The sequence below is a fragment of the Bradyrhizobium sp. 22 genome (assembly GCF_000482425.1).
Classification (GTDB): domain Bacteria; phylum Pseudomonadota; class Alphaproteobacteria; order Rhizobiales; family Xanthobacteraceae; genus Bradyrhizobium; species Bradyrhizobium japonicum_B.
On record NZ_KI519399.1, the window covers coordinates 4,135,183 to 4,358,415 of the forward strand.

234 protein-coding genes, 1 tRNA gene and 1 pseudogene (1 of these 236 only partly in view) are annotated in these 223,233 nt (G+C 65.5%); 119 read left to right on the top strand and 117 right to left on the bottom strand.

Translation table 11 applies throughout. The annotated features are described in order from the left end of the window. Window positions 1-286: IS3 family transposase (locus tag K410_RS40475; RefSeq protein WP_049820144.1), on the bottom strand; the 286-nt coding region annotated here is incomplete at its 3' end. 428 nt (window positions 287-714) lie between these two features. Here K410_RS40475 and K410_RS0121035 point away from each other — a divergent pair. After that, the gene (locus K410_RS0121035; RefSeq protein WP_028136700.1) at window positions 715-1,230 is read left to right on the top strand and encodes a ParB N-terminal domain-containing protein; all 516 of its coding nucleotides are present in this window, start codon (window positions 715-717) and stop codon (window positions 1,228-1,230) included. 77 nt (window positions 1,231-1,307) lie between these two features. On the opposite strand, the gene K410_RS0121040 is transcribed toward K410_RS0121035, so the two are convergent. Then, on the bottom strand, window positions 1,308-2,042 hold the full coding sequence (locus K410_RS0121040; protein ID WP_028136701.1) for a hypothetical protein: 735 nt from the start codon (window positions 2,040-2,042) through the stop codon (window positions 1,308-1,310). Between the two features lie 408 nt (window positions 2,043-2,450). Next, entirely contained in the window at window positions 2,451-3,014 is a 564-nt protein-coding gene (locus tag K410_RS0121045; protein WP_028136702.1) for a type 1 glutamine amidotransferase domain-containing protein, read from the bottom strand. Between the two features lie 303 nt (window positions 3,015-3,317). Between K410_RS0121045 and K410_RS0121050 the strand changes: the two genes are divergently transcribed. Next, window positions 3,318-3,815, top strand: coding sequence for a DUF421 domain-containing protein (locus K410_RS0121050; RefSeq protein WP_028136703.1), 498 nt, complete (start codon window positions 3,318-3,320; stop codon window positions 3,813-3,815). Window positions 3,816-3,986: 171 nt separating this feature from the next. Here K410_RS0121050 and K410_RS0121055 read toward each other — a convergent pair whose 3' ends face one another. From K410_RS0121055 to K410_RS0121075, 5 genes are all read right to left on the bottom strand, one after another. Next, window positions 3,987-4,253 (bottom strand): DUF2312 domain-containing protein, encoded by a 267-nt coding sequence (locus tag K410_RS0121055; protein ID WP_025575662.1) that lies wholly within the window; start codon window positions 4,251-4,253, stop codon window positions 3,987-3,989. Between the two features lie 272 nt (window positions 4,254-4,525). Further along, window positions 4,526-4,807 carry a hypothetical protein gene (locus K410_RS0121060; RefSeq protein WP_028136704.1) on the bottom strand — a complete coding sequence of 94 codons (282 nt, stop codon included), beginning with the start codon at window positions 4,805-4,807 and terminating at the stop codon, window positions 4,526-4,528. Between the two features lie 168 nt (window positions 4,808-4,975). Then, a complete protein-coding gene (locus K410_RS0121065) occupies window positions 4,976-5,638 on the bottom strand; it encodes a hypothetical protein (RefSeq protein WP_028136705.1) in 663 nt (220 codons plus the stop codon). Window positions 5,639-5,729: 91 nt separating this feature from the next. Beyond that, the gene (locus K410_RS0121070) at window positions 5,730-6,155 is read right to left on the bottom strand and encodes a VOC family protein (RefSeq protein WP_028136706.1); all 426 of its coding nucleotides are present in this window, start codon (window positions 6,153-6,155) and stop codon (window positions 5,730-5,732) included. Between the two features lie 186 nt (window positions 6,156-6,341). Then, on the bottom strand, window positions 6,342-6,701 hold the full coding sequence (locus K410_RS0121075; protein WP_028136707.1) for a c-type cytochrome: 360 nt from the start codon (window positions 6,699-6,701) through the stop codon (window positions 6,342-6,344). A 184-nt stretch (window positions 6,702-6,885) separates the two neighbouring features. Here K410_RS0121075 and K410_RS40480 point away from each other — a divergent pair, with 184 nt between their 5' ends. Beyond that, window positions 6,886-7,059 carry a hypothetical protein gene (locus K410_RS40480; RefSeq protein ID WP_164718698.1) on the top strand — a complete coding sequence of 58 codons (174 nt, stop codon included), beginning with the start codon at window positions 6,886-6,888 and terminating at the stop codon, window positions 7,057-7,059. Window positions 7,060-7,180: 121 nt separating this feature from the next. Continuing rightward, window positions 7,181-7,531, top strand: a complete 351-nt coding sequence (locus tag K410_RS0121085) for a zinc ribbon domain-containing protein YjdM (RefSeq protein WP_028136708.1) — start codon at window positions 7,181-7,183, stop codon at window positions 7,529-7,531. Window positions 7,532-7,558: 27 nt separating this feature from the next. Here the strand turns inward: K410_RS0121085 and K410_RS0121090 are convergent, their stop codons facing one another. From K410_RS0121090 to K410_RS0121100, 3 genes are all read right to left on the bottom strand, one after another. Next, window positions 7,559-8,479: a DMT family transporter gene (locus tag K410_RS0121090; protein WP_028136709.1), complete on the bottom strand. Its 921-nt coding sequence runs from the start codon at window positions 8,477-8,479 to the stop codon at window positions 7,559-7,561. A gap of 100 nt (window positions 8,480-8,579) precedes the next feature. Continuing rightward, a complete protein-coding gene (locus K410_RS0121095; protein ID WP_028136710.1) occupies window positions 8,580-8,834 on the bottom strand; it encodes a hypothetical protein in 255 nt (84 codons plus the stop codon). A 171-nt stretch (window positions 8,835-9,005) separates the two neighbouring features. Further along, window positions 9,006-9,260 carry a hypothetical protein gene (locus K410_RS0121100; protein WP_245269418.1) on the bottom strand — a complete coding sequence of 85 codons (255 nt, stop codon included), beginning with the start codon at window positions 9,258-9,260 and terminating at the stop codon, window positions 9,006-9,008. A 209-nt stretch (window positions 9,261-9,469) separates the two neighbouring features. Between K410_RS0121100 and K410_RS0121105 the strand changes: the two genes are divergently transcribed. Next, on the top strand, window positions 9,470-10,798 hold the full coding sequence (locus tag K410_RS0121105; protein WP_028136712.1) for a M15 family metallopeptidase domain-containing protein: 1,329 nt from the start codon (window positions 9,470-9,472) through the stop codon (window positions 10,796-10,798). 5 nt (window positions 10,799-10,803) lie between these two features. Here K410_RS0121105 and pdxY read toward each other — a convergent pair whose 3' ends face one another. Both pdxY and K410_RS0121115 read right to left on the bottom strand, forming a co-directional pair. Beyond that, window positions 10,804-11,628, bottom strand: coding sequence for a pyridoxal kinase (pdxY, locus tag K410_RS0121110; RefSeq protein ID WP_028136713.1), 825 nt, complete (start codon window positions 11,626-11,628; stop codon window positions 10,804-10,806). 57 nt (window positions 11,629-11,685) lie between these two features. After that, window positions 11,686-12,318: a TetR/AcrR family transcriptional regulator gene (locus tag K410_RS0121115; RefSeq protein ID WP_028136714.1), complete on the bottom strand. Its 633-nt coding sequence runs from the start codon at window positions 12,316-12,318 to the stop codon at window positions 11,686-11,688. Between the two features lie 96 nt (window positions 12,319-12,414). On the opposite strand from K410_RS0121115, the gene K410_RS0121120 reads away from it, so the two are divergent. Both K410_RS0121120 and K410_RS0121125 read left to right on the top strand, forming a co-directional pair. Then, window positions 12,415-13,080, top strand: coding sequence for an O-methyltransferase (locus K410_RS0121120; RefSeq protein WP_028136715.1), 666 nt, complete (start codon window positions 12,415-12,417; stop codon window positions 13,078-13,080). Between the two features lie 204 nt (window positions 13,081-13,284). After that, window positions 13,285-13,629: a DMT family transporter gene (locus K410_RS0121125; protein ID WP_028136716.1), complete on the top strand. Its 345-nt coding sequence runs from the start codon at window positions 13,285-13,287 to the stop codon at window positions 13,627-13,629. 24 nt (window positions 13,630-13,653) lie between these two features. Here K410_RS0121125 and K410_RS0121130 read toward each other — a convergent pair whose 3' ends face one another. The 5 genes and pseudogenes from K410_RS0121130 to K410_RS0121150 form a co-directional block, all read right to left on the bottom strand. Further along, on the bottom strand, window positions 13,654-13,974 hold the full coding sequence (locus K410_RS0121130; RefSeq protein WP_049820147.1) for a hypothetical protein: 321 nt from the start codon (window positions 13,972-13,974) through the stop codon (window positions 13,654-13,656). Between the two features lie 71 nt (window positions 13,975-14,045). Next, on the bottom strand, window positions 14,046-14,252 hold the full coding sequence (locus K410_RS40485) for a hypothetical protein (protein ID WP_028136718.1): 207 nt from the start codon (window positions 14,250-14,252) through the stop codon (window positions 14,046-14,048). A 182-nt stretch (window positions 14,253-14,434) separates the two neighbouring features. After that, entirely contained in the window at window positions 14,435-14,713 is a 279-nt protein-coding gene (locus K410_RS0121140) for a hypothetical protein (RefSeq protein WP_028136719.1), read from the bottom strand. Between the two features lie 170 nt (window positions 14,714-14,883). Next, window positions 14,884-15,551, bottom strand: a pseudogene (locus tag K410_RS0121145) (SH3 domain-containing protein); the annotation flags it as partial. A gap of 64 nt (window positions 15,552-15,615) precedes the next feature. Beyond that, entirely contained in the window at window positions 15,616-17,538 is a 1,923-nt protein-coding gene (locus tag K410_RS0121150) for an FAD-binding monooxygenase (RefSeq protein WP_028136720.1), read from the bottom strand. 103 nt (window positions 17,539-17,641) lie between these two features. Between K410_RS0121150 and K410_RS0121155 the strand changes: the two genes are divergently transcribed. Continuing rightward, window positions 17,642-18,106, top strand: a complete 465-nt coding sequence (locus tag K410_RS0121155; RefSeq protein ID WP_028136721.1) for a MarR family winged helix-turn-helix transcriptional regulator — start codon at window positions 17,642-17,644, stop codon at window positions 18,104-18,106. 115 nt (window positions 18,107-18,221) lie between these two features. Further along, window positions 18,222-18,653 (top strand): COG4315 family predicted lipoprotein, encoded by a 432-nt coding sequence (locus tag K410_RS0121160; protein WP_028136722.1) that lies wholly within the window; start codon window positions 18,222-18,224, stop codon window positions 18,651-18,653. A 10-nt stretch (window positions 18,654-18,663) separates the two neighbouring features. On the opposite strand, the gene K410_RS0121165 is transcribed toward K410_RS0121160, so the two are convergent. The 3 genes from K410_RS0121165 to K410_RS0121175 all read right to left on the bottom strand — a co-directional run bounded on the left by K410_RS0121165 (window position 18,664) and on the right by K410_RS0121175 (window position 20,546). Then, a complete protein-coding gene (locus tag K410_RS0121165) occupies window positions 18,664-18,846 on the bottom strand; it encodes a hypothetical protein (RefSeq protein ID WP_028136723.1) in 183 nt (60 codons plus the stop codon). A 16-nt stretch (window positions 18,847-18,862) separates the two neighbouring features. Next, window positions 18,863-19,849: a hypothetical protein gene (locus K410_RS0121170; protein ID WP_028136724.1), complete on the bottom strand. Its 987-nt coding sequence runs from the start codon at window positions 19,847-19,849 to the stop codon at window positions 18,863-18,865. A gap of 100 nt (window positions 19,850-19,949) precedes the next feature. Then, window positions 19,950-20,546 carry a L,D-transpeptidase gene (locus K410_RS0121175; protein WP_049820283.1) on the bottom strand — a complete coding sequence of 199 codons (597 nt, stop codon included), beginning with the start codon at window positions 20,544-20,546 and terminating at the stop codon, window positions 19,950-19,952. Between the two features lie 362 nt (window positions 20,547-20,908). On the opposite strand from K410_RS0121175, the gene K410_RS0121180 reads away from it, so the two are divergent. Next, complete coding sequence (locus tag K410_RS0121180) at window positions 20,909-21,952, top strand: hypothetical protein (protein ID WP_028136726.1); 1,044 nt, start codon at window positions 20,909-20,911, stop codon at window positions 21,950-21,952. Window positions 21,953-22,416: 464 nt separating this feature from the next. Next, window positions 22,417-22,647: a DUF6894 family protein gene (locus K410_RS0121185; RefSeq protein ID WP_028136727.1), complete on the top strand. Its 231-nt coding sequence runs from the start codon at window positions 22,417-22,419 to the stop codon at window positions 22,645-22,647. 1 nt (window position 22,648) lies between these two features. On the opposite strand, the gene K410_RS0121190 is transcribed toward K410_RS0121185, so the two are convergent. Further along, window positions 22,649-23,434 carry an SDR family NAD(P)-dependent oxidoreductase gene (locus K410_RS0121190; RefSeq protein ID WP_028136728.1) on the bottom strand — a complete coding sequence of 262 codons (786 nt, stop codon included), beginning with the start codon at window positions 23,432-23,434 and terminating at the stop codon, window positions 22,649-22,651. A 126-nt stretch (window positions 23,435-23,560) separates the two neighbouring features. Here K410_RS0121190 and K410_RS0121195 point away from each other — a divergent pair, with 126 nt between their 5' ends. Further along, window positions 23,561-23,974, top strand: a complete 414-nt coding sequence (locus tag K410_RS0121195; protein WP_028136729.1) for a hypothetical protein — start codon at window positions 23,561-23,563, stop codon at window positions 23,972-23,974. Window positions 23,975-24,091: 117 nt separating this feature from the next. Beyond that, window positions 24,092-24,337, top strand: a complete 246-nt coding sequence (locus K410_RS0121200) for a hypothetical protein (protein ID WP_028136730.1) — start codon at window positions 24,092-24,094, stop codon at window positions 24,335-24,337. A 20-nt stretch (window positions 24,338-24,357) separates the two neighbouring features. Here the strand turns inward: K410_RS0121200 and K410_RS0121205 are convergent, their stop codons facing one another. The 5 genes from K410_RS0121205 to K410_RS0121225 all read right to left on the bottom strand — a co-directional run bounded on the left by K410_RS0121205 (window position 24,358) and on the right by K410_RS0121225 (window position 27,980). Next, window positions 24,358-24,543, bottom strand: coding sequence for a hypothetical protein (locus tag K410_RS0121205; protein ID WP_028136731.1), 186 nt, complete (start codon window positions 24,541-24,543; stop codon window positions 24,358-24,360). Between the two features lie 207 nt (window positions 24,544-24,750). Continuing rightward, a complete protein-coding gene (minE, locus tag K410_RS0121210) occupies window positions 24,751-25,032 on the bottom strand; it encodes a cell division topological specificity factor MinE (protein ID WP_028136732.1) in 282 nt (93 codons plus the stop codon). Then, complete coding sequence (gene minD / locus K410_RS0121215; protein ID WP_028136733.1) at window positions 25,029-25,844, bottom strand: septum site-determining protein MinD; 816 nt, start codon at window positions 25,842-25,844, stop codon at window positions 25,029-25,031. Before minD ends, minE begins: the two co-directional genes overlap by 4 nt. Before the next feature lie 19 nt (window positions 25,845-25,863). Next, the gene (minC, locus tag K410_RS0121220; RefSeq protein WP_028136734.1) at window positions 25,864-26,562 is read right to left on the bottom strand and encodes a septum site-determining protein MinC; all 699 of its coding nucleotides are present in this window, start codon (window positions 26,560-26,562) and stop codon (window positions 25,864-25,866) included. A 413-nt stretch (window positions 26,563-26,975) separates the two neighbouring features. Beyond that, window positions 26,976-27,980: an ABC transporter substrate-binding protein gene (locus K410_RS0121225; protein WP_028136735.1), complete on the bottom strand. Its 1,005-nt coding sequence runs from the start codon at window positions 27,978-27,980 to the stop codon at window positions 26,976-26,978. A 100-nt stretch (window positions 27,981-28,080) separates the two neighbouring features. Between K410_RS0121225 and K410_RS0121230 the strand changes: the two genes are divergently transcribed. The 6 genes from K410_RS0121230 (at window position 28,081) to K410_RS0121255 (ending at window position 33,287) form a co-directional block, all read left to right on the top strand. After that, window positions 28,081-28,728, top strand: coding sequence for a TetR/AcrR family transcriptional regulator (locus tag K410_RS0121230; RefSeq protein ID WP_028136736.1), 648 nt, complete (start codon window positions 28,081-28,083; stop codon window positions 28,726-28,728). Between the two features lie 83 nt (window positions 28,729-28,811). Next, complete coding sequence (locus K410_RS0121235) at window positions 28,812-29,582, top strand: ABC transporter permease (protein ID WP_028136737.1); 771 nt, start codon at window positions 28,812-28,814, stop codon at window positions 29,580-29,582. Between the two features lie 27 nt (window positions 29,583-29,609). After that, complete coding sequence (locus K410_RS0121240) at window positions 29,610-30,647, top strand: NAD-dependent epimerase/dehydratase family protein (protein WP_028136738.1); 1,038 nt, start codon at window positions 29,610-29,612, stop codon at window positions 30,645-30,647. Further along, entirely contained in the window at window positions 30,634-31,455 is an 822-nt protein-coding gene (locus tag K410_RS0121245; protein WP_028136739.1) for a GNAT family N-acetyltransferase, read from the top strand. Before K410_RS0121240 ends, K410_RS0121245 begins: the two co-directional genes overlap by 14 nt. Before the next feature lie 6 nt (window positions 31,456-31,461). Further along, window positions 31,462-32,517, top strand: coding sequence for a dihydrodipicolinate synthase family protein (locus tag K410_RS0121250; RefSeq protein ID WP_028136740.1), 1,056 nt, complete (start codon window positions 31,462-31,464; stop codon window positions 32,515-32,517). Then, window positions 32,505-33,287: an ABC transporter ATP-binding protein gene (locus tag K410_RS0121255; protein ID WP_028136741.1), complete on the top strand. Its 783-nt coding sequence runs from the start codon at window positions 32,505-32,507 to the stop codon at window positions 33,285-33,287. Before K410_RS0121250 ends, K410_RS0121255 begins: the two co-directional genes overlap by 13 nt. A 104-nt stretch (window positions 33,288-33,391) precedes the next feature. On the opposite strand, the gene K410_RS0121260 is transcribed toward K410_RS0121255, so the two are convergent. From K410_RS0121260 to K410_RS0121270, 3 genes are all read right to left on the bottom strand, one after another. Then, the gene (locus K410_RS0121260; protein WP_028136742.1) at window positions 33,392-34,483 is read right to left on the bottom strand and encodes a TRAP transporter substrate-binding protein; all 1,092 of its coding nucleotides are present in this window, start codon (window positions 34,481-34,483) and stop codon (window positions 33,392-33,394) included. Window positions 34,484-34,597: 114 nt separating this feature from the next. Next, entirely contained in the window at window positions 34,598-34,855 is a 258-nt protein-coding gene (locus K410_RS0121265; RefSeq protein ID WP_024338019.1) for a hypothetical protein, read from the bottom strand. Between the two features lie 68 nt (window positions 34,856-34,923). Beyond that, on the bottom strand, window positions 34,924-35,892 hold the full coding sequence (locus tag K410_RS0121270) for a DUF2778 domain-containing protein (RefSeq protein WP_028136743.1): 969 nt from the start codon (window positions 35,890-35,892) through the stop codon (window positions 34,924-34,926). A gap of 203 nt (window positions 35,893-36,095) precedes the next feature. Between K410_RS0121270 and K410_RS0121275 the strand changes: the two genes are divergently transcribed. Both K410_RS0121275 and K410_RS0121280 read left to right on the top strand, forming a co-directional pair. Continuing rightward, the gene (locus tag K410_RS0121275; protein WP_028136744.1) at window positions 36,096-36,533 is read left to right on the top strand and encodes a DUF1810 domain-containing protein; all 438 of its coding nucleotides are present in this window, start codon (window positions 36,096-36,098) and stop codon (window positions 36,531-36,533) included. A 111-nt stretch (window positions 36,534-36,644) separates the two neighbouring features. Then, complete coding sequence (locus tag K410_RS0121280) at window positions 36,645-38,726, top strand: methyl-accepting chemotaxis protein (protein WP_028136745.1); 2,082 nt, start codon at window positions 36,645-36,647, stop codon at window positions 38,724-38,726. 69 nt (window positions 38,727-38,795) lie between these two features. Here K410_RS0121280 and K410_RS0121285 read toward each other — a convergent pair whose 3' ends face one another. Both K410_RS0121285 and K410_RS0121290 read right to left on the bottom strand, forming a co-directional pair. Then, the gene (locus K410_RS0121285) at window positions 38,796-39,386 is read right to left on the bottom strand and encodes an NADPH-dependent FMN reductase (RefSeq protein WP_028136746.1); all 591 of its coding nucleotides are present in this window, start codon (window positions 39,384-39,386) and stop codon (window positions 38,796-38,798) included. Between the two features lie 50 nt (window positions 39,387-39,436). Continuing rightward, on the bottom strand, window positions 39,437-40,384 hold the full coding sequence (locus K410_RS0121290) for an AraC family transcriptional regulator (protein WP_028136747.1): 948 nt from the start codon (window positions 40,382-40,384) through the stop codon (window positions 39,437-39,439). Between the two features lie 300 nt (window positions 40,385-40,684). Here K410_RS0121290 and K410_RS0121295 point away from each other — a divergent pair, with 300 nt between their 5' ends. From K410_RS0121295 to K410_RS0121305, 3 genes are read left to right on the top strand one after another with little or no spacing between them, the layout of a single operon-like run. Then, complete coding sequence (locus K410_RS0121295) at window positions 40,685-41,794, top strand: DUF2336 domain-containing protein (RefSeq protein ID WP_028136748.1); 1,110 nt, start codon at window positions 40,685-40,687, stop codon at window positions 41,792-41,794. After that, window positions 41,791-42,117 carry a PilZ domain-containing protein gene (locus K410_RS0121300; protein WP_028136749.1) on the top strand — a complete coding sequence of 109 codons (327 nt, stop codon included), beginning with the start codon at window positions 41,791-41,793 and terminating at the stop codon, window positions 42,115-42,117. Before K410_RS0121295 ends, K410_RS0121300 begins: the two co-directional genes overlap by 4 nt. Window positions 42,118-42,164: 47 nt before the next feature. Beyond that, the gene (locus K410_RS0121305; RefSeq protein ID WP_028136750.1) at window positions 42,165-43,280 is read left to right on the top strand and encodes an HD-GYP domain-containing protein; all 1,116 of its coding nucleotides are present in this window, start codon (window positions 42,165-42,167) and stop codon (window positions 43,278-43,280) included. A gap of 356 nt (window positions 43,281-43,636) precedes the next feature. On the opposite strand, the gene K410_RS0121310 is transcribed toward K410_RS0121305, so the two are convergent. Further along, entirely contained in the window at window positions 43,637-44,314 is a 678-nt protein-coding gene (locus K410_RS0121310) for a nitroreductase (protein WP_028136751.1), read from the bottom strand. 130 nt (window positions 44,315-44,444) lie between these two features. On the opposite strand from K410_RS0121310, the gene K410_RS0121315 reads away from it, so the two are divergent. After that, complete coding sequence (locus tag K410_RS0121315; protein ID WP_028136752.1) at window positions 44,445-45,407, top strand: alpha/beta hydrolase; 963 nt, start codon at window positions 44,445-44,447, stop codon at window positions 45,405-45,407. Window positions 45,408-45,413: 6 nt separating this feature from the next. Here K410_RS0121315 and K410_RS0121320 read toward each other — a convergent pair whose 3' ends face one another. Further along, entirely contained in the window at window positions 45,414-45,878 is a 465-nt protein-coding gene (locus K410_RS0121320) for a cupin domain-containing protein (RefSeq protein WP_028136753.1), read from the bottom strand. 160 nt (window positions 45,879-46,038) lie between these two features. Between K410_RS0121320 and K410_RS0121325 the strand changes: the two genes are divergently transcribed. After that, window positions 46,039-46,287 (top strand): hypothetical protein, encoded by a 249-nt coding sequence (locus K410_RS0121325; protein ID WP_049820148.1) that lies wholly within the window; start codon window positions 46,039-46,041, stop codon window positions 46,285-46,287. Between the two features lie 209 nt (window positions 46,288-46,496). Here the strand turns inward: K410_RS0121325 and K410_RS0121330 are convergent, their stop codons facing one another. Continuing rightward, window positions 46,497-47,372, bottom strand: coding sequence for an MBL fold metallo-hydrolase (locus K410_RS0121330; protein ID WP_028136755.1), 876 nt, complete (start codon window positions 47,370-47,372; stop codon window positions 46,497-46,499). Window positions 47,373-47,521: 149 nt separating this feature from the next. Here K410_RS0121330 and K410_RS0121335 point away from each other — a divergent pair, with 149 nt between their 5' ends. After that, on the top strand, window positions 47,522-48,505 hold the full coding sequence (locus tag K410_RS0121335) for a glycerophosphodiester phosphodiesterase family protein (RefSeq protein ID WP_028136756.1): 984 nt from the start codon (window positions 47,522-47,524) through the stop codon (window positions 48,503-48,505). On the opposite strand, the gene K410_RS0121340 is transcribed toward K410_RS0121335, so the two are convergent. From K410_RS0121340 to K410_RS0121345, 3 genes are all read right to left on the bottom strand, one after another. Next, a complete protein-coding gene (locus K410_RS0121340; protein ID WP_028136757.1) occupies window positions 48,502-50,124 on the bottom strand; it encodes an ABC-F family ATP-binding cassette domain-containing protein in 1,623 nt (540 codons plus the stop codon). The two genes, K410_RS0121335 and K410_RS0121340, sit on opposite strands and share 4 nt — an antisense overlap. A 253-nt stretch (window positions 50,125-50,377) precedes the next feature. Continuing rightward, window positions 50,378-50,731: a hypothetical protein gene (locus tag K410_RS39720; protein ID WP_155253533.1), complete on the bottom strand. Its 354-nt coding sequence runs from the start codon at window positions 50,729-50,731 to the stop codon at window positions 50,378-50,380. 76 nt (window positions 50,732-50,807) lie between these two features. Next, window positions 50,808-51,062, bottom strand: a complete 255-nt coding sequence (locus K410_RS0121345; RefSeq protein WP_028136758.1) for a hypothetical protein — start codon at window positions 51,060-51,062, stop codon at window positions 50,808-50,810. 80 nt (window positions 51,063-51,142) lie between these two features. Between K410_RS0121345 and K410_RS0121350 the strand changes: the two genes are divergently transcribed. Next, a complete protein-coding gene (locus K410_RS0121350) occupies window positions 51,143-51,919 on the top strand; it encodes a DUF3750 domain-containing protein (protein ID WP_433994203.1) in 777 nt (258 codons plus the stop codon). Between the two features lie 39 nt (window positions 51,920-51,958). Here K410_RS0121350 and K410_RS0121355 read toward each other — a convergent pair whose 3' ends face one another. From K410_RS0121355 to K410_RS0121375, 5 genes are all read right to left on the bottom strand, one after another. Further along, window positions 51,959-52,663 (bottom strand): hypothetical protein, encoded by a 705-nt coding sequence (locus K410_RS0121355; RefSeq protein WP_028136760.1) that lies wholly within the window; start codon window positions 52,661-52,663, stop codon window positions 51,959-51,961. A gap of 241 nt (window positions 52,664-52,904) precedes the next feature. Then, window positions 52,905-53,054, bottom strand: coding sequence for a hypothetical protein (locus K410_RS39725; RefSeq protein ID WP_007609497.1), 150 nt, complete (start codon window positions 53,052-53,054; stop codon window positions 52,905-52,907). A gap of 75 nt (window positions 53,055-53,129) precedes the next feature. Then, window positions 53,130-53,768: a substrate-binding domain-containing protein gene (locus tag K410_RS0121365; protein ID WP_245269420.1), complete on the bottom strand. Its 639-nt coding sequence runs from the start codon at window positions 53,766-53,768 to the stop codon at window positions 53,130-53,132. A gap of 61 nt (window positions 53,769-53,829) precedes the next feature. Then, the gene (locus K410_RS0121370) at window positions 53,830-54,531 is read right to left on the bottom strand and encodes a GrlR family regulatory protein (protein ID WP_028136762.1); all 702 of its coding nucleotides are present in this window, start codon (window positions 54,529-54,531) and stop codon (window positions 53,830-53,832) included. 195 nt (window positions 54,532-54,726) lie between these two features. After that, the gene (locus tag K410_RS0121375; protein WP_028136763.1) at window positions 54,727-55,761 is read right to left on the bottom strand and encodes a glutamine synthetase beta-grasp domain-containing protein; all 1,035 of its coding nucleotides are present in this window, start codon (window positions 55,759-55,761) and stop codon (window positions 54,727-54,729) included. Window positions 55,762-56,302: 541 nt separating this feature from the next. On the opposite strand from K410_RS0121375, the gene K410_RS0121380 reads away from it, so the two are divergent. The 5 genes from K410_RS0121380 to K410_RS0121400 all read left to right on the top strand — a co-directional run bounded on the left by K410_RS0121380 (window position 56,303) and on the right by K410_RS0121400 (window position 59,482). Beyond that, entirely contained in the window at window positions 56,303-56,506 is a 204-nt protein-coding gene (locus K410_RS0121380) for a DUF2735 domain-containing protein (RefSeq protein ID WP_028136764.1), read from the top strand. Window positions 56,507-56,827: 321 nt separating this feature from the next. After that, window positions 56,828-57,598, top strand: a complete 771-nt coding sequence (locus K410_RS0121385; RefSeq protein WP_028136765.1) for a tyrosine-protein phosphatase — start codon at window positions 56,828-56,830, stop codon at window positions 57,596-57,598. Beyond that, window positions 57,598-58,278, top strand: coding sequence for an SDR family oxidoreductase (locus K410_RS0121390; RefSeq protein WP_028136766.1), 681 nt, complete (start codon window positions 57,598-57,600; stop codon window positions 58,276-58,278). The genes K410_RS0121385 and K410_RS0121390 overlap by 1 nt, the downstream gene beginning before the upstream one ends. Before the next feature lie 116 nt (window positions 58,279-58,394). Further along, window positions 58,395-59,081, top strand: coding sequence for a DUF2161 domain-containing phosphodiesterase (locus K410_RS0121395; protein ID WP_028136767.1), 687 nt, complete (start codon window positions 58,395-58,397; stop codon window positions 59,079-59,081). Between the two features lie 95 nt (window positions 59,082-59,176). Beyond that, window positions 59,177-59,482 carry a hypothetical protein gene (locus tag K410_RS0121400; RefSeq protein WP_028136768.1) on the top strand — a complete coding sequence of 102 codons (306 nt, stop codon included), beginning with the start codon at window positions 59,177-59,179 and terminating at the stop codon, window positions 59,480-59,482. 81 nt (window positions 59,483-59,563) lie between these two features. Here the strand turns inward: K410_RS0121400 and K410_RS0121405 are convergent, their stop codons facing one another. From K410_RS0121405 to K410_RS0121435, 7 genes are all read right to left on the bottom strand, one after another. After that, a complete protein-coding gene (locus K410_RS0121405) occupies window positions 59,564-60,169 on the bottom strand; it encodes a GNAT family N-acetyltransferase (RefSeq protein ID WP_028136769.1) in 606 nt (201 codons plus the stop codon). A gap of 152 nt (window positions 60,170-60,321) precedes the next feature. Then, window positions 60,322-60,720, bottom strand: coding sequence for a PaaI family thioesterase (locus K410_RS0121410; protein WP_028136770.1), 399 nt, complete (start codon window positions 60,718-60,720; stop codon window positions 60,322-60,324). Window positions 60,721-60,998: 278 nt separating this feature from the next. Then, window positions 60,999-62,201 carry a kynureninase gene (gene kynU, locus K410_RS0121415; protein WP_028136771.1) on the bottom strand — a complete coding sequence of 401 codons (1,203 nt, stop codon included), beginning with the start codon at window positions 62,199-62,201 and terminating at the stop codon, window positions 60,999-61,001. 20 nt (window positions 62,202-62,221) lie between these two features. Next, entirely contained in the window at window positions 62,222-63,061 is an 840-nt protein-coding gene (gene kynA, locus K410_RS0121420) for a tryptophan 2,3-dioxygenase (protein WP_028136772.1), read from the bottom strand. A 36-nt stretch (window positions 63,062-63,097) separates the two neighbouring features. Further along, window positions 63,098-63,907 carry a hormone-sensitive lipase gene (locus K410_RS0121425; RefSeq protein WP_028136773.1) on the bottom strand — a complete coding sequence of 270 codons (810 nt, stop codon included), beginning with the start codon at window positions 63,905-63,907 and terminating at the stop codon, window positions 63,098-63,100. Between the two features lie 281 nt (window positions 63,908-64,188). After that, window positions 64,189-65,466, bottom strand: a complete 1,278-nt coding sequence (locus K410_RS0121430) for an ArgE/DapE family deacylase (protein WP_028136774.1) — start codon at window positions 65,464-65,466, stop codon at window positions 64,189-64,191. Between the two features lie 53 nt (window positions 65,467-65,519). After that, entirely contained in the window at window positions 65,520-66,245 is a 726-nt protein-coding gene (locus K410_RS0121435) for a pyridoxamine 5'-phosphate oxidase family protein (protein ID WP_028136775.1), read from the bottom strand. A 75-nt stretch (window positions 66,246-66,320) separates the two neighbouring features. Between K410_RS0121435 and pdxR the strand changes: the two genes are divergently transcribed. After that, entirely contained in the window at window positions 66,321-67,808 is a 1,488-nt protein-coding gene (pdxR, locus tag K410_RS0121440; RefSeq protein WP_028136776.1) for a MocR-like pyridoxine biosynthesis transcription factor PdxR, read from the top strand. Window positions 67,809-67,875: 67 nt separating this feature from the next. After that, window positions 67,876-68,121 carry a DUF6719 family protein gene (locus tag K410_RS0121445; protein ID WP_028136777.1) on the top strand — a complete coding sequence of 82 codons (246 nt, stop codon included), beginning with the start codon at window positions 67,876-67,878 and terminating at the stop codon, window positions 68,119-68,121. Here K410_RS0121445 and K410_RS0121450 read toward each other — a convergent pair whose 3' ends face one another. Together K410_RS0121450 and K410_RS40490 are read right to left on the bottom strand one after the other, a co-directional pair. Then, entirely contained in the window at window positions 68,122-68,487 is a 366-nt protein-coding gene (locus K410_RS0121450; protein WP_028136778.1) for a hypothetical protein, read from the bottom strand. Window positions 68,488-68,521: 34 nt separating this feature from the next. After that, entirely contained in the window at window positions 68,522-68,686 is a 165-nt protein-coding gene (locus K410_RS40490) for a hypothetical protein (RefSeq protein ID WP_196236031.1), read from the bottom strand. Between K410_RS40490 and K410_RS0121460 the strand changes: the two genes are divergently transcribed. Further along, window positions 68,667-69,092: a hypothetical protein gene (locus K410_RS0121460; protein ID WP_028136779.1), complete on the top strand. Its 426-nt coding sequence runs from the start codon at window positions 68,667-68,669 to the stop codon at window positions 69,090-69,092. The genes K410_RS40490 and K410_RS0121460 overlap by 20 nt on opposite strands. 12 nt (window positions 69,093-69,104) lie before the next feature. After that, window positions 69,105-69,290, top strand: coding sequence for a hypothetical protein (locus K410_RS0121465; protein WP_049820284.1), 186 nt, complete (start codon window positions 69,105-69,107; stop codon window positions 69,288-69,290). Here K410_RS0121465 and K410_RS0121470 read toward each other — a convergent pair. Then, window positions 69,280-69,828 carry a CreA family protein gene (locus K410_RS0121470; RefSeq protein ID WP_028136781.1) on the bottom strand — a complete coding sequence of 183 codons (549 nt, stop codon included), beginning with the start codon at window positions 69,826-69,828 and terminating at the stop codon, window positions 69,280-69,282. The genes K410_RS0121465 and K410_RS0121470 overlap by 11 nt on opposite strands. 208 nt (window positions 69,829-70,036) lie before the next feature. Here K410_RS0121470 and K410_RS0121475 point away from each other — a divergent pair, with 208 nt between their 5' ends. From K410_RS0121475 to K410_RS0121495, 5 genes are all read left to right on the top strand, one after another. Next, complete coding sequence (locus K410_RS0121475; protein ID WP_028136782.1) at window positions 70,037-71,626, top strand: L,D-transpeptidase family protein; 1,590 nt, start codon at window positions 70,037-70,039, stop codon at window positions 71,624-71,626. Between the two features lie 92 nt (window positions 71,627-71,718). Next, window positions 71,719-72,288 (top strand): glutathione peroxidase, encoded by a 570-nt coding sequence (locus tag K410_RS0121480; protein ID WP_028136783.1) that lies wholly within the window; start codon window positions 71,719-71,721, stop codon window positions 72,286-72,288. 166 nt (window positions 72,289-72,454) lie between these two features. Continuing rightward, a complete protein-coding gene (locus tag K410_RS0121485) occupies window positions 72,455-73,474 on the top strand; it encodes a polysaccharide deacetylase family protein (RefSeq protein ID WP_028136784.1) in 1,020 nt (339 codons plus the stop codon). Window positions 73,475-73,482: 8 nt separating this feature from the next. Further along, the gene (locus K410_RS0121490; RefSeq protein ID WP_028136785.1) at window positions 73,483-74,034 is read left to right on the top strand and encodes a dihydrofolate reductase family protein; all 552 of its coding nucleotides are present in this window, start codon (window positions 73,483-73,485) and stop codon (window positions 74,032-74,034) included. A 404-nt stretch (window positions 74,035-74,438) separates the two neighbouring features. Continuing rightward, window positions 74,439-75,557: a helix-turn-helix domain-containing protein gene (locus K410_RS0121495; protein ID WP_028136786.1), complete on the top strand. Its 1,119-nt coding sequence runs from the start codon at window positions 74,439-74,441 to the stop codon at window positions 75,555-75,557. A gap of 3 nt (window positions 75,558-75,560) precedes the next feature. Here K410_RS0121495 and K410_RS0121500 read toward each other — a convergent pair whose 3' ends face one another. Both K410_RS0121500 and K410_RS0121505 read right to left on the bottom strand, forming a co-directional pair. Then, window positions 75,561-76,013, bottom strand: coding sequence for a DoxX family protein (locus tag K410_RS0121500; RefSeq protein WP_028136787.1), 453 nt, complete (start codon window positions 76,011-76,013; stop codon window positions 75,561-75,563). A gap of 176 nt (window positions 76,014-76,189) precedes the next feature. Continuing rightward, a complete protein-coding gene (locus tag K410_RS0121505; RefSeq protein WP_028136788.1) occupies window positions 76,190-78,499 on the bottom strand; it encodes an NADP-dependent malic enzyme in 2,310 nt (769 codons plus the stop codon). A gap of 247 nt (window positions 78,500-78,746) precedes the next feature. Here K410_RS0121505 and K410_RS0121510 point away from each other — a divergent pair, with 247 nt between their 5' ends. Next, entirely contained in the window at window positions 78,747-80,711 is a 1,965-nt protein-coding gene (locus tag K410_RS0121510) for an aq_1923 C-terminal domain (protein ID WP_028136789.1), read from the top strand. Window positions 80,712-80,870: 159 nt separating this feature from the next. On the opposite strand, the gene aspS is transcribed toward K410_RS0121510, so the two are convergent. Next, window positions 80,871-82,643: an aspartate--tRNA ligase gene (gene aspS / locus K410_RS0121515; protein WP_028136790.1), complete on the bottom strand. Its 1,773-nt coding sequence runs from the start codon at window positions 82,641-82,643 to the stop codon at window positions 80,871-80,873. A 196-nt stretch (window positions 82,644-82,839) separates the two neighbouring features. On the opposite strand from aspS, the gene K410_RS0121520 reads away from it, so the two are divergent. After that, window positions 82,840-84,312: a protein adenylyltransferase SelO gene (locus K410_RS0121520; RefSeq protein WP_028136791.1), complete on the top strand. Its 1,473-nt coding sequence runs from the start codon at window positions 82,840-82,842 to the stop codon at window positions 84,310-84,312. A gap of 115 nt (window positions 84,313-84,427) precedes the next feature. On the opposite strand, the gene K410_RS0121525 is transcribed toward K410_RS0121520, so the two are convergent. Then, window positions 84,428-84,961 carry an REP-associated tyrosine transposase gene (locus K410_RS0121525; RefSeq protein WP_028136792.1) on the bottom strand — a complete coding sequence of 178 codons (534 nt, stop codon included), beginning with the start codon at window positions 84,959-84,961 and terminating at the stop codon, window positions 84,428-84,430. Between the two features lie 188 nt (window positions 84,962-85,149). Here K410_RS0121525 and K410_RS0121530 point away from each other — a divergent pair, with 188 nt between their 5' ends. The 5 genes from K410_RS0121530 (at window position 85,150) to rnd (ending at window position 90,717) form a co-directional block, all read left to right on the top strand. Beyond that, the gene (locus K410_RS0121530; protein ID WP_028136793.1) at window positions 85,150-85,998 is read left to right on the top strand and encodes a phosphodiesterase; all 849 of its coding nucleotides are present in this window, start codon (window positions 85,150-85,152) and stop codon (window positions 85,996-85,998) included. A 1-nt stretch (window position 85,999) separates the two neighbouring features. After that, entirely contained in the window at window positions 86,000-86,950 is a 951-nt protein-coding gene (locus K410_RS0121535; protein WP_028136794.1) for a carbohydrate ABC transporter permease, read from the top strand. Then, window positions 86,947-87,816 (top strand): carbohydrate ABC transporter permease, encoded by an 870-nt coding sequence (locus K410_RS0121540; protein WP_028136795.1) that lies wholly within the window; start codon window positions 86,947-86,949, stop codon window positions 87,814-87,816. The genes K410_RS0121535 and K410_RS0121540 overlap by 4 nt, the downstream gene beginning before the upstream one ends. A gap of 11 nt (window positions 87,817-87,827) precedes the next feature. After that, complete coding sequence (locus K410_RS0121545; protein ID WP_028136796.1) at window positions 87,828-89,159, top strand: ABC transporter substrate-binding protein; 1,332 nt, start codon at window positions 87,828-87,830, stop codon at window positions 89,157-89,159. 409 nt (window positions 89,160-89,568) lie between these two features. Beyond that, entirely contained in the window at window positions 89,569-90,717 is a 1,149-nt protein-coding gene (gene rnd / locus K410_RS0121555; RefSeq protein WP_028136797.1) for a ribonuclease D, read from the top strand. A gap of 145 nt (window positions 90,718-90,862) precedes the next feature. Here the strand turns inward: rnd and K410_RS0121560 are convergent, their stop codons facing one another. The 5 genes from K410_RS0121560 to K410_RS0121580 all read right to left on the bottom strand — a co-directional run bounded on the left by K410_RS0121560 (window position 90,863) and on the right by K410_RS0121580 (window position 94,469). After that, window positions 90,863-92,245, bottom strand: a complete 1,383-nt coding sequence (locus tag K410_RS0121560; protein ID WP_028136798.1) for an aspartate aminotransferase family protein — start codon at window positions 92,243-92,245, stop codon at window positions 90,863-90,865. A gap of 209 nt (window positions 92,246-92,454) precedes the next feature. Beyond that, window positions 92,455-92,625 (bottom strand): hypothetical protein, encoded by a 171-nt coding sequence (locus tag K410_RS40495; RefSeq protein ID WP_196236032.1) that lies wholly within the window; start codon window positions 92,623-92,625, stop codon window positions 92,455-92,457. A 30-nt stretch (window positions 92,626-92,655) separates the two neighbouring features. Then, window positions 92,656-93,219: an isochorismatase family protein gene (locus K410_RS0121570; protein WP_028136799.1), complete on the bottom strand. Its 564-nt coding sequence runs from the start codon at window positions 93,217-93,219 to the stop codon at window positions 92,656-92,658. Window positions 93,220-93,244: 25 nt separating this feature from the next. Further along, window positions 93,245-93,865, bottom strand: coding sequence for a GNAT family N-acetyltransferase (locus K410_RS0121575; RefSeq protein ID WP_028136800.1), 621 nt, complete (start codon window positions 93,863-93,865; stop codon window positions 93,245-93,247). After that, the gene (locus tag K410_RS0121580) at window positions 93,852-94,469 is read right to left on the bottom strand and encodes a hypothetical protein (RefSeq protein WP_028136801.1); all 618 of its coding nucleotides are present in this window, start codon (window positions 94,467-94,469) and stop codon (window positions 93,852-93,854) included. Before K410_RS0121580 ends, K410_RS0121575 begins: the two co-directional genes overlap by 14 nt. 71 nt (window positions 94,470-94,540) lie before the next feature. On the opposite strand from K410_RS0121580, the gene K410_RS0121585 reads away from it, so the two are divergent. Then, window positions 94,541-95,581: a LysR family transcriptional regulator gene (locus K410_RS0121585; protein ID WP_028136802.1), complete on the top strand. Its 1,041-nt coding sequence runs from the start codon at window positions 94,541-94,543 to the stop codon at window positions 95,579-95,581. 18 nt (window positions 95,582-95,599) lie between these two features. On the opposite strand, the gene K410_RS0121590 is transcribed toward K410_RS0121585, so the two are convergent. Beyond that, window positions 95,600-96,754 (bottom strand): autotransporter outer membrane beta-barrel domain-containing protein, encoded by a 1,155-nt coding sequence (locus tag K410_RS0121590; protein ID WP_028136803.1) that lies wholly within the window; start codon window positions 96,752-96,754, stop codon window positions 95,600-95,602. Window positions 96,755-97,131: 377 nt separating this feature from the next. On the opposite strand from K410_RS0121590, the gene K410_RS0121595 reads away from it, so the two are divergent. Then, window positions 97,132-97,338 (top strand): cold-shock protein, encoded by a 207-nt coding sequence (locus K410_RS0121595; RefSeq protein ID WP_018645416.1) that lies wholly within the window; start codon window positions 97,132-97,134, stop codon window positions 97,336-97,338. Window positions 97,339-97,429: 91 nt separating this feature from the next. Here the strand turns inward: K410_RS0121595 and purN are convergent, their stop codons facing one another. Continuing rightward, window positions 97,430-98,083: a phosphoribosylglycinamide formyltransferase gene (gene purN, locus K410_RS0121600; RefSeq protein WP_028136804.1), complete on the bottom strand. Its 654-nt coding sequence runs from the start codon at window positions 98,081-98,083 to the stop codon at window positions 97,430-97,432. Continuing rightward, complete coding sequence (gene purM / locus K410_RS0121605; RefSeq protein ID WP_028136805.1) at window positions 98,083-99,156, bottom strand: phosphoribosylformylglycinamidine cyclo-ligase; 1,074 nt, start codon at window positions 99,154-99,156, stop codon at window positions 98,083-98,085. Before purM ends, purN begins: the two co-directional genes overlap by 1 nt. A gap of 157 nt (window positions 99,157-99,313) precedes the next feature. Here purM and K410_RS0121610 point away from each other — a divergent pair, with 157 nt between their 5' ends. From K410_RS0121610 to ppx, 4 genes are all read left to right on the top strand, one after another. Beyond that, complete coding sequence (locus tag K410_RS0121610) at window positions 99,314-99,856, top strand: CDP-alcohol phosphatidyltransferase family protein (protein WP_028136806.1); 543 nt, start codon at window positions 99,314-99,316, stop codon at window positions 99,854-99,856. 124 nt (window positions 99,857-99,980) lie between these two features. Next, window positions 99,981-100,658, top strand: coding sequence for a P-loop NTPase family protein (locus tag K410_RS0121615; RefSeq protein ID WP_028136807.1), 678 nt, complete (start codon window positions 99,981-99,983; stop codon window positions 100,656-100,658). A 148-nt stretch (window positions 100,659-100,806) separates the two neighbouring features. Continuing rightward, window positions 100,807-102,999 carry an RNA degradosome polyphosphate kinase gene (locus K410_RS0121620; protein WP_028136808.1) on the top strand — a complete coding sequence of 731 codons (2,193 nt, stop codon included), beginning with the start codon at window positions 100,807-100,809 and terminating at the stop codon, window positions 102,997-102,999. 15 nt (window positions 103,000-103,014) lie between these two features. Next, a complete protein-coding gene (ppx, locus tag K410_RS0121625; protein WP_028136809.1) occupies window positions 103,015-104,517 on the top strand; it encodes an exopolyphosphatase in 1,503 nt (500 codons plus the stop codon). Window positions 104,518-104,534: 17 nt separating this feature from the next. On the opposite strand, the gene K410_RS37110 is transcribed toward ppx, so the two are convergent. Genes K410_RS37110 through K410_RS0121640 form a run of 3 tightly spaced genes read right to left on the bottom strand, consistent with a single transcriptional unit; the run spans window position 104,535 to window position 106,881 of the window. Further along, entirely contained in the window at window positions 104,535-105,932 is a 1,398-nt protein-coding gene (locus K410_RS37110) for a sensor histidine kinase (protein WP_049820151.1), read from the bottom strand. Continuing rightward, complete coding sequence (locus tag K410_RS0121635) at window positions 105,929-106,594, bottom strand: response regulator transcription factor (protein ID WP_028136810.1); 666 nt, start codon at window positions 106,592-106,594, stop codon at window positions 105,929-105,931. Before K410_RS0121635 ends, K410_RS37110 begins: the two co-directional genes overlap by 4 nt. Further along, window positions 106,594-106,881, bottom strand: coding sequence for a PepSY domain-containing protein (locus K410_RS0121640; RefSeq protein ID WP_028136811.1), 288 nt, complete (start codon window positions 106,879-106,881; stop codon window positions 106,594-106,596). Before K410_RS0121640 ends, K410_RS0121635 begins: the two co-directional genes overlap by 1 nt. A gap of 171 nt (window positions 106,882-107,052) precedes the next feature. On the opposite strand from K410_RS0121640, the gene K410_RS0121645 reads away from it, so the two are divergent. The 5 genes from K410_RS0121645 (at window position 107,053) to K410_RS0121665 (ending at window position 112,650) form a co-directional block, all read left to right on the top strand. Continuing rightward, a complete protein-coding gene (locus K410_RS0121645; protein ID WP_028136812.1) occupies window positions 107,053-107,328 on the top strand; it encodes a PepSY domain-containing protein in 276 nt (91 codons plus the stop codon). Between the two features lie 11 nt (window positions 107,329-107,339). After that, the gene (locus tag K410_RS0121650; protein ID WP_028136813.1) at window positions 107,340-107,903 is read left to right on the top strand and encodes a cytochrome b/b6 domain-containing protein; all 564 of its coding nucleotides are present in this window, start codon (window positions 107,340-107,342) and stop codon (window positions 107,901-107,903) included. Window positions 107,904-108,232: 329 nt separating this feature from the next. Continuing rightward, on the top strand, window positions 108,233-109,267 hold the full coding sequence (locus K410_RS0121655; RefSeq protein WP_245269422.1) for an efflux RND transporter periplasmic adaptor subunit: 1,035 nt from the start codon (window positions 108,233-108,235) through the stop codon (window positions 109,265-109,267). Then, on the top strand, window positions 109,268-112,342 hold the full coding sequence (locus K410_RS0121660) for an efflux RND transporter permease subunit (protein WP_028136815.1): 3,075 nt from the start codon (window positions 109,268-109,270) through the stop codon (window positions 112,340-112,342). It abuts the gene before it with no gap. Then, window positions 112,339-112,650, top strand: a complete 312-nt coding sequence (locus K410_RS0121665; RefSeq protein ID WP_028136816.1) for a DUF3240 family protein — start codon at window positions 112,339-112,341, stop codon at window positions 112,648-112,650. Before K410_RS0121660 ends, K410_RS0121665 begins: the two co-directional genes overlap by 4 nt. Before the next feature lie 9 nt (window positions 112,651-112,659). On the opposite strand, the gene K410_RS0121670 is transcribed toward K410_RS0121665, so the two are convergent. Both K410_RS0121670 and ndk read right to left on the bottom strand, forming a co-directional pair. Continuing rightward, window positions 112,660-113,520, bottom strand: a complete 861-nt coding sequence (locus K410_RS0121670; RefSeq protein WP_028136817.1) for a TerC family protein — start codon at window positions 113,518-113,520, stop codon at window positions 112,660-112,662. A 41-nt stretch (window positions 113,521-113,561) separates the two neighbouring features. Then, window positions 113,562-113,984, bottom strand: coding sequence for a nucleoside-diphosphate kinase (ndk, locus tag K410_RS0121675; protein ID WP_028136818.1), 423 nt, complete (start codon window positions 113,982-113,984; stop codon window positions 113,562-113,564). 311 nt (window positions 113,985-114,295) lie between these two features. Here ndk and K410_RS0121680 point away from each other — a divergent pair, with 311 nt between their 5' ends. The 3 genes from K410_RS0121680 to K410_RS0121690 all read left to right on the top strand — a co-directional run bounded on the left by K410_RS0121680 (window position 114,296) and on the right by K410_RS0121690 (window position 116,896). Continuing rightward, window positions 114,296-114,571 (top strand): hypothetical protein, encoded by a 276-nt coding sequence (locus K410_RS0121680; RefSeq protein WP_028136819.1) that lies wholly within the window; start codon window positions 114,296-114,298, stop codon window positions 114,569-114,571. A gap of 224 nt (window positions 114,572-114,795) precedes the next feature. Beyond that, the gene (locus K410_RS40500; protein WP_196236033.1) at window positions 114,796-114,969 is read left to right on the top strand and encodes a hypothetical protein; all 174 of its coding nucleotides are present in this window, start codon (window positions 114,796-114,798) and stop codon (window positions 114,967-114,969) included. Between the two features lie 64 nt (window positions 114,970-115,033). Beyond that, window positions 115,034-116,896, top strand: coding sequence for an ABC-F family ATP-binding cassette domain-containing protein (locus tag K410_RS0121690; RefSeq protein ID WP_028136820.1), 1,863 nt, complete (start codon window positions 115,034-115,036; stop codon window positions 116,894-116,896). 164 nt (window positions 116,897-117,060) lie between these two features. Here K410_RS0121690 and K410_RS0121695 read toward each other — a convergent pair whose 3' ends face one another. From K410_RS0121695 to K410_RS0121705, 3 genes are all read right to left on the bottom strand, one after another. Next, window positions 117,061-117,543, bottom strand: a complete 483-nt coding sequence (locus tag K410_RS0121695; RefSeq protein ID WP_028136821.1) for a hypothetical protein — start codon at window positions 117,541-117,543, stop codon at window positions 117,061-117,063. Window positions 117,544-117,710: 167 nt separating this feature from the next. Further along, the gene (locus K410_RS0121700) at window positions 117,711-118,163 is read right to left on the bottom strand and encodes a DNA polymerase III subunit chi (RefSeq protein ID WP_028136822.1); all 453 of its coding nucleotides are present in this window, start codon (window positions 118,161-118,163) and stop codon (window positions 117,711-117,713) included. 6 nt (window positions 118,164-118,169) lie between these two features. Continuing rightward, window positions 118,170-119,669, bottom strand: a complete 1,500-nt coding sequence (locus K410_RS0121705; protein WP_028136823.1) for a leucyl aminopeptidase — start codon at window positions 119,667-119,669, stop codon at window positions 118,170-118,172. A 338-nt stretch (window positions 119,670-120,007) separates the two neighbouring features. Here K410_RS0121705 and lptF point away from each other — a divergent pair, with 338 nt between their 5' ends. The 9 genes from lptF (at window position 120,008) to K410_RS0121750 (ending at window position 129,929) form a co-directional block, all read left to right on the top strand. Continuing rightward, on the top strand, window positions 120,008-121,177 hold the full coding sequence (gene lptF, locus K410_RS0121710; protein WP_028136824.1) for an LPS export ABC transporter permease LptF: 1,170 nt from the start codon (window positions 120,008-120,010) through the stop codon (window positions 121,175-121,177). Continuing rightward, the gene (lptG, locus tag K410_RS0121715) at window positions 121,174-122,271 is read left to right on the top strand and encodes an LPS export ABC transporter permease LptG (protein ID WP_028136825.1); all 1,098 of its coding nucleotides are present in this window, start codon (window positions 121,174-121,176) and stop codon (window positions 122,269-122,271) included. The genes lptF and lptG overlap by 4 nt, the downstream gene beginning before the upstream one ends. A gap of 23 nt (window positions 122,272-122,294) precedes the next feature. After that, window positions 122,295-124,751: an LPS-assembly protein LptD gene (locus K410_RS0121720; RefSeq protein WP_433994204.1), complete on the top strand. Its 2,457-nt coding sequence runs from the start codon at window positions 122,295-122,297 to the stop codon at window positions 124,749-124,751. 69 nt (window positions 124,752-124,820) lie between these two features. Further along, on the top strand, window positions 124,821-125,756 hold the full coding sequence (locus tag K410_RS0121725; RefSeq protein ID WP_028136827.1) for a SurA N-terminal domain-containing protein: 936 nt from the start codon (window positions 124,821-124,823) through the stop codon (window positions 125,754-125,756). Continuing rightward, on the top strand, window positions 125,756-126,802 hold the full coding sequence (gene pdxA / locus K410_RS0121730; RefSeq protein ID WP_028136828.1) for a 4-hydroxythreonine-4-phosphate dehydrogenase PdxA: 1,047 nt from the start codon (window positions 125,756-125,758) through the stop codon (window positions 126,800-126,802). Before K410_RS0121725 ends, pdxA begins: the two co-directional genes overlap by 1 nt. After that, window positions 126,802-127,659 (top strand): 16S rRNA (adenine(1518)-N(6)/adenine(1519)-N(6))-dimethyltransferase RsmA, encoded by an 858-nt coding sequence (gene rsmA / locus K410_RS0121735; RefSeq protein WP_028136829.1) that lies wholly within the window; start codon window positions 126,802-126,804, stop codon window positions 127,657-127,659. Before pdxA ends, rsmA begins: the two co-directional genes overlap by 1 nt. 23 nt (window positions 127,660-127,682) lie before the next feature. Beyond that, entirely contained in the window at window positions 127,683-128,741 is a 1,059-nt protein-coding gene (locus K410_RS0121740; protein WP_028136830.1) for an alcohol dehydrogenase, read from the top strand. A 77-nt stretch (window positions 128,742-128,818) separates the two neighbouring features. Continuing rightward, entirely contained in the window at window positions 128,819-129,055 is a 237-nt protein-coding gene (locus K410_RS0121745; RefSeq protein WP_028136831.1) for a hypothetical protein, read from the top strand. A 157-nt stretch (window positions 129,056-129,212) separates the two neighbouring features. After that, the gene (locus K410_RS0121750; protein WP_028136832.1) at window positions 129,213-129,929 is read left to right on the top strand and encodes a Crp/Fnr family transcriptional regulator; all 717 of its coding nucleotides are present in this window, start codon (window positions 129,213-129,215) and stop codon (window positions 129,927-129,929) included. Between the two features lie 8 nt (window positions 129,930-129,937). Here K410_RS0121750 and K410_RS0121755 read toward each other — a convergent pair whose 3' ends face one another. After that, on the bottom strand, window positions 129,938-130,675 hold the full coding sequence (locus tag K410_RS0121755; protein ID WP_028136833.1) for a Crp/Fnr family transcriptional regulator: 738 nt from the start codon (window positions 130,673-130,675) through the stop codon (window positions 129,938-129,940). Window positions 130,676-130,826: 151 nt separating this feature from the next. Here K410_RS0121755 and K410_RS0121760 point away from each other — a divergent pair, with 151 nt between their 5' ends. Both K410_RS0121760 and K410_RS0121765 read left to right on the top strand, forming a co-directional pair. After that, window positions 130,827-131,063 carry a hypothetical protein gene (locus tag K410_RS0121760; RefSeq protein ID WP_028136834.1) on the top strand — a complete coding sequence of 79 codons (237 nt, stop codon included), beginning with the start codon at window positions 130,827-130,829 and terminating at the stop codon, window positions 131,061-131,063. Between the two features lie 17 nt (window positions 131,064-131,080). After that, a complete protein-coding gene (locus K410_RS0121765; RefSeq protein ID WP_028136835.1) occupies window positions 131,081-131,782 on the top strand; it encodes a Crp/Fnr family transcriptional regulator in 702 nt (233 codons plus the stop codon). Between the two features lie 16 nt (window positions 131,783-131,798). Here the strand turns inward: K410_RS0121765 and K410_RS0121770 are convergent, their stop codons facing one another. Next, on the bottom strand, window positions 131,799-132,425 hold the full coding sequence (locus tag K410_RS0121770) for a cupin (protein ID WP_028136836.1): 627 nt from the start codon (window positions 132,423-132,425) through the stop codon (window positions 131,799-131,801). 157 nt (window positions 132,426-132,582) lie between these two features. On the opposite strand from K410_RS0121770, the gene K410_RS0121775 reads away from it, so the two are divergent. Together K410_RS0121775 and K410_RS0121780 are read left to right on the top strand one after the other, a co-directional pair. Beyond that, window positions 132,583-133,464, top strand: a complete 882-nt coding sequence (locus tag K410_RS0121775; protein ID WP_028136837.1) for an AraC family transcriptional regulator — start codon at window positions 132,583-132,585, stop codon at window positions 133,462-133,464. 1,281 nt (window positions 133,465-134,745) lie between these two features. After that, window positions 134,746-135,987 carry a hypothetical protein gene (locus K410_RS0121780; RefSeq protein ID WP_155253541.1) on the top strand — a complete coding sequence of 414 codons (1,242 nt, stop codon included), beginning with the start codon at window positions 134,746-134,748 and terminating at the stop codon, window positions 135,985-135,987. On the opposite strand, the gene gmk is transcribed toward K410_RS0121780, so the two are convergent. From gmk to K410_RS0121825, 9 genes are all read right to left on the bottom strand, one after another. After that, window positions 135,920-136,579, bottom strand: coding sequence for a guanylate kinase (gene gmk / locus K410_RS0121785; RefSeq protein ID WP_028136839.1), 660 nt, complete (start codon window positions 136,577-136,579; stop codon window positions 135,920-135,922). The genes K410_RS0121780 and gmk overlap by 68 nt on opposite strands. A gap of 3 nt (window positions 136,580-136,582) precedes the next feature. Continuing rightward, window positions 136,583-137,470, bottom strand: a complete 888-nt coding sequence (locus tag K410_RS0121790) for a YicC/YloC family endoribonuclease (RefSeq protein WP_028136840.1) — start codon at window positions 137,468-137,470, stop codon at window positions 136,583-136,585. 114 nt (window positions 137,471-137,584) lie between these two features. Next, complete coding sequence (gene mltG / locus K410_RS0121795; RefSeq protein ID WP_028136841.1) at window positions 137,585-138,859, bottom strand: endolytic transglycosylase MltG; 1,275 nt, start codon at window positions 138,857-138,859, stop codon at window positions 137,585-137,587. A 123-nt stretch (window positions 138,860-138,982) separates the two neighbouring features. Then, window positions 138,983-140,248: a beta-ketoacyl-ACP synthase II gene (gene fabF, locus K410_RS0121800; protein WP_028136842.1), complete on the bottom strand. Its 1,266-nt coding sequence runs from the start codon at window positions 140,246-140,248 to the stop codon at window positions 138,983-138,985. A 107-nt stretch (window positions 140,249-140,355) separates the two neighbouring features. Beyond that, a complete protein-coding gene (locus K410_RS0121805) occupies window positions 140,356-140,595 on the bottom strand; it encodes an acyl carrier protein (protein ID WP_008551805.1) in 240 nt (79 codons plus the stop codon). A gap of 314 nt (window positions 140,596-140,909) precedes the next feature. Then, the gene (fabG, locus tag K410_RS0121810) at window positions 140,910-141,647 is read right to left on the bottom strand and encodes a 3-oxoacyl-[acyl-carrier-protein] reductase (protein ID WP_028136843.1); all 738 of its coding nucleotides are present in this window, start codon (window positions 141,645-141,647) and stop codon (window positions 140,910-140,912) included. Window positions 141,648-141,716: 69 nt separating this feature from the next. Next, window positions 141,717-142,676 carry an ACP S-malonyltransferase gene (gene fabD, locus K410_RS0121815; RefSeq protein WP_028136844.1) on the bottom strand — a complete coding sequence of 320 codons (960 nt, stop codon included), beginning with the start codon at window positions 142,674-142,676 and terminating at the stop codon, window positions 141,717-141,719. 187 nt (window positions 142,677-142,863) lie between these two features. Then, a complete protein-coding gene (locus K410_RS0121820; protein ID WP_028136845.1) occupies window positions 142,864-143,889 on the bottom strand; it encodes a fatty acid desaturase family protein in 1,026 nt (341 codons plus the stop codon). A 3-nt stretch (window positions 143,890-143,892) separates the two neighbouring features. Beyond that, window positions 143,893-144,597 carry a TetR/AcrR family transcriptional regulator C-terminal domain-containing protein gene (locus K410_RS0121825; protein WP_028136846.1) on the bottom strand — a complete coding sequence of 235 codons (705 nt, stop codon included), beginning with the start codon at window positions 144,595-144,597 and terminating at the stop codon, window positions 143,893-143,895. A gap of 338 nt (window positions 144,598-144,935) precedes the next feature. Here K410_RS0121825 and rpsF point away from each other — a divergent pair, with 338 nt between their 5' ends. The 4 genes from rpsF (at window position 144,936) to rplI (ending at window position 147,445) form a co-directional block, all read left to right on the top strand. Next, window positions 144,936-145,436, top strand: a complete 501-nt coding sequence (rpsF, locus tag K410_RS0121830; RefSeq protein WP_028136847.1) for a 30S ribosomal protein S6 — start codon at window positions 144,936-144,938, stop codon at window positions 145,434-145,436. Window positions 145,437-145,441: 5 nt separating this feature from the next. Continuing rightward, window positions 145,442-145,681 (top strand): 30S ribosomal protein S18, encoded by a 240-nt coding sequence (rpsR, locus tag K410_RS0121835; protein WP_007592020.1) that lies wholly within the window; start codon window positions 145,442-145,444, stop codon window positions 145,679-145,681. 131 nt (window positions 145,682-145,812) lie between these two features. Continuing rightward, window positions 145,813-146,793 carry a YybS family protein gene (locus tag K410_RS0121840; protein WP_028136848.1) on the top strand — a complete coding sequence of 327 codons (981 nt, stop codon included), beginning with the start codon at window positions 145,813-145,815 and terminating at the stop codon, window positions 146,791-146,793. Window positions 146,794-146,845: 52 nt separating this feature from the next. Then, the gene (gene rplI / locus K410_RS0121845) at window positions 146,846-147,445 is read left to right on the top strand and encodes a 50S ribosomal protein L9 (RefSeq protein WP_028136849.1); all 600 of its coding nucleotides are present in this window, start codon (window positions 146,846-146,848) and stop codon (window positions 147,443-147,445) included. Between the two features lie 115 nt (window positions 147,446-147,560). Here rplI and K410_RS0121850 read toward each other — a convergent pair whose 3' ends face one another. The 3 genes from K410_RS0121850 to K410_RS0121860 all read right to left on the bottom strand — a co-directional run bounded on the left by K410_RS0121850 (window position 147,561) and on the right by K410_RS0121860 (window position 149,646). Continuing rightward, a complete protein-coding gene (locus tag K410_RS0121850) occupies window positions 147,561-148,028 on the bottom strand; it encodes a PaaI family thioesterase (protein ID WP_028136850.1) in 468 nt (155 codons plus the stop codon). A gap of 11 nt (window positions 148,029-148,039) precedes the next feature. Continuing rightward, window positions 148,040-148,636 carry a TetR/AcrR family transcriptional regulator gene (locus tag K410_RS0121855; protein WP_028136851.1) on the bottom strand — a complete coding sequence of 199 codons (597 nt, stop codon included), beginning with the start codon at window positions 148,634-148,636 and terminating at the stop codon, window positions 148,040-148,042. Between the two features lie 107 nt (window positions 148,637-148,743). Next, window positions 148,744-149,646, bottom strand: coding sequence for a hypothetical protein (locus K410_RS0121860; protein ID WP_028136852.1), 903 nt, complete (start codon window positions 149,644-149,646; stop codon window positions 148,744-148,746). 291 nt (window positions 149,647-149,937) lie between these two features. On the opposite strand from K410_RS0121860, the gene K410_RS0121865 reads away from it, so the two are divergent. The 3 genes from K410_RS0121865 to alr all read left to right on the top strand — a co-directional run bounded on the left by K410_RS0121865 (window position 149,938) and on the right by alr (window position 154,838). Then, entirely contained in the window at window positions 149,938-151,188 is a 1,251-nt protein-coding gene (locus tag K410_RS0121865) for a cyclopropane fatty acid synthase (RefSeq protein WP_028136853.1), read from the top strand. Window positions 151,189-152,009: 821 nt separating this feature from the next. Beyond that, window positions 152,010-153,515 (top strand): replicative DNA helicase, encoded by a 1,506-nt coding sequence (locus K410_RS0121875; RefSeq protein WP_028136855.1) that lies wholly within the window; start codon window positions 152,010-152,012, stop codon window positions 153,513-153,515. 51 nt (window positions 153,516-153,566) lie between these two features. After that, entirely contained in the window at window positions 153,567-154,838 is a 1,272-nt protein-coding gene (gene alr / locus K410_RS0121880; RefSeq protein WP_028136856.1) for an alanine racemase, read from the top strand. Between the two features lie 131 nt (window positions 154,839-154,969). On the opposite strand, the gene K410_RS0121885 is transcribed toward alr, so the two are convergent. Next, window positions 154,970-155,191, bottom strand: coding sequence for a cysteine rich repeat-containing protein (locus K410_RS0121885; RefSeq protein ID WP_028136857.1), 222 nt, complete (start codon window positions 155,189-155,191; stop codon window positions 154,970-154,972). 40 nt (window positions 155,192-155,231) lie between these two features. On the opposite strand from K410_RS0121885, the gene K410_RS0121890 reads away from it, so the two are divergent. Further along, the gene (locus tag K410_RS0121890) at window positions 155,232-156,002 is read left to right on the top strand and encodes an exodeoxyribonuclease III (RefSeq protein WP_028136858.1); all 771 of its coding nucleotides are present in this window, start codon (window positions 155,232-155,234) and stop codon (window positions 156,000-156,002) included. A gap of 129 nt (window positions 156,003-156,131) precedes the next feature. Here the strand turns inward: K410_RS0121890 and K410_RS0121895 are convergent, their stop codons facing one another. Both K410_RS0121895 and treZ read right to left on the bottom strand, forming a co-directional pair. Next, window positions 156,132-156,908 (bottom strand): potassium channel family protein, encoded by a 777-nt coding sequence (locus K410_RS0121895; protein ID WP_028136859.1) that lies wholly within the window; start codon window positions 156,906-156,908, stop codon window positions 156,132-156,134. A gap of 87 nt (window positions 156,909-156,995) precedes the next feature. Next, window positions 156,996-158,822, bottom strand: a complete 1,827-nt coding sequence (gene treZ / locus K410_RS0121900; protein WP_245269424.1) for a malto-oligosyltrehalose trehalohydrolase — start codon at window positions 158,820-158,822, stop codon at window positions 156,996-156,998. Window positions 158,823-159,104: 282 nt separating this feature from the next. Here treZ and K410_RS0121905 point away from each other — a divergent pair, with 282 nt between their 5' ends. The 3 genes from K410_RS0121905 (at window position 159,105) to K410_RS0121915 (ending at window position 162,570) form a co-directional block, all read left to right on the top strand. Continuing rightward, a complete protein-coding gene (locus K410_RS0121905; RefSeq protein ID WP_028136861.1) occupies window positions 159,105-159,386 on the top strand; it encodes a DUF3606 domain-containing protein in 282 nt (93 codons plus the stop codon). Window positions 159,387-159,409: 23 nt separating this feature from the next. Continuing rightward, entirely contained in the window at window positions 159,410-161,647 is a 2,238-nt protein-coding gene (glgX, locus tag K410_RS0121910) for a glycogen debranching protein GlgX (protein ID WP_028136862.1), read from the top strand. A 197-nt stretch (window positions 161,648-161,844) separates the two neighbouring features. Beyond that, window positions 161,845-162,570, top strand: coding sequence for a sulfite exporter TauE/SafE family protein (locus K410_RS0121915; protein ID WP_028136863.1), 726 nt, complete (start codon window positions 161,845-161,847; stop codon window positions 162,568-162,570). Window positions 162,571-162,580: 10 nt separating this feature from the next. Here the strand turns inward: K410_RS0121915 and K410_RS0121920 are convergent, their stop codons facing one another. Both K410_RS0121920 and K410_RS0121925 read right to left on the bottom strand, forming a co-directional pair. Next, on the bottom strand, window positions 162,581-164,632 hold the full coding sequence (locus K410_RS0121920) for a putative bifunctional diguanylate cyclase/phosphodiesterase (protein WP_433994205.1): 2,052 nt from the start codon (window positions 164,630-164,632) through the stop codon (window positions 162,581-162,583). Window positions 164,633-164,649: 17 nt separating this feature from the next. Next, window positions 164,650-165,798, bottom strand: a complete 1,149-nt coding sequence (locus tag K410_RS0121925) for an ABC transporter substrate-binding protein (protein WP_049820156.1) — start codon at window positions 165,796-165,798, stop codon at window positions 164,650-164,652. 193 nt (window positions 165,799-165,991) lie between these two features. On the opposite strand from K410_RS0121925, the gene radA reads away from it, so the two are divergent. The 5 genes from radA to K410_RS0121955 all read left to right on the top strand — a co-directional run bounded on the left by radA (window position 165,992) and on the right by K410_RS0121955 (window position 172,162). Next, on the top strand, window positions 165,992-167,437 hold the full coding sequence (gene radA / locus K410_RS0121930; protein ID WP_028136866.1) for a DNA repair protein RadA: 1,446 nt from the start codon (window positions 165,992-165,994) through the stop codon (window positions 167,435-167,437). Between the two features lie 167 nt (window positions 167,438-167,604). Then, a complete protein-coding gene (locus K410_RS0121935) occupies window positions 167,605-168,234 on the top strand; it encodes a CvpA family protein (protein WP_028136867.1) in 630 nt (209 codons plus the stop codon). Window positions 168,235-168,261: 27 nt separating this feature from the next. Further along, complete coding sequence (purF, locus tag K410_RS0121940) at window positions 168,262-169,785, top strand: amidophosphoribosyltransferase (protein WP_028136868.1); 1,524 nt, start codon at window positions 168,262-168,264, stop codon at window positions 169,783-169,785. Window positions 169,786-169,925: 140 nt separating this feature from the next. Then, on the top strand, window positions 169,926-170,666 hold the full coding sequence (locus tag K410_RS0121945) for an SDR family NAD(P)-dependent oxidoreductase (protein ID WP_028136869.1): 741 nt from the start codon (window positions 169,926-169,928) through the stop codon (window positions 170,664-170,666). Between the two features lie 269 nt (window positions 170,667-170,935). Continuing rightward, on the top strand, window positions 170,936-172,162 hold the full coding sequence (locus K410_RS0121955) for an ABC transporter substrate-binding protein (RefSeq protein WP_028136870.1): 1,227 nt from the start codon (window positions 170,936-170,938) through the stop codon (window positions 172,160-172,162). A 170-nt stretch (window positions 172,163-172,332) separates the two neighbouring features. On the opposite strand, the gene K410_RS0121960 is transcribed toward K410_RS0121955, so the two are convergent. From K410_RS0121960 to K410_RS0121995, 8 genes are all read right to left on the bottom strand, one after another. Next, window positions 172,333-173,589, bottom strand: coding sequence for a TCR/Tet family MFS transporter (locus K410_RS0121960; protein WP_028136871.1), 1,257 nt, complete (start codon window positions 173,587-173,589; stop codon window positions 172,333-172,335). After that, window positions 173,586-174,968, bottom strand: coding sequence for a ribosome biogenesis GTPase Der (gene der / locus K410_RS0121965; RefSeq protein ID WP_028136872.1), 1,383 nt, complete (start codon window positions 174,966-174,968; stop codon window positions 173,586-173,588). Before der ends, K410_RS0121960 begins: the two co-directional genes overlap by 4 nt. Window positions 174,969-175,016: 48 nt before the next feature. Then, window positions 175,017-175,565, bottom strand: coding sequence for a hypothetical protein (locus K410_RS0121970; RefSeq protein ID WP_028136873.1), 549 nt, complete (start codon window positions 175,563-175,565; stop codon window positions 175,017-175,019). Between the two features lie 33 nt (window positions 175,566-175,598). Continuing rightward, window positions 175,599-176,252, bottom strand: coding sequence for a tetratricopeptide repeat protein (locus K410_RS0121975; RefSeq protein ID WP_028136874.1), 654 nt, complete (start codon window positions 176,250-176,252; stop codon window positions 175,599-175,601). Between the two features lie 168 nt (window positions 176,253-176,420). After that, a complete protein-coding gene (locus K410_RS0121980) occupies window positions 176,421-178,013 on the bottom strand; it encodes a class I adenylate-forming enzyme family protein (protein ID WP_028136875.1) in 1,593 nt (530 codons plus the stop codon). 76 nt (window positions 178,014-178,089) lie between these two features. Beyond that, window positions 178,090-178,674, bottom strand: coding sequence for an NnrU family protein (locus tag K410_RS0121985; protein ID WP_028136876.1), 585 nt, complete (start codon window positions 178,672-178,674; stop codon window positions 178,090-178,092). Window positions 178,675-178,746: 72 nt separating this feature from the next. After that, window positions 178,747-179,325, bottom strand: coding sequence for a UCP034077 family protein (locus tag K410_RS0121990; protein ID WP_028136877.1), 579 nt, complete (start codon window positions 179,323-179,325; stop codon window positions 178,747-178,749). 227 nt (window positions 179,326-179,552) lie between these two features. Continuing rightward, on the bottom strand, window positions 179,553-181,175 hold the full coding sequence (locus K410_RS0121995) for a peptide chain release factor 3 (RefSeq protein ID WP_028136878.1): 1,623 nt from the start codon (window positions 181,173-181,175) through the stop codon (window positions 179,553-179,555). 156 nt (window positions 181,176-181,331) lie between these two features. Here K410_RS0121995 and sugE point away from each other — a divergent pair, with 156 nt between their 5' ends. Next, window positions 181,332-181,646, top strand: a complete 315-nt coding sequence (sugE, locus tag K410_RS0122000; protein WP_028136879.1) for a quaternary ammonium compound efflux SMR transporter SugE — start codon at window positions 181,332-181,334, stop codon at window positions 181,644-181,646. Here the strand turns inward: sugE and K410_RS0122005 are convergent. From K410_RS0122005 to K410_RS0122035, 7 genes are all read right to left on the bottom strand, one after another. Then, window positions 181,639-182,646 carry an inorganic phosphate transporter gene (locus tag K410_RS0122005; RefSeq protein WP_028136880.1) on the bottom strand — a complete coding sequence of 336 codons (1,008 nt, stop codon included), beginning with the start codon at window positions 182,644-182,646 and terminating at the stop codon, window positions 181,639-181,641. The two genes, sugE and K410_RS0122005, sit on opposite strands and share 8 nt — an antisense overlap. Before the next feature lie 69 nt (window positions 182,647-182,715). Beyond that, window positions 182,716-183,360 carry a DUF47 domain-containing protein gene (locus K410_RS0122010; protein ID WP_028136881.1) on the bottom strand — a complete coding sequence of 215 codons (645 nt, stop codon included), beginning with the start codon at window positions 183,358-183,360 and terminating at the stop codon, window positions 182,716-182,718. A 156-nt stretch (window positions 183,361-183,516) separates the two neighbouring features. After that, window positions 183,517-184,485 (bottom strand): branched-chain amino acid ABC transporter permease, encoded by a 969-nt coding sequence (locus K410_RS0122015; RefSeq protein ID WP_028136882.1) that lies wholly within the window; start codon window positions 184,483-184,485, stop codon window positions 183,517-183,519. Between the two features lies 1 nt (window position 184,486). Then, on the bottom strand, window positions 184,487-185,350 hold the full coding sequence (locus K410_RS0122020) for a branched-chain amino acid ABC transporter permease (RefSeq protein WP_008551982.1): 864 nt from the start codon (window positions 185,348-185,350) through the stop codon (window positions 184,487-184,489). Window positions 185,351-185,415: 65 nt separating this feature from the next. Next, on the bottom strand, window positions 185,416-186,636 hold the full coding sequence (locus K410_RS0122025; protein ID WP_028136883.1) for an ABC transporter substrate-binding protein: 1,221 nt from the start codon (window positions 186,634-186,636) through the stop codon (window positions 185,416-185,418). Between the two features lie 55 nt (window positions 186,637-186,691). Continuing rightward, window positions 186,692-187,438: an ABC transporter ATP-binding protein gene (locus K410_RS0122030; protein WP_028136884.1), complete on the bottom strand. Its 747-nt coding sequence runs from the start codon at window positions 187,436-187,438 to the stop codon at window positions 186,692-186,694. Next, window positions 187,431-188,186, bottom strand: a complete 756-nt coding sequence (locus K410_RS0122035; protein WP_028136885.1) for an ABC transporter ATP-binding protein — start codon at window positions 188,184-188,186, stop codon at window positions 187,431-187,433. Before K410_RS0122035 ends, K410_RS0122030 begins: the two co-directional genes overlap by 8 nt. A gap of 338 nt (window positions 188,187-188,524) precedes the next feature. On the opposite strand from K410_RS0122035, the gene K410_RS0122040 reads away from it, so the two are divergent. Continuing rightward, the gene (locus K410_RS0122040) at window positions 188,525-189,190 is read left to right on the top strand and encodes a hypothetical protein (RefSeq protein ID WP_049820158.1); all 666 of its coding nucleotides are present in this window, start codon (window positions 188,525-188,527) and stop codon (window positions 189,188-189,190) included. Between the two features lie 52 nt (window positions 189,191-189,242). Here the strand turns inward: K410_RS0122040 and K410_RS0122045 are convergent, their stop codons facing one another. Beyond that, the gene (locus K410_RS0122045; protein ID WP_028136887.1) at window positions 189,243-189,602 is read right to left on the bottom strand and encodes an ArsC family reductase; all 360 of its coding nucleotides are present in this window, start codon (window positions 189,600-189,602) and stop codon (window positions 189,243-189,245) included. A 105-nt stretch (window positions 189,603-189,707) separates the two neighbouring features. On the opposite strand from K410_RS0122045, the gene K410_RS0122050 reads away from it, so the two are divergent. Continuing rightward, window positions 189,708-190,079: a tRNA-binding protein gene (locus tag K410_RS0122050; protein WP_028136888.1), complete on the top strand. Its 372-nt coding sequence runs from the start codon at window positions 189,708-189,710 to the stop codon at window positions 190,077-190,079. A 269-nt stretch (window positions 190,080-190,348) separates the two neighbouring features. Here K410_RS0122050 and K410_RS0122055 read toward each other — a convergent pair whose 3' ends face one another. The 6 genes from K410_RS0122055 to K410_RS0122080 are packed head-to-tail and all read right to left on the bottom strand — an operon-like array spanning window position 190,349 to window position 196,216. Continuing rightward, complete coding sequence (locus K410_RS0122055) at window positions 190,349-191,398, bottom strand: LacI family DNA-binding transcriptional regulator (RefSeq protein WP_028136889.1); 1,050 nt, start codon at window positions 191,396-191,398, stop codon at window positions 190,349-190,351. Further along, the gene (locus K410_RS0122060; RefSeq protein WP_028136890.1) at window positions 191,395-192,039 is read right to left on the bottom strand and encodes a ThuA domain-containing protein; all 645 of its coding nucleotides are present in this window, start codon (window positions 192,037-192,039) and stop codon (window positions 191,395-191,397) included. The genes K410_RS0122055 and K410_RS0122060 overlap by 4 nt, the downstream gene beginning before the upstream one ends. 10 nt (window positions 192,040-192,049) lie before the next feature. Next, a complete protein-coding gene (locus K410_RS0122065; RefSeq protein ID WP_028136891.1) occupies window positions 192,050-193,147 on the bottom strand; it encodes a Gfo/Idh/MocA family protein in 1,098 nt (365 codons plus the stop codon). A gap of 19 nt (window positions 193,148-193,166) precedes the next feature. Further along, complete coding sequence (locus K410_RS0122070; protein ID WP_028136892.1) at window positions 193,167-194,015, bottom strand: carbohydrate ABC transporter permease; 849 nt, start codon at window positions 194,013-194,015, stop codon at window positions 193,167-193,169. Then, the gene (locus tag K410_RS0122075; RefSeq protein ID WP_028136893.1) at window positions 194,008-194,949 is read right to left on the bottom strand and encodes a carbohydrate ABC transporter permease; all 942 of its coding nucleotides are present in this window, start codon (window positions 194,947-194,949) and stop codon (window positions 194,008-194,010) included. Before K410_RS0122075 ends, K410_RS0122070 begins: the two co-directional genes overlap by 8 nt. Window position 194,950: 1 nt before the next feature. Beyond that, a complete protein-coding gene (locus tag K410_RS0122080) occupies window positions 194,951-196,216 on the bottom strand; it encodes an extracellular solute-binding protein (RefSeq protein WP_028136894.1) in 1,266 nt (421 codons plus the stop codon). Window positions 196,217-196,386: 170 nt separating this feature from the next. On the opposite strand from K410_RS0122080, the gene K410_RS0122085 reads away from it, so the two are divergent. From K410_RS0122085 to K410_RS0122185, 21 genes are all read left to right on the top strand, one after another. After that, complete coding sequence (locus K410_RS0122085) at window positions 196,387-197,145, top strand: SDR family NAD(P)-dependent oxidoreductase (protein WP_028136895.1); 759 nt, start codon at window positions 196,387-196,389, stop codon at window positions 197,143-197,145. 223 nt (window positions 197,146-197,368) lie between these two features. After that, window positions 197,369-198,619: an ABC transporter substrate-binding protein gene (locus tag K410_RS0122090; RefSeq protein WP_028136896.1), complete on the top strand. Its 1,251-nt coding sequence runs from the start codon at window positions 197,369-197,371 to the stop codon at window positions 198,617-198,619. 127 nt (window positions 198,620-198,746) lie between these two features. Next, on the top strand, window positions 198,747-199,574 hold the full coding sequence (locus K410_RS0122095; protein ID WP_028136897.1) for a helix-turn-helix transcriptional regulator: 828 nt from the start codon (window positions 198,747-198,749) through the stop codon (window positions 199,572-199,574). 201 nt (window positions 199,575-199,775) lie between these two features. Further along, a complete protein-coding gene (locus tag K410_RS0122100) occupies window positions 199,776-200,786 on the top strand; it encodes a branched-chain amino acid ABC transporter permease (RefSeq protein WP_028136898.1) in 1,011 nt (336 codons plus the stop codon). A 1-nt stretch (window position 200,787) separates the two neighbouring features. Beyond that, window positions 200,788-201,876 (top strand): branched-chain amino acid ABC transporter permease, encoded by a 1,089-nt coding sequence (locus tag K410_RS0122105; RefSeq protein WP_028136899.1) that lies wholly within the window; start codon window positions 200,788-200,790, stop codon window positions 201,874-201,876. After that, on the top strand, window positions 201,869-202,651 hold the full coding sequence (locus tag K410_RS0122110) for an ABC transporter ATP-binding protein (RefSeq protein WP_028136900.1): 783 nt from the start codon (window positions 201,869-201,871) through the stop codon (window positions 202,649-202,651). Before K410_RS0122105 ends, K410_RS0122110 begins: the two co-directional genes overlap by 8 nt. Further along, a complete protein-coding gene (locus K410_RS0122115) occupies window positions 202,644-204,860 on the top strand; it encodes an ABC transporter permease (RefSeq protein ID WP_028136901.1) in 2,217 nt (738 codons plus the stop codon). The genes K410_RS0122110 and K410_RS0122115 overlap by 8 nt, the downstream gene beginning before the upstream one ends. A 3-nt stretch (window positions 204,861-204,863) precedes the next feature. Continuing rightward, the gene (locus K410_RS0122120; RefSeq protein ID WP_028136902.1) at window positions 204,864-205,697 is read left to right on the top strand and encodes a phosphoenolpyruvate hydrolase family protein; all 834 of its coding nucleotides are present in this window, start codon (window positions 204,864-204,866) and stop codon (window positions 205,695-205,697) included. A gap of 26 nt (window positions 205,698-205,723) precedes the next feature. Continuing rightward, a complete protein-coding gene (locus tag K410_RS0122125) occupies window positions 205,724-208,630 on the top strand; it encodes a flotillin family protein (RefSeq protein WP_028136903.1) in 2,907 nt (968 codons plus the stop codon). 9 nt (window positions 208,631-208,639) lie between these two features. Then, window positions 208,640-209,077 carry an SRPBCC family protein gene (locus K410_RS0122130; RefSeq protein WP_028136904.1) on the top strand — a complete coding sequence of 146 codons (438 nt, stop codon included), beginning with the start codon at window positions 208,640-208,642 and terminating at the stop codon, window positions 209,075-209,077. Window positions 209,078-209,079: 2 nt separating this feature from the next. Further along, window positions 209,080-209,523, top strand: a complete 444-nt coding sequence (locus K410_RS0122135; RefSeq protein ID WP_028136905.1) for an SRPBCC family protein — start codon at window positions 209,080-209,082, stop codon at window positions 209,521-209,523. Between the two features lie 2 nt (window positions 209,524-209,525). Further along, on the top strand, window positions 209,526-210,344 hold the full coding sequence (locus K410_RS0122140; protein ID WP_028136906.1) for an FAD binding domain-containing protein: 819 nt from the start codon (window positions 209,526-209,528) through the stop codon (window positions 210,342-210,344). A gap of 6 nt (window positions 210,345-210,350) precedes the next feature. Beyond that, the gene (locus K410_RS0122145) at window positions 210,351-210,827 is read left to right on the top strand and encodes a (2Fe-2S)-binding protein (RefSeq protein ID WP_028136907.1); all 477 of its coding nucleotides are present in this window, start codon (window positions 210,351-210,353) and stop codon (window positions 210,825-210,827) included. Window positions 210,828-210,840: 13 nt separating this feature from the next. Further along, complete coding sequence (locus K410_RS0122150) at window positions 210,841-212,433, top strand: xanthine dehydrogenase family protein molybdopterin-binding subunit (RefSeq protein WP_028136908.1); 1,593 nt, start codon at window positions 210,841-210,843, stop codon at window positions 212,431-212,433. Window position 212,434: 1 nt separating this feature from the next. Beyond that, window positions 212,435-213,457: a xanthine dehydrogenase family protein molybdopterin-binding subunit gene (locus tag K410_RS0122155; protein WP_028136909.1), complete on the top strand. Its 1,023-nt coding sequence runs from the start codon at window positions 212,435-212,437 to the stop codon at window positions 213,455-213,457. Between the two features lie 10 nt (window positions 213,458-213,467). Next, window positions 213,468-214,349 carry an AAA family ATPase gene (locus tag K410_RS0122160; protein WP_028136910.1) on the top strand — a complete coding sequence of 294 codons (882 nt, stop codon included), beginning with the start codon at window positions 213,468-213,470 and terminating at the stop codon, window positions 214,347-214,349. Continuing rightward, entirely contained in the window at window positions 214,346-215,467 is a 1,122-nt protein-coding gene (locus K410_RS0122165; protein ID WP_028136911.1) for a vWA domain-containing protein, read from the top strand. Before K410_RS0122160 ends, K410_RS0122165 begins: the two co-directional genes overlap by 4 nt. Beyond that, window positions 215,464-216,348, top strand: coding sequence for an amidohydrolase family protein (locus K410_RS0122170; protein WP_028136912.1), 885 nt, complete (start codon window positions 215,464-215,466; stop codon window positions 216,346-216,348). The genes K410_RS0122165 and K410_RS0122170 overlap by 4 nt, the downstream gene beginning before the upstream one ends. A gap of 26 nt (window positions 216,349-216,374) precedes the next feature. Further along, window positions 216,375-217,223, top strand: a complete 849-nt coding sequence (locus tag K410_RS0122175; protein WP_028136913.1) for an MBL fold metallo-hydrolase — start codon at window positions 216,375-216,377, stop codon at window positions 217,221-217,223. A 20-nt stretch (window positions 217,224-217,243) separates the two neighbouring features. Then, entirely contained in the window at window positions 217,244-218,833 is a 1,590-nt protein-coding gene (locus tag K410_RS0122180; protein WP_028136914.1) for an isochorismatase family protein, read from the top strand. 3 nt (window positions 218,834-218,836) lie between these two features. Beyond that, a complete protein-coding gene (locus K410_RS0122185; protein WP_028136915.1) occupies window positions 218,837-219,463 on the top strand; it encodes an FMN-dependent NADH-azoreductase in 627 nt (208 codons plus the stop codon). Between the two features lie 162 nt (window positions 219,464-219,625). Here the strand turns inward: K410_RS0122185 and K410_RS0122190 are convergent. Next, window positions 219,626-219,710: transfer RNA gene (locus tag K410_RS0122190), tRNA-Leu, on the bottom strand. Window positions 219,711-219,889: 179 nt separating this feature from the next. Further along, entirely contained in the window at window positions 219,890-220,132 is a 243-nt protein-coding gene (locus K410_RS0122195; RefSeq protein WP_018647371.1) for a FliM/FliN family flagellar motor switch protein, read from the bottom strand. Window positions 220,133-220,244: 112 nt separating this feature from the next. Here K410_RS0122195 and lipB point away from each other — a divergent pair, with 112 nt between their 5' ends. After that, window positions 220,245-220,994 carry a lipoyl(octanoyl) transferase LipB gene (gene lipB / locus K410_RS0122200; protein ID WP_028136916.1) on the top strand — a complete coding sequence of 250 codons (750 nt, stop codon included), beginning with the start codon at window positions 220,245-220,247 and terminating at the stop codon, window positions 220,992-220,994. Between the two features lie 6 nt (window positions 220,995-221,000). On the opposite strand, the gene K410_RS0122205 is transcribed toward lipB, so the two are convergent. Then, window positions 221,001-221,888, bottom strand: coding sequence for a LysR family transcriptional regulator (locus tag K410_RS0122205; protein WP_028136917.1), 888 nt, complete (start codon window positions 221,886-221,888; stop codon window positions 221,001-221,003). Window positions 221,889-221,986: 98 nt separating this feature from the next. Here K410_RS0122205 and K410_RS37115 point away from each other — a divergent pair, with 98 nt between their 5' ends. Beyond that, the gene (locus K410_RS37115) at window positions 221,987-222,400 is read left to right on the top strand and encodes a tautomerase family protein (RefSeq protein WP_049820159.1); all 414 of its coding nucleotides are present in this window, start codon (window positions 221,987-221,989) and stop codon (window positions 222,398-222,400) included. A 220-nt stretch (window positions 222,401-222,620) separates the two neighbouring features. Further along, window positions 222,621-223,233: the 5' portion of a DNA helicase gene (locus K410_RS0122215; protein WP_028136918.1), read on the top strand. Its footprint extends 101 nt past the window's final position; the window shows 613 of its 714 coding nt (coding positions 1-613); the start codon lies at window positions 222,621-222,623; its stop codon lies beyond the right edge, outside the window.

Consider the following 223,233-nt stretch of genomic DNA (forward strand, 5'->3'; position numbering starts at 1 on the left):
CGATCGACTTTTTTAAAATGTCGCGTTCCATCCGCAGCCGCTCGTTCTCCTGGCGCAACACGGCGAGTTCCGAAGCCTGGTCCGCCGACATCGGCGTCGCCTGCGTGGTGGGGCGCCACGCCGCCGATGCCGGCTCGCGCCGGAGCTTATCGACCCAGCGCCGCAGCACTGAGTCGCGCAGACCGAGCTCCTTGGCTACCGACCCGATCGAGCGGCCGCTCGACACCACCAACCCCGCCGCCTCGCGCTTGTACTCTTCAGTAAACGACCGACGTGCACGTTCCATTCAACACCTCCAGGCTCAACGAGCCTACTACAGGTGTCCACTCATTCGGAGGAAGTTCAATGCTTCCCAATATTGCGCGGACGATGGGTAAGGACATGGACGACGCGCATCTCTTTAATTGCTCAAGTACAGAACTAATCCTTGACCAACGCCCTGATGCAATTCAACCAAAAATTGCCACTGCGCCAAGTTCGTCGCCATCGACCCATGCCAAGAAAAAGCGGTCGTTTCCTCCCTCGCCTTCGCAGCTCGTAGGATGGATAGAGCAGAGCAAACCCGTCGACAGCGACCAAGACTATGGGGTCGCAAGGGCTCAACCCATCCCACTGACCTGCGAGCGGAATTGCCCTTGCGGTCGCGCTCTTCCTCCCTAAACTCCGACCATCACTGGCATGGGTGCCGGGCCCGGTAGAAGCGGAGTACAAGTCATGCCCCAACCGGAGACCTTCCCGATCGAAAATATCTTCGTTCCCACGAAGCAGAAGAAAGCTCTTAACTCCGCGACCGTGGCGGAGATCGCGGAAAGCATGCTGGACATCGGACAACAGACCCCGATTTCAGTTCGGCGCGACGGAGACCGCCTCGTTCTGGTCGAGGGACTGCATCGGTTAGAGGCCTGCAAGGCGCTCGGCGAGACGACCATTCTTGGGGTCCTGGTCGCGGCCGAGCTTGCTCAACCCAAGCCCCTGCTCGCCGAACGGCCCGAGGTCGAGACCGAGCGCATCAAGATGGCGCGGTTGAAGCAGTTGCGGCTGGAGAAGGAAGCCGCGGAGGCATCGGCGGCTTCCTTGAGGGGCGCAGGCGCAGGCGAAGCCTTGCGCGCCCGTTCGGCGACAGGCGTTCGCAGCAATCCGAAGGCATCGACCGGCCGGACTGCGAAACCCGCCCCGAAATCATTGTCAGCCTGGATCGATCAGCAAAAGGGCAGCGGCGGACGTTATTGACGGTCAGCTCCGAAATTTCTGGTGCCGGCGCGCTAAAATCCTTCGCTGTCGCCGGATATGCTGCTTCCGAGGCTGGCCTAACGCAGCATGCGGATCGGCTCGAACGACGTGCTCAGGCTGATGAACGCCGGCTCTGACGCCGGGCTCGTGACGGCCACCCTGAGTTCGGGGAAATAGGTTAGAAAGAGGCTTTTCGTCTGGCCGCCGGCCGTGAATTTGACCGCCTTTCGATACACGGCGAGCCCACACGAACCAACGACCGTCTCCCCGGCCGACACGAAAATGTGGTCGAAGCTCTGCTCGGCCTGCCGGGTCGTGCCGTTCCGGTACGTGAACGTCCACAGGACCTTGAAGGACACGCTGTTCCGGTGATCATAGTCCTCGATCGAGATGCCGGAGTAGCTGAGCTGCCCATCGCGATCGGGCACGCCTTCGACATTGGTTGTCGATGAGGTGGCGACGGCGAATCCGTTGATGGTGTCCGCCTTGGCGACGTTGATGCCATTTGGCGCTATCTGCCGTGTCCAGAGGACTGCCGTTTTTCCCGCGCCCCTATAAATCTGATAAGTCTGCTCGAATCCGACGAACCTGACGACGAGTTCAACCGGCACTGTCGTCGACTTGATCTTGCTGCAATCAGTCGAGGACGCAAGCACTCCGGTCGGGACCAGGATCAAGCCTGCGATCATGAGGGCGAAAGAGGCGCAGGAATTGCGAAGCCTGACGTCGACCACCGCACCTTCGGTCAGCACGCCCGGAGGCATCTTGGGCTGCAAAAGCCGCTCGGACGCTGCGCCGTCTACCTCGATCATTTCATGTACGCTCGCGCACTTGTCTGCAGCTCAGCGTACAACCCATGGTTATATGGGGCAAGGCCCCGGCGGCCGGAGCATGGGCCTGCATGAAGCAGCTCGCCGTTCGGGCCCCGGTGACGCACGGCGCAAAGCCCGGATGATCGCGGCGGCCTTGCTGCCTGATGTCCCGGATGCCGCTGCGCTCATCCGAGCTACGAAACGGCAAAGGCGCGTAGGGTGGGTGGAGCCCTTGCGAAACCCATCATTCCGCGACGGCCGTTGATGGGTTTCGCTTCGCTCGTTCTACGGGATTGACCGCCCTGCTCTGAGTACGGCCACAGTAAACCGAACTCACCCCGCGATCGCTGCCCGATCCGCGGCCCGGCTGAATTGCGTCAGCCGAGTCCACCGTGACCGCAATCCCGACTACGCCGCGCTGCTCCGCTGCGTGTGACGACCTTCTCTCACCTCTTCGATGATCTTGGCACTGAAGGCCTTGAGGTCGCCGGGGTTGCGCGAGGTGATGAGGCCCTGGTCGACGACGACCTCCGAGTCTTCCCACTTCGCCCCGGCGTTGGCGACGTCGGTCTTGATCGATTTGTAGGACGTCATCCTGCGGCCCTTGGCGACGCCGGTCTCGATCAGCAGCCAGGGCGCATGGCAGACCGCGGCGACGACCTTCTTGGCATCGAACACGCTCTTGATGAATTGAAGCGCCTTCGGCTCGACGCGCAGCAGATCGGGGTTGATCTGGCCGCCGGGCAGCACGAGGGCGTCGTAGTCGGCAGGCGCGGCCTGGTCGAGGGTCTTGTCGACCTTGACCGGGCGGCCCCAGTCCTTCTCGTCCCAGCCCTTGATCTCGCCGGCTTGCGGCGAAATGATCTCCACTGTTGCGCCGGCCGCCTTGAGGGTATCACGCGGCACTTCGAGTTCCGATTGCTCGAAGCCGTGGGTGGCGAGGATCGCGATCTTTTTCCCGGACAGTTCCATCCGTGTCTCCATTGCGTGTGAGGCGATGCCACTCAATCGAGTGCTTTCGCCTTTGGTTCCTCACACGACATCGAGAGCCTTAACCCCTTTTGCGCCGTCATTCCGGGCTCGCGCTTCGCGCGCCCCGGAATGACGGCGAGTTCCGTTGCGCTCCTGCTCCGGCGAGGCCGTCTCCATCGCGCATGCAGAGGTCGAGCAGGCTTTCGCGCTCGTCTGAGTGGGCGGCCTGCAAGGGCACAGCGTTAGTCCATCAGGTCTTCCAAAACATGCTAGCAGGAAGCTCCTGTTTAGATGCGAGGCCCCATGTTGAACTTCCAGCTGCCATGGCACGAGATCTTTGCTCCGACGCATTCGCTCATAGAAATGCTGGTGCGGGGCACTATCATGTATTTCGGCATCTTCATCTTGATGCGCCTGATCCTGAAGCGACAAACCGGCGGAATCAGCATCCCGGATGTGCTCCTCGTCGTGCTTCTGGCCGACGCCGCACAGAACGGCATGGCGGGTGAATACCGGTCGATCACAGAAGGCCTGGTGCTCGTTACCACCATTATCTTCTGGAACCTTGCTATCGATTGGCTCGGTTATCACGTGCCCTTCGTCGAGCGGCTCGTTCGGCCCCCGCCGCTGCTTCTGATCAAGAACGGCCAGGTCCTTCGCCGCCATTTGCGACAGGAGCTGGTGACGATGGACGAGCTGCTGAGCAAGCTCCGGGAAGAAGGCGTCGACAGCCCCGCGGAGGTCATCGAGGCCTATATCGAAGGCGACGGCAACATCAGCGTGAAAAAGAAGGACAAGTGACACGCGATGTCGCGGCGGCCGAGCCACGTAGGGTGGATTAGCGACGCGCAATCCACCTTCTTTCCTTCGTCGGATACGCTAGTGGTGGGTTACGCCTTTCGGCTAACCCACCCTACGAAACAGCCGGCATTCGCCGATTGCAGCTACTTCCGCGAAAGCGACCCTCGCCTCTTACGCCGCCTTCGCCTGCTCCGGCGAGGCCGTCTCCATCGCGCGCATGTAGAGGTCGAGCAGGCTCTCGCGCTCGTCGCGCTCGTTCTTGTCTTCCTTGCGCAGCTTGATGATCTCCTTGAGGATCTTGACGTCGAAGCCTTCGCCCTTGGCTTCCGCGAAGACTTCCTTCTTCTGTTCGCTCAGCTCCTGCATCTCGCTGTCGAGGTTCTCGATCCGCTCGACGAAGGAACGGATCTTGCCGCCGGGAATGGTGATGTCGGACATGGTGCCTCCTCGCTGACTGAGGTCGCGAAAATGCCCGCAAAGACATAACCAATCTGTTAACCGCGCCGCCCGTGCATTGCACCTGTGGACAACGCCGAGGGAGAGCCGGGAGAGCGTCGCGCTTGCACGGTGCCGCAGGCTGGGCAAAGCGACTTGTCCGCCGTAGCTCGAAGAGCGAAGGCGGAAGCGTGCCCACGACCTTGATCATGTCGGAGAGCAAGGCGTGGGCACGGCGCGAGCGCGCCTTTGCCTACCCTACGAATTGTCGTCAGCTACCACCAATACGGCCAGCGCCAGCCCTCGTAGCGAACGTAGGACGGCACCAGCGGCGGGCCGTAGGGATCGACCTTGTCGTCCTCCGGGCGGTAGCGATAGCGCGGAACGATGTTGTAGTCCCACGGCGTCGGCCGCAGCACGGGCGCGGTGATGATGAGCCGCTCTTGCGGGGCGCGAACGACGACGGCCTTGCGCGGCTTCGCCTCGGCGCCTGATGTTGCAAGGCTGCACAGCACCAGGGCGGTTCCGAGCGCGCAGGCGGCGGTTATTCTTGTCATGCGTTGTCTCCTTCGCAGCGAAGAGTGCAAAAGGATGTCAGGCAAGGCAAGCGAATTTCGCGCGAGCTCTTGTGCGGCCCTCCTTCGAGACGCCCGCTTGGGCGGGCTCCTCGGGATGAGGGCGGAGTGCGCGGCAACAGGTTCGGCCGGCGCGATTGCCGCTCAGCCTCATTCACGCGCGCGGCGCAGCGCCTCCTGCAGCTTCATCCGCTGCTTGTCCCATCGCGACTGTTCCGCTTCAGAGCGCTCGTCCAGCGCGGCGCGGGCGGCTTCGATCTCCTCCGCCTTCGCCTCGTGCTCGCGCCTTGCTTTGTCCAGCGCAGCTTCCGCTGCGGCGACGGCCTTGTCGCGGCGCGCGCGCGCTTTGGCGCGGGCGGCCTCCTCCTTGCGGCGCGCGGCCTCGCGCCGCCGCTCCTCTTTCTCGAACGCCGCCGCGGCCTTGCGGGCCGCCTGCTCGTCGGCCTTGCGCGACGGCGTCTTTGCGGACTTGGCGGACTTCTTTGCAGTCTTGGCCGGCCGCTTGCCGGATCTTCGCCTGGGCCTGGCATCGTCCTCGGCCAGATCGGTCGGCAGCTCGGCGCTTTCGGTGAAGGGACCATCGGAGCCGACCGGGCGCCTCAGCACGATGCCGGGCTTGCCCAGCGTCGCCGCGACGATGTCGGGGTCGTCGGTCTCCTTCGCGGCGCCCTGATGGAACAGGTTGGAGCTGGCGCCCCAGGCCTCGAGCGCCGCCTTCATCGAGGGCGCGGCGATGGCCTGGTCGTAGAAGCCGAGCGAGGTCTGGTAGGTCTTCAGCTTCCGTGTCGGTTTGCTTTTCGCTCGTTTTGCCATGCCGCCCCGATCCTGGCTTCCGCATGCGAACGTAGCCCGGATGGAGCGTAGCGCAATCCGGGGTCTTGTGTCCGCGGGTGAAGCTTCCGGATTACGCTTGCGCTCCATCCGGGCTAGGAGCCTCCAAAAGCGCATCGTATCCCTTTGCGCTGAACGCCAGCAGGCAGAAGCCGTGCCCGAACGGATCGGCCAGCATCGCGATCCTTCCATAGGGCGCATCGCGCGCCGGCACCTCCAGGACCGCGCCGGCACGCAGCGCGCGTTCGACGGCCGCATCGACATCGTCGACGACGACGTCGACGTGCACCGGCGTCCAGTGCCGCGCGTAGCGGCGGCGATCGCCGCCGGCGCCGACCGTGCCGGCCTGCTTGGTCAGGAGATAGACCGGCGCCGGCCAGCCGAGCAGCTCGACGAAGCCCGCGCCGAAGCGGCGGCCGACCGTGAGGCCGAAGGCTTCGGTGTAGAAGCTGGTGGCTTGCTCGATATCGGGGACGTCGATGTTGAGAAGGAAGCTCATGCCGGACTCGCTACGCGGTTGCGGCGCAAGCCTAGCCCGGATGGCGCGTCAGCGTCATCCGGGATGATGCCGCTGTTTTGCCCGACGTCGCAACCGGATTTCGGCGCAGCCGAAAACGCGAGCCTTATCAAGGCCCGCTCTACTGTGCATGGGGTTGTTTTCGCAAAAATCGTGTCGACGAGGTGCTCACCTGCCTTTGAGGCTGAGGATATAGGCCGACAGCACGTCCGCCTGCTCCGGCAAGATCACGATGTTCGGCATGTTGTGGTGGCTGGTGCGCCAGAACACCTTGAGCGCCAGCGCGGTGGTGCCGCTGCGGTCGGCGATGGCCTGGAAGCTCGGAGCTTCGTCGAACCATCCGGCCATGCCCGGCTCGACCGCGTGACAGGTCTGGCACCATGCCTGCGCCAGACGATGCCCCTCGGCGACCGCGCGCGGGCCGGACCGCGGGGCGCCCGCGGCGGTGTGGACCACGCTGAACAGGAACAGCAGCGACAACGCGATCAGGACAGCGATACCGAGATAGATTCGAGCACTATGCGACATCGCCCAACCTCACCGTGATTGAATCATCGAGCCAGCCTAGATTTGCACGGCAAAGGCAGGTTGATCTGCGTCAAGGACGGCGCGCGATACGCCCGCGCGCGACATTGGCTCATCGATCACGCCGCTCGCCAGCGTCGAGGCGAATGCATAAGCTCGCGCTCAGGCGAGGTCAGGAGGGATCAACATGAACGGCAATCGCTATTACGGCGTGCGCGTCGAGGGCGCGAAATACGGCGTCGGCTTCGGCTCGGCGCTCGCCATCGCAATCTCCTATGCCGACAACCACTCGATCCTGTGGGCAATCATCCACGGCATCCTCGGCTGGCTCTATGTGATCTTCGTTGCGCTGTTTCGGTGATATCGCACCGGCAGTCGGTGGGCCAGCCCAGCCGTCGGCAGCTTTCCCTTGCTTTCCTGTTCCCGGTCCCTACGGTCGCGCCGCGAACGAAAGACGAGCAAAGGGTTAGACGAGACTTGCCATGACCGACGCGATGAAATGCCCCGCCTGCAGCTCCGAGCACGCCTATCAGGACCGCGATCTCTGGGTCTGCCCGGAATGCGGCCATGAATGGAGCGGTGCGGCGGAAGCGGCCGCGGAGAGTGCGCCGGATGCCGGCGTGCGCGATGCCAACGGCAATGCGCTCGCTGACGGCGACAGCGTCATCGTGATCAAGGATCTCAAGATCAAGGGCTCGTCCTCCGTGGTCAAGGGCGGCACCAAGGTGCGCAATATCCGCCTCCAGGACGCCAGCGACGGTCACAACATCGCCTGCAAGATCGACGGCATCGGCGCCATGAACCTGAAGTCGGAGTTCGTGCGGAAAGCGTAGCCGGCCGTAGTTCGGTTGCTGCGGGATCTATCGCTGCCGCTGCGCCAGGTAGAACCCGCACAGCACGGTGAGCAGGCCCGCCGTCTGCAACAGGGTCGGCGGCTCCCCGAGCAGCACGGCGCCGGTGAGCACCGTCAGCGCCGGCACGCAGGCCGGAAACACCGCGGCGCGGGCGACGCCCAGGCGCTGCACCGAGACGGCGAACAGATAGAGCGCAGCAGGGCCCGCCAGCACGCCCTGGGCCAGCGCCTGGATCGCATTCTCGGTCGGGCCGATCGCGGCGATGTGGGCAAGGCCGACGGTCGCGACGTAGATCGGCAGCAGCAGCAGCGACAGCACGTTGATGACGAGCGCGGCCGAGACGGCGGAGACACGCCAGTGCCGCAGCGCGGTGCCGAAGCCGGCAAACATAAATCCGGTCAGCACGAAGATCAGATCGCCCTGCACGCCGTCGGCGCCGATATGACCGATCGATTCCGCGCCGATCACGCCGAGCCCGCCGACGATGACGAGGGCGCCGATCAGCCGCGAGGCGGAAACGTGCTCCTTCAGCACGAGCGCCGCGAGCAGGAGGCCGCCGAGCGTGGCACAGGAAGGCTGGATCACGCTGCCATGGCCGAGCGGCACGAACAGGAAGCCGGTGTAGGAGATCAGCGACATCACGGGGCCGCCGAGCACCATCAGCACAAGGCCCCGGCCCCAGCCGATGCCGCAGAGATCCTTCGCGCCGGCGCGCAGCACCAGCGGCAGGAACACGAGGCCCGACCAGACATATCGATGCACCAGCAGATCGACCGGGGTGAAGCCGACCTTGAGCCCATGCCGCGTGCCGGCGAAGCCGAGCGCCCAGAACAGCGCCGCGGCGAGGCCGCAAACGACGCCGAGCAGCGCCGGCGCCCTGTCGTTGGTCTTGGAGAGAGCGCCCGCTCCGCTCGTCCGCTGATCCATGCAGCGAGCCTTATGGCAGCTCGCCGGCGCCCTCAACCCACGCCGCCGCAGGGCTGGCGCGCGCGGAAGGAGCCTCGCTCAGTCCTCGAGCGTCGTCAGTTCAGCGGCCGGCGCCCGTGGTGACGCCCGCGGTCTTCAATTTGCGCGGGGTCAGCACGTTCGCCTGGTGCACCGAGGCGATCGCGGTCGGCGCAGCGGCCTGCTGCTCGGCCTGCACGGCGCCGAGGACGCGCACCTGCAAGGGCGAGACCGGGAATCCGCGGGTTTCGTAAGTCGGCAGCTCGGCGGCGAAGGCCGCGCTGCTGCCTGCGATCGCCAGCAGGGCGGCGGCGATCGACAAAGTCTTCTTGTTCATTGGTGATGCTCCGGAAGTGGAAGAGTCGGAGCATATTTAGGCCGACTTTGCTGCATTGCGACATACTTTGTCGCATTGCAACATCGCACCCGGCGCATGGCAATATGTTTAATGTGTCCAAGGCTTTGGCCGAATCACGCCGGCCGCGACATGCGCATCCGCGGACGGTGCTCAGCCACCGAGCACGTTGCCCCAGCCATCAAACAGATAGGATTTCCAGGCCACCGTTCCTTCGGGGCCCGGCCGGCTGGCCCGCTTGTAATCGTCGGCCTGGTCAGCCGTCCAGGTGATGATCGTGTCCGTGAGGCGGTCGTGCAGGATGGCGGGTTCGGTGGGATCGAAGGCGTCCATGGGACGAAGCGAGGCATGCGTCATGGCCGACCAAACGTGCCAGCCGCAACAAAGTTGCCGCAACGCGGCGGTCAAGCTGCTTTCGTGGAACCGGCGTTGCACCTCAGCAACAGTGCTGCGAAAAGCCCATTCTTGCCGATTTACGCCATTGCGCTGCCACACGGTGCTCCGAACAATCGACGTACTGCGTGCCTTTTCCGTGCAAGACTGTTTGCGTCAGGCTGTTTGCATCATGACTGTCCGGATAAGACGGGTTCGGGCAGAACCGTTTGGAGGCAGGGATCATGAACGATCGGCAGTCTCTTCTGGTGGCGGTCGCATGCCCCTCGGCCGTGCTCGCCGGCTGGCTGGCGCTCTCCCTGTCCGCCTATGCCCCTGCTCTCATCGAGAACAGCAGTGCCAATGCGGCTGCCGTCTCGCGCGCCAAGGACCTGGCTAAGGATCTCGTCAAGGATATCAGCCGGCTCGACCTCGCCGACGTGCCGCGCGCTGCGACGATCGAGGACGGCATCGCCTTGACCGCCGACATCGCGGCTACCGTGGCCGCGGCACCGGCTCCCACGAGCGCTGAAGCAGCGCCTGAGACGCCGGCTCCCGCCATCAAGCTCGCCTCGGCCGATCCGGTGCTGATCCTGCCGATGGAGGCGCCGCCTCCGTTGCAGATTTCGCCCGAGCCGGAGCCCGTCGTCGGCGAGGCTGCCCCGGTCGCGGCGCCGGAGCCCGTCAAGCTCGCCTCGGCCGATCCCACCGAGATCGTGACGCCGGACGCGCTGTCCCCCGCGGCGATCGCCAGCGGCCCGGTCACGCCCGTGAGCAAGCCGTCGCCGCCGGCCGACACCGTCGCCGTGCTCGACGAATGCTTCGTCATCGAGGCCTGCGTCGACCGCTATCTCTGGGCGCTCTATCAGCGCACCGCCAAGGAAGACACGATCAAGGTCCAGGAGCGCCGCGCCGTCACGATCAAGCGCAAGGGCAAGACGGTCACGGTGATGCGCAACTTCACCAAGCTGGTCGATCAGGACTTCACCTGGAAGGATCCGAAGGCGGCCGAACACGCCGGCATGTCGATGATGGACTACGTCATCGGCGGCATGGACAAGAGCTTCAAGCTCAAGCTGTTCCGCACGCTGCTCGCCGCGGAGGCCGCCGGCCTCTCGCCCGGCATCACCAGCGCGTTCCGCGACGATTATCGCCAGTCGATCGCGAGCGGCCTGAAAGCGGCCTCCGACCGGTCCTATCACGGGGGCAGCCTGCGCGGCGGCTACGGCCACGGCATGGCGGCCGACATCGTCAGCACGCAAGGCAATAACCGGGCGCAGCGCTGGGTCTCGACCGAAATCCTGTGGAAGTGGGTCGACGCCAACGGCAAGGCGTATGGCATCGGCCGCCCCTATCTCGGCCGCGATCCGCCGCATGTCGGTCCCATCGACGGCAAGGAGTACATCTCGCGCCGCGGCACCGGCGACGGCAAGCAAGTCGCCAGCGTGAAGCCCAAGCAGGCCGTGCGTGCCGCATCCCATGCCAAGCCGCCAAAGGCCCAGGTTGCGCGCGAGCAGAAGAGTCCGGCCAAGCCGCAGAAATCGGCGCAATCGGCCGGCAAGCCCGCGACCTGAAGCCGTTACGTCGCACGTCCCGACGTCGGCAGCGGCAGCGGCACCAGCCGCATCTCGGCCGTGCCGGCGTCCTGTGTGCGTAGCAGCACCGCAAAGACGGTGTCGACCGCAAGCCGCACCGCTGCATCCGTCGCCTGGCCCTTGGCCAAATGTGCTGCGATCAGGCCGGTGAGCAGATCGCCGGTGCCGTAAGGGCGGATCGGCAGGCGCGCAGTCGCAAAGCGCGATAATTGCCCGCCGGCGCACAGGATCGTCTCCACCTGCCCTGCCGCCGTGTCGGCGAGCGTGCAGCCGGTCGCGACGACGTCGATGCGGCCGGTCCCCGCCAGCGCCGCACACGCGGCGCGCAGGCCCTGCGCATCCGCGATCGTGAGGCCCGAAAGCAGCTCGAGCTCGAACTGGTTTGGCGTCGTCAGCTTCGCCGCCGGCAGCAGCCGGTGCCGGACCACGTCCAAAATGCCGTCGGCGACATAGACGCGGCCGTCATCGCCGATCACGGGATCGCAGAGATAGACGAGCTTCGGATTCCGCGTCAGCGCCCGCTCGACGAAATCGGCGATCACGGCGGCATTGCCCGGTGAGCCGAGATAGCCGGTCACGAGCACGGCGGCCTGGTCGACCAGCCCGCGCTCCTCGACACCCTTCAGAAGATCGGCGACGAGCTCGGTCTCCAGCACCCGGCCGTGCAGGCTCGGATAGCGCGGATGGTTGGACAGCAACGTCGTCGGCACCGCCGCAACGTTCACGCCCTCCGCCTGCATCGCATAGGCGGCCGCGCTGTTGCCGACATGGCCGTGGACCACCTGGCTTTGAATGGAGATGACGAGCATGAAAAGCTCCGTACGGACAAACGTCAGGCGATACAACAGGAGCCCGGAGCTGAAGCTTCAGCGCCGTGTCAATTCCCCGAGATAAGCGCAGAACATGTCAGCCAGCCCGTCGGCATAGCGCGCGATCTCGGCCGCGCCGCGCGGCGTCTCCGAGAACCGCTTGCCGACCTCACTCAGCGTCGTCTTGATCAATTCGCCGGCAAGCTCGCGTCTGGCTGCGGAGGCTTTCGGCAGCGCTTCCTGCATGAACGCCGCGATGATGCCCTCGCCGGCAGCCCGCGCCTCGTGCGCCTCCGGCGCGTCGCGATAGAGCGGCGCGGCATCGTTGAGCGCGATGCGGATTGCGGCCTCCTCGCACTCGGAGCGGATGAAGGCATGGACCAGCGCGCGTAGCCGTGCCGGCGGCGGCTTGGTCCGGTCCGCAAGGATGCCGCGCAGCAGCTCGCTGGTGCGCCGCCACTCGTCGCTCTGGAGGCGGAACAGGATCGCGGCCTTGTTGGGAAAATATTGATAGAGCGAGCCGACGCTCACCCCGGCCCGCTCCGCCACCCGCGCCGTGGTGAAACGCTGCGCGCCATCCTTCGCCAGGACCTGAACAGCGGCATCGAGAATGGCCGCAACCAAACTGGTCGAGCGGGCCTGTTGCGGCTGTTTTCGCGAGGAAACTGAACGGCTTCGAGGATCGGCCATGGCACGCCCGGTGAATGCGAATAGGAAATGCGACGAATTAGTCGTATTTCAGACGGCGCGCAAGCACGCGCTCTTCGTCAGCCCTGGAGACCCCGAATGATCACCCCAACCATCACATCGCTTGCGCCCCTGCTGGATCGCCTGTTCGACGAGGCCGAGGCAGCAAGCAGCGCTACGCGGGCCGCCGTCGCCGATTTGTCCCAGGCAGACCGGGAGCGGATGATGCGGAGCAAGACCGATTATCGCGACCTCTACGGTCGGCTGAAGGACGTTCCGCTCGCGGTGTCGCGCGAGACCGGAACATTGCTCTACATGCTGGCACGCAGCTCCGGCGCGCGGACGATCGTCGAATTCGGCACGTCGTTCGGCATCTCGACGCTCCACCTCGCCGCAGCCTTGCGCGACAATGGTGGTGGCCGCCTCATCACCAGCGAGTTCGAGCCGTCCAAAGCGGCGCGGGCGCGAGACAACCTCACGGCCGGCGGCTTGATCGATCTCGTCGAAATCCGTGAAGGCGACGCGCTGACAACGCTTCGAGCCGATCTGCCCGATACGGTCGATCTCGTGCTGCTCGATGGCGCGAAGGCGCTCTACCCGGAAATCCTCGATCTGCTGGAAAACCACCTCGGACCGGGTGCGATCATCGTCGCCGACAATGCCAACGACAGCCCGGACTACCTGGCGCGCGTACGCAGGCCTGGAAGCGGCTATATGTCGACGCCCTTCGCCGAAGACGTCGAACTCTCCGTGCGGATCAGCTAACGCTGGATCGACGCACCGCAGGATCTCGAGCCGCCGCGCCATCGCGCGGCGGCGTCGTATGTCTCAACACTGTTCTCGCAGCCCCGTTCGCATTCCGATCGGTGTCGCAGGTTCGTCACTTACACATGATATCCGCTCGTGGCAAAAAGCCGTCCATGGGTTGACTTGGCTGCCCCACGGATTCTCTCCTGCGCCGAGAGGTTCATGACCTCCACTCTCAATGCTTACGCGGCCCTCGCCCTTGCCATCGTGTTCGAGGTCACCGCGTCGGCGCTCCTGCAGCAGTCCGCGCAGTTCACCCGTCCCTGGCCGACGCTGGCGATGGTGATGTTCTACGTCGCCTCGTTCTATGCGCTGTCGGTCGCGATCCGGGTCATTCCGTTGAGCATCGCCTATGCGATCTGGGGCGGCGTCGGCATCATCCTGACCGCCGCCGTCTCCTTCGTGCTGTTCCGCCAGATACTGGACTCCGCAGCCTTCGTCGGTATCGCCTTGATCGTATCAGGGGTGGTGATCATCAACCTGTTCTCGGAGAGTGCGGTGCGTTGATCCGGAAGGCTGCGGCGCGCAGAGCTACTGGCTCTGCACCGGCCTGGGCTGATGCGGAGTGGATCGCGCCGGCTTCTTCGCGGGCCTGGCCGCAGCGCGCGGCGGCGGCTCGTCGACCGATTCCAGGTAGGCGGCGAGCATCCTCGCCGAGTCCGCGCTGGTCGCGTAATGGTCCTTCAGGAACCAGGACAGCGTCAGGGTAAAGCGACCCTTGGCAAGGCCGCGCGGACTGCGATGGCAGGTCGCACAGCTGTCAGCGAAGAGCTTGGCGGGCGACTTGCCGGCGTCGAGATTTTGCGCGGTCGCAACCGTCGCCGTGAAAACGGCCGCGGCTGCAAGACCCATCAGGGCCGCGATCGGCGCGCGCCCCGGTCCAAACAGCGATGTCAAATGACGTCCCCTCGGCCGCGCGTCGGTTACGCCGCCGACAGCTGATCGAATTCGGGCGGCGAGTAGGCCTTGCCGTCCTGGTCGGTGATGACGACGCGCCAGCCTTCGCTCGCCCACACCCTTGCCTTCGCCACGATGAGCAGCCGGCTCTCGCGGGCGAAACTGTACTTCTCGTTGTCGCGTTCTGCGATCATCTTGTAGGCCAATTCGCGTCCCCTTGCGTCGCCCTGCACCCGGCCTCCTCGTGGCAGCGGGCTTTGGCGGCAATTCGCCGGGAGCGTGGCAATTTGGTGCCATCCGCAGGCACGACGCCGGAGCGACGCCGAGCCGCGTTCATGTTGTGCTGAAGCGGCCGCCGGAAGCTGGTCCGTCACATCAGCTGCAACGGAACCGAGCGTCCCAACCTCGCGCTCCGCTAGTGCACGCGGATGATATGAGGACGGCCGAGATCGATCAGTCCCTGCACCGCCGAGAGGCGGTCGTCGAGGGCTGCGATGGTGAGCAGCAGATTGTTGCGGCGCTCGTCGAGCATGCCGATCTCGGCGCCGGTGAGCTTCGCGCCCATCCGCTCCTTGTGAATCCCTTCCAGGGATTCGCGCAGCCCGGCAATCAGAGCGGCCAGCTGCTTGGCCTCTTTGGTCATCGACCGCTTCGCGACGTTGTGGCGGCGCGTCTCCGCCTGGCTTTGTCTCATCGTCATCCTCCCGTGCCCCGCTGCCCCGAGTGGATGCTTGCATCTTTGGGTACACATCTTACGATCGATGAAATCTGCCCGCGAAGAACTTTCTTAAATTGTACGCGCAGGGAACCCGACTGAATCCAACAGAAAGCCCGGCGCGCGGGCCGGGCTTTCCTTCGGGCTTCTTAGTGCTTCTGGTGGCCGCCGCCGGGGCCGCCGGCCGGGCACCACCGCCGCGGGGCGCGGCGTTGACGTGCGGAGCGCCGCCACCGCCGTGCGGCATTGCGGGCGCAGCAGCACGGGGCGCCGGCATCTGCGCTCGCGCATTCATCGGCGCGCCGTGGCTCACATTCGGCTGCGCGACATGCGGCATCGCGCGTCGCTCGGCAGCTGCGGCCGAGACACGCGCGGCTTCATGCGCGCGAGCTATCGGCTGGGTCCGCACCGCAGCGGGGCGTGCGGCCCGTTCGTGCATCATGCGGGCCTGGGCATCGCGCGGACTGCGAGTCTGCACATGGCTCCGCTCATGTGCGGTGCGCTCGCTCCGTCCGGCACGCATCCGGTCGGCGGCAACAGCCGCGTCGCGCTTCGCGATGGCGGCGTCGCGCGTTGTGCTCGCCACGTCAGGCCGCGCGTTCGCGGCGTTGCGTCCGGAGATCGCGGCGCCCTTGCCCCGCACGCCTTCCCGCTCCAAAGCAAGCGCCGCATCGCGCGTCGCCGCGCGACCGATGCGGGCCGCACGCGGATCAAGCGTCATTCGGGCCGCGATGCTCCGATGCGAGGTCCAGTAACTGCTCCAGTAGGCGTGGCGGCGATACCAGGGACGTCCACGCCCGAAAGATTGAAACGCAGACGGCGCGGTTCAATATTCACTCGCCGTTCATCGGCGCAACGCACCGGCGGCGCTGCTACGATCGTCAGTTGACCTGCAGCATGAACGCGTCGAAGTACGACGCAAGCCCGGCAAAGTCGTCGAGCGGCAGCACGTTCGCGACATACTGGTCCGGCCTCACCACGACCATGCAACCGGCTTTTCGATCGATGCCGCGCATGGCGAAAACGTCGTGACCGCTCTTGAGGTCCGGGCAGAACATCTTCTCGTAGTCGCGCAAACCGTAGCGGCCTTTATGCGGGAGCAGCAGCGGCGGCATTGCCTCGACGGCGAGCTCACGATGGTTCTGCTGAAACACCGCGCGCAGATCGATCACGCTGTCGACGTCGGCGCCGCCAGGCGTATAGCGCCTCACCGGCGATTCCCTCGCCTCGGTCAGGAAATTGCAAAGCGCGCGAATGGCCGAGCCTGCGGCGGCAGGATCTTCCGCGGGAGAGAAGGCATAGATCCGGAAACGACCGTCGGCCTGCCCGGCATGACCGAGATGCACCGGCTTGGCGTCAGCCAGCCGGATCACCGGGGCGGAATGGAAGCGCTTGCCGATGACGAGGCCTTGCGCGAGGTGCTGATGCGACGCCGCGCCGGTGAGGAGCGACGGCCTGTAATGCGTCGCCGTGCCCGCGGTGTAGCGGCCGTGTCGGACGAAATAGTCCTGGGTCCTGGCGGCATCGGCGCCGCCGGCCTTGGCAGCGGAGGCAAGAATGCCCGCCCATTCGCGGTCGAAATCGATCAGCTCCTTGGCGACCGCCTGGCGCTCGGCGGAATAGGAATGCAGCAGCTGTGGGGCGCACCGCTTCCGCATGACGGCAGCGAGCTTCCAGCCCAGATTGAAGGCGTCCTGCATCGAGACGTTCATGCCCTGCCCCGCCTTCGGGCTGTGGGTGTGGCATGCATCGCCGGCGATGAAGATGCGCGGCAGACGGGTTGCGGTCTCCGCATCCGGCACGTCGTCGAACTTGTCGGTCAGGCGCTGGCCGATCTCGTAGACCGACCACCAGGCGATCTCCTTCACCTCCAGCGTATGCGGCTTCAGGATCCGCTGCGCCTTGGCGATGACGTCATCGGCGGTGATGTTGCGGCTCGCGACGCGCTCGCCGATGTCGAGCTTGGCGAGCTCGACATAGACGCGGGCCATGTAGCCGCCTTCGCGCGGAATGATCAGCAGGCTGCCGTCCGTGGCCGACTGGATCAACGACTTGAAGCGGATGTCCGGAAAATCCGTCACGGCCAGCACGTCCATCACACCCCAGGCGTGGTTGGCGGAATCGCCGTGCAGTTCGCGTCCGATCGACTTGCGCACCGTGCTGCGCGCACCGTCGCAGCCGACGACATAGCGCGCCTTCACGGTCTCGACCTTGCCCTCGTTCGCCGCATCGACGCGCTCGAGGCGCACCGTCACGGCATGATCGCCGGGACCTGCGACCGGATCGGCCTGGAGGTCGAGAAGACGGCGGCTGTAATGGGGTTCGAGCTTGGCCGGCGATTTGCGCATGACGTCGAGAAAGCCGTCATGGATGCGTGCCTGATTGAGGATGACGTGCGGGAATTCAGACAGGCCGTCCTCGACGTCCTGCACCCGGCCGCTGCGGATGATGGTGCCGGGCCGCCGCTCGTCCGGCTTCCAGAACGTCGTCTCGTTGACCCAATAGGCCTCCTTCAGCACGCGCTCGCTGAAGCCGTAGGCATGAAACATCTCCATGGTGCGGCAGGCGATGCCGTCGGCCTGCCCGACCAGCAGGCGGTCCGGCTTCTGCTCGACGATGCAGGTCTTGATGTCGGGGAATTGCGCAAGCTGCGCCGCGAGCGTGAGGCCGGCCGGCCCGCAGCCGACGATGAGGACATCGACCTCGTCGGGCACGGCGCCCGCTGCGCCGGAAGCCTGAAGGCGGTCGGCGGGATCGGCTATCTCGGGATCGCCCGGCTGAAATCCATTGAGATGGAATTGCATGAGCACCTCTCCCCGGCAACGCTCTGTTGGATATTGCTCAGTATGCTGACTATCAGTATACTTGTCAACGAGCCGCGCCGCCCGATCACAGGAGAACAATTCGGTGAAAGACAACAACGACATGCCCGGGCATCTGGCGCGCCGGTTCCAGCAGATCGCGGTCGCGGTGTTCCTGGCCGAGGTCGAGGATGCCGGCTTCGACCTGACGCCGGTGCAATACGCCGCGCTTGCGACCATCAAGGCCAATCCGGGACTCGACCAGGTGACGCTTGCGGGCCTCATCGCCTACGACCGCACCACCATCACCGGCGTGATCGACCGCCTCGTGCAGAAGGGCCTCGCCGAGCGGCGCGCCTCCAGCCGCGACCGCCGCGCCCGCGAGCTCGTCATCACCGACGAAGGCCGGCGCACGCTCCGCAAGATCACGCCGGCGGTCGAATCGGCCCAACGGATCATGCTGCGCGGCCTCAGCACGAAAGAGGCCGAGGACTTGATGCGACTGCTGCGCAAGGCGATTGCCGCCGGCAACGATCTCAGCCGCGCTCCGCTGCGCGATGCGGCGGTCTGATGCCGCACGTGCCGCAATTGTCGCAGCGCACGAAACCAGGAACTAACTTTCAGCTGCTAACGTCCGCCGCATTGGGCGCTTAACGCGCGATTAACTTTGCGGGACGGAGTTCGGAATGTTCAGGTTCCTCGTTGTGGCCGCAGCCATGACGCTCACGGTCAGTCATGCGGTGGCGGGCGGCCATGGCGGCGGTGACCCTCCTCCGCCGAAGGTGGAGGCGCCGGTGGCTCCGGCCAAGGTCATCCTGACCAAGCAGGGTCCCAAGCTCGTCGACCTCAATGGCATGACGCTCTATACCTATGAGCGCGACACCACCGGAAAGACGTCGAACTGCAACGGCAAGTGCACCGAGAGCTGGGTGCCGCTGCCCGCAACGGCCGACGCCAAGGCGGTCGGCGACTTCACCGTGATCAGCCGCGACGACGGCAGCAGGATGTGGGCGTACCGCTATCGTCCGCTCTACACCTCGCCCGCCGACAAGGCGCCCGGCGACGCCAACGGCAACGCCACGACGCTGCAATGGCGAATCGCGCGGCCTGCCGACTAGGGCGGGATCATCACCGGTTGTCGCGACCGGTCGGGCCCGCCAGCTCGGTCGGAACGGGCCTGAAGACCGGCATATTCGCGCTCGGCTGAAGCGGCTTGACCTCCGCATTCACCACCACGGACCCGGTCGTGAACCAGAGTGCCGCCACGACCGCGATCGCCAATCCGGCGCCAAGCGCCGCAAGCTCTTTCATGTTTCCGTCCTGACGATCAGTTGCCGAGGATGACGCCATGCTGATGCCGCGACGGATGATCGGCATCGACCAGCGTGTCCGGATCGGTTGCGATCACGGCTTCCGGTAGCGGCATCGGCTCGAGGCCGGCGAAGCGGCGATAGATCGCGCCCATGACAGCCCCGCAGAAGGCCACCGGCACCACGAGAAAGCCAAGCAGTGGCACCGCGAACGCCAGCAACAGCATACAGGCGAATGCCGCAACACCGCCAATCGCCGCGTATTCCCACGCGTTACGGCGGCTCATGGCTCGCGCGAGGTGGTGAACACAGAGCATGAAGATGCTCGAAGGAACGACCGAGATCACCATCATGACCATGAAGGTCTGCGCTGGGATCACCGCCGCGAAGATATGTGCGGTGCTCTTGTCTCCGAAACCGTTCATCAGCAGCGGCACCAGCGTGTAAGGCAGCAAAGTTGCAAGCACCGACGGTATCAGCGCGGCGATAACGATGCCGGCCAACGACGTGCGGACACGGACCGGCCCTTTGAACGCCAGCGGCGGCGGCTTCCCTGATGCATCGGCAGCGCACGCCTCCACGGCTGCACGCGCAATCGGGCTCAGCCCAGCGAATTGACCGTAGAGGAAGCCACCGATCATTCCCGCAATGGTCGGCAACAGACCAATCGTCATCACCGTGCCGTCCCCCGGGGCAGTCAGTTGAACGTGGTTCCGGATCGCAATGCCGTAGCTTACGGCTGCCATGACGCCGCCCATGAGACCGTAGGCGAGCCGGCTCGAGACCGCCCACTGCCGCAGCACGATATGCCCGGCGAACAGCAAGGCCGCGTTCATCGCCATGCGGCCGGCGTACAGCACCAGGATCTGATCCGGCGCCGGCACACCGACCGGATCGGTTACCTGCCCTCCCGCGAGGGCGTAGACCAGCAGCACGGCTTCGACGATGGCCAGCGGAATCAGCGCGGCGAACAGCGCGCGCGGCGAATTCTTCACGATATACATGCGAGCAACCCCTGTCTCGCTGCACGCTAGACGCGAGACGTTAGGGACCGCGCAAGACAATGGCTAAAATTGTCGGCAAACAGCTCACGCCGCGCTGCCGTCACCCCCGCCAGCCACCGCCCGCCTCGGCCCGCGCGCTCTGTCCGGGCGGCAGCACCACGACCATCGAATTGAGCTTTACCCGCTCGTACAGGTCGATCACGTCCTCGTTGCGCATCCGGATGCAGCCGGACGAGATCGCCTGGCCGATATATTCGGGCTGGTTGGTGCCGTGGATGCGATAGAGCGTGTCCTTGTTGCCGACATAGAGATAGATGCCGCGCGCGCCCAGCGGATTGGCGGGTCCGCCGGGAACCCGTGCCGGATACGGTCCGAGCCGCGCCTGGATATCTGCCGTCGGAACCCAGTCCGGCCATTCGGCCAGGCGGCCGACCCGCGCGACGCCGGAGAACGCCATGGCTTCCTCGCCCACCGCAACGCCGTAACGGATCGCCTTGCCGTCAGGCAGCACGAAATAGAGGTAACGGGCGTCGGTATCGACGAGGATGGTGCCGGGCTGCTCCTTGCGGTGATAATCGACGATGTGACGGAGATATTGCTCGGGCACATTCGCCTTCGCGTAAGGCGTATGCGCGAGCAGCTGCCGGTCGCGCGGCGTCATGCTCGCATCGCTCGAAGGTGAAAGCGTGGTCTGCATGCAGCCGCCCAGCGGCAGCAAGGCAATAGCGAATAAAGCGATTAAAGATTTTGGCACCGCCGGCCCCTCTAGCGGATAGCACCCCCAGCATCGCCAGATGTTGCCAAAATCGTGCTGAAAACAAGGCAACGAGGAACACGTGCACGTGTTTGACAACTTCGGTTCCATCACCACAAACGGCGGAAGAGCGTCGCATCATCTCCATCCCCTCGCCTTGCTTTGGTCAAACCCGGCTGGACTCGTGCGTCATGCGCCGGGCTCATCGGATTTAGGTGGGCTCCCCTCGACAGATCGGCTCGCGCCAATGCGAGCGACCAGGACGTAACACCGGGCCTCAACGCCTGGGCTTCAAAGGAGCTGCGATGCTCGCGACGCTGAACCCCAAGCAAATCGTCGATGAGATCGTGAAGGACACGGTCAAGGACAACGATCCGCACGACGCGATTCAGATTTCGCCCGACATCGTGCTGGCCTCGCGCCCCATCAGCGTTGCACCCGCGTTGGCGCCTGACGTCACGACCCGTCCGGAGCCGAAATTCGCGCCGCCGCCCAAAATCGCTCTTGAGCCCAAGCGCTCCCTGGAGCCTCGCTTCGCTCCGGTCTCAGAGCCGCCGGCGGCGGCGCCGCCCTCGGTCGACACGGCCGTACGGGTCACGGCGAGCGATGATCATGTCCGGCCGAAGCGATCGGCAATGCGCAAGTGGCTGCGCGGTGCGTTCGTCACGTTTCTGTTTGCGGGAGGAAGCGCGGCCGCCACCATCGCCTGGGAAAGGCACGGCGATACGGCCAAGCAGATGCTTGCCGAATGGACGCCTGCTCTGGCGTCGCTGACGTCGCTGCTGCCCTCGGCATCGCAGACCGCCGCGCTCGCCCCGGCGCAGGCCGCGGCGCCCGCGCAGCAGGACGCGCCGCCCGCAGCGCAAGCGGCGACCGATCAAGCCATTGATCAATCGGCCGCGCCGCCTGCGGAGCAGGTTGCAGCGGTCGTGCCTGCGGCAACCGCTTCCGATTCAGCACAGTCGGTGCAATCGATGACGCGCGACCTCGCCGCGATGGCGCAGCAGATCGAGCAGCTCAAGGCCAACATCGCCGAACTGAAGGCTGGACAGGAGCAGATGGCGCGCGAGATGGCGAAGCCGCCCGCACCGAAACCGGTGGCCGAGGCCAAGCCGGTCGATCCGCGCACGCGCGCAGCCGCACTGCCGCCGAAACCTCCGGCGCCGCCGGTTCGCAAACCGAAGCCGGCCGTGTCGCAAACTTACATGCCGGCTCATTCGCCCCAGCCGCTCGCACCGCCGCCGCCGCCGTCGCAAGCTGCCGCTGTCCCGCCGCCACCTGTCACCCCGACGCAAGCCGTTGCCGATGACGACGGCCCGATCGTGCGTCCGCCAATGCCGTTGCGCTAAAGCATGATCCGGAAAAGTGCGCAGCGATTTTCCGAAAAGATCATGCTTAAACAACAATCTAAAGCGCGATGACGATTCATCCTAATCGCATCGCGCTTTAGATTCGCGCGGCAGCGTCGCACACGCTGTCCGAGTCGATGTGATGGGTTGAGTCCGGGCAATTACGGGAGGCGATATTTCACGCTCAAGAGAAAAGGCCGTCGGGATCTATGCCGGCGGCCTTCTCTTGCAGCTGCCGGTTCCCGGAGCCCGGTTCTGCTGCAATTCCATGCCTTATGATTGCGCCACGTATTTAATAAACTCTTAACGGCCCCGCAGGCTGCACATCATTTCTGCGCCATAAGCACAGAGATTGCGCGGCCCGTTCATTCGATAGATATCGACTCAGTGCTACGATCCGGACGTGTCGAGATTTCCATTGAAGATTTGCTTTTAAAGCCGGGTCGTCACATCGGGGAATTCGGATGCCTTACTACTCCTTCGATCTCGTGGTTGGTGAAGAGTTCAGGAACCAGGGCGGAATCATTCTCGAGGACATCGAGGTCGCCTCCGATCGCGCCGATCAACTCGCATGCGAGCTGTCGCAGGTGAAACCGGAGCTGCAGCAGAAGGGTTGCGCGGTGCGCGTCACCGATCGCGATCACAACGAGCTCTATCGCACGCCGCTCGATCCGGTGCCGGCCTGGCGCCGCTGACTTAGGCGTCGAGCGCCGGCGGCTCGAACCAGTTGGTCAGCGCCAAGCCGCCGTCGACGACGAAGGCCGCGCCGGTGACGTAGCCGGACAGCTTGTTCGACAGCACCGTGAGCGCCATCGGTGCGAGGTCGCTCGCCTCGCCGAGACGCCCGAGCGGAATGTGCCGCGCCAGCGCGGGATCCGCAACGAACCCGCCGGCCGCGATCGCACCGGGCACCAACGCATTGACGCGGATGCCGTAGCGGCCGAACGTCCTGGCCAATTCCTTCACCAGCATCGCCAACCCCGCCTTCGCCGTGGAATAATGCGGCAGGTTGCGCGGCGTGCCTGCATGCAGCGAGGTGAGAAACAGGAACGAGCCCGGCCGCTTCGCCGCGATCAGGCGCTTGGCGAGCTCGCGCCCCAGGTGAAAGCCGGCATCGAGATTGACGGCATGCATCTGCTGCCAGGTCCTGCGATCGACCGCGAGCGCATGGTCGGCCTCGCGCCGCGGCGGCGACGCGCTGTGGACGAAATGCGTGATCTCGCCCAATGCCGTCGTCGCCGCTTCGAGCAACGCCTCGCATGCGGCCGGTTCGGCGAGATCGCCGACCCAGGGCACGGCGAGCTCGGGCCGCGGGCTGGCGCCGATCGCGGCACTCACCCGCCCGGCATCGACGTCGGCGAACACGGTCCGCACGCCCTCGCCGACCAGAGCCTGCGCGATGGCGCGGCCGATGCCGTTGCCCGCGCCAGTCACGAGCGCCGTATCGTGGGTGGGATCGAACGGTGCGCTGAACAGACTCATGTCGCTCTCCAAGGCGGGGCCAGCCACGATAGCGCACTCCAGCAGGTTGCAACAAATCCGCCTCGGCACCATTGCGGAGCCGCGCGCCGGACGCTAGCCTCTCGAAAAATCGGAGGAAAGACCAGGATGCGCTACGGTTTGCTGATCGCTGCCCTGTTGCTGAGCGCAGCTCCCGCCCAGGCCCAGGACCAAGCTAAGGACCAGGCTAAGGACCACACACGCTCGACCTATGTGACCCTGATGCTGCAGGCCTTCGCCGCCAAGGTTCAATGCCCGGGCACGGACGTCGTCTACCAGGACCTCGTGCAGAGGGCGGAACAGATGCACCTGCCCGAGGGCACCACCGAGAAGGTGCGCAAGGCGATTGCCTGGATGCACACCGGCGGCAAGATGGGCGAGAAGCAGGATGACGATCTGATGGCCGAGGTCGCGGTGGCGACCCAGGCGACAGATCTCAACCAGCGGCGCCTCGGCATGCCGAGCTGGTGCGAAGTGCAGAAGACCAACCTCGCCGGCCTGATCCGCGCCAAGGGCGGTTAAAAAGGGCGGATGACAAGGACGTGTTAAGCACGCGGCCGGGAGATCGTCCGTCGGCAAACAATTGTCACAATTCTGGAAAGCATGCGAGGCCTCTTCGAATTCGAACAGGAACCTCTCATGCGGATGATCCATGTCGTTTTCGCCGGCACGCTCGCGGCCGCCACGGTGCTGACCGGCCCTGTGCTGGCGAAGAATTCAGACAGCCAGAAAGCCGAGGGCAATTCGCCCTCTTCCGGGTGCAGCGCGTATCAGCAAGCGCCTGACGGGACCTGGGAGCCACTGCCCTGCAAGGAGGCAGGAGACCGCAACCCGTCGCAAACCCGCCGATCCCAATCGCACGGAACCGAACGCGACGGCCGTTGACGCAGCTCGTGCTGCGGCGGTCAGCCCTGGTGGGGTCCACGCATGATCTTCATGGCATCGGCGATGTGGCGCCATTCCCTGGCCTCGTCGCCCTCGCCGCGGCTCTCGCAGGCCTGGGCCTGCTCGGCCGCCTTCGCGATCGCAGCAAAACCGTGCTGCTCGAGCATCTGCCGCGCAACGGTATGGACCTGGACCTCGGACATCATGGGCGCTCTCCGTCTGACGAAACCGCGAGGGCATGGCTCGGCGCTCCGCGGTTTTCGGTAACGACTTCGCCGCAGGTCCCGTTCCGCCCGCCATCGATCACATTGGCTGGCCGGGAGCCGGAGTGACGCGAACGACAAAGGCGGCCCGCTATGCCCAGCGGACCGCCTTCTCACTCACCCCAAAATGGCTTGTCTCAGCCGCGATCCCTACGCGACCGCGGCTTTCTTGCGCTCGAAATCGTTGGGCACCTCGATATCGACCTCCAGGGTCGACACCTCGTCGCCGCGTTCGAGCCGGACGATGACCTTGGTCGGATCCAGCGTCACGTGTTTGGAGACGACGGCAAGGATTTCCTCACGCAGCACGCCGAGCAAATCGGGCTGGCCACGCATTCCGCGTTCATGGGCAAGCAGGATCTGCAGCCGTTCGCGCGCGACGGGTGCAGAGGCCTTGTTGCCGCGGAGAAGCCGAAGCAGACCCATGCTCATGCCGCCCTCCGTCGCAGCAGGCGATCCATGAAGCCCTTGCGCTCGGTCGGCACCTGCATCGGCACGGTGTCGCCGCACAGCCGGCGTGCCGCGTCGATATAGGCCCGCGCCGGTGCGCCGTCGGCATTCGACAGCGTGACCGGCGTGCCGACATTGGAGGCACGCAGCACATCCTGGCTCTCGGGGATGATGCCGAGCAAGGGCGTTGCGAGGATCTCGAGGATGTCGTCGATCGTCAGCATCTCGCCGCGCGCGGCGCGCGAGGGATCGTAGCGGGTGATGAGGATGTGCTTCTCGACCCGCTCGCCCTTCTCGGCCCGCACGGTCTTGGAATCGAGCATGCCGATGATGCGGTCGGAATCGCGCACCGAGGACACTTCCGGGTTGGTGACGATCACGGCCTCGTCGGCGAAGCGCATGGCCATGGAGGCGCCGCGCTCGATGCCGGCCGGGCTGTCGCAGATCACCCAGTCGAAGCGCTCGCGCAGATCGGCGATGACCTTGCCGACGCCCTCCTCCGTCAGCGCGTCCTTGTCGCGGGTCTGGGAAGCCGGCAGCAGCCAGAGGTTCTCCAGCCGCTTGTCGCGGATCAGGGCCTGCGGCAGCTTCGCCACGCCCTGCACCACGTTGATGAGGTCGAACACGACGCGGCGCTCGGCGCCCATCACGAGGTCGAGGTTACGCAGGCCGACGTCGAAGTCGACGACGACGACCTTGTCGCCGCGCTGCGCCAGCGCCGCTCCCAGCGCGGCGGTGGTCGTGGTCTTGCCGACCCCGCCCTTGCCTGATGTCACGACCAGTACCTTGGCCATCTCAATTGTCTCCTTCTGGTCAGTTCAGCGCGGTAATTCGCATAATGTTGCCCTGCAGGAAGGCCTGGGCCGGCCGACCGCGAAGCGCGGCGTCGATATCGTCGGCGGTCTGATAAAACCCATCGATCGCAAGCAGTTCGGCTTCGATCTTCTGGCAATAGATGCGCGCGCTGGTGTGCCCATTGACGCCCGCCATGGCGCGGCCGCGCAGGGCGCCATAGACGTGGATCGAGCCGCCGGCGACGACCTCCGCGCCGGAGCCGACCGAGCCCAGGATGGTGACGTCGCCGTCCGGAAAGATCACGGTCTGGCCCGAGCGCACCGGGTTTTCGAGCAGCAGCGAGGATGACTTGGTCTCGGACTTCGCCTCGGGCTTCTTGGGCGCGGTCGGCTCGACCACGCAGCTGCGCCCGCCCGACAGCAACGGCGGCATCATGGGCGTGAGCTTCGCCTCCTCCACGCCCTCGATGCCGAGCACGCGGATATTGCGGTCCTGCAGGCTGGTGAGCAGATGGCCGATGCCGGACTGGCTGAGATCGACCGAGGACAAATCGATCACCACGGGCCGGCCGGCAAAGAAACCGGGCGAGCGCGCAATGGTGGCGTCGATCTCGTGCAGCCAGTCCTGCACCGGAACCGTCGGCGTAAACACGAAGGCCACGTAGGAGCGCCCGCGCAGGCGCACCATTTGGCGTTGAGGTTTGACTGCAGCCTCCATAACGGCCGACTCGTTCCCTGTTATTGAATGGTTAACGATGCGGCGGATATGGTTAACGGCCGGTTAATTCTCCGTGGGATTACGTGGGGAGATGGGGGTAGAAAGCGCCGGTCTCGTGTCCCGGACGCGCTGCAGCGTGCAACGCTGCTGCGCAGTGCCGGGACCCAGACCTCCCGGATCATGCACTCGGCAAAATGGGCCCCGGCCCTGCAGCGGACCGTCAAGGACGCTGCGCTGCGTCCGGGGCACGGGTAAGAGCGAGGCACACCCTCTCCACATCCTTGCGAGGCGCCCTTGGGACGAAGCAATCCAGACTGTCTCCGCGGAAAGATTCTGGATTGCTTCGCGGAGCTTGTCATCGGGCCGCGCTTCGCGCGGACCCGTTGGCTCGCAATGACGAGGAGAGAGGCCCCCTACTTCTTCACCTTGCTCGCATCCATCTTGATGCTCGGGTCCAGCATCTTGGTGGTGAACGCGGTCGTGACATCGAACGGCTTCTCCATGCCGAGATAGGTCTGGACCAGCTCGTAATCCTTCTTCATCCGCTCGCCGTCGATCCAGCCGAGACCCTTTGTCGTCGTGAACTCGTCCGTCATCAGGAATTTGATGCGCTCCCACTGGCGCTCCTGGTTCGCCTTGTCGAGCCCGGAGACCTGGTCGAGCAGCGCCTTCAGGCACGGCGTGACGTCGGCGACGCAGGCCGCAAAGGCCTTCTGCGTGACGCGCACGAAGTCTTCCACGACCTTCGGATTCTTCTGCAGGTACGCGCCATTGACGATCAGCGAATTGCCGTAGGGATTGAGTCCGATGTCCTTCCAATTGACGTAGCCGAGGTCGGGACCGAACTCGATCACCTTCAGATCGTGCTCGTTGTAGAAGTCGCTGATGATATCGACGGTATGGCTCTTCAGCGCCGCGATCTTCGCGGTCGGCCCGACATTGACGAAGCCGACGGAGTCGGGGGCAAGGCCTGCAGCCTTGGCGAAGGCCGGCCACATCACGCGCGAGGCATCGCCGGGCGGATTGCCGATCTTGTGGCCGGCGAAATCCTTTACCCCGTTCACGCCATAGCTCTTCAGCCAGTAGAAGGTCTGCCCGGTGTTGGCGTAGACGCTCATCACCGCGACGGTGTCGGCGCCCTTGCTCTTGGCCACCAGCATGGTGGCGAGATCGGCGACGCCGAACGGCGAGCCGCCGGAGCCGACCTTGGCGGCGGAGACGCCGGAGCCCTTGCCGGTCTCGATCGTGAGATCGATCCCCGCCTTCTCGTACCAGCCCTGCGCCTTGGCGTAATAATACGGCGAGTGATCGGCCGTCGGCGTCCAGTTGAGGATCAGGTTCACCGCCTCGCCCGCGCTCGCCGGCACCACCGGCAAGCCGAGCATCAGGGCCACAACAGCCGCCTGCAAACGCTTCATCGCATCTCTCCTCATGCCAGCGACCCGGCTTGTCGCTCTCCCCTTGTGCAGATACCAATGCAACAAGCCCGCCCTCCACTTGTCAACTGTTTGGTTGGAAATGCCCGCAAAACGATCTGGCGACACCGTGCCGCAGCGCCGCGATCCCGTCGCCACCCGCAACAAGCTGCTCACCGCGGCGCGCCTGGAATTCGCCCGGCACGGCTTTGCAGGCGCACGCGTCGACGAGATCGCGATGCGCGCAGGCGTCAACAAGCAGCTCGTCTACCATTATTTCGGCGACAAGGACGCGCTCTACCTCGCCGTGCTGGAATGGGTCTATGAGGACATTCGCGAGCAGGAGCGCAAGCTCAACCTCGAAGGCCTGCCGCCGGAGAAGGCGATCCGCAAGCTGATCGAGGCCTCGTTCGACCATCTGGCCGCAAACCCCGATTTCATCGTGCTCTTGAACGACGAGAACCGCGGCGGCGCCCGCCACGTCCGCGGCTCGACGCGGCTGGAAGCGATGCATTCCCCGCTTGTGAAGAGCGTTTCGCACATCCTCAACGAAGGGGTGCGGGCGGGCGTGTTCCGCAAGGGGATCGATCCGGTCCAGCTCTATATCTCCATTGCCGGCCTGTCCTATTTCTTCTTCTCCAACACGCCGACGCTGTCGGCGATCTTCGGCAAGGACCTGTCGAGCCGCGCCCAGCGGCGCGCCCGCCGCCGCCACGTCGCCGACCTGGTGCTGCAGTCGCTCCGACCATAATCAACCAACTGGTTGAAACTTTCCCAGAACGCGGCTAGGCTCGCGACCTGCGGCCGCGTTGCCGCGGCAACAGGGAGCCATCGGTGGCAGGAGACAGGGCCCGCATCCCGCGCAGCTTCGCGATCATCCTGATCGTGCATCTCGCCGTGCTCGTGCTCTGGCAGGTCGCGGTCGACGCCTTCCAGGTCCCTAAATTCATCCTGCCCTCCCCGCTGGCGACGATCCAGACGCTGGGCACCGCGGGCTATGCCTGGGGCGCCAACACGCTGGTGACGGCGGTCGAGATCCTCGGCGGCTTCGCGCTCGGCGCCTTCGTCGGCGTCGCGCTGGCCGTGATCTTCAGCTGGGCGCCGCTGCTGAGCCTGGTGCTGCTGCCGCTGTTCGTGACGCTGAACATGATCCCGAAGGTCGCGCTCGGCCCGCTCTTTATCGTCTGGTTCTCCTACGGCATCGTGCCGAACATCCTGATTGCCTTCAGCATCTGCTTCTTCCCGATCCTGCTCACCACCGCGCGCGGCCTGCGCGAGGTCGAGCCGGATCTGCTCGATCTCGTCAAATCGCTACGCGGCTCGCGCTGGATCCTGTTCCGCAAGATCCAGCTGCCGGGCTCGCTGCCTTACATCTTCTCCGGCATGAAGGTCGGCGCCATCCTGGCGGTGGCCGGCGCCATCGTCGGCGAATTCATCGCCTCCGAGCGCGGGCTCGGCTACCTCATGATCCAGGTGCAGTCCTCGCTCGACACGCCCGCGATGGTGATGGCGGTCGTGCTGCTGACGCTGCTCGGTGTCGCGCTCTACGGCCTCGTCCTCGCCCTCGAACGCATGTTCGTGGTCGGCGACGCCAGACAGACCTGATAACGGCAGACCTTAAGGACCCAATCCATGCTGCTCACCCGCCAGACGCTGCCGAAGATCATCCCCGATGTCGCAGCCCTCGACGACCTCTTGTGCCGGCCGACGCAGGCGCTGATCGACGACCTCAAAAAGGTCGAGGGCGACATCATGATCCTCGGCGTCGCCGGCAAGATGGGCCCGACGCTCGCCGGGCTTGCCAAGGCCGCTGCGCCCGATCGCCGGATCATCGGTGTCGCCCGCTTCAGCGACGCGGGCGTGAAGGACTGGCTGCATGCGCGCGGGGTCGAGACGATCAATTGCGACCTGATGGACGAGACGGCGATTGCGGCGCTGCCGAAGGCGCCCAACATCGTCTTTATGGCCGGCCGCAAATTCGGCGCCGAGGGGGATCTGTCACTGACCTGGGCGATGAATGCGCATGTGCCCGCCTTGGTGGCACAGGCCTTCCCGTCCTCGCGCATCGTGGCGTTCTCGACCGGTTGCATCTATCCCTTCGTCCCCGTCGACGGCAAGGGCTCGACCGAGGACATGGCGCCGAATCCGCCCGGCGAATACGCGCAGTCCTGCGTCGGCCGCGAGCGCATGTTCGAATATTTCTCGCGCAAGCTTGGAACGCCGGGGCGGCTGTTCCGTCTCAATTACGCGATCGACATGCGCTACGGCGTGCTGCACGACATCGCGACGAAGGTGCTCAACGGCGCGCCGATCGACGTCAGCCTGGGTCATGTCAACTTCATCTGGCAGGGCGATGCGTCCGCGCAGGCGCTGCGCTGCCTCGCTCATTGCACGGCGCCGACCTCGCCGATCAATGTCAGCGGCCACGAGATCCTGGCGGTGCGCGATCTCGCCCAAAAGTTCGGCGCAAGGTTCGGCCGCGCGCCGGTGCTGACGGGCAAGGAAGAGCCGACGGCCTGGCTGACCGACACGTCAAGGGCGGTCGAGCTGTTCGGCCTGCCGGTGGTTGATACCGAGCAGCTGATCGCCTGGACCGCCGATTGGGTCGCGCGCGCCATGCCGAGCCTCGGCAAGCCCACCAAATACGAGGTGCGCGATGGGCGCTACTGAGGCTCCGCCGGCCCTCAAGCTCGGCGTGCAGGACGCGATCGCGGGGCTGGCGCTCTCGACGGAGGCGCACTGGAATCAGACCGAAGAGGACTGGCGCATCTTCCTGCGCGACGGCATCGTGTTCGGCATTCGTGACGGCGCGCGGCTGGTCGCAACCGCCGCCCTGCTGCCCTATTCCGGCAACAACGCCTGGATCAGCATGGTCTTGGTGTCGGCAACGCATCGCCGCCGCGGCCTAGCAACACGCCTCGTCGATGCGTGCCTGGACACCGCACGCAAGAACGGCCTGACGAGCTGGCTCGACGCTACGCCCGACGGCGCTGCCGTCTACGGCCCGCTTGGGTTCACGCCAACGCTGCAATTGCGCCGGCTGAAGCTGGCGAGGCCTGCGCGAGCGGAGGCGCCTCCATTGTCGTTAGCGACGCTCGATGCGCTTGCGATGCGGGATCGGCGCGCGAGCGGCTTTGACCGGACCGCGCTCCTCTCCGCCTTCGCCCAGCGTCCCGGCTCGCGCATCGTCGGCACCGACGGCGCCATCGCGCTGCTGCGCGACGGCCGCACCGCCCGCCATATCGGCCCGTTGTTGGCTGACGATACCGCGGCAGCCCTGGCTTTGGTTGACTCGATCGTGCGGTCGGAGACCAGTCCGCTCCTGCTTGACGCCGTCGCCTCGCAAGCCGCGTTCCTGGAAGGCCTGACCGCCTCCGGCTGGACCGTCGAGCGCCCGTTCCAGCGCATGCGGTTCGGCCCCGCCACCGTCACGGGTAAGGAATCCCCATTCGCCGTCGCCGGCCCCGAATTCGGATAGGACATCATGCACCACAGCCAGATCAACAGCGACGTCCGCAGGCTGATCAATGAGGGCACTGTGCTGCCGGCGCATCCCCTCGCGCTCACCGCCGAACGTCAGCTCGACAAAAAGCATCAGCGGGCGCTGACGCGCTATTACATCGACGCAGGCTCAGGTGGCCTCGCAGTCGGTGTGCACACCACGCAGTTCGCGATCCGCGATGTCGGCCTCTACCGCCCCGTGCTCGAGCTCACCGCCGAGACCGCGGCAAACTGGACCAGGCGTCCGCTGGCGATGGTTGCGGGCCTCGCCGGTCCGACAGCGCAGGCGGTCGCCGAAGCCTGCACCGCGCGCGACATCGGCTATCACGCCGGCCTGCTCAGCCTCGCCGCGATGAAGAGCGCCTCCGAGGACGAGATCATCGCGCATTGCACGGCGGTTGCAGCCGAAATCCCGCTGGTCGGCTTCTATCTCCAGCCGGCCGTGGGCGGCGTCGTCCTGTCGAGCCGGTTCTGGCAGCGCTTCGCCTCGATCGACAACGTCATCGCGATCAAGATCGCGCCGTTCAACCGCTACCGGACGCTCGACGTGCTGCGCGGCGTTGCAGCCGCCGGCGCGCTCGACCGCGTCGCGCTCTACACCGGCAACGACGATCACATCCTGCTCGATCTCACCTTGCCCTTCGACCTGCGCGACAACGGCGTCACCACCCGCACTTACTTCAGGGGCGGCCTGCTCGGCCACTGGTCGGTGTGGACCGCGACCGCGATCAAGCAGTTCGAGCGCTGCAAGGCGGCACGGCACAAGGACAGCGTGCCAGCCGATCTTCTCGCACTCGATGCCCGGGTCACTGACTGCAACAGTGCTTTCTTCGATGTCGCCAACAATTTTCACGGCTGCATTGCCGGCTGCCACGAGGTTCTGCGCCGCCAGGGCCTGATGCAGGGCCTGTGGTGCCTCGATCCGAACGAGGGCCTCAGCCCCGGCCAGAAGGAGGAGATCGACCGCGTCACGCGCGATCACGCCGACCTCGGCGACGATGACTTCGTCGCCGCGAACCTGAACAAATGGCTGGCATGAGCCCAGATCCCTTCATCAGCCTGCAGGGCGTCCGCAAGGTCTATCGCAGCGGCGGCGCCGAGTTTCTGGCGGTGTCCGACGTCACCATGGACGTGCAGGAAGGCGAGCTCGTCTCGCTGGTCGGCCCGTCCGGCTGCGGCAAGACGACGGTGATGAAGATCCTGGCCGGCCTGCATGGCGCCGACGGCGGCACCGTGCGAATAGGCAATGCCAGGAGCCCGTTCGATCCGACCCGTGACATCGGCATGGTGTTCCAGCAGGCGCTCCTGCTGAAGTGGCGGACGATCCTGGACAACGTGCTGTTGCCGGCCGAGATCGTCGGGCTGCCGATGAAGGCGGCGCGCGAGCGGGCGCGCGACCTGCTCAACCTGGTGGGGCTCGCCGGCTACGAGCACAAATATCCGCAGCAGCTGTCCGGTGGCATGCAGCAGCGTACCGCGATCGCGCGCGCCTTCATTCACGATCCCAAGCTGATCCTGATGGACGAGCCGTTCGGCGCGCTGGATGCGCTGACGCGCGAGCAGATGAACCTGGAGATGCTGCGGATCTGGCGCGAGAGCGGCAAGACCATCATCTTCGTCACGCATTCCATCCAGGAGGCCGTGTTCCTGTCCTCGCACTGCGCCGTGCTGACGGCTGGACCTGCGAAGATGGCCGATTATTTTCCCATCGACCTGCCCTTCCCGCGCGACCTTCCGCTGAAGACCACCGATGCGTTCGGCGCCTATGCACGGCGGATTTACGCGAAGCTGGGATTGGTGACGGCGTAATTCGCCCACCATTGCCAAAGAAGTGCGAGAACGTGGCACGGCGCAAGCGCGCCTTTGCCCGCCCTACGAGAGTATGGCGCGGCGTGGTCACCGCGCCCCTCACGTCAGGTCTTGTTGCGCATCTTGCTGAGCAGGTAATTGTCGTAGAAGTTTTCCGCGATCTGCGTGTAGAACAGCAACTCCTTCATATACGCGTCGTGGCTCTCCTTGGTGCGCTTGAACAGGTCGCTCTTGGCGGCGAGCTCGTTCAGATGGTCCTGGGTCGCGTTGTAGCAGGCCTCCAGCACCGGCTGCGGGAACGCTCTCAGCTCGGTGCCGTTCGCGATCAGCCGCTTCAGCGCGCCCGGATTGACGCTGTCGTATTTCTCGACCATCCACGCCCCGGCCGCCGAGCCTGCCTGATTGACGATCGCCTGGTATTGCTTGGGCAGCGAATTCCACTTCTCGTCGTTGACGATCATGTGCAGCATGGCGCCGCCTTCCCACCAGCCGGGGAAGTAGTAGTACTTGGCGACCTTGTAGAAGCCGAGCTTCTCGTCGTCATAGGGACCGACGAACTCGACCGCGTCGATCGTGCCCTTCTCCAGCGCCGGATAGATGTCGCCGCCCGCGATCTGCTGCGGGACGACCCCGAGCTTTGCCAACACATGGCCGCCCATGCCGGCGATGCGGAATTTGAGGCCCTTGAGGTCGTCGACGGTCTTGATCTCCTTGCGGAACCAGCCACCCATCTGGGTGCCGGAATTACCGCAGAGGATCGCATGGGCCTTGAACGGCTTGAGCGCCTCGTTGGTGAGGTCGGCGCCGCCGCCGAAGTGCCACCACGATTCCTGATGGCGATGGTTCATGCCGAAGGGCGCGCCGGTGGCATAGGCCAGAGCGGGCTCCTTGCCGATGTAGAAATAGAGCGGGGTCTGCGCCATCTCCACCGAGCCGGTGCTGACGGCATCGAGCGCCTGCAGGCCCGGAACGATCTCGCCGGCGCCAAAGGTCTGAATCTGGAATTTGTTGTCGGTGGCCTCCGCAACGTATTTCGCGAAGGTCTGCGCGGTGCCGTAGATGGTATCGAGCGACTTCGGGAAGCTCGAGGTCAGGCGCCATTTGATCTCGGGCGTGCTCTGCGCGATCGCAGGTGCAGCAACCAGCGTCGTCGCGCCGGCAACCGCGCCGCCCTTGAGGAATGTACGGCGTTTCATGATGGGCTCTCCTGAAAGTAAGTTTCAACATACGGCTTGCGGCAACAATCTTCGCGGATCGTTTGCCCGTTCCTGCAGCGGAGTTCAAGCTGTGCGGACAAGGCCCGCAGGCCTTCAGAGCAGCTTCGCGCTGACGAACAGCGCGCGCACGGCGTTGGTTGCCTGCACCGCCAGCATCGCATTACCGGCAGCGCCTTCCAGGGCCGCGACGGCGTCCTCGTGCAGGGAGCGGAATTCCATCCACTCGACCGACTTGAAGTTGGTGAGGAATTGATAGGCCTGGCCGACAGTCGCGATCGCCAGCGTGTCGCCGTTCAGCTTGATCTTGAACGTCGTACGCAGCGGGGTCTCGGAACTTGATGGATCGCTCATGGGCTGCTTCTGGACGATGACGGCTTAACGAAGGGGAAACGGCAGCCCTGCCCTGGCAGGCAAGAATATCAGGAATCGGTGCTCGCGCGCCGCGAGGCGGTCGTCGCCCCGCTCAGGCTCGGCACCACGACCAGGCGGTTGAACTCGCCGTTGTCGTAGGCTTTGAGGAAACGATCATGCTCCTTGATCGAGACGCAGCCGTTGGAATCGCCACGCGGCCCGAGCAGGTAGCCATGGGTGAGGAGGCCGACGCGGCCGAGCGCGCTGGTGCCCTCGGTCGGCGTCAAGCGCAGCGCGCGGGTGCCGTGGAACAGCTTCTCGCGCGGCTTCAGATCGTAGATCGCCGGCGGGGTCGCGCCGACCATGCGCTGATCGACATGATCGGGGTCGTCCATCAGCGCGCCCATGCCGGAATGGGCTTCCAGCGCGACGCCGCTCGGCAGGTAAACCGCCTTGGCCTTGATGTCATAGACCGCGGTCCGCGAATCGTAGCCGAGGGCGGCGAGATCCGGCGCCTTGCCGAACAGGCCGTCGCCGGGCGTCAGCGACGCCAGCCGGATCTTGTCGCTGAATTTCTCGAAGAAGTTGCGGTTGTCGGCCCTGGGATTGGTGGTGTCGGCATAGGCCTGGCTGGAGGCGATCTGGGCCGAGAGGTCCGCCTGAACCGGGCGCGAGCGCGGCATCGGGATGGCGTCGGCATGCTGCGAGGCCCTGGCCTCCTCGGTCAGGTGACGGTCGTCGTCGGTCAGGGTCGAACGCCAATCACCGCCCTGGAGCTTCTGCGCCAGCATCGCCTTGGCGTCGCGGAGCTTGAGCTGGACCGCATTCAGGGCAGAGCGCTCCACCGTCCGCAGCCCGAGGTCCCGGGCCGGCGGATTGCCGGACGCCGAAGCGAAGCGGTCCTCAAAGGAAGGGGTATTGGCCGGCGGCAGGGCGGCGGAGATCAGCGCGCTGGAATCGCTCACGCTCGAAGCTCCGATGTCCGCGACCCAGGCGGCGGCACCCAGCGCCAGCGCGACGGCAGCCAGAGACAGCAAAACGCGCTCGGCCCGCCCCATAGGGCGGCGCGGCAACAGCCTCTCGGCGCGTGCGCGGTCGGAAACCATCAAATCCCCAAATCGATCCCCCGGGGGGGCCCAACCCCCACCCGGAGACTCTATATCAGCTACCACATTGGGAGCCAAAAGTTAGGCATAATCGCGGCCGGCAAGGGCCCGACAAGGCATCTCTGGGGTATCCAATGACCGATCCTTTCGATCTCGAGCGCTTCGTCCGGGCCCAGGACCCGGTTTTTCGCGCCGTCGAGGCCGAGCTGGCCCGGGGCCGGAAGCAGACTCACTGGATGTGGTTCGTCTTCCCGCAAATCACCGGCCTCGGCTCCAGCGCCATGTCGCAGCGCTACGCCATCGGCTCCCGCGCCGAGGCCAAGGCCTATCTCGCCCATCCCGTGCTCGGGGCGCGCCTGATCGAATGCACCGGGCTCGTGCTTGCCGTCCAGGGGCGGAGCATCAACGCGATCCTCGGCGCGCCGGACGACGCCAAATTCCGCTCGTCGATGACGCTGTTCGGCGCGGTGTCCGATGAGCCCATTTTCGGCGCCGCCCTCGCCCGCTATTTCGCAGGCGAGAGCGATGCCGCGACGCTGGAGATCCTGTCGCAGCTGGACCGGCAGGCCTGAAGCCTGTGATCCACGCCCCTGGCGGGTAGCGGCGGAGAGCGTAAACCCGGGATTAACGTCAATTGCCTATCGTCCGAGCAAAATAATTCTCCGTTATTTGCCGGACAGATCATGAAAATCGGTACGCTCCTGACCACCGCCATCGTTTCGCTCTCGACCGTGGGCGGCGGCCTCGCCGTCTACGTCGCCGTGACCAGGTACCAGACGATGGAGCGCATCACCGAGGCGCAAGGCCGGCTGGCGATCGTCCGCGCCGTCAGCGACATCCCGCGCTACCTCAATCCCGAGCGCGGCTTTTCCACCAACATCCTTTATGGGCCGGCCAGCATCGACCCGGCGCTGCTCGCCGAGCAGGACAAGCTGCGCAAGCAGACTAACGGTGCCCGCGACAAGATGAACGCGCTGCGCAAGGAGCTGCCCGGCTCGTTCGACGACGGCGCGGCCATCGGCAGCAATATCGACGGCATCAGTGCGAAATTCACCGCGCTGCGCGAGGCCATCGACAAGGCGCTGGCAGGCCCAGTCGAGGCGCGCAAGGACGCGGCCAAGAAGATCGTCGCCGACAACGTCGTGCTCAACAGCGGCGTGACCGCGCTGCTCAACGAGCAGGTCCGCCGCATGGCGATCCTCAACGGCGACGCCTACCGCCAGGCCAGCTACGCCAACATCGCAATGACGTTGCGCGACGTCGGCGGCTTCAATTCCAGCCTGCACAAGAATCTCGTCGGCGGCAAGAAACCGGCGACCGACGCCGAGAAGGCCGACATTGCCCGCTCGCAGGGCCGCAACGATCAGATCGTGATGTCGCTGCAGGAATTGCGCGGCAATCCAACAACGCCGGCGAACGTCGCCGCCGCGCTCGAGAAATTCAACGCGAGTTACGTCGAGGAGTTCGGCCGCGAGCTCAAGCTGGTCAAGGACGGTGCGATCAGCGGCAAGTACGAACACGACATGGAGACCTATTACGCCGCGACGCAGCGCGGCCTCAGCACCATCATCGAGGTCCGCGACGCGTTCTATGACAATGCCGAGCAGATCCTCGCCGGCGCCTCCTCCGCCGCCCGCACCAGCTTCACCATCGCGCTTGCGGGCCTTGCCGCCGTGCTGATCGCGAGCATCGGCCTCATCGTGATGGTCCGCCGCCGCGTCTGCGCTCCGATCGTCAACCTGACGACGCGGATGTCGCGGCTTGCCGAGGGCGAGGTTGCGGACGGCATTCCCGGCGCCGAGCGCTCCGACGAGATCGGGGCGATGGCTGCGGCCGTTCAGGTCTTCAAGGACAACATGATCCGGGCCGACCGGCTCGCGGCCGAGAAGCAGGCCGAGAGCGACGGCAAGATGCGCCGCGCCCAGGCACTCGACGAGCTCACCCGCGCCTTCGAGGCCAAGGTCAGCGAGCTCGTCGGCGGTCTGTCGCAGGCGTCCTCGACCATGGAAAGCACCGCGCAGTCGATGACCTCGACGGCGGCTCAGACCAACAGCCAGGCCGCGGTCGTCGCCGCCGCCTCCGAGCAGACCTCGACCAACGTGCAGACGGTCGCCAGCGCCACCGAGGAGCTGACCTCCTCGATCTCCGAGATCGGCCGCCAGGTCGCACAAAGCACCGAAATCGCGGCCCGCGCCGTCGACAACGCCCGCCGCACCGGCGACACCGCACGCACGCTGGCCGAGGGCGCGCAGAAGATCGGCGACGTCGTCACGCTGATCCAGAGCATCGCCGAGCAGACCAACCTGCTGGCGCTGAACGCCACCATCGAGGCCGCCCGCGCCGGCGATGCCGGCCGCGGCTTTGCCGTGGTTGCCTCCGAAGTGAAATCGCTGGCGGGCCAGACCGCCAAGGCGACGACCGAAATCTCCGAGCAGATCGCAGCGATCCAGACCGCGAGCGACGAGACCGTGGCCGCGATCCGCAACGTCGCCGACGTCATCGGCGAGATCGACCAGATCGGCACCGCGATCGCCGCGGCGATCGAGGAACAGGGCTCGGCCACCAAGGAGATCGCCCGCAGCGTGCAGGAAGCCGCCCGCGGCACTCAGGAGGTCAATAGCAACATCTCCGGCGTGCAGCGTGCCGCCGACGACACCGGCGCGGCCGCGCGGGAAGTGCTGGTCGCCGCCGAACAGCTCTCGACCCAGTCGCGCGATCTCGCCGGACAGTTCGACCGCTTCCTCGGCGAGGTCAGGGCGGCGTAGGAGCGGATTGGTAGCCCGGCTCGCGCCGCGCACCATCCGGGCTACGGCACCTCTTCGCAGCGAACGCCATCAATAAGGCGGCGGCTTGCGTGCCCGCTGCGCTTTCGCCGCTTCAATCCACCACGTCAGATCGTCGACGAAGCGCGGGAACGAGCGCTCCAGCGCCTTGCCGCCCTCGCCGATCGGCTCGCCCTCGGCCGACAATGTCTGCGCGATCGGGCCGACTCCGATGGTGCTCGACACCACCACCATGCCCATCTCCGACAGCGTACCGTGCCAGGCGGTTGCGGCGCGCGCGCCGGACAGCCGGCCGGCCGAATAGCTCACGATCGCGGCCGGGCGCCAGAACCATTCTTCGAGGAAATGGTCAGTGAGATTCTTCAGGCCGGGCTGGATGCCCCAATTGTATTCGCCGGTGACGAACACGAAACCGTCGGCGCCGCGGATCTGTCCGGCCAGCTTCTCCATTGCCTCGGGTGCTGCGCCTTTGGGATATTCCTTGTACATGCGGTCGAGCATCGGCAGGCCGATCGCCTTGGCGTCGATCAACTCGACGTCCTCGCCGCGGCTGCGCAGACCATTGATGACGAAATTCGCAAGGCGGATGCCCATGCGATCGGCACGGTAGGAACCGTAGAGGACGAGAATGCGATGGCTCATGACGCGACGGTAGCACGAAACCGGCGGCCGGCTCCACGCCATTTATCAGACTAACGCCCGCGCCCGCGCTCCAGCGTTTGCGACGGCGTCTCACCGAACTGGTCGCGGTAACTTCGGGAGAAATCGCTGAGATGCCAGAAGCCGAAGGCAAGCGCCACGGCCTTGACGCTGTCGGCGCCAGCGAGCAGCCGCCGGCGCACCAGCCACAACCGGCGCAGGCGCAAGTAACGGTGCAGGCTCATGCCGCGATAGCGGCGGACGATGTCGTGCATGGTGCGGACGGACAGTCCGAGCTTGCGTGCAATTTCATCGCTGTAGATCGCGTGCGAGAGATCATCGGATAAAATCGCGCGGATCTCCCGGAATATCCTGAAGTTTCGCTCGTCATTGGGGCGCAGGGTCCAGCGCACCGAAACGACATCCATCAGCGCGTGGTCGACGGCTCCGAGCAGAGATTCCTTCATCGCTCTCGCCTTGAGGGGAAGATCCGCCGGCTCGACGGGCTCTGAAGCTGCGGCCATGACCTCGCGCACAACACGGCGCAACCTGTCCAGGCCGGCCGCGCTCGTTTCGAAGATCTTGAAGCTCCGGGAAGCTCTTGGCCAGCCGCGGTCCGTCACTTCCGGCCTGAAAATCACCGAGGCGATCTGGCGCTGTACTTCTTCGACGATGGTGTAGGCCGCGCCCCCGCTGCCGATGACAATCGCCGGACGCGCGCGCTGCGAACCATTGAAGCGAATGGGCACGTCAAGGTCGTCCATGTTGAACCCGACCGCCGTGCAATTCTCGACAAGCTGCGCGTCGACCACGCGCGGAAACGCGGTCGTCAGATTCACGTCGCAGCCGGGCAACGACAGAATGATCTGCTCGGCCGAAATGCTCCGCACGAAAGGCGTGAATTCTAAGTCCAGGCCGCGGATGGCATACCGAAATTCATCGACGTCTGAAAAGCGAAATATCCTGGGTGCCAACCCGGGCACGTCATAAATGCTGTTCATGGCGGTGCGAAACGCTGCGCCGCAATATTGGCGCGCGTCCGGCGGCGGTGCCGGGTCCCCTTCCTATTCGATTTTGCGTCTGACCAAGAGAATCAATCTTGACGTGTCTTCGGCAGTTGGCGAAGGCACGATTGCAAGGACAAGCCGCGACGTCAGATCTCGCCGAATTTCGATAGCGATTTTCGGGAATTCGGCGCTAAGCACTACCTGAATACTCGATCCCTAAAATTCACATTAACGCCCTTAGGATGCAATGAGACCCATTGCATCGTCAAAGTCATTTCAATTCAGGCCCCTGCCATGATGGCAAATTCGCCTGCTGATATTCTGGTTGAATTGGAAAACGCGGTCGCAACGTGTCCGCTGAACCGTTGCGACCGTATTCTCCAGGGCATTTTGCAGCTGCTCACCGGCAGCCGTGACCGGTCGCAGGAATTGCTGGCCAATGTGGTCGACGGCGTCCTGCTGCGGCTGGTGGAGCGGGTCGAGGCCACGGCATTGATCCAGCTCGGCGCGGCCCTTGCCGAGCTCAAGGTGGCTCCGCCGGAGACCTTGCGACGCCTTGCCTCACACGATGATCCTGATATCGCGTGTCCCGTTCTGCTCAAGTCGCAGGCCCTGTCCGCGTCCGATCTCGAAACAATCGCAATTTCAAGCAGCGAACGGCAGCAACTCGCGATCGCCACCCGCGCATTCATCGAGCCGCCATTGACCGAGACGCTCATCAGGCACGGCGGCCGCACCGTTCACCTTGCGCTGATCAGCAATGCAGGGGCAGGGTTCTCCGAGGCCGCCTACGTTGCGCTTGTCGAGAGATGCGCGAGCGATGACGAACTCACGAGGGCCCTGGCACTCAGACCGTCCACGCCCGACCCGGTGCTGCGGAAGTTGCTCGCGGCATCGCCGCCCCCCAACGTTCGCGCGGCGCCGAAAACTCCCTCCGTCTCGCCTCCTCAAGCAGGCGCGCCGACCGCACAGAAGCTGCCCAGCGCGGCCGCCTATGCAAGCGCGCGGCCGGAGATCGTCGCGCTCAACCGCATCGGCAAGCTGAACGATTCCACGGTGAACCGCTTCGCGATCCGCGGCGAGACCGCCAATTTGTTCACGGCGTTGTCGGTGCTTTCGGGAACTCCCATCGAGATCGTCGAGCACGTCATGACCGACGACGATTGCGAAGGCCTGGTCATGGCCTGTCGGGCTTCGCGGCTGAACTGGCAGACCACGGTTGCCATCCTGAGCAACCGCAGAGGGACCAGGCTTTCCTTTGCCGAGCGCGAGCGCGCGCAACACCTTTTTGAGTCACTGCTTCTGTCGACCAGCCAGTGGACGGTGCGCTGGGGAGAGATTGCCGCAAACGCCAAGGAGAGCTGTCGCGGACATCGCGGCGCGAAAGTGGGGGTCAGCCGATGAAGTTCGATGGTCGAAAGGCATCTCGCGTGAAGATGGACCACCGCCAACCCGTCAACCTGATGGGCTCCGACGGCACATGGCGGCGCAGTTGCGTTCTGCTCGACGTGTCGCAAACGGGCGCGAAAGTCGAGGTCGAGGGCACGCTGGACGTGCTCCAGGCCAAGGAATTCTTCCTGGTGCTGTCGTCCACCGGACTCGCCTATCGGCGCTGCGAATTGGTCTGGATCGACGGCACCACGGCCGGTGTTCACTTCGTCACGGCGGACGGCAAGAAGAAGCCGGTGAGCGCACCGCAAGCAAAGACGCAGACCGCCCCAGGGTAATTTAGCCGACAGTTCATCCCACAATCCAGGACATCGCGAGTCAAGCCGTGCAGAACGCGCGAACCATGCTCCGCCACGCCAACCCGGCCGGCATCGGCGAGAAGGAACCGGCCCGCTCGTTCGTGCACGTGCTGGCCGACAGATCCGACAAGCTGGCCGGCGTCTGCTCGATGCTCGAGGAGCGCTTCGCCGTCGCGGGAGAACGGCTGGATGCCGAGGCCAAGCTCTCGCAGGTGCCCTCTGCCATCATCATCCGCGCGGACATGCGCGACATCGACAATATCGCGGCCATCAAGAAACGGGCCCGCAATCTCGCCAAGGCGCCGAAGCGGATATTTCTCCTCGAGCACAGCTCTCACGTCGGTATCTCGCAGGCCTACGCGCTCGGGGCGACGCTCGTCCTGCCCGGCACAATCAACCGATCCAGGCTGCTGGCGGCCCTGGCCGATCCGGCGGACCCGTCTCTCGCATCGGGCGAGACGGCACAGTCCGATACTGCGGTCGAGGCCGCAGCAACCGCGATCGCCTCGATGTTCACGGCGGTCACCCTTGGTCAGCCGCTCGACGTCGATGGCACCAAGGAGGCCGGCCGCCAGATCGCCAACCGCATTGCCGAGCGAGGTCTTTCGGAATGGCTCGCGACGGTAAGGCGACACCACGAAGGAACCTACCAGCACTGCCTGCTCGTGACCGGCGTCGCCATCGACTTCGGCCTGAGCCTTGGTGTCGGTCGAGCCGATCTGGAGCGCCTCTATTCGGCAGCCATGTTCCACGACATCGGCAAGGCACAGATACCGCTCGCCATTCTCGACAAGCCGGGCAGCCTCGATGCGGAGGAACGGGCTCTGATCGAGACCCATCCGGCCGCAGGCTACGCGTTTCTGAAGGAGCACGACAAGATTTCACCGGAAATTCTCGATGCCGTTCGCCATCATCATGAGTATCTCGACGGCAGCGGCTATCCCGATGCACTCTGCGCCGAGAGCATTGGCGACATCGTGCGGATTCTGACGATCTCGGACATCTTCACGGCGCTGATCGAGCACCGGCATTACAAGCCGACCCTGCCGCGCGCGGAGGCCTACAACATCTTGTGCGGGATGAATGGCAAGCTGGAAAAAGCGCTGGTCCGCTCCTTCAGGGAGGTCGCGCTGACGCGGTGAGCGCGACCGACTCGCACGCTCCTAATGCGTTGCGCGATAGCTGGCGCGGCGCGGGATGGACCGGCACGCCAGCCCATCGGCCAGCAGCTTCATGTCCTCGTGCCGGCCGCTGCGTATCAGCCGACCGAACTCTTCAGGTGTGAAAGGAAGACTTGGATCTTCATCGATCGGGCGCCGCAATCGCGGGCCGAAGAAACGCCGAACCAGGCTAGCCAGCCGCCGCATGTCAATTCCCTCGCGCCAGCAACAAACCTCTCACCGGACATATTGTTCCTCCCGCACCTTCGAGATTGCAAGAGGCCGCTTGGGGCTCCGCACCAAAAATTTCGCCAGAGAATAATCTCCTCTCGGACACGCTAGTCGGCAAAACCAACGTAGCGTACAAACTCCTGATTGTGCTCGCGATCCGAGCGCACCGCGTTTGCGGCAAAGCCGTCGTCCGGATAGCCCATCGCGACGCATGTCATGATGACCTCGTCCTCCGGAATCTTCGCGACCTCGCGCACGATGTCCGAGCGCATGATGCCCTGCCCGTTGATCACCGAGCCGAGGCCGCGGTCCCACGCCGCGAGCACGATGCCGTAGCAGAGCGCGCCGAGATCGAAATGGCAGACCGCGCCGGGATCGAGCACGCGGTCGTAGGTCAGGACCAGCGAGACCGGCGCGTCGAACTGGCGGAAGCCGCGCAGCACCCAGTCCTGCCGCATCGGCTTGTCGTCGCGCGCGATCCCCATCGCGCCAAACAGCTTCTTGGCAATGTCGACCTGGCGCGTGCGGTGCACGCCCTGATACTCGCCGTGGCTGACGATGTCGCGCTTGACCTTGGCGCCGCCGACCATTTCTTCCATGTTGCGGCGGCGCACCTCTTCGAGCGGGTCGCCTGTGAGCACGTGGACATGCCAGGGCTGGGTGTTCATCGATGACGGCGCGCGCTTGGCGCTCTCGATGATCGCCTCGATCACCGCGCGCGGCACCGGCTCCTTCTTGAAGCCACGCACGCTGCGGCGCGACTGGACCAGCGTTTCGAATTCCACCTCGCAGAACCTCCCTGCCACTTCATCCGCCGGCGCGACGACACGAGGCCGGTTGCCGATGCGGCGCGCAAAATCTATGCTGACCCGCAAGCAAGACCAAGAACCCTGCAAGAAGCTTGGAGGAGCCGCCATGGCCGCGCCACTCGATCCCGTCATCGCCGAGATCATCCCGCTCATGCCGATGCGCGATCCCACGGTCATGACGCCACAGAGCGCCCGCGATTCCTTGCGTGCACTGGCTGCCTCACGCGCGGCCATCCCGCCGCCGCCGGTCGATAGCATCGAGGATATCAAGGTCAAAGGCGGCGCCGGCCCGCTTCCCGCGCGGGTCTACCGGGTCGGCACCACGACGGCGCCGACCGTGGTGTTCTTCCACGGCGGCGGCTGGGTCGCCGGCGACCTCGAGACCCACGACCGGCAGGCGCGCAACCTTGCGATCGAGACCGGCGCCGTCGTTGTCTCCGTCGACTATCGGCGCCCGCCGGAAACGCGCTTTCCCGGTGCGTTCGAGGACGCCTTTGCCGCAGTGAGTGACGTCTTCAACCGCCTCGCGGAATTTGGCGGCGACGCGCAACGCCTCGGCGTTGCCGGCGACAGCGCCGGCGGCAATCTCGCCGCGACCACCGCGATCGCCTGCCGCGACGCCGGCATCAAGCTCGCCGCGCAATTGCTGGTCTATCCCGTCACCGACGTCCTCGGCACCTACGCCGACGAACGCGAGAATGCGCGCTATCCTTCGCGCGCCGAGAATGCCGAGGGTTACTTCCTGACGCGTGCCACGATGGAATGGTTTTGCGGCCATTATCTCGCCGATCCCGGCCATGCCTCCGACTGGCGTGTCTCGCCGCTGCGCGCAACATCCCTCGCCGGTGTCGCCCCTGCGGTCGTGACCACCGCCTGGTTCGATCCCCTGCGCGACGAGGGCGCCGCCTATGCGCGGGCACTGGAGGCGGCCGGCGTGCGGGTCAAGCACCATGAGGGCCCCGGACTGATCCACGGTTATTTCGGGATGGGCGACGCCTCGGACGTCGCGCGCGCCGAGGCGCAAGCCGCCCGGGCCGACTTCAAGGCGCTGCTGATGCGTGGCGCGTAGGGTGCGTCAGGCGCTCCGTGCTCGCTGCGCGCCGGTGTGCCCCCAGGTCTCGTCCCAATCCTGACCGGCGGCGTCGACGACGCGGCCGTCGGCTTCGAAGAACTTGTTCGGCACCTGGAAGATCGCGAGGATCAGGGCCCCGTCCGGACACCACGCGGCATGCCGGCTGCCCGCCTCGCGCCAGATGAACTCACCGGCCTTGCAGGCGATGCCCTGGGCCGGCCCCTCCTTGTCGACGAGCGCACCCTCGATCACCCAGCTCTGCTCGATACCGACATGCTCGTGGTCGGGCAGCACCGATCCCGGCGCAAACCGCATCAAGGCGGTCATCAGACCCGTGCGCCGGTCGAACAGCAGCGTTTTGGCCTCGCACCCCGGAAAACGGGTTCTCTGCCATTCCATGTCCTGCGGCCGAACCAGGTGAGAATGCTGGTCGGCGGCTTCCTGGTGTTTCGGGATCACGGCGTCCATCACGATGCTCCATCCAGCTCAGCTGACCCAGCCTAGCAGGATTGCCCGCCGGGGTCAGCGAGCAGTGCAACAGGCCGGGCAACAGGGCCGTCATCCAGCTTGATTGCGCCACGATTCCCGGCTCCAATCCCGACGCCATTTCTGGCTGACGGAGACACCCATGATGAAGCGGATTTTCCTCGCAGCGATCGTTGCCACCTTTGCAGCAGGCTCGGCCTTTGCGCAAGAAACCTGCGAGAGCAAGGCGGTCGGCAAGGACGGCAAGCCGCTGGCCGGCGCCGCCAAGACGTCGTTCCTGAAGAAATGCAAGGCCGATGCCTGCGCGCCCAAGGCAGTCAGCGCCGACGGCAAGCCGCTCGCCGGCGCCGCCAAGAACAGCTTCATGAAGAAGTGCGAGACCGGCGCCTAATTACGCGCTGTGGCGCTGGCGTGCCCCGAACGCAGCGCAGCGCTCTCTAGGCGATGCGAAGCATCGTCCGGGAGCGGTGCGCTGCAGAGCCGGGGCCCATGCAACCGCGCAACGCATCGATAAATAGGTCCCGGCTCAGCGGAGCGGCACTGTGTGCCGCACCGCGTCCGGGACACAAGACCGATAACTTCATGAGCGCGTGAAGAGCTTCACGCCCGCCTGAACCGATAATCGAAGGCATCGCCAAGCGGCCTGATCCATCCCACCGTCGGTGCCGGAAAATGGACCGGCAGGATCAGCGTGTCGGTGTCCGCAACGGACGCAAAGAACTTCCGCCGCGACAGTGCCGACTGCTTCGGATCCCAATCCGGCCGCGCCGACCAGTCCGGCTCGCGGCACTGGATCTGGTGATGCATGAGGTCGCCCGCGACCACGGCGCGCTGCCCCTTCGAAAAAATGTTCACGCAGCAATGGCAGGGCGAATGCCCCGGCATCGGCGTCAGCGTCACGGTGTCGTCGAGCGCGTAGTCATCGTCGACGAGCAGCGCCTGCCCGGCCTCAACGATCGGCAGGCAATTGTCGCGGAAGACCGTGCCCGGCGGATTATTGCCCTTGGCATGCTCGGCCTCCCAGGCCGCGTATTCCCCCTTGTGGAAGACGTACTTCGCGTTGGGAAACGTCGGCACCCAGCGGCCGTCGCGCAAGGTCGTATTCCAGCCGGTGTGGTCGATATGCAAATGCGTGCAGAACACGTAGTCGATCTGTTCGAAGGAGATGCCGAGCGCGAGCAATTCGTTGCGCCAGCGCTCCTTGCCGGGAAAATCGAACGGCGGCGGATGCCCCTTGTCCTCGCCGGTGCAGGTGTCGACGAGAATGGTGTAGCGCGGCGTTCGCACCACGAAGGTCTGATAGGTGATCACCATCATGCCGCGCGCGGCGTCGAACACCTCCGGCTCCATCGTCGGCAGATGGCGCTTGAACACGCCCTCGTCATAGGCCGGGAAGAAATCCTGCGGCCGCCGCCACGGCCCCTCCCGCTCGATCACCGCATCGATGGTGATGTCACCGATCCTGAGTTGCCGCATCGCTGTTTCGCTCCCATTTTTTTGAGGGAAGTGTAGTGGCCGGCATGGGACCATTCAAGCCGTGCAACGCGCACCGCGCTCATGCGGGACGATTGCCGCAAATCAACCTCAAACTCGGTCGACGGTGATCGCGAAATTGGAAAGATCGTGTGGGAAGAAAACTCAAATTCGCCGCGCTGGCCCTGATCGCCGTCGCGGCTGGCGTCTACGTCAACAACACCAGTCTTCTGACGCCGCATTTCGGCGGCAAGCCGATCCTGCTCGCCCATCGCGGCATGGCGCAACGCTTCGATGAGCGCGGCGTGAAGAGCGATACCTGCACCGCCACACGGATGTTGCCGCCGACGCACGATTATCTGGAGAACACCCTGCCCTCGATGCGCGCGAGCTTCGAGGCCGGCGCCGACTTCGTCGAGCTCGACGTGCACCCGACGACCGATGGCCAGTTCGCCGTATTCCACGACTGGACGGTCGACTGCCGCACCGACGGCCAGGGTGTCACACGCGAGCAGAGCATGGCGAAGCTGAAAATGCTCGACATCGGCTACGGTTACACCGCCGACGGCGGCAAGACATTCCCGTTTCGCGGCAAGGGAATCGGGATGATGCCGACGCTGTCGGAGGTGCTTGCCACCTTCCCTGACAAGGGGCTCCTTATCAATGTGAAGAGCCGTGACGCGAGCGAAGGCGAGGCACTCGCCGCCGCGCTGAACGCGTTGCCGGCCAAGCGACGGCGGACCATCATGGTCTATGGCGGTGACGAGCCGATCGAGATGATCCGTCGCTTGACCCCTGATGTCCGCACCATTTCGCGCGCGGCGATCCGAAGCTGCCTGATCCGCTATATCGCCTATGGCTGGACCGGTCTCGTCCCGCCGGCCTGCCGCAACGCGATGGTGCTGGTCCCTGTCAACGTCGCGCCCTGGCTATGGGGCTGGCCCAACCGCTTCCTCAATCGGATGACCGATGCTGGCAGCGCGGTCTTCGTGCTCGGCCCCTACAGCGGCGGCGAATTCTCCACCGGCATCGATACGCCCGAATTGTTCGCCCGGCTCCCGCAAGGCTATTCCGGCGGTATCTGGACCAACGAGATCGAGACCGTCGCCAGGATCGCGGGCAAGAGCAAAGACTAGCTCCGCAACCCCGGCGCCTCCTGCCCGGTGCGCGCGACGTACTCCGTGTAGCCGCCGCCGAACTGGTGGATGCCCTCCGGCGTCAGCTCCAGCACGCGGTTCGACAGAACGCTGAGGAAATGCCGGTCATGCGACACGAACAGCATGGTGCCCTCGAAATCCGACAGCGCATTGATCAGCATCTCCTTGGTGGCGAGGTCGAGATGGTTGGTCGGCTCGTCCAGTACCAGGAAGTTCGGCGGATCGAACAGCATCTTGGCCATGACGAGACGCGCCTTCTCGCCGCCCGACAGCACCCGGCAGCGCTTCTCGACGTCGTCGCCGGAGAAGCCGAAGCAGCCGGCGAGCGCGCGCAACGAGCCCTGCCCCGCGGTCGGAAACGCATCTTCCAGCGACTGGAACACGGTGCGCTCACCATCGAGCAGATCCATGGCGTGCTGGGCGAAATAGCCCATCTTGACGCTGCCCCCCAGTGCCACCGTGCCCTGGTCGGGCTCGCTCGCGCCCGCGACCAGCTTGAGCAGCGTCGATTTGCCGGCGCCGTTGACGCCCATCACACACCAGCGCTCGCGCCGGCGGATCATGAAATCGAAGCCGTCGTAGATGCGCTTTGAGCCGTAGCCCTTGTGCACGCTCTTGAGCGCGACGACGTCCTCGCCCGAGCGCGGCGCCGGCGGGAAGTCGAACGCCACGCTCTGGCGGCGCCGTGGCGGCTCGACCCGCTCGATCTTGTCGAGCTTCTTCACCCGGCTCTGCACCTGCGCCGCGTGCGAAGCGCGCGCCTTGAAGCGCTCGATGAACTTGATCTCCTTGGCGAGCATCGCCTGCTGGCGCTCGAACTGCGCCTGCTGCTGCTTCTCGTTCAGCGCGCGCTGCTGCTCGTAGAACTCGTAGTCGCCGGTGTAGGTGGTGAGCGAGCCTGAATCGATCTCGATCACCTTGGAGATCACGCGGTTGATGAACTCGCGGTCGTGCGAGGTCATCAACAGCGCGCCTTCGTAATCGTGCAGGAATTTTTCCAGCCAGATCAGGCTTTCGAGGTCGAGATGGTTGCTCGGCTCGTCGAGCAGCATGACGTCGGGACGCATCAGGAGGATGCGCGCCAGCGCCACGCGCATCTTCCAGCCGCCGGAGAGCTTTCCGACGTCGCCGTCCATCATCTCCTGGCTGAAGCCGAGACCCGCCAGCGCCTCGCGGGCGCGGCCGTCGAGCGCATAGCCGTCGAGCTCCTCGAAACGGTGCTGCACCTCGCCGTAGCGGGCGATGATCTCGTCCATCTGGTCGGCCTTGTCAGGATCGGCCATGGCGGTCTCGAGCGCGCGCAGCTCGGCGGCGACCTCGCTGACGGGACCCGCGCCATCCATCACCTCGGCCACGGCGCTGCGGCCACTCATCTCGCCGACGTCCTGGTTGAAATAGCCGATGGTGATGCCGCGATCGATCGAGACCTGTCCCTCGTCGGGCAGGTCCTGGCCGGCGATCATCCGGAACAGCGTGCTCTTGCCGGCGCCGTTGGGGCCGACGAGCCCGATCTTCTCGCCCTTGTTGAGGGCCGCGGAGGCTTCGATGAACAGGATCTGGTGGCCGGCTTGCTTGCTGACGTTGTCGAGGCGGATCATGAGTGTCTTTTGGGGGGATTTTTGCGTTGCAGCGTCATAGGGCATGCGGAGCGCGAGGGGAAGCCCGCGACAGGCCGGGGTTGGGCCTCACGGCGCGTCAATTTCCCTGGTCGTCTCTCAGCTTGAGACTTGGACCCGACGCCTCCGGCGCCGTCAGCTCGCCCCCGCCGAGCTTCGGGAAGCATCGGCCCGCCGTCACATTCCCCGTATCGTCCAGGCATCCTGCGCGCGGCGCTCGCGTGCAGGATGGCCGTCACTTCCTGAGGACGCCCGGATTGGTATTTCCAAGCTGCTGAATGGCAGCATTCGCGGCTGGCGTGTTGTAAGTCGGTCGAGATCCACCGCCGTCCTGACCAGAAGGCGTGACGCCAAGTCGCTCGCCCGTCGTTCCCTTGTTCTTTGCATTGGACGTGTTGGGGCCCGGAGAACCGCCAGTTCCGCTCAGCGTGGTCCCATTCGAGAGCGTCGAACCGCCGGTAGCGCCCGAGCCGGCTCCACTCGTGCCGCCGCCGGATGAAGCACCGCCTGAAGCGCCCCCCGAGCTTTGCGCCATGGCGAATGAAATACTGCCCAGCAGAATCGTCGCCGCGATAGCAAGAAGCTTCATGTCCGTCCCTCCGTTCACCAGAGACCTCTCAGGTCGCTGCAGTTTTCCCTGGGGCCAGTCGCGCCAGCTCCCGCTCCTAACGCCGGCGAGCGATCCATGCTCCGGCGAGAAAAGCCACGAGCAACGACCGTAACGGCGCCCTCGCCGCCACCTCGCGCAACTGGTCGGCCCATCGCGCCGCGGATTCCGGCGAAGGCGAGTTGAGCTGCGACCGGACCGTTCCTGCTTTCTCTTCGGAACCCAATCGCTGGCTCGTGGTCTGGTTCCCGCGGTCCTGCTGGTCCGTGAGCCCGGAGGCCTCCGTCATCGCCTCTGCTTCCTTGATGTCCATGCGCGAACTCCAATCCTGCCGCGGTTGCGAACCAACATCCTGATCTCAGATGCTATGGCGCCAGCGTTCATGCGAACTATATGGTTGATCACAAGCCCCGCCGTATCACTCCCTTGAAGAAGCCCTTGCTCATCCTTCTGTTCCTCGTCTTGGCACCGCTTGCCGCCTCAGCGGTGAGATATCTCTGGCTGGGCGATGGCCGCGAGAATTGGCAAACCGCCGATCGGTCGAGCGCTGGCCTTTTGCCGGCCGCTGCCGCCCATTCCGAAGCCGTCATACGGGTATTCGGCGCGAGAACGGTGAGATGGCGCAGCATCTTCGCGGTTCACACCTGGATCGTCGTCAAGGAGAAGGATGCGCCGGCCTACACGCGATACGACTACACGGCGTGGGGCGAGCCGATCCGCGCCAACGGCTTTGCTCCGGACGGTCGATGGTTCGGCGCTGCGCCGGAAACCATCGTGGCTGTCGATGGCGCGCGCGCGGAGGCGCTGATCCCCAAGATCCGGCATGTGATCGAAAACTATAAGTTTCGATCCTATGGCGATTACAGCGTCTGGCCTGGTCCCAATTCGAACACCTTCGTGCAGGCCGCGCTCGATTCCGTCCCCGAGCTTCGCGCCGTCCTGCCGCCGACCGCGATCGGCAAGGACTTCCCGTACACCGGTAGATGGTTCGGCACGACGGCATCAGGCACCGGCATCTATGCGTCGCTGGCCGGCTACCTTGGCTTCTCGATCGGCTGGGTCGAAGGCCTGGAGATCAATTTCTTCGGCGCCGTGCTCGGCTTCGACGTTCGACGCCCGGCGCTCAAGCTCCCCGGCCTCGGCCGCTTGGGGTTGCGCCCCGGCGTGTGACAGCTTGATAGGCTTATCCGGACAGACCTTGCGAGACGTCTACGCCCTTCGCATCAGCTTGAGCGATGCCGCCAGCCGCAGGCTGCGCTTCCCCGCCAGTGCGATGCCCTCGAGCTCGCCGCTATCGGCCGTGCATGTCCCGGAGAAGCCGATCCCGACCTCGAAGCCGCCGAACACGGGGTTCTCACCCTTCGCCGGCGTGTGCTCCTGGTTCAGCATCTCGCCCTTCCAGCGGCCATCCGCGGAGGAATAGGACCCGAGATAGTAGAAGAACGCATCGCCGCCGAGGATGTGGCCGTCGATCAGCAGCATCACGCCGGAGAGACCGGCATCGACGCCGTCGAGCGCGCGCAGGCTCATCCCGTAGAGCCCGTTGGCGATGCCGCCCTGCCCAATCGTGCCGCGCGGCGGCAGCGCCCCATCATCGAGCCGGGTGAGATTGGCCCAGAAATGCGCGCCGGGCATGGTGTCGGCGCCGCCCTGCAGGCGGATCTGGTCGCCGTGAAGCCGGCCGCGCGCCCCGATTGAGGCGACGTCCGCGCCCATCAGCGGCTTGTAATTGGGATCGACATTGTGCCGCTCGGTAATGACCTCGGCGACGATCTCGCCGCCTTGCTCGGCATAGGTGCCAAGATGCGCGAAGCCCGAATTGCCGCCCAGCATCTTGCCGTCATGCAGGCACATGATGCTGCGCCCGAATGCATCGTTGACGCCGTATTCGACCTTGTAGAGTCCGTCCAGCAACGCAATGAGCCCACAAAACCGGAAAAGAACCGCGCGGGCTACCTAGCATTGCCGCCGCATCTCGGCCACCCGGCTTTTGCGCGCGGGGGCATTGCGGGTCTCAGCGGTCATGAGCTCTCATGCCGCCTTCCGGCCGGGTCAACCACAAATTCGCTTAATCCGCAGTCAACGATTTCAAGGACTTGGCTACTGTGCATGGGGTTGTTTTCACGTTTTTTGGTGCCGCGGGGCTCTTCGAGCGTCAGTGCCGCTTGAAATACTGCACCTCGCGCTCGTGCTTCTCGGCGGCCGCACGGCTCTTGAAGGTGCCGAGATTGCGACGCTTGCCGGTCTTGGGATTCACCTTGCGCGAATAGAGACGATATTCGCCTGATGCCAGCTTACGGATCATGATCGCGCTCCGTTGTGTCTTGATGTCAACGACATACGCGCGACAGAGGTTCCGTCGCGTGCGGCTCCGGCAAATCTAGGGCTCCAGTCCAGATCGGCGCAGCACAGGAACGACCTGCGGCGAGGCCAGATAGCGCAGCAGCCGGTCGGCGGCACCGGCTTGTTTGGCATTCGCCATGCGGCCGGCGGAGAACACCACCGGCGTCTGCATTTCATACGGGATCGGCCCGACCACCTCGATGCCTTCGACCTGCTTCAGCTCGCTGATCTGCTGCACGGCCAGATCGGCCTCGCCACTGACGAGGCGCTGCGCCGTAAATCCCTGCTCGACGATGGTGGCCCTGGCGTTGATCTCGGCTGCGATGCCCATCCGCACGATCAGCTGGGCGAAGTAGACGCCGCTCGCGCCCAGCCGCGAATAGGCGACGGACCGCGCCGCGAGCAGCGACTTGCGCAGCGCCGCTTCGCTTCCAATGCCGGGATGCGGCTGCCCGGCGCGCACGGCGATGCCGACATAGGAGCGCGCCAGATCGGCCGCGCCATCGGCAAGCACGCGCCCCTCCGCGATCATCTCGTCGAGCCCGTCGCGGGTGAGGATGACGAGATCAGCGGCCTCGCCGTCGCGCAAGCGCTTCAGCAGCGCAAGGGTCGGCGCGAAGTCCGCGTCGACATGGATGCCTGTTGCAGCCTCGAAGGCCGAGGACAGGCTCCGCATCGCGCCCATCAGGCCGAGCGTCGACAGCTGCGAACCTTTTCCATGTGGCTTCCCATCACGATCAGGCGCGGTGCATCAGCTTGAGCGCGGCGGTCAGGCGCAGGCTGCGCTTGCCGGCAAGCGCAGCCGCCTCCAGCACCGCCTCTTCCGCGTCGTAGCGGCCGGAGAAGCCGATGCCGACCTCGTGGCCGCCGAAGATCGGATCGTCCTTGGCCGGCGTGTGCTCCTGGTTGAGGATCTGGCCCTTCCAGCGGCCGTTCGCGGCAGTGTAGCTGCCGAGATAGTAGAACGAGGCATCGCCGCCGAGGATGCGGCCGCGGTTGAGCAGCATCACGCCGGTGAGGCCGCCGTCGATGCCGTCGAGCATCCGCAGATGGATGGAGTAGAGCCCGTCGGCGATGCCACCTTCGCCGATGCCTCCGGCGATCGGCACCTCGTCGTCCGTGATCGGCGTCATCACCGACTGGAAGGGAATGCCCGGCAGCTCCTTCAGCTCGCCCTTGAAGCGATAGAGGTCGCCGTCCGCCCAGCCCTTGGCGAGCAAGGTGGCGTCGTCGGTGCCGGCCATGGCACGGTAGTTCGGATCGGGGTTGTGGCGAACGGTGTTGATCACGACGTCGACGCCGCTGTCGGTTTGCTCGTAAGTGCCGATATGGGCGAACGCCGAATTGCCGCCGAGCAACATGCCGTTGGCAGCATGCATCACACTGCGCCCGACGGCATCGCCGAGCTGAAATCTCACCTTGTAGAAGCCTTCAATCACCAGCCGTGTCCCCGGCCCTCGCGCGCATCCGGCAAGCACTCTAACTCGCTTTCCAGGCCATGGACAAATCTCGCTTGGCAAGGTTGGCCGGACCAATGAAGGACCGTCATCCAAATGCAAAAATCCGCCGGAGCCTTGCAGCTCCGGCGGATTGAGACCAACCCGGGCCAGCCCCCAGCCCGGGCCGGGAGGATCTTAGGCCGCGGCCTTCTTGTCGGTCGGCACGGAGGCGATCGTCTTCAGGATCTGCGAAGCGATCTGGTATGGGTCGCCCTGCGAGTTCGGACGGCGGTCTTCCAGATAGCCCTTATAGCCGTTGTTGACGAAGGAGTGCGGAACGCGGATCGAGGCGCCGCGGTCGGCAACGCCGTAGCTGAACTTGTTCCACGGCGCGGTCTCGTGCTTGCCGGTCAGACGCTTGTCGTTGTCCGGGCCGTAGACGGCGATGTGGTCCATCAGGTTCTTGTCGAAGGCGGCCATCAGCGCCTCGAAATACTCCTTGCCACCCACGGTGCGCATGTACTCGGTCGAGAAGTTGGCGTGCATGCCCGAGCCGTTCCAGTCGGTGTCCCCGAGCGGCTTGCAGTGGAATTCGATGTCGATGCCGTACTTCTCGGTCAGGCGCAGCATCAGGTAGCGGGCCATCCACATTTCGTCAGCGGCCTTCTTGGAGCCCTTGCCGAAGATCTGGAATTCCCACTGGCCCTTGGCGACTTCCGCGTTGATGCCTTCATGGTTGATGCCGGCAGCCAGGCAGAGGTCGAGATGCTCTTCGACGATCTTGCGGGCGACGTCGCCGACGAACTTGTAGCCGACGCCGGTGTAGTACGGGCCCTGCGGCGCCGGATAGCCGTATTCGGGGAAGCCGAGCGGACGGCCGTCCTTGTAGAAGAAATATTCCTGCTCGAAGCCGAACCAGGCGCCGGGGTCGTCGAGAATGGTGGCGCGCTTGTTGGACGGATGCGGGGTCTTGCCGTCGGGCATCATGACTTCGCACATCACGAGGACGCCGTTGGTGCGCGCCCCGTCCGGGAAGACGGCGACCGGCTTCAGCACGCAATCGGAGCTGTGGCCTTCGGCCTGCTGGGTGGAAGAACCATCGAAGCCCCAGAGCGGAAGCTGCTCGAGCGTCGGGAACGACGCGAATTCCTTGATCTGGGTTTTGCCGCGCAAATTCGGAGTCGGCGTATATCCGTCGAGCCAGATGTACTCGAGCTTATACTTGGTCATTGAGCCTCTCTGTAGATGATGCGAAAGGTTTGGGGGCCCGGAGGCCCCTGAACGTTTTGTACCCGGCCATCATCGGCCGGCCCCTTACAAGCATTTTGCGTGCCAAAAAGCCGCAGATGCGGGCCGTTTTCCATTGTCACCGAGGTCTCCTCGGCGCGAGCAGACCGCCCCCGGCGACATGCGTCATAGCCGCGCACCTTCCCGTGAAGCTGCGACGCAAAAACCTGCGGGAATCGCCCGTTTCTGCAGCAGGCGGCGCATCCCCGGAAGTTGCCGATGAAACGCGCATCAACCGCCGGCAATTTTTGCAAAGTCTTCCACCCCTTTGCCGCAACCTTTGGAATGGCCTCCGCGTTGCCCCCGGGCACGCTGCCTTCGGGGATGCAGACCTCTCGCTGCCTACAAATTGGGCGGCAACTGATTTTCTTTTCAGCACTTTCCAATCTGGGGGACGCGGCCGATATGGGGAATCCCGGTAACCACAATCGAACGAGTCGGGCGCACCATGGAGGCCGATGCGCTTCGACCGAGGAGAATCGCAATGATGAACAATGGTCTGAGTCACGGATCGGCAACGATCTACCAATTCCCGGTCGGGGGCCGCGCAGCTCTCGCCGGACGCCGCTATGGCGAGACCCGCCTCCCCGCCGATCATGCCTCGCATCCCGCGAATGTCTCGATCTGCAGCGACAGCTGGTATCACCAGGACGCGGTCGACGACGCCAAGCCGAAATGGGATCGCTGATGCCTGTGCTCGGTTTGAAACCGCCGCGCTCGCGCAAGCGCCTGGCGGCAGTTGAAGAAAAAGGGTCGAAACAGCGATGTTTCGGCCCTTTTTGACTCCTGGGTGAGCCCGCGCGGTTCGGACCACGCGCTGGCTGTCGCCGGCGACTTCAGAGGCTTGACTGTGAACGCGCCGCCCTTGCCGATGGCCAGCCTGATCGAGCCGGCAGCAAAAGAACGGCCTTGTGCCGGCTCATGATCGCCTCCTGTAATGGATCTCAAGGACGCCCCTCGCGCGTCCAATGGAACCATAACCGAAGCCGATCCCATGCAAGACTCCTCTCTGAGAGACTCCCCTGCCCGTCACCTGACCCTGCAAGGCGCCAGCAATTTCCGCGATATCGGCGGTTATCCGACCGCCGATGGCCGCACCACGCGCTGGCGCCACATCTTCCGCTCCAACCATCTCGGCCAGCTCACCGCCGCCGATGTCGAGATCGTCCGCGCGCTCGGCGTGCGAAGCGCCTTCGATTTCCGCGGGCTGGAGGAGCGCACAGCCGGCGTCTGCGCGGTGAAAGAGATCAATGTGCATTCGCTGCCGATCGAGCCGAGTGTCGTGGCTGCGCTGCGCGCCGAGATCGCGAAGGGGACGCTGACCGCGCCGGTGGCACTCGAGCTGATGCGCGAGTCCTATCGCAACTACGTCCGCCACCATACGCACAGCTTTCGCGTTCTGTTCGGCCATCTGCTGGAAGACTGCGCACCACTGGTGATTCACTGTACCGCCGGCAAGGACCGCACCGGCTTTGCCAGCGCGCTGATCCTGCATGCGCTCGGCGTGCCCGATGACATCATCGCCGAGGACTATCTCTTGACCAACCGTCACTACAAACGCGATGCGACGGCCGCCGCTGACCTGCCTGAGGATGTCCGCAACGCCATCGGCAGCGTCGAGGCCTCGTATCTCGCCGCGGCTTTCGAAGCCGTCGGCGAAGAATACGGTGATCTCGAAAGCTACTTGCGCGATGGACTCAAGCTCGGCGCGGCCGAACGGACCGCACTGAAGGAGCGTTATCTGGAATATCCTGGTCCGGCCGCGGCGGGAGAGCGATGATGCAAGACAAGGCTTTGATCGTGACGGGCGCACGCGGCGCACTCGGCAAGGTGGTCGCCGAGATCGCGCAGTCGCGCGGGGCGCGCGTAGCCTGCATCGATCACGCGCCGTCGCAAAATCCCGCAAGTACCGACCGCATCGAGATCGGCGGCATCGACCTGTCGGACGTGGCCCAGGCGAAGACGGCAGTCGATGCGGCGGCCAAGCATTTCGGCCGGCTCGATGCGCTGATCAACATCGCCGGCGGCTTTGCGTTCGAAACCATCGGTGATGGCGACATCCAGACCTGGCAGCGCATGCATGCGCTGAATGTGCTGACCGCGCTCAACGCCTCGCGCGCGGCACTGCCGCATCTCGCCGCATCCAGCGCCGGCCGCATCGTCAACATCGGCGCCCTTGGCGCGCTCCAGGCAGGCAGCGGCATGGGCCCGTACGCCGCATCGAAGGCCAGTGTGCACCGGCTCACCGAGGCGCTCGCCAACGAGTGGAAAGGCAAGGTCACTGTCAACGCGGTGCTGCCCTCGATCATCGACACCGCGGCCAATCGTGCCGACATGCCGAAGGCGGACTTTTCCAAATGGGTGACGCCGCAGGAACTCGCCGAGGTTATCCTGTTCCTCGCCAGCGACGCCGCGAGCGGCGTCACCGGCGCGCTGATCCCGGTGGGCGGGCGGATCTAGGCGCGCGCCTTCCGATCACATCATCCTGCGCGACGGCTTTGATTCAATCGAACCACAGAAGGCTCTAGACTGCCGCAAGTGATTCTCCGATCGAACATCGCCCCCGGAACCTTCCTTTGGAAACCGCGCTTTACTTGCCCGTCAAACGGTTCCTCGAAGAGCTCGGCTTCACCGTGAAGGGCGAGATCGGCGGCTGCGACCTCGTGGGCCTCAGCGCCGGCGATCCGCCGGTCGTGGTGATCGGCGAGCTCAAGCTCGCCTTCAATCTCGAGCTGATCCTCCAGGCGGTCGACCGCGCGCCGGCCGGCGACGAGGTCTGGATCGCGGCGAAGATGTCGGCCCGAGGCAAGGGGCGCGAAAGCGATGCGCGCTATCGCAATCTTTGCCGCCGCCTCGGCTTCGGCATGCTCGGCGTCACCGATCGCGGCCAGGTCGAGGTGCTGGTGAAGCCGCCGACGGCAGCGCCGCGCCGCGAGCCGAAGCTGCGCTCGCGCCTCGTCACCGAGCATCAGCGCCGCCAGGGCGATCCCGTGCTCGGCGGCAGCACCCGCGCGCCGATCATGACGGCCTATCGGCAGCAGGCGCTGGCCTGCGCCTCCGCGCTCGCCGACGGACCGCGGCGCGTCCGCGAATTGCGCGAGCACTGTCCTGATGCCGGCAAGATCTTGCTTAACAATGTGTATGGCTGGTTCGAACGGGCCGACCGGGGAATCTACGGGCTCACCGAGGCCGGACACGCCGCCCTGAAACGCTGGCCGCAGCAGCGGGTTGAGGTCGATTCCGCTATTGCGTCGCCGCCATGACACCCGACCGGTGCATAGCTGAGATGCCACACCAATTTCATATTGCAATGCAACATTGGCGGCACTAGGTATCCCGGCATCGAAACGAGGCCGTTATGAGCGCAGACTGGAATACCAAATATGGCACGCGGCGCGTGCGCCACGATCCGCCCACCCTGGACGAGGCGATCTTCGCCGCCATCGGCATCACCGACGACCAGGGGCAGCAGGCCGAGATCGCCGCAGCCTTGATGGGGATGCCGCTCGACGTCGTGCAGGCCGAGGTGAAGAAGCAGGCGCGCACCAACAGCCGCATCACTGCGACGCGCGTGATCGCCGGCGAACAGGGGGCACAGCGCTCCGTCGTGGTCGAACGCCGTGTCGTCCGCCGTTTCGGCAACGACAAGCGCACCGGCACCTGAGGGCGTTCGTTTCACGGCTTTCGAAATACAGAGCGGACCGGCCATGCCGGTCCGCTTTTTGATTCAGCCTGCGATTTGAAGTCAGGCCGCGCGATTGTCGTACATGCTGGAGATGATCTTCCAGCAGGTCGAGTTGAGGCTGAGCAGAGCGCGTCCGGCCGCGAAGGGCGAAGCCGCGAGATCGGCAAGCTCTGCCTCGGGCGTCTTGCCAAGATCGATCGTGCCAGTCGATTCGCCCTGGCCGAAAGCCAGGTGCGCGCCGAACTTTCTGGCGAGCGCCCTCATCGCGTGATTGTCGGCGCCGGTCGTGATGCGCAGCTGCTTGTAGCCCTTCCAGCGCGCCTCCGCGATCAGGCGGCGGAACAACGCGGTGCCGACACCCTGCCGCCGCGCCGAAGCTTCGACGCTGAAGGCGACTTCAGGCAAGGCGTCAGCCTCCGGCGGATGCAGCTCGGCCGCACCGCGGACCACACCGTCGACGATATAGGCAACGATCACGGTGCCGTCCTCGGCACAGCGGGCGGCGTAACGCTCGATGAAGCTGTCGTCGAGATAGCCATTGAAACGGTCGTGCCGGCTTGCGGCATCGAGCCTCAGCAAATGATCACGCAGGAGCGGCAATTCTTCCTGCTGGATCAGGGTCCGTACATAGCCCCGAGCAGTGCGGACGGTCTCTTCAAGTACCACGTCAAAACTCCTCTTGGTGACCCTCGAGGAGGCGTTCGAATCCCTAGGTCCCCTATATTGTGCATCGCAGCATCTTTTGCAAGACAGGGACCTGCCTAAGTTAAAGGCACGAGGGACGACTAATTCGTTAATAAAATCAAAGTCCCGTAGTCTTACAGGACCAGCTGGGTCTGGGTCACCACGGCCACCAGCTTGCCGTCCTCTGTCTCCAGGCGGGTGGTCCAGACCTGGGTCCGCCGGCCGCGATGGACTGGGGTCGCGGTGGCAAGGATCGTGGTTCCCTCCTTGGCCCCGCCAATGAAATTGGTCTTGCTCTCCAGCGTGGTCGTGCCCTTGGCGTCGTCAGGCAGATTGATCACAGTCGCCGCCGCGCCAACGGAATCGGCCAGCGCCATTACCGCCCCGCCATGGATGGTGTGGTGCAGCGTGCAGAGATCGGGGCGGACCGTCATCCGTGCTACCACACGGTCCTTTCCGGCCTCGATGAACTCGACGCCCTTGAGCTCGGCGAACGGCATCTTCATCGCTTTGAGTTTCTCGAGCGGCGTCATCAGATCTTCTCCCAATTCGTTGTTGTCTCAGCGTGAATTGCTTCACGCGGCAAAGCAATGACGTCCGAGGTAATGGCTGCTGGCGCTCAAGCGGCAAATACTCTGGTGTCCCGGACGCGCTGCAACGCCACAAGCGCGTTCACGCGCGTCTTCGACGCGCTATGGCGTTGCTGCGCTGAGCCGGGACCCATCTGTCGACGGTTTCGGTACGGCGCGGGCCCCGGCTCTGCAGCGCACCGCCAAGAGCGCTGCGCTGCGTCCGGGGCACAAGACCTTACTCACGTCACCGCGTTCACGACCTGATATTCCGGCCGCCGCCACAACTCGCCTGCGATCACCTCCTCGATGATTTCGGCGGCACGGATGATCTCGCTCTCACCAATATACAGCGGCGTGATCCCGAACCGCATGATGTCAGGCGCGCGAAAATCGCCGATGACACCGCGGGCGATCAGCGCCTGCATGGCGGCGTAACCGCCGCCGAAGGCGAAGGAGACCTGCGAGCCGCGGTGATCATGCGCGCGCGGTGTCACCAGCTTCAGGGACGGACAGCGGCGCTCGACCTCGGCGATCAGCAAGTCGCCGAGCGCCAGCGAGCGTGCACGGACTTCGGCGATATCGACGCGGTCCCAGATATCGAGCGAGGCCTCCAGCGCCGCCATCGCCAGCACCGGTGGCGTGCCGACGCGCATGCGCTCGACGCCGCCGGCGGCCGCATAGGCAAGCTCGAACGCAAACGGCTTGGCGTGCCCCATCCACCCCGACAGCGCGGCGCGCGCGGTGTCGGCGTGGCGCGGCGCAACGTAGAGGAAGGCCGGCGCGCCCGGCCCGGCGTTGAGATATTTGTAGGTGCACCCTGCGGCGAAATCGGCGCCGGTCCCGGCGAGATCGACCGGCAGCGCGCCGGCGGAATGTGCGAGATCCCAGACCGTGAAGATACCGAGCGCGTGCGCCTTGGCGGTCAGATCCGCCATGTCATGGCGGCGGCCGGTGCGATAGTCGACCTCGGTGAGGTAGAGCACCGCGATCTCCTCCGACAACGACGCCGCGACGTCCTCCGGCGCGACCAGACGCAGTTGGTGGCCCCGGCCGAGCGTCGCGATCAGGCCCTCGGCCATGTAGAGGTCGGTCGGGAAATTGCCGGTATCCGACAGGACGATCTTGCGCGACGGATTTATGTCGAGCGCGGCGGCGAGCGCCTGGTAGACCTTGAGCGACAGCGTGTCGCCGACCATCACCGAGCCGGCTTCCGCACCGATCAGCCGGGCGATGCGATCGCCGAGCTGGCGCGGCTGGACGTACCAGCCCGCGGTGTTCCAGGCGCGGATCAGCTCATTGCCCCACTCCGTCGTGATGACGCGGTTGACCCGTTCGGCAACGCCCGACGGCAGCGCACCGAGCGAATTGCCGTCGAGATAGATCACGCCGTCAGGCAGATGGAACAGAGCTTTGGTCTCGTCATAGACGCGATATCTGGTCATGGACATTGCTTTGGGCATTTCTACAGAATGGTGCGGACGCGCCAGAGCTCGGGGAACAGCTCCACCTCCAGCATGCGCTTGAGATAACTGACGCCACCGGTGCCGCCGGTGCCGCGCTTGAAGCCGATGACGCGCTCGACCGTGGTGACGTGGTTGAAGCGCCAGCGTCGGAAATAATCCTCGAAATCGACCAGTTTCTCGGCGAGTTCGTAGAGCATCCAGTGCGTCTCCGGCGCCTCGTAGACGATACGCCAGGCCTGCAGCACGCCTTCGTTGAAGCTGTGGGTCTCACGGACATCGCGCGCCAATACCGCGGCGGGCATCTTCAGCCCGCTGCGGTCGGCGAGCCTGAGCACCTCGTCATAGAGGCTTGGGGTCGCAAGCTCGGCTTCCAGCAGCTTGGTCGTCTCCGGATCGTGCGCGTGCGGCTTCAGCATGGCGTGGTTGCGGTTGCCGAGCAGGAACTCGATCAGCCGGTACTGGCGCGACTGGAAGCCCGACGATTGTCCGAGCTGCGAGCGGAAGCGCGTGTACTCGCTCGGCGTCATCGTGCGCAGCACGTCCCAGGCGTTGTTGAGCTGCTCGAAGATGCGCGACATCCGCGCCAGCATCTTCATGGCCGGCGACACGTCGTCCCTGGCAATGGCGCGGCGCGCGGCACTGAGCTCGTGGATGGCAAGGCGCATCCACAGCTCCGTGGTCTGGTGCTGGATGATGAACAGCATCTCGTCATGTGCTTCCGACAGCGGATGCTGCGCACCGAGGATCGCGTCCAGCGCGAGATAGTCGCCGTAGGACATGCGACGGGCAAAATCGGTCTCGGCGCCTTCGCTGGTGGGATCATAATCGCTGGACGTCATGGGCAGGCCCTTTCGATCGATCTTCCCCGGCCGTGCTCAGTCGAGGCCGATCAGGCGCGCGGTGATCGGCGAAGCAGGATCCTTCAGTCCGTCGATCACGGTAAAATGGTTCAGCCCGGGATCGACGACGAGACTGGTCGGCACGTCGAAACCGGTCCAGATATTGGCCATCAGATCGGACTGACGGATGAATTCGGGTCGCTCGCCGCCACCGACCCAGGCGGTCACGGGCGAATGCCCGCGCGGCAGATGCAGCGCCGCGCTTTCGAGCGCCGCCTCCTCCTTGGTCATGCGCAGCGTGTCATTCATCTTGGTCTTCAGCAGTGGCCGCAGGTCATGCAGGCCGCTGATCGAGAGCGTACCGCTGATGCGGTTGAAAACGGCGGGCTCCAGCCGGCTGTCGTCGCACAGCATGCGCGTGACGAGGTGGCCGCCGGCGGAATGGCCGGCAAGCCGGATCGGTCCCGCGACGAGCGACGCCGCTTTCGCGATCGCGACGGTGATCTCGGCAGTGATGTCGGAGATGCGTGCGGCCGGGGTCAGCGTGTAGCTCGGCAGTGCCACGGCCCAGCCGTGACGGCGCGCGCCTTCGGCGAGATCGGTCCACGCCGACTTGTCGAAGCGCATCCAGTAGCCGCCGTGCACGAAGACGACGAGGCCCTTGCTGTCGGCGTCGGGCAGGACCAGGTCGAGCTTCTGGCGCTCACCGGCGCCATAGGCGATATCAGCGCGAAAATTCTTCAGCCCGGCCCGGTAGGCCGCCGCCCGCTCCGCCCACAGCCCGGGCATCTTGTCCGAGCCGGGGATATGGGCCGAATTGGCGTAAGCATCATCCCAATCGCGCATTGTCACTCCTCGGACGCGGGGCTCTGCGATCAGGCGTCAGTCTGCCACCGGTCAAAGCCGCATCCTAGTGCTTATTTTAAGCTTAAAGGATTTGGGAGGAGCCCATCGATTGCGGAGCCGACCACCGGCCGTTGCGTTCCCCGGGCGCAGCGCAGCGTGCAACGATGCGCTGCTGAACCGGGGTCCAGTGCATGCGGCGACATGGGTCCCGGCTCTGCGGAGCACCACGCGGAACGACGCTTCGCATCGTCCGCGCGCTGCACCGCGTCCGGGACACCAAACTACGCCTTCTCGACTCCGCACCATTCCGCGATGAACAGCGCCATCGCCTTGGTGGTCTTCTTCAACGACTCCAGGTCGACGAATTCGTTGAAGCCGTGCATTTCGCCGCCGCTGGCGCCGAAGCACAGGCTCGGGATGCCGTGGTTGAGGCCGTAGAAGCGGGTGTCGGTGAGCGCGGTGAAGACGAGATCCTCCGGCATGCCGCCATAGACCTTGCCGAACGCCTTGGCGAAGGCAGCTTCCGGCGCAGCGGCGTCGGTCAGCTCATAGCCTTCCGACAGGAAGCCCGACCATTCGATCTCGGGCGGATTGTTGGCGAGGAAGCGGTGGTTGCGCGCCGCGGCCGCGACGCAGGCCATGATCTCCTTCTGGTGATCGGCGATCGACCAGCCCGGCAACACCGCGATCCGGCAATCGACGTCGCACCAGGCCGGCACGCTGGAGGCCCAGTCGCCGCCCTTGATGATGCCGGGGTTGAAGTTGATGGGATGGTTGAGCGTCTTGAAGTGCCGGTCGGCCTTGGCGCGCTCGTTCCACTCGACCTCAAGCTTCTGAAGCGCCTGAATCAAATGATAGGCCGCCATGATGGCGTTGGCGCCGGAGCCGGCGAAGGCGACATGGGTCGGATGCCCCTTCACGCGCAGGCGAAACCAGATCACGCCGACCTGCGAGCGCACCATCTTGCCGCCGGTCGGCTCCGGAATGAAGCAGGCATCGGCGCGGTAGCCGCGCTGGAGCGTCGAGAGCGCGCCGACACCGGTGCTCTCCTCTTCGATCACGGATTGGAAATGGATCCGCGCCGTCGGCTTGAAGCCCGCGGCCTTGATCGCATCCAGCGCATAGAGGGCGCCGATGGTGCCCGACTTCATGTCGCAGGCGCCGCGGCCGAACATCTTGCCGTCCTTGATGACCGGCGAGAACGGCGGCGTGTCCCACAATTCCAGCGGGCCAGCGGGCACCACGTCGCAATGGCCCTGCAGGATCAGCGACTTGCCGCCATTCGTTTGCGGACGGTAGGTCCCCACCACCGAACGCGCCTTGGAGAAATCATGCTCGATCGGGCCGAAGCCGCGCAGATCCTTGAGATCGTCGACATCGATGTGCCAGTCGTCGACCTCGTAGCCGCGCTCGCGCAGGAGGTCGCCGATCATGTCCTGGCACGGCCCCTCCGCCCCACGGGTCGAAGGGATCGCGACGAAATCGCGTGTGGTGGCCAGCTGGGCTTCGAAGCCGGCATCGACGGCGTCGAGGATTCTCTGCTGCGTTTCGGCATTCATCAGGCAACTCCAGGCATTCCAATGGTCCCAAGGAGTGTGCAAGCTAACCGATTTCAACCGTTCGGGTACTCCACAAAATATGCATCCCGCAATGCATCTTCGAGCAGCCGGCCTTCGGAATAGCCGTCCAGTGTCGGAGGGCGTTTCACGCCGTCGAGCAGGCGCGGACACGGCTCCGGCGCGCCGAGCACCGTGCGAACCGGGATGCGCTCGGCATAGATCGGCAACGCGTAGTCCTCATCGTCGTCGGCAACACCCTTGGCGCGTATCTTGGCCGAGGCTTCCTCGATCTCCATCGCGATGAAGGACGTCGCCTTGACCTCCTGGGCGGTGCTGGCGCGAAGGCTCGCGGTGCGGTCCGGGAAGAAGCGGTCGACCATCGCGATCACCGCGCGCTCCTTCTCCGCGGGATCGGTGACGAGATAGGCGGTGCCGAATGCCATCACCGCGCGGTAGTCGGCGGAATGGTTGAAGCCGCAGCGCGCCAGCACGAGGCTGTCGAGATGGGCGACCGTAAGGCACACGCGCTCGCCCTTGGTCTGGTTGCGCAACATCCGGCTGGCGCTCGAACCGTGCCAGTACAGCTTGGTGCCCTCGCGCCAGAAGAAGGTCGGCGTGCAATAGGGCTGGCCGTCGATCACGTAGGAGACGTGGCAGAGCATCGAGGAATCCAGGATGCGATGGACCGTTTCGTGATCGTAGAAGCCGCGGTCGTGCCGGCGCTTCACCTGGTTGCGCGCCGATGTCGGATAGGAATTCGAGGTCTCGGTCTGGCTCACGGCCGCTCCTGATCGGATTAGGGGAGATCGGGAAGAGTTGTAGCGGCGCATTTGGTCTGCGATAGTTCCAATTCCATGCGAAAAATTCCGACCAATTTAGCTCCGTCGCCGGCCAAGTCTTTGCCGACAAAGTCCGAGCTGCCGCTCGACCTGATCGGCCCCCACGTCACGGCAGGTGCCTCCGCCGCGCACCGGCTCTATCAGGCCTTGTGCGAGATGATCGTTTCCGGCCTCGTCAAGCCTGGCGAGCCGCTGCCGCCCTCGCGCACGCTGGCCAGGCAGACGGGCTTCCGGCGCAACGCCATCGTGATCGCCTATGAGCGCCTGATCGCTGACGGCTTTGCCGAGGCCAAAGTCGGCTCCGGCACCTTCGTCGCCGCGCGCATCCCAGCGCGCGCGGCCGCGCCGAGCAAGCCGAAGGCGGTTGTCGAAGCGCCCAGGCAAGGCGCATTCGCGCTCGGCTGCACCCATATCGACGCGCGTGCCTTGCAGCGCTTCCGCGCTTTCGTCGGCCGGCGCATGCGCGCCTTCGGGTCCGAGCATCTGCACTATGGCGATCCGCGCGGCACCCGCGAGCTGCGCGCCGCCATCGCCGATCACTTGTTGTCGGCGCGCGGGCTGCGCTGCGATCCCGATCAGATCATGTTGACGTCGGGTACCCTGCATGCGCTGCGCATCGTGCTGAGCGCGATCCTGAAGGCCGGCGACCAGGTCTGGTGCGAAGACCCCGGCTATCCCGCCGCGCGAAAGACCTTCACGCATTGCGGCTATCGCGCCGTGCCCGTTGCCGTCGACGAGCACGGCATGCGTATTGCCAAAGGCCGCGCCGCGGCGCCGTCTGCGCGCGCGGCCTACGTCACGCCGTCGCACCAGTTTCCGCTCGGCGTGCAGATGTCGATGCCGCGCCGGCTCGAGCTTCTGGACTGGGCCAGGCAGGCCGGCGCCTTCGTGCTGGAAGACGATTATGACAGCGAGTTTCGCTATGACGGCGCACCGCTGATGTCGCTCGCCGGCATCGACCGTCTCCAGCGTGTCATCTATCTCGGCACCTTCGCCAAGACGCTGTTTCCGGGCCTGCGCATCGGCTATTGCGCCCTGCCCGAACGCCTCATCGCCGAGGTGACGGCTGCGCGCGCGGCGCTCGATCGCTTCCCCGGCACGTTGATGGAAGGCGCGGTGGCCGACATGCTCAACTCGGGCGCATTCGCCGCCAACCTCAAGCGGGTGCGAAAACTCTATCGCGAAGCGCGCGACGTGCTGGCCGAAACGCTGGAAGCGGCTTCCGATGGCGCGCTCTCGGTGCCGGTGCCGTCACAAGGCCTGCATCTGGTCGCCAGGTTCGATCCGTCGGTCGACCCGTCGGTGGCCGCGCGGGCCAAGCAGGCGTGCGGCGCGGAAGGCTGGCTGTTGGCCGACACCTATTCGCGCGCGCGCCCTCTGACCGGCTTCGTGCTGGGATTTTCTGGCCATGCGGTTCCGCAGCTCAAAGCGTCGGCCGAACGGCTCGCGCGGGAATCGCGCGCAGCCCTGCGCGCGGGAACCAGAGCCACTCGGCGCGCGTGATGAAGGTTCACTATGAGAATCGCCGGCCAGTCCCTACACTACCGCATCGTCTCCGAGACCTTTCGCCATGCTGCTATGCCGGACGACCTGCCTCTCGTTTCTGATCTCCATCGTGCTTGCCGCGACGGCGCATGCCGGCTCGGTTGGACGCGAGCAGGACATCGTCGATCTCAAGCTGGGTCAGCGCGTGCAGGTGGATGACGGAACCTGTCCCGCCGGACAGGTCAAGGAAGTGCGTGGAGCAAGGATGACCGACAAGGGCGTCGCGCGCACCAGCACCTGTGTGCCGCGATACGGTCCGAAGATGAAATAGCTACGGCTTCGCCGGATCGAACATGCACTGCAAGGTGGGCTTGGCGATCTTGGTGAAGGTCGGCCCGATCTCGCTTTGCTTGGAAGCCGGCACCCAGTCGGTCTCGATGGTGGGCACGCCGGTTTCGCTGATGCCGCGCAGCAGCGCTTCGCGCAGATCGCGGTCCTCGACGGCCGCCGCGGCGTGATCGTGCAGGCAGCCGCAGACTTCCTCGGGATGGGCCCACCGCCCGAGCATCCGCGGCGCGCATTGACGCACGAACTCGGTGCGGGGATCCGGTAATCTGGAGGGCGCCCGCACCTGCGCCTCGGCGGCGCTGATCGTCAGAATGGACACGAAAGCAGCGGCGCAAAATCGAGCGAGCATGACGGCCTTTACCGGCTGATTTTCTTATTGTCGATCAGAAGCGCGCGGCAACCATGATCGGCTGCGACGTCGCAACGGTCACCGGTGAGCCGGTGTACTGGAAGGTGCCGATACCCGGGAGATTGCCATCCGGCGCGCCTGCGAACGAGGAACCGGCAACCACGAAAGCGAAAGCAAGAATGAAGCTGAGCGCGCGCATGGTGTCGTCTCCGAATTCCGTGGCCGGCGGTGCGCCGTTCGTCGTTGTGAAGTTGATAACCATGGGGGGTTTCGCGCGTGATGCGCCAAAAGCGCAAAATGGTTTCATCTTGCCCGAGAATTGTTTCGTCGGCTCCGAGGCGACGACACAATTCTCGAAAACAGCCAATCATTTCAGTGAGGTCGCGCCGGAGCTCAAAGCGGCCTGCCAGGTTCCGCATTCGGCGTATGAGCGCGCGCTGCGCCACCGTCGTCACGGTCCAGCCTTGCGCGCTTCACACGCATTTTACGTTTTTCTGCTGAAGAGGAGCGACGAACGAAGGCTGGGCCGTCGAACCGAGCGCGCATCGGCTGCGACCCAAGCCATCGAAACCGAGACGCCGGGATCACCGGGCGCGTTCAGCTGAGGGATGGCCATCATGATGAGGCAAGATCGCGCAACGCCGCGCGAGGCGGACCAACGGACCGACGGCGGAAGTCAACGGCCAAGCCGCGTCGTCTCGGCCGGCGCAATGTCGCTGCAGTCCGGCCGCGGCTTCGAGGCCGCGCCGCAGGCCTTCGCGCGGCTGACCGGCTCGCATCTCGCCAAGCGCGTCAGTCCGTGAAGAACTCCCCGCACTTCTGAACGTTCGCGTCTGCCGGTCCCCACGGCATGATCGGCACCGTCGAGGTCGAATTCTTCGGCGAGCCCTCGATGATCCTGTCCGAATAGACCATGTAGACCAGCACGTTGCGCTTGGTGTCGCAGCCGCGCACGATTTGCATCTTCTTGAAGAACAGCGAGCGGCGCCGGCGGAACATGTCGTCGCCCTGCTCCATCTTGTTCTTGAACTTGATCGGGCCGACCTGGCGGCAGGCCAGCGAGATGTCCGAGACCTCCTCGGCAAGGCCCAGCCAGCCCTTGAAGCCGCCCCTCTCCGGCACCGTGAAATGACAGGCGACGCCCTCAACCTCGGGATCGTCGAGACCATAGGTCGCGAGCTTGTCGTTCGGGCTCATCCATTTGAACACGGTGGAGCGGCGGAAGATCAGATCGGGCTCGTCGGCAGCTTGGACGGGCGCTGCCGGCACGGCCAGGACCAGAAGCAATAAGACGAGGCCTTTCAAGCGGATGCCGGCAAGACCAGGGAAACGAGATGACATGAAGTTCTCCGCTAACAAGTCCTCTTAATGTAGGAACGCGTCAGCCCGACAGGAAGACGACGCGCAGCCAGAGCTGGCCGCCGTTTACCGCTCTGTGATGCTTTTTTGTTACGTCTTGGACAAAAGTAGCCGACGGCAGAACCACCCTGCTGGTGAACGCGTATCCCCTTTGCGAGACTAACGTCTGATTTGGATTATGGATTCGAGGATGAACAGCGTGATCGGGTCGGGTTTTTCGGCCAAGCCGGTGCGACTTTGGCAGCTCGCCATCTTGACAGCGGCGGGTGTGATCGGCGCGACCAGCCAGGCAGACGCGGCATTTTACTATTGGACAGATTATTCCGACGGATCCTATTACCCCCGTCAGAGCCGGCCTCCCGAGATTCCGCGCCAGAAGCCGCAGAAGCGCAGCGCGACCGACAAGAAACAGATTGTCGCCGAGAAGGAAGCAGGCACCAAGCCTCAAGGACCGCTAGTCATCGTCGTCTCGATCGACCGCCAGAAGGTCACGGTCTACGACACCAATGGCGTGTTCGCGGAATCTCCGGTGTCGACGGGCATGAAGGGCCATTCGACGCCGATGGGCGTGTTCAGCGTCATCCAGAAGCACAAGTTCCACCGTTCCAACCTCTATAGCGGCGCGCCGATGCCGTACATGCAGCGGATCACCTGGTCCGGCGTCGCCATGCATGCCGGCGTATTGCCGGGCTATCCGGCTTCGCATGGCTGCATCCGCATGCCGATGTCATTCGCGATGAAGATTTGGAATTGGACCAGGATGGGCGCGCGCGTCATCGTCGCGCCCGGCGAGATGACGCCGCAGAACTTCTCCCATTCCCTGCTCGCCTCCGTGCGCGTGCCGCCGCAGCCCACCGTCAGCCTCGAGCCGCAGACCAATGTCGGCGACAAGGCCGACAAGGGCACGGCACCAACCAAGGCCGCCGAAACCAAGCCGATCGAAACCAAGACCGCCAGCGCCGACGCTGCGCTCCAGCTGCGCGCCTCCGTGGGCCACTCCGTGATGTCGGATGCGACGACGGGCAATGCGTCGGTCCACGGGGATGCCGCCGCCGCGGCCGACGCGGTCAGGACGGCCGAAGCATCCGATGCGGCCAGGCCTCGATCGGACGAAGCCGCCAAGCCGGCGAACGTGGACAAGCCCGCCGACAAGGTGGAGGCCGACAAGGCCGAGCCGGCCAAGTCTGAATCGGCTGACGCCGCGAAGACACCCGATGCACCGGCACCTTCGACCGCCGTCGCGCCCGACGCCAGGAAGGACGAGAGCCGCGTTGCCGAACCGGCGCCGGCTGCGAAGCCGGAAGCCCCCAAGCGAGCCGGCCAGATCGCCGTCTTCATCAGCCGCAAGGATTCCAAGCTCTACGTGCGGCAGAATTTTGCGCCGCTGTTCGATGTCCCGGTCACGATCGCCACCAGCGACCGTCCGCTCGGCACGCATGTCTTCACCGCCGAGCTCGACAAGACCGATTCCAATACGCTGCGTTGGTCGGTGGTGTCGCTGCCCATATCCGCCCGTGCCGCGGCACGCGAGGACGACAGTCGCCTCACGCGCCGCAAGGTGGGCGCTGCCGTGATCCCCGTCGCCGCCAAGCCCGTCGCCAAGCCCGTGGTGACACCCGACAGCCCGGCCGCGGCCCTCGACCGCATCTCGATTCCCGCCGACACCATGGCGAAGATCAACGAGATGCTGACGTCTGGCGGCTCCATCATCATCTCCGACCAGGGCATCAACCAGGGCGAGACCGGCGAAGGCACCGACTTCATCGTTCGCCTGTACTAGCCAGTCTCACGGCGTCCGATAACGCGGTGTTGACGAGGCGGGGCGCTGCCGCGGAGTAACATGCGGCCCGGATCATTTCGGGGGATGCCGTCATGGTGAACCGCAGGACCATGCTCACCGCCGCGCTGGCGGGCGTGCTCGCGCCGGCGACGCGTGCGTTTGCCGATGGCGGCATGAGCCGCATCTCGGCCTATGCCTTTTCTTTCCCCGGCTTGTCCGGCGACGACATCCGCCTCGCCGCTTTCACCGGTAAGCCGGTGCTGGTCGTCAACACCGCCTCGCTCTGTGGCTACACGCCGCAATATGCCGGCCTGCAGGAGCTGTGGAACGAGTTTCGCGAACGCGGCTTCACCGTGATCGGCGTGCCCTCCAACGATTTCGGCGGTCAGGAGCCGGGCGGCACCAGCGAGATCGCGGCGACCGCGCACCACCAATATGGCGTGACCTTTCCGATCACGGCCAAGGCTGCGGTGGTCGGCGCCAAGGCGCATCCTTTCTATAAATGGGCCGCTGAGGCGAGGCCTCGCGAAGTTCCGCGCTGGAACTTCCACAAATACCTGGTCGGCCGCGACGGCTATATCGCCGAGGTGTTTCCCTCGGCGGTCGAGCCGGCCGACACGCGGATCAAGACGGCCGTTGCCAAGGCGCTGGCCGCCGCTTGACGCGAGCCGCGCTCAATCGGATTGGGCACAATCGTGGCGAGGTGCCAAACAGCCGTTGCAATGGCGATGGCGTACCATCTAGGCTAGGTTTGGTTTGGGGCAGGATGGTTTTGCCGCTGGCGAAAAGCCGCGGCGGAACAACGGGATCAATCTCGAGGACAATATTATGCGCGTGGCGGCAGGACTGATTTTGGCAAGCGCGATATCTCTGGCCATGACCGGCGCGGCGTGGTCGCAGACCCCGGCAAAACCCGCAGCCGCGGCGCAAGCCGCACCGGCGGCAACGCCCGCTGCTGCGGCTGCTGCCGCTCCGCCCGCAGCTCCCGCGGCAGGCGCCGCGCCCGCTGGCTTCGTCAATCCGCCCCCGCCCAAGCAGGCACCGCAGCCGGCGCGCGCGGCCTGCACCACGCCGGGCGCGCTCGGTGTCGCCCGCACCGTCGAGATCGACACCACGGGCGGTCCGGGCTTCGGCTTCGAGCACTTCAAGGAGCTCGACTTCCTGCGCGACAAGGAGGTGGTGCTGACCTTCGACGACGGCCCATGGCCGCGCAACACGCCCGCGGTGCTGAAGGCGCTGGCCGATGAATGCACCACCGGCATCTTCTTCATCATCGGCAAGCACGCGACCTACGAGCCGGAGATCCTCAAGCAGGTCTATGCCGCCGGCCACACCGTCGGTGCCCACACCTGGTCGCACGCCAATCTGAACAACAAGAAGCTCAACGAAGCGCAGCGCAAGGACGAGATCGAGAAGGGCTTTGCAGCGGTGAAGTGGGCGCTCGGCGGCATCTCGCCCGCGCCGTTCTTCCGCTTCCCGGCGCTGCAGCATCCGCCGGAGATGGTCACCTATCTCGGCAACCGCAATGTCGCGAGCTTCTCCTGCGACATCGACTCGTTCGACTTCAAGGCCTCCAAGCCGGAGAAGATCGTCGACACCGTGATGAAGAAGCTCGACACCAAGGGCAAGGGCATCATCCTGATGCACGACTTCCAGAAGCACACTGCGGAGGCCCTGCCCGAGCTGCTCAAGCGGCTGAAGGCCGGCGGCTACAAGGTGGTGGCGATGCGCGCCAAGTTCCCGGCCTCGACGCTGCCGGAATACGACCAGGAGCTGATCAAGGACCTCAAGCTGCCAACGGTGAGCCAGCGCCCGGTCAATTCCGTGGTGACGACCGTATCCGAATAGAAGGGCCATTGTCTTTCCGGATCGAAGGCTACGTCATCGTATCGGCGGACGGCATGCTTGCCGACGCCGGTCGCGTCATGCCCGACAGCCTGAAGTTCGAGGGCGACAAGCTGTTCTTCGAGCAGGCACTCGATCGCGCCGCGCTGATCGTGCATGGCCGCAACTCGCATGAGCAGCAGCCGAACTCGCCGAATCGCAAGCGGCTGATCCTGACCCGCAAGATCAAGGCGCTCACCGTCGATCCGGAACTGCCGAACGCGACGCTGTGGAATCCGCAACATGCGAGCTTCGAGGACGCCTGCGCCTTTGCCGACGTCGCCGCCGGCATGGTGGCCGTGATCGGCGGCCCCGTCGTGTTCGACCTATTCATGGACCGCTACGACACGTTCTGGCTGTCGGAAGCCCCGCATGTGCGCCTGCCCGGCGGCGAAGGCTGCTTCGTCGGCGTACCCCAGCGGACGCCGCACGAGGTGCTGGCTTCGCACGGACTGAAGCCGGGCCCGCCATATGTGCTCGACGCGGCGCATGAGGTGACCGTGACGCCATGGCGGCCCGGCTAGCCCCATTAAGATCGGGAAAACAACCCCATGCACAGTACCGGCATCATGACACCTTTACCTATCCTGCCCATATCATGCTGAAATTGGTCCCGCCGCCGGCCAGCGCAAAGCCGGCTAGCAAATCTGCCGAGACCGATAATCGGCCCCGACGGCGGTGATGGCGCTATAGCCAACCTCTGTGGCACTGCGTCAAGACGGGCCGACCATTCCGAAACACCGCATCAATAGACTGAGACAAAAGCGCAAGACTGGACGGGTTCAGCTCGCGGCTGCCGCTGCGCAGGCGGCAGGGCTTCCCGCAAACGAACCCTTTGCTCCGGATATCAACCTCCAGCCCGGCATGATGGCCTGGCGCTGCGCTTGCCCGCTCCTTCACTGCCGATCAGAACGCGACCACCACCACCATGAGTGACGACACGACTACGACGACGGGACCGACTGACGCCTCCGGGCCCGCCGCTGATGCGGCGCCGGTTTCAGCCCTGCTCCCGGCATTCGGCTTCCGCGCCGACCAGATGGAGGCCAATGCGAACGTCGCGGCGTGGCGGGAGGCTGTCGCCACGCTATTCGACGTCGACGAGCTCGCCGCCGACGAACCCGGCCCGTTCCGCGCCGACATCAGCTCCTACGCGATGGGACAGGTGCTGATCGGATTGAGCCGGGCCAGCGGCCAGCGTTTCCGCCGGACCGCCGAGACGATCGCGCGCAGCGGCGTCGACCACATCATCCTCCAGCTCTATCTCAGGGGCGGCTTTGACGGCATCGCCGGCGATCGTCCGATCCGCGTGCGCGCCGGCGACATCTGCCTGTTCGACCTGGCGCAGACGCTGGAGACCAAGGCGACGGCCTTCGAGAATGTCACACTGGTGGTTCCGCGCCCGATGTTCGGCACGCATCTGCTGCGGGTCGACGATTTGCATGGTCTCGTCCTGCCGGGTAGCAGCGTGATCGCGAGACTGCTTGCGGGGCATCTCACCGCCCTGTTCGAATTTGCCCCGCGCATGACCCTCGACGAATGCCAATCGGTGGTCGAGGGCACAGTCTCGCTGTTGGCGGCGTGCCTGCGCAACGAGCTCGAGCGCGGCGATCCCGACACCGACCATGCCGTCACGGCGGGACCGTCCCTGATGCGGATTCGCCAATATATCGAGGCCGGCCTTGCCAGCAACGAGCTGTCGGCCGGTTCGATCGCGGCGCATTTCGGCCTGTCCCGCGCTTCACTGTACCGGCTGTTCGCGCCGGTCGGCGGCATCGCCGACTACATCCGCAGCCGGCGGCTGCACCGCGCCTTCTTCGACCTCGCCAGTTCAGATGCGAGAACCCTCAGGATCAGCGAGGTCGCGCGGCGCTGGCAGCTCGGCACCGACGCGCATTTCACACGCTCTTTCAAGGCAGCCTATGGCATCACGCCACGCGCCGCGCGCGAAGCCGCCCTGCTCGGTGTGCAGCGGAGCACCGACGGAACGAGCAACGCAACGATTTCGCAGTGGATGCGCGAGATCGCGCCTCCGCGCGCAGATTGATCGCTACACGTCGCCGTAGGCCGCCTCGGCCGGACGCGTGGTGCGGCCGTAGCCCATCAGCATGAACAATGCGCCGATGATCGAGAGGTTCTTCAGCGCGTCGACCACCATCCTCGCATTATCGGGCGCCGCCTGGTTCCAGAAGTCATAGAACAGCACGGTCGAAACCGCGACGTAGATGATCATCAGCAGCGCGAAGAACCGGGCGCCGAAATTCAGCGCGATCATCAGGCCCGCGAGGATCTCGAGCCCGCCGATCGCGATCGCCAGCAGCTGCGGCGTGGTCATGGCGGTGGCGGTCTCGATCTGGCTGGCATAGGGCGCGACGACGTCGGGCACCACGACCTTGGTGGCGATGAAGTCAGCCGTCGCCGGGATGGCAAAGAGCTTGGTCGCGCCCGTGTAGATGAACAACACGGCGAACAGAATTCGCCCGAAAGTCACGAACGCTGGCATGATCGGCCTCTTGGCAAGCTCAAAGCGCGGGAATGCTCGGCAGGATTATGAAGAGTCGTGCGCGGGTTTACAAACGGGGAAATGGAGAACTGAAAGTAATTCAAGGTTGGCGGCCTCTTCCCTACTCCCCTTGTGGGAGAAGGGATTACACCGCCAGCGACGCGGAAGCCCGCCCCTCAGGTAAACAACGTCGGCTGCTGCCTTGCGGCGCGCTCCTGCGCTTCCACCACTGCCACGGCGGTCATGTTGAGGATGCCGCGCGCGGTCACCGACGGCGTGAGGATGTGTGCGGGGCGCGCCGGGCCGACCAGGATCGGGCCGACGGGCAGCGCGTCCGCCAGCGACTTGATCATCTGATAGGCGACGTTGGCGGTGTCCAGCGTCGGCATGATCAGGATGTTGGCCTCGCCCTCCAGCTTGGAATGCGGCAGCACCATTCTTCGCGCGGCAACGGAGAGCGCGGTATCGCCCTGCATCTCACCGTCGGCCTCGATCTCGGGATGCTTGTCCTTCAACAGCTGGGTCGCCAGCCGCATCTTGCGCGAGGAATCGGTGTCGTAGCTGCCGAAATCCGAATGCGAGACAAAGGCGATCTTCGGCTTGATGTTGAAGCGTTGGACGTGGACCGCGGCGAGCGATGCGATCTCGGCCAGCTCCTCCGCGCTCGGATTGGGCCGGACTTGCGTGTCGGCGATGAAGAAAGCGCCCTTGGTCGTGATCAGCAGCGCCAGCGCCGCGTAGTCGCTGATGCCGGGACAGAAGCCGACGATCTCGCGGACATGGCGCAAATGGCTCATATAGCGGCCCTCGACGCCGCACAGCATGGCGTCCGCCTCGCCGCGCGTGACCGCGAGCGCGGCGATCACCGTGTTGTTGGTGCGCACCACGGTGCGGGCCGCATCCGGCGTCACGCCGCGGCGGCCGGCGACCTCGACATAGGACTGCACGTAGGAACGGTAGCGCGGATCGTCCTCGGGATTGACGAGATCGAAATCCTTGCCGGCTCGGATCGAGAGGCCGAAACGCTTGATGCGCGCCTCCACGACCGAAGGACGGCCGACCAGGATCGGCCGCGCCAGGTTCTCTTCCAGCACCACCTGCGTTGCGCGCAGCACGCGCTCGTCCTCGCCTTCGGCGTAGATCACGCGCACCGGCTGGGTCTTGGCCTTGGCGAACATCGGCTTCATGACGAGGCCGGAGCGGAACGCGAAGCGCATGAGCTGCGCGGCATATTCGTCGAAATTGGTGATGGGACGCGTCGCGACGCCCGATTCCATGGCCGCCTTGGCGACCGCCGGCGCCACCCGCAGGATCAGCCGCGGATCGAACGGGCTCGGGATGAGTGAGCCCGGACCGAAACCGCCGGTCTCGTTGGTCTCGACCCCCAGCGCCACCGCATCCGAGGGCGCCTCGCGAGCGAGCTGCGCGATGGCTTCGACCGCGGCGTGCTTCATCTCCTCGTTGATCGCGGTGGCGCCGACGTCGAGTGCGCCGCGGAAGATGAAGGGAAAGCACAGAACGTTGTTGACCTGGTTCGGATAATCCGAGCGCCCGGTGCAGATCATGGCGTCGGGCCGCGCCTTCCGCGCCTCCTCCGGCATGATCTCCGGCGTGGGATTGGCGAGCGCCATGATCAACGGCTTGTCCGCCATGGCCTTGGCCATTTCCGGCTTGAGCACGCCCGGTGCCGAGAGACCGATGAAGATGTCGGCGCCGCCGATGACGTCGCCGAGCGTGCGCTTGTCGGTCTTCTGCGCATAGACCGCCTTCCAGCGGTCCATCGAGGTATTGCGGCCCTCGTGCACTAGGCCGTCGATGTCGCAAACCCAGATGTTCTTGCGCTGCGCGCCCATCGACACCAGGAGATTGAGCGTCGCGATGGCCGCGGCCCCTGCCCCGGACGCTACGATCTTGACGTCGGACAGCTTCTTGCCGTTCAGCCTGAGGCCATTGGTGATGGCAGCGGCGACGATGATGGCGGTGCCGTGCTGGTCGTCATGGAAGACCGGGATCTTCATGCGCTCCTTCAAGCGCGTCTCGATCTCGAAGCACTCAGGTCCCCTTATGTCCTCCAGATTGATGCCGCCGAAGGTCGGCTCGAGCGCCGCCACGGTCTCGACCACGCGGTCGATGGTGTCGGCGGCAATCTCGATGTCGAACACGTCGATGCCGGCGAACTTCTTGAACAGGACCGCCTTGCCTTCCATGACGGGCTTGGAGGCCAGCGGCCCGATATTGCCGAGGCCGAGCACGGCGGTACCGTTCGAGACCACCGCAACCAGATTGGCGCGGGTGGTCAGGCTGGCGGCCTCGGCCGGATTCCTGGCGATCTCGGTACAGGCCGCGGCGACGCCCGGCGAATAGGCCAGCGCGAGGTCGCGCTGGTTGGCAAGCGGCTTGGTCGCCTGGATCTCGAGCTTGCCGGGGCGCGGCAGACGATGGTAGGCGAGCGCCGCCTGGTGGAGATCATCAGAATAGGACGACATGCGTTGTCTCGCCTCGCGTTACCGGCCTCAAAATGCACGATCCGGGGGCCGCCATCCAAGCGGACCGGATCTCCGGGTCATGGACACGGGATGAAGCACGCCGGGTGCCCCGGTGGCAACATCCGATTGCCCGACCATCAACAAGGTGCGCGCTCAAATATTTGAAAACCAAAGCTTTCCCTGGACCGCGCGCTGTTTCCCGAATATGGCAGGTTGCGCGGCGCAAAAGAGCAACTGGAGCCACGGTATGAAGCGAATCCTGATCGGCCTGATCGTGGCAGCCGCGCTCGGCGCGGGCGGGTGGTTCGGCTTCAATTTCTATGTCCAGCACCGGGCGAGCAGCGAGGTCGAGGCGGCCTTCGAGCGGCTTCGCGCTGGCGGCAGCAAAGCCAGCCACGGCAAGATCACGTTCGCGCTCGCGACCCGGACGCTGACGATCGAGGACATTGCGGTCGAGCCCGCCCAGCCGCAGGTCGCCACCTTCAAGGTCGCCAAGATCACGGCCGTCGGTGTGCGCCAGCCGGACGAGGCGCGTTTCTCGGCCGACAGCATCGAGGCGTCAGGGGTCGAGGTCGGCTTCACCTCCACCGAGCGGATGACCGTGAAGGCGAACTACAAGATCCCGCAGATCAGCGCGCGAGATTTTTCCGGCTCGACCCGCGCAGACGGCTCGCCGCTGTCCGGCTCGATCGTCGACATGTACCGCTTCATCCTCGCGCAATACGCGACCATCTCGGCGTCGGAGATCGCGGTGCCGACCCTCGCGGTCAACGTCGATGCGGGCAGGAATGCCGGCAGCGGCGATTATGTCTATTCAGGTCTATCGTTTCAGAACGTCAGCCGGGGCAAGATCGAGACGGCGAAGATGGACCGCGTTACCTATGCGATCGACCTGTCCCAGCCGGGTAAGCCCGCGAAGATGACCGGCGAATTGTCCGGTCTGGCCATCTACGATTTCGACGCAACCGCTGTGAGGGCCGCGCTCGATCAACAAGGATCGAACGACGACAATTTTCACGGGATCTATCGGCGCATCTCGGTCAACTCCTATGTCGTGACGGCGGCGCCCGGCATGCGCATGCAGGTGGACGGCTTCACCTTCGACGACATTGCCATCCGGCCCTCGAAATTCCGGCCGGCCGAAATCATCGCGCTGGTGCCGGCTGACGGCGCGATCCCGACGCCGGCGCAGTCGCGCGACATGATCGCGAAGATGGCTGACTTCTTCGAAGGCTTTCAGATCGGCAAGGTCGAAATCGGCAAGCAGACGGTCGAGATGCCGCAAGGAACGTGGCGGCTCAGCGCCATCAAATACGATCAGGACAAGGTCGCGCTGGAAGGCCTCGACATGCCGCTACCGCAGGGGCAGCTCAAGATCGAGCGCTTCGCGCTGAAGTCCTTCAGCGCGGCGAATCTGATGCGCTGGGCGGCGAGCCTCCAGACGTCCGGGCAGCCGCCCTCGCCGGATCAAATGCTCGGCCTGTTCCGCGTGCTCGAAGGTGCCGAGGTCAAGGGGGTGGTGTCGCCTTACAAGAATACGCGGCAGCTCTTCACCATCGACACGATCAGCCTGAATTGGGGCCAGCTGGTCGGGTCGATCCCGAGCCGGGCCAATCTGGTCGTCAAGATGGTCACGCCGACCGATCCGGCCAATCCGGCGTTGCAGCCGCTGATCATGGCGGGCGTGGACAAGCTCGCGATCGACCTCGATCTCGGCGCGGCCTGGACGGAATCGTCAGGCGCATTTGCGCTTGCGCCCGCCACCATCGATCTCGGCAACCTCGCCAAGGCACAGGCCCGCCTCGCGCTCGCCAACGTGCCGCGCGGCCTGTTCACCACCGACCCGGTGCAGGCGATGGGTCAGGCGGCGCAGGTCGAGACCGGCGCGTTCGAGCTCTCGCTGCGCGACAGCGGCGTCGTCGATCTGGTCGTGGCCCAGTTCGCGCGCATGCAGAATGTCAGCCGCGACACCGCGCGCAACGCCATCGTCGAGATGATCCGCGCGCAGGGCGAGAAGATCGCGGGATCCAGCGTCGACGCCAGGGGCGTGGTGGATGCGCTCGCCGGCTTCGTCGAGACGTCAGGACAGACGCTGAGCCTCAAGCTCGCGCCCCGCGCCAAGGTGCCGCTGATGCAATTGATGCATCTGATCCAGACCGCCCCGGATAGCGCACTGGCGCAATTCAGGATCGAGGCATCGACGGGGCTGTAGTTTGATCTCGTGTCCCGGACGCGGCGCAGCGCGAAGCGGTGCGACGCAGAGCCGGGACCTAGAAAGTTTGCGGTTCGCCGCGACCTGGGCCCCGGCTCTGCAGCGCATCACTCGCGTGCTGCACTGCGTCCGGGGCACGAGGCCGAAACCGCCGCGCCATCACTTCTGCGGCAGGTTCACTCGCACGTGCAGCTCGCGCAGCTGCTTGGTGGTGGCTTCCGACGGGGCGCCCATCAGGAGGTCCATGGCCTGCTGGTTCATCGGGAACAGCGAGATCTCGCGCAAATTCGTGGTGCCACAGAGCAGCATCACGATGCGGTCGACGCCCGCGGCCATGCCGCCATGCGGCGGCGCGCCATACTGGAAGGCGCGGTACATGCCGCCGAAGCGGTCGACCACTTCCTGCTCGCCGTAGCCTGCGATCTCGAACGCCTTCACCATGGCTTCCGGCACGTGGTTGCGGATGCCGCCCGAGGCGATCTCGTAACCGTTGCAGGTGATATCGTACTGGAACGCCTTGATGGTGAGCGGATCCTGCGACTTCAGCGCCTCGAGGCCACCTTGCGGCATCGAGAACGGGTTGTGCGAGAAGTCGACCTTCTTGTCGTCCTCGTTGTATTCGTACATCGGGAAGTCGACGACCCAGGCGAGCTCGAACCGCTCCTTGTCGGTGAGGTTCAATTCCTCGCCGACCTTGTTGCGGGCAAGGCCTGAGAACTTCCAGAACTTGTCGGGATCGCCGGCGACGAAGAAGGCGGCATCGCCTTCCTTCACGCCGATCTGCGCGCGGATCGCGGCGGTGCGTTCAGGCCCGATATTGTTGGCGAGCGGGCCTGCGCCCTCGCCGCCCTCGCGCCACATGATATAGCCGAGGCCGGGCTGGCCCTCGCCTTGCGCCCACGAGTTCATGCGGTCGCAGAACGCGCGGCTGCCGCCGCCCGGCGCCGGGATCGCCCAGACCTGGTTCTTGGGGTCCTCCAGCATGCGCGCGAACACCTTGAAGCCGCTTCCGCGGAAGTGCTCGGAGACGTCCTGCATCTCGATGGGGTTGCGCAAATCCGGCTTGTCGCTGCCGTATTTGCGCAAGGCTTCCGCGAACGGAATGCGACGCCAACCTTTCGTCACGGGCTTGCCCTTCGCGAACTCCTCGAACACGCCGGTGATGACGGGCTCCATCGCCGCGAACACGTCCTCCTGCGTGACGAAGCTCATCTCGACGTCGAGCTGGTAGAACTCGCCGGGCAGCCGGTCGGCGCGCGGGTCCTCGTCGCGGAAGCAGGGCGCGATCTGGAAATAGCGGTCGAAGCCCGACATCATCAGCAGCTGCTTGTATTGCTGCGGCGCCTGCGGCAGCGCGTAGAACTTGCCGGGATGAATGCGCGAGGGCACCAGGAAGTCGCGCGCGCCTTCCGGCGAGGACGCGGTCAGGATCGGGGTGTTGAACTCGAAGAAGCCCTGCTCCTCCATGCGCCGGCGCATCGACTTGATGATCGCGACGCGCGTCATGATGTTCTGGTGCAGCTTCTCGCGGCGCAGGTCGAGGAAGCGATACTTGAGGCGGATATCCTCAGGATATTCCTGGTCGCCGAAGACAGGCAGCGGCAGATCGCCGGCCGGGCCCAGCACCTCGATCTCGCTGATATAGACCTCGACCTTGCCGGTCGGCAGGTCGTCATTGTCGGTCCCGTCGGGGCGGCGGCGGGCCTTGCCGTCCATCCGCACCACGAATTCCGAGCGCAGCTTTTCGGCCAGCGAGAACGCCGGGGAGTCCGGATCGACCACGCACTGGGTCAGGCCGTAATGGTCGCGCAGGTCGATGAACAGCACGCCGCCATGGTCGCGGACGCGATGGACCCAGCCCGAGAGGCGGACCGTCTCGCCGATGTTGCTCTCGCGGAGCGCGCCGCATGTATGTGACCGGTAGCGATGCATGGTCGTCCCAAAATCGATGTCTGAGGAATCGAATCGGACCACCGGAAACGGCCGGTCCGAGATTGCGGCAGGGTTTACCCGACGAGGCCCGAGGCGGCAACCAAGGGAACGCGCTGTTTTGGACCCGGAGGGCCCATTTTTGGCTTATCAGAGACCGAGCCTTTGCCATCAGGCGTTCCAGCCCTATCTTGAGACCATGACGGTGCATTTCCCCTTCCAGAACTCCTATTCGGCCCTGCCGGACAGCTTCTTTGCCCGGGTGGCGCCGACCCCGGTCGCCGCGCCGCGGCTGATCAAGCTGAACCGGCCGCTCGCGCTCCAGCTCGGCCTGGATCCGGACCTGCTGGAGACCCCCGAGGGCGCGGCGATCCTGGCCGGCAAGACGGTTCCCGAAGGCGCCGATCCCATCGCCATGGCCTATGCCGGGCACCAGTTCGGGCATTTCGTGCCCCAGCTCGGCGACGGCCGCGCCATCCTGCTCGGCGAGGTCATCGACAAAGACGGCGTCCGCCGCGACATCCAGCTGAAGGGAAGCGGCCCCACCCCGTACTCCCGCCGCGGCGACGGCCGCGCCGCGCTCGGGCCGGTGCTGCGGGAATACATCGTCAGCGAAGCGATGTTCGCTTTGGGCATTCCGACCACACGCTCACTCGCCGCCGTCGTCACCGGCGAGCACGTCATCCGCGAGACCGCGCTGCCCGGCGCGGTGCTGACCCGCGTCGCCTCCAGCCACATCCGCGTCGGCACCTTCCAGTTCTTCGCCGCGCGCGGCAACACCGAGGCGGTCCGCGCCCTCGCCGATCACGTCATCATCCGTCACTATCCGGACCTGCTCCAGGCGGAACGGCCGTATCACGCCCTGCTCGCGGCCGTGGTCGCGCGCCAGGCCGAGCTGATTGCGCGCTGGCTGCTGGTCGGCTTCATCCACGGCGTGATGAACACCGACAATTCCTCCATCTCGGGCGAGACCATCGATTACGGTCCCTGCGCTTTTATGGATTCCTACAACCCTGCGCAGGTGTTTTCGTCGATCGACGAGATGGGCCGCTACGCCTATGCCAACCAGCCGCGCATTGCGTTGTGGAATCTGACGCGCCTTGCCGAATGCCTGCTGCCGCTGTTCTCTGACGAGCAGGAGAAAGCGGTCGCCGAGGCCCAGGACATTCTCGGTGCCTTCTCCGACCAGTTCAGCGCGGCGTATCAAGCGGGTCTTCGCCGGAAGGTCGGCCTGTTCACGGAGCGCGACGGCGACGAGGCGCTGATCCAGGACCTGCTCGATGCCATGGCCAAGAACCAGGCCGACTTCACCCTCACCTTCCGCAAGCTCGGCGATGCCGCGGCCGACGATGGCACCGACGTCCGCGCCCAGTTCATGGAGCCCGCCGCCTTCGACGAATGGGCCGGACGCTGGCGCGCCCGCATCGCGCTGGAGCCGCAGAGCGCCGCGGAGCGGCAAGCGGCGATGCACGCCGTCAATCCCATCTTCATCCCGCGCAATCACCGCGTCGAAGCCGTGATCCAGGCCGCCGTGAACGACGACGATTACGCGCCGTTCGAGGAGCTGGTGAGGGTTCTGGCGAGGCCGTTCGAGGACCAGCCGGATTACGCCGGCTATGCCGATCCGCCGCTGCCGGACCAGCGGGTGTTGCAGACGTTCTGCGGGACGTAGTCACAAACGCGATGCGTAGGGTGGATTAGCCGAAGGCGTAATCCACCACCTATCTCACCACACGGAAAGTAAAGAGGTGGATTACGCTTCGCTAATCCACCCTACAGGGCGACCGTCACACCCGCTCACCAAACTCCCCAACGACCTCCTTGTCGCCGCCCCAATCCTCGGGGAACAATCCCGCGCGGACAGCACGGTGAAACGACGAGTATGGCCAGTCATACACCTTCGAGACGTGCCCGTGCTTGACGGGATTGTAGTAACAATACTCGACATGGCGTGCATAGTCGGCCTCGTCCCGGATGAGATGTTCCCAGAACCGTCGCTGCCAGCTGCCGCGTTCATTCCGTGCAAAACGAACTGCGCTCAGTCGCTCCGTCGCCGGAAGTGCTTTGGCAAAACGAGTCTTGATCAACCGCCAGCGCGCCGAAAAATCAGCGTCACCGGACGGCAGCCGCCAAATTGCGTGCAGATGGTCGGGCAGGACCACAAACGCATCGATCTCGAACGGATGGCTCCGGCGCGTTGTCGCCACCGCGTCGCGTAAGATTTCGATCTTGTCCGTCAAAAGCGCTTGGCGTCGGTCGAGCAAGTTCACCGTGAAGAACCAGCATCCCCCAGGAACGAACGCGCGGCGATAGTTCGACATGCGCATTCAATAGCACAACTTGACGTTGGCACACAGAGGTGGATTACGCCTTCGGCTCATCCACCCTACGACATCGTCGCTTGTGGACGCCGGAACCGCTGTCATCAAACTGAAACACACGCGCTCTAACCGCCTGTCAGGGTCGTCTTGCCGGAGGCGCCCGTCCTCCAACGATCCTGACAAGCGCCATGCCCTTCAAATTCATCCACCTCACCGACACGCATCTCGCCAATCCCGGCTCGACGCTCTACGGCCTCGACCCGCGCGCCCGGCTGGACGCCGCCATCGCCGACATCAACGCGCATCAGTCCGATGCTGCGTTCGCGGTCGTGACCGGCGATCTCACCCATTGGGGCGAGGCTGACTCCTACGCCAATTTCGCCGAGGCGATGGCGGCGCTGAAGATCCCGTACATCGCCATGGTCGGCAATCACGACAAGCGCGTCATCTGCCTCGACGCGTTGAAAGCCGCGCCGCGCGATGCCAACGGCTTCGTGCAGGGCACGAAGACCACCGAGCACGGCCTGTTCGTCTTCCTCGACACCTTGGACGAGACCAGTCACGCCGGCGAGATGTGCGAAAGGCGCCTCGGCTGGCTGACGAGCACGCTGGCGGCCGCGCCGGCGGAGCAAGAGTTCGTCGTGTTCATGCACCATCCGCCCTTCCCGGTTGGCGTCCACGCCATGGACGACATCGGGCTGAAGCAAAGCGCGGAGTTCGCCGAGGTGATCGCGCCTTACCGCGCGCGCATCCGGCACCTGTTCTTCGGCCATGTGCACCGGCCGATCTTCGGCAGTTTCGGCAAGATCCCGTTCTCGACGCTGCGCGGCACCAACCACCAGGTCTGGTTCGAGCTCGACCAAAACGCGCCGCACCTCGCCAGCCACGAGCCGCCGGCCTATGGCGTGGTGCTGATCGACGACGACAACATCGTCGTGCACAGCCACGACTTCCTCGACGAAAGCCTGCGCTTCCCGTTCGAGCCGCCCGCGGGAATGGACGGCCGCGACTACGCGCTCAACTTCGCGGCGCGGTGAGATGAGCCTCGCCGAACCCGCGGCTCTCCCGGTCGCGACCTCGGCGGCGCCGCGCCTGGACGTGCTGAAGCGCTTCACCGCGCGCGTCAAAGCCTCGCGGCCGGCCTATCTTCTGCTGCTGCCCTCGCTGGTCTTCCTCGCGCTGTTCACCTATGGCGCGATGGGCCGTGTCTTCATCGATGCGCTGTATCAGCGCACGACGCCGAAGGCACCGGTCCGTTTCGTCGGTCTCGACAACATCAGCGCGGTGCTGGCCGACCCCGCCTTCACCGGCGCGGTCGTCAACAATCTCATCTACGCCGTCGGCACGGCGGTCCCGAGCATCGCGCTGGCGCTGCTGTTCGCGCTGGCGCTGTCGCGCACCCACGCCGTCAGCAGCGCGCTGCGCGCCGCGCTGTTCCTGCCGGTGCTGATCCCGATGGTCGCGGCCTCCGCGCTGTTCATGTTCATCTTCCTGCCCAATGTCGGTCTGCTCGACTATTACATCGGCCGGCTGCTTCCGGTGCTGCCGAACTGGCTCGGCGATCCCGACATCGCGCTCTACGCGATCATGGTCATCACGATCTGGAAGAACGCCGGGTATTACATGCTGTTCTTCCTCGCCGGCCTCCAGGCGGTGCCCGAGGACGTGATGGAGGCAGCCCATCTCGACGGCGCGGGTCCCTATCAGCGCCTGCGTCACATCATCCTGCCGGAGCTCAAGCCAACCTTCCTGTTCGTCACCGTCATCGCGATCCTCAACGCAGTGACGCAGGTCGACCACGTCTTCGTCATGACCCAGGGCGGGCCGTCGAACTCGACCAATCTCGTGCTGTTCTACATCTACCAGCAGGCGGTCGAGCACTACGACATCGGCAAGGCCTCGGCCGCGACTCTCCTGACGCTCGCCGCGCTGATGGGTCTCACCGCGCTCTCGTTCCGCACCATGGCCAGCCGCGAGGGTGGGCCATGAAGCTGATCGAATGGCTCACCAAGGATGCCCCGCTCGCCACCCGCAATGAGATCACTCCGAAGCTCGGCTTTCTGCTGACCGTGCTGCTCGCGATCGTCTGGCTCATCCCCTTCCTGTGGATGGTCGTGGCGACGCTGCGCCCGGCCTCCGACGGCATCAACGCCATGGCCGAGCTGATGCCGAGCCTGAAGCCGACGCTCGACAACGTCAGGGATGCCTGGGAGATCGGCGATTTCCCGCGCTACACGCTCAACACAACGATCATCTGCGCCGGCATCCTGCTGGTGCAGTTCGTCACCATCACGCTTGCGGGCTTTCCCTTCGCGCGCCTGAAATTCGTCGGCAAGACGCTGATTTTCTATCTGTTCCTGATGCAGCTGATGCTGGTGCCGGTGCTGCTGATCGTGCCGAACCTGTCGCTGGTGGCGCAGCTCGGGCTCTACGACACGCTCACCGGCGTGATGATGCCGTTCTTCGCTTCCGCCTTCGGCACCTTCCTGATGCGCCAGGCCTTCGAGGCGATTCCGACCGAGCTGGAGGACGCCGCCCTGATCGACGGCGCCAGCCTCATTCAGCGCATCCGCCACATCTACGTGCCGCTGTCGATGCCGAGCTTCTCGGCCTTCGCCATCATCTCGGTGACCAGCCATTGGAACGACTTCCTGTGGCCGCTGATGGTGATCAATTCGCCCGACAAGCGTCCGCTCACGGTCGGCCTCTCCGTCTTCACCAAGACCGCCGAAGGCACGCAGGCCTGGGGCACCATCGCCGCCGGCACGCTGATGGTGATCGGCCCGCTGCTCATCACGTTCCTCATTTTCCAGAAGCGCTTCATCAGCTCTTTCGTCACCTCAGGCATCAAATAGGAGATTCTTCGATGCTGTTTTCCCGCAGGCTTGCACTCGGCCTCGCCATGATAGGCACCCTGGCCGGCGCCCTCGCCTTCCCGGCGATGGCCGAAGGCCCGACCGAGATCGATCTGTTCTTCCCCGTCCCCGTTGACGGCAAGCTCGCCCGCGACATGGGCACCCTGATCAAGGAGTTCAACGAGACCCATCGCGACATCAAGGCGACCGCGGTCTACACTGGCTCCTATGACGACACGCTGATCAAGACGCGCGCCGCGATCAAGGCCGGCAAGCCGCCGTCCGCGGTGATCATGTCGGCGAACTTCCTGCTCGACATGCAGATCGAGAACGAGCTCACCAATCTCGGTGCGCTGATCAAGGCCGACGGCACCACCAAGGAACAGTTCCTCGGCCAGTTTTTCCCCGCGCTGCACGGCAATGCGGTGATCAACCGCTCGGTCTATGGCGTGCCGTTCCACAATTCGACGCCGCTGCTCTACATCAATGCCGACAAGGCCAAGGAAGCCGGCCTCGATCCGAGCAAGCCGCCGCAGACCTGGGCCGAACTCACCGACTGGGCCAAGAAGCTGACCAAGCGCGACGGCGACAAGGTGACCCAATGGGGCATCGCGATCCCCTGCGCCTATGATTATTGCGGCTGGATGATGGAAACGCTCACCATGAGCAATGGCGGCCGCTACTACAACGAAGAGTTCGGCGGCGAGGTCTATTACGACACGCCCTCGATGCTCGGCGCGCTGACCTGGTGGAACGACCTGATCTATAAGCACAAGGTCCATACGCCCGGCGCCACGCCCGGCCCTGCCGTGAGCACCTCCTTCATCTCAGGCAATGCCGCGATGATGATGCTGTCGACGGGCTCGCTCACTTACGTGCGCGACAACGCCAAGTTCAATTACAAGGTCGCCTTCATCCCGCGCAACGTCCGCAACGCCGTGCCGATCGGCGGCGCCTCGCTGATCGTTCCGGCCGGTCTCGAAGCCGACAAGCAGAAGGCCGCCTGGACGCTGATCAAGTGGATGACCTCGCCCGAGAAGAGCGGCTGGTGGAGCCGCGCCACCGGCTATTTCGCGCCCAACATGGCCGCGTACAAGACGCCCGACATGGTCGAGTTCCTGAACAAGAACCCCGACGCCAAGACCGCCGTCGAGCAGCTCGACGTCGCCAAGCCGTGGTTCGCAACTTACAAGACCGTGCCCGTCCGCAAGACCCTCGAGGACGAGGTGATGCTGGTCCTCAACGGCAAGAAGCAGCCGAAGGAAGCCCTCGCCGCCGCCCAGAAGGCCGCCGACGAGACGCTGAAGCCGTACAATGCGGAGACGTCGCTGAAGCTGCCGTAAAGCGGCCGACATCGGCGAACGACCGTCGGCGCTCCGTCATGCGGGGCGCCGAATTCGTTTGGGCAAGTCCCTCATTAACCCCCCGTCCACCATCCGGATGCGCCTACCGCCGGTAACCATTGGAATTAACAGACCCTCAACATACCCCCGACAAATCTATCAATGTTTCTGGAGATTTCGCCGTGGATCTGTTGGTTTTCGAGTTCCTGGGGCTGGCGCTGGTCGTCATGTGCGTGATCGTGGTGGCGCTGCCCTGCGCCCGCAAATCCTCGCACCGGGTCCGTTACGAATAGAAATTTCGTCGGAAAAAGCGATTCCGGCCCCGATGCAAGGCTCGAATTCGCATCGAGCCCCTTGACATCACAGCACTTTCGGCAGAACGGCTGATACCAAGTGTCATGGGCCGTTCATGGATTTGATTACCACCACCGCTGACCTCGCGGCTGCCTGCAGCCGGCTGGCCAAGCACCCCGTCATAACCGTCGATACCGAGTTCCTGCGCGAAACCACCTACTACCCGCTGCTGTGCGTGGTGCAGATGGCCAGCGCCGAGGAAGCCATCGTCATCGACACCCTGGCTGCCGGCATCGACCTCAAGCCGTTCTTCGAGCTGATGGCCAACGAGAGCGTGCTGAAGGTCTTCCACGCCGCCCGTCAGGACATCGAGATCATCTGGCATCAGGCCGGCATCATCCCGCACCCGGTGTTCGATACCCAGGTCGCCGCGATGGTGCTCGGTTACGGCGACAGCATCGCCTACGACGCTCTGGTCGAGAAGGTTACCGGTCACCGTCCGGACAAGACGCATCGCTTCACCGACTGGTCGCGCCGGCCGCTGACCAAGGAGCAGATGCACTACGCGGTGTCCGACGTCACCCACCTGCGTGACGTGTTCGCCGCGCTCGACGCCGACCTCAAAAAGCGCCGCCGCAGCGAATGGGTCTCGATCGAGATGGAGGTCCTCACCTCCCCCCGCACCTACGACTTCCATCCCGAGCGGGCCTGGGAGCGGCTGAAGACGCGCGTGCGCAAGCCGAAGGATCTCGCGGTGCTGATGGAGGTGGCGGCCTGGCGCGAGCAGGAGGCGCAGAGCCGCGACGTGCCGCGCGGCCGCGTGCTGCGCGACGAGGCGATCACCGACATCGCCACCCACGCGCCGACCACGCTGGAGAAGCTCGCCCATCTGCGCTCGGTGCCGAAAGGGTTCGAGAAATCCAAATGGGGCGCGGACATCGTCGCCGCGGTCGAGCGCGGGCTCAAGCGGGATTTTTCGACGCTGCCGAAGCTGGAAAAGCCGCGCAACAATTCCAACGGCGCCGCCATCGTCGAGCTGTTGAAGGTGCTGCTGCGCATGACCGCCGAGCGCCACGCGGTCGCCAGCAAGGTGATCGCGACGGTCGACGACCTCGAGGAGATCGCGGCCGACGACGAGGCCGACGTGCCCGCCTTGCGCGGCTGGCGCCGCGAATTGTTCGGCGATGCCGCGCTCAAGCTGAAGCGCGGCGAGCTGGCGCTGGCGATCGAAAAGGGTCGCGTGATCGGGGTGCAGCGGGCGTAGGTTCGCTGCCGCCACGTCGTCATTGCGAGCGTAGCGAAGCAATCCAGACTGCCTGAGCGGAAAGACCCTGGATTGCTTCGTCGCATCTGCGCAAAATTGCTCCGCAATTTTGTCGCTGAGCTCCTCGCGATGACGAGGAGAGACCTTACGCCGGCGTCAGCTTGGCGACTTCCGCCTTCATGTCGTCCAGCACGCCCGAGATCGCGGCGACCAGATCGTCGATGTGGGATTTGTTGACGATCAGCGGCGGGCAGATGGCGATAGCGTCCAGCATGTTGCGCGAGATCACGCCGCGCTCCTGGAGCATGCGGCTGGCGATGCCGCCGACCGCGCCGGGCGTTGCCGCGGCGGTCTTGCGCCCCTTGTCGAGCACGAGCTCGATCGCCGCGATCATGCCGACGCCGCGAACCTCCCCGACCAGCGGATGGCTGGTGAGCTCGCGCAAACGGCCCTGCATGTAGGCGCCGAGCTCGGCCGCATGCGCGACCAGGCCGCGTTCCTCGATGATCTTGAGGTTCTCCAGCGCGATCGCCGAGCCGACCGGATGGCCGCCGGCGGTAAAACCGTGGCCGAGCACGCCGATCTTGTTACTCTCGTCCGCGATCGGCTCGAACATACGGTCGTTCATGATGATCGCCGAGAGCGGGAAATAGCTCGACGTGATCTGCTTGGAGACCACGATCGCATCCGGCTTGATGCCATAGGTCTCGCAACCGAACATCTTGCCGGTGCGGCCGAAGCCGCAGATCACCTCGTCGGCGACCAGGAGGATGTCGTACTTCTTCAGGACCGCCTGGATCTTGTCCCAATAGGTCGCCGGCGGCACGACGACGCCGCCCGCCCCCATCACCGGCTCGCCGAAGAACGCCGCGATCGTCTCGGGCCCTTCCTTCTGGATCAGCGCGTCGAGCTCCTCGGCGCGGCGCGTCGCAAACGCCTCCTCGCTCTCGCCGGCGGCGCCGTCCTTGTAGAAATGCGGCGAGCCCGTGTGCAGAATGTTCGGCAGCGGCAGGTCGAACGAGCGGTGGTTGTTCGGCAGGCCCGTGAGGCTGGCGGAGGCGATGGTGACGCCGTGATAGGCGCGCATCCGGCTGATCACCTTCTTGCGCTGCGGCTGGCCGAGCGCGTTGGAGCGATAGGCGATCAGCTTCAACACGGTGTCGTTGGCTTCCGAGCCGGAATTGGTGAAGAACACCTTGCTCATCGCGACCGGCGCGAGCGCGACCAGCTTCTCGGCGAGGTCGATCGAGGGCCCGTGCGATTTGGCGGAGAAGGTGTGATAGAACGGCAGCGCCTGCATCTGCTTGTGCGCGGCCTCGACCAGCCGCTTCTCGTTGAAGCCGAGCCCGACGCTCCACAGCCCGGCCATCGCCTCGAAATAGCGCTTGCCCGACGCATCGAAGACGTAGGGACCATCACCGCGTTCGATCACCAGGGGACCGGCCTGCTGATGCGTGCGCGCGTTGGTGTAGGGATGGAGCTGATAGGCCACATCCCGGGCCTCTTGCGAATTGGGCAGCATGGACATTTGCGAGGATCCTTGAAAGCGTCACGTCGCAGGCATAGCCGGCGTCATCACTCGATGATCAAGTCCCTTGGCTATTGCGACAGCGCAGAACTTGCAACGCCAATTCGCCGGCAGCAAGCGCTCAGCAGCGTTGCACAAAGCCGCAGACGACAAAGCCGCGCATCACGGAACGGCACATCGCAGAACCGGAAACGGCTAGGGGGCAGCTCTCACGCCGCGCCGTCGTCATGCCCGTCGTCGGCGCCGGCTGCGGCTTCCCTCACCTCCACCAGCGCCATCGACAGCAGATAAACCGTCGTCGGCAGACCAAGCCTGCGCGCCTTCTCGGCGGCATGCGACAGGTCGCTGGCCAGCTCCTCGAGCTCGTCTCCCCGTGACAATCCCGCACCCCATCCGCCGGTCGCGGCCGCCTACACCGCGACGACGCCGCTGGTTCTGATCAGTTCGGCGCTGGATTGGATTATAGCAAAATTCCCGACCACATTCACTACCGCATGCTTATAGGCGGCGGCATCGCCTGTGCCCGGCTGGCGGCAAGCCACGGCGTCGGCGACAACCTGGTAGTGATGGCTGCGGTGAAACCCGTCGGCGGCGGTGGCCAGGATGGTCTCGTCCAGGGAGAACCCGACCAGAATGCAGCGCACATTGCGGATATTGGACATGTAGTCCACATACCGCGACGAGCTATAGGCGGATGGCAGCGGATGCTCGAACGTCAGTTCCCCCGGCCGCGGCTTCATCTCCGCGATCCAATCGGTCAGCCTGGATGCCGGATTGAACCAGGCGGCCTGCGCGATGCGCTTCAAATGCATCACCGGCCACAGATTGGCGCGCCACAGCGTCAGGAGTTCCAGGCAGCGCGCCGTGGCGCCGTCGCCGTCGAGGATAACGTGGCGGCGCCCTGGGGTTAGGTATTCGATCTGCAGATCCGCGCAGACCAGGATCGACGGATCGTCGTGGATGGAAGCCAGCATTATGTTGCGCCGAGCTGCACCAGTTTCAGCGGTCGGCGAGCGCGAGGTCCCGCAGCGGTGAGGTCACCGCCCGCCCCGCCGAAGCGTCGAGCACGCCCGGCCGGTCCCAATCGCCCTCGGGACGGATGATCACATAGGGATCGCTGTCCAGCGTGATCGCGTCCGGGCCCGGCTCGATCTCCAGCAGCATCTCCGTGTAGGAAAAATCCGAGAAGGTGATCTTGCGATTATGGCCGAGCGGCTTGGCGCCGAAATGCGCCCAGAAATCGACCAGCCTGTCCTGCGCCTGACCGTAGATCTTGCGAAATCCCTTGCGCTTCACGTAGTCCACGCTGGCCTGCACCAGCTTGAACGAGACGCGCGAGCGCCGGTATTGGTGCCGCACCGCAAGCCGCTCCACCTTGGCGAAATCGCCGAAGAAGCGCACCCGCAGGCAGCCCGCAGGTTCGTTGCCGACGAAGCCGATGAAATGCGCCGCGACCATGTCGTTGCCGTCGAACTCCTCCTCGAACGGACAATCCTGCTCTGCGAGATAGACCGCGGAGCGAATGGCGGTGACCAGCATGAGATCGTTTGGATCGCGCGCAAGGCGGATGGTGATGGCGCGGGAACTGGGCTTGGCGACGGGAATCCTAGTACCGTGCATCTGCAAAACTCCTTGCTTGAATGATCGCGCCCGGCATGCGCATCGGCTGCCGATGCCAGGGCCGCTCGTAGCACCAGAGGTCGGGCTGGAAGCTTGGGACCGGCGCGAAGCCGGTTGCCCTCATGATGTTGCGTCCGGCCACCGTTGACGGCTGCGCATAGCAATCCGCGCCGCGAAACCTTAGCTGTCGCAGATGTGCCGCGGCCTTGCCGAGACCGGCGACGCCCCGCCCCGTCGCCGCGATCGCCCAGATGTAGATGGCGGCGACGTCTTCCTTCGCGGAAGCGAGATAGCGCGTCTCGGGCGCGGTAAGGCAGATCTCGTCGAGCAGCAGCGCATCATGCCCGCGGTCATTGAGAAACAGGAAGGCCATGCCGCCGACGAGACGGCCCCTGCGGCTGAACGTCAGAATGCTCTGAGGATCGAACGTGGCATATCGCGCAAGCTCTTCCGCTCCGATCCGCACGCCCGGCACCAGCCGGTGCGCCATCTGCGCCAGCGCGGCTATTTCGGAAGATTGCGCGCACCGGACGTCCACATCCGGGCTCAGCGGCAAGGCATCGAAATCATGCCTTGCGGCAAACGAGCCCCTTTCCATACCCATATCACGCCTCTATCGTTCGAGGCTTTCGTGCCCCGCTATTCCGAGGAGCTTAGCGGCTGGAGATCAGGAGTATGCACCAGTTATTGCACCGGGGTGCTGCGATGATGCAGCACCGTGAAGAGGCCCTGGATGCGTCCTGGGACGATTTGAAGCTGTTTTTAGCATGCGCAAAATATAAAAGTTTCCGCAACGCCGCCGAGGAGCTCGGGCTCACCTCGACCACGCTGATGCGCCGGGTCGACCGGCTCGAAGAGAGCATTGGCTGCAAGCTGTTCCTGCGCGACCAGAGCGGGCTCACGCTCAGCGATGAAGGCACAGCAATGATCGCCGACGTTGCGCATATGGAGCGTCACGCCTTCAACGTCTTCCGGCGCGCCTCGCGATCGTCGAACGACACCTCGGGCACCGTGCGCGTCGCGGTGACGGAGGGGCCCGGCAATTTCTGGATCCTGCCGCGACTGATCGACTTCCAGAAGACCTACCGCAGGATCACCGTCGATCTGCGCTGCGCGATGGAGCAGGCCGACGTCGCACGGCTTGAATCGGACATCGCGATCCAGCTCGAGCCGCCGACCAATCCCGACCTGATCGTCGCCAAGCTCGGCCGCCTGCACATCTATCCCTTCGTCTCCAAGGAGTACGAAAACCTCTACGGTGTGCCGACGACGCTTGCTGAGCTGAAGGACCACCGCATCATCAAGCAGAGCGCACCGCAGGTCGACGACGGCGCCTATGCCCGCGTGCTTGGACTGAAGTCGCTGGAGGGCATCGTCGGGATCAAGACCAATTCCTCGGTCGGCGTGCTCTATGCCGTCGAACGCGGCGCCGGTATCGGCTTCCTGCCGACGGTCTCGATCGCGCTCGGCGCGCCGCTGATCGCCGTCGATCTCGGCGTCAGCCACCACGCCGATCTCTGGCTCACCTATCACAAGGAGTTCCGAACCTCCGAGCGCCACAAGATCGTGGTCGACTGGCTGAAGAAGATCTTCGATCCCAAGACCTATCCCTGCTTTCGCGACGAGTTCATCCATCCGAACGCGCTGGTGCCGATGATGGCGGCCGCGCGCGAGGGGTTTGGGCTGACGGGATATGTCGCGGCGACGCCGGCTTGAGCGCGGGCGAGCCTAAGCTCACCATTTGTACTCGAAGCCGACGGTGCCCTGGTGGGAGGTCAGCTCGTTGCGAAACTTGCCGTCGTAGTTGACGTAGAGCCGCGCCACGCTGGTCAGGCTGAGCGAAGCCGAGGCGCCGGCATCCGCGCCATAGCGGCTCTCCCCGATGCCGGGAACGACGATGCTCTGGGTTCCCAGGCTGACCTGGATCGAGCCGAGATCCTGGTGGAAATTGTCGACGAACTTGCCGTAGGCGGACAGGTCGAGGATCTTCTGATCGATGATGAAGTAGCGGCCGATCTCGGCCCCGATCATGACGCGTGCGCGCGCGAGCGCCGTCGAGCCGACGTTGAGCGGATCGAGACCGCCGGTCTCCTGGAACGCCGCGCTGGTGGCGCGCACATATTCCAGCGCCCCCTTTGGCACGACACGCATCTGGTCTTGGGTCCAGTAATAGCTGATCTCGGTCAGCGCGCCGTCGATCGCGGCGCTATAACCCGCGGTGGCAAAGCCGAGACCCGTGTCGCGGCTGGAGCGGACCTTGCCGAAGCCGTGCACCACGGCGAAGGCCCAGGTCCATGGGCCCTTGTCGACCGAGCCGCTGAAACCGATTTGCGTCAGGTCGAGCGTTGCCGACTGCAGCGCCAGTGGCACGTCGACGTCGGTGTGGCTCTGGTCGACGGAGAAGCCGAGATTGACACCCGGCGCAACGCGCGCGCCAAAGCCGGCGACGCCGCCAACCGTCTTGCGCTTGTCGCCGACGAAGTCGCCCTGCGCGTCGGTGCGCACCGAGATGCCGTAGCCCTCGACCCAGGTGCGGTAGCGCGGATCTTCCGCAGCTGCCGATGCGCCGCCGCCGCCGGGATTGGTCCGCAACGCCCGGTCGAAACCGCCCGAGGCCTGGTTGCCGAGCCGCTCGAGGAAGCTGGAGCCGAGATTGAGCGCACCGTTGCGGACCGACTGGTCGTAATTGGTCGATGTCGGCGTCGGGATCGGGGTCGGTGACGGCGTGGGCGTCGGTGTCGGGGTTGGCGTTGGGCTTTGCGCCAGGACCGGCGATATGGCCGACATCATCACGACGATCGCAAACACCACGATTGCGGCCGCGACCCTGCCGACGCGGCCCCGCCCGATCGTCCGACGTGTCCCGGAGGGCTGCGATGTGCAGCACATGACGACAAATCCCGAAAGCCAAAGGCGGCGCGCAAAATGCAACACGCGCGGCGCACGCAAGCCGCGATTTGGGCCGAACTGCTCCGGAGGGTCAACCGCTTAGCATGCCGGCACGCAGGCTATTGCCTCGATTGTGGTTCCGCAGCCACAGGTCGGAAATTGCAGATCGGCCCGGCCTGCCCGCCCTTGAAATTCGCGCTCTGCTTGCTAACGCGCGATTTTCGTGTTGCAATATCGGACACAATCGGAATTGGCCGCTCGACTGTGCGTTTCGCGACATTGCGCCTCAAGACTCGAACAGACTTCGGAAGCCCGTTTGTGGCGTGGCACGCGAAAAGCGGCCGCGTCTTTTTTGTATCTAGTGGAGGAGACTAGCGATGCCGCAAAAGGGCACCGTCAAATGGTTCAACCCGACCAAGGGCTATGGGTTCATCAAGCCGAACGGTGGCGACAAGGATGTGTTCGTTCACATCTCCGCCGTCGAGCGCGCCGGACTCTCGACCCTCAACGAAAACCAAGTGGTTGAATACGACCTCGTGGAGAACCGCGGCAAAGCATCCGCGGAGAACCTCAAGGTCTCCTGATGTCTCTCGGCGTGGAGCGCGAGAGACCATGACGTGGCCCCCCGGCTCTGCCGGGGGATTTTGTTTGGGGCGCGCGCAGCGAGAAGTCGCTTCAGCTCACCACCGGCGCGACCAGGAAATTCTCCGACGGCCCGCTTCCATCCGTCCTGCACACATCGCCCTCGATCCGGACCTTGCCGGTCGCGAGCAGCCGCAGCGCTTCGGGATAGATGCGGTGCTCGACCTCGAGGATGCGCTCCGACAGCGTATCCCCGGTATCGTGATCGCTGACAGGCACCGCGCCCTGCATCACGATCGGACCGGCATCGGTCTCGGGGATCACGAAGTGCACGGTCGCGCCCGACAGCTTGACGCCGGCGCGCAAGGCCTGGCCGTGCGGATCGAGGCCGGGGAAGGACGGCAGCAGCGAGGGATGGATGTTCAGCATCCGCCCGTACCAGGCTTTGGTGAACTCGGCCGTGAACAGGCGCATGAAGCCGCCCAGGCAAATCAGCTCGATGCCGTGCTGATCGAGCGCGGCCTGCAGCACCTTCTCGAAGCCGGCGCGGTCCTTGCCGAACGGCTTGCTCTCGATCACCAGCGTCTTAACGCCGGCCGCCTTGGCCCGCTCCAGCCCGGGCGCATCGGCCTTGTTGGAAATGACGAGCGAGATCTCCGCCGGGAAATCCGCCGAGCTTGCTGCCCTGATCAGCGCGGCCATGTTGGAGCCGCGGCCGGAGATCAGGATGGCGACGCGGCGCTTCATCACAGCGCCAGATCGAGATGGCCGTTATAGACGACGCGGTGCTCGCCCTCGGCCGGGATCACGGTGCCGAGCTGCGCCACAGTCTCGCCGGCGTCGGTGAAGACCTCGATCACCTGGTCGACCTTGTCGGGCTCGACGATCGCGATCATGCCGATGCCGCAATTGAAGGTTCGCAGCATTTCCAGCTCGGCAATGCCGGCCTGCGCCGCCAGCCATTTGAACACCGGCAGCACCGGCAGGCGCGCGAGGTCGATGCCGACGCCGAGGTGCGGCGGCAGCACGCGCGGAATGTTGTCGGTGAAGCCGCCGCCGGTGATGTGGGCGAGCCCCTTCACCGCGCCGGTCTCGCGGATCGCGCGCAGGCAGGACTTGACGTAGAGCCGGGTCGGCGTCAGCAGCGCGCCGCCGAGCGTCATCACGGGTGCGAACGGCGCCTGCGCCGCGAAGCCCAGGCCGGATTGTTCCACGATCTTGCGCACCAGCGAAAAGCCGTTGGAATGCACGCCCGACGAGGCAAGGCCGATCACGGCGTCGCCCGCCGCGATGTCCTTGCGCGGCAGCAGCGTGCCCCGCTCCGCAGCGCCGACGGCAAAGCCGCCGAGATCGTAATCGCCGTCCTTGTACAGACCCGGCATCTCGGCGGTCTCGCCCCCGATCAGGGCGCAGCCGGATTCGCGGCAGCCTTCCGCGACGCCCGCGACGATCGAAGCCGTGGCCTCCGGGTCGAGCTTGCCGCAGGCGAAATAATCCAGGAAGAACAGCGGTTCGGCGCCCTGCACCACGAGATCGTTGACGCTCATGGCGACGAGGTCGATGCCGATCCCGCCGTGCAGCCCGGTCTCGATCGCGATCTTGACCTTGGTGCCGACGCCATCGGTCGCAGCCACGAGGACGGGGTCCTTGAAACCGGCCGCCTTGAGGTCGAACAGGCCGCCGAAGCCGCCGATCTCGGCATCGGCCCCCGGCCGCGCCGTGGCGCGCACCATCGGCTTGATCAGATCGACCAGGCGGTTGCCCGCATCGATATCGACGCCTGAATCGGCGTAAGTGAGGCCGTTTTTGCGGTCGGTCATGCCCGATGTCCAGTGGGGTTGCGGCTGGTTACGTCGAATTCCGGGGACACGCAATGGCTCGCATGGCGCACCGCCATATACTATGTAGAGATATCAACCGGTTCAGCCTCCCGAGGGGCCGGATTTCGAGGTAGACCGGGTGCCGGGAAGCGCTTTCGTGAGTATTCCGAACATCATTACGCTGGGCCGCATCATGCTGGTCCCGATCATCGTCTGGGCCATCGTGTCGAGCCAAATGGAGGTCGCGTTCGCCGTCTTCCTGATCGCCGGTATCAGCGACGCCGTGGACGGCTTCCTGGCCAAGCGTTTCAACATGACGAGCGAGCTTGGGGCCCTGCTCGACCCGCTCGCGGACAAGGCCCTGCTGGTCTCGATCTACATGGCGCTGGGGATCTGGGGTGCGATTCCGCGCTGGATCGTGATCCTGGTGGTCTCTCGCGACATCATGATCGTCGCCGCCGTGATCATATCCTGGCTGTTTGACCGGCCTGTCGAGATGAAGCCGTCGAAAGTGTCCAAGCTCAACACCGTTGCCCAAGTGGCGTTCGCCGCCCTGGTGCTGGCGGCACTTGCCTTCGGCTTCAAGCCGGCTCCTTATGATATCATCCTGATGGGCCTCGTCACGGTCTTCACGCTCTCGTCGGTGTCGCTCTATCTCGTCGGGTGGCTGCGGCACATGAGCACGATCGAGGCCAAGTGAGAGCGGACGACAAGTGAGAGCGGACCAGGTGAAAGCGGAAGCAGCCCCGCAAAAGGCCAATTCCGCTCCATCAAATCGCATTCTCTTCAAACGGGCCGGCGCGCCGGCATGGAGCAAAGCAAGCGTGGCAGGCCGCGTCCATCCCCGACAATTGGCGTTTACGCTTCCGCATGCGGAGAGCGTCAGCCGGGACAATTTCCTCGAGGGTCCCGCCAACGCGGCCGGCTTGGCCCTGATCGACAGCTGGCCGGAATGGCCGAACCGGATCATGTGGCTCGCCGGCCCCGAAGGCAGCGGCAAGAGCCACCTCGCCGCGATCTGGGCCGACATTTCAGGCGCCCGCTCGGCTGCCGCCAACGTCCTGACGGCCGCCGGCGTTCCGGGCGCGCTCGCCACCGGCGCCCTGGTGGTCGAGGATCTCCGGGCGGGAGATTTCGACGAACGCGCCCTCTTCCACCTGATGAACCTTGCCCGCGAGGACGGCGCCTACGTGCTCTTCACCGGGCGCGAGGTGCCGGCCGCGCTCGAGATCGAGCTTCGCGACCTGCGCTCGCGCCTGCGCGCCGTGCCTGTTGTCACGCTGCTGCCCCCGGACGACCAGCTCTTCCGCGGCCTGATCTTGAAATTCTGTGCCGACCGCCAGCTCAATGTGGACGAGAGCGTGGTCGGCTATCTCGCCACCCGCCTGGAGCGGTCCTCGGCCGCCGCCCGCCAAGCCGTGGAACTGCTCGACAGCGAGGCCCTCCGGCTCGGCCGCCCCGTGACCAGGGCACTGGCCGCCGAGCTGCTGCGGGACGCCTGACCCGCTCGCCCGGGAGCCGCGGAGCCCGCTTGACGCAGCGAAGCGGCGGAACATCAATGTCATCGAAACGTCATCGCTGTAACACATGCTCCCGCGGGTTTTGCGCATAGATCGCAAAGTGAGGCGAGACAGGATGGACCGACTTCTGATGGATTCTGCGCAAGCTGTTGAAATAAAAGAGAAAGTTCAGGAAGCCGAGGGCCTGCCGGCGATCGCGGCCAGCCCCGAACGATTCATCAATCGCGAACTCTCCTGGCTGCATTTCAACCGCCGCGTCCTGGAGGAATCCGTCAATGCCAGCCACCCCGTGCTGGAGCGGGTGCGATTCCTGTCGATTTCGGCGAATAACCTCGACGAATTCTTCATGGTCCGCGTCGCCGGCATCAAGGCCCAGGTGCGCGAGGGCATTGCCGAACGCAGCCCCGACGGCCTGACGCCGTCCGAGCAGCTCGCGCTGATCAACCGCACCGTGTCCGAGCTTGCCTCCGACCAGCAGGCGATCTGGCGCGACCTGCGCAGCACGCTGGCCGATGTCGGCATCGTGCTGGTCGACGGCAAGGATGTCAGCAAGGCGGAACGGACCTGGATCGAGGACTATTTCCTCAACAACGTGTTCCCGCTGCTGACGCCGCTGGCGATCGACCCTGCGCATCCCTTCCCGTTCATCCCGAGCCTCGGCTTCACCATCGCGCTCCAGCTCACGCGCGCCGCCGACGGCAAGCAGATGAACGCGCTGATCCGCATGCCCGGCAAGATCGACCGCTTCATCCGCCTGCCGGCCGACGGCAAAATCGTTCGCCTGATCTCGCTCGAGCAGGCAACCGCCCTGTTCATCAACCGCCTGTTCCCCGGCTACAACCTGCACGGCCAGGGCGCCTTCCGGATCATCCGCGACTCCGAGCTCGAAATCGAGGAAGAGGCGGAAGACCTCGTCCGCCTGTTCGAGACGGCGCTCAAGCGCCGCCGCCGCGGGTCGGTGATCCGGCTCGAGATCGACGCCAAGATGCCGGAGCAGTTGCGCAGCTTCGTTCAGCACGCACTCTCGGCCGCCGACGACGAGGTCTTCCTGGTCGACGGCGTGCAGGCGATGAACGAGCTCTCGCAGCTCACCCGCCTCGATCGCCCCGATCTCGAATTCACCCCTTACGTGCCGCGCCACCCCGAGCGTGTGCGCGAGCACGGCGGCGACATCTTTGCCGCGATCCGGCAAAAGGACCTCGTCGTCCATCACCCCTACGAATCCTTCGACGTCGTGGTGCAGTTCCTGCAGCAGGCCGCACGCGACCCCGACGTCGTCGCGATCAAGCAGACGCTCTACCGCACCTCCAACAACTCGCCGATCGTGCGCACGCTCGCCGAAGCCGCCGAGGCCGGCAAGTCCGTCACGGCGCTGATTGAGCTGAAGGCGCGCTTCGACGAGGAGGCCAACATCCGCTGGGCCCGCGACCTCGAACGCGCCGGCGTGCAGGTCGTCTACGGCTTCCTCGAGCTGAAGACGCACGCGAAGCTCTCGATGGTGGTGCGCCGCGAGGGCGGCAGCCTCACCACCTATGTTCATACCGGCACCGGCAATTATCACCCGGTCACCGCGCGCATCTACACCGACCTCTCCTACTTCACCTCGGATCCGACCATCGGCCGCGATGCCGCGCGCGTGTTCAACTTCATCACCGGCTACGCCGCGCCGAGCGATCTGGAAAAGATGGCGGTGTCGCCGCTCACCCTGCGCAAGCGCATCATCGAGCACATCCAGGGCGAGACCGCGCATGCGCGGCACGGCCGGCACGGCGCGGTCTGGATGAAGATGAATGCGCTGGTCGACCCCGACATCATCGACGCGCTCTACGAGGCCTCGCAGGCGGGCGTGCAGGTCGAGCTCGTGGTGCGCGGCATCTGTTGCCTGCGCCCCGGCATTCCCGGCCTGTCCGAGAATATCCGCGTCAAGTCGATCATCGGCCGCTTCCTGGAACACGGCCGAATCTACTGCTTCGGCATGGGCCAGGGCCTGCCGAGCGCCAAAGCGGCTGTGTATATCTCCTCCGCCGACATGATGCCGCGCAACCTCGACCGCCGCGTCGAGGTGCTGTGCCCGCTGCAAAATCCGACGGTTCATCAGCAGGTTCTCGAACAGATCATGGTCGCCAACCTGAAAGACAACGAGCAGAGCTGGCAGTTGTTGCCGGATGGGTCCTCAACGCGTATGAAGACCGCGAAAGGCGAGGAGCCTTTCAACGTCCACAACTACTTCATGACAAATCCGAGTCTGTCTGGCCGTGGAAAGTCGCTCAAGGAATCCTCGCCGCGTCGTCTCACGCGCCGGAACGAACGCCATCAATCCTGATCGGGGATTTCCGACGTGAAGCGGCCGCGCAAGCGCGGCTCGAGCGTCGCGGTCATCGACATCGGCTCCAACTCGGTCCGTCTCGTCGTCTACGAGGCGCTGGCGCGGAGCCTCATTCCGATCTTCAACGAGAAGACGCTGTGCGGTCTTGGGCGCGAGGTGCAGAGCACCGGCCTGCTCGCCCCCGACGCCGTCGACAAGGCGCTGACCTCGCTCAAGCGCTTTCGCGCCCTGTGCCGCGTGATGCAGGTCGGGCGCGTGTTCGCGATCGCGACCGCGGCCTGCCGCGACGCCTCGAACGGTGCCGACTTCATCGCCAAGGCCGAGCGCATCTGCGCCGTGGACATCGAGATCCTGTCGGGCCCGCGCGAGGCGCGGCTGTCGGCGCTCGGCGTGATCTCCGGCATCCATCATCCCGACGGCATCGTCGGCGACCTCGGCGGCGGCTCGCTCGAACTGATCGACGTGCGCAAGAACAGCGTGCGCAGCGGCGTGACGCTGCCGCTCGGCGGGCTTGCGCTGCAGGATCTCGCGCACAAATCGCTCAAGCGCGCCGACCGCATCGTGCGCGAGGAGCTCGACGAGGTGCCGCAGCTCACGGCGGGCCGCGGCCGCACCTTCTACGCGGTCGGCGGCACCTGGCGCGCGCTCGCGCGCATTCACATCATCCAGAGCGGCTATCCGCTCCAGGTGATGCACGGCTATTCGCTGTCCGCGGCGGAAGCGCTCGACTTCTCCCGCAGGCTGCGCCGCCTGGTGGCCGCGAACATGCTCGCCGACATCGAGAGCGTCGCCGACGCGCGCCGCCCGCTCCTCACCTACGCGGCACTGGTGCTTGAGCACATCATCCGGGTCGCGAAGCCCAAGACCATCGTGTTCTCGACCTTCGGCGTGCGCGAGGGCCTGCTGCACGAGAAGCTGGCGGAGGCGGAACGTAACAAGGACGGCCTGATCTGCGCCGCGGAGGAGCTGAACCAGCTGCTGTCGCGCTCGGCCAAGCACGCCCACGAGCTGATCGCCTGGACCGATCGCCTCGTGCGCGTAGTCAAGCTGCGTGAAACCGAGGAGGACCGACGGCTGCGCCATACCGCCTGCCTCTTGTCCGACATCGGCTGGCGCGTGCATCCGGATCACCGCGGCGAGCAGACGCTGAGCCTCGTCGTCAACGGCAATTTCGGCGCGATCACCCACACCGAGCGCGCCTTCGTCGGCCTGTCGGTGTTCTATCGCTATGCGGGGCTCAGCGAAGAAAATCAGCCGCCGGTCACCACGCAGGAGCTGCTGACGCCGGCGCAGCTCGAACGCGCGCGTCTGTTGGGCGCTGCGTTCCGCGTCGCGCATCTGATCTCGGCGGCGCGCCCGGGTGTCTTGCCCGCCACGCATTTCCGCAGCCAGGGACGTAAATTGATGCTGGTGTTCGAGCACCGCCTCGGCGACCTCGTCGCCGACCGCGTCGGTAGCCGCTTCCGCCAGCTCGCCCGCCTGATCGGCCGCACCGGATCGATCGTGCGGCGCTGACGAACCGCAACAATGCGTCAAGCGAGCGGCTGGGTTCTGCGATCAGCAACAGCGATCCGGTCGCCGCTCCCCTCCGGCGCGATGACGGCTTTCAATCCACCGAGTTCGGACTCCGCAAGAATCAGCTGCCATCCGTAGGCATTGAGCACGTCCTGAACGATCGCGAGGCCGAGGCCGGCCCCTTCGCCACGCTGGTCCAGCCTGACGCCGCGCTCGAGCACGCGTGAACGCTCGGCGGGCGCGATGCCCGGACCATCATCCTCGACCGTGATCGCCGGTTTCGCCGCATCCGCGCCGATGCGCACCTCGCTCTTGGCGTGACGGGCGGCGTTCTCCAGGAGATTGCCCAGCACTTCCGCCAGATCAGTGCGATCGAGCGGCACGCTCGGCTCGCCCGTCATGCAGATCTTGAAGTCGAGCCGCTGTGCCGCAGGCGTTCGCGCCAAGGTCATGATCAGGGACTGCACGAGCGGTCTGAGCGGCGTGGAAATGCCGCCGCGCAGGCGTGCCGTTCCCCTCGCCCGCGCACGCGCCAGCTCGCGGTCGACGTGACGGCTCATTGTCTCGCCGACGGCTTCGATCGCCTGCGCGACCTCCTGCTCGCCGCGCTGACGCAAGAGCGCGACATCGGCCGCGAGTGCGGCAAGCGGCGTCTTCAGCCCGTGCGCCAGGTCGGCGGCGCGGCGGCGCGACCGCTCGATTTCGCCTTCCTGGGCGTCGATCAGGCTGTTGACCTCCTCCACCAACGGCTTGACCTCCGTTGGGACCTCGACGGGGAGATGCTTGCGCTGCCCGGAGCGAACGTCGGCGACGCCGCGGCGAAGTGCGTCGAGCGGACGAAGGCCCAGGCCGACCTGGATCGAGGTGGCCGCCGCCAGCACCAGCCCCAGCACGCCAAGCGCCAGCGTCAGGTCCCTGGCGAAATGCGAGGCGGCGGCCGACACGCGAGCGAGATCGGCCGCCACCGCGACGCGCACGGGCGCCCGGCGGTCGCCCAAGGTGAGCAGCACGCGGCGTTCACTGACCAGGAGCTGTGCGTTTGCAGGTCCAGGGATGACGTGACGGTGCAACTCGCCAGGCGACGGCTCATCCCGCGGCAGGTCCAACGCCGTGTCCCACAGCGAACGTGAACGCAAAACCTGACCGCCATCGTCCGATACCTGCCAGTACAAACCCGAAAGAGGGTCGTCAAAACGAGGATCGGCGGGCGGCCGGCCCACCACCAGCCTGCCCTGCGCGTCGGCGTCGATACCCGCGACGAGTTGCTTCAGATAGACGTCGAGGTCGTCGCCGATGGTGCGCGCGACATGGCGTTCGAACAGCAACGTCAGCCCGGCGCCGGCTATCGTCAGCGCGATCAGGATGGCACCGAGTCCGCCCGCGACCAGCCGCAGCCGCAGCGAGCCCCAGCTCATGGCGTCGTCTCCGGCACCAGATAGCCGAAGCCGCGCCGGGTCTCGATCAGGTCTGCTCCGAGCTTCTTGCGCACGCGGCCGATCAGCACTTCGAGCGCATTCGACTCGTGGTCCTCGCCGTGACCATAGACGTTTTCCTCGAGCTCCTGCTGCGACACCACGCGGCCGCGATGGTGCAGCAGAAAGGCGATCAGACGGTATTCCAACGGCGACAACGCGACGGGTACGCCGCGCAGCGTCACCTTCATCTGGCGCTCGTCGAGTTCGACTTCGCCGGCGGTAATCCGTGGGGAGGCATGCCCTGCCGAGCGGCGCACGATCGAGCGCAGCCGTGCCAGCAATTCCTCCATTCGGAACGGCTTGGGCAGGTAATCATCCGCGCCCGCGTCGATGCCATCGACGCGCTCGGCCCAGCTGCCGCGCGCCGTCAGGATCAGCACCGGCATCGATCGCCCATTCGCGCGCCAGCGCTTGAGCACGGCCAGACCGTCCATGCCGGGCAGGCCGAGATCGAGCACGATCGCGCCGTAATCCTCGGTATCACCGCGAAACCAGGCCTCCTCGCCGTTGCCGACGGTCTCGACGACGTATCCGGCCGCGCGGAGCGCCCTTCCCACATCGGCCGCGATCCGTCGGTCGTCCTCCACGAGCAGCAGGCGCATCACTTCTCCTTGATGCGTTCGATCTCGCCGCTGCGCGCGTCCACGTACGCTTCGTAGAGCCGGCCCTTGTCGTCGACGAGGCGAAACTCATAGATCCAGCGGCCGCGCTCACGCTCTATCTCGACCCCGGCTACCTCGCCCGGCAGCTTGCCACGGAGCGCGGCGAGAATGTCGGCGAGTGACTTGATCTCACCCGCCTCGACTGCGCGGCGAACCGCGTCGGGCGCGCCTTTGTCGCGGTCGCCTGCGGCCGCAGGCAACGGCGCGAGCAGGAATCCTGCCAGCAGCGGCACCACGAGAGATTCCAGGAAGCGCGAGGATTGCATTGGCAGAGAATGCCCCAATCAACCTGACAAATTGCTGACGTGGATCAACAGGCGGCCGTCAGGGCTGATCTGGCAATGTCCGCCCATCGCCTCGCCGCATGACGCGGCCGGGCGCCACAACCGGAGAGAACCATGCGCAAGATCACCATCATCGGCGCCGCCGCCGCCATGCTCGCAGCCACCGCGACCGCTCACGCCGGCAGCCTCGGGCGTCCCTGCACTGCGGCGCCGCAGGCCAGCTGGCTGTCGATCGAGCAATTGCAGGCCAAGATCGAAGGCCAGGGCTACAAGGTCCAGAAGGCCAAGCTCAAGAACGCCTGTGGCGAGCTCTACACGATCGACAAGTCCGGCAGCCGGGTCGAATTGTTCGTCGATCCGACCAGCGGCCAGATCGTCGGTCGGCTGTAAGAGGCCGGACCATGAGCGCCATTCATGATACGGTCGTAGCCGGCGGCGCCAAGCCGCCGGCTACGGTGAAGGTCTGGGACCCTTTCGTGCGCGTGTTCCATTGGTCGCTGGCCGGGCTGTTTCTGCTCGCTTATGCGACCGGGGACGAGATCGAAAAAATCCACATTACTGCCGGCTACGCCATTGCCGGGTTGCTTGTGCTCCGGATCGTCTGGGGCTTCGTGGGACCGCGCCATGCGCGCTTCAGCGACTTCGTGCGCTCGCCGCGCGCGGTGCTCGCCTATATGCGCGACGTGGCGCTGCTCAGGGCGCCACGCTATCTCGGCCACAATCCTGCCGGCGGCGCGATGGTCGTGGCACTGATCGTCATGCTGATCGGCACCTGCACCACCGGTTACATGATGACGACCGACAGCTTCTGGGGAGCGAAATGGGTGGAGGAGGTCCATGAGACGTTCGCCAACCTCACGATCGGTCTCGTGGTCGTCCATGTGCTTGGCGTGCTGCTGGCAAGCTTCGAGCACCGCGAAAGCCTGGTGACGGCGATGATCACGGGAAGGAAGCGTTCGTCATGAGCGAGGTCGGTTGGCCTGATGGCCCCCTTTCCGAACGGCGTGAAGACAGCTTGACCTCTACGGCTATGAAGCAATCCACCGAGATCAACCGAAGCGCCCTGCGAACCGCGAGCAGCCTTCCACGATGGCTGGCCCGCTTGAGGCAAATCAACCCATCAACGCGGCGGCGGAGTAATCCAAATCTGCCATCGATCAGCGCTTCGTTCGCCTCCGGGCATGGGTTATTCCTGATGCGAATCCGTCGCAAAACTCCCCCTCTCACCTCTTCCGGGGGCGTGCTCGTTCGTGCGCTCTTCGCCATTGCATTGTGCCTGCCGAGCTCGGTATCGATGGCGCAGGACGAGGTGAAGCTGAGCGATGCGCAGGCGCGCAATCTCGGCGTCCGCGTCACCCATCCGGTTGCCAGCCGGACCGATCTGACGCTGCCCTACCCCGTCCAGATCATGATCCCAACGCCGCAATTGTGGGTCGTCAGCGCACCGGTGGCGGGCATGGTCGCCAATCTCCTGGTCGGGCGCGGCGATCGCGCCACGGCCGGCCAGCCGCTGGTCACCCTGGAGAGTCCGAGCTTCGTCTCCCAGCAACGCGACTATCTGCACGCGATCGCGCAGGAGCATCTCGCCAGCCAGCAGCTCAAGCGGAACGTCGATCTGTTCGAAGGCAAGGCCGTGCCGCAACGCGTGCTGGAGGCGAGCCAGGCCGAAGCGCGCCAGGCCGCTCTCGTCGTTGCCGAGCGGCGCCAGGTGCTGCGCCTGAGCGGGATGTCGGACGATGCCATTTCCCGACTGGCCCAGGAGGCGGCGATCAGCGGCACGCTCACGGTCAACGCGCCGCAGACCGCGTCCGTGGTCGAGGTCACGGTGTCGCCGGGACAGCGGCTCGAGCAATCCGCGCCGCTGGTCAAGCTGGCGCGGCTGTCACCGCTGTGGGCCGAGATCGCGGTCCCCGCCGCCAATATTCGGGCGATCCGCACCGGCGCGAGAGTCGAGATCGAGGGCTATTCCACGCCCGGCAAGGTCGTGCTGGTCTCCGAGACCATCGACCACGCCACCCAGACCATTCTGGTTCGCGCCGAAGTTCCCAACGACGGCGAGCTGCATCCCGGTCAGACTACCGTTGCCCGCATCGGTTTTCTCTCCGCCGGCGAAAGCGCCTTCGAAATTCCCTATAGTGGGCTGATCCGGCGGGGCGAGCAGACCTCGGTCTTCGTTGCCTTCGACGGCGGCTTCCGCCTGGTCCCGGTCAAGCTGCTCGCGGAGGATCAGGATCACGTCGTCGTGGCTGGCCCGATTACGGACCGGGATGCCATCGCGATCGGCGGCATCTCGGCGCTTCGCGGCATTCTGTCGGGACTGGGGCAATAGATGCTCCGCCGCCTGGTTGCGTTCGCGTTGTCGCAGCGGCTGTTCGTGATGCTGAGCGTGCTGCTGGTGATCGGCGCCGGCGCGGTGCTCCTGCCCGGCCTGCCGATCGACGCCTTCCCCGACGTCTCGCCGGTTCAGGTGAAGATCATCATGAAGGCGCCGGGGCTCACCCCTGAAGAGGTCGAGCAGCGCATCACGGTCCCCATCGAGCTCGAGCTGCTCGGATTGCCGAACAAGAAGGTGCTTCGGTCGACCACGAAATACGCGCTGGCCGACATCACCGTCGATTTCGAGGACGGAACCGACATCTACTGGGCGCGCAACCAGGTCTCGGAGCGCCTGTCGAACATCTCGCGCGACTTCCCGGAAGGCGTGACCGGCGGTCTGGCGCCGATCACGAGCCCGCTCGGCGAGATGTTCATGTTCACCATCGACAGTCCCGAGCTTTCGCTTGCCGAGCGCCGGACCCTGCTCGACTGGGTGATCCGCCCCGCGCTGCGGACGGTGCCCGGCGTTGCCGACGTCAACGCGCTCGGCGGCTATGTCCGCGCCTTCGAGATCGTGCCGCGCAACGATGCGCTGGCCGCGCGCGGCATCACCTACGACCTGTTTCGTCGGGCCATCGAAGCCAACAGCCGCAACGACGGCGCCGGACGGGTGAACCAGGGCGAGGACAGCGCGCTGGTCCGGATCGAAGGCAGCATCCGTTCGATCGAGGACATCAAGGCCATCGTCGTCGACACCCGCGAGGGCGTGCCGATCCTGGTCAACGACGTCGCGACCGTCAAAGTCGGGACGCTGACGCGCTATGGCGCCGTCACGGCGGACGGCCGCGGCGAAACCGTCGAGGGGCTCGTCCTCGGCTTGCGCGGCGCCAACGCGGGTCAGCTCATCCGTGACGTGCGCGCCCGGCTCGCGGAGCTGCAAGGCACTCTGCCCAAGAGCGTTTCGATCAACGTGTTCTACGACCGCAGCCGCCTGGTCAACCGCGCCGTCGGCACCGTGGTGCGGGCGCTCGGCGAGGCCACCGCCCTCGTCATCGTTCTCCTGCTGCTGTTCCTCGGCAATTGGCGGGCTTCGCTCGTGATCGCGCTCAGCCTGCCGCTCGCCATCGTGATCGCGTTGATCATCATGCGCGTGGTGGGAATGTCGGCCAACCTGATGAGCCTCGGCGGACTTGCGATCGCGATCGGCATGCTGATCGACGCCCTGGTGGTCGTGGTCGAGAACATCGTCGGCAACCTCGGCAAGCACGAACCGGGTAAGGCTCTCCCCTTGATCCACCTGATCTACCGTTCGGTTTGCGAAGTCCTGGAGCCGGTCGCCTCGGGCGTGCTCATCATCATCATCGTGTTCGTCCCCCTGCTGACGCTGCAGGGGCTGGAGGGCAAGCTGTTCATCCCGGTCGCGCTGGCCATCATTTTCGCGCTGGCCGGCTCGCTGCTGCTGGCTCTCACAGTGATCCCGGTCGCGACCTCCTTCGTGCTCAAGTCCGCCTCGCATCGCGATCCCCTGCTGGTGCGTGCGGCCCAACGGGTCTACGCGCCGGTATTGGACTGGGCCTTGAACAACGAGCGCAAGGTGATGGCGGCGGCGCTGATCGGCCTGGTCGCGGCGGGCTTCGCCTACACCAAGCTCGGCAAGACCTTCATGCCGACGATGGACGAAGGCGACGTCATCGTCAGCGTGGAGACGCTTCCCTCCGTCAACCTCGACGAGTCGCTGGCGATGAACGCGAGGCTCCAGACAGCGCTGCTGGCCGTGCCTGATATTGCCGGCATCGTCGCCCGCACCGGGTCGGACGAGCTCGGCCTCGATCCGATGGGACCGAACCAGACCGACACGTTCCTGGTGCTCAAGCCCGCCGCCGAGCGCGCGAGCGACAACCGCGAGGACCTGCTGCAGAAGCTTCGCGAGGTGCTGAGCGGCTTTCCCGGCATCTCGCTCAGCTTCACCCAGCCCATCGACATGCGCGTGCAGGAGATGATCAGCGGCGTGCGCGGCGACGTCGCCGTCAAGATCTTCGGCCCCGACATCGCCAGGCTGAACGAGACCGCGGCAAGATTGTCGGCGATCCTCTCCAGCATCGACGGGGCCGAGGACGTCTACACCACGCTGAACGAAGGCGCCCAATATTACACGGTTGCGGTCAATCGCATGGAGGCCGGCCGCCTCGGCCTGACCGTGGATTCGATCGTCAACTCGCTGCGGACCCAGATCGAGGGCCGGACCATCGGGACCGCGCTCGAGGAGGGACGCCGCACGCCGATCCTGATCCGGGGCAGCGAGACGACGCGGGAAGCACCGACCTTGCTGGCGAGCCTGCCGCTGACGCTGGCCTCGGGGCAGCATGTGGCGTTGTCGCAGGTCGCCCGCATCCAGCGCGTCGACGGCCCGGTGAAGATCGACCGCGAGGACGGCGCCCGCATGAGCGTGGTGCGCGCCAACGTGCGCGGCCGCGACATGGTCGGATTCGTCGAAGCGGCGCGCCAGAAGGTGGCGACCGAGCTCCCGCTTCCGAGCGGCTACCGGCTGACCTGGGGCGGACAGTTCGAGAACCAGCAGCGTGCCGCCGCACGCCTGTCGATCGTGGTCCCCGTCGCGATCGGCCTGATCTTCGTGCTGCTGTTCACCACGTTCGGCGCCATCCGCCAAGCCTTGCTGGTGCTCGTCAACATTCCCTTTGCCCTGATCGGCGGCGTCTTCGCCCTGGTGGTGACGGGTGAATATTTGTCGGTGCCGGCCTCGGTCGGATTCATCGCGCTGCTCGGCATCGCCGTGCTCAACGGCGTCGTCCTGGTGTCCTACTTCAATCAGCTGCGCGCCCATGGTCTTCCCGAGGACCGCATCGTCGTCGAAGGCGCCATGCGCAGGCTCCGGCCCGTGCTGATGACCGCGAGCATCACGGCGCTGGGCCTGATCCCGCTGCTGTTCGCTTCCGGGCCGGGATCCGAGGTGCAGCGGCCGCTCGCAATCGTCGTGATTGGAGGATTGCTGTCCTCCACCCTGCTCACGCTGATTCTCCTGCCGATCCTGTATCGCCGCTACGGCGGAACGTCGAAGGTGGCGAAATGATCGACCAGCCCGTCTGCCTCACGCTGATCGTGCCGCATCGGCTCCGCGACGAGGTGTTGGACTACATCGCTAAACAGGGCGATCTGGTTCCGGGATTCACGGCCTTGCAGGCCGCCGGTCACGGGATTGAGGTCCGATTGCACACGGCGGCCGAACGCGTGAAGGGCCATGCCGACCAGACCGTCGTGCAAGTGGTGCTGGCAGGGCAAGATGCCAGCCGGCTGATCGAGCGGCTGCGGGCTTCGTTCGCCGGAACCAAGCTGGTCTACTGGACGACGCCGGTGACGGAGCTCGGCACGATCGACTGAGCGGCCGGCCTACTCGGCCGACGCCCTGGCGTGGCGCTCGGATGATTCCAGCGCGGCGGCGATCAGCTTGCGCCGGCGCCAGATGCTGCCGACCACCAGCACGACGAGGACGCCGAGCGCGGCGCAGAAATATTCGCCGCCGGCCCCGCCATGGCCGAATTGCGGCGGGATGCGCAAGGCACCGAGCATGGCGTCGAGCGAGGCACCGAACGGACCGTCGAACAGCGCGTGCAGCCCGGGCGCGACGCCGGGATCGGTCGCGATCACCTCGCCCGCGATCCAGCCGAGCAGCGCCGCACCGGCCCAGACCAGCACCGGCAGCTTTTCGAGCAGCGCCATGATCAGCGCCGCGCCGGCGACGATCAGCGGCACGCTGATGGCAAGACCGAGGATCAGCAGCGGCACGCTGCCATTGGCAGCGGCAGCCACCGCGATGACGTTGTCGAGACTCATGACGATGTCGGCGACCACGACGATCTGGATGGCGTGCCACAGATGCGCGGCGGCATCGACGTCGTCATCGTCCTCGTGCTCCGGCACCAAGAGCTTGGCCGCGATCACGATCAGCGCAAGACCGCCGATGAGCTTGAGGTACGGCAGGCCCATCAGCGTGGCGACGATGCCGGTGAAGATGATCCGCAGCATCACCGCCGCGCCGGCGCCGAAGATCATGCCCCAGAGCCGGTGTCGCGGCGAGAGGCCGCGGCACGCCAGCGCAATCACCAGCGCGTTGTCGCCGGAGAGCAGGATGTTGATCCAGATGATCTTGCCGACCGCAAGCCAGAAGGTCGGCGCAGCCATCTCGTTGCGAAACTGGGTGAAGAATGCCCCGATCGTCGCGGGATCGAAGATCTGCCAGAGCCAGTCCACAATGAGTCCTTTCGCCCAGTCTTCAACTTACGGCCGATCGATCAGCCGACGATCTCGTTGCCCGAGAAGAACTGCGCGATCTCGATCGCGGCAGTCTCCGGCGCATCCGAGCCGTGCACCGAATTCTCGCCGATCGACTTTGCGTAGAGCTTGCGGACGGTTCCCTCGGCGGCCTTGGCCGGATCGGTCGCGCCCATCACCTCGCGGTACTTGGCGATGGCGCCCTCGCCTTCCAGCACCTGCACCACGACCGGACCGGAGGTCATGAACTCGACGAGCTCGCCGAAGAACGGGCGCGCCTTGTGGACGGAATAGAAGGTCTCGGCCTGCTCCTTGGTCATGCGGATGCGCTTCTGCGCGACGATCCGCAGACCCGCCTTTTCGATCACGGCATTGACGGCGCCGGTCAGGTTACGCGCGGTCGCGTCGGGCTTGATGATCGAGAAAGTACGTTCGAGGGCCATGATCTGTCCTTGGGAAGAATAGCGGTGGTTGCCGGGTTGGGGGCTTATATCGGCGCCTTCGCCGGACGGCAAGCGAGCGTCCGGGCGACCGCGCCGGCGCCTCGCCACCGGCGGCCCAGCCGGATCCGGACGTGGATTACCGAGATTTCACCCAGATGAACCAAATCTGAAGCCTCCATTCAGGCTTTGGTTCGGCCTGCCGGCTTATGCTCCTTCCATCGAAACCCGAAGCCCGACCATCAGGCGGACCGTTTCGGCGGCCTTTCCATCGACGCGGATGCCCCCGCGCCGGCAGTTTTGAGGAGATCACCATGTTGAGGAAACTTTCGCTTGCCGCTGTCGCTGCGGTTGCGCTCGGTGCCGCGCTGGCGCCGACCTCGGCCTCCGCTCACTGGCATGGCGGCGGTCCGGGCTGGCATGGCGGCGGTCCGGGCTGGCATGGCGGTGGCGGCTGGCACGGCGGCCATCGCTGGGGCGGACCGCGCTTCTATGCCCCCGTCTCCTACGGCTATGGCGGCTGCTATGTGCGCCGGCTGGTCCCGACCCCCTGGGGACCCCGCTGGCGGCTGATCAACCGCTGCTACTGAGTCCGACAGCACCTTCCTAAAACCCCGAGGTATCTGCGCCCCCACAGGTACCTTCCAAGAGGAGCCCCGGCGATCCCCCCGCCGGGGCTCCGCATTTTGGGCGGATGTGACGGGGTCCATGCAATTTTGACGAGAATGGCAGCGATCTCCTCGGAGTGGCGAAACCATTTTGGGGGTCAATGACTTGGTACCGTGTCTTGACTTTGAGAACACGGAACCTGGTGATGGCTGGGCCTTTTGCCAATGACAGCGAACAGATCGATCGGCGCACCAGCCGATCGATCTGCGATGCCGTGGGCGAGCGGCTCCAGCAGAGCCTGCGTCCCGAGCCCCGGCTCCCGACACATCTGGAGCAGCTCCTCAACGAGCTGGATCGCCGCGACCGCGACGCGCATTGAGCGGCGGGTCAAAGCCGTTGCAGAAACGGGTTGCGTTTGACGGCGGCTGCGGTGACAAGGCCGCATGCTGTCCATTACCGACCTCTCCATCCGCCTCGCCGGACGCCTTCTGATTGACCAGAGCTCCGTGCAGATCACGCCGGGATCGCGCGTCGGCCTGGTCGGGCGCAACGGCACCGGCAAGTCGACGCTGTTCAAGGTGATCCGCGGCGAGCTCGCGGCCGAGCACGGCACGGTGACGCTGCCGCCGCGCTGGCGCATCGGCAGCCTGGCGCAGGAAGCCCCGAACGGCCCCGAGAGCCTGATCTCCGTCGTGCTCAAGGCCGACCTCGAACGCGACGCGCTGCTGACCGAAGCCGAGCACGCCACCGACCCGCACCGCATCGCCGAGATCCAGACCCGCCTCGTGGACATCGACGCGCATTCGGCCCCCAGCCGAGCCGCCGCGATCCTCTCCGGCCTCGGCTTCTCCGCCGCCGATCAGCTCCGCCCCTGCGCCGAGTTCTCCGGCGGCTGGCGCATGCGCGTCGCACTTGCCGCCACCCTGTTCGCGGCGCCCGATCTGTTGCTGCTCGACGAGCCCACCAACTATCTCGACCTCGAAGGCACGTTGTGGCTGGAGGATCACCTCGCGCATTATCCGCGCACGGTGATCGTGATCAGCCACGACCGCGACCTGCTCGAAAGCTCGGTCGACCAGATCCTGCATCTGGAACGCGGCAAGCTGACGCTCTACAAGGGCTCCTATTCCTCGTTCGAGGAGCAGCGCGCCGCGCGCGAGCTGCTCGACGCCAAGGCGGTCAAGCGCCAGGAGGCCGAACGCGCGCGCCTGCAGGCCTTCGTCGACCGCTTCAAGGCCAAGGCCTCGAAAGCCCGGCAGGCGCAATCCCGCGTCAAGATGCTGGAGCGGCTGAAGCCGATCACCGCGCTGGTCACCGAGGACGTGCGCGAGATCAGCTTTCCCGCGCCGGAAAAGATCCTCTCGCCGCCGATCATCGCGGTCGACAACGCCTCGGTCGGCTACGATCCGGCAAGCCCGGTGCTCAATCGCGTCACCTTGCGCATCGACAACGACGACCGCATCGCGCTGCTCGGCGCCAACGGCAACGGCAAGTCGACGCTGGTCAAGCTGCTGGCCGGACGTCTCGCGCCGTTCTCCGGCAAGGTGACGCGCGCCGACAAGCTGTCGATCGCCTATTTCGCGCAGCACCAGCTCGACGAGCTCAACGAGGACGCCTCCGCCTACGACCACGTCCGCAAGCTGATGGGCGATGCGCCCGAAGCGAAAGTGCGGGCGCGCGCCGGCGCGATCGGCTTCTCCGGCAAGGCGGCCGACACCAAGGCCGGCAAATTGTCGGGCGGCGAGAAGGCGCGGCTGCTGCTCGGCCTTGCCACCTTCTTCGGCCCCAACATGATCATCCTGGACGAGCCGACCAACCATCTCGACATCGATAGCCGCGGCGCTCTGGCCGAAGCCATCAACGAGTTTCCCGGCGCAGTGATCATGGTCTCGCACGACCGCTATCTGATCGAGGCCTGCGCCGACCGGCTCTGGATCGTCGCCGACCGCACCGTCACCAATTACGATGGCGACCTCGACGAGTATCGCCGCCTAGTGCTCTCCACCCGCAACGGCGAGCCCGCCCCGCGCGAGCGCAGCGCGTCAAGCGAAAAGCCGCAGCGCGCGAGGTCGGACAATCGCGGCTCGCTCAAGAAGCGCATCGCGGAAGCCGAAGCCGAGATCGCCCGCGTCAGCGAGATCATCGCCAAGATCGACACCGCGCTGGCCCTGCCCGACATCTTCACGCGCGATCCCAAGCAGGCCGCGCAATTGTCGAAGGCGCGCGCCAATGCGGCCAACGCGCTGGCGCGGGCGGAGGAGCAATGGCTGGAGGCGAGCACGCAGTTCGACGAGGCGGCGGGGTAAGCGAGCTCTCGTGTCCCGGACGCGGCGCGGCATGAAATGACGCGACGCCAAGCCGGGACCCACGCGTCGCAGCACTCGGCTCCTGGACCCCGGCTCAGCAGCGCATCGCTTGCGCGCTGCGCTGCGTCCGGGGCACGGCATGCATCGGTAGCGGCGATCTCAGCTTACGCGTGCTTCTTCTTCGGCTTCGCCGCCTTCGGCACCGGCTGCGGATCGGGATTGCCTTCGATCGACGACAGGCGGCCGGAGGTGAAGGTGTAGATGCCCGCGCGCGGGCCGGTGGCCCACGTCACCACCGCAACGCGGCGGCCGGCGGCATCGTTGGAGAGGTTGACGCTCGAGGGCGCGCCGATGCCGCGCACCACGTCGCATTCGGTGTGGCCGAGCGCGACCGTGCCGCCCATCGGCGCCGGCGTGGTCGATGCGTTGGCATCGGCCGGCCCGGGCGGCGGCGCCATGCCGGGACAGCCACCGTCGGCGCTGACGAGATCCTCAGGCCCGACCGGCTTGTCGGGGGTCAGCGGCGGCGATTCGATCGAGATGTTCTTGATGAAGAGACGGCCCGGTTTCCGGAACCATTCCGCATCCTTCGACAACAGATCGCTCCCGCCCGAACAGCCCGCGACCAGCGGTGCTATTGCAGCCAACGCAAACAGGAGCGACTTGGGAAGCTTTTGATGTCGCACGATAAACCAAATTCCCCGCGTGAAGGACCAGCCCTAAGCGATTGTCCCAACATCACTTTGCGGCACGAAGGTGACCAAAGCCAGCGTCGCCCGAAAAGTGCAAATTATCATTAATTGCGAAGGGCCCCCTAATTCCGCTTCTGCCACCGGCCCCGCTCGTCGGCCTGCCAATAGGTGACATCAAATCCCCGCGCCTTGCAATCCGTCCAGGCGCTGCGCGCGAGCGCCAGCGCATCCGGGTCGTCGCCGTTGAACAGCAGCACCATGCGCGCATAGCCCTGCGCGTCGTCCGGGAGAGCGGCATTGTCGACCAGGAAGCGGACATGGGCGCCGTTCGGATTGCCCTCCTCGATCGCCAGCACGATCGGCTGATCGGCGGCGTCGCCCACCCGCCATGTCGCATGCGGCAGGAAGGAATCGTCGCGGTAGGTCCACAAATGCGCGTCGAGCGCGTCGGCGCGTTCCTCCGAGGTCGACTGCACCACAACGCGCCAGCCGCGCTCGAGCGATTTCTCGAGAAGCGGCGGCAACACGTTCTCCACCGTCATGTTTTGCAGATGATAGAACAGGACTTCAGTCATCTCGGGTCATTTGCGTTCGTAATGGTCGGCGACCAGGCGGTCGAGCAGGCGGACGCCATAACCGCTGCCCCAGCTCTGGTTGATGTCGGTCTTGGGCGCGCCCATGGCGGTGCCGGCGATGTCGAGATGGGCCCAGGGCGTGCCGTCGACGAAGCGCTGCAGGAACTGCGCCGCCGTGATCGAGCCGCCATGACGGCCGCCGGTGTTCTTCATGTCGGCGAACTGGGAATCGATCAGCTTGTCGTATTCGGGACCGAGCGGCATGCGCCAGACCTTGTCGCCGGTTTCGATGCCGGCCGTCAGCAGACGTTCGGCCAGCTCGTCGTTGTTGGAGAACATGCCGGCATGGTGGGTGCCGAGCGCGACCACGATCGCGCCGGTCAGGGTCGCCAGATCGACCATGAATTTCGGCTTCACCTTCTTGGCCACGTACCAGAGCACGTCGGCCAGCACGAGACGGCCCTCGGCGTCGGTGTTGATGATCTCGATGGTCTGGCCCGACATCGAGGTGACGATGTCGCCCGGCCGCTGCGCATTGCCGTCGGGCATGTTCTCGACGAGGCCGATGGCGCCGACCACGTTGGCCTTGGCCTTGCGCGCCGCCAGCGCGTGCATCAGGCCGACCACGCAGGCCGCGCCGCCCATGTCGCCCTTCATATCCTCCATGCTGCCGGCCGGCTTGATCGAGATGCCGCCGGTGTCGAAGCAGACGCCCTTGCCGACGAAGGCGACCGGCGCCTCGCCCTTCCTGCCGCCGTCCCAGCGCATGATCACGGTCCGGCTCGGCCGCGCCGAGCCCTGGCCGACACCGAGCAGCGCGCCCATGCCGAGCTTCTGCATCGCCTTAACGTCGAGCACCTCGACCTTGACGCCGAGCTTGCGGAGCTGACTGGCGCGGCGCGCGAACTCCTCGGGGAAGAGCACGTTCGGCGGCTCGTTGACGAGGTCGCGCGCGATCATCACGCCGTCGATGACATGGCCGGCCGCGACGAATGCCTTCTTCGCGGCAGCGGCATCTCCGACCGCCAGCGAGATGTCGGCGCGCGAGCCGCCCTCCTCGCCGTCCTTCTTCTTGGTCTTGTAACGGTCGAACTTGTAGGCGCGTAGGCGCAGGCCGGAGGCGACCGCAACCGCCTGCTCGCTCGTCATTGCGCCCGCCGGCAGTTCCGCCATGACGGTCATGGCGGCAGTCCCGCTGGGAAGCTTGCTCGCCGCCACACCGCCGAATTTGAGGAAATCGTTCGTCTTCAGGTCGGTCGCCTTGCCGGCGCCGATCACAAGCAGGCGGGTGGCCTTCACCCCCTCCGGCGCCAGGATGTCCAGCGCGGCCCCGCTTTTCCCTTTGAAGGCGGCGGCTGCCGCCGCGCGCTTCACGAGATCGACAGCACCGCCCAGCGCCTTGGCTGTCGCGGGACCAACCTTGAGACTCTCGTCGCAGAACACGACCAGGATGCCACGGGCGGCTGATGACAACGGGACGAAGCCGACCTTGATGGCATCGGACATGGGTAACTCCTTTAAAAGCCTTGATCTTTTCTCGTTCGCGACCATCGCCGGGGCGAGCCCTGAACGACGATTCACTGCGCCTTGCGCACTATGGGCCAGCGGCCGGGCCAATGCCAAGCGCCGCCGTGGCTCCAAGGCCACAACGGGCGAAATATTAACCATATATTGAGGGTGCCACGGGCCAGCCATTTTGTTGACGGATCAAAGGGATGGTAGTGAGAGAGTGAGCTGGCGGAAGAGCCCTGTGGCCAACCTTGGGGATCCCCTGATCGGGGATTGGTTGGGCAAGCGGAATTTCGGCCGACATTGGGGACGTGGTGGGGTTCGTGCGGTAGCGCATGGGGTCGATCGATCGGTATATCTTCCGCACGACGCTGGCGTCGTTTGCGCTGGTCCTGGTCAGCCTCACGGGCGTGATCTGGATTACGCAGGCGTTGCGCGGCATCGACCTGATGACGAGCCAGGGTCAGACCATCCTCACCTTCCTCGGCATCACCAGCCTCGTCGTCCCGGCCCTGGTGCTGATCATCTCGCCGATCGCGCTGATGATCGCGATCTCGCACACGCTGAACAAGCTCGCGACCGATTCCGAGATCATCGTGATGAATGCCGCCGGCTTCTCGCCGTTCCGGCTGTTCTATCCGTTCTTCTACGCCACCTGCGTGGTGGCGCTGCTGGTTGCCTTCATCGCGGCCTATCTCGCCCCCGACGGCATGCGGCGAATCAAGCAGTGGGACGCCGAGATCACCGCCGACGTGCTCACCAACATCCTGCAGCCCGGCCGCTTCGCCCAGCTCGACAAGAACCTCACGATCCGGATTCGCGAACGCCAGCCCGGCGGCGTTCTTGCCGGCATCTTCATCGACGACCGCCGCGATCCGAACGAGCGCGTCTCGATCGTCGCCGAACGCGGCGAGATCGTGAAGAACGAGACCGGCTCGTTCCTGGTGCTGGAGACCGGCAATCTGCAGCGCTTCGAGGCGGGCAAGCGCGATCCGGCGCTGGTGGCTTTCGGCCGCTACGGCTTCGACATGTCGAAATTCTCCAACCAGGGCCGCGACGTCACCCTCGGCATCCGCGAGCGCTATCTCTGGGAGCTGTTCTCGCCGTCCGAGGACGATCCCGTCTACAAGCAGATTCCCGGGCAATTCCGCTCGGCCCTGCATGACAGCCTGCTCGCGCCGATCTACCCCTTCGCGTTTGCCGTGCTGACCTTCGCCTTCCTCGGCGCGCCGCGCACCACCCGCCAGAGCCGCAACTTCTCGATCGGCTCGTCGATCATCGCGGTGTTCGGGCTGCGCATGGCGGGCTTTGCCTGCTCGGTGATGGCGGTGAAGTCGTCGGGCCCGGTGCTGGTGCAATACGCGATGGTGTTCAGCGCCATCGGCCTCGGGTTGTGGATGATCATCAGCGGCGTCGTGGTCGAGCCGCCCCCCGGCCTGATGGAGGCCATCAACAGGTCGAACGCGCGCATCGCGCGGCTGTTCGGACGTCCGGCCACCGCATGAGCATGCTCACCAACACACTCGGGCGCTATTTCGCCGGCCGCTTCGTGGTCGCGGCGCTCGGCGTGTTCGCGAGCATCTTCCTGCTGCTGGTGCTGGTCGACTACATCGAGATGGTGCGCAAGACCTCAGGCCTTGCCTCCGCCTCGGCGCTCATGGTGGCCGAGACCTCGCTGTTCCGGGTGCCGCAGCTTCTGGAGAAGCTGACGCCGTTCTGCATGCTGATCGGCGCCATGACCTGCTATCTGGCCCTCTCCCGCCGGCTCGAGCTCGTGGTCGCCCGCGCCGCCGGCATCTCCGCATGGCAGTTCATCGCGCCGGCGCTCGGCAGTGCGCTCCTGATCGGCGTGATCGCCACCGTCGCCTACAATCCGATGTCGGCGAACTTGCGCGAGGCCTCCAAGCGCATGGAGGCCGAGCTGTTCGGCTCGGCGCCCGGCGGCGGCATCCAGGACGCTTCCGGCTTCTGGCTCAATCAGGTGACCAGCGACGGCCAGACCATCATCAACGCGGCGCGCAGCGAGCAGCAGGGCGTCCGGCTCACGGGGCTGACACTGTTCCGGTTCGATCCGGACCAGCACTTCAAGGAACGGGTCGAGGCGCGCGAGGCGACGCTCGAGGCCGGCCGCTGGCTGTTCAAGGGGGTCCGCCGCTTCTCGCTGGACGCCCCGCCGATCGACCAGGCCAGCCTGGAGATTCCGACGACGCTGACCGAGGCGCAGGTCCGCAACAGCTTTTCCACCCCCGAGACTGTGTCCTTTTGGCAACTACCGAGCTACATCCGCTCGTCCGAAAGCTCGGGCTTCGCGACAGCAGGATACCGACTCCAGTATCAGAAGCTTCTGGCACAGCCGTTTTTGCTTGCCGCCATGGTGATGCTCGCGGCCTCCGTGTCGTTGCGCTTCTTCCGGATGGGCGGCGTGCAAAAGATGGTTTTGAGTGGCGTGGGCGCAGGCTTTCTGCTCTACGTTCTGTCGAAAGTAACTGAGGATCTGAGCAAGGCTGAGTTGATGCATCCGATCGCTGCGGCGTGGTTGCCCGTTGTAGTGGGCGGCCTCACCGGCTTTTTGGCCTTGCTCTACCAGGAGGACGGTTAGTGAGTGCCGTCCAACGAGGGCTCGTGTCTCGGTTGACGCGGCGCATCCTGGTGCGCGCGGACGGGCGCGGTTTGTCCAGGCTGCTGCTCGCCGTCGTGACCGCGGCCTCGCTCGGCGGGCTGATCGACGTTGCCGCCGTGACGCCGGCCTCCGCCCAATATACCTACAATCCGCTGCCGCCGCGTCCGAAGCCGCCCAAGGCCCCCAACGACAACCAGATGCTGGTTCAGGCGACCGAGGTCGACTACGACTACAATAACTCGCGTGTCTCCGCGGTCGGCAACGTCCAGCTGTTCTACAACGGCACCAGCGTCGAGGCCGACAGGGTCATCTACGACCAGAAGACCAAGCGGCTGCATGCCGAAGGCAACATCCGCATGACGGATGCCGACGGCAAGATCACCTATGCCGAGATCATGGATCTCTCCGACGATTACCGCGACGGTTTCGTCGATTCGCTGCGCGCGGACACCGCCGACCAGACCCGCATGGCCGCGAGCCGCGCCGACCGCTCCAGCGGCAATTACACCGTGTTCGAGAACGGTGTCTACACGGCCTGCGCGCCGTGTCGGGACGATCCAAAGAAGCCGCCGCTGTGGCAGGTCAAGGGTGCGCGCATCATCCACGACCAGCAGGAGAAGATGCTGTATTTCGAGACGGCACAGATCGAATTCTTCGGCGTGCCGCTCGCCTACATGCCCTATTTCTCGACGCCCGACCCGACCGTGAAGCGCAAGAGCGGCTTCCTGATGCCGGGCTATTTCCCAGGCACGACGAACACGGGATTCGGCGCGGAGGTTCCGTATTACTGGGCGATCGCGCCCGACATGGACGCGACATTCACTCCCCGCTTCATGACGCGGCAGGGCGTGATGCTGCAGGGCGAGTTCCGTCAGCGCCTGATCGACGGCGCCTACCAGATCCGCGCTTACGGCATCAACCAGCTCGATCCCGGCGCGTTTTCCGGCCAGCCCGGCGACCGCGACTTCCGCGGCGCCGTCGACACCAAGGGTCAGTTCGCGCTGAACGACAAATGGGTCTGGGGTTGGGACGGCGTCCTGATGTCCGACTATTATTTCTTCTCGGACTACCGCCTTTATCAGTACCGCGATCCGCTCGGCTCGTTCCTGCTGCTGCCGACGGAGGCGCTGTCGCAGCTCTATCTGACCGGCGTCGGCAACCGCAGCTTCTTCGACGCGCGCACGATGTACTGGCTGAGCTATTCGGGCAACCAGAGCCAGGTGCCGATCGTCTATCCGGTGATCGACTATTCCAACGTGCTCAACTATCCGGTCTTCGGCGGCGAGGTCAGCTACAAGACCAATTTCGTCAACCTGTCGCGTGACCAGGCGGTGTTCGATCCGATCACGACGACCGCCAATACCAGCAGCCTGTGCACGACGGCGTCGGCCGATCCGCTCGCCCGCATGCCCTCGCAGTGCCTGCTGCGCGGCTTCGCCGGCACCTACACCCGCCTCACGGCGGAAGCGCAGTGGCGCAAGTCCTTCACCGATCCGTTCGGCCAGATCTGGACGCCGTTCGCGAGCCTGCGTGCCGACGCGATCAACTCCTCGGTCTCCAACCAGCCGGGCGTGTCGAACTATCTTCCGGTCGGCGACACCCAGGCGTTCCGCCTGATGCCGACCGTGGGCCTCGAATACCGCTATCCCTTCATCAACATTCAGCCCTGGGGATCGACCACGGTCGAGCCGATCGCGCAGATCATCATCCGGCCGAACGAGACCTATGCCGGCAGGCTCCCGAACGAGGACGCCCAGAGCCTGGTGTTCGACGCCTCGAACCTGTTCAGCGTCGACAAGTTCTCCGGCTACGACCGCGTCGAGGGCGGCGGCCGCGCCAATGTCGGCGTACAGTCCACCACGCAGTTCGACCGGGGCGGCGCCGTCAAGGTGCTGTTCGGCCAGTCCTACCAGCTGTTCGGCTTGAACTCCTTCGCCGTCAACGACGCCATGAACACCGGCCTCAATTCCGGTCTGGACAAGCCGCGTTCCGATTACGTCGCGAGCACGAGCTACTCGCCCAACAGCACCTACACGTTCAGCGTCCGCTCCCGCATGGACGAGCAGACCTGGAACGTGCAGCGCTTCGAGGCGGAAGGCCGCGCCAACTTCAATCGCTGGGCGGTCAGCGTGATCTACGGCAATTACGCAGCGCAGCCGGAACTCGGCTATCTCACGCGCCGTGAGGGCATCCTGACCACGGGTTCGCTGAAGGTGGCGACCAACTGGGTGGTGTCGGGCTCGGCGCGGTGGGATCTCGAAGCCAACAAGATCAACCAATATGTGCTCGGTGCCGGCTATGTCGACGATTGCTTCGTGCTGGCGGCGAACTATGTAACTTCGTATAGTTATGCCGCGGGAACCGCGCCGCCCACGCTGAGCCACGCGTTCATGTTCCAGATCGGTCTGCGCACGCTGGCGACCTCGTCGGCGAGCAGCAGTTCCGCCGGCCTCCAGTGAACGGTTTGAACTGCCGGCCGCGCTTGCCCCCCTCACAGGCTCGACGCGGCTGACATGCGAGCGACAATCATGACGACTCCATTGCCCGTCTTCCGCCTCTTGCTTGCCATCGGTGCCGGGCTGATCCTGACCGGACTGCCCTCGCCGTCGCGCGCGCAGAACATCGTCGTCATGGTCAACGGCGATCCGATCACCGATTTCGACATCGAGCAGCGCTCCAAGCTCGACCAGCTTACGACGCAGAAGACCCCGAGCCGGCAGGACGTCATCAACCAGCTGATCGACGACAAGGTGAAGATCAAGGAGGGCAAGAAGTACGGGGTCGATCCCAGCGCCTCCGACATCAACCAGTCCTTCGAGGGCATGGCGCAGCGCATGCGCATCACGTCGGACCAGCTCGCCAAGTCGCTCGAATCCAAAGGCCTCCGCCCCGAAACGCTGAAGAGCCGAATGAGGGCCGAGATGGTCTGGGGCAGCCTCGTGCGCGGCCGCTTCAAGGAGAAGCTGCTCGTCGGCGAGCGCGACGTCGCGCAGGCCGTGCAGGCCCAGACCGGCGACAAGCTGCAGGTCGAAGGCACCGAGTACAAGATGCAGCCGATCGTGCTGATCGTGCCGCGCGGCTCGTCCCCGGCGTTCATGGAGACCCGGAAGAAGGAAGCCGAGAGCTATCGCGCGCGCGTCGGAAGCTGCGAGGAAGCCAATTCGCTGTTCCGCTCGACGCCGAACGCCACCATTCGCGACACCGTCACCAAGACCACCGCCGAACTGCCGGAGGCGCTGCGCAAGGTGCTCGACGATACCCCGATCGGCCATCTGACCGCGCCCGAGCTGACCAAGAACGGCATCGAAATGGTGGTGCTGTGCTCGCGCAAGCCGACCATGATCGACACGCCGAAGAAGCGCGAGGTCCGCGAGAAGATGTACCAGGAGAAATACGAGAAGACCCAGAAGGCCTATCTCGACGAGCTCCGCAAGGCGGCGATGATCGAATATCGCAACCGCTGATGGCCGATCGCGCAGCAAAGCCGCCGGCCCTTCCTCTTGCCCTGACCCTGGGAGAGCCGGCCGGCATCGGCCCCGACATCACGATCGCAGCCTGGCTGCGGCGGCGCGAGCTGAACCTGCCCGCCTTCTATCTGCTCGGTGACGAGGCCCTGATCGCGCGCCGCGCCAAGGCGCTCGCCCCGTCGCTGGGGGCCGGCGTCAGGACGGTGGCGGTGAGCCCCGGCGAGGCGGCTTCCGCCTTCACCGATGCGCTGCCCGTGGTCGCCACCGGCGAGCGCGCGACCGCCGAGCCCGGCAAGCCCGACGCATCGAGCGCGCCGGCCGCGCTCGCCTCGATCCGGCAGGCGGTCACGGATGTGCGCGAGGGCCGCGCCAGCGCCGTCGTCACCAATCCGATCGCCAAGAGCGTGCTCTACCGCGCCGGCTTCCGTCATCCCGGCCACACCGAATTCCTCGCCGAGCTCGCCGCAGAGAGCGGGCGCGTGCCGCAGCCGGTGATGATGCTATGGTCGCCGCAGCTCGCCGTGGTGCCCGTGACCATTCACGTCTCGATCCGCGATGCCCTGGTCCAGCTTACCGGCGAGCTGATCGCCTCGACCGTGCGCATCGTCGCAACCGAGCTGAAATCCCGCTTCGGCATCGCGCGGCCGCGCATCGCCGTCTCCGGCCTCAATCCGCATGCCGGCGAGGACGGCTCGCTCGGCCACGAGGAGCAGACCATCATCGCCCCGGCGCTGAAAGTCTTGCGCAATGACGGCATCGAGACCAGGGGCCCGCTGCCCGCCGACACCATGTTCCACGAGGCCGCGCGCAGCACCTATGACTGCGCCATCTGCATGTATCACGACCAGGCGCTGATCCCGATCAAGACGGTCGCGTTCGACAATGCGGTCAATGTCACGCTCGGCCTGCCCTTCGTCCGCACCTCGCCCGATCACGGCACCGCCTTCGACATCGCCGGCACGGCCAAGGCCAATCCGGCGAGCCTGATCGCAGCCTTGAGGCTCGCCAGCCGCATGGCGGCTTCACCAGGCTCACCAAGCTGATGAGCGCGATCGACGACCTCCCGCCGCTGCGCGAGGTCATTCGCCGGCACGCGCTGTCGGCGCGCAAATCGCTCGGCCAGAATTTTCTGCTCGATCTCAATCTCACGGCGCGCATCGCGCGCGCCGCGGCGCCGCTCGAGGAGTCCACCATCGTCGAGATCGGCCCCGGCCCGGGCGGGCTGACGCGCGCCCTGCTGGCGCTCGGCGCGCGGCGGGTCATCGCCATCGAGCACGACGAGCGCGCGATCCCGGCCTTGCAGGATATTTCCGCGCGCTATCCCGGCAGGCTCGAGATCGTGCATGGCGACGCCATGACATTCGATCCGCGCCCGTTGCTCGACGGCGCGCGAGCCAGGATCGTCGCCAACCTGCCCTACAACATCGCGACCCAGCTCCTGATCAACTGGCTCACCAGCGAACCCTGGCCGCCCTGGTACGACATGATGGTGCTGATGTTCCAGCGCGAGGTCGCCGAGCGCATCGTGGCGCACGAGGACGAGGAGGCCTATGGCCGGCTCGGCGTGCTCGCCAACTGGCGTTGCGAGACCAAGATCCTGTTCGACATCGCGCCGTCCGCCTTCGTGCCGCCGCCCAAGGTCACCTCCTCCGTCGTGCGCCTTGTGCCGCGCGCAGCGCCGCTGCCGTGCGATCGCAAGCTGCTCGAACAGGTCGCCGCCGCCGCCTTCGGCCAGCGCCGCAAGATGCTGCGGCAGAGCCTGAAGTCGCTTCAAGCGGATCCGGCGCGACTCGCGCATGCCGCCGGCGTCGATGCGACCCGGCGCGCGGAGACCATTCCCATCTCCGGCTTTGTTGCCATGGCGCGCGAATTGGCGGATATACGCAGCGAAACCGAGTAACCAAGAATTCCGGAGGAAAGAAAATGGCGCTGATGCGCAGGCAGTCCCTGGTCAAGTTCGACGCGCCCTTGTGCGAGACCATCGTCGACACGCCGAAGCCGAAAGGCGCCGAGGTGCTGGTGCGCATCGAGCGCTGCGGCCTCTGCCATTCCGACCTGCATATCCAGGACGGCTATGCCGATCTCGGCGGCGGCAAGAAGCTCGACACCACGCGCGGCATGACGCTGCCGTTCACCCTTGGCCACGAGATCGCCGGCGTGGTCGACGAGGTCGGCCCGGACGTCGCGCCGAGTCTCGTCGGCGCGAAGAAGGCCGTCTTCCCCTGGATCGGCTGCGGCCAGTGCCGCGATTGCGCCAATGGCGATGAGAATCTCTGCGTGAAGCAGCGCTTCCTCGGCGTCTCCATCGACGGCGGCTTTGCCACCCACGTGCTGGTGCCCGACGCGAAATATCTGCTCGACTACGATCCCCTGCCCGTCAACCAGGCCGCGACCTTGATGTGCTCCGGCGTCACCGCCTATGGCGCGCTCAAGCGCCTGGTCGACCGTCCGCGCCAGCGCAACCTGCTGCTGATCGGTCTCGGCGGCGTCGGCATGATGGGATTGTCGTTTGCGCAAGCCATGTTCAAGCAGCCGATCACGGTCGCCGACCTCTCGCCGGCCGCGCGCGACACCGCGCTGAAGAACGGTGCCGCGGTCGCCTACGACCCGTCCGAGCCCGACGTGATCAAGCGCATCCTGAAGGAGACCGAAGGCGGCTTCGACGAGATCGTCGATTTCGCCGGCAACGAGAAGTCGATGGCCTTTGCGGTCGCGGTCGCCGCGCGCGGCGGCAAGATCGTGGTCTCCGGCCTGATGGGCGGCCAATTCACGCTGCCGATGGTGCAATGGGTCTACAAGCGCATGACCATCGAGGGCTTCATGGTCGGCACGCTCGCCGAGGCCCACGAGCTGATGGCGCTGGCGCGCGCCGGCAAGATCAAGCCGACGCCGATGCGCGAGGAGCCGATGGGCGACGTCCAGAAATGGATCGACGAGCTTCGTGCCGGCAAGGTCGTCGGCCGCATCGTGCTGAAGAACTGACCGACCGCTTGTTGCGGGCCCGGCGCAAGTTGGGCCCGCGGCACGGAACGCCTTTGGTCTCGCCGCGTTGGCAGCGCATGTCCATTCGCTGCACCGTCGAAAGCGCATTCTTCATCGCCTGGAGCTGCCTCGAGCAGAGCGGCGAGCTCGGCCCGCCGGACGAGAGCGCGAACTTCCTTCTCGACGCCATCGAAGCCCAGCTCAGGACCGGCGAACGCCGGCAGCTGATGCTCGCCAACAGGGCGATCGACGCCTATCGCGCACACGTCGCCGAACGCCGATCCACGGCAGACCGCGAAGCACGGGTCGGATGATGTTCATCGCCGCCTTCTGGCCCCGGCGGCTAGGGCCTGCGCGCCAACTTTTCGGCCCCTGAGCCGCCCCTTGTGTGCACTTTGGAACCGTTGGTTCCGCTACGGAAACGTAGGGTTGCGACCGGCGCCGATTCCCGGCCAGCCAAGAGAAGAAACTGTGACCGGTCGGCCTCCGAACGATCTGCTCCGGCAGCTCGCCCCCCGAGATTTCGAGCTTCTTGCACCTCATCTCCAGCCGGTCGACCTCGAGGCGGGCCACATTCTGCATCATGCCGGCGACGCCGTGGCGGCGGTTCATTTTCCCTGCGGCCCCACGCTGGTGTCGTTCGCCGTTCCGGTCGAGGATGACCGCGAGGTCGAAAGCCTGCTGGTGGGACGCGAGGGGGCGGTGGGTGTTGCCGCCGGCCGCAATCCTTCGCTCGCTTATTCCCGCATCGTCGTGAAGCTCGGCGGCACGCTCGTTCGGCTGCCGCTGCGCGCGCTCGAGCAGGCGCAGCAGAGGTCGGCCGCGCTGCAAGAGGCGTTCTCGCGCTATGCCGATTGCCAGTTCGCGCAATTGCTGCAGAACGCGGCCTGCAACGCCGCGCATCCGATCGAGCAGCGCGCCGCCAAGTGGATCATCTCCGCGCAGGAGCGGATCGGCCGGGCCGAGATCCCCCTCACCCACGAGCAGCTCGCCGGCATGCTCGGCGTCTCCCGCAGCTATGCCAGCCGCGTCATCCAGATGTTCAAGGCCCGGCGCATCCTCGCCACCCGGCGCGGCGCCATCCTGATCCTCGACGCCGCGGCGCTCGACGCCAGGGCTTGCTGCTGCAACGATTGGGTGAAGAAGCATTGTGACGAGGTGCTCGGCGCGGCATCCGCCGATGGCTAGCAGCGGTCTCAGCCATGCCGCGGCGACTGCCGCTTCTGGTGCAGGTAGATCGGGCTGAAATCGCCGAGCCGCTGCAAGTCGCGCCATTTCAGCACGATCAGCTCGCCCTCACGCAGATCCATGGCGCCGCTGCGCCGGAGCTCGGCCAGCGTCCGGTTCACGGTCGCGATCGCCATGCCCAGCGTTTCGCCGAGTTGCACCAGGCTGATCGGAAAGGGACAGCGATTGCCGCGGACGAGCTGCGCGGCACGGGCGCGGTAGAACAGCTCGCAGAACAGGTGAGCCATGCGCGCCTGCATCGGCCGGGCGCTGTTGTTGGTGATGGCCTCGCGAAAGATCGCGGCATCGAGCAGCGTCTCGCGCCAGACGGCCAGCGCAAAGGTCGGCCGCCGCCGGAACGCGGTGAACAATTCGCGGTGCGGGATGAAGGCAACCGTGGCCGGCCCCAGCGCGCTCAATCCGTGGTCCATCTCGTCGATGAACAGGCCTTGCGCGTCCGGCAAGTCGCCGGTGAGGTGGAAGGCAAGATATTGTCGCCCGCCGCCGCCGAGCAGATGGTAGCGCGCGACCATGCCCGAGACGACCAGCACCGAATGTTCGGGTTCGTCGCCCTGGCGGATGAAATCCTCGTTCGGCTCGATATCGCGCAGCGTGAAGGTGAGAGCGCGAATCTCCTTTAGATCCTCCTCTGCGAGCGCGGTGTGCTCGGACAGGTTCCGGATCATCACGTCGTGGGCTTTTTCCATGCGCCGCCAAAAATTGCACCGGTTCTATCAAATGATACGTCCGGCTCGGGTTCAGCGGACTAGAACGCGCTTCGGAAGCAGAGGTTGCTAATCGATCTGCGGCCGTACAGGTCGCATCCACACCGTCACCTCGACGACGAGCCATTCCTTCATGAGCCCTACGATCCTGGAACGTATCCGCAGCCTGTTCACGGCGGATACCAGCGCGCAGCTCGACAGCATCAAGAATGCCGTCGTCCAGGGCGCGCTGAAGCATCCGGTCCGGCCGATGTCCGATCAGGAGCTTGCCCGCGCCATTCGCGAGTTCCGCTCTGCGCCCGTCTCCGACTGGACCCTCGCAAAGCTCTCGCGGCGCTTCGTCGAGGCATCCGGGTCGCGCGACGATTGAACCGGCACGCGAGGCTCATGCCGCATCCAAGGTTCATCGCGCGTCTGCAGGCCATCGAAGACCTGTCCGAGGACGAACGCCGAGAGATCGCCGCCCTGCCCTCCACCCTGCGCCAGGTCGCCGACGGGGAGATCGTGTTGCGCCAGGGCGAGCCCGTCTCGCGCTGCGTCTTCGTCGTGCACGGCTTCCTCTACCAGGCCCGTATCGTGGGCGACCGCAGCCAGATCCTCGCCTTTCACGTTCCCGGCGACATGCCCTGCCTGCACACGCTGCTGGTCGCGCCGATGGATGCCGACCTCGTCGGGCTCGGACCGACCATCGTCGGCACCGTCGCGCACAGCCAGCTCAAGCAGCTGCTCGACGGCTCGATGCATTTGACTCGCGCGTTCTGGCGCGAGACGCTGATCGATGCGGCGATCTCGCGGCAATGGATCGCCCGTCTCGGTGCGCAGGCGGCCCTGGCCAAGGTCGCGCACCTCATCTGCGAACTCGCCGCACGGCTGGAGATGGTCGGCCTCGTCACGGACGGCTGCTTCCAGATGCCGATGACGCAGCGCCACGTTGCAGATGCCTGCGGCCTCTCGATCGTCCACGTCAATCGCACCATCCAGGAGCTGAGGCAGCGCAGGTTGATCGCCTGGGAGGGCAGCGAGATCGAGCTGCTGCAAACCGAAGAGCTGCGCAAGCTTGCGGATTTCACGCCCGACTATCTGACCTGAGCGGCGGACGCGACAGCTACCCGCCGGATCGCGATCGCGATCGCGCTTTCCGCCACGAGCGCAACAGCGGACCGCCGGGTCCGAGGACCGGATCGGTCTTCGGCTTGCGGACCTTGGCGATGCGCTTGATGGCGTCGGGACGCTCACGCGTGTCGGTGCACTCGTCATAGGTCCCGTCCTGCGGATAGGCGCCGACCACCAGAAAGTCCCGACTGGCCTCGATGAGCCGGTGTCCGGTGCCCGCGGGAAGCACCAGAACGTCGCCGGCCTTGACGCGCAGGATTCGGCCCTTGACGCCGCCGCACTCGATCCTGGCCGTACCACGTGCCACGCCCATCACCTCGTGGATCTGGGAATGATAATGGACGAAGTCATACACCGTGTCGCGCCACGACCGGCCCCAGCCATTCGCATCGAACATCGTGTCGATGACGACGTCAGGAGGAAAGCGCCGGCTGTTCAGCTTCACCGCCCCCCGATAGAGCAACGCCGGAAATTTCGGATTGTTCGGCACGATGCCGTCGTCGCGAAAATGCAGTGCGGCCGGCTTTCGCGCCCGCACCAGCGCCCGCAGCGCCGCGGCATCGGGACGATCCTCCACCAGCTTCCTGGCGAAATTCTTGACCTGATCCTTGATCGGCATGGCGTCTCCTCAGCCCCGATTCAACCGCGGCGGAGGCGAGAAGTTTCCCAAAGTGAAAACAGCTTGGCGGCGTTCTGCGCCCCGTGGCAAAACCGCAAGATCGGTCGAGCACGTCATGCCCACCTGCGCTTTAGCTGGTGCTGCCACGGAGGACACGATGACGGCGGCGCTTCAAAACTACCATGCCCGGATGCAGCGGGTGCTGGATCACATCGACCGGCATCTGGATGACGATCTGGACCTGGATGCGCTGAGCGGCGTCGCGGCCTACTCCAAGTATCATTTCCACCGGCAGTTCACGGCGACCTTCGGGCTGTCCGTGCATCGCTACATCCAGCTTGCCCGCATGAAGCGCGCTTCATACCGGTTGGCCTACAACGACGCCGACAGCGTCACGGATATCGCGATGGATGCCGGCTACGACGCACCCGACGCCTTCGCCCGCGCCTTTCGGCAACGGTTCGGGCAATCGCCGTCGTCGTTCCGGAAGTCTCCCGACTGGGAGCCGTGGCTTGCGGCCTTCGGGCCACTCGACAATGCGAGGAGCAAGTTCATGCAGAAGACCTTTACCAGCGACGACGTGACGATCCTCAACGTGCCGACGACGGCGGTGGCGATCATGGAGCACCGCGGCGACCCGGCGACGCTTCCCGCCACCATCCAGCGCTTCATCGCCTGGCGCAAAGCCGCCGGCCTGCACCCGCGCACGAGTCCGACCTTCAACGTCTGGCGGTCCGAGCGGCGGCCGGCCTCGCCTGCCGACTACAGCGTGGACCTCTGCGTCGGAACCGACAAGCCGATCGAGCCGAGCGGCGCGGCGATCAGGGCCGGCGAAATTCCGGGCGGTCGCTGCGCCGTGCTGCGCGTCGTCGGCAACACCGACAATCTCGAGCCCGCCGCGCTGTTCCTCTATCGCGACTGGCTTCCGGCCAGCGGCGAGGAGGTGCGCGACTTCCCGATCTATTGCCAGCGGCTGAACTTCGTTCCCGATGTCGCCGAGCACGAGGCAGCGGCGGACCTGTTCCTGCCGTTGAAATGAACCTTCGTCACCTCCACCGTCATTCCGGGATGCGTGCGCAAGCACGCAGGCCCGGAATCCATCGGGCCGCATGCCCCGCCGTCCGATGGATTCCGGGCTCGCCCTTTCAGGGTGCCCCGGAATGACCGAGCGGAGGCTGCGGCAACCGCTCGCGAGGCGTCCGGCAAAACACCATGAAACCCGTCAACCCCTTCCCGCAAAAATATTCCACTTTCCCGAATTTCGGATTTGTGGCATAGAACGGTCATCCCGACCCTGCCAGAGGGGCGCTTCGCGATCGTCACGAGATGCGGGTCGGGGTGCGGTGGACGCGGTAGCGCCGGCGCGAGAGGCGGTGACGGGGACGGGCGACCGTTGAGTCATGCGCGGCGCGCTACGACACGGCGCGGTCACAGCGGTCTTGTTGACGGTCGGGGGCGCGCACATCGGGCCCCGGATGCTGAGGCAGGGGCGTCCGCGGACGGAGAAGTCGTGTGGTCCCGACGCCCGGGGTTCTGGCGTCAAATCTCGCCGTGATGTGGCGGCCAACCGGCACGCGCATCGATCAGCGGCGAGGCGACGGGGGCAATAGTGCAACGCTCCCCGAGGAGAGCACGAAGGACACCGTTAAAACCATCCGCGCAGGGAAGGCCGGGCGACCGGCACACCTGTGATCCACCCCGTGTGCATTTTTCGTTGTGCACGGATCTGCGGGTGCCGCCGGCGCCCGGCCTTCCCTGCGCCCTCTGGTCTTTCATGGGGCGCGAAACGAGCAAGCCTCGGGCAAAAGGTGCCGCGAGAATGCGGATGTGCGTCTGCAACAAAGAGCGCCGATGGAAAGAGCAAGCCGGTGCCGCATACTCCGTCATTGCGAGCGCAGCGAAGCAATCCAGAATCTTTCCGCAGAGGTAGTCTGGATTGCTTCGTCGCATCAGCGCAAAATTGCTTCGCAATTTTGTCGCGAGCTCCTCGCAATGACGGCGTGGAGAGAGCGCCCAACACACTCCTCTCGTGCCCCGGACGCAGCGCAGCGCCCCCCGCGATGCGAAGCATCGTCGGTCAAGGCGACGGCGTCACCTTCACCGGCTCGGGGCGTCTCGGCGCGCGCAGCGGTTCCGGAAGCTGGCGCCGCTCCGACGGCTGCGGCGGAACCTGGAGTTCGGCGAAACAGTAGCGCCGGAAAGCCGCTATTTTCAGCGGAACGAACGCCCCGCAGGCCCGATTCAAGCCACATCCTCTCCGGATTTGCGGCTCATTGCCACCCAAGTCTTTGATGACAAAGGGCAGGTCAAGAGTTGCGTCATGCGTAACCGGGAGACCAGGATGGGCAACCGCACCGCAAAATTCGTATCCGCGCTGGTCGGCAGCATGATTGCCGGCCTGCCACTGGCGGCCGTGTCGCAGAACGCGCCGACCCCACCGAGCACGGCCAACCCGGCTACCGACTGCCTCGCTTCGCCCAAGGGCGCAGCATCGCAGGGCCAGCACTGGTATTACCGCCTCGATCGAACAACCAAGCAGAAATGCTGGTATCTGCGCGCGGCCGGCGACAAGGACGGTGCGAAAGCTGTGCAGACCACGCAGGCCGCGGCCGACACACCATCGGAATCATCGGCATCGCCGCAGCAGACGGTGCAGGACGCGCGCGCCGAATATGTAACTCCGCGGAATGGCGCTCCTCCCAAGGCGCCGAACGCGGTGACCCAGGTCGCACCGGCGAGCCCGCCACCGGCTCAACAACCGGCGAACCAGGCGGCTGAGAGCAGCGCGCAGCAAGCGCCCGCCTCGCCATGGCCTGATGTCCCGGCAGCGTCCACCGCTCCGGAGCCGCAGCCGGCAACGACCGTGGTCACAGCAACTGCGCAGCCGAAGACAAAGCCGTCAAAATCCCCTGCCCCGCTCCCGCCTGCCGCAGCAGACGGCATGACCGACAAACCCGGCGGCTCGGTGCAGATGCTGCTGCTGGTGATCGGCGGCGCGCTGGCACTTGCGGGCATCCTCGCCAGCGTGATCTACCGTTTCGCCCGCAGGCGCGTGCGCGTTCAAGCTGCTTCCGACCGCCGCGGGCATTGGGACGATTGGGCGGCGCAGGATCACGACGGAAGCCGCGCGCCATGGCTCGGTGCGAATTCAGCGGCCCAGCCGCACGCGCAAGGCGGCCCGGTCGACTTCGATGAAGTACGACCGCAGACCGCGCAGCTCGCGGCATTCACCAGGGAGATCTCCCTGATCGCGGCCCAATCCGCCTCCGTCCGCAGCAAGGCTGGCGAGCTCGACAAGGCCGACATCTTCAACGGCGCGTTCGCGATCGAAGCCGCGCCCCCGCTCGCGGCCAAGGCGACCGACGACAAGGAGCCCGCTGCCCGCGACGAGGCCGATCGCAATGAGGATGTGAAGAGCGAGGATGGCGTCGACGTCGACGTGATCACCGCGATGCTGGAACGGCTGGCGAAGCAAGGGCCGCAGCTGCCAGAGCCTAGCCCTGCAGCTGGCCTTGCAAACCTCGCACGAAACCAACGAGGCCAATCCGCCGCTCGCGCTTGAGGCGCTCGGCCTTCAGGATCGACTGCACCTCGGCGAAGGCCTCATCGACGTCGTGGTTGATGACGATGTAGTCGTACTCGGCCCAGTGGCTCATCTCGTGGCTGGCGCGGCTCATGCGCTTGCGGATCACCTCGTCGGAATCCTGCGCGCGCGAATGCAGGCGCTTTTCGAGGTCGGCCGCCGAGGGCGGCAGGATGAAGACGCTGACGACGTCGGCGCGCGCCTTCTCGCGCAATTGCTGCGTGCCCTGCCAGTCGATGTCGAACAGCACGTCCTGCCCGGACGACAGCGCGGCTTCGACCGGCGCCCGCGGCGTGCCGTAGCTGTTGTCGAACACGGTGGCCCATTCGAGCAGCTCGTCGCCCTTCACCATGGCTTCGAAGCGGGGCTTGTCGACGAACAGATAGTCCTTGCCGTCGACCTCGCCCGGCCGCTTCGGCCGCGTGGTCGCCGAGACCGACATTTTCAGACCGGGCATGCGCTCGATCAAAAGACGCGACAGCGTGGTCTTGCCCGCGCCCGAGGGCGAGGACAGCACGAACATCAAGCCGCGCCGCTCGACACCGTCAGTTCCGTGATCGCCCGTCGTCATCGATCACTCCAGATTCTGGACCTGCTCGCGGAACTGCTCGACCACGTTCTTCATGGCCAGCCCCGTATTGGTCAGCTCGATGTCGTTCGACTTCGAGCAGCAGGTGTTGACCTCGCGGTGAAACTCCTGCGCCAGGAAGTCGAGCTTGCGGCCGATCGGGCCGCCCTTGCCGATCAGCTCGCGCGCCTGCGCGATGTGGGATGCGATGCGGTCGAGCTCCTCGCGGATGTCGGCCTTGGTGGCGATCAGGATCGCCTCCTGCATCAGACGGTCGGAATCGAACCGGTCGGAGGTGTCGAGCAGCGCCGCGATCTGCTCGGCGAGCCTCGCCTTGATCGCCTCCGGCTTGCGGCCGGGCGCAGCTTCCGCCTTCTTCGCCAATTGCTCGATCTCGTCGACGCGCTGGGTCAGGATCTGGCCGAGCGAGGTGCCCTCGCGCTTGCGCATCGCAACGAGCTCGGCGAGCGCCTTGTCGAAGGCCTCGGCGGCAGCGGCACGCGCGGCGTTGTCCTCCGCCTCGTCGCCCTCGGGCTCGGCGACCTCGACGACGCCCTTGATGGCGAGCAGGCCGTCGATGCTCGGGGCCACCGCGTCGATCTTGCCGCCGATCATGGCGGCGGCCTTCAGGACGGCGTTGAGCACATCCTCGTTGACGCGAACCGTTGCGGCGGCATTGCTGCGCTTGACGGTGAGATTGGCGTAGACGGTGCCGCGCGACAAAAGCTCGCCGGCGCGCTTCTTGGCGTAGGCCTCAAGCTCGTCGAAGCCCTGCGGCAGCCGCACCCTGAGGTCGAAGCCCTTGGCGTTGACGGACTTCAATTCCCACTCGAACGTGTACGGCCCGCTTGCGCCGTGGCATCTCGCAAAGCCGGTCATGGACGACAGCGCCATCAGGTCAAATTCTCCAGAAACGCGGGATTCGCGAGGCATCAAGCCACGCGAATCTTAAGACTATTTTGCAGGAAAGTGGAATCCGCAAAGTCCGCAGCAGCGGTTGCGACGGATCTAGCGCTGGACCACCGGTGGCGACGGCTGTACCGCGCCCTGCCGCGCCGGTGCCGGAGCTGCCGGGCGTGCCGCCGGCGGCTTTTTCTGCTGATTGGGCCGCGCCGGTGTGGTCGCGGTCGGCGTATCGGCGGCTCCGGGCGCAGCGGCGGCCGGCGGCGGCGCATCCTCGGGCGGCTCGACCGTGTCGTTCTGGATCTGCTTCTCCATCGCGCGCAGCTTGGCCACGTTCTTCTGGTGCGCGTCGTAGGTCTCGGTAAAGGCGTGCCCGCCGCTGCCGTCGGCGACGAAATAGAGGTCGCGGGTGCGGGCCGGATTGGCGGCGGCCTCCAGCGAGGCGCGGCCGGGGTTGGAGATCGGGCCCGGCGGCAGGCCTTCGATCACATAGGTGTTGTAGGGCGAAGGCTGCGTGATCTCGCTGCGCTTGATCGGGCGACCCAGCGTGCCCTTGCCGCCGACCAGCCCATAGATGATGGTCGGATCGGACTGCAGCTTGATCCGCTGCTTCAGGCGATTGACGAACACCGCCGCGACGCGGCTGCGCTCGTCGGGCTTGCCGGTCTCCTTCTCCACGATCGAGGCGAGGGTCACCAGCTGCTCCGGCGTCCTGACCGGAATGTCCTGGTTGCGACGCTCCCAGATCTCGGCGAGCACACGCTTGTGCGCCTGCTGCATGCGCTGGACCACCTGCTCGCGCGGCGTGCCGCGCGGGAACTTGTAGGTCTCCGGCAGCAGCGTGCCCTCGCGCGGCAGCTCGCGCACGCTGCCGGTGAAGATGTCGTTGTCGGACAGGCGCGCCACGATCTGCTCGGAGGTCAGCCCCTCCGGAATCGTGACGGCATGCTGCACCACCTTGCCCTCGACGATGGTGGCGATGACGTCGCGGAGCGAGGCGTTCTTCTGGAACGAATATTCACCCGGCTTGAGGTCCGAGCTCGCCTTCAACGCGGCAACGCTAGCGATGAACACCCAGGGATTGATGTCGGTGACGCCTTCCCGGTTCAGCGTCTCGGCGATGTCGCGCTTGCCGGCGCGCTGCGGGATGTTGACGATCTTGTCGTCCTTCAGCGGCCCGGGCGCCTCGAGCACCTGGCGGCCGTAATAATAGACGCCGCCGGCGCCGAGCATGGCGATCAGCAGAAGGGTGATGATGGCATTGCCGACGACCACGAAAGGATTGCGCGCGCGGTCCGAACGCTTCGGCGGCGGCGGGAGCTGCTCGGGCTCGAGCGCTGCCCGCGGACTCCGGGGCGAGATGGGCGGCCTTTCACTCATAGAAGCAACCTGAATCCTGCCGGTTCAATAGCGGCCCGACCATCGCTTGCCGAGCCAAATGCACGCCCACTTCCATGACTATCGCCGAATACGGCAAAACGGTGGATTCGTCTCAAACGCAAACTAATCGGCCAAACGTCGGACGATCACCGACGCATTGGTACCGCCAAAACCAAACGAGTTCGACAAGGCAACATTGACCTCGCGCTTCTTCGCAACGTGCGGCACGAGGTCGATCGCGGTTTCCACCGACGGATTGTCGAGGTTGATCGTCGGCGGCACGACATTATCGCGAATCGCGAGGATGGCGAAGATCGCTTCGATCGCGCCGGCCGCACCGAGCAAATGACCGGTCGACGATTTGGTCGAGGACATCGCGACCTTGGAGGCGGCATTGCCGAGCAGACGCTCGACGGCACCGAGCTCGATCTCGTCGCCGAGCGGTGTCGAGGTGCCGTGCGCGTTGATGTAATCGAGATCGGATGCGGTCAGGCCGGCACGCTTGAGCGCGGCCGACATGCTGCGGAAGCCGCCATCGCCGTCGGGCGACGGCGAGGTAATGTGATAGGCATCACCCGACAGACCGTAGCCGATCACCTCGGCATAGATCTTCGCGCCGCGGCGCCTCGCGTGCTCGAGCTCCTCCAGCACCAGGACGCCGGCGCCCTCGCCCATCACGAAGCCGTCGCGGTCCTTGTCGTAGGGACGCGAGGCCTTCTCGGGCGTCTCATTGAAGCCGGTCGAAAGCGCGCGCGCGGCATTGAAGCCGGCAATGCCGATGCGGCTGATCGGCGACTCGGCGCCGCCTGCGACCATCACGTCGGCATCACCCAGCGCGATCAGGCGGGCGGCATCGCCGACCGCGTGCGCGCCGGTCGAGCAGGCCGTGACGACGGCATGGTTCGGCCCTTTCAGCCCGTGCGCGATCGAGACGTAGCCGGAGGCGAGATTGATCAGCCGGCCCGGAATGAAGAACGGCGACACCCGGCGCGGTCCGCGCTCCTTCAACAGGATCGCGGTTTCGGCGATGCCGCTGAGGCCGCCGATGCCGGATCCGATCATGGTTCCGGTCGCGCACTTGTCCTCTTCGGACTCGGGGTGCCAGTTGGCGTCGTCGAGCGCCTGGCCGGCCGCGGCCATGCCGAAGATGATGAAGTCGTCGACCTTGCGCTGGTCCTTCGGCTCCATCCACTTGTCGGGATTGAAGGTGCCGTTGCTGCCGTCGCCGCGCACGACCGTGCAGGCGTATTTCGTCTGAAGATCGGAGACATCGAAGCTCTCGATCGCGCGCGCGCCGCTTTCGCCGTTGAGGATGCGTTTCCAGGTCGGTTCGACGCCGCAGCCGAGCGGCGACACCATGCCGAGACCAGTGACGACAACCCGCCTCATGTCCGAAAACTCCGCATCGAAAGATTCACGGCCAATAACAAGAAACCGGCTGACCGCTGCGAAGCGGCCCGTCCGGTTTCAATGTTGTCCCCGCGAAATGAAGAGCGTCAGCTCTTCGCGTTCTTCTCGAGAAACTTCGTGGCATCGCCGACGGTGAGAATCGTCTCCGCGGCATCGTCCGGAATCTCGCAACCGAATTCCTCTTCGAACGCCATCACCAGCTCGACGGTGTCCAGACTGTCGGCGCCGAGGTCGTCGATGAAGCTCGCGTTGTCGACAACCTTCTCGGGTTCAACACCAAGGTGTTCGACCACGATCTTCTTAACCCGCTCGCCAATGTCACTCATTGCTTAACCTCGTGTTGTTCCCTGTAGACCCGACCCCCCGGGACGATACGAGCCGTCGTGGTCGTGTTACTTGCCTTCGCTTACGTACTTTGATTTGGCCCCATCCTAACCGATACAGGGCCCGGCGAACGACGGCCAAGGCTCCGCATCGCCAATATACAGGGTTTCAAAAACCTGCAATGGCGTTCTTTGCCCATCCGTTGAAGGTCCGGTTATCACACTTCAATTGCCTTGACTACAAGCCTCATTTCACTCCGGAAACGGCCGTTTGCCGCATTCCACGCCGACCATGTGGGCAGCGCGGAACGAAGACCTCAGATCATGGCCATGCCGCCGTTGACGTGGATGGTCTGGCCGGTGACGTAGGCTGCTTCGTTCGAGCTCAGGTACACGGCCGCCGCGGCGATGTCCTCGGGCGTCCCCAGACGGGCAGCCGGAACCTTGGTCAGAATCATTTCGCGCTGCTTGTCGTTGAGCGCGTCGGTCATCGGCGTCTTGATGAAGCCCGGCGCGATGCAGTTCGCGGTCACGCCGCGCTTGGCGTATTCGGCGCCCAGCGTCTTGATCATGCCGATCAGGCCCGCCTTCGAGGCGGTGTAGTTGCCCTGCCCGGGATTGCCGGTGACGCCGACCACCGAGGTGATGGCGATGATGCGGCCGAAGCGCTTGCGCATCATCAGCTTGGTGGCGGCGCGCGCGAGGCGGAAGGTCGCGGTCAGATTGACGTTGATGACCTCCTCCCAATCCTCGTCACGGAGCTGCACGAAGAGATTGTCGCGGGTGATGCCGGCATTGGCGATGAGGATGTCGACCTGGCCCATCGCGGCTTCCGCGGCGGGTACCAGCGCCTCGACCTCGTCGGCCTTGGAGAGATTGCAGGGCAACACGAAGACGCGCTCGCCGAGCTTGCCGGCAAGCTCATCAAGCACTTCCTTGCGCGTTCCCGATATCGCGACGGTCGCGCCCTGCGCGTGCAGCGCCTGCGCGATCGCGCCGCCGATGCCGCCGGTGGCGCCGGTGACAAGCGCCTTCTTGCCAGTCAGATCGAACATCGAAGACAACTCCTCCAAAGCACGATCCGGAAAAGTGTGCAGCGGTTTTCCGGAAGATCGTGCGTAAACTCAAGCCTGCTTCGCAGCGGCCAGTGCATCCTTCGCGGCGGCGATGTCATTGGGACCGCCGACCGCAACGCCGACGGCTCCGTCCGCGATGCGCTTGACGAGACCAGTCAGCACCTTGCCGGCGCCGATCTCGAAGAATCGGGTGACGCCCTGCCCCGCCATATAGGCGACCGACTCGCGCCAGCGCACCGTTCCGGTGACCTGCTCCACCAGGCGGCGGCGGATCTCGTCGGGGTCGGTGATGGCGCTTGCCAGCACGTTCGACACCAGCGGCGCGGCCGGCGCCTTGATCGTGACCTTCGACAGCGCCTCCGCCATGGCGTCGGCGGCGGGCTGCATCAGCCTGCAATGGAACGGGGCGGACACCGGCAGCAGCATCGCGCGCTTGGCACCCTTGGTCTTGGCGATCTCGACGGCGCGATCGACCGCAGCCTTGTCGCCCGAGACCACCACCTGCCCGCCGCCATTGTCGTTGGCGGCCTGGCAGACCTGCCCCTGCGCCGCCTCGTTGGCCACCTCCATGGCGGCCTCGTAGTCGAGACCGAGCAGCGCGGCCATTGCGCCGGCCCCGACCGGGACGGCCTTTTGCATTGCGAGACCGCGGGTGCGAAGCAGACGGGCGGTATCCGACACCGTCAGGCTGCCGGCCGCAGCGAGCGCCGAATATTCACCGAGCGAATGGCCGGCGACGAAGGCTGCGTCTCGTCCCACGGAAAAACCGGCCTCGGCCTCCAGCACGCGCAGGGTGGCGATGGACATCGCCATCAGCGCCGGCTGGGCGTTTTCGGTGAGCTGGAGCGTTTCGGCCGGACCATCCCAGATGATGGCCGTCAGTTTCTCGGACAGCGCGGCATCGACCTCGTCGAACACGGCGCGCGCCACCGGAAAGGCGTCGGCCAGGGCCTTGCCCATGCCGACCGCCTGGGACCCCTGCCCCGGAAATGTGAATGCTGCCGTCATCGGCGCTCCCTGCTTGTCGGGCACGATCCCTCGAGAACCGGCAGCCGATTACGCGCGGCCTTGGGTGGTGGTTCCTTGGGCCATGGTTCCGGATCACGCTCCAAAGGGGGCCGTAGACACCGTCAGGGGCCGGACTGTCAAGCCGCGATGGGAACCCCGGCCGGCATTCAACTGGGGATACGCAGGCTCAAAACCCGCCGGCAGTCTGGTTGGCATCGACCTTCGCCCCCGCCTGCGCACGGCGCGCGCTGTTCACCAACTCACCCCGCCGGTCGTCCCGATCGGGCCTCGCCGTCGCCAGCCGCAGCACCGCGGCATAACCCGGCTGCACCTCCATGCGGCCGGCATAGCGGCTCGCGCTCAGCAGCCGATGCACCTTCGGCAGATTGTAGCAGGGCACGTAGAACAGCAGGTGATGCTCGAGGTGATAGTTCACGTAGTACGGCGCGATGAACAGCCGCTCGAGAAAACCGGCATGCGTGGTGCGGGTGTTGCGCAAGGGATCGCTGCTGTCGGGAACGACGGCGTGCTCGGCGATGTTGCGGATGCGGGTGATGACCATCATCCAGGTCAAGAGCGGCACCAGCCATAACAGCGGGTAGGCCCACCACACGCCCGCCGCCGCGCACGCGGCGAACATCAGGGCATTGACGATGCATTGCGGACCGAGCTTGTCCCAGAAATGAGTGAGGCGCTGGCGCCACGGCCAGTCCCTCGCGCCAAGCGCGTTGAGCAGCTGCGCCTTGCGCTGCTGGTAGCCGGTCTGTCCGGTGATGTCGCGAATGAACTTGCGGCGATAGCTCAGCTTCGTGATCGGAAACGGCGCCGACAGCACGAGATCGGGATCATCCTCCTGCTGCGTGCGCGCATGGTGCTGCAGGTGGTAACGCCGGTAGCTGCGCGTCTCCGCAAACAGCGGATAGGCACAAAACCATTGGCTCAGGGCCAGATTGGTCTTCTCGTCGGCGGACAGGCAGCCATGCGCGCCGTCATGCATCAGGATCGCGAGGCCCAGCTGGCGCGAGCCGATGATCGCGACGGCGAGGACATAGGTGACCGGATTGGGCCACCACGCGACCAAGGCCATCGCGCCAACGATCAGCGCCCAGGCGTGCGCGATCAGCGCAACGCCCTTCCAGGTCACACGCCGGCGCACGTCGGCAAGCTGGTCGTCGGTCAGGAAATCACGGGCACGCATGCGAAGCGCGGTCATGGCCTAGCTCTCCTCGTCCGCCGTGGTCGTTGCGTCACGCGCCTCGACAAGGCGCAGGCGCGCCGTGTCGGTAGATTTCGCCTGCTCGCCAAGCACCCGCAGCATCTCGGCGCAGAGCTCCTCGGGCGAGCGGCCCATCGCATGGCCTTCGAGAATGACGCCGATGGCGACGGCCCAGAACCGCCGCGAGCTTTCGTCGGGCGCACGCAGCGAGCGCCAGCCGTGCCGTGCCACCTGGCTCGCATAGGCGCGCGCGCCTTCGCCGTGCAGGCGCTCGATGGTGCGCTCGACGAGGGGCGCAAGATCCTGGCGGCGCCGCGTCAATGTCAGCGCCTCGGCGAAGAAGGCGACTGAATCGCTCGCCGTCACGGTCTGCGCCAGCGCGTGCGTGTAGTCCCGCGGCGTCCGCGCCGTCAGCGCCGCCTGCTCGGTCGCACGCGCCAGATACAAGAGCTCGCGGCAGGCGCATTCGACGAACAGCGCCTCCTTGGTGCGGAAGTAATAGGTGATCTGGCTGGGAAATGCGTTGGCCGCGGCCGCGATGTCGGTGATCGCCGTGCCCGACAGCCCCCGCTCCCGGAACAGCGGACTGGCCGCATCCAGCAGCAGCGAGCGCATCTTGCGGCCGGCCGACCGTGTCGCGCGCGCAGCGTGCTTCGGATCGCCCACCGACGCCTCGAACGGAGCCTCGATCGATTCACCCGCCATCAAGTCCTCCCGATCCATTATTTGTATGATATACAAACAAATAGGTCAAGCTGGTATGGGAGGGTGGATTGGCTGCCCCGGCCGCCCCCCGTGTCGGCCGAAAGCTCGGGGCTCGAACCTTGCCATCTCCGCCAAAATCCGTATAAGGCGCGCATCCGCAGACCCCGGCCGGGAGCTGAACGGACGGTCTCAGCAAATCCTTCGTGATTTTGGTGTGGCAGGGCCAGTCGGCCCGTCGTCCCGTGTTTCCGCCTTCTGAGCTTAATCCCAGAGTCCTTTCCGAAGGCCTCTTAAGGGCTTGACGCCGGGCGATGCGCCAACATGAGGAAAGGACCACCATGGCTCTTTATGAGCATGTTTTTCTCGCGCGTCAGGACGCGAGCACGCAGCAGGTCGAAGAGCTGACTGCGCAGATGACCGGTATCGTCGAGGGTCTCGGCGGCAAGGTCACCAAGACCGAGAATTGGGGCGTGCGCTCCCTCACCTACCGCATGAACAAGAACCGCAAGGCGCACTTCGTGCTGCTCAACATCGACGCGCCGTCCGCGGCGATCGCCGAGATCGAGCGCCAGGAGCGCATCAGCGAAGACGTGATCCGCTATCTCAGCGTCCGCGTCGATGAGCTCGAGGAAGGCCCGTCCGCGATGATGCGCAAGGCCGACCGTGACCGCGAGCGTGACGACCGTGGCGGCGGCTTCCGCGGCGAGCGTGAAGGCGGCTTCCGTGGCGACCGCGAGGGCGGTTTCCGTGGTGGCGATCGCGACGGTGGTGGCTTCCGCGGCGACCGCGGGCCGCGCCGTCCGCGCGAAGAAGCTGAAACCACGACGGATGGGGAGTAAGAACAATGGCTGAAGCTGGTGCACGTCGCCCGTTTTTCCGTCGTCGCAAGAGCTGCCCGTTCACGGGCGCCAATGCTCCGAAGATCGACTACAAGGACTCCAAGCTGCTGATGCGTTACGTCTCCGAGCGCGGCAAGATCGTGCCGAGCCGCATCACGGCGGTGTCCGCGAAGAAGCAGCGTGAGCTCGCCCGCGCCATCAAGCGCGCGCGGTTCTTGGGCCTGCTCCCCTACGTCATTCGCTAAGACGACCAATCCGGCCGGCGGCCCTGAGCCGCCGGCCGCAACTTTTCGATCTCATAAGGCTTCCGGGTCGTCCGGTCGCCGATGGTTGGGGCAAACGCGCCTCTAACCGCTCGAAGGGAGCGGGACAGCTGATGATGGCTTTTGCACTGATTGGCCTGATCGCCGGCGCTGCGTCGGCCCTGATGTTCGCCTCGATCATTTCGGGCGCGCTGATCTCGCTCGTCCTGTTCTATCTCGCTCCACTGCCGCTGATGGTCGCCGCGATCGGCTGGGGACCGCTTTGCGCCAGCCTCGGCGGCATCGCTGCTGCAATCAGCCTCGGCGCCCTGTTCGGCCTGCCCTATGGCATCGCATTCGCCCTCACCGTCGCGCTGCCGGCCTGGTGGCTCGGCCATCTCGCCCTGCTCAGCCGTCCGGTGGGAGCTGTCGCGCCGGAGGCTGCCGCGGAACCCGCCGCCGCACCTGAACTCGAATGGTATCCGGTCGGCCGCATCCTGCTGTGGCTCGCCGGCTTTGCCACGCTGACCACGTTGGCTGCCCTGCTCACGCTCGGGACCGACGCCGAGACCATCCTCGGCACGCTGCGGCGCGGCCTGATGCGCCTCCTCCGCGCCACCGACCCGCAGACCTCCGGCGAAGCCGGTCAGTTCGTCGACGCGCTGGTGCGCATGGCTCCGGCCGGGGCCACCGTCATCGCGATGATGACGCTGACCCTGAACCTCTGGCTCAGCGCCAAGATCACCGCCACGTCGGGCCGGCTGCGGCGCCCGTGGCCGGACTTGAAGACGGCGGAGCTGCCGCCGATGACGCTGGTGGCGCTCTGCGTCGCGCTCGCCTTCTGCTTCACCGGCGGGCTCGTCGCGATCGTCGCTCAGATCACCGCGGCTGCGCTGATGATTGGCTACGCGCTGACCGGCTTCGCCGTGCTGCACACCCTCACGCTGGCGCTGAAGAGCCGCACGTTCTGGCTCGGCTCGACCTATGCCGTCGTGGTCGTGTTCGGATGGCCCGTGATCGCAATGGTGATCCTCGGCCTTGCGGACGCCATGTTCGGCTTCCGCGAACGCTTCCTGCGCAGCCGGCAGCAGCCGCCGCCGCTGCCGACCCCCTGAGTTCAACCCCGAAAACCGAAAACCCACAGAGCACTTCAATAGGAGAACGAATATGGAAGTCATTTTGCTGGAACGCGTCAACAAGCTCGGCCAGATGGGCGAAGTCGTGAAGGTTCGCGACGGCTACGCCCGCAATTTCCTGCTCAAGCGCGGCAAGGCGCTGCGCGCTACCGCCGACAACCGTGCCAAGTATGACGGCATGAAGGCCGAGCTCGAGGCCCGCAACCTCCAGGCCAAGGGCGAAGCGTCCAAGGTCGCCGAGAAGATCAAGGACAAGAACATCATCGTGATCCGTCAGGCTTCCGAAGCCGGCCAGCTGTTCGGCTCGGTCACGGTGCGCGACATCGTCATGGCGTTCGAGGCCGACGGCGTTCACCTCGACCGTCCGCAGGTGCAGCTCGACGCGCCGATCAAGACCATCGGCAAGCACACGGTCATCGTTGCCGTTCACCCCGAGGTCGAGGTCGAGATCACCGTCACGGTTGCGCGCAGCCAGGACGAGGCCGAGCGCATCAACCGCGGCGAGGACATCTCGACCCGCAACGAGGACCGCGACGCGGCCGCCGAGGCGATCGCGGCCGCCGGCGAGTTCTTCGATCCGGAAGCCGAGCACGACGAGGTCGCCCCGGCCCCGGCCGCGGAAGAGAAGTAAGTTCAAATGTCGTCATTCCGGGATGGTCCAAAGGACCAGACCCGGAATCTCGAGATTCCGGGTTCGATGCTCCGCATCGCCCCGGAATGACGAGGCCTACACAAGCCCGGCTGCCTCACGCGGCCGGGCTTTTCGATTTGACGGCGACGTCCTCGCTGAGCATCGCAATCGAAGCCAGCGCGGTCGCCGTGTGCTTCTCGACGCCATCGCTGAGGCAGAACACATCGGCGGCAACCACCGAGACCTGACGGCCCGGCTTGATCACCCGGGCACGGCAGATCAGCTTCTCGCCGACCGCGGGCGACAACAGGTTGAGCTTGTATTCCGCGGTCAGCGCCGGCTGGCCGCGCGAGGTGGCGGCTGCGATCGTCGTGGCGTTGTCGACCAGGAAGGCGGTGACGCCGCCGTGGAAGAAGCCGTGCTGCTGCAGCAGCTCCGGCCGGTGATCCACGGCAATCGTGCAGGTGCCGCGCGTCAATTCCGACAGCTCGGCGCCGACCAGGTTCATGAAGCCCTGCCGGCCGACATTGGCATGAATGTGCTCGGCAACGGCCGCGAATTCCGGATCTGCTTCGGCGCGCATGCAATCTCTCCTTAGTGTTTGTTGATGCGATCGTGTGGCCGTAGCGCACGGATGGCGCAGGCGATCAGCGTGTCGGCCTCGGCGCGCGGATCGGCGCGGTCGCGTCCCGACAGGAAGGCGCGGCAGAAAATCTGCGCCGGACCGATGAGCTGGCTGACGAACATCGCCGGCGTCATCGGCAGGAGCTCGCCGCCTGCAACCAGCGGCGCGCGCCAGCGCTCGATGCCGTCGGCAAGGCGTGCATTCTGCGCGCGCTGGGCGTCGCGGACGTCCTCGCCCCATTCGCTGCGCGAGATCTCGAACAGGTAGCGCGCCTCGCGCCGGCTGGTCACGACCCAGTCAAGATGTGCCCGGATCAGCCGATCGATGCCCTGCTCCGCCGCGGGCACAAGATCGAGCGCGGCCAGCACCGCGGCGTGATATTGCCGCAAGACCTCCAGGAACAGCGCACCGGCAAGCTCCTTCTTTGAGCCGAAGGCGTGAAAGAAGCTGCCATTGGAAGCCCGCGCCCGGGCACGGATCGCGGCCACCGTCGCGGCTTCGAAGCCGACGCGGTCGAACACGGCCAGCCCGGCTGCCAACAGGTCGTCTCGCACGCTCGCCGCCATCGGCGCCTCCTAGAGCATTACTCTAGAGTGACACTCTAATGCCGTCAATACGATGCGAAGGCCGCGACGAACGCGGCCTCCGCATGTCGAGCGAAAAACGGGCTGGCTTATCGCGAGATCGGCGGCGCTGGCGGGCCGGAGGGCCCGGCGGGCGCGGGAGGCGCGGTCGCGGCGGGCGATGCCGGTTCTTGCGGCTTGGCCGCCGGTTCAGAGCTGGCGGCCGGCGCAGCAGGCTTGGGAGCTGCCTCTTCCGCCGACTTGGACGCAGGCGGCTCGGCAGGCTTCGCGGCCGCCGGTGCAGCGGGCGTTACCGGGGGGACAGGATCGGGCCGTACCGCCGGGGTCTCGCTGCGGGGTTCGACCTTGGCGCTGTCGGGCTTGGCCTCGTCGCGGCCGGGCTCGACCTTGGCCGCGTCCGGCTTCGGCTGCGGCGCGCTCTTCTTCTCGTCAGCTGCTGGCGCGGCGGCGTCGGCCTTCGGCGCCTCCTCGGTGCCGGGCTTGTCGCGGCGCTTGCCTTTGCGCCCCTCGGGCGCAGCCTGTGCCTCGGGCTTCGAGCCGTCCTCGGCCGGTCGTGTCGCGCGCTTCTGGCGGGCGCCCTCGGCCGCGGGCGCGGCAGCCTCGCCGTCCGGCCTGGCATCCTGGGCGCGCGGGCGACGCCCGTGAGGCTCGGGATTGCTGCTCGCGTCCTTGTCCTTGGCGCCGTCCTTCTTGCCGTCCTTGGCCTGGTAGCGGGTATCGGTGGCACCGTTGGAGACGAGATAGGAGGCAAGAACGCCCGCCATGTCCGAGCTCGTGGTGTAATGCTGACGCAGGAAGCCCGGCAGCGAACCCGGCGCGACGGTCTTCAGAAGCCCGCGGGGGCTCTTGTGGCAGGCATTGCAGGTCTGGGCGAACAGCTGGGACGGGGTTTTGCCGGCCTCGAGATTCGTCGGCTGCGCAAAGACGGTATCGGTCGCGCCGAAGCCGATCAGAAGCAGCACCGTCGCGAGGCTGAGCGCTCGGCTCGACATTCCCAACATCTCCATTGATTCCGAGAGGTGCAGCCGGCCTCCGGGGCGGCGGCGGGTCACCTTTTATCCGATTGAGCCGCGAATGGAAGCAGCCTCCGCGCGCAAGGATGTGATTAAGCCCTTTTGGAATATCGGCTGTGAACACAGCGCAATAGCGCAGCCGGGCCGCCCTCCCTAGATTTGGATGCAAACGCATAGGAACCAGAGCGGGACCTGAGCGTCCGATGTGAAGGCCGGGTTAGTCGCATCGTTAGTCGCATCTCTTGGGGTTCGCTCGAGAGGAAGGTGGCGATGGACCGATTGTTGCGTAAATTCCTATCCCAATTCATCCGCCGCGGGTCGATGACGGTGACCGGCTCCAGTGGATCGACATTCACCGTCGGCGACGGCACCGGCGAGCCGGTGGCGGTGCGCTTCGTCACTGCGGAGGCGGAGCGGAAGATCCTCGTCAATCCCGAGCTCGGGCTCGGCGAGGCCTATATGGACGGCGAGTTCGTCGTCGAACGCGGCACCATAGCTGATGCCCTCGCAATCCTGCTCGATCAACCCGACCTATTGCCGCAGTGGGCAAAACCGTGGTGGCACCTGCGCTACCTGGCGCGGCACCTGAAGCAGTTCAATCCGCGCTCGCGCTCCCGCCGCAACGTCGCGCATCATTATGATCTCGACGCACGGCTGTATTCGCTCTTCCTTGACGCCGACAAGCAATACAGCTGCGCCTATTTCGAGACGCCGGAGACGACGCTCGACGACGCGCAGCTCGCCAAGAAGCGCCACATCGCCGCCAAGCTGCTCGTCAGGCCCGGACAGCGCGTGCTCGACATCGGCTCCGGCTGGGGCGGGCTCGGGCTTTATCTCGCCGAGACCACCGGCGCCGATGTCACCGGCGTGACGCTGTCGACCGAGCAATTGCAGATCGCCAATGCGCGCGCCGCGGAAAAGGGCCTGTCCGGCTCGGCCCGATTCCTGCTCCAGGACTATCGCGACGCCGAAGGCCCGTTCGACCGCATCGTCTCGGTCGGCATGTTCGAGCATGTCGGCGCCGGCTTCTACGATACCTATTTCCAGCGCTGCGCCGAGTTGCTGAGCGAGAATGGCATCATGCTGCTGCATTCGATCGGCCGCTCGCAGGGCCCGGATTCGACCAACCCCTGGATCTCCAAATACATCTTCCCCGGCGGCTACATCCCGGCCTTGTCGGAAGTGCTGCCGGCGATCGAACGCGCCGGCCTCTTGGTCTGCGATATCGAGATCCTGCGCCTGCACTACGCGGAAACGCTGAAAGCCTGGCGGGAACGTTTCATGGCGCGCCGCGAGGAGGCCGTGCAGCTCTACGACGAGCGCTTCGCGCTGATGTGGGAATTCTATCTGGCGGCTTGCGAGATGACGTTCCGCAAGCAAGCCATGATGAATTTCCAGATCCAGCTCACGCGCCGCCAGGGCGTGGTGCCGATGACGCGTGACTACTTGCCGCGCGAAGAAGCCCGGCTGCGCGCCCGCGAAGGCGTGGCTGGACCGAGGCTCAAGCTGGCTGGTGAATAGATCCTAGTGGCGCAGGGTCGAAATCCGGGGGAAACCGCACCAGGGCCGTTAACGCCAGTTGCGCCCGCAGTTCCAACAGGATTTCGGGTGCGACCGGCCGGCGACGCACGTCGGGCCGTTCAGCGTGCTCCATGGCCGCAATCAGCCCCGACAGCCAAAGCCGGCTACCCGCCTCGCTCCGCCACGTCTGGGGCTGCCAAGTCTGGGACTGCCAAGTCTGGGACTGCCAAGTCTGGGACTGCCAAGTCTCGGGCTGCCGTTCTGGCCGCATCGCTTGCCTCGTTCCCTGTGGCGGGTCGCGGGAAACAATCCCCGTCCCGTCCGCCTGTTCCGGTCCTACCCCCGAAAATATCCGGGAAGATGTGATCCACTTCACATAAGTCTGGTCGGCCTTGGCCTAGATCGTCGCCATGAGCAAAGAGACCCAAACCTCGCTCGACGTGCAGGACGACCTCCGCACCGATTACGCCCTGATCGCCACCGGCGTCGGGGCGGCTCTGGTTGCGCTGGTATACCTCCTGCTGGTCTGAAGCCGAGCCGAATGCGGCCAGCGTGCGCAGGTCGCACGCCTCTTGGTTACGTCTGCGCGCCAATCCAAAAAGTTCACGGTTTCAGGATTTTCCATGGCGCGGTCGCGGCCACTTCAGGCCGGGGGCCGGTTCCGCAAAATCCGTCAAGCGCGGCGCGTGCTGAGGCTGCCAGTCATCCACCGCTTTCACTGAGCGGTTGATAGCGGCCAGCTTTCGCTTCCGCTTTGACCTCCGGCGGCGCTTTATCCCGGCCCCGCATCCGCCCAAGAAAATTGCTAAGCACGTCCGACCATGGCCCTGACTGATTCGAACGTTCTCAAACTCGCGCCCGATGCCGGAACTCCCGCCTATCGGAGCGCACCGCACAATATCGAGGCGGAACAGAGCCTTCTGGGCGCGATCCTGGTCAACAACGATGCCTTTTACCGCGTCTCCGACTTCCTGGAGGCGAAGCATTTCTTCGAGCCGCTGCATCAGACCATCTTCGAGACCGCCGGCAGCCTGATCCGGATGGGCAAGATCGCAACCCCGGTCACGCTGAAGACGTTCCTGCCCGCCGACACCGATGTCGGCGGCATGACCATCGGGCAATATCTTGCGCGGCTTGCCGCCGAAGCAACCACCATCATCAACGCCCAGGATTACGGCCGCACCGTCTACGACCTGTCGCTCCGGCGCGACCTGATCGGCATCGGCGAGGACATGGTCAATGTCGCCTATGACGCGCCGGTCGATTTCCAGCCCCGGGCGCAGATCGAGGACGCCGAGCGCAAGCTTTACGAACTCGCCGAATCCGGCCGCTATGACGGCGGCTTCCAAAAATTCTCGCAGGCGTTGACCGTCGCCGTCGATCTCGCCGCCAAGGCGTTCCAGCGCGACGGCAAGCTGTCGGGCATCTCCACGGGCCTGCGCGACCTCGACACCAAGATGGGCGGCCTGCAGCATTCCGACCTCATTATCGTGGCGGGGCGTCCCGGCATGGGCAAGACGTCGCTGGCCACCAACATCGCCTACAACGTCGCCAAGGCCTATGTACCGGAGCTTCAGGCCGACGGCACCATGAAGGCCGCCAACGGCGGCGTGATCGGGTTCTTCTCGTGCGAAATGTCCGCCGACCAGCTTGCGACGCGTATCGTCGCCGAGCGCACCGGCATCCCCTCGTCCCACATCCGCCGCGGCGGCATCACGGAAGCCGATTTCGAGAAGATCCGCCAGGTCTCGATCGAGCTGCAGTCGCTGCCCTTCTACGTCGACGCCACCGGCGGCCTGTCGATCGCCCAGCTGATGGCGCGCGCGCGGCGGCTGAAGCGCCAGAAGGGCCTTGATCTGCTCGTGATCGACTACATCCAGCTGCTGTCTGGTTCAGGCAAGCGAAGCGACAATCGCGTGCAGGAGATCACGGAGATCACGACCAGCCTGAAGGCGCTGGCCAAGGAGCTCAACGTCCCCGTCATCGCGCTGTCGCAGCTCTCGCGCCAGGTCGAATCGCGCGACGACAAGCGGCCGCAGCTGTCGGACCTGCGTGAATCCGGCTCGATCGAGCAGGACGCCGACGTCGTGCTGTTCGTGTTCCGCGAGGAATATTACCTCGCCATGAAGGAGCCCCGCCCCGGCACCGAGGAACACGCCAAATGGCAGGCCGACATGGAGCGCACGGTCGGCCGCGCCGAAGTCATCATCGGCAAGCAGCGTCACGGTCCGACCGGCACGGTCGAGCTGCACTTCGACGCCTCGGTCACCCGCTTCGGCGACCTCGCGCATGACGGCCAGCTGCCGGACCGCAGCAGCGACTACTAGGTTCCCCGGGTTGAACCGCGCGGGTCTCTTGCGTAAAACGGCGCCATGACAATGGCGTCCGACCCAAAATCCCTTTCGCAATCCGGCCTTCTCTCTGCCGAGGCCAACCAGGCCGCCGCGCTCGCCGCCTATGGCGGCATCCTGACCGTCGATCTCGATGCCGTCATCGCCAATTGGCGCAAGCTCGAGAAGACGGCGGTGCCGGCCGAATGCTCGGCGGTGATCAAGGCCGACGCCTATGGCTGCGGCGCCGCCGAGGTCGCGCGTGCGCTGAACAAGGCCGGCTGCAAGACCTTCTTCGTCGCCACCATCGAGGAAGCGCGCAAGGTGCGCGCCGCCGTTCCCGAGCCCACCATCTACGTGCTCGGCGGCTATTTCCAGAACACCGGCGAGCACTACGCCAAGATCAATTGCCGCCCGGTGATCGGCGATCTCAACGAGCTCGCCGAATGGGACGTGTTCTGCCGCCGCACCGGCTGGAACGGAGGGGCTGCAATCCACATCGATACCGGCATGAACCGGCTCGGCCTGACGCTGACCGAAGCGCAGGCCATCATTCCCCGCATCAACGCCGGCGATCACGGCATCACGCTGGTGATGAGCCATCTGGTCTCGGCCGAGCAGCTCAACAGCCCGGTGAACGCCCGGCAGCTCGCCGCCTTCCGCAGCATCGCCAGCGAATTCGCCGGCGTGCCGGCCGCGCTCGCCAATTCCTCCGGCATCTTCCTGGGCGCGCCCTTCCAGTTCGACCTGGTGCGGCCGGGGGCTGCGCTCTACGGCGTCAACCCGACGCCGGAGGCCGACAATCCGATGCAGCAGGTGGTCGATCTCAAGGCGCGTATCGTGCAGACCCGTAGCATCGAGCGCGGCGAGAGCGTCGGCTATGGCGGCACCTGGACCGCGCGGCGGCCGACCAAGCTCGCGATCATCGCAGTCGGCTACGCCGACGGCTATTTCCGCGCTGCCAGCTCCAATGACGGCACCCGCGGCGCCGAGGTCATCGTCGCCGGCAAGCGCTGTCCGGTCGCGGGGCGCATCTCCATGGACCTCATCGCGGTCGACATCACCGATCTGCCGCCGAACGCGGCGCGGCGCGGCCATATGGCGACGCTGCTCGGCGAGGGCATCACCGTCGACGAGCTCGCGCATCATTTCGGCACCATCGGCTATGAGGTGCTGACCAGCCTCGGCCACCGCTATGCGCGCATCTACAAGGGCGGCAATGTGGAGGAGCCGCTGGTGAAGCCGGCTGCCGTGAGCGGAGCCGAGCTGCCGCCCGCCCCGCCGCCAGTCGAGCAGCCCCCGCCGCCGCTGCCGGGCTAAGTTCTCGTGCCCCGGACGCAGCGCAGCGCTCCTTTAGCGGTGCGCTGCAGAGCCGGGGCCCATCTTTCGACCGTGAGCGTGTGGCCTTCTGGATCCCGGCTCGCGCTGCGCGCGTCCGGGACACGGAACGCTTACTTCTTCTTCCTGTTGTCCAGCGCCTCTTTGCAGGTCGCGCTGAGCTGATCGCGCTTGTCGGTGAGGCAGGCGACGACGCGGCCGCCACCGGGCGCGATGCCGGCGCAGAATTTGTCGTAATCTGCCTTGCACGCGCCGCGCGGGTCGGACGATTGTGCCGACGCGAGCCCGGAGAGCGCGACAGCTGCGACGATAGCGGCAAAGTTCAACTTGGACATTGTGTCTCCGGGTACGGAAGGCGGGAGTCGGCAGCTCTACATGAAGATCGCGACATTCAACATCAACAACATCAACCGCCGCCTGCCCAATCTGTTGGCATGGCTGCGCGCGGCGAAGCCCGATGTCGTCGCGCTTCAGGAATTGAAGGCAAGTGATGGCGAATTTCCGGCGGCCGCGATCGAAAAAGCCGGTTATGGCGCGGTGTGGCGCGGACAGAAGACCTGGAACGGCGTCGCCATCCTCGCCCGCAAAGCCGCGCCCATCCTGACTCGCGACCGCTTGCCCGGAAGACCCGGCGACCACGAAGCCCGCTACATCGAGGCCGCCGTGCGCGGCATCATCGTCACCAGCATCTATCTGCCCAACGGCAATCCGCAGCCGGGACCGAAATTCGACTACAAGCTCGACTGGTTCGCGCGCCTCAAGCGCCACGCCAACACTTTCATCCGGCAGGATCTGCCGGTCGTGCTCGCCGGCGACTACAACGTCGCGCCCACCGAGATCGACATCTATCCGACGCGCTCATGGGACAAGGATGCGCTGGTCCAGCCCAGGAGCCGCGCGGCCTATGCCTCGCTGGTCTCGCAAGGCTGGTGCGATGCGATCCGCGAATTGCATCCGGACAAGCGCATCTACACGTTCTGGGACTACAAGCGGAACCGGTGGCCGCGCGACGCGGGCCTGCGGCTCGATCATCTCCTGCTCAGCCCCGCCCTGGCCTCACGGCTGGCGAAGGCTGGCGTGGACAAGAAGGTCCGCGGCGATGAAGGGGCCAGCGATCACGCGCCGGCGTGGGTGGTGCTGCGGTGACGGCCCATGCCCAAAATTTGAAAAACAACCCCATGCACAGTAGCCGGCCCCAGTCGATTCAATGGGTTAGCGCCCGCGATTTCGGCTCATCATGGAGGGGTCCAACGGCATCATGCCCCGAGACGGGCCTCACACCGCGCCTTCGTCCGGAATATTGAGAAGCCTGCCACAAGCCTTGCAATGCACGGCGTCGGCATCATGCCGCTGGAGCCCGCAGGCCGGACACGAAAACCGCACCTTGTTGGGACTGAGCAGCGCGCGGGCAAGATTGAAGAACAGGGTCACCCCGAAGATCATGATCACGACCGTGATGAGACGACCGACCGTACCCGGCAGGGTGATGTCTCCGAAGCCGGTCGTCGTCAGCGCCGTGACCGTGAAATACAGCGCATCGGCATAATTGTGGATCTGATCATTGCGAAACTTCTGGGTCTCGTAAACGATCCCGGTCATGACGAAGATGAAAACGGCGAGGTTGGTGACGGCGAAGATGACCTCTTCGTTGCGACGAAAGAACGGAGAATCGATGCGCAGCCGCACCAGCATCTGATAGTCGCGCAGCATCCCCAGCGTTCGCAGGATCCGGAGAAACCCGCCCGCCTCGCCGGCAAGCGGTGCCAGGAAGGATACGATCGCAACCATGTCGGCCCAGGTCGCGAGCTGACGGAACCTCCGCAACGGATGCCGGCCGACCAGGAGCCGCGCCGAGAAGTCGGCCAGCAGCAGCAGGCCGAACACAACGTCGAGCGCTTCGATGATCTCGCTGGGATGCAGGAACGAGGTGGCAATGATGAACAACACCGTCACGATATCGAACGCGAGCAGCGCATAGCGGAAGCGCACGCCGCTCGGCGTTGCGCCCTCGTACAGGCGGCGGACTTTGCTTCTGAGAGACGAGACGGTCACTGCATCATGATCGCGGTTTGCACGGATGATTGCAACCGGCAGCGGGCCCCGCAAGATTGTACCGCCATCAGGCCGGGATTGCGCCGGTCATGCCTGACCAAGTCGTACGATGATGTCGCCAGGCCGCAACGCTCGTTCGTCTGCCGGCCCGCCGCGCCACAGGCATTCGCCTGCGACCAAAGCCGGCATCGGCAGCGGATGGTCGGCGAAGTTGGCGACGATCTGCAGGGTCTCTCCCCTCCTCGTCTGCCAGCGCACATCAATCGCGCCCTGACGAGGATCGCCGCCGATCAGCTCACGCTGCGCCGAGACGAAACCTTGCTCGATCAGCGGCACGATCCTCTCGCGCCGGATCGTCAGCAATCGCGTGGTCAAAGCCCGAAAGCCCGCGCAGCCGGGAGAATGATCGATGCTGCTCCAGTCGAGCTTCGAGGCGTGAAAAGTCCCCTCATCGCACGGGTCCGGAATCCTGGCGCGCATCTCGGGGGTCGAAAACGCCTTGAAGTGCGAAAACTCCCTGCGCCGCCCTTCCCGCGTCAACTCGGCCGCTTCTCCGGTCCAGTCTGCGAAGAACAGGAACGGGGTTTCGACGGCAGCTTCCTCACCCATGAACAGCATGGGAATGTGCGGATTGAGCAGGACCAGCGCCATCGCCTGGCCGAGCTTGTCCGGGCCGACCAATCGTGACAGGCGCTCACCCAGAGCCCGGTTGCCGATCTGGTCATGGTTCTGAGCGAAGAAGATCGTGGCGTCCGGCGGCAGATGCGCACTTGGCTCGCCGCGTCGCTCGTTGTGAGGGGCGAAGACTTCACCCTGATAAGCAAAACCCTCGGTGAGCGATCGCGCCAGGTGCTCGAGCGGCTTGTCCGCAAACGCGCGGTAATAACCCTCGTCTTCTCCCGTCAGCAGGACATGAAGCGCATTGTGGAAATCGTCGCCCCATTGGGCGTCGTAATATTTCGGGCGTCCCGCCACGCGATCGAGCAGGTGCGCCTGATTGGCTTCATTCTCCAGCATCAGATGCACGCGCCGGCCCGGCAATTCGTGCCTGACGGTCTCGGCAAGCTCGATGAGGAAATGCCGCTCGGAATCGTCCTTCAGGGCGTGGACGGCATCGAAGCGCAGCCCGTCGAAGCCGTAGTCGCGCAACCACATCAAGGCGTTCTCGACCAGGAACTCTCGCACGAACGCGCCGTCGCGTCCCTCCAGGTTGACCGCCGGTCCCCAGCCGGTGGTGTGACGCTTGTTGAAGAAATTCTCGGCGTAGCTGTGCAGGTAGTTCAGCTGCGGGCCAAAGTGGTTATAGACCACATCGAGATAGACCATGATGTCGAGCGCGTGGGCGGCCCGCAACAGCCGCTTGAGATCGTGCGGACTGCCGTAGCGGGCATTGGGCGCGTTCAGCAGCACGCCGTCATAGCCCCAATTGTGCCGGCCGGGGACATCGTTGACCGGCATCAGCTCGACGGCAGTGATGCCGAGATCGCGCAGATAGGGCAGTCGCTTCTCGACGCCCGCATAGGTCCCCTCCTCGCTGAAGGTGCCGACGTGCAACTCGTAGATGACGGCCTCCGCCCATGGACGCCCCGGAAAAGGGATGGGATCCCGCAGCGCCGCCGTATCGACCACCTCGCTTGCCGCGCCGACGTCATCCGGCTGGAAGAACGAGGCAGGGTCCGGGACGATCAGGTCCTCGTTGATCCTGAACTGATAGCGCGTGCCGGCTCGTGCGGTCGGGCTGAGCATCTGATACCAGCCGTCGTCATCGCGCGACATCCGCCGCGGCGGCCGGCCGGTCTCCAGCAACTCCACCGATCGGGCCGTCGGCGCCCAGAGGTTGAAGCTGACGCCATCATCGACGATCTGAGCGCCGTGGCGCCGGGCCTGTCCGGCTATTCCCAGTGTCCGAATCAAATCTGTCCGCCTTTCGCGCTCACATGATCGCAGGCATGCATCGGCGAAATGCGGTTCGAGCGAGACGTTCCGATCGCTTCAAGGATGCCCGCGAATGAAAAGCGGGCGTGCACTCATTCGTTCCTCGCCATGGACGTGAGCCCGGCATGGGGCGGCCTCCTGGAGTGGCCTTGCGTCTCGATGCCTCGGTCAGCGCGGCCGACGCCGGCGGGCGCCGTTCGCCCGGCAACTGGAACGGAATCATCGGGCAACGGTTACGATCACACACAGGAGTTGCCCGCCATGCGCCGCCCGACATCAAAGCCGATCCGCAACAAGCTCGACCTGACCGATCGCGCCCATATGCGCCTCGTCCGAAAACGGTTGGGCCTGTCCGATGCCGAGTTGACCGCGATCGTCGGGCGGATCGGCAATTCAATCGCCGCGATCAGCAAGGAGGCCGCCCAGCAGCGCGCCAGCGTCCTGCCCAAGCCTGCCGACGTGCCGCCGGCGGCCGTGATCGCCTCGGCAACGGCGGCCGAACAGGCCGCGACTGAACTACCAGCAACAACGCCGACGTCCTGACCGGATCGTCATCGGGGGCAGACATGGACCAAAAGACGCAATCAGACGACGCCCTGACGCGGGCGGCGTCGAGCCTGCGCCGATCGCGGGTCACCGAGGGCAAACCGTTTCCGCTCGGCGCCACATGGGACGGCCTCGGCGTCAATTTCGCGCTGTTCTCGGCCCATGCCACCAAGGTCGAGCTCTGCCTGTTCGACGACGATGGCGAAACCGAGCTCGAGCGGGTCGAGCTTCCGGAATACACCGACGAAGTCTGGCACGGCTATCTGCCCTCGGCCCGTCCCGGCACCGTCTACGGCTATCGCGTCCATGGGCCGTACGAGCCTGATGCCGGCCACCGCTTCAATCCCAACAAGCTCCTGCTCGATCCCTACGCCAAGCAGCTGATCGGACAATTGCGCTGGGGACCCGAGCTGTTCGGCTACCGGCTCGATCACGCCGACAAGGACCTCTCGTTCGACGAACGCGACAGCGCGCCGTTGATGCAGAAGTGCCGCGTCATCGACCCCGCCTTCACCTGGGGCGCGGCGCGCAAGCCCGAAGTGCCCTGGGAGCGGACGATCGTCTACGAGATGCACGTCAAGGGCTTCACGCAGCGGCATCCGCTGGTGCCCGAAGCAGACCGCGGCACGTTCTCGGGGCTCGCGCATTGGGAAATCCCCGCTTATCTGCGCTCGCTCGGGATCACCAGCGCGGAGCTGCTGCCGATCCACGCCTTCGTCGACGACAGCTACCTGGTCGATAAGGGTCTGCGCAACTACTGGGGCTACAATTCCATCGCCTTCTTCGCGCCGGAGCCGCGTTATCTGAAGACGCCGTTCGCGAACGAGTTCAAGGAAATGGTCAACCAGTTCCACGCCCATGGCATCGAGATCATCCTGGACGTCGTCTACAATCACACCGCGGAAGGCAACGAGCTCGGTCCGACGCTGTCGTTCAAGGGCATCGACAACGCCAGCTATTACCGCCTGCTGCCGGACCAGAAGCGCTACTACATCAACGATACCGGCACCGGCAACACGGTGAACCTGTCGCATCCGCGGGTGCTTCAGCTGGTTGCGGATTCCTTGCGCTATTGGGCAAATGAGATGCGGGTCGACGGCTTCCGCTTCGACCTCGCCACCATTCTGGCACGTGAGCCCTATGGCTTCGACGAAGGCGGTGGCTTCCTCGACGCCTGCCGCCAGGATCCGGTGCTCTCCAGCGTCAAGCTGATCGCAGAGCCATGGGACATCGGCCCGGGCGGTTATCAGGTCGGCCAGTTCCCGCCGGGATGGGCCGAGTGGAACGACAAGTTCAGGGACACCGTGCGTGCCTTCTGGAAAGGCGACGAGGGATCGATCGCGGACTTCGCCAAGCGCGTGTCGGGATCCGGCGATCTCTTCAACAAGCGCGGACGCCGGCCCTGGGCCAGCGTCAACTTCGTCACGGCCCATGACGGTTTCAACCTCAACGATCTCGTCTCGTACAACGACAAGCACAACGAGGCGAATGGCGAGGACAATCGCGACGGTCACAGCAACAACCATTCCTGGAATTGCGGCGCCGAGGGACCGACCGACGACCCTGAAATCATCGCGCTGCGCGAACGCCAGAAGCGGAATCTGCTTGCGACCATGCTGCTGTCCCACGGCACGCCGATGCTGCTGGCCGGTGACGAGTTCGGGCACACCCAGAACGGCAACAACAACGCCTATGCCCAGGACAACGAGACCACCTGGCTCGACTGGATGGGCATCACGGCAAACGGCCGCGGCCTTCGTGAATTCACACGCAAGCTGATCGCGACGCGCAAGGCCTTCCCGATCCTCTATCGCAGCCGGTTTCTGGTCGGCTCGCACAATGAAGAGCTCGACGTCAAGGACGTGACCTGGCTGTCGCCCTCCGGCGACGAGATGACCAGCGAGCAATGGGACGACGGCAACGCCAAGTGCTTCGGCATGGTGCTCGACGGACGTGCCCAGGAGACCGGCGTCAAGCGCCGCGGCTCGGACGCAACGATGCTTCTGGTCTACAACGCTCATTACGACGTCGTGAACTTCACACTTCCGCCGGTCACCGACGGGAGCCGCTGGCTGGGACTGATCGATACCAATCAGCCCGAGGCCCAGATGCCCGCGTTCGAGTTCGGCCACGCTTACGCGGTGACTGGACGGTCGCTCGTCGTGTTCGGCCTCGCCACCGAGAGCGCGGCGACGCGCCGCCTGCGACAAGGTCTCGGAGCCCTGCTCGACGTCGTGGAAGCGCCGCTGCCCGGCTAAGGCATGATCCGGAAAAGTGCGCAGCGGTCTTCCGCAAAGATCATGCTTAAACAACAACCTAACGCGCGATGACGATCCATCTTGATCGCATCGCGCCTTAGGGTTGCGGCTTCGCCGGAAGCCCACCAAGCCGCGCCCCGGCATCGCCCCCGCCGGCCCGTCCGGCTAGACTGCTCCGATTCCCGGAGCGTCCGCCTTTGGCCTTTCTCTTCGTCCTCGCCGTCGGGCTCGTCGCCGGCACCATCTCAGGCATCGTCGGCACCGGCTCGTCGATCATGCTGATGCCGGTGCTGGTCTATGCCTACGGGCCGAAGGAAGCCGTGCCGATCATGGCGGTGGCGTCCGTGATGGCGAACTTCTCGCGCATCCTGGCCTGGTGGCGCGAGGTCGACTGGCGGGCCTGCGCGGCCTATTCGGTCACGGGCATTCCGGCCGCGGCGCTCGGCGCGCGGACGTTGCTGGCGCTGCCGTCGCACGCCGTCGATCTCGCCATCGGCGTGTTCCTGATCGCGATGGTGCCGGTGCGGCACTTTCTGGCGCGGCACGAGCTCAAGGCCAATCTCTGGCATCTGGCGCTCGGCGGCGCGATCATCGGCTATCTCACCGGCATTGTGGTCTCGACCGGCCCGCTCAGCGTGCCGCTGTTCCTGTTCTATGGCCTGTCGAAGGGCGCCTTCCTCGCCACCGAAGCCGCCGCCTCGCTCGGCCTCTATTTCGCGAAGTCGGTGACCTTCGAACGTTTCGGCGCGCTGACCGGCGAGGTCTTCATGAAGGGCCTGATCGCGGGCGCCTCGCTGATGTCGGGCGCCTTCCTCGCCAAGCGCTTCGTGCTGCACCTGAAGCCTGACATGTTCCGCCTGCTGATGGACGCGATCATGATCGCAGCCGGGCTCTCCATGCTGTGGAACGCGACGCAGACCTAGCCAGCTGCGCTCAGGCGGCGAATTCGGGCGCGATCGGGGGACTGCCGGCGAGGACGCGGGGCTCGACCGCCGGCTGCGTCTGGAGCCATCGCAGCACGGCGTCGAGCGGCTGCGGCCGCTGATAGAAATAACCCTGCCCGAACCTCACCCCCATCTCGCGCATGGCCGCGGCCTGTTCAGCGTGCTCGATACCCTCGGCAACCAGCGTGAGCCCCAGGGTGCCGGCGAGCGATGCAATCACGCCGACGATGGCCTTGTCTTCGGCGCTATCGGGAATCTCGCTGATGAAGGCCTTGTCGATCTTGACCTTGTCGAGCGGGAAGTGCCTGAGATGCGCGAGCGAGCTGTAGCCGGTGCCGAAATCGTCGAGCGCGATGGTGGCACCCAAGCGGCGCAGCCGATGCAGCGTCTCGGCGGCGCTGGCGATGTTGTTGATCAGCGAGCCCTCGGTGATCTCGAGCTCCAGCAGCGAGGCTTCAACATCGAAGCGTGCGCAGGTCGCGCGCAGTGCGGCGGCGAGCGAATGGTCGGCGAGCTCGGACGGCGGCAGATTGATCGCGATCCGGATCTGGGGCCTGCCGGCGGCGGCCAGGCGTTGCAGTGCCCAGCAGGCATCCGTCAGCACGTAGCGGGTCAGCCGCCCATTGTTGCCGCTGCGCTCGATCAGCGGCAGGAATTCGGCCGGACCGATCACGCCATGGTCGGGATGACGCCAGCGGATCAGGGCTTCCAGGCCGACGACCTCGTGGCTTTCGAGGTCGACCTGGCTCTGGTACCAGACCTCGAACTGTCCCTCGGCAAAGCCGGCGGGAATGGCGAGCTCGAGATCCCTGCGGCGGCGGTAGTCGCGCTGAAGCGCTTCATCCAGCACGGCAACCGTGCCCGGCGCCTTGCTCTTGGCATGATAGAGCGCGATGTCGGCCAGCGTCGGCAGATGCGACAGCTCCGGATCGTCGGCGCGGCGCACGGCAAGGCCGATGCTGGCGCGCGGCACCACCTGCTTGTCGTGGAGCCGGATCGGCTCGGAAATGGCGGCCAGCACCTGCTGTGCGAAGGCGTGCGCCGATGCCTCGTCGCTCACCTCGGGGCGGATGACGACGAATTCGTCGCCGCCGAGCCGGGCGACCCAATCCTCCGCTTCGACCGCGCTGCGAAGACGCTCGGAAATCTGAACCAGGAGCCTGTCGCCGGCCTCATGGCCGAAAGTGTCGTTGATGCCCTTGAAGTCGTCGAGATCGATGAAACAGAATGCGACCAACGCGTCCGCTCGGCCGCGATGGCGGCTCGCGACCGCCAGGCGCTCGGTCAGGGAGCGCCGGTTGGGCAGCCCGGTGAGCGGATCGTGCGCGGCCATGTGTCCAAGCCGGTCGAGCGCGCCTGACGTCGTATGCTGCATGGCATTGAAGGCGCGCGCGAGCTGGCCGAATTCGTTCGAGGATGTGACGTCCGCCGGATAGGCCCGGCCATCCTGCTTGCTGCGCTGGATCGCCGACATCATGGCGGCGAGCGGCCGGCCGATGAAGATGTTGGCGGAGATCCGCATGGCGATCAGGGTCGCAAAGGTCGCGAGCAAGCCCACGATAAGCAACAGCACCAGCCGGCTGCCGGCGTCGGCGTAGAGCGCCGCATTGGAATAGGCGATCGCGATGCGGCCGGCCTCGGCGGCCATGTTGCCGTTGCTGTAATGGATCGGACGCGAGACCTCCAGGGCCGCATGGCGTTCGGGGCGCGCCGCCACGCGGGCAATCGCCGCGCCCGTATCGTCATAGACCGCCGCCGCCGCGATGGTCTCGTCGTGCATGATCTCGTTGAGCACGCCCGTGACCTGGTCGTAGCGCATCTTCCAGAGCGGCTCGGCGATCAGCTCGGCCCGGCTCTCGGCGAGGCGGGCCATGCGGGCGTCGAGCTGCCTGACCTGCGACCAGAAGCTCGAAGCCTCGACGCCGGCGGAGGCGAGCAATTGCACCAGCAGCAGGACGGGCACCGTGGCCCAGATCATGGCGCGAACAACCGAGCGCAAGCGCTGCGGTGCGGCCTGGTCGTTGCGTTCGGGACCGGTCATCGCCTCATCCTTGCGCATCAATCGGCGGCGCCTTCGGGAAGCGGCAGGGACGAAATCAGCGCATCGAGTGAGAAGTCGTAATGACCGCAGCGTCCCGCCTTCGCCCGGAAGCGCGCGAAGTCGATCCGGTCGAACGCACGTGTCTTGATGAGGTCGCCGACCGAGCCGAGATTCTGACGGGTGATCGCCGAGGTCTTGACCTCGACCCGGGGCGAGACGCCTGCGAAATCGCAGCCGTCGGCATAGTCGCGCAGCAGGACGATCGACCAGCCGCCGAGCAGGAAATGCCCGCCGTCGGTCAGCAGCAGGCGGCCTGTCCCGATCTCGCGCAGCGCATCCTCCGACCAGTTGAGGCCGACCAGCTGGATGTCGCGGCCGGGCATGAGGCCGGCGGCGACCACCGCGCGCAGCGCGCCGAGCGCCATCGGATCGTTTCCGGCCCAGATGCCGGCGGGGCGGATCTCCTTGCGCGCGGCCCAGCTCAGATAATTCGTGGTGACCCGCTCGGCCTCCGATTGCGTCCAGTTGGCGAACAGCAGCCGGTCCACCACGACGTCGGGGGCGGCATCCACCGCCAGCTTGAGACCTGCGTTGCGCGCGATCGAGGCGGGCGTGATCTCGTCGCCGCCGATACCGAGAATGTGGATCTTGCCGTCCGCGCTCTGCCATTTCTCGGCACGCGCCGTCGCGATCAGGGCGTTGGCCATCCGCGCGCCCGCGGTCTGGAGATCGGTCGTGATGTCGCCGAGCCAGGTCTTGAGCTTCTGCCTGGGCGGTCCGAGACGCGCCGCATCCTCGCCGATCAGCGTGTTCGAGAGCAGCAGCGTCTTGACGCCGGCAGCCTCGGCCGCCTCCAGGATCGGAACGGCGGCGGATTCCTCGTTTGACAGGATGAGGAAATCGGGCTTGTCGCGACGTGCCAGCACGCCGAGGCCAAGCTCCTGCATGGTGCGATAATTGCGTTCGCTGGTCAGCACCTCGACATGGGCGTCGAGCTTGCGGCCGGCGGCCTGCATGCTCTGCCCGACCATGTCCCAGAACACCTCGCCGGACTTGCCGGGATTGACGAAGACGATCTCGAGCGGCTTGGCAAGGCTGGCGCCGGCGGGCGCGAAAACGCCGCAGGCCATGCCCGCAGCGAGCAATATTCGCAGGAATCTCGTCATGTCTCGTCGCCGCCCCCCGATGGTTCCGAAATTGGACCCGCGTCCGCTAACACTTCGCAAAATCCACCCGGTCACAGCGGTACAGGGCTAATGAAAGTATAACTGGCGTACCGGGCCGAGATCTTCGAAGCGCCGGCGATCACCCCGCCATTCCGTGCTATCAGCAAGCCGAAACCTCGACTCATCCGGTCCCATGGCCAAGAACACACTCTCCTTCGTCTGCCAGAACTGTGGCGCGGCCTATAACCGCTGGCAGGGCAAGTGCGAGTCCTGCGGCGAATGGAATACGCTCGCGGAAGAAGACACCAGCGGCAGCGTGCCGGTCTCGATCCGCTCCAAACGCAAGGGCAGAACCTTCGCGCTGGAGAGCCTTTCCGGCAAGAGCCCGGATGCGCCGCGCCTGTCCTCAGGCATGGCCGAGCTCGACCGCGTCACCGGCGGCGGCTTCGTGCGTGGCTCGGTGCTGCTGGTCGGCGGCGATCCCGGCATCGGCAAATCGACGCTGCTGACACAGGCGACCAGCCTGTTGGCGCGCGCCGGCCATCGCGTCGTCTACATCTCCGGCGAAGAGGCGGTCGCGCAGGTGCGCCTGCGCGCCGAACGGCTCGGGCTGTCGGACGCGCCGGTGCAGCTCGCGGCCGAGACCTCGGTCGAGGACATCGTCTCGACGCTGTCGGAGGGCGCGGTGCCCCGGCTGATCGTGATCGATTCGATCCAGACCATGTGGACCGACACGGTGGAATCGGCGCCCGGCACGGTGACCCAGGTGCGCGCCTCGGCTCAGGCGCTGATCCGTTTTGCCAAGAGAACCGGCGCCGCCATCATCCTGGTCGGCCACGTCACCAAGGACGGCCAGATCGCCGGCCCCCGCGTGGTCGAGCACATGGTCGATGCCGTGATGTCGTTCGAGGGCGAAGGCTCGCAGCAATTCCGCATCCTGCGCGCGGTGAAGAACCGCTTCGGCCCGACCGACGAGATCGGGGTATTCGAGATGACGGGCCTCGGCCTGCGCGAAGTCACCAACCCCTCCGAGCTGTTCCTGTCGGAGCGCGACCTCGGCACGCCCGGCACCGCAGTCTTCGCGGGTATCGAGGGCACGCGGCCCGTTCTGGTGGAATTGCAGGCGCTGGTGGCGCCGACCTCGCTCGGCACGCCCAGGCGCGCGGTGGTCGGCTGGGATCCGAGCCGGCTCTCGATGGTGCTGGCGGTGCTGGAGGCCCATTGTGGGGTCAAGCTGTCCGGCCACGACGTCTACCTGAACGTCGCCGGCGGCCTGCGCATCCACGAGCCGGCAGCGGACCTCGCCGCGGCGGCGGCGCTGGTGTCGTCCCTGGTTAACGCGCAATTGCCGACCGATGCGGTCTATTTCGGCGAGATCTCGCTGTCCGGCGTGGTGCGCCCGGTGGCGCAGACCCCGGCCCGGCTGAAGGAAGCCGCCAAACTCGGCTTTCAGCGCGCCGTACTGCCCGAATCGGCGCGCGGCGAGAGCGGCGGCGATGCCGGATTGTCGCTGAACGCGATCAACAGCCTGACGACTTTGGTGGCCGAGATCGCGGCTCGCGGCTCCCGCCGCGGCGAATCGAGCGCGCCGGCCGAGAAAAATGCCACACCGGCAAGATTCCACCGCGGAGAGGGCTAGGCGGAGGTGACGCCGAAGGCCTCCGCCGCTATACAGCCGTCACAAAAGCAGCATGGGATTGCGTGGTTGCGGCCTTGCCGGGAACGCCGTCTGCCCCTCTTTTAAGGCAGCGGCCAAGCACCGATTCGCCAGAGCACCTTTGAAGTACGAGCGGACCAGACCAGCCGATGCCAGTAACCATCCTCGACCTGATCCTGCTCGGTGTGATGCTGATTTCGGGCCTGCTCGCCATGGTGCGCGGTTTCATGCGCGAAATCCTGTCGATCGCGGCCTGGGGCGCGGCGGCGATCGTGACGCTGTATTCGTTCTCGAAGCTGCTGCCGACCGCCAAGACCTATTTCAACAACGACACGGTGGCGAGCGTCGTCGTGGTCGCGGGCGTGTTCATCGGCACCCTCGTCGTGGTCTCCGTGATCACGGTGCGGATCTCCGACATGATCCTGGATTCGCGCATCGGCGCGCTGGACCGCACTCTCGGCTTCCTGTTTGGCCTCGCTCGCGGGCTTTTGATCGTCGTGGTCGCGTTCCTGTTCTTCACCTGGCTGGTGCCGGACAAGCAGCGTCCGGACTGGGTCACGGGCGCCAAGTCCCGCGTGGTGCTGCAGGGAACCGGCGATTGGCTGATGGCCCTCTTGCCTGACGACCCCGAGAACACCATCTTGAAGAGATTCAAGAAAAACAAACCAGATGATGATCAAGCTGATTCCGAGCAGCAGCCTTCGGGCAGTGGCGACGGATACAGTAAACCTGCTCGTGACAGTTTGAAGAAACTGATCGAGAAACCTGCGGCGCGTTGATTGCCCTTAAAGAGAGGCGCGGACGAGATGCGACACCCTGACCAGGACGCCCAATTCGATCTCGATCCACACGCCGGCCCCGGGCCGGCCGCGCTCGAGGTTCAGGACGATCTGGAGGGGGACACGCTGCGCGAGGAATGCGGCGTCTTCGGCATCTACGGTCACCCCGACGCCGCCGCCATCACCGCGCTCGGCCTGCATGCGCTTCAACACCGCGGCCAGGAGGCCGCCGGCATCGTCTCCTACGACGGCGGCCGTTTTCACAGTGAGCGCCGGCTCGGCCTCGTCGGCGACACCTTCTCCCGCCGCGAGGTGATCGACCGCCTGCCCGGCAACATGGCGGTCGGCCATGTCCGCTATTCCACCACCGGCGCCACCATCCTGCGCAACGTGCAGCCGCTGTTCGCCGAGCTCAATGCCGGCGGCCTCGCCGTCGCCCACAACGGCAATCTCACCAACGGCCTGACGCTGCGCCGCGAGCTCGTCAGAAGCGGCGCGATGATGCAGTCGACCACCGACACCGAGGTGATCCTGCACCTGGTCGCGCGCTCCCGCCGCAGCCGCTTCATCGAGCGCTACATCGACGCGCTGCGCGAGATCGAGGGCGCCTATGCACTGGTCTCGCTGACCAACAAGAAGCTGGTCGGCGCGCGCGATCCGCGCGGCATCCGTCCGCTCGTGCTCGGCGAGCTCGACGGCTGTCCGATCCTGACCTCGGAGACCTGCGCGCTCGACATCATCGGCGCGCGCTTCATCCGCGACATCGAGCCGGGCGAGGTCATCGTGTTCGACGAGAACGGCCAGGACATCCACAAGCCGTTCCCGCCGATGGCGCCGCGTCCCTGCATCTTCGAATACATCTACTTCTCCCGGCCGGATTCCATCGTGCACGGCCGCTCGGTTTACGAAGTGCGCAAGGCCTTCGGGGCCCAGCTCGCGCGCGAGAGCCACGTGCCGATCGACGTCGTCGTGCCGGTGCCGGATTCCGGCGTGCCCGCCGCGGTCGGCTACAGCCAGCATTCCGGCGTGCCGTTCGAGCTCGGCATCATCCGCAACCATTATGTCGGCCGCACCTTCATCCAGCCGACCCAGGCGATCCGCGAATCCGGCGTGCGCATGAAGCATTCGGCCAACCGCGCCGCGATCGAGGGCAAGCGCATCATCCTGATCGACGACTCGCTGGTGCGCGGCACCACCTCGAAGAAGATCGTGCGCATGATGCGCGATGCCGGCGCCAAGGAAGTGCATTTCCGCCTCGCCTCGCCGCCGATCCTCTACCCTGACTATTACGGCATCGACCTGCCCGACCGCGGCGGCCTTCTGGCGGCGACGCATTCGCTGGAGGAGATGCGCGAGATCATCGGCGCCGACTCGCTCGCCTTCCTGTCGATCGACGGCATGTACCGCGCCATGGGCGAGCCCGGCCGCGACCCCGCCAATCCGAAATTCTCGGATCATTGCTTTACCGGGGCGTATCCGACCCACCTCACCGACCAGACCCAGACCGAGCAGCAGCCGCGGCAGCTGTCGCTGCTGGCGGAGGCGAGCTGACGAAGGGGCGTTCGCGCGAGCCCGTCAGAGGCTGTCTTTTCGTCATGGCCGGGCTTGTCCCGGCCATCCACGTCTGTAATACCCGCCGCAAAGAACGTGGATGCCCGGGACGAGCCCGGGCATGACGGAAGTATTCGACGATGACAAAACCCCTCGCTGACCGCATCGCTCTCGTCACCGGCGCCTCGCGCGGCATCGGCTATGCCACGGCTCTCGCGCTCGCCAAGGCCGGCGCGCATATCGTCGCCACCGCGCGCACGCAAGGCGGGCTGGAAGAGCTCGACGACGAGATCCGCAAGCTCGGCGGCAGCGCCACCCTGGTGCCGCTCAACTTCACCGATTTCGACGGCATCGCCCGGCTCGGCGCCGGCCTGCACGAGCGCTACGGCAAGCTCGACATCCTCGTCGGCAATGCCGGTGTGCTCGGCCCCTCCTCGCCTATCGGCCATATCGAGCTGAAGAGCTTCACCGACGTGATGGCCGTCAACGTCTCCGCCAACTTCCAGCTGATCCGCTGCATGGAGCCACTGCTGAGGCAGTCCGACGCCGGCCGCGCCGTGTTCATCACCTCGGGCGCCGCCAACAAGGCGACCGCCTATGTCAGCCCCTACGCCGCCTCCAAGGCCGCGCTGGAAACATTGGCCCGCGCCTGGGCGCAGGAGACCGCGAACACCAAGCTGCGCGTCAACCTGTTCAACCCCGGCCCGGTCCGCACCCGCATGCGCGCAACCCTGATGCCGGGAGAGGATCCCGCAACGCTCGACACGCCCGAGCAGGTCGCCGAGTTCATCGTGCCGATGTGCGCGCCCGACTGGACCGAGACCGGCAAGTTCTACGACTACAAGACCCGCACGCTGATGAGCTTCCGCGCGCCGGCCTGATTGACGCCATGGCGGTCGACGCCAAGGGTAACGTCTATACCGCCGAGGTCGACGCCGGAACGCGCCTCCGGAAATTCAGGCTGACATCGGACACGCTGAAATAGCGTCTCAACGCATTTTGCCCAAAAGTTAACCGAGTGATGACGCTACGACGCAGCGTCATCCGGCTTTAGGTGCATTGCCGCCGAGCTTCGGACACGCTAGAGCCATCAGAAGGACCAAGACTCCGCAAGAGAGCGTCCGCATATTTGACAATGGAGGAAACTTTTATGACGATGACGTTCGCCCGCCGCTCCGCGGCCCTGCTGGCCTGTGCCGCCTTCGGTTTTGCCACATCCGCCTACGCGCAGGACAAAACCGTCAAGATCGGCGTGCTCAACGACATGTCGAGCCTCTATGCCGACATCGGCGGCCCGAACTCCGTGGTCGCGATCAAGATGGCGGTCGAGGATTCCGGTCTGCTCGCGAAGGGCTGGAAGATCGACGTCATCAGCGGCGACCATCAGAACAAGCCCGACGTCGGCGTCAACATCGCCCGGCAGTGGATCGACAACGAGAAGGTCGACGCCATCGCGGACACGCCGAACTCCGGCGTTGCGCTGGCAGTCAGCAACCTCGTCAAGGAAAAGAATGCGGTGCTGCTGAACTCCGGCGCCGCCTCCGCCGACCTGACCGGCAAGGCGTGCACGCCGAACACGATCTCCTACACCTATGACACCTACATGCTGGCCAACGGCACCGGCAAGGCGCTGACCAAGGCCGGCGGCGACAGCTGGTTCTTCCTGACTGCGGACTATGCCTTCGGTCACGCACTGGAGCGTGACACCACCGCGGTCGTGACCGCGAACGGCGGCAAGGTGCTCGGCAGCGTCAAGCATCCGATCAACACCGCGGACTTCTCGTCCTTCCTGCTGCAGGCGCAGTCCTCCAAGGCCAAGGTGGTCGGCCTTGCCAACGCCGGCGGCGACACCACGAACTCGATCAAGCAGGCGGCCGAATTCGGCATCGTCTCCGCCGGCCAGAAGCTCGCCGCGCTGCTGCTGTTCATCAACGACGTGCACTCGCTGGGCCTGAAGACCGCCCAGGGCCTGACCTTCACCGAATCGTTCTACTGGGACATGAACGACAAGACCCGCGAATGGTCCAAGCGGTTCTCCAAGCTTGCCAGCAAGAACGCGATGCCCTCGATGACCCAGGCCGGCAATTACGCGATGGTGCTGCATTATCTCAAGGCGATGGAAGCGCTCGGCGGCAATCCGCATGACGGCGCCAAGGTCGTCGCCAAGATGAAGGAGCTGCCGACCAACGATCCGCTGTTCGGCAACGGCCCGCTGCGCCAGGACGGACGCCGGCTCATCCCGGCCTATCTGTTCGAGGTGAAGAAGCCCGAGGAGTCGAAGGGACCGTGGGACTATTACAAGCAGATCGCCACGATCTCGGCGGAAGATGCCGCCAAGCCGCTCAAGGACAGCGACTGCCCACTGGTGAAGAAGTGAGCGCGTAGCGGTCCATGCGGTCTTAACGGCGTCATGCCCGGGCTTGTCCCGGGCATTTTCGTTCGGGCGTCAGAAAACACAGCTGTAGTGTGGGCAAAGCGAAGCGCGCCCGCGATTTCTTCGTTTCACGAACAGATCGTGGGCACGGCGCTTATGCGCCTTTGCCCACCTTACGAGGCCGTCCTTGTGGACGCCAGCGTCCGCACCGCGATTGTCACGCACAGCACCATCAGTCCCGCCGCAAGCAGGAACGGCGCGCCGGGCAGATGCAGCGGCGCGCTGCTGCCGATGAAGTAGGAAAAGGTCAGCGTGAACAGGAACGGGCCGACGAGCTGCGAGACGCTCTGCACGCTCGCGGTCGCACCCTGCAGCTGGCCCTGCTGATCGGGCGACACGAGCCCCGTCATCAGGGCTTGCGACGCGGCGCCGGAGATCCCCCACAGCGCCAGAATGGGAATGCCGATCCAGGACAGCGGCCCGGTCGGCGCCGCGCCCAGGACCGCGAAGCCGAGCGCGCCGCAGCACAGCCCGAGCAGCAGCGCGTTCCGCTCGCCCAGCACACGCACGATGGGGCCGATCGCGAGCCCCTGCACCACCATGGCGCAGATGCCGACCATCGCCAGCGTCAATCCCACGGTCTTGGAATCCCAGCCATAGCGGTAGGTCGCATAGAGCACGAAGGTCGAGGGCAGCACGACATGCGCGACCTGCGCGATGAAATTCACGACCGACAAGGCGGCCAGCACCGCGTTGGATCGCAACAGATGCAGCGCCCCGACCGGACTGGCACTCCTCCAGCGGAACGGCGCGCGCTTCTCGGGCGCCAGCGATTCCGGCAGGACGAACAGTCCATAGAGCGCATTGGCGAAGCTCAAGGCTGCCGAAGCCCAGAACGGCAGGCGCGGATCGATGTCGCCGAGAAGGCCGCCGAGCGCCGGCCCCAGGATGAAGCCGGCCCCGAAGGCAGCGCCGACCTTGCCGAAGACCGCCGCGCGCCGCTCCGGCGGCGTGATGTCGGCGATATAGGCAAAGGCGGTCGAGATGCTGGCCGAGGTAATGCCTGATATCACGCGGCCGATGAACAGCCAGAGCAGAGACGGGGCCAGCGCCATCAGCACGTAGTCGGCGGCCAGGCCGAAATTCGACAGCAGCACCACCGGCCGCCGTCCGAAGCGATCCGACAGCGCGCCGAGCAGCGGCGAGAACACGAACTGCATCAGCGCCCAGGCGGTGCCGAACAGGCCGAAGATGCGGGCCGCGTGCGCAGTGTCGTTGTCGACGAAGCTCTCGATCAGCTTCGGCAGGATCGGCATGATCACGCCGAGCGCGAGCATGTCGAGCAGGATGGTGACGAAGATGAAAACGACCGCGCCGCCCCTCGCCGGCACAGCGCCTTGCGCCGTCGCCTCTCCGGCGCCGTCACTCACGACGGGCGCTTGCGTTTGTGCGCGAACGGATTGGCCTTCTCGCGCAGGGTGATGCGCACCGGCGTGCCGGGCAGATCGAAGCTCTCGCGCATGGAATTGGTGAGATAGCGCAGATAGGATTGCGGCACCGCGTCGGCGCGCGAGCAGAACAGCACGAAGCTCGGCGGACGCGCCTTGTTCTGCGTGATGTAGTTCAGCTTCAGCCTGCGGCCGGACACCGCCGGCGGCGGGTTGGCCTGGACCGCCTGCTCGAACCAGCGATTGAGCGCCGAGGTCGGCACGCGCCTGTTCCAGACCGCATAGGCGTCCTGGATCGCCTGCATCAGGCGGTCGATGCCTTCGCCCATCAGGCCCGAGACGGCGACAATAGGCACGCCCTTGACCTGCGGCAGCCAGTGATCGGCATCACGGCGCAAAGTCGAGATCGCGCCGCCGCCCTTGGTCTCCATCAGGTCCCATTTGTTGACGGCGAGCACGATGGCGCGGCCCTCGCGCTCGATCAGATCGGCGATGCGCAGATCCTGCTCCTCGAAGCGGTTCTGCGTGTCCATCATCAGCACGACGACTTCGGCAAAGCGCACCGCGCGCAGTGCATCGGCGACCGAGAGCTTTTCCAGCTTCTCCTCGATGCGCGAACGCCGGCGCAGGCCGGCGGTGTCGAACACGCGAAAATCGCGCCCCTTCCAGTTGATCTCGACCGCGATGGAATCGCGCGTGGTGCCGGCCTCCGGGCTCGTCAGCAGCCGCTCCTCGCCGAGCAGATGGTTGATCAGCGTCGACTTGCCGGCATTGGGCCGGCCGACGATGGCGACGCGGATCGGGCGCGTCGCGGCCTCTTCCTCGGAGAGCGGCGCGTCCTCCTCGATCTCGTCTTCGTCGACGGGCTCCGGCATCAGCTTGGCGAGCGCATCGTAGAGCTCGCCCATGCCCTCGCCGTGCTCGGCCGAGATCTGGATGGGATCGCCAAGGCCGAGCGCGAAGGCTTCCATCGCGCCGGCATCGCCGTGCTTGCCCTCGCTCTTGTTGGCGATCAGCAGCACCGGCTTGTTGGCCTTGCGGGCGAAATCGGCGAAGGCGCGATCGGTCGGCGTGAGGCCGATGCGGGCATCGATGACGAAGAACAGCGCGTCGGCTTGCGCGATCGCGGCCTCGGTCTGCTCCTGCATGCGCGCGGTCAGCGAGCCCTTGGCGCCCTCGTCGAGGCCGGCGGTATCGATGATGGTGAAGTGGAGATCGCCGAGCCTGGCCTCGCCTTCGCGGCGGTCGCGGGTGACGCCCGGCAGATCATCGACGAGCGCGAGCTTCTGTCCGACCAGGCGGTTGAACAGCGTCGATTTGCCGACATTGGGCCGGCCGATGATGGCGATCGTGAAGGACATCGGGCATTCGTGCGCTGCCGGGGCTGCGCGTGTCAATGAAATGAATGATCAGCGCGAGAAGCTGCCGCTCGGCAGCGGCGCAGGGAAAGCGCCCTGCGATTGCTGCTGCGTGGTCTGGGTCGGTTGCGCCTGCTGGACCGGCTGATCCGGCGGCGGCGCGGTGGTGCGCTTGCGGACGATCTTGTGCTTGGGCGGCGGAGCGGCCGTGGGCGGTGCCGCCTCGGGCTGGGCCTCGCCGTCGACCTCGCCGGCAGGCGCCTCGGCCGGCGCGACGGCAGCAGCCGGCTGCCTGGTGTGCTTCGCCTTGGCGCCCTTCCCCGGCTTGGCCGGCTCCGGCGGCGGCTCCGCGGGCAAAGCCGCGACGGCAGGCGCGTTCGGATCGGGCTGCTGCTGCGCGCCCTTGTACAGATCCTTCGGCACGCCCTGCTCGAGGCCCGGCACACCTTCCGGGAAGACCGGCTTGCGGTCGCCCGGCAGCTTCTTCTTGGTATCGAGGAAGTCGAGCAAGTCGCTTGGATCGAAGCTGGAGCAGCCGCCCAGGACGCCGGTGAAGGCGATCAGGACGGCGGCTGCGATCAAGCGTGGCGTGCGGCGCATCTTGTGTCTCGTTTACGTCAGAGGGCCCGTCGGTCAGCTTTTGGCGACGGGCGGCAGCAGGGCCTGGAGCGCCTCGGCGCGCGAGCGCAGGCCGGGCGGCGTTTCATTGTCCTCGGCAATCGCGTCGAGCCATTTGCGGGCCGCGGTCATGTCGTTGTTACGCCAGGCCGACAGCGCCAGCATCTCGCGGGCGCTGTGGCGGAAGGTCGCCTTGGGCGCCGCGGACGGCTCCAGCCGCTGCAGCATGTCGGCATAGCTGGCGCTGTCGAGCACGAGGCCAGCGGCGCGGATCTTCGCCAGATCCTGCCACTCACCGCCGACGCTGCGGTCGGCAGCAAGATCGTCATACATCTTCGCGGCGGCCTTGGGATCGCGCGCGGCAGCCTCGGCGGCGGCGCGCAGCCGCGCCAGGGTGCGATAGCCCGACGGCGCCTTGGCGGCGAGCTCGGTGAAGGCGGCCTCAGCCTCGGCGTGCTTGTCCTGCTCGGACAGCTCCGCCGCCTTCTCGAAGGCGGCGCCGGCTTCGGCGGCCTTCTTGGCCTCAAAGTACTTGTAGCCCTGCCAGCCAGCGGCCGCGGCCACGACCAGCACCATCAGGGCGATGAAGTAGATCGAATACTTGTCCCACAGCTTCTTGAACTGCTCGCGACGTACTTCCTCGTCGACTTCGTCAAATAATTCAGACACTTATGTTAATCCCATACCCGTCCGGGTGCGCGCGCCGAAGCGTCCGCGTCAGGAATCCCGTCCCCCGTGTGGCGGCGAGGTACCCTAACGATATGGCGGTGGCAAGGCAAAGCGAGCCCGATCAAGGCGTTAACCACCCGGGAGAGCCCGGATGGGCCCTGGCCCGGCTCAAGCTCCGAGCAGCTCCCGCAGCTGCCGCTTCAAGACCTTGCCGTTGGCGTTGCGCGGCAACGGGTCGGCCGTGATCGCCATGGTTTCGGGAACCTTGTAGTCGGACAGCCGCTCCGCGCACCAGGCCCGCAAGTCGCTGTCGGCCACCGGCGCCCGCGTCACCACCACGGCATGGACGCGCTCACCCAGCACCGGGCAGGCTTTGGCGATGATCGCGCTCTCGACCACGGCGGGATGGCCGGCCAGCACGGATTCGACCTCGGCCGAATAGATCTTCAGGCCGCCGCGATTGATCATGTCCTTCTGCCGGTCGAACACGCGGACGAATCCCTCCGCATCGACCGAGCCGAGATCGCCGGAGTGCCAGAACCCGCTAGTGAAGCTTTCGGCGGTGGCCTTCGGATTATTCCAATAGCCCTTGATGACGGAGGCGCTCTGGATCCAGAGCTCGCCGATCTCGCCGCGCGGCAGTTCGTGGCCATCCGGATCCATCGCCACGATCCGCGCGCCGGGGCACGACAGGCCGACGCTGTCGATGTGGCTCTCGGTCAGCTCGCCCGGCATGATCGTCGAGGGTGACGTCGTCTCGGTCGCGCCGTAGCAGTTCATCAGCTTCAGGCCGGGAATGGTCGCCTTGAGCTTCTCGATGGTCGCGACCGGCATCGGCGCGCCGCCGAAGCCGCCGATGCGCCAGCTCGACAGGTCGTAGCGGTCGAAATCCGGCTGCAGCAGGCAGAGATTATACATCGCCGGCACCATCACCGTGTAGGTGACGCGCTCGCGCGCGGCGAGCTTGAGGTAATCGGCCGCCTTGAACTCGGGCATGATGATCAGCGCGCCGCCGCAGCGGATCATGGTGGTGATGTTGGCGACGACGCCGGTGACGTGGCCGAGCGGCACCGCCGCGATCGAGCGATCGGCCCCCGTCAATTGCAGGCAGGACACGAACACCATCGAGGAATGCACGATGTTGCAATGGGCCAGCATCGCGCCCTTCGGCTTGCCCGTGGTGCCCGAGGTGTAGAGGATCATCGCGGTGTCCTCTTCGCTCACCGCGACCGGCGCCGGTGCCGGCGCGTTGTCGGCGAGCGCGGCGAAGCGCGATCGGGCCGGATCCTCGTCGATGGCAACGCGATGGATCAGATCGGGCACGTCCTGCGCGTGGGGCAGCCGCTCGGCGAGCGAGGCCTCGTGGATCAGGATCTTCGCGCCGCAATCGGCAAGCACGTAGGCGATCTCGGGCTTCTGCTGGCGCGTGCTCAGCAGCACCGTGACCAGTCCCTCATGCGCGGCGGCAAACAGCAGCAGCGGAAATTCGATGCGGTTGCCGAGCAGGATCGCGACGCGGTCGCCGCGCTGCAAGCCCAGCTTGCGAAAGCCCGCCGCGATCCGTGTCGCCTGCTCCACGGCCTGCCGCCAGCTGAGCCGGACATTGCCCGCAATCAATGCCTCGCCATCCGGATTGCGGGCGCAGGCGTCCGCGATCATCGTCCACAGGCTCGCCGGCCGGTCGCAAAACGCGGGCACCACCCGATCGCCGAACCGCGCCTCGAGCCGCATCGGCGGAATCTGAGATTGCGACCAGTCCATCGAACGCCCTCGGCTTGTTGCTTTTGTCACGTTTCCGTGCACGGCTGCGCGGATGGGTCTTGTGCTGAGCGGCTAGCTACACCCCGACGACCGGCACGCCGATCACGACCGGATGGAACGCGAACGCCAGGGCCACATAGGCGACCACGCCGACCCCGACTGCGATCAGATCGTTGGTGACGCCGCCCACCGGTATGGGCGGGCCGCCGGCGTCGGTGCGATGCTTCAACGAAATACGGTCATAGACGGCCCAGCCCAGGAACGAGCCGAACAGGATGATGGAGCCGAGATCGCCATTGGCCAAAAGATGCGCCGCAGCCCACAGCTTGATGCCGGCCAGCATCGGATGCTTCAGCGTCGCGTAGATGCGGCCACGCAAATAAGAGGCGACCACCAGGATCACCGCAGGCAGCATCAGCGCGACCGTGATGTGCTTCATCGCCTTCGGCGGATACCAGACGTCGATCCAGCCCGTGGCTCGGTAGTGGGCGTAACCCCAGATGATCAACGCGAGCCCCGCCAGCGAGACAAGCGAGTAGAGGATCTTGTAGGTCCCCTCGCCCAGCCTTGCGATCGCCTGCGCGCGCGCGTCTCGTTTGGTTGTGAAAACATGGGCCGCAAAGAACAGCACCAGCCCCAGGATCATGACCAGCAGACCCACGACATCCTCCCCTTTAGCCAACGCCCCCACCTCTCAGGTAACATCGATCGGTCGCCCGTCGCAACTGATGCGCTACTTGTCGGACTCGCGATTGTCGACGTAGCGGATGGCGATGGGCCGGCCTGCCAGCGCGCCGCCGAGACCGCCGGTGAATTTCAGCGGCAAGCAGGCTTTCAGCGATGAATTGATGGCGTTGAGATAGGTGGTTCGGGTCTGTGCGGGCACCCCGGGCGTCGCATATGTGAGACGCGGCGGGCCGATCAGGCCGCCGTCCCTGTTGAAGCTGAAGCGCACCGACATCTGCATGCCCGCGCGCGCATTGTCCGATGGCGGCGACCAGCAGCTGCGCAACGCGGCGAAGAGGTCGCCGATCGTATCGAGGTCGTGATCGGGCTTTTGATATTTGGCGCGGTCCGCCTCCGATGGAACGCTCTGGATGGTGAGCTGGAGATTCTGGCCGTAGGGGTAATCGATCTCGGGGATGCAGGGGCCCGGCTCCAGCGGGCTGCAATAAGACGGCGTGCAAGGCCTGTTGTCGAGCACGCCGCATGGCTCATGCGCAAACGGAATCGGATTGATCTGGCGCGGCCGCGCGTCGGTGGCAGCCGTGGAGATCGTCAGCAGGATGATGACGGGAATGCTGCGCCACATCACGCGAACGTGGCATCGGGAATGAACACGTCAAGCCGACACGCGTTCACATGCTCGCGTTCAGCTCCGGCGTCGTCGCCCGGCCAGTGCGCAATTGCGCACGAGGACCGGGCGACCCAGTACGCCGTGACGACAATGATCGAATCGATGGGCTGCGGAGTACTGGATTCCCCGCCTTCGCGGGGAATGACAGTGTGTAGCTAACCGCGGGGCCACAACGCGCCCCGCTACCCCTTCTTCTTGACGTCTTTGACGTTGGTGAACTCGATGCCCTCGGCGCGCTCCTTGGTGTAGCCGAGATAGAACTCGTTCCGGGCGAGATACACCGGATCGCCGTCGACGTCGTCGGCGATACTGGAGGTGTTGGCGGCGATGAAGGCATCGAGCTTCTTGCGGTCCTGCGAGGAGACCCAGCGCGCCAGCTGAAATTCGCTGACCTCGAACTCGACGGGCAATGAATATTCCGCCTCGAGCCGCGCCTTCAGCACGTCGAGCTGCAGGGCGCCGACGACGCCGACCAATGCCGGCGCGCCGTCGCGCGGGCGGAACACCTGCACGACGCCCTCTTCCGACATCTGCTGCAGCGCTTCCTTCAGCTTCTTGGCCTTCATCGCGTCGGTGAGCCGCACCCGGCGGACGATTTCCGGCGCGAAGCTCGGCACGCCGACGAAGTTGAAATCCTCGCCCTCGGTCAGGGTGTCGCCGATGCGCAGCGTGCCGTGATTGGGAATGCCGACGACGTCGCCGGCGAAGGCTTCGTCCGCGACCGAGCGGTCCTGGGCGAAGAAGAATTGCGGGCTCGACAGCGGCATGCTCTTGCCGGTGCGCACCAGCTTGGCCTTCATGCCGCGGCTGAGCTTGCCGGAGCAGAGGCGCGCGAACGCGATGCGGTCACGGTGGTTCGGATCCATGTTGGCCTGGATCTTGAACACGAAGGCGCTCATGCGCGGATCGGTGGCCTCGACCCTGCGCTGGTCGCTGTCCTGCGCGCGCGGCGAGGGCGCGAACTTGCCGAGGCCTTCCAGGAGGTCGCCGACGCCGAAATTGCGCAGCGCGCTGCCGAAATAGACCGGCGTCAGATGGCCTTCGCGGAACGCCTCGAGCTCGAACGGCTTTGATGCCGCCGTGACGAGCTCGAGCTCGTCCTTCACGGCAGCGACGTCGAGATTGGCGTTGAGCTTGGCGAGCTCCTCGATTGCGATCTGCTGCGCCGCACCGGTCTTGGCGCCGCCGCCTTCGAGCAGGCGCACGCCGCCATTGACGACGTCGTAGGTGCCGAGGAAGTCGCGGCCGCGGCCGACCGGCCAGGTCATCGGCGTGGTATCGAGCGCCAGCGTCTTCTCGATCTCGTCGAGCAGCTCGAACACGTCGCGGCTCTCGCGGTCCATCTTGTTGATGAAGGTGATGATCGGGATGTCGCGCAGGCGGCACACCTCGAACAGCTTGCGGGTGCGCGCCTCGATGCCCTTGGCGGCGTCGATCACCATGACGGCGGAATCGACCGCGGTGAGCGTGCGATAGGTGTCTTCCGAAAAGTCCTCGTGGCCCGGCGTATCCAGCAGGTTGAAGACGAGGCCCTCGAACTCGAAGGTCATCACCGAGGTCACGACCGAGATGCCGCGCTCGCGCTCGATCTTCATCCAGTCGGAGCGGGTGTTGCGCCGCTCGCCCTTGGCCTTGACCTGGCCGGCGAGATTGATGGCGCCGCCGAACAGCAGCAGCTTCTCGGTCAGCGTGGTCTTGCCGGCGTCGGGATGCGAGATGATCGCAAAGGTGCGCCGCCGCGCCACTTCAGCGGCAAGCGGGGAACGGGCCGGCGATTCGGCTGTGGTGATGGCGATGTCGGACATGGCGGGAGCGTGTGGCAGGGAAAACGGGCCTGATCAAGCCTCATTTGGTGATTGCAGAGCCATTCGGCCAGCCCCATATCGCCTTTCGGGAAGGACGGCCTTCCGTTTCTCAGCACCTCAGCCGCGGGGACGACCCTGCCTGAATGGAGGGTCGTCATGGCCTGGAGCATCCTGTTCGTCGCCGGGCTTCTCGAGATCACCTGGGCGATCGGCCTGAAATACACCGAGGGTTTTACCAGGCTTGTTCCGTCCGTCGTCACGCTGGCGGCCATGGCCGGCAGCGTCGTCCTGCTCGGCCTCGCGCTCAAATCGCTGCCGGTGGGAACCGCCTATGCGGTGTGGACCGGGATCGGCGCGGTCGGCACCGCGACGCTGGGCATCGTCCTGTTCGGGGAGCCGGCCACGGCGCTGCGGCTTGCCAGCATCGGCCTGATCGTCGCCGGGATCGTCGGGCTGAAGCTCGTCACTTGACGAAGAGCTGGACCGCCCACCAGGTCAGCGCCGCGACGATGCCCGACGCCGGAATCGTGATCACCCAGGCATAGACGATCGAGCTTGCCACGTTCCAGCGCACCGCCGAGACGCGACGGGCCGCGCCGACGCCGACGATGGCGCCGGTGATGGTGTGCGTGGTCGAGACCGGGACTCCGAGGAAGGTCGCCATGAAAAGGGTCGCCGCGCCGCCCGTCTCGGCGCAGAAGCCCTGCATCGGCGTCAGCTTGGTGATGCGCAGGCCCATGGTGCGGACGATGCGCCAGCCGCCCATCAAGGTGCCCAGCGCCATCGCCGCCTGGCACGACAGCACCACCCAGAACGGCACGGAGAAGTCGCTGCCGAGATGGCCCTGCGAATACAGCAGCACGGCGATGATGCCCATGGTCTTCTGCGCGTCGTTGCCGCCATGGCCGAGCGAATAAAGCGAGGCGGAGGCGAACTGCAGGATGCGGAAGGCGCGATCGACCGCGAATGGCGTCGAGCGCACCGAGGCCCAGGACACGATCGCCACCAGCATCATCGCGAGCAGGAAGCCGACCAGCGGCGACAGCACGATCGCCAGCACCGTCTTGGACAATCCAGTCCACACCGCAGCCGAGATCCCGGCCTTGGCCATACCGCCGCCGACGAGCCCGCCGATCAGCGCGTGCGAGGACGAGGACGGGATGCCGAGCGCCCAGGTCACCAGGTTCCAGACGATGGCGCCGACCAGCGCGGCGAAGATCACCTGGGGATCGACGATCGCGGGATCGATGATGCCGGTGCCAATGGTCTGGGCGACGTGCAGCCCGAACACCATGAAGGCGATGAAGTTGAAGAACGCGGCCCAGAACACCGCGAATTGCGGCCGCAGCACGCGGGTGGAGACGATGGTGGCGATCGAATTGGCGGCGTCGTGCAGGCCGTTCAGGAAGTCGAACAGCAGCGCGACGGCGATCAAGCCGACCAGGATGGGAAGACCCAACGCTGCATCCACGGCAAGGCCCTACTAAAGCTTGCGCATGATCTGAGCGGAAAACCGCTGCACACTTTTCCGGATCATGCGCTACACCTGCTCGATGACGATGCTGTTGATCTCGTTCGCGACGTCGTCGAAACGGTCGGCCACCTTCTCAAGGTGGTCGTAGATCTCGACGCCGACGATGAAGTCCATCGCATTGCCGTCGCGGTGCTTGAGGAACAGCTCCTTCAGCCCGATGTCGTGGAGATCGTCGACGCGGCCCTCCAGCTTGCCCAGCTCTTCCGTGATCGCGGTGAGCATGGCCACGTTCGGGCCGATCGATTGCATCAGCGGCAGTGCACGGCCGACCAGATTGGCGCATTCGATCAGAAGCCCGCCGATCTCACGCATCGGCGGCTCGAAAGTGCGGACCTCGAACAGCATCACGGCCTTGGCGGTCTGCTGCATCTGGTCGATGGCGTCGTCCAGCGAGGTGATCAGGTTCTTGATGTCGCCGCGGTCGAACGGTGTGATGAAGGTGCGGCGCACCGCCGTCAGCACCTCGCGGGTGATGTTGTCGGCGTCGTTCTCGAACTGGTTGACGCGCTGGCAATAGACCGGCGTCTCCTCGCCCCCGTTGAGCATGCCCTGGAGCGCGATCGAGCCCTGGATCACCGTCTGGGCATGTCGGTCGAACAGGTCGAAGAACCGTTCTTCCTTGGGCAGGAAAGCACGAAACCATCGCATCATGGGGAGTGGCTACCGGTTGGAAAATGGCCCGGCCCGAGGGGCCGTCATCGAACTGTCATAAACCATTTTCGCGCCGCGTGCGTGTCATCTCACGCCCGCGGAGCCGGATCATCCACCGCTTTCACGCGGCAAGTAAATTGACCTTAAATCAATTACTTAGAGTGATCTGCGGAAGTAATGCGCGATTTCACCGACGACGCCGCGGCGGAAGGTGAGCACGCAGACCACGAAGATCGCGCCCTGGATCACCGTCACCCATTGGCCGAAACCCGCCAGATATTGCTGCATGGCGATGATGACGAAGGCGCCGACCACGGGGCCGAAGATGGTGCCGAGGCCGCCGACCAGCGTCATCAGCACGACCTCGCCGGACATCGACCAATGGACATCGGTGAGCGAGGCGTTCTGCGCCACGAACACTTTCAGCGCACCGGCAAAACCGGCCAGCGTGCCTGAAAGCACGAAGGCCAGGAACTTGTACTGGTCGGTCCGGTAGCCGAGCGAGATCGCCCGCGGCTCGTTCTCGCGGATCGCCTTCAGCACCTCGCCGAACGGCGAGTTGATGATGCGGAAGATCAGGAGGAAGCCGGCGAGAAACCCGGCCAGCACGACGTAATACAGCACCGTCGGCTTCGACAGATCGAAGATGCCGAACATGTGTCCCTGCGGAATGCCCTGGATGCCGTCCTCACCGTGGGTGAACGGGGCCTGGAGGTAGATGAAGTACAAGAGCTGCGACAGCGCCAGCGTGATCATCGAGAAGTAGATGCCCTGGCGGCGGATCGAGATGTAGCCGGTGATGAGCGAGAGCGCGAACGCCGCGGCGATGCCGACGAGGATGCCGAGCTCGGGCGGCAAGGCCCACACTTTCAGCGCATGCGCGCTGCAATAGCCGGCGGTGCCCAGGAACATCGCGTGGCCGAACGACAGCAGGCCGCCATAGCCGATCAAGAGGTTGAAGGCACAGGCGAGCAGCGCAAAGCACAGCGCCTGCATGACGAAGAACGGGTAGACGCCCGTGAACGGCACCGTCGCGAGCAGCAGCGCCATCACCACGAAAACGATCATCTCGTCGCGCATCGCGCGAGGGGTCACCGGCAGCGTGTCGTCCGTCAGGGTTGTCATATCAGGCCGCCCTTCCCGTCAATCCCGTTGGCTTCACCAAGAGCACCAGCACCATCAGCACGAACACGACGGTGTTGGAGGCCTCGGGGTAGAAATATTTGGTCAGACCCTCGATCACCCCGAGCGCGAAGCCGGTGATGATGGAGCCCATGATCGATCCCATGCCGCCGATCACGACCACTGCGAACACGACGATGATGAGGTCGGCGCCCATCAGCGGCCGCACCTGGTTGATCGGCGCCGAGAGCACGCCGGCGAGCGCGGCGAGGCCCACGCCGAGACCGTAAGTGAGCGTGATCATGCGCGGCACGTTGATGCCGAACGCGCGCACCAGGGTCGGATTTTCAGTGGCGGCGCGCAAATATGCGCCGAGTTGGGTCTTCTCGATCAGGAACCAGGTCGCAAGGCACACGACCAGCGAGAACACGACCACCCAGCCGCGATAGATCGGCAGGAACATGAAGCCGAGATTCATGCCGCCCTTGAGCTGGTCCGGAATGGCGTAAGGCAGGCCGGACGAGCCGAAATAGTTTTGGAACACGCCCTGCACGATCAGCGCGATGCCGAAGGTCAGGAGCAGGCCGTAGAGATGATCGAGCCCGGTCAGCCATTGCAGCATGGTCCGCTCGAGGATCATGCCGAAGATGCCGACGATGATGGGCGCAAGCAGCAGCGCCCACCAATAATTGATGCCGCCGAGGTTCAGCAGGAAATAGGCGACGAAGGCGCCCATCATGTAGAGCGCGCCATGGGCGAAATTGATGATGTTGAGCATGCCGAAGATCACGGCAAGCCCGAGACTGAGCAGCGCGTAGAACGAGCCGTTGATCAGTCCCACCAGTAGCTGAGCGTAAAGAGCCTGCATCGATCAATCTCGTACCCGGTCGCGTTATGCCAATTCATTCTGCCGCGCCCGCGGGCGCGGCCAACTCACTTCTTCACCAGCGGACAGGCGCTTTCCGACAGCGGCCGGAAAGCCTGCTCGCCGGGGGTCGTGCCGATCAGCTTGTAATAGTCCCACGGCCCCTTGGATTCCTCGGGCTTCTTCACCTCGAAGAGATAGGCCGGATGCAGCTTGCGGCCGTCGGCGCGGATCGTGCCCTTGCCGAACAGCGCGTCGTCCGTCGGCATCTCCTTCATCTTGGCGACGACCTTGGCGCCGTCATGCGGATTGCCACCCATGGCCTCCAGCGCCTTGAAATAGTGCAGCAGGCCCGAATAGACGCCGGCCTGCACCATCGAAGGCATCGCCTTGTTCTTCATGCGCTCGGAGAAGCGCTTGGAGAACGCGCGCGTCCCGTCGTTCATGTCCCAATAGAAGGTCTCGGTGAAGTTCAGGCCCTGCGCCACCTTCAGGCCGAGCGCGTGCACGTCGGTGATGAAGAGCAGCAGGCCCGCAAGCTTCTGGCCGCCGGAGACGATGCCGAACTCCGCCGCCTGCTTGATCGTGTTGGTGGTGTCGCCGCCGGCATTCGCCATGCCGATGATCTTGGCTTTGGACGCTTGCGCTTGAAGCAGGAACGACGAGAAGTCGGCGGTATTGAGGGGATGCTTGACGTTGCCGATCACCTTGCCGCCCGATTTCAGCACGACCGCGGCAGTGTCGCGCTCGAGGGCATGGCCGAAGGCGTAGTCCGCGGTCAGGAAGTACCAAGTGTCGCCGCCCGACTTCACCAGCGCCTGCCCCGTGCTGTTGGCCAGCATGTAGGTGTCATAGACCCAGTGGACCGTGTTCGGCGAGCACTGCGCGTTGGTGAGATCCGACGTCGCTGCGCCGGTGTCGATCAGGATGGAATTCTTCTCCTTGACGACATTGTTGACCGCCAGCGCAACGCCGGAGTTGAGGACATCCATGAAGATGTCGACCTTCTCGACGTCGATCCATTGCCGGGCGATCGTGGAGCCGATGTCGGGCTTGTTCTGATGGTCCGCGGAGATCAGGTCGAGCTTCCAGCCCTTGGCCGCGAGGCCGGAATCCTCGATCGCCATCTGCGCGGCGACGGTCGAGCCGGGACCGCCGAGGTCGGCATAGAGTCCCGAATTGTCGGTCAGCACGCCGATCTTGATGTTCTTGTCCTGCGCGACCGCGGCACCTGCCGAACCGAAGGCCAGGGCTGTGCCGAGCAACATTGCCGAAATGCCGTGCTTCATGATCCGCTCCCCAGTATGGCTTTAATAGCTACTCTCGATGGTCCGGCCTGCACAGCTACACGCCGAGATAGGTGTGGAGCTTGTCCATGTTGGCGGCAAGCTCGGCATTGGAAAATCCGTCAATGATCTTGCCATGCTCGACCACGTAATAGCGGTCGGCGACCGTGGAGGCGAAGCGGAAATTCTGCTCGACCAGGAGGATCGTGAAGCCCTCCTTCTTGAGCCGCGCAATGGTGTGGCCGATCTGCTGGATGATGACGGGCGCAAGGCCTTCGGTCGGCTCGTCCAGCATCAGGAAGCTCGCGCCGGTGCGCAGGATGCGCGCGATCGCGAGCATCTGCTGCTCGCCGCCGGACAGCTTGGTGCCCTGGCTGTTGAGCCGCTCCTTCAGGTTCGGAAACAGCTCGAATATCTGTTCGAGCGGCAATCCGCCTTCACGGACCACCGGCGGCAGCATCAAGTTCTCGCGCACGTCGAGACTGGCGAATATGCCCCGCTCTTCCGGGCAGAACGCGATGCCCATGCGCGCGATCTTGTCGGAGCTCGCGCGGATGATCTCCTGGTTGTTGAACTTCACCGAGCCGGTACGCTTGCCGATGATGCCCATGATCGACTTCAGCGTGGTCGTCTTGCCGGCGCCGTTGCGCCCGAGCAGGGTGACGACCTCGCCCGCGTTCACGTCGAAGTTGATCCCGTGCAGGATGTGGGACTCGCCGTACCAGGCTTCGAGGTTGCGGACTTGAAGGATGTTTCCGCCGGTCGCAACCTTGGCCGGAGCCTCGGCCATCGCAGTGTCAGGCATGCCCGGCTCCCAAATATGCTTCCTTGACGCGCTCGTCCTTGGTGAGCTCGCTGTAATGACCTTGCGCGAGCACCTGCCCGCGCGTCAACACGGTGATGATGTCGGAGAGGTTGGCCACGACGCTCAGATTATGCTCGACCATCAGAATGGTATATTTCGCGGAGATGCGCTTGATCAGCGCCGCGATCTTGTCGATGTCCTCGTGGCCCATGCCGGCCATCGGCTCGTCCAGCAGCATCATCTCCGGGTCGAGCGCGAGCGTGGTTGCAATTTCGAGTGCACGCTTGCGGCCATAGGGCATCTCGACCGCGGGCGTGTTGGCAAACTCGCTGAGACCGACATCGTTGAGGAGCTCGCGGGCGCGGTCGTTGAAGCGGTTGAGGACCGATTTGGAGCGCCAGAAATCGAACGAAGAGCCGTGCTGGCGCTGAAGCGCGACACGGACGTTCTCCTGCGCGGTGAGATGCGGAAATACCGCCGATATCTGGAACGAACGAACAAGCCCCAGGCGAGCCACGTCGGCCGGCGCCATCGCGGTGATGTCCTGCCCCTTGTACAGGATTTTTCCGGCAGACGGTTTGAGGAACTTGGTCAGAAGATTGAAGCAGGTCGTCTTGCCGGCCCCATTCGGGCCGATCAACGCGTGAATGCTCCCACGGCGAACCTTGAGCGCAACGTCGCGGACAGCGAAGAAGCCCGCGAACTCCTTGGTCAAGCCTTCCGTTTCGAGAATGAACTCATCGGCCAAACAGATTTCCCCCTGCCCGCGCGCTAGCTGCGTGGCTATCCTTGTTGCTTCGGCTTTCCGGTGGCCTTGGAGCCTGTCCTTATAGCCCATCCGGAACGCCGCCTCCGGGCGCGGAATATGCCGGAGGTGACGGGGGTTAGGCAAGGCGGAAAGCTGAGCAGATCAGGTCTCCGGCTGGGATACAGATGCTCCCTTAGTCGGAGGTGCGTGATGTCGTGCCTGCCCGGCCTCCCGGTTCGCAAGACACCGGTCGTCAAGCCGTCGTTAACGGTCTTTCGTTCCGTGCGCCAGCCTTCATCAATAATTTTCCCGCACATGGGATCGTGCGCGGGTTCTTGATGGTCTGGAATATTGTCTTGGATTTCGCCAGCGCCGCTCCTTCCGTCGTCAAGTCGATCAGGCAGCGTGATCTCCTGAACACGTGGCTGCGACTCTATGCGCGCGAGCAGATCGCGCCGGCGGTCTGGGAGTATCAGCCCGCGCGGCTCGAGGAGGAGCTGTCCGATCTCATCTATTATACGGTGGATACGTCGACGCCGGCGCCGCGCCTGATCATCCAGAGCGAAAACACGCGCATCTCGCGCGCCTATGGACATACCGGCAAGGGCGTTCTGCTCGAGGAGTATCTCGGGCCGCGACTCGCGCCGCTCGTGATGCCGATCTATCTCGAATGCGTGGCGCGCGGGCTGCCGGTCTACAGCGTTGCCGACGTCGACGACATCTATGGGCGCATCGTCGCCTATGAACGGCTGCTGCTGCCTTTCCAGACCGACGGCAAGGTCTGTCACGTCATCGCATCGGTCAAGACCTTCTGCGAGGACGGCGGCTTCGAGATCAAGAATCTGATGCGCGGAAATGACGCGCTGCCGCGTCCGAAACTGCGCGCCCTGATCGATCGTGAGCTCTTCCATCGTGCGCCCGGCCGCATCGCGACGGCCGAACTGGTCGAGTTCGCGGACCAGCCGGATCCCGGCGTCGCCAACGAGATCATCGAGCTGAACTAAGACCTGAACTAAGACGCGGAACGCGCGATGACATTCTCATCGCGCTTTGGCGTCAGCGCGACTTGGCGCCGACTTCCTTGGCATAGATGTCCGGCTTGAACCCGACCAGCAGCTTGCCGCCGATTTCCAGCACCGGTCGCTTGATCATCGATGGTTGCGCTAGCATCAAGGCCAGCGCCTTCGTCTCGGAGAGACCCTCCTTGTCGGCATCGGGAAGCTTCTTGAACGTCGTCCCGGCGCGATTGAGCAGCGTCTCCCAGCCGACCTTGTCGCTCCACTGCTTGAGCTTGTCCTTCTCCACGCCCGCCGCCTTGTAGTCGTGAAACGCGTAAGGCACGCCATGGCTGTCGAGCCAGGCGCGCGCCTTCTTCATGGTGTCGCAGTTCTTGATGCCGTAGATGATGTTGGGCAAGACGTTCCTCGCGCATGACGCATCGTGATGGACGCGGCGTTGTACGAAACTCCGCTCCGCGCGACAATATTGCGAACGACGCCACCTCGCCGAACGGACATCCCCATGCACGTCACCCACGATCCCGCAGCCGCCGCCACGCCGACCATCGACTTCAACAGCTTCCTCGCCGTCGATATCCGCGTCGGCACCATCGTCGACGCCAAGCCGTTTCCCGAGGCGCGCAAGCCGGCGTTTCGGCTATGGATCGACTTCGGGCCCGCCATCGGCGTGCGCAAGAGCTCGGCCCAGATCACCGAAAACCATCCGATCGAGACGTTGGTAGGACAACAGGTCGCGGCCGTCGTCAATTTCCCGCCGCGCCAGATCGGACCTGTCATCTCGGAGGTGCTGACGCTCGGCTTCCCCGACGCCGACGGCAAGGTCGTGCTGGTGCAGCCGAGCCAGCCGGTGCCGAACGGCGGACGGCTGTTCTAGCCGCGCAATCCGGGGCTGCGGCGTCGCTGCCGCCGGCGCACTGCCGAAGCCCTGCGCAACCGCCGCGGCCGCACCGACGTCGTCGAAGGCATCCAGATACCGCGCGCCCTGATTTGGCGCAGTCGAACGCGGCCAGCATGATGGCCTCATCCGGCGCGATCTCGACGCGGACGCGATCGCGCGGATGCTGATCGCGATCTTCCAAAGGTTCGTGCTGCAAGAAAGCAAGCTACAAGGCGCTGAACCAGCCTTGCGACCGCTGCGCAACGTTACGGCAGATTGTCCCGCAGAAAAATGTCGATGCGGATGCGCTCCTGATCGGGGCTGATCGGCTCACCCGAACAATGCGCGAGCAGGACCCGCGCCGCAGACCGCGCCTCGTGGCCGGGATCCTGGTTGATGATGGCATCGAGCGTGCCGCGCACCAGGAAACGCCGTGTGTACTGGGTGAGCTCGTGGGTGATCCAGACCACCTCGCGCGCGCGGCCGGAGCCTTCGAGCGCATCGGCGATGCCACGATTTCCGGCGCCGCAGCAATATATGCCGCGGAGATCGGCATGGCGCGCCAGCAGCGCGGTGGTGAGCTCTCGCGTGCGTGCGCTGTCGTCGCGACCCTCGATGACCGGTAGCATGCGCAGGTTCGGATACTCGCTGGAGAGGATCTGGTGAAAACCGAACTGCCGCTCGGTGTGATCGCGCAGCGACAACGACCCGGCGATCACGGCGACCGCCCCCTCGCGGCCGGCGAGGAAGCGTCCCAGCAGCGTTGCGGCAGTTCGTCCCGCGGCCGGGTTGTCGATGCCGACATAATGCAGACGGCGCGAGCTCGGCGCGTCCGATACGAGGGTCACCACGGCGACCCCGCGCGCGGTGAGCTCGTCGATCGCAGCGCGCACCCTTGGGTGGTCGAGCGCGATGACGGCGACGCCCTGATAGGCCGGCGACAAGTCCTCCAGCGTGCCGGCCAGCACATCCGGATCGAACACATCGACATGGAGGATGTCGATGAAGCCGCGCTGGCCGGCAAGCCAGTCTGCGGTGCGCTGGACCTGCTCGGCCAGATTGGTCATGAAGCTGTTGCTGCCGGTCGGCAGCACGAAGGCGAAGCGAAAGCTCTGCCCGCGTGCGAGCCGCGCCGCCGCCACGTCGGCGCGGTAGCCCAGCTTGGCGACGGCGGCCTCGACACGCGCAACGGTCTTGGCGCGCACGCCCTCGCGCCGGTTGACGACGCGGTCGACGGTCGCGAGCGAAACGCCGGCGGCCCGCGCGACATCCTCGAGCGTGGCGCGAACGACCGGCTGCGTCGCGTCAGCTCTCATTCGCGCGCCGCCCACAGCATGCCGCGGGTCATCAGGGTGCGGATCTCCGGCACATCGAGCTCGTAGGCGCGGTGGCCGAGCGAGGAATAGAACACCCTGCCCGCGCCGTAGCGCTTTTTCCACACCACGGGCATCACCACGCCCTCGATCCAGGGCGCGTGCTCGCCGGTAAAGGTCGTCGTCGCCAGCACCTCGTTGGCGGGGTCGACATGCATGTAGTACTGCTCGGAACGATGCTCGAAACTCTTCACGCCCTTCATGATGGGGTCGTCCGGCTTCGTCAAGTCGACTTTGTAGTCGATGATGTTGCCGGGATGGGCGACCCATTGCCCGCCGCACAGGAACTGGTATTCGACGGACTCGCGGAAGGCATCGCACATGCCGCCATGATGGCCGGCGAGCCCGACGCCGCCGCGCACCGCAGCGCAGAGATTCAGCGCGTCCGCCTTCTCGATCTTCGACATGGTGTAGATCGGGATGATCAACGAGAGATCATGGATCGCCGGATCGCCGAATGCCTCCGTCGTCGTTTCGATCCGGACCTCGAAACCTTCCGCCCTGAGCCAGCCGCGGATCATCGAGGCACACAGATCCGGATCGTGTCCCGGCCAGCCGCCCCAAACAATCATTGCCTTGCGCATGGTCATTCCCTCAATCGATCTGTCCGGTTTCACGCCCCGTGGGCAGCATCGCCGGCCGCTCGACGCGGCTCTCGATCTTGACGCGGCGCCCCTCGTCGGCGGAGGTCTGGAACGCCTCCATCACCTCCAGCACGTGGAAGGCGAGCGCGCCGCTGGCGCGATGCGGCCGATCGTTGAGGATCGCGGCGGCCATATCGGCGACACCGATGGAACGGAACTCACCCTCGACATGACCGTGGGTCAACGGCACCGTCTCCCATTCACCGCCGGTCCTGGCGATCTGCACCTCGCCGCCGAAGCGGTTCGGGTCCGGCACCAGCATGCTGCCCTTGTCGCCATAGATCTCGATCGGCGCATGGCGGTGCTTCGGCACGTCGAAGCTCATCGCGATCGAGACGACTGCTCCGCTCTCGAATTCGAGCGTGCCTGCGACATGGGTCGAAACCTCGACCGGGATCAAGCTGCCGTTCATCGGCTGGCTGGTGACGAGACGCTCGGTCTTCGGGCGCGCGGTCGAGCCCATCACGCTGGCGACCGGTCCGAGCAGCTGCACGAGATCGGTGATGTAATACGGACCCATGTCGAGCATCGGGCCGCCACCGCGCAAGTAATAGAAGCCGGGCGCCGGATGCCAGCGCTCGTGGCCCGGGCAGCCGAAAAAGGCACTGCCCGCAACCGGCGTGCCGATCGCGCCGTCGTCAATCAGCTTGCGCGCGGTCTGGTGTCCGCCGCCAAGGAACGTGTCGGGCGCGCAGCCGACACGAAGACCTTTCTCGGCAGCGAGATCCATCACCTTGCGGGCCTCCGCGACGTTGATGCCGAGCGGCTTCTCGGAATGGACGTGCTTGCCGGCATTCAGCACCGCGAGGCTGACGTCGGTGTGGGCGAGCGGCACGGTGAGGTTGATGACGATCTCGACGTCGTCGCGCTTGAGCAGCTGATCGACCCGCATCGCCGGCAGCCCGAAGGCGGCCCCCTGCCGCTCCGCCATGTCGCTGCGCATGTCGGCCAGCGCTTTGACCTCCATGACCGGGAAGCGCTGCGCTGCCTTGAGGTAGGCGGTGCTGATCACACCGCAGCCGATGATTCCGACGCCGACTTTTCTCATTGCGTTCTCCGTGAAGTCCTCATCCCTTCACCGCGCCTGCGGTGAGGCCGGCGACGATGTGCTTTTGCGCGAGCAGAAAGAGAATGATCGTCGGCAGGATGGTGAGCGTGATGAAGGCCAGGATCAGGTGCCATTCGGACGAATATTCGCCCTGGTAGATCATGATGCCGAGCGGCCAGGGATAGAGCGCATCGGTGTTGAGCATCACGAGCGGCAACAGATAGGCGTTCCAGCTGTTGACGAAGGTGATGGTCCCGACGGTGGCCAGGATCGGCCGAGACAGCGGCAATGTCACGTAACGGAAGAACTTGATGTAGCTGCAGCCGTCGACCAGCGCCGCCTCGAGCAGCTCGTGGGGAATGTCCTTGAAGAAGCGCCGCAGCAGCAGCACGCTCATGGCGAGGCCGAAGGCCACTTGCGGCAGCGCGACGCCGAAATAGGTATCGAGCAGTCCGAGGTCGCGCACCTTGATGAACAAGGGCAGCACGGCGGTCGCGGCCGGAAACAGCAGACCGAGCGTCAGGTAGCTCAACAGCATCGAGCTGCCGTAGAACTTGACATGGGCGAAGGTGAAAGCCGCCATCGATGCGACGATCAGGGTCAAGGTCACCGTGAGCGTCGAGATGATCAGCGAGTTGCGCAGGAGCTGCCAGTAGCGCGCTGAGAACAGGATGTCGGCGCAATTCTGCCATTCCCAGTGCATGGGCCAGCCGAACGGATTGACCCGCAATTCGCCGAGCGACTTGAAGCCTCCGAGCACGGTCGCGAGCAGCGGCACCAGCACGAAGACGGCGACGACGGCGAGGAACACCGTCTTGAGCGGCACGGCGGGATCGAACGGCGCGCGGGCGGTTTCGGCACTATTCATCGCGCATGAACCATCGCTTGTAAGTGAAGGCAAAGGTCACGCAGATCAGGAACAGGATCACGCCGATGGCGCTGCCGTAGCCGACCCGCATGCGCGAGATTCCATTGTTGTAGAGGAAGCTCACCATGGTGTTGGAGGAATCCGCAGGGCCCCCGCGCGTCAGCGGCATGACCAGGTCGAACAGCTGCAGCGAGCCGACGATGGCGAAGAACACCGAGAGCCGGATCGTCGGATAGAGCAAGGGGATGACGACGTGACGCAGCGCCTGCGAGCGCGTTGCACCGTCGATTCTCGCCGCCTCGACCAGGCTCTTGTCGAGGCCCTGGAGCGCGGCGATGAACAGCATCATGTGGAAGCCGAAATACTTCCAGACGATCACGATCAGCACCGCCAGCATCGCCGTGTCGGTCGAGGCCAGGAGATGCGGCGGCTCGGCGCCGAAGGCGCGCCAGATCGAGGCGACCAGGCCGTAGTCGCCGTCATAGACGAACGAGAAGATCAGCCCGGTCGCGATCTCGGCCAAGATGTAGGGCATGAAGAACAGCATGCGCAGCGCCACGGCGCCCCGAAAGCGCTCGGCGAGCATCAGGGCCAGCGTCAGCGCAAGCGGCAGCTGGATCGCGAGCGAGACCGCGATGATCAGCCCGTTGTTGCGCAGTGCGAGCCAGAAGGCGCGCGTCTCCAGCACGAAGCGGTAATTGTCGAATCCAATCCAGTTGGTCGGCCTGCCGAACCCGTTCCAATTGAAGGCCGAGTACCAGGCGGCCTCGCCGATCGGCAACACCACGAACAAGGTGAACAACAGCAGCGCCGGCGGCAGGAACAGGATCAGGACCGTGAAGCGGCCGTCCCAGCTCGGGCCGCGAACAGCGGCCCGCGGCGCCGTCTCGGCGGCGACGCGCATCGCGGGCGCGATCGCGATCCGTCGCGCCACCTCAATTGCCCTGCTTCCACGCCGCCTCGATGGCTTTCGCAGCGTCCCGCGGGTTCATGCTGCCACCGGCGATTTCCGCGGTGACGTCATTGACGACGCGGCCGACGGAGGGGCCCAGGCTCTGGTCATAGAAATTCTGATGATAGTTGGATTTCGCCAGATTGGCCGCGATCTGCTTCATGAAGGCGCTGCTGAGGCCGGCCTCGCCGCCCTTGACGACGGGAACGATGAAGTTGCCGGCGGCAAGCCGCGCCTGCACGTCCTTGGAGATAAAGAATTTCAGGAAGTCGGTGGCTTCCTTGGGCGCCCCCTTGGTGATCAACCAGCCGGTGATGCCGCCGAGCGTGTCTGACGGCTCACCCTTGCCGCCGGGTACGACCGGAAAATCGAACCAGCCAAGCTTGTCGTCGCCGAGACCGACCTTGTCGGCGGCGAGTGCGCGCTGGGTGTGATAGAAGGACGAGATGGCCAGGATCATCGCGGCCTTTCCGTCACCGAAATAGCCGACGGCCTGCGGGTTCTTGAAGCCGAGGAAGCCATTCTGGAACGGCTGGAGATCGACCAGCTGCTTGAACAGCTCGCCGGATCTCTGGAAGGTCTCCCCGGCGAAGCCACCATTCTCACCCTTCAGCGCTGCATCGAAGGCCGGCTTGCCGCCGACGCGCACTGCGAGATGCGTCCAGTAGAAATGCAGCGGCCATTTGTCGGCGCCGCCAACCACGATCGGCGTAACACCCGCGGCGTTCAGCGTCTTCACCGCGCCGAGCAGATCGTCCCATGTCTTGATCTTACTTGCATCGACATTGCCCTTGGCCATCAAATCCTTGTTGTAGAGAAAGCCGACCTGCGATAGCGCGATCGGAAGTCCAAAGACGCGGCCGTTCTGGGTGAAGGCGGCGAGCGCCGCCGGTGCGATCGTGTCGCCGTAGCCGCCGCTCCTCACGGAGTCGGTGATGTCTTCCAGCACGCCCGCCTCGACCTGCGCCTTCAGCACTCCGCCGGCCCAACTATAGATGATGTGCGGCCGGTCCTTCGATTGCAGGATGGTCGGCAGCTTGGCCTTGTAAGCCTCGTTCTCGAGGAACTGCATCTCGACCTTCACGCCGGGGTGCGACGCCTCGTAGCTGCGTGCGACCTCCTCCCAGATCTTAACCTGGGCCGGGTTAACCTCGATGTGCAGCCATTTGATCGTGGTGTCGGCTGCGGCCGAATTGGCCCAAAGCAGACAGGCGGCAGCGGCGAGTCCCAGCTTCCCGAGCAGTCTCATCACATTCCTCCCACCGGCTTTTATTCGTTGATCGCAATCCTGCCTTCGATTTTTGAGGTGCGCAACTAAAATTCTGATCTATGGACCTCAGACGGGAACAGCTAAGGTTGGTCCAGGGAGAGATGGGCGGCGCGCTGCGCCGTCCCGCAAACGCAACTCGAGAGGTGACCATGACCGCCGTTTATTCCGACCTCGCCCGCAAGGTCGTTCTTGTCACCGGTGGCGCATCTGGAATTGGCGCTGCGATCGTGCGGCGCTTCGCGCAACAGAAATCCGAGGTCGTGTTCTTCGACATCAAGGCCGAGGAAGGTCAGCGCCTCGCGAGCGAGTTGTCCGATCAGGGTCTGGCTGCGCATTTCCGGCACGTCGACCTGACCGATATCGCCGCGTTGCGAGCCGGCATCGCGGAGGTGCGCAGCGCGCACGGCGCGATCAACATCCTCGTCAACAATGCGGCGAATGATGAACGGCACAAGACCGAGGAGATGACCCCGGAATATTGGGACGACCGCATCGCGGTCAACCTGAAGCACCAGTTCTTTGCGGCGCAGGCCGTGCTGCCGGACATGAAGGCGGCAAATGCCGGCGCCATCATCAATTTCGGCTCGGTGTCGTGGATCGCCGGACAAGGCGGCATGGCTGCGTACACGGCCAGCAAGTCCGGCGTCATCGGTCTCACGCGCTCCTTGGCGCGCGACTATGGTCCCTACAATATCCGCGTGAACGCGATCGCACCGGGCTGGATCATGACCGAGCGCCAGCTCGAGAAATGGATGACGCCGGAGGGCGAGGTGGAACTGATGCAGCGGCAATGCCTGAAGCGCAAGCTCGTGCCCGACGAGGTCGCCAGGTTCACCGTCTTTCTCGCCTCCGACGAAGCCTCCGCCTGCACCGCGCAGCACTACATCGTGGATGGCGGCTGGGTGTGAGATGCCGAGGACCGCGGCTGCATCGGGGCACGGCGCGGTCACCGCTTGCACTGCAAAACAACTTGCGCCGCAACATTCAAAAATGAGACTGCCCGTCAAACCAGACGAGGCGCCCACGCGGGCAGGCGCATTCGACTTCGGCTAGCTTCCCTCCAAAGCCGCGGGCTGTTCGAGAGCCACGGGCGTCGCGCGGCAACAAAGCTGCGATACAGGGAGGAGCAAAATGTCGAAATGCAGTGTGGGACTGCTCGCGCTGAGCAGCCTGTTTCTTTCGGGCGCGGCGATCGCGCAGGAGAAGATCAAGGTCGGCGTCACCGCCACGCTCGAAGGCACCTATACGGTGCTCGGCGAGGACGGCATCCGCGGCCATCAGACCGCGCTGAACGTGCTGGGCAAGAAAGTCGGCGACAAGGAGCTCGAGTTCATCATCGCCTCCACCGACGCGACGCCCGATTCCGCGGTCCGTGCCGTGCGAAAGCTGATCGAGCAGGACAAGGTGCAGATCCTGCTGTCCCCGCTATCCGGTGACGAAGGCATCGCCGTCAAGAATTTCGCAAAGACCCATCCGGAGCTGACCTTCATCAACGCCGCCTCGGGTGCCCAGGAAACGACCTATGTCGATCCCGCTCCGAACTTCTTCCGTTACAACATGGACGGCGCGCAGTGGCAGGTGGGCCTCGGCAAATACGCCTATGAGGAGAAGAAGTATCGCAAGATCGCGACAGTCGGCGAGGATTATTCCTTCATCTACACCCAGGTGTTCGGCCTCGTGCTCGAATTCTGCGGCGCCGGCGGACAGGTCACCAACCGGCAATGGGTGCCGCTCGGCACCAAGGACTTCGCCTCGGTCATCGCGGCGCTGCCCGACGATGTCGATGCGATCTATCTGGGCCTCGGCGGCGCCGACGCCGTCAACTTCCTCAACCAGTATCAGCAAGCCGGCGGCAAGGCGCATCTGATGGGCGGCTCCATCATGATCGACCAGACCATCCTGTCGTCCAAGGGCAACGCCAAGAACGCTCTAATCGGCACCATCGCGGCGAGTGGCCAGGCCGACACCTGGGAGGATCCGGGCTGGCAGAAATTCGTGAAGGCCTATCAGGACGCCTTCCCGCCCAACAAGCGCTTCCCCAGCCCGTCACTGCTCGCCACCAACTATTACGACTCGACCATGGCGCTGATCCTGGCGCTACGGCAGGTCAATGGCGATCTCTCCAACAACCAGGCCAAATACAAGGAAGCCCTCGCCAAGATCGAGATCGACGCGCCCAACGGCAAGATCAAGCTCGACTCCAACCGACAGGCGATCGGCACGAACTTCGTCACCGAAGTCGTCGACGACGGCAAGGGCGCGCTGTTCTCGAAGGTCGTGAAGGTGATCCCCAACGTCAACCAGACGCTGGGCTATGACCCTGCGGTGTTCGCCAAGATCGGTTTGCCAAGCCGTACAGTACCGGAATGTAAGAAGTACTGACGTAGTCCCGTTGCGGGCGATGACTGACCGGGGAGAGATTTGTAAAGGCGCGACGTGTGCGCACTTGCATTCTCTCCCCGGTTGTTGAACGCTATCGGAAAAACGAAGAGCTTCTGGGAGGGAAGGCATGAGCCGGGCGCTCGCCGTCTTCCACGGCCGCTTCGGCCGGGCGACGGTCTATCAGTTGAACCGCCCTTTCAACATTCACGCGCATCGTGAAGGTCATTTGATCTTCCATGTCGGGGGGCGTCCCGCATGCATCGATGTCAGCGATGGACGTTACGAGCTCACCGAAGGTTCCGTCGTCGCCGTCAATCCATGGGAGCCGCATAATTTCCTGCCGTCCGACCTCGAAGGCGGCGCCGTTTTCTTCGTGCTCTATGTCAACGCGGAATGGTTTGCGCCCGACGCGCCCGGCACCGACCGGTTGCGCTTCGGCCGCACCCAGTTCACGCGGTCGGTCGCGCTGGACAAGCATATCCGGCACGCAGCCGCCCTCGTCTGCGGCGCACCCTCGCTCAACAGCCTCGACGGCGAGCTGAGAAGGTTGATCGACATCTGCTACGACGAGAGTTGGCAACAGGCGGAGGCCGCGCGCGATCCGCGCGCGAACGGCTCCGTTACCGATTTTCGCGTGCGCAAGTGCATCAAGATGATGTCGGAAAGTCCCGGCGCCGAGATCGAGCTCGACACCATCGCGCGCGAATCCGGTCTGTCGCGACCGCACTTCTACCGGCTGTTCCGCACCCAGACCGGCGTCACGCCCCATCTCTATCTCAACACGCTGATGATGGAGCAGGCGCTGGAGGCGCTGGTGGCGAGCGAGGCGCCGATCGCCGATATCGGCTTCGATCTCGGCTTCTCCTCGCAAAGCGGCTTCACGCGTTTTTTCGCCGCCAATGTCGGGATGGCCCCGACCGATTATCGCCGCGCCGCCAAGGTTTTGCGCGCCTGACGGGCGCGCGAAAAGATACTCACGATCAAATGCGTCCCCATCAGCCCCATTAGGATGTGCGGAACGCGGTCCCGACACGAGGACCGCGGTCGACAGGGAGCGCACGTTCATGGCAGGGCTTGCGGCCGGTGACGGTCTGCGCGCCCCCTCACCTCGCTTGCAGGGAGAGGGTTGGATCGACCTCGAGACGGAGCGGCGATCATGAGCCGCTTCGTCGAGCGCCATCCCGCCTGGGCATTGATCGTCATCATCGCGGTCGCGGTGGCGCTGTGGCTGATCTTCGCGGTATGGCCGCCGGGCCTCGAAGAGGCTGTCGGCCGCAAGCGGGTGTTTCTCAACGCGCTCTTCAACGGCATCACGCTCGGAGGTCTCTATTTTCTCGTCGCCAGCGGTTTTACGCTGATCTTCGGCCTGATGCGCAACGTCAATCTCGCGCACGGCTCGCTCTATTTGTTTGGCGGCTATGTCGGTTACGCCATCAGCGCCTCCACCGGCTCCTGGGTGCTGTCGTTCATCGTCGCCTTCGTCCTGACCGCGCTGGTCGGCGTGCTGCTCCAGGTTCTCGTGTTCCGCCGCATGGAGGGCCAGGACCTGCGCCAGACCATGGTGACGATCGGGCTCTCGATCGTGTTCGCCGACCTGATGCTGTGGGCCTGCGGCGGCGACTTCTACCAGATCCAGACTCCCAACTGGCTGATCGGTCCGATCGAGCTGCCGCTGCTCACCGCGGTGAAATCCTCTGGCGAGCCGGTCTACCTGCGCTATCCGCTGGTTCGGCTCGTGATCTTCCTGGCCTCCGCCGTCATCGGCATCGCGATGTGGCTCGCGCTCAACCGCACCCGGATCGGCATGATCATCCGCGCCGGCGTCGACGACCGCGACATCCTCGCTGCGACCGGCGTCCGCATCCAGGTCGTCTTCGTGCTCGTCTTCGCGCTCGGCGCCGGGCTTGCCGGCATCGCCGGCGTGGTCGGCGGCACGTTCCAGTCGCTCTCGCCCGGTGAGGACATCCGTTTCCTGCTCGCCTCTCTCGTCGTCGTGATCGTGGGCGGCATGGGCTCGATCCCCGGCGCCGCGCTCGGCGCGCTGATCATCGGCCTCGCCGAGCAGCTCGGCTCGGTCTACATCCCGACTTACGCCATCGTCGTGACCTTCCTGATCATGGTGCTGGTACTGGCGCTGCGGCCGCAGGGCCTGCTGGCGAGGCGCTGAGATGTCCGTCACTCATGACGCCCGCGTTCAGGTTCACAGGCCCGCGTCGACGGTGGGACGGCCGGCTGCGCGCGGCTGGCCCGACATCAACAATCCCGCGGCCTGGATCGTGGCGGCCATCCTGCTGATCATGCCGCTGATCGCCAACGGCTTCTTCCTGATCGAGATCTTTGCCACCACCTTGATCCTCGGCACCGTCGCGCTCAGCCTGATGTTCCTGGCCGGATATGGCGGCATGGTCAGCCTGATGCAGCTCACCATCGCGGGCTTCTGCGCTTACATGGTCGCGGTGTTCGGCGTCAGCGGCAATGCCAATATCAGCCTCGGCTGGCCGTGGTGGCTGGCGGTGCCGATGGCGCTGACGCTGGCAGTCGTCTTCGGCACGCTCGGCGGCGCGCTGGCGGTGCGCACCGAGGGCATCTACACCATCATGATCACGCTGGCGATCGGCGCCGCGTTCTACTACTTCACCAACCAGAACTGGGCGATCTTCAACGGCCACACCGGCATCAACAACGTCTCGACGCCGCGTTTCTGGGGCGTCGACTGGCGGGCGGACATTCCCTTCTACTATATCGTGCTCGCGACAGCCGGCCTCTGCTATTTTGCGGTCGACTACATCTCCCGTGCGCCATTCGGTCTCGCCCTCCAGGGCGTGCGCGACAATCCGCGCCGCATGTCCGCGCTGGGCTTCAACGTCAATGCCCACCGCGTCGCGGCCTATGCGGTGGCGTCCTTCATCGCGGGCCTTGCCGGTGTGCTCCAGGTCTGGAACTATCGCCAGATCTCGCCCGGCTCGGTCAGCGTCGGCGCCTGCATCGACATCCTCATCATCGCCGTCGTCGGCGGCATCACCCGCCCGGTCGGTCCCTATATCGGCGCGCTGGTCTTCGTGCTCCTGCGCACCTTCGCACTCGACTTCCTGGTCAAGATCGGGCTCGACGGCAACCGTTTCCGCCTGCTGATCGGCCTCGGCTTTCTTGCCATCGTGTTCTGGTCATCGGACGGCGTCATCGGTCTCTGGCAGCGCTGGCGCCAGAGCCGGCTACGCGAGACGGGCCGCCAGGGCGGAGGGCGCGGCCATGGATAGCGTCGCCCAGCGCCTCTCCGCCGTCGGCGCCGGCGCAGCGCTGGAACTGCGCGGCGTGACGCGGCTGTTCGGCGCGCTGGCGGCCTTGACCGACGTCACCATCACCGTGCGTCCCGGCGAACGCCGCGCGGTGCTCGGCTCCAACGGCGCCGGCAAGACCACGCTGTTCAACTGCATCACCGGCGACTTCCCGCCGACATCAGGCACGATCCGCTTCTTCGGCGAAGACGTCACGCATTTCCCGCCTTATGAGCGCATCCGCCGGGGGCTGCGGCGCACCTATCAGATTTCCGCGCTGTTTCCCGGCCTCACCGTGCAGGACAACGTCTACCTCGCCTGCCGCGGCGTCTCCCGCGGACGGTTCTCGTTCCTGCGCCCCGGCCACAACGACGCGCTGATGCACGCTGCCGACAGCCTGGTGCAGGCCGTGCATCTGACCGGGGTCAAGGACCAGCGCGTCGCCGAGCTCGCGCACGGGCAGCAGCGCCAGCTCGAGATCGCACTGGCGCTCGCCGGGGCCCCGCGCTTCGTGCTGTTCGACGAGCCGGCCGCAGGGCTTTCGCCGACCGAGCGCGCCGAGCTGATCGAGATCCTGACCTCGCTGCCGGCCCATATCGGCTACATCATCATCGAGCACGACATGGACGTGGCGCTGCGCGTCGTCGAGAGCGTGACGATGATGCACAACGGCCGCATCTTCAAGGAAGGCCCGCCGGAAGAGATTCAGTCCGATCCTGAAGTGCAGGAGCTATATCTCGGAGGCGGCCATGAATGAGGCCCGCCGCAATTCCGCTGCGCTCGAGGTCCGCGGGCTCGATGTCTATTACGGCCATTCGCACGCGCTCCAGGGCGTCGACCTTTCACTGGAGAGCGGCGTGTTCTCCGTCGTGGGCCGCAACGGCATGGGCAAGACCACGCTGTGCAAGGCCATCATGGGCCTGGTGCCGGTCAGCGGCGGCTCGATCCGGGTCCGCGGCGAGGACATCACGCGGCGGCCGCCCGCTCACATCGCGCGCCTCGGCGTCGGCTATGTGCCGCAGGGCCGCCGGCTCTGGCGCTCGCTCAGCGTGGACGAGCATCTCCAGCTTGCCGGCGGGATGCGGTCGGGCGCCTGGACCGTCGAGCGCATCTACGACACTTTTCCGCGCCTCGCCGAGCGCAAGGACCATGGCGGCAGCCAGCTCTCCGGCGGCGAGCAGCAGATGCTCGCGATCGCGCGCGCGCTGCTGACCAACCCGCAGCTCCTCGTCATGGACGAACCGACCGAAGGCCTCGCGCCGGTCATCGTCGCCCAGGTCGAGGAGATGCTGCTGCGGTTGGGCGAGGACGGCGACATGTCCGTGCTCGTGATCGAGCAGAATATCGGCGTGGCGACCGCGATCTCGCGCAATGTCGCCATCATGGTCAACGGCCGCATCAACCGCATCATCGACTCGGCGCGGCTCGCCGCCGACCGCGAGTTGCAGCAGCGTCTGCTTGGCGTCGGCTTGCATGCCGAGCTTACGCCGGATCTCGACGTGCCGGCGCCAGGCCCGGACGCGAAGCCGGCGCCGCAGGCCGCCCGACCGAGCGGCCCGATCCGGATCTACATCTCCAACCCGACACCGCCGACACGCTGGTCCCAACCCGCGCCGATCGCACGGATCGAAGCGGCGGCACGCACGCTCTCGACGCAGGTATCGCGCCTGGACGAGACGGCGCGGCGCAAGCGCGAGCCGGCGACGTCGCAGTCGTCGGGGCCTCCGGTCGTGCTGGTCGTCGGCACGCTCGACACCAAGGGGACGGAGCTCCGCTTCATCCGCGACATCGTCGCCGAGACCGGCCTGCGCACGCGCCTGGTCGACGTCTCCACCAGCGGCAAGCACGCCAGCTGCGATGTCTCCGCGCAGGAGATCGCGCTGAACCACGGCCGCGGCGGCGCGGCCGTGTTCGGCGCCGACCGCGGCGCGGCCGTGACGGCGATGGCGGACGCGTTCGCCAACTGGCTGCGGCGCCAGGGCAACGTCGCCGGCGTGATCTCTGCCGGCGGCTCCGGCGCCGCCTCGCTGGTTGCCCCGGGCATGCGCACCCTGCCGGTCGGCGTGCCCAAGCTGATCATCTCGTCCGTCGCCTCCGGCGATATCGGGCCCTATGTCGGCCCCGCCGACATCACCATGATGCACTCGGTCACCGACATTCAGGGACTGAACTCGATCTCGCGCGCCGTGCTGTCGAACGGCGCCAACGCGATCGCGGGCATGGTCAAGGCGCGCCTCGATCAGCGCGAGACAAGGCAGCGCGCCGTCAACCCAGCACTGCCTGCGGTCGGCATCACCATGTTCGGCGTGACGACGCCGGCGGTCCAGAAGATCGCGACGGATCTGGGCGAGGACTTCGAATGTCTCGTCTTCCACGCCACCGGCGTCGGCGGCCGCTCGATGGAGAAGCTGGTCGAATCCGGCCAACTCGCCGGTGTCATCGATATCACGACAACCGAGATCTGCGACTTGCTGATGGGCGGCGTGTTTCCCGCCACCGAGGATCGCTTCGGCGCGATCATCCGCACCCGCCTGCCCTATGTCGGCTCGGTCGGCGCGCTCGACATGGTCAATTTCGGCGCGCCCGACACAATTCCCGAACGCTATCGCGGCCGCAAGTTCCACGTCCACAATCCGCAGGTCACGCTGATGCGGACGACAGTCGAAGAGAATGAACGGATGGGCCGCTGGATCGCCGAGCGGCTCAACCAGATGGATGGCCCGGTGCGCTTCTTCCTGCCCGAGGGCGGCGTCTCCGCACTCGATGCGCGCGGCCAGCCGTTCTGGGATCCGGACGCCGATGCCGCCCTGTTCCGTGCGCTGGAGCGCGACGTGCGGCAGACCGGCAACCGCCAGCTCATCCGCGTTCCCAACAACATCAACGATCCCGATTTCGCCGCCGCCATCGTCAGTGCATTCCGAACCCTGTTCGGCCGCACCGGGGCGCGGCGGAGACTAGCGAGGTGACCGATGGCCCGGTTTGAGCGCGCTGCACTCCTGAAACGATTCCGCGAGATGGCGAAGCGCGGCGAGCCGATCGTCGGCGGCGGGGCCGGCACCGGCCTGTCCGCCAAATGCGAGGAGGCTGGCGGTGTCGACCTCATCGTCATCTACAATTCCGGCCGCTATCGCATGGCCGGTCGCGGCTCGCTGGCGGGACTGATGGCTTATGGCGACGCCAACGCCATCGTACTGGAGATGGCTGGCGAAGTTCTGCCCGTGGTCAGCAAGACGCCGGTGCTCGCCGGCGTCAACGGGACCGACCCGTTCCGCGACATGGACGTCTTTCTCGACCAGTTGAAGACGCTCGGCTTTGCCGGCGTGCAGAATTTTCCGACGGTGGGTCTGATCGACGGCGTGTTCCGCGCCAACCTCGAAGAAACCGGCATGTCCTACGCGCTGGAGATCGACATGATCGCCAAGGCGCGCGAGAAGGACCTCCTGACGACGCCGTACGTCTTCAGCGAGAAGGAAGCCGCCGCGATGGCGATCGCCGGCGCCGATATCATCGTCTGCCATCTCGGGCTCACGACCGGCGGCACGATCGGCGCCCAGACCGCAGCAAAGCTGAAGGACTGCCCGGCGCGCATCGACGTCTGGGCCTCCGCCGCGCTCAGCGTCAATCCCGATATTCTGGTGCTCGCTCACGGCGGGCCGATCGCGGATCCCGCCGATGCCGATTTCATCATGAAGAACACCCGCTACTGCCATGGCTTCTACGGCGCCTCTTCGATGGAGCGGCTGCCGGTCGAGCGGGCTCTGACGGAGCAGGTACGCAAATTCAAGGCGATCGGCGCGCAGTAACGCCGGAACGATCGAGGGAGAAAAACATGTCAGGGATCCTGGTCGGCGAGCTCATCCTCTGGCTGATCGTCGCAGTCGTCGTCATCGTGATCGGCGTCTACATCGTCAACTGGCTCTACCACCGCTCCTCCAAGGAGGTGTCGTTCGTCCGGACCGGCTTCCTCGGTGAGCGCGTGGTGATCAACGGCGGCGCCTTCGTGCTGCCTTTCATCCACGACTACACCTCCGTCAACATGAACGTGCTGCCAATGGGCATCGTACGTTCCAAGCAGGATGCGGTGATCACCCGCGATCGCATGCGGGTCGACATCGAGGCCGACTTCTACGTCCGCGTCCAGGCGACCCGTGAAGCCGTCTCGATCGCGGCCGCGACGCTCGGCCGCCGCACCATGGAGCCGGAGCAGCTGCACGCGCTGCTGGCCGGCAAGTTCATTTCCGCGATCCGCTCCGTCGCTTCGGAAATGACCCTGGAGGAAATGCATGAGCGGCGCGGCGACTATGTCGAGCGGGTCAAGACCAATGCGGCACAAGCCCTCGCGCAGAACGGTCTCGAGCTGGAATCGGTCGCCATCACCGATCTCGACCAGACCGACCTCGAGTTCTTCAACCCCTCGAACCGGTTCGACGCCGAAGGCTTGACCCGCCTGATGGAGGACATCGAGGCCCGGCGCAAGCTGCGCAACGACATCGAGCAGGACTCGATGATCAAGATCCGCACCCGCAATCTGGAGGCCGAGCGTCAGGCGCTCGACATCGAGCGCGAAAGCGAGACCGCCCGGCTCGAGCAGGAACGCGACATTGAAATGCGCCGCGCGCTTCAGCGCACGGAAGTTGCCCGCGAGCGCGCGCTGCGCGAGACCGAGGCCGAGCAGGCCCACATCTCGGCACGCGAGGCGATCGAACGTGCGCGGATCGCCAATGAGCAGGCGATCGCGGAGGCCCGCATCGCCTCCGAGCGCGAGACCCGCCAGAAGGAGATCGAGCGCACCCGCACCATCGAGGAGAAGGAGCTGCTGGCGCGTGAGGAGATCGAGAAGACCCGGATCGCCAACCAGCGCTCGATCGATACGACGCGGATTGCGTCGGAGCGCGAAGTCCGCCAGCGCGAGATCGAGCGGATGCGCACCGTGGAGGAAGCCGAGATCGCCGCGCGCGAGGCGATCGAGAAGGCCCGCATCCAGCAGGACCGTGTCGTCACCGATGCCCGCATCGCCAACGAGGAGGAGACAAGGCGCCGCGAGATCGAGCGCACCCGCGCCGTGGATGAAGCCGAGATCGCCGCCCGCGAGGCCACCGAAAAGGCACGCATCGCCCAGACCTTGATCGTCAACGTCGAGCGCATCTCCTCCGACGAGCGGACCCGCGCGCTGGAGATCCACCAGGTGCGCACCATCCAGGAGGCCGAGATCGAGGCGCAGCGCGCCGTCGAAGCCGCCCGCATCGCCCGCGAGCGGACGCTTGCCGCCGAGCGCATCGCCGCCGAGCAGAATACCCGGCAGCTGGAGATCGAGCGCAACCAGGCCCTCGAAGTCGCCGGCATCGCCGCGCGCGAGACCACCGAGACCTCGCGTATCGCCCAGGAGGAGCGCGTGCGTTCGCTTGAGATCGCCCGCAACCGGGCCGTCGAGGAAGCCGACATCGCCTCCCGCGAGGCGATCGAGGCGGCGCGCATCGCCCAGGAGAAGGCGGTCGCGGCCGAACGCATCCAGGCCGAGCGCGACACGCGCTCGCTGGAAATCGAGCGCACCGGCGTGCTCGAGGCCGCCGAACTGAAGCGGCGCGATGCCATCGAGCGCCAACGCATTACGGTCGATCTCGCGCTCGAGGCCGAGCGTATCAACTCGTCCAAGAAGCGCGAGGTGCTCAACATCGAGCAGAAGAAGGCGATCGAGATTGCCGACGAAGACCGCGTCATCGCGCTCTCCGCGAAGAAGTCGGAACGGATCGATGCCGACCGTCAGGTCCGGCAGGCCGAGATCGTTGCCCGCAAGGAGGTCGAGACCACGGACGTCTCGCGCGAGCAGGCGCTGGAAGCCGCGCGGCTCGAGCGCCGCCGCGCCATCGAGCAGCTCGAGGTCGCCCGCGTCCAGTCGTTGCAGGAGGCCGAGATCGCCTCCCGCGAAGAGGTCGAGCGCGCCCGCATCGCCTCCGACCGCGGCCTCGACGAGGCTCGCGTCGGCCGCGAGCGCGAGCTGCGCAAGCTCGAGGTCAACCGGGAGAAGGAGGTCGAGACGGTGCTGATGGAGAAGGCGATCGCCATTCACCAGAAGTCGCTGGAGGAATCCGCAGCCAAGGCCATGGCCGAGGAGGCGCGGATGCGGGCGACGGAGGCGACCGAGCGCGTCATTACCGCCCGCGAAAGCGAAATCGCAAAACGCCGCAAGACCGTCGAGGTGCTGCTCGCCGAGAAGCAGGCCGAGGAGACCCGCATCGCCGCGGAGGCCGAGCGCGTGCGCGCGGCCGTCGAAGCCGAGGCGCAGCGGATGCTCAACGAGGCCGAGAACGTGCTCACCGACCAGGCGCGCTATTCCCTGTTCCGCAGAAAGCTGCTCGACCGGATCGAGGGCATCGTCCGCGAAAGCGTCAAGCCGATGGAGAAGATCGAGGGCATCCGCATCCTCCAGGTCGACGGCCTCAACGGCAACGGCCACGGAAACGGCAATGGCGGCCGCAGCGCCACCGACGAGGTGATCGATTCCGCCCTGCGCTACCGCGTCCAGGCGCCGCTGATCGACTCGATCCTCGCCGACATCGGCGTCGAGGGCGGCAGTCTCGCCAAGATGCCGGGCCTGATCCGCGAGGCCCGCGACATGCAGGGCATCAAGGATTCCGCGCGCAAAGGCGGCGGTGGCGGCGACAAGCCGGCCGCCTCCCCGCCTGCGGCCGAAGGCAGCGAACCGCCGACCGAGCGCGGACCGCGGAAGAAGAGCTGAGATCGCACCATGGCCCGCGTCTATGTCTCCACCGTCATCAACGCCCGCAACGACCGCGTCTGGGCGCGGGTTCGCGACTTCAACGGCTTGCCGAACTGGCATCCGGCCATCGCCGAAAGCCGCATCGAAGGCGGGGAGCCCTCGGACAAGATCGGTTGCGTCAGAGATTTCCGCCTGCGCAACGGCGACCGCATCCGCGAGAAGCTCTTGGGCCTCTCCGACTACGACATGTTCTGCACCTACTCGATCCTGGAATCCCCGATGGGCGTCGAGAACTACGTCGCGACGCTGCGGCTGACCCCCGTCACAGACGGCGACCAGACCTTTGTGGAATGGACCGCCGAGTTCGATTGCGCGCCGGAGCGCGAGACCGAGCTCGTCGGCAACATCGGCGGCGGCGTGTTCCAGGGTGGGTTCGACGCGCTGAAGCGCGTGTTCGGAGGCTGACCGTGCCGCATATCGTCAAGAGCACGATCCTGGACGCGCCGACCGATGCGGCGTGGGCCATGCTGCGCGACTTCAACGGGCACGATCGCTGGCATCCGGGGGTCGCGACCTCCTCCATCGAGCGCGCACAGTCCTCCGACAAGATCGGTTGCGTCAGGCGGTTCAGGCTCAAGGACGGCTCCGAGCTGCGCGAGCAATTGCTGGCGCTGTCCGACCTCGAACAGAGCTTCAGCTACTGCCTGCTCGATACCCCGATCCCGATGTTCAATTACGTCGCCCATGTCCGCCTGCTGCCGGTCACCGACGGTGACCGCACTTTCTGGCATTGGGAGTCGCGCTTCACCACGAGGCCCGAGGACAAGGACCGCATCACCCATATGGTCGCCGAAGACATCTATCAGGCCGGATTCGATGCGATCCGCCGACACCTGAGGGAGGCCGCATAATCATGGCCGTGACGGTCAAGACCTTTGCAAGCGCCAGCGAGGCCGCCGGCGCGCTGTCGTCGGATCGCAGCGCGCGCTATCTCGGTGGCGGCACGCTGGTGATGCGCGCGTTGAACGAGGGCGACGTGTCGATCTCGACCGTCGTCCGCGCGCAGGATCAGGCCCTCACAAGGATCGACGCATCGGGTCCGCGCATCACGTTGGGTGCCGGCGTCACCTTCGCCCGCATTCTTGCGGAACGCGACCTCGCCTTCCTGCATGCTCCTGCCCGCTCGATCGGCGGTCCGGCCGTGCGCAACATGGGTACCGTCGGCGGCAACCTCTTTGCGCCAACTCCCTATGGCGATTTCACCGTCGCGATGCTGGCGCTCGATGCCACCGTGGCCGTGCAAGGCGGCTTTGGCGCGCGCGACATTCCGATCGAGGAGTTCCTGCAGGCGCGCGACCGCCAGGCCGGCACGCTCGTGCTGTCGGTGTCCTGCACCCGTCCGGCCGGCACCGAGGCGTTCCGCTATCGCAAGATCGCCCGGATCAAACCGAAGGGCGGCTCGGTCATCACGCTGGCCGCGCATCTGCCGATCAGCGGCGGCCGGATCGCAGGCGCTCGCATCGCGCTGGGATCGATGGCGCCGACGCAGATCCGCGCCCGTGCCGCCGAGCGGGCGCTGGAGGGCCGCTCGCTGGATGCCCCTACGATCGCGGCGGCTGCATCCGCTGCGACCGAAGCAACGTCGCCATCCGACAACGCGCTCGGCAGCGCCTGGTATCGCCGCGAGATCGTCGGCGTGCATCTGCGCCGCCTGCTGTCAGGCCAGGAATAGACCACCATGGCAAAGATCCCCCTGCAATTTCGTCACAACGGCCGCGACGTCGCGATCTTCGTCGACGGCGGCACCAATCTGCTGGTTGCGCTGCGCGAGCTGATCGGTGACATGACGCCGAAATTCGGTTGCGGCCAGGGCGGCTGCGGGGCGTGCAGCGTGCTGGTTGACGGCGAGCTGCACCTGTCCTGCCTGACGCTCGCCGAGACGGTCGCCGGCCGATCGATCGAAACGCTCGACGGCATGAAGCAGGGCCCGAACCTGCATCCGCTCCAGCGTGCGTTTGCCGACAACTTCGCCGCCCAGTGCGGTTATTGCACGCCCGGCATGCTGATGGCCGCAAAAGCCCTGCTCGACCGCAATCCCTCGCCGAGCCGCGACGAGGTCATCGAGGCCATCTCCGGCAACATCTGCCGTTGCACCGGCTATGAGCCGATCATCAATGCCATTCTCGCCGCCGCAGGCGGCCGGGTCAGCGCCTGAAGGACGCCGCGCCATGCTGGAACTACGCAAGGACATCTTCGCCGACGAGCGCGACGACAACCTCAAGGAAATCGGCAAGGGCACCCAGCGCCAGGACATGCTCGGCCATGTCACGGGCACATCGAGCTATTTCAATGACCATCAACTGCAAGGCATGTTGCACCTGAAGGTCCTGCGCTCGACACAGGCCCATGCACGGCTGCGCCGCATCGATACCACGGACGCGGAACGCTCGCCCGGCGTCCGCCGGATCATTCGTGGCGCCGACGTTCCGCTCAACCTCAACACGCTTCTCAGCCTGATCAACTTCGGCAAGGACGACGAGCCGTCGCTCGCGGTCGACAAGGTCCGCTACAAGGGCGAGCCGATCCTCGCCATCGTCGCCGACAGCGAACGGGAGGCGTTCGAGGCCATCGCCAAGGTCAAGGTCGACTACGAGCCGCTGCCGGCCGTGTTCGACGTCGAGGACGCGCTGAAGCCCGGCGCCCCCGTCGTCAACGAGACCTATCCGAAGAACGCGTTCATCTATCACGACGCCTACGACCACCAGCGCCTGCGCTTCGGCGATGCCGACGCGGCGCTCGCGAGCGCCGACCACGTGCTCGAACAGCGCTACCAGATGTCGCCGATCGAGCATGCGCCGACCGAGACCAACGGCGCCATTGCCGCGCCCGACACCAACGGCCGCTACGTCGTCTACACCTCGACCCAGGCGCTGTTCTTCTCGGTCGACACCTGCGCCAAGATCCTGGATGTGCCCTCCAACACCTTCCACTTCATCGGAGGCACCGTCGGCGGCGGCTTTGGCGGCAAGGTGGACACCTTGACCGAGCCGCTCGCCATTCTCGGCGCAATGCTGACCGGGCGACCGGTGCGCTACGTATTCGGGCGCGAGGAGGAGATGCAGTACGGCCCGCCACGCGGCGCCGAGCGCATCTACATCAAGGACGGCGTCATGCGCGACGGCCGCATCGTCGCGCGCAAGATCCGGGCCTATTTCGACAGCGGCGCCTATACCAGGCTGTCCAGCTACGCCGCGGTCAAATGCGCCGCGCATCTGCCGGGCCCCTACACCATCCCCAATGTCTATGGCGACGTCTATTGCGTCTTCACCAACCGCACGCCGGCGACCGCGATGCGCGGCTTCGGCGTCACCGCGATGGATTTTGCCATCGAGTGCCAGATGGACAAGCTGGCGAATCTCGTCGGCATGGACCCGATGGAGTTTCGCATTCTCAACGCCTATCGCGACGGCGACATGAAGGCACATCGACGCGAGGCGAAGAACACGGCGCTCATCGAATGCGTCCAGGTCGCCGCCGAAAAGGCCAAATGGCCGATCCGCGACGAGTTCAAGCGCGCCTCCTCGCGCAAGGACGGCGGCGGCAGCCGCGCCGCGATCCCGCCGACGCCGACGGATTCTTCGCGCGCGAGGCCGGCGCCGGTGCAGCAGCGTACCAGCTACGACCGCGCGCCAGTGACCGCGACGCGGGAGCCGCCGCGCGATCCGCCGCCGCCGGCGCCGCCGCCTTCCCCGCCTCGCCCGGCCGCGCCATCGCACGGCGCGACGCGGTTCTCATCCGTGTTCGGGACCAGGAGACGCTGACATGACCCGGCATCGCGGACGCGGCATGGCGTCGATCAACTATCCCATCGGCATGAACCTCGGCGGCGATCCGAGCCAGGCCCTGGTCCACTCCAATCCCAGCGGCAAGTTCACCGTGGCTTTGTCGTCGATCGATCTCGGTCAGGGCATGAAGTCGGTGACGCGGCAGATCTGCGCGGAAACGCTCGGCGTTCCCGTCGAGGACGTCTATGTCGACACGGCGGACTCCGACACCGGCCCGCACTGCATGGGCTCGTTCGCCTCCCGCGGCACCCACCGCGTCGGCAACGCGGTGATGGCCGCCGCCCGCGAAGCGCGCGGGGTGATGATGGAAGCGGCGGCCGAGGAGCTGGAGGTCAACGCCGCCGATCTCGACACCGACGGCCGCGGCAACATCCACGTCAAGGGCGCGCCGCACCGCTCGATCTCGACCAAGGACGTCGCGATTGCCGCGCAGTTCAAGCAGGGCAAGACCATCTCCGGCCGCGGCATCTTCCTGGTCCCGCTTTCCGATGTCGATCCGGAGACCGGCGAGATGTCGCCGGCGACCTGCTACGCCCATGCCTGCCTGGTCGCGGAAGTCGAGGTCGATGACGAGACCGGCGAAGTCGCGATGGTGCGGATGGATTCCGCCTATGAGCTCGGCCGCGCGCTCAACCCGCGCCTGGTCGAGCAGCAGCTGGTCGGCGGCGCCTGGATGGGCGTCAGCCACGCGCTCTACGAGACCCCGGAGCCGTATTATCCCGATCCCGTTCATGGGCCCCGCGACTTCGTCGAATATCTGATGCCCGGTCCCGGTGACATCTGCCCGCACGATATCGCGGTGCTGGAGCGTCCGGCGCCCGATGGCCCCTTCGGGGCCAAGGGACCTGGTGAGATGTGCGCCAATCCGGTGCTGCCGGCCGTCGCGAATGCGATCTTCAACGCCGTCGGCGTCCGCATCGACGACCTGCCGATCACGCCCGAAAAGGTGCTGCGCGCGATCAAGGCCCAGGGTGGCGCGCGGCCGCAGGCGCGGCGTTAGGGGATCGGCCGTGGCGGTCCGCAGCAGCATCGTCGGTATCGACAGCCCGGAGGCGCTGGAGAAAGCGCTGCGCGCGGCCTATTACCTCGCCGACGAGGGGCTGGCGACGGCTGCCTATCTCGGCCTCGCACTCGGCAAGCCGCTGCTGCTCGAGGGCGCGCCGGGCGTCGGCAAGACCGAAGCCGCAAAAGCGATCGCTGCCGTGCTCGGCCGCCGCCTCATCCGCCTGCAATGCTACGAGGGCATCGACGCCTCCGCCGCGCTCTATGAGTGGAACTATCCGCGCCAGATGCTGGCGATCCGCCAGGCCGGGGACGAGAGCATCGATATCTATGGCGAGGCCTTCCTGATCGAACGTCCCATGCTGGCCGCGCTTCGCGCACCCGATTCAACCGTGCTCCTGATCGACGAAATCGACCGCGCCGACCAGGAGTTCGAGGCCTTCCTGCTCGAATTCCTCTCCGACTTCCAGATCTCGATTCCCGAGCGCGGCACGGTGCGCGCGGCCGAGCGGCCGGTCGTCGTGCTGACCTCGAACCGGACCCGCGATCTGCACGAAGCCTTGCGCCGCCGCTGCGTCTATCACTGGATCGATTATCCCAGCGCCGAGCGGGAGGCGCGGATCATCATGATGCGCGCATCCAGCGTCGCCGAATCCACGGCCCGTGCCGTCGTCGCAGCCGTCGAGAGATTGCGCCGCGAGCCCCTGAGCAAGGCGCCGGGCATCGCCGAGGCCGTCGACTGGGCCGAAGCCGCGACGCTCCTCAACAAGGGCGGCGCGCGCTGGCCGGATGCCTTCAAGCGGTCGATCGGCGTCGCGCTGAAGGACGAGGAGGATCTGCACTTCATCGCGCCCCGGCTCGACGCCATGCTCGCGGAGGCGACCGCATGAACACCGAGCCCCGGCTTCCGCGCGCCGCCCGCGTCTTCGTCTCCTTCGTTGCGCTGTTGCGCGCCAACAGCTTTGCGGTCGCGCCGGAGCAGACCACCGCGTTCCTCACCGCGATCAAGCTGCTCGGCCCGCGGGACCTCGAGGATATCAGGCAGGCGGCGCTCGCCACCCTCGCCCCGCCGCCCGAGCGCCGCGCCACGTTCGACCGGCTGTTCGATCTGCACTTCCGCGGCAGCGAGGCGATCGAGCGCGCCGACGACGGCGAAGACGACGAGACCGTCCGGCTCCAGGAAGAAGGTCGCGGCGACGAGGAACCATTGCTGTCCGATGACGCCAATGAATCCGGCCTCACTGCCGCACGGACCGAGGCGCTGGTCGAGCGCCGCTTCGCGCAACTTTCCACGACCGACGCCCTGCGCCGCCTGACGCGCGAGGCTCCACGACGCCTGCCGCGGCGCCGCGGTCACCGTCGCATGCGGACCCGCCGCGGCCCGTTCGCCGATCTCCGCCGCACCTTGCGCGACAGCGTTCGCAGCGACGGCGAGATCCTGCGGCTCGGCCACATGAAGCGGCGTCGGCGCCCGCGCAAGGTGCTGCTGCTGATCGACGTCTCCGGCTCGATGAAGAGCCGCACCGAGGAGAACATGAAGCTCGCGCATGCGCTGGTGCAGGCTGCGCCCAATGTCGAGGTGTTCACCTTCGGCACGCGGCTGACCCGGGTCACCCGTCCGCTGCGGCTGAAGCGCCGCGAGCAGGCACTGAACGCGGCCGCGCATCTGGTCAGCGACTGGGACGGCGGCACCCGCATCGGCGACGCGCTCCAGGCCTTCCTCGCCGTGCCCCGCTTCGGCGGCTATGCCCGCGGCGCCGCTGTCGTGATCATCTCGGACGGATTGGAGCGCGGCGAGCCCGACGCGCTGCGCGATGCGGTCGCAAAGCTGTCACGGCGGGCCTGGCGGGTGAGCTGGCTGACTCCGCTGGCGACAGGCCCCGCCTTCCGCCCCCAAACCGAGGCGCTCATGGCCATCGAGCGCTTCGTCGACGACCTCGTCGACGGCGGCTCGAGTGGGTCGATCGTCGCGCACATTCTGGCGCTGGGACGAAGGAGAGCGGCGTGACCGATATGATCGACGGGCATCACCACATCTGGCGGCAGGCCGACCTGCCCTGGCTGGTCGGGCCGATGCAGCCCCGCATCTTCGGACCCTACGAGCCGATCCGGCGCGATTATCCGATCCAGGAATATCTCGACGACCTCAAAGGCACCGGCGTCACCCGCTCGGTCTACGTCCAGACCAACTGGGCCAACGACCGTTTCGAGGACGAAGCCGCCTGGGTCCAGCAAACCGCCAACGCGCATGGCTGGCCCCATGCCATTGTCGCCTACGCCAATTTCGCCGTGGACGACGTGCGACCTCAGCTCGACCGCCTGAAGCGCTATCCCCTGGTGCGCGGCGCGCGCATGCAACTGCACTGGCACGAGAACCCGCTCTACCGCTTTGCAGCACGCGCCGATCTCTGCGCCGATCCGATGATCCAGCGCAACATTGCGCACCTTGCCGACTATGGCTGGAGCTTCGATCTGCAGGTGTTCACGCCGCAAATGCCGCAGGCCGCTGCGCTCGCAGAAGCCTGCCCCGACGTCACCTTCATCCTCCAGCATGCCGGCATGCTCGAGGACCTCTCGCCCGCCGGCCGCGCAGCCTGGCGCGCCGGCATCGCGCGGCTGGCAGCCTGTCCGAACGTGGTCGCAAAGCTGTCGGGGCTCGGCACCTTCATCCATCGCAACGACCCCGCGCATGTTGCCGACGTCGTCACCGACACGGTCGCGGTCTTCGGCGCCGAACGCTGCCTGTTCGGCTCCAATTTTCCGATCGAGAAATTGTGGACCAGCTATCGCGAGCTCGTCGATGCGTTTCGCGCAGCCACTGCGCCGCTGAGCACCGAGCAGAAGGACGCGATCTTCAAGACGACGGCAATGCGCGTCTACCGGCTTTGAAAGGCAAGGGACAGGGAGAGCAACGAATGGCGCTGGAGATCAAGATCCTGGACTACGGCGATATCGAACTGGAATCGAGCTTTTTGGTTCTCGGCCGCGACTGCGGCCGCACCCGCCGCGTCCTCACCCTCGGCTTCCTGATCCTCGGGGGGAAATATCCGGTCGTGGTCGACACCGGCTACCGCTCCAATCAGATCATGGAGACGCTGGGCATGCGCGGCCTCCAGTACCACGAGAACATGATCGAGAACCAGCTCGCGCGCCACGGCGTGCGCATGGGCGACGTCCGTTTCGTCTGCCACACCCATCTGCATATCGACCATGCCGGCAAGGACGATCTGTTCCCGATGAACACGACGGTGGTCCTCAACCGCAAGGAGCTGGAATATTCCGTCTCCGGCCTGATGCATCCGCAATACCCGGCGCCCGACATCAAGCACCTGATCGACCGGCTGCACACCAAGAGCGCGCTGCGCTTCCTCGATCTCGAGATCACCGGCCCGATCGAGCTGATGCCCGGCGTCTATTGCGACGCCGCCAATGCGCATACCGAGGGATCGATGAACGTCATCGTCGAGACCGCCGACGGCATCGCGACCATCTGCGGCGATGTGATCTACGACTTCAACGACCAGATCGTCACGCCCTTCAACGAGATCCACGACTGGGAGCCGCGCACCACCGGCAACCACGGCACCAGCAAGCGCGCGGAGAAGGCGGCGATCAAGAAGCTGCTCAGCAGTTCGCGCTATCTGCTGCCCGTGCACGACCGTCCGGCCAAGATCGAAGGCGGCAACGTGGTCGGGCGCCTGCACGACCAGGTCCCCGGACCGATCGTGCAATCGTTGCCGGCGCGCAACTGGTTTCCGGCGTGACGTCACCTGAGGATCGAGCGATGACCCACGTCACCTTGCGAAGCGAGTTCGAGACCCTGATCGATCCCTACGCGCCGGTCGCGCAGGTCGGCACCGGCTTCGACTTCACGGAGGGGCCGGTCTGGCATCCGATCGATCACTATCTGCTGTTCTCGGACATGCCGGGCGACGTGCGGCGGCGCTGGGACCCGCGGCGCGGCGTCGCCGAGGTCAAGCGCCCGTCGAACAAATGCAACGGCATGACCTATGACGCCGAGCTGAACCTGATCGTCTGCGAGCACGCGACCTCGCAGCTGGTCCGCGAGCGGCCGGACGGCCGGCGCGAGGTGCTCGCCTCGCACTTCCAGGGTCAGGAGCTGAACAGTCCGAACGACGTCTGCGTGCACTCCTCGGGCGCGATCTATTTCTCGGACCCCTGGTACGGCCGCATGCCGGTCTATGGCGTCGAACGACCGCGGCAACTCGGCTTCCAGGGCGTCTATCGCGTCGTGCCCGGCGGCGAGCCGAAGCTCGTGGTGGACCGCACATTGTTCGACCAGCCGAACGGATTGTGCTTCGCGCCGGACGAGAAGCTGCTCTATGTCAACGACACCGTCCAGGCGCTGATCCGCGTGTTCGAGGTCGCTGGCGACGGCTCGCTGTCCAATGCGCGCGTGTTCGCCAGCGGCATCCGCTCCGAGCTCGAACCCGGACTGCCCGACGGCATGAAGTGCGACCAGCACGGCAATGTCTGGGTCACCGCGCCGGGCGGCGTCTGGGTCTATTCACCGCGCGGCGAGTTGCTCGGCAAGGTCCGCCTTCCCGAGCTCGTCGCCAACCTCGCCTGGGGCGGCCCGGATTTCCGCACGCTGTATCTGACCTCGACGCATTCGGTCTACGCCATCCCGACGAAGGTCGGCCCACGCCATGAGCCCTATATGAACGCCAGACCTGGCAGCGGCCGACCTGGCAGCGGCCCCGCGGCTGCCGGCTCCGCGCCTGCTGCCCCCATCCTTGCCGATGGCGAGATGCGTCTCGATCCGCAGCGCTGCGCCATGATCATCCAGGATCTCCAGAATGACGTCATCATGGCCGGCGGCGCGTTCGCCGATTCCGGAGCGCCGGAGCATGCGCGGCAGCAGCACGTCGTCGAGAACGTTCGCCGTCTTGCCGAGGCCGCGCGGGCCCGCGGAATCGTCATCATCCACGTCTGGTTCGTCGTCGAGCCAGGCGCGCCCGGGGTGACGCTGAACGCCCCCTTGTTCGAAGGCTTGGTCGACAGCAAGGCGATGGTGCGCGGCAGCTGGGGCGCGGCGCCGGTTTCGGGTCTCGAGCCAAGGCCCGGCGATTTCGTCGTCGAGAAGATGCGGATGAGCGCCTGGGAGGGCACGCGGCTGGAGACGATCCTGAAGGCGACCGGGCGCGACATGATCATCAACACCGGCGCCTGGACCAACATGTCGGTCGAGCACACCGCCCGCACCGGCGCCGACAAAGGCTACTTCATGATCGTCCCGGAGGATTGCTGCTCCACCATGAATGCCGACTGGCACAACGCCTCGATCAACTTCGCCATGCAGAACGTCGCGATCGTCACCCGGGCGGACGCCGTCATCCGGGCGTTGGGATGAAACGTGGCGAAGCTCCTGCATCTGTCCTGCTCGCCCCGCCCGGACTCCGAGTCGAGCGCCGGCGCGCGCGTCTTCCTTGACGGGTTTCGCCAAACGCGGCCGGACTGGGACATCGACGTGATGGATCTCTGGCGCGAGCGGCTGCCGGAATTCATCGGTCCCATCGTCGAAGCCAAGTATGCGCGAATGAAGGCGCAGGCGTTCGACGACGCGCAGCGCCACAGCTTTGCCGAGGCGGAGCGGATCGCGTTGCGCTTCTCGCTGGCCGATCGCGTCCTGATCTCGACGCCGATGTGGAATTTCGGCCTCCCCTACAAGCTGAAGCAATGGTTCGACATTGTCATCCAGCCCGGCCTGACGTTCCGGTTCGATCCAGCGCAGGGCTATCTTCCGCTGCTCAAGGACCGGCCAACCCTCGTCATCCTCGCCTCCGGCGGCGATTTTGCTACCGGCATGAACCGCGGCCGCATCGACATGGCAACGCCCTATTTGCGCGAAGCGCTTCGCTTCATCGGCGTCAGCGACGTGCGCTTCGTGCCGATCGGACCGACGACAGGGCCGGCGGAGCCAATCCGCGTCGCGCGCGAGGCGGCATATCGGCAACTGGGGCAGATCGCTACGCGGTTCTGATCAGCTCGTACGTATCCGGTGGCCGTAGCGGAACGCGCTGAGGAGAAGCTGCCGGCCTTCATTTCTGGACGACGCCGCCAGGACGCTCGGCGAGTTGCGCCGGCAGAAGGACCGTCCTCGGACGACTTAAAATAATCTTGGTATTTGAATGAGTTACGCGTCTGGTGCGCTCGGAGGGACTCGAACCCCCACGATTTTACTCACTGCCACCTCAAGGCAGCGCGTCTACCAGTTCCGCCACGAGCGCTTTGGGGATGCCGGCTTGAGGCTTGAAGGCCGGCCGGATCAACGGCGCCGATCTAACAAATCCATCAGGGGGGTACAAGCCTGCAAAGGCCCTGAATTCCACAAGCTTTGCAGGAAAGTTCGGGCCCCGCTCCAAATCGGCCCTATCCCCGCCCAGGCCGCTGCCGCGTGCCCAGGCCGCTACCGCGTACCCGGTGAGCGCGGCAGCATCTGCTTGACCTCGACCGCGATTCGGTTGCGGTCCACCAGCACGACGCCGGAGGCGACCGGCAGGTTGTTGGCCAAGACCTTGACCTCGTCGGCCTCGGTTGCGTCCAGCTCGATGATGGCGCCGCGGGAAAGACGTAATACCTGATGAATCGGCATCGTGGTCGTCCCGAGCACGACCATGAGATCCACGGTGACTTTATCGAGGGTGGGCACTGTCAGGACCGCCGCAACTTGGGACTGGGACTTGGAATGTGGGACCGACCAAGGGACTTGGACTTGGACTTGGCATTTGCCCCCGAGATGATCACCACGTTATGGTTAGCCAATGGTTAATTCGCCGCTAAACCCCCGTCAAAACCAGCGTGAAGGGCTCGATCTGACGCCGTTCTCCGCTGCCGGCGGCGAGCCGGTCGAGTGGCGAATCTCGGACGCGCCGGTGCCTTATCCGGAAGCGGTGGCCGCAATGGAGGCCCGGGTTGCGGCCATCGCGGCGGGCGAAGCCGCGGAGCTGGTCTGGCTGCTCGAGCACCCTCCGCTCTACACCTCCGGCACCTCGGGCAAGGACACCGACCTGCGCGATCCCCGCTTCCCGGTCTTCGCCACCGGACGCGGCGGCCAGCTCACCTATCACGGGCCCGGCCAGCGGGTGGCCTACGTCATGCTCGACCTCAAGCGGCGCCGGCCGGACGTCCGGGCCTATGTCGCGAGCCTGGAGGAGCTGATCCTGCGCACGCTCGCCGCCTTCAACGTCCGCGGTGAGCGGCGCGAGGACCGGGTCGGCGTCTGGGTCAGGCGGCCCGACAAGGGCGAAGGCTACGAGGACAAGATCGCGGCGATCGGCGTACGGTTGAAGCGCTGGGTCTCGTTCCACGGCATCGCGATCAATGTCGAGCCGGAGCTGTCGCATTTCGCCGGCATCGTGCCGTGCGGCGTCGTCGATCCCCGCTACGGCGTCACCTCGCTGGTCGATCTCGGCCAGCTCGTGACCATGGCCGACGTCGACATCGCGCTACGCCAGGCGTTCGAACAGCTGTTCGGACCGACCCGGGCGCTGCTGCCGGAAGCGGCGATCTGAATCCCGTCAGCAGTTCGTCCTTAGAAAATCAATGAAAGCGCGGACCCTGGGAATAGCTTGCCGCCCGGGCAGGATCAGCGCCGTGATCGGCTGCGGATCGGCGTCATGGCAGTGCGACAGCAAAGGCACCAGCCTGCCCTCCTTCAAGGCTTCTTCGCCCAGGAAGTCACCGAGGCGAATGAGACCCGCATCCGCCAGTGCCAGGTCGAGAAGCAGTTCGGCGCTGTCGGATCGGATCGTCCCGTTGACGGGAATTGCCACCGGTTTGCCGTCCTCGAACATTGGCCATTGCGCCAGCCGCGAGGTGCCGCTGAGTTGGAGGCAATTGTGCCGCATCAGATCGGCGGGCTGCTCGGGCACGCCATGGCGTTCGAGATAGCGCGGGCTGCCGACGATGATGCGCCTGATCTCGCCGAGGCGCACCGCGATCAAGTCGCTGTCGATGAGTGGGCCGACCCGGATCGTCACGTCGACCTGCTCGCTGAACGGATCGATGCGATGGTCACTGACGCTCAGATCAATCCGGATTTCCGGATATTGCTCCATGAACTGAGGCAGCCGCGGCGCAAGTCGCCGTCGAGCGAACGCGGTGCCGCTGTTGACGCGGATCGGCCCGCGCGGCCGTCCATGGACGGACGCAACGTCAGCCTCGGCGGCCTCGACTGCCGCCAGAATGCTTCGCGCGTGGGCAAGAAACGTTTCCCCTTCCTGCGTCAGGATGAGGCGCCGGGTCGTCCGGTGCAGAAGCGCCACCCCGAGGCGGCGCTCCAGCCGGCTCACGATGCGGGAAACGCCAGAAGCGGTCAGGCCAGCCTCGGCGCCCACGGCGGCGAAGCTTCCCAGATCGATCGTACGGACGAAGGCGCTAAGGTCGGGGATGGGATTCGAGGCCATATTCGTGACTCTTGGGAATGACAGCTTCTCAATATCGCAATTTATCTCCATCTACAGCACGAATAAGGGTCATCCGTCCAACCACGGAGCCCCAAGCCATGCCCCTCGCCCGCATTTCCGTTCCCACCCAGCTTCCGATTGAGCGGGTCCACGCGCTCGCCGATGCCGTCCATGAGGGCCTGGTCGAGACCTGCGGCGTGCCGCCCAAAGATCGGTTTCAGCTCGTTAGCCGTTACGCGCCCGACTTGATGGTCATCGACCCGACATTCCCCAATGTCACGCGCACGGCGGAGGCATCGATCGTCGAGGTCCTTTTTCTCGAGGGACGGACGATCGATCAGAAGAGGCGTCTGTTCCGGTCGATCACGGAGCGCGCCGTGAGAGCCGGTTTCTCCGGCGACGACATCATGATCGTGCTCACCGAGAACGCGCCGGTGGACTGGTCGCTTGGTCGCGGCCTCGCCTTCGGCGACCAGCACGAACCGCTGGGCACGAGGTCCGACATCGTGTGACCCATGCAGCGGAATCCATGCGCGCATTCCTGTTGGCGCGAACCGAGCACGTTCTCCTCGCGCGACGAGTCAGCTATGCTCGATTCCGGTGCCGCCCACGCCTCCCCCCTCCGCCGGGAAAGCAGACCTCATGCCGGGCGATGAGATCATCGGACCGACTGTTCGGGCGCCAGGCATAAGGAGGGATTGCGCTTTCTGCTCGCAATGGGAGGTTTTGACGATGAAACTCTCTGCGCCGATCTATCATCTGAAGCGACGAGCCAAGCGCCTGTCCCGGGAGGAAGGCATTCCGCTGCACGACGCGCTGGACCGCATTGCCAGGACGGAAGGGTTTTCCGCCTGGAGCCTGATCGCAGCGAAAGCCGCCGCGCTGACACCCGCCAGCAGGCTGTTCCCGCAGGTCCGGCCGGGCGATCTGGTGCTGGTCGGCGCGCGGCCCGGTCAGGGCAAGACACTGCTGAGCCTCGGACTTGCGGTGGAGGCGATGCGGTCCGGCCATCGCGCGGCGTTCTTCTCGCTCGAATATACCGAGAAGGATGTCTGGGATCGCTTGCGTGCGATCGGCGTGGAGCCCGCGCAATTCGACAAGCTGTTCGAGGTCGATTGCTCCGACGCCATCAGCGCCGACTACGTCGTGAAGCAAATGGCCGCGGCGCCCCGCGGCACCTTCGTGGTGATCGACTATCTGCAACTGCTCGACCAGAGACGCGAAAATCCCGACCTCAACGCTCAGGTGCGCGCACTGAAATCGTTCGCACGCGACAAGGGGCTGATCGTCGTCTTCATCTCGCAGATCGACCGATCCTATGACCCCTCGGTCAAGCCCTGCCCCG

Coding starts and splice junctions, on each gene's coding strand:
- aspS (WP_028136790.1), bottom strand. CDS start 82,643: ATGCATCGCTACCGGTCACATACATGCGGCGCGCTCCGCGAGAGCAAC.
- K410_RS39720 (WP_155253533.1), bottom strand. CDS start 50,731: ATGAAGCTTCTTGCTATCGCGGCGACGATTCTGCTGGGCAGTATTTCA.
- K410_RS0121540 (WP_028136795.1), top strand. CDS start 86,947: ATGAAGCTGATCGAATGGCTCACCAAGGATGCCCCGCTCGCCACCCGC.
- K410_RS0122140 (WP_028136906.1), top strand. CDS start 209,526: ATGGCCGTGACGGTCAAGACCTTTGCAAGCGCCAGCGAGGCCGCCGGC.
- purM (WP_028136805.1), bottom strand. CDS start 99,156: ATGACCGACCGCAAAAACGGCCTCACTTACGCCGATTCAGGCGTCGAT.
- K410_RS0121290 (WP_028136747.1), bottom strand. CDS start 40,384: ATGAACAGCATTTATGACGTGCCCGGGTTGGCACCCAGGATATTTCGC.
- K410_RS0121150 (WP_028136720.1), bottom strand. CDS start 17,538: ATGCAATTCCATCTCAATGGATTTCAGCCGGGCGATCCCGAGATAGCC.
- pdxR (WP_028136776.1), top strand. CDS start 66,321: ATGCGAAAAATTCCGACCAATTTAGCTCCGTCGCCGGCCAAGTCTTTG.
- fabF (WP_028136842.1), bottom strand. CDS start 140,248: ATGAGGCGGGTTGTCGTCACTGGTCTCGGCATGGTGTCGCCGCTCGGC.
- K410_RS0121195 (WP_028136729.1), top strand. CDS start 23,561: ATGCGCTACGGTTTGCTGATCGCTGCCCTGTTGCTGAGCGCAGCTCCC.
- minD (WP_028136733.1), bottom strand. CDS start 25,844: ATGGCCAAGGTACTGGTCGTGACATCAGGCAAGGGCGGGGTCGGCAAG.
- K410_RS0121855 (WP_028136851.1), bottom strand. CDS start 148,636: ATGGCGGCGAGCGTGCGAGACGACCTGTTGGCAGCCGGGCTGGCCGTG.
- K410_RS0121365 (WP_245269420.1), bottom strand. CDS start 53,768: ATGCGGAGCCTGTCCTCGGCCTTCGAGGCTGCAACAGGCATCCATGTC.
- K410_RS0121260 (WP_028136742.1), bottom strand. CDS start 34,483: ATGAAACGCCGTACATTCCTCAAGGGCGGCGCGGTTGCCGGCGCGACG.
- kynU (WP_028136771.1), bottom strand. CDS start 62,201: ATGACCAGATATCGCGTCTATGACGAGACCAAAGCTCTGTTCCATCTG.
- K410_RS0122060 (WP_028136890.1), bottom strand. CDS start 192,039: ATGCGCAAGGCAATGATTGTTTGGGGCGGCTGGCCGGGACACGATCCG.
- K410_RS0122090 (WP_028136896.1), top strand. CDS start 197,369: ATGTCGAAATGCAGTGTGGGACTGCTCGCGCTGAGCAGCCTGTTTCTT.
- K410_RS0122145 (WP_028136907.1), top strand. CDS start 210,351: ATGGCAAAGATCCCCCTGCAATTTCGTCACAACGGCCGCGACGTCGCG.
- K410_RS0121805 (WP_008551805.1), bottom strand. CDS start 140,595: ATGAGTGACATTGGCGAGCGGGTTAAGAAGATCGTGGTCGAACACCTT.
- K410_RS0121935 (WP_028136867.1), top strand. CDS start 167,605: ATGCCAGTAACCATCCTCGACCTGATCCTGCTCGGTGTGATGCTGATT.
- K410_RS0122115 (WP_028136901.1), top strand. CDS start 202,644: ATGAATGAGGCCCGCCGCAATTCCGCTGCGCTCGAGGTCCGCGGGCTC.
- K410_RS0121105 (WP_028136712.1), top strand. CDS start 9,470: ATGAACGATCGGCAGTCTCTTCTGGTGGCGGTCGCATGCCCCTCGGCC.
- K410_RS0121660 (WP_028136815.1), top strand. CDS start 109,268: ATGCTCCGCCGCCTGGTTGCGTTCGCGTTGTCGCAGCGGCTGTTCGTG.
- K410_RS0122205 (WP_028136917.1), bottom strand. CDS start 221,888: ATGGCCTCGAATCCCATCCCCGACCTTAGCGCCTTCGTCCGTACGATC.
- K410_RS0121295 (WP_028136748.1), top strand. CDS start 40,685: ATGATGGCAAATTCGCCTGCTGATATTCTGGTTGAATTGGAAAACGCG.
- K410_RS0122105 (WP_028136899.1), top strand. CDS start 200,788: ATGTCCGTCACTCATGACGCCCGCGTTCAGGTTCACAGGCCCGCGTCG.
- K410_RS0121525 (WP_028136792.1), bottom strand. CDS start 84,961: ATGTCGAACTATCGCCGCGCGTTCGTTCCTGGGGGATGCTGGTTCTTC.
- pdxY (WP_028136713.1), bottom strand. CDS start 11,628: ATGCTCGTCATCTCCATTCAAAGCCAGGTGGTCCACGGCCATGTCGGC.
- der (WP_028136872.1), bottom strand. CDS start 174,968: ATGTCCTTCACGATCGCCATCATCGGCCGGCCCAATGTCGGCAAATCG.
- K410_RS0121465 (WP_049820284.1), top strand. CDS start 69,105: ATGATGAGGCAAGATCGCGCAACGCCGCGCGAGGCGGACCAACGGACC.
- minC (WP_028136734.1), bottom strand. CDS start 26,562: ATGGAGGCTGCAGTCAAACCTCAACGCCAAATGGTGCGCCTGCGCGGG.
- K410_RS0121175 (WP_049820283.1), bottom strand. CDS start 20,546: ATGCAGACCACGCTTTCACCTTCGAGCGATGCGAGCATGACGCCGCGC.
- K410_RS0121475 (WP_028136782.1), top strand. CDS start 70,037: ATGAACAGCGTGATCGGGTCGGGTTTTTCGGCCAAGCCGGTGCGACTT.
- K410_RS0121160 (WP_028136722.1), top strand. CDS start 18,222: ATGTTCAGGTTCCTCGTTGTGGCCGCAGCCATGACGCTCACGGTCAGT.
- K410_RS0121825 (WP_028136846.1), bottom strand. CDS start 144,597: ATGGCGGGTGAATCGATCGAGGCTCCGTTCGAGGCGTCGGTGGGCGAT.
- K410_RS0121990 (WP_028136877.1), bottom strand. CDS start 179,325: ATGTGGCGCAGCATTCCCGTCATCATCCTGCTGACGATCTCCACGGCT.
- K410_RS0121320 (WP_028136753.1), bottom strand. CDS start 45,878: ATGGACGCCGTGATCCCGAAACACCAGGAAGCCGCCGACCAGCATTCT.
- K410_RS0121045 (WP_028136702.1), bottom strand. CDS start 3,014: ATGGAACTGTCCGGGAAAAAGATCGCGATCCTCGCCACCCACGGCTTC.
- K410_RS0121575 (WP_028136800.1), bottom strand. CDS start 93,865: ATGCACGGTACTAGGATTCCCGTCGCCAAGCCCAGTTCCCGCGCCATC.
- K410_RS0121755 (WP_028136833.1), bottom strand. CDS start 130,675: ATGGAAAAAGCCCACGACGTGATGATCCGGAACCTGTCCGAGCACACC.
- K410_RS0121765 (WP_028136835.1), top strand. CDS start 131,081: ATGCCGCATCCAAGGTTCATCGCGCGTCTGCAGGCCATCGAAGACCTG.
- K410_RS0121140 (WP_028136719.1), bottom strand. CDS start 14,713: ATGAGACAAAGCCAGGCGGAGACGCGCCGCCACAACGTCGCGAAGCGG.
- K410_RS0121425 (WP_028136773.1), bottom strand. CDS start 63,907: ATGCGCGATTGGGATGATGCTTACGCCAATTCGGCCCATATCCCCGGC.
- K410_RS0121130 (WP_049820147.1), bottom strand. CDS start 13,974: ATGGGTCTTGCAGCCGCGGCCGTTTTCACGGCGACGGTTGCGACCGCG.
- K410_RS0122030 (WP_028136884.1), bottom strand. CDS start 187,438: ATGCCTGACACTGCGATGGCCGAGGCTCCGGCCAAGGTTGCGACCGGC.
- K410_RS0121300 (WP_028136749.1), top strand. CDS start 41,791: ATGAAGTTCGATGGTCGAAAGGCATCTCGCGTGAAGATGGACCACCGC.
- K410_RS0121790 (WP_028136840.1), bottom strand. CDS start 137,470: ATGGCGCTGTCGTCCATGACCGGCTTTGCGAGATGCCACGGCGCAAGC.
- kynA (WP_028136772.1), bottom strand. CDS start 63,061: ATGACGTCCAGCGATTATGATCCCACCAGCGAAGGCGCCGAGACCGAT.
- K410_RS0121250 (WP_028136740.1), top strand. CDS start 31,462: ATGCACCACAGCCAGATCAACAGCGACGTCCGCAGGCTGATCAATGAG.
- K410_RS0121330 (WP_028136755.1), bottom strand. CDS start 47,372: ATGCGGCAACTCAGGATCGGTGACATCACCATCGATGCGGTGATCGAG.
- K410_RS0121165 (WP_028136723.1), bottom strand. CDS start 18,846: ATGAAAGAGCTTGCGGCGCTTGGCGCCGGATTGGCGATCGCGGTCGTG.
- K410_RS0121115 (WP_028136714.1), bottom strand. CDS start 12,318: ATGGCCGATCCTCGAAGCCGTTCAGTTTCCTCGCGAAAACAGCCGCAA.
- K410_RS0121265 (WP_024338019.1), bottom strand. CDS start 34,855: ATGAGCGATCCATCAAGTTCCGAGACCCCGCTGCGTACGACGTTCAAG.
- rplI (WP_028136849.1), top strand. CDS start 146,846: ATGGAAGTCATTTTGCTGGAACGCGTCAACAAGCTCGGCCAGATGGGC.
- K410_RS0121450 (WP_028136778.1), bottom strand. CDS start 68,487: ATGCTCGCTCGATTTTGCGCCGCTGCTTTCGTGTCCATTCTGACGATC.
- K410_RS0121205 (WP_028136731.1), bottom strand. CDS start 24,543: ATGATGTCCGAGGTCCAGGTCCATACCGTTGCGCGGCAGATGCTCGAG.
- minE (WP_028136732.1), bottom strand. CDS start 25,032: ATGAGCATGGGTCTGCTTCGGCTTCTCCGCGGCAACAAGGCCTCTGCA.
- K410_RS0121770 (WP_028136836.1), bottom strand. CDS start 132,425: ATGCCGATCAAGGATCAGGTCAAGAATTTCGCCAGGAAGCTGGTGGAG.
- K410_RS0121745 (WP_028136831.1), top strand. CDS start 128,819: ATGTCCATTCGCTGCACCGTCGAAAGCGCATTCTTCATCGCCTGGAGC.
- K410_RS0121065 (WP_028136705.1), bottom strand. CDS start 5,638: ATGGCAAAACGAGCGAAAAGCAAACCGACACGGAAGCTGAAGACCTAC.
- K410_RS0121040 (WP_028136701.1), bottom strand. CDS start 2,042: ATGATCGAGGTAGACGGCGCAGCGTCCGAGCGGCTTTTGCAGCCCAAG.
- K410_RS0121125 (WP_028136716.1), top strand. CDS start 13,285: ATGACCTCCACTCTCAATGCTTACGCGGCCCTCGCCCTTGCCATCGTG.
- K410_RS0121070 (WP_028136706.1), bottom strand. CDS start 6,155: ATGAGCTTCCTTCTCAACATCGACGTCCCCGATATCGAGCAAGCCACC.
- K410_RS0122125 (WP_028136903.1), top strand. CDS start 205,724: ATGTCAGGGATCCTGGTCGGCGAGCTCATCCTCTGGCTGATCGTCGCA.
- purF (WP_028136868.1), top strand. CDS start 168,262: ATGCGACACCCTGACCAGGACGCCCAATTCGATCTCGATCCACACGCC.
- K410_RS0121535 (WP_028136794.1), top strand. CDS start 86,000: ATGAGCCTCGCCGAACCCGCGGCTCTCCCGGTCGCGACCTCGGCGGCG.
- K410_RS0121865 (WP_028136853.1), top strand. CDS start 149,938: ATGGACCGATTGTTGCGTAAATTCCTATCCCAATTCATCCGCCGCGGG.
- K410_RS0121995 (WP_028136878.1), bottom strand. CDS start 181,175: ATGTCCGACATCGCCATCACCACAGCCGAATCGCCGGCCCGTTCCCCG.
- K410_RS0121075 (WP_028136707.1), bottom strand. CDS start 6,701: ATGTCGCATAGTGCTCGAATCTATCTCGGTATCGCTGTCCTGATCGCG.
- K410_RS0121095 (WP_028136710.1), bottom strand. CDS start 8,834: ATGAACAAGAAGACTTTGTCGATCGCCGCCGCCCTGCTGGCGATCGCA.
- K410_RS0122100 (WP_028136898.1), top strand. CDS start 199,776: ATGAGCCGCTTCGTCGAGCGCCATCCCGCCTGGGCATTGATCGTCATC.
- K410_RS0121585 (WP_028136802.1), top strand. CDS start 94,541: ATGCACCAGTTATTGCACCGGGGTGCTGCGATGATGCAGCACCGTGAA.
- K410_RS0121255 (WP_028136741.1), top strand. CDS start 32,505: ATGGCTGGCATGAGCCCAGATCCCTTCATCAGCCTGCAGGGCGTCCGC.
- K410_RS0122010 (WP_028136881.1), bottom strand. CDS start 183,360: ATGATGCGATGGTTTCGTGCTTTCCTGCCCAAGGAAGAACGGTTCTTC.
- K410_RS0122155 (WP_028136909.1), top strand. CDS start 212,435: ATGACCCGGCATCGCGGACGCGGCATGGCGTCGATCAACTATCCCATC.
- K410_RS0121760 (WP_028136834.1), top strand. CDS start 130,827: ATGAGCCCTACGATCCTGGAACGTATCCGCAGCCTGTTCACGGCGGAT.
- K410_RS0122020 (WP_008551982.1), bottom strand. CDS start 185,350: ATGCAGGCTCTTTACGCTCAGCTACTGGTGGGACTGATCAACGGCTCG.
- K410_RS0121035 (WP_028136700.1), top strand. CDS start 715: ATGCCCCAACCGGAGACCTTCCCGATCGAAAATATCTTCGTTCCCACG.
- K410_RS0122025 (WP_028136883.1), bottom strand. CDS start 186,636: ATGAAGCACGGCATTTCGGCAATGTTGCTCGGCACAGCCCTGGCCTTC.
- K410_RS0121570 (WP_028136799.1), bottom strand. CDS start 93,219: ATGCTGGCTTCCATCCACGACGATCCGTCGATCCTGGTCTGCGCGGAT.
- fabD (WP_028136844.1), bottom strand. CDS start 142,676: ATGACGGCAGCATTCACATTTCCGGGGCAGGGGTCCCAGGCGGTCGGC.
- K410_RS0121905 (WP_028136861.1), top strand. CDS start 159,105: ATGCGCCGCCCGACATCAAAGCCGATCCGCAACAAGCTCGACCTGACC.
- lptG (WP_028136825.1), top strand. CDS start 121,174: ATGAGCATGCTCACCAACACACTCGGGCGCTATTTCGCCGGCCGCTTC.
- K410_RS0121240 (WP_028136738.1), top strand. CDS start 29,610: ATGCTGCTCACCCGCCAGACGCTGCCGAAGATCATCCCCGATGTCGCA.
- K410_RS0121875 (WP_028136855.1), top strand. CDS start 152,010: ATGGCCCTGACTGATTCGAACGTTCTCAAACTCGCGCCCGATGCCGGA.
- gmk (WP_028136839.1), bottom strand. CDS start 136,579: ATGACGACGGGCGATCACGGAACTGACGGTGTCGAGCGGCGCGGCTTG.
- K410_RS0121545 (WP_028136796.1), top strand. CDS start 87,828: ATGCTGTTTTCCCGCAGGCTTGCACTCGGCCTCGCCATGATAGGCACC.
- fabG (WP_028136843.1), bottom strand. CDS start 141,647: ATGTTCGATCTGACTGGCAAGAAGGCGCTTGTCACCGGCGCCACCGGC.
- K410_RS0122040 (WP_049820158.1), top strand. CDS start 188,525: ATGGTCTGGAATATTGTCTTGGATTTCGCCAGCGCCGCTCCTTCCGTC.
- K410_RS0121850 (WP_028136850.1), bottom strand. CDS start 148,028: ATGCGCGCCGAAGCAGATCCGGAATTCGCGGCCGTTGCCGAGCACATT.
- K410_RS0121705 (WP_028136823.1), bottom strand. CDS start 119,669: ATGTCCGATGCCATCAAGGTCGGCTTCGTCCCGTTGTCATCAGCCGCC.
- K410_RS40490 (WP_196236031.1), bottom strand. CDS start 68,686: ATGCGCGCGCTCAGCTTCATTCTTGCTTTCGCTTTCGTGGTTGCCGGT.
- K410_RS0121230 (WP_028136736.1), top strand. CDS start 28,081: ATGCCCGCAAAACGATCTGGCGACACCGTGCCGCAGCGCCGCGATCCC.
- K410_RS0121275 (WP_028136744.1), top strand. CDS start 36,096: ATGACCGATCCTTTCGATCTCGAGCGCTTCGTCCGGGCCCAGGACCCG.
- K410_RS0121520 (WP_028136791.1), top strand. CDS start 82,840: ATGACGGTGCATTTCCCCTTCCAGAACTCCTATTCGGCCCTGCCGGAC.
- K410_RS37110 (WP_049820151.1), bottom strand. CDS start 105,932: ATGAGCTGGGGCTCGCTGCGGCTGCGGCTGGTCGCGGGCGGACTCGGT.
- K410_RS0122180 (WP_028136914.1), top strand. CDS start 217,244: ATGACCCACGTCACCTTGCGAAGCGAGTTCGAGACCCTGATCGATCCC.
- K410_RS0121500 (WP_028136787.1), bottom strand. CDS start 76,013: ATGCCAGCGTTCGTGACTTTCGGGCGAATTCTGTTCGCCGTGTTGTTC.
- K410_RS0121580 (WP_028136801.1), bottom strand. CDS start 94,469: ATGGGTATGGAAAGGGGCTCGTTTGCCGCAAGGCATGATTTCGATGCC.
- K410_RS0121090 (WP_028136709.1), bottom strand. CDS start 8,479: ATGGATCAGCGGACGAGCGGAGCGGGCGCTCTCTCCAAGACCAACGAC.
- K410_RS0121530 (WP_028136793.1), top strand. CDS start 85,150: ATGCCCTTCAAATTCATCCACCTCACCGACACGCATCTCGCCAATCCC.
- K410_RS0121780 (WP_155253541.1), top strand. CDS start 134,746: ATGCGTAACCGGGAGACCAGGATGGGCAACCGCACCGCAAAATTCGTA.
- K410_RS0121120 (WP_028136715.1), top strand. CDS start 12,415: ATGATCACCCCAACCATCACATCGCTTGCGCCCCTGCTGGATCGCCTG.
- K410_RS0121445 (WP_028136777.1), top strand. CDS start 67,876: ATGCTGCTATGCCGGACGACCTGCCTCTCGTTTCTGATCTCCATCGTG.
- K410_RS0121635 (WP_028136810.1), bottom strand. CDS start 106,594: ATGCGCCTGCTGCTCGTGGAGGACGACCGACGGATCGCGGCCGATGTG.
- K410_RS0121400 (WP_028136768.1), top strand. CDS start 59,177: ATGAGCGCAGACTGGAATACCAAATATGGCACGCGGCGCGTGCGCCAC.
- K410_RS0122055 (WP_028136889.1), bottom strand. CDS start 191,398: ATGAGAGCTGACGCGACGCAGCCGGTCGTTCGCGCCACGCTCGAGGAT.
- K410_RS0121980 (WP_028136875.1), bottom strand. CDS start 178,013: ATGGACTGGTCGCAATCTCAGATTCCGCCGATGCGGCTCGAGGCGCGG.
- ndk (WP_028136818.1), bottom strand. CDS start 113,984: ATGGCCCTCGAACGTACTTTCTCGATCATCAAGCCCGACGCGACCGCG.
- K410_RS0121225 (WP_028136735.1), bottom strand. CDS start 27,980: ATGAAGCGTTTGCAGGCGGCTGTTGTGGCCCTGATGCTCGGCTTGCCG.
- K410_RS0121055 (WP_025575662.1), bottom strand. CDS start 4,253: ATGTCCGACATCACCATTCCCGGCGGCAAGATCCGTTCCTTCGTCGAG.
- K410_RS0121775 (WP_028136837.1), top strand. CDS start 132,583: ATGACGGCGGCGCTTCAAAACTACCATGCCCGGATGCAGCGGGTGCTG.
- K410_RS0121955 (WP_028136870.1), top strand. CDS start 170,936: ATGACGATGACGTTCGCCCGCCGCTCCGCGGCCCTGCTGGCCTGTGCC.
- K410_RS0121690 (WP_028136820.1), top strand. CDS start 115,034: ATGCTGTCCATTACCGACCTCTCCATCCGCCTCGCCGGACGCCTTCTG.
- K410_RS0122150 (WP_028136908.1), top strand. CDS start 210,841: ATGCTGGAACTACGCAAGGACATCTTCGCCGACGAGCGCGACGACAAC.
- K410_RS0121375 (WP_028136763.1), bottom strand. CDS start 55,761: ATGACCAAGTATAAGCTCGAGTACATCTGGCTCGACGGATATACGCCG.
- K410_RS0121725 (WP_028136827.1), top strand. CDS start 124,821: ATGACGACTCCATTGCCCGTCTTCCGCCTCTTGCTTGCCATCGGTGCC.
- K410_RS0121820 (WP_028136845.1), bottom strand. CDS start 143,889: ATGACCGCGCTTCGCATGCGTGCCCGTGATTTCCTGACCGACGACCAG.
- K410_RS0121390 (WP_028136766.1), top strand. CDS start 57,598: ATGCAAGACAAGGCTTTGATCGTGACGGGCGCACGCGGCGCACTCGGC.
- K410_RS0121170 (WP_028136724.1), bottom strand. CDS start 19,849: ATGTATATCGTGAAGAATTCGCCGCGCGCGCTGTTCGCCGCGCTGATT.
- K410_RS0121740 (WP_028136830.1), top strand. CDS start 127,683: ATGGCGCTGATGCGCAGGCAGTCCCTGGTCAAGTTCGACGCGCCCTTG.
- K410_RS0121920 (WP_433994205.1), bottom strand. CDS start 164,632: ATGACCGGTCCCGAACGCAACGACCAGGCCGCACCGCAGCGCTTGCGC.
- K410_RS0122175 (WP_028136913.1), top strand. CDS start 216,375: ATGGCGCTGGAGATCAAGATCCTGGACTACGGCGATATCGAACTGGAA.
- K410_RS0121480 (WP_028136783.1), top strand. CDS start 71,719: ATGGTGAACCGCAGGACCATGCTCACCGCCGCGCTGGCGGGCGTGCTC.
- K410_RS0121410 (WP_028136770.1), bottom strand. CDS start 60,720: ATGACGCCGCTCGAGAAACTCAAAGCGATGAAGATGCCGTTCGCCGAG.
- lipB (WP_028136916.1), top strand. CDS start 220,245: ATGGTTAATTCGCCGCTAAACCCCCGTCAAAACCAGCGTGAAGGGCTC.
- radA (WP_028136866.1), top strand. CDS start 165,992: ATGGCCAAGAACACACTCTCCTTCGTCTGCCAGAACTGTGGCGCGGCC.
- K410_RS0121345 (WP_028136758.1), bottom strand. CDS start 51,062: ATGGACATCAAGGAAGCAGAGGCGATGACGGAGGCCTCCGGGCTCACG.
- K410_RS0122065 (WP_028136891.1), bottom strand. CDS start 193,147: ATGAGAAAAGTCGGCGTCGGAATCATCGGCTGCGGTGTGATCAGCACC.
- K410_RS0121085 (WP_028136708.1), top strand. CDS start 7,181: ATGACCGACGCGATGAAATGCCCCGCCTGCAGCTCCGAGCACGCCTAT.
- K410_RS0121620 (WP_028136808.1), top strand. CDS start 100,807: ATGGATTCTGCGCAAGCTGTTGAAATAAAAGAGAAAGTTCAGGAAGCC.
- K410_RS0121060 (WP_028136704.1), bottom strand. CDS start 4,807: ATGACAAGAATAACCGCCGCCTGCGCGCTCGGAACCGCCCTGGTGCTG.
- K410_RS0122050 (WP_028136888.1), top strand. CDS start 189,708: ATGCACGTCACCCACGATCCCGCAGCCGCCGCCACGCCGACCATCGAC.
- K410_RS0121325 (WP_049820148.1), top strand. CDS start 46,039: ATGATGAAGCGGATTTTCCTCGCAGCGATCGTTGCCACCTTTGCAGCA.
- K410_RS0121680 (WP_028136819.1), top strand. CDS start 114,296: ATGTTGAGGAAACTTTCGCTTGCCGCTGTCGCTGCGGTTGCGCTCGGT.
- K410_RS0121590 (WP_028136803.1), bottom strand. CDS start 96,754: ATGTGCTGCACATCGCAGCCCTCCGGGACACGTCGGACGATCGGGCGG.
- K410_RS40500 (WP_196236033.1), top strand. CDS start 114,796: ATGGCTGGGCCTTTTGCCAATGACAGCGAACAGATCGATCGGCGCACC.
- K410_RS37115 (WP_049820159.1), top strand. CDS start 221,987: ATGCCCCTCGCCCGCATTTCCGTTCCCACCCAGCTTCCGATTGAGCGG.
- K410_RS0121245 (WP_028136739.1), top strand. CDS start 30,634: ATGGGCGCTACTGAGGCTCCGCCGGCCCTCAAGCTCGGCGTGCAGGAC.
- K410_RS39725 (WP_007609497.1), bottom strand. CDS start 53,054: ATGATCCGTAAGCTGGCATCAGGCGAATATCGTCTCTATTCGCGCAAG.
- rpsF (WP_028136847.1), top strand. CDS start 144,936: ATGGCTCTTTATGAGCATGTTTTTCTCGCGCGTCAGGACGCGAGCACG.
- K410_RS0121885 (WP_028136857.1), bottom strand. CDS start 155,191: ATGTCCAAGTTGAACTTTGCCGCTATCGTCGCAGCTGTCGCGCTCTCC.
- K410_RS0121315 (WP_028136752.1), top strand. CDS start 44,445: ATGGCCGCGCCACTCGATCCCGTCATCGCCGAGATCATCCCGCTCATG.
- K410_RS0121430 (WP_028136774.1), bottom strand. CDS start 65,466: ATGAATGCCGAAACGCAGCAGAGAATCCTCGACGCCGTCGATGCCGGC.
- K410_RS0122130 (WP_028136904.1), top strand. CDS start 208,640: ATGGCCCGCGTCTATGTCTCCACCGTCATCAACGCCCGCAACGACCGC.
- K410_RS0121485 (WP_028136784.1), top strand. CDS start 72,455: ATGCGCGTGGCGGCAGGACTGATTTTGGCAAGCGCGATATCTCTGGCC.
- K410_RS0122070 (WP_028136892.1), bottom strand. CDS start 194,015: ATGAATAGTGCCGAAACCGCCCGCGCGCCGTTCGATCCCGCCGTGCCG.
- K410_RS0121595 (WP_018645416.1), top strand. CDS start 97,132: ATGCCGCAAAAGGGCACCGTCAAATGGTTCAACCCGACCAAGGGCTAT.
- K410_RS0122120 (WP_028136902.1), top strand. CDS start 204,864: ATGGCCCGGTTTGAGCGCGCTGCACTCCTGAAACGATTCCGCGAGATG.
- K410_RS0121350 (WP_433994203.1), top strand. CDS start 51,143: ATGGTTGATCACAAGCCCCGCCGTATCACTCCCTTGAAGAAGCCCTTG.
- K410_RS0121700 (WP_028136822.1), bottom strand. CDS start 118,163: ATGACTGAAGTCCTGTTCTATCATCTGCAAAACATGACGGTGGAGAAC.
- K410_RS0122085 (WP_028136895.1), top strand. CDS start 196,387: ATGACCGCCGTTTATTCCGACCTCGCCCGCAAGGTCGTTCTTGTCACC.
- K410_RS0121890 (WP_028136858.1), top strand. CDS start 155,232: ATGAAGATCGCGACATTCAACATCAACAACATCAACCGCCGCCTGCCC.
- K410_RS0121945 (WP_028136869.1), top strand. CDS start 169,926: ATGACAAAACCCCTCGCTGACCGCATCGCTCTCGTCACCGGCGCCTCG.
- K410_RS0122095 (WP_028136897.1), top strand. CDS start 198,747: ATGAGCCGGGCGCTCGCCGTCTTCCACGGCCGCTTCGGCCGGGCGACG.
- K410_RS0121200 (WP_028136730.1), top strand. CDS start 24,092: ATGCGGATGATCCATGTCGTTTTCGCCGGCACGCTCGCGGCCGCCACG.
- K410_RS0121925 (WP_049820156.1), bottom strand. CDS start 165,798: ATGACGAGATTCCTGCGAATATTGCTCGCTGCGGGCATGGCCTGCGGC.
- K410_RS0121655 (WP_245269422.1), top strand. CDS start 108,233: ATGGCGCAGGACGAGGTGAAGCTGAGCGATGCGCAGGCGCGCAATCTC.
- K410_RS0121190 (WP_028136728.1), bottom strand. CDS start 23,434: ATGAGTCTGTTCAGCGCACCGTTCGATCCCACCCACGATACGGCGCTC.
- alr (WP_028136856.1), top strand. CDS start 153,567: ATGGCGTCCGACCCAAAATCCCTTTCGCAATCCGGCCTTCTCTCTGCC.
- K410_RS0121285 (WP_028136746.1), bottom strand. CDS start 39,386: ATGAGCCATCGCATTCTCGTCCTCTACGGTTCCTACCGTGCCGATCGC.
- K410_RS0121180 (WP_028136726.1), top strand. CDS start 20,909: ATGCTCGCGACGCTGAACCCCAAGCAAATCGTCGATGAGATCGTGAAG.
- K410_RS0122165 (WP_028136911.1), top strand. CDS start 214,346: ATGAACACCGAGCCCCGGCTTCCGCGCGCCGCCCGCGTCTTCGTCTCC.
- glgX (WP_028136862.1), top strand. CDS start 159,410: ATGGACCAAAAGACGCAATCAGACGACGCCCTGACGCGGGCGGCGTCG.
- K410_RS0121340 (WP_028136757.1), bottom strand. CDS start 50,124: ATGATCCGCCTCGACAACGTCAGCAAGCAAGCCGGCCACCAGATCCTG.
- K410_RS0121505 (WP_028136788.1), bottom strand. CDS start 78,499: ATGTCGTCCTATTCTGATGATCTCCACCAGGCGGCGCTCGCCTACCAT.
- K410_RS0121050 (WP_028136703.1), top strand. CDS start 3,318: ATGTTGAACTTCCAGCTGCCATGGCACGAGATCTTTGCTCCGACGCAT.
- K410_RS0121665 (WP_028136816.1), top strand. CDS start 112,339: ATGATCGACCAGCCCGTCTGCCTCACGCTGATCGTGCCGCATCGGCTC.
- K410_RS0121645 (WP_028136812.1), top strand. CDS start 107,053: ATGCGCAAGATCACCATCATCGGCGCCGCCGCCGCCATGCTCGCAGCC.
- K410_RS0121560 (WP_028136798.1), bottom strand. CDS start 92,245: ATGTCCATGCTGCCCAATTCGCAAGAGGCCCGGGATGTGGCCTATCAG.
- K410_RS0121860 (WP_028136852.1), bottom strand. CDS start 149,646: ATGTCGAGCCGAGCGCTCAGCCTCGCGACGGTGCTGCTTCTGATCGGC.
- K410_RS0121510 (WP_028136789.1), top strand. CDS start 78,747: ATGAAGCGAATCCTGATCGGCCTGATCGTGGCAGCCGCGCTCGGCGCG.
- pdxA (WP_028136828.1), top strand. CDS start 125,756: ATGGCCGATCGCGCAGCAAAGCCGCCGGCCCTTCCTCTTGCCCTGACC.
- sugE (WP_028136879.1), top strand. CDS start 181,332: ATGGCCTGGAGCATCCTGTTCGTCGCCGGGCTTCTCGAGATCACCTGG.
- K410_RS0121470 (WP_028136781.1), bottom strand. CDS start 69,828: ATGTCATCTCGTTTCCCTGGTCTTGCCGGCATCCGCTTGAAAGGCCTC.
- K410_RS0122080 (WP_028136894.1), bottom strand. CDS start 196,216: ATGAGACTGCTCGGGAAGCTGGGACTCGCCGCTGCCGCCTGTCTGCTT.
- mltG (WP_028136841.1), bottom strand. CDS start 138,859: ATGAGTGAAAGGCCGCCCATCTCGCCCCGGAGTCCGCGGGCAGCGCTC.
- K410_RS0121380 (WP_028136764.1), top strand. CDS start 56,303: ATGATGAACAATGGTCTGAGTCACGGATCGGCAACGATCTACCAATTC.
- K410_RS0121840 (WP_028136848.1), top strand. CDS start 145,813: ATGATGGCTTTTGCACTGATTGGCCTGATCGCCGGCGCTGCGTCGGCC.
- K410_RS0121650 (WP_028136813.1), top strand. CDS start 107,340: ATGAGCGCCATTCATGATACGGTCGTAGCCGGCGGCGCCAAGCCGCCG.
- K410_RS0121185 (WP_028136727.1), top strand. CDS start 22,417: ATGCCTTACTACTCCTTCGATCTCGTGGTTGGTGAAGAGTTCAGGAAC.
- rnd (WP_028136797.1), top strand. CDS start 89,569: ATGGATTTGATTACCACCACCGCTGACCTCGCGGCTGCCTGCAGCCGG.
- K410_RS0122015 (WP_028136882.1), bottom strand. CDS start 184,485: ATGACAACCCTGACGGACGACACGCTGCCGGTGACCCCTCGCGCGATG.
- rpsR (WP_007592020.1), top strand. CDS start 145,442: ATGGCTGAAGCTGGTGCACGTCGCCCGTTTTTCCGTCGTCGCAAGAGC.
- K410_RS40480 (WP_164718698.1), top strand. CDS start 6,886: ATGAACGGCAATCGCTATTACGGCGTGCGCGTCGAGGGCGCGAAATAC.
- K410_RS0122110 (WP_028136900.1), top strand. CDS start 201,869: ATGGATAGCGTCGCCCAGCGCCTCTCCGCCGTCGGCGCCGGCGCAGCG.
- rsmA (WP_028136829.1), top strand. CDS start 126,802: ATGAGCGCGATCGACGACCTCCCGCCGCTGCGCGAGGTCATTCGCCGG.
- K410_RS0121280 (WP_028136745.1), top strand. CDS start 36,645: ATGAAAATCGGTACGCTCCTGACCACCGCCATCGTTTCGCTCTCGACC.
- K410_RS0121970 (WP_028136873.1), bottom strand. CDS start 175,565: ATGCGCCGCACGCCACGCTTGATCGCAGCCGCCGTCCTGATCGCCTTC.
- K410_RS0121495 (WP_028136786.1), top strand. CDS start 74,439: ATGAGTGACGACACGACTACGACGACGGGACCGACTGACGCCTCCGGG.
- purN (WP_028136804.1), bottom strand. CDS start 98,083: ATGAAGCGCCGCGTCGCCATCCTGATCTCCGGCCGCGGCTCCAACATG.
- K410_RS0121460 (WP_028136779.1), top strand. CDS start 68,667: ATGAAGCTGAGCGCGCGCATGGTGTCGTCTCCGAATTCCGTGGCCGGC.
- lptF (WP_028136824.1), top strand. CDS start 120,008: ATGGGGTCGATCGATCGGTATATCTTCCGCACGACGCTGGCGTCGTTT.